Raw genomic sequence first — 224,117 nt, 5'->3', positions numbered from 1 at the left:
CGCTGGGTCCGAGCTTTTCAGGAGAGTGCCTTCCGATGCGAGCATGGTCACTTCACCGCGCCGGCGGTCAGGCCCGAGCGCCAGAAACGCTGGAGGCAGACGAAGGCGACGATCAGCGGGCCGACGGCGACGAGCGAGCCGGTGATGACGAGCGAGTAGTACTCGGGCTGCTGCTGCGTGACGCTGTTCCACATGAACAGCCCGAGGTTGACCGGGTAGAGCTTCTCGTCGTTCAGCATCACGAGGGCGCCGAAGAAGTTGTTCCAACTGGCGGTGAACGAGAACAGGAAGATGGTCATGAAGCCGGGTGCGAGCATGGGCAGCGCGATCCCGGCGAAGGTGCGCAGCTCGCCGGCGCCGTCGACACGGGCGGCCTCCAGGACCTCGCCCGGCACGTACCCCTCGGAGAAGACGCGGGCGAGATAGACGCCGAACGGGTTGACCAGGGCGGGCAGCAGCAGGGCCCAGTAGGTGTTGACGATCCCGACCTTGGTGGCGAGCAGGTACATCGGCAGCTGGATCACCGTGGTGGGGACCAGGACGCCGCCGAGCACCGCGCCGAACAGCTTCTCCTTGCCCTTGAAGTCGTACTTGTCGAAGGCGTAGCCGGTGGCGATGCACAGGAGGGTCGAGGCGGCCGAGCCGACGACCGAGTACAGGATGCTGTTGCCGAACCAGCGCAGATAGATGCCGTCGTTGAAGGTGAAGACGTGCTGCAGGTTGGCGAAGAGGTTGAAGTCGCCGAGGGCGAAGCCTGAGGTGGAGAACAGGTCGCGGTCGTTCTTGGTGGCGGCGAGGAGCAGCCAGCTGACCGGCATCAGGGTGTAGAAGGCGGCGACGATCAGCAGCCCGTTGACGACGCCCTTGGAGAGCAGGGCGTCGGGCGAGGTCCGGCGGCCCCTGGTCCGGGTGGCCTTGCGCTCGGCCGGTGCCTCGGCCGGGCTTGTGGTGTGGGTGAGGGTGCTCATGACGCCGCCTTCCACCGGTTGCCGAACCGGGTGACGATGTAGGAGAGGAGGACGCCGAGCAGGGCGAGCAGCAGGGACGCGGCGCCGGCGAGGCCGTAGTCGTGCTGGACGAAGCCGGCCTTCCAGATGAACAGGGTCGGCGACCACTCGGTGTCGATGGAGGGCGCTCCGCGCTGGTTGAGCAGCTTGGGTTCGGTGAAGATCTGGATGGCGCCGACGCAGGTGAACAGAACGGTCATGACGACCGCGGAGGCGATCAGCGGCACCTTGATCTGCAGGGCGGTACGGATGGCGCCCGCGCCGTCCACGACGGCCGCTTCGATCATTTCGCGCGGAACGGCCTGCAGGGCGGCGTAGAAGATCACCATGTAGCCGATCCACTGCCAGGCGCAGAGGTTGACCATGGACGAGAGCACGTGATCGTTGCTGTAGAAGTTCCATGAGCCGCCCAGGGCGCCGATCCAGTCGAGCACGGGCTCAGGCCCGGGGTGTAGAGGTAGATCCAGATGATCGAGGCGATCAGTCCCGGGATCGCGTGCGGCAGGAAGAGCGCGAGCTGGAAGAACCGCTTGGCCCGGGCCATCGCGGAGTCGACCAGCAGCGCGAGGAGGAGTGAGCCGCCGATCATCACCGGGATGTACAGCGCGCAGTAGAGGGCGATGTGGACGAAGGAGTCCCGGAAGCCCGCGTCGGACAGGGCCTTGGCGTAGTTGCCGAGTCCGGAGAACACCCGCTCGGTGCCGCCGAAGCCGAGCCCCGAGGAGTGCTCCTGGAAGAGGCTCATCCACACGGCGTAGCCGATGGGCGCGGCCATGACCGCGGCGAACAGGACGAAGAACGGGGTGATGAGGAAGGCGGCGGCCCGGCGTTGACCGCGCCGGAACTGCGAAGTGCCCGGGGGCTTCGTCGGGGGGTGGGCCCGGGCCTTCACGGCGGGGGCGAGAGGTGCTGCCACGGTGGCTCCTTGGCGGGCTGGACGCGTCGGGGAGGCGATCGGTGACGGAAGTGCCGGGGCGGCGGAAACAACCCCGGGGTGACGGGAACGCCGGGGCCGGCAGAACGGCTCCGGGGTGACGGGCCGCGAACGGCCGGACCTGTCAGGTCACTTGGCGAGCTTCAGCCCGCGCTCCGTGATCCCCGTCTCGGCCTTCTGCCGGCCGGCGTCGAGGCCGGCTGCGAAGCCGGACTTGGCCGTCGCGTCCTGGACCGCGGTGTAGACGTCCATTTGGTTCGGACCCCACGTCCAGCCCGGGACGATCGTGTCGACCTGTGCGGAGGCGAGTTGGTAGAGGTCCTGGCCGTTCAGGTACGAGGTGTCGAACTTGGCCGCGGCGACCTCGCGCATCTCCGAGTTGGCCGGCAGGGCGCTGCTGGGCGGCTCCAGGTCGGCGAGGCGGGCTTCGACGCCCGCCTTGTTCGTGGTGAGCCACTTGATGAACTCGGTCGCGGCCTCGGCGTGCTTGCTGCCCTTGAGGACACCGTAGGAGGTGCCGCCGTAGTTGCCGCCGGCCGCGGTGCCCCAGTTCGGCATGGGCGCGGCGGCCCACTTGCCCGAGAGGTCGGGCATGGCGGTCTTCATGCCGCCGGCGGACCAGGAGGCGCCAAGGAAGGAGAGGGTCCTGCCGGAGGTGCGGGCCTTGGTCTCCTCGGGGCTGTACGCCGTGAAGGACTGCACCAGATCGTCCTTGATCAGGCCGTCCCAGTAGGCCGCGACCTTCTTGCTGGGCGCGTCGTTCACGCCGGGCTTCCAGGCGTCGCCCTCGGTGGCGAACCACTTGCCGCCGGCCTGCCAGGACAGCGCGGCCAGCAGCGCCGGGTCGGACTTCGGCATGGAGGCCAGCCGGACGTTCTTGTCCTTCTTCTTGACCTTCGCGGCAGCGGCCTTGAACTCGTCCCAGGTCTTGGGGACTTCGATGCCGTACTTCTTGAACAGGTCGGTGCGGTAGTAGTACAGCTGCGGCGCGACGTCATAGGGGACGGTCCAGGTCTTCCCGCCGAAGGTGACCAGGCTCTGAACGGACGCGGGAACTTCGACTTGACCGTTTCACCGGCGTACTTGGTCAGATCGATCAGGTTTCCCTGGCTCGCGAACTCCGGGACCATCTGGTACTCGATGGTCGCCACGTCGGGGGCGTTGCCCGCCTTCACCGCGTTGGCGAGCTTGCTGTAGCCCTCGGTGGAGCTGGGGATCTCGGTGAACTTGATCTTGATGTCCTTGTGCGTCCCGTTGAACGCCTCGACCGTCGACTTGGCCCCGAGGGTCCAGGTCCAGTAGTTGATGGTGACCGGCTTGCCGTCCGACTTGCTGTCGGTCGAGCCACCGTCGCCGCCGCATGCGGTGGCGAGCATGCCCAGGGCGGCGAGGGTGGCGACGGCGGCTGTGCGGAACGAACGTGAAGTGCGCGACATGGCACGGCTCCTACGAGACCTCGTACGGGAAGAGGCGGATGCAGGACATCTTTTGCGCGCACACGATCAGAGTCAAGAGCGTTCGGGCAAGACAATCAAAACGATCACACAACGCTCATGACGCGAGCGCTTCGCCACCGCAGGACGAACGGATCCTCAACTCGGGGAGAAGTTCGAGATGCTGACGGGGTGCCGGGCGCTGCCCGCTCGCACGTTCCGCGAGCCGCTGGAGCAGCAGTTTCGCGGCCAACTCCCCCACCGAGCGCTTGGGCGGGGCGATGGCCGTCAGGGGGACGTCCGAGAGGCCGGCCACCTCGTCGTCGTACGCGATCAGCGCGAGGTCCTCGGGCACTCTGACGCCGCGCGCCTGGAGCTTGGGCACCAACACGATCGCGTCCTCGTCGCTGTGCACGAGCGCCGCCGTCACTGCGCGCTTCTCCACGGCTTCGACGAGGTAGTCGATGCTGGCCTCGTAGTCCCCGTGCTCGCGGACCGACGGCGCACCGGAATCGACGTCCAGGCCCAGGGACTGCACCGCCGCCAGGTAGCCCGCCGAGATCTGTGCGGCGTGCGGGCCCTCCTGGAGCACCGCGGTGATCCGGCGGTGCCCAAGGGAGGCGAAGTGGCCGACGGCCACGGCGGCTCCGTGCGCCCGGTCGGTGCGCACCCGGTCGAGGCCGGCCGCGGGGTTCCCGGCCGGCGCGGAGCGCTCGACCAGGACGGTCGGCACCGCACAGTCCAGGAGCCACTTCTCCTGGCCCCCCATGGGGACACCGCCGAACCAGCTGGGCGCGACGAGCAGGCCTTCCGCACCACCCGCGATCAGGTGTTCTGCCTGCACGGCGTCCTCGGAGTCGACGTATCCGGTCATCCCGAGGATCAGCCGGCCACCCTGGGCCGCGACGGCTTCGCGGGATCCGCGGACGATGTCCCCGAAGATGTTGTTGGTGGTGGGCACGATCATTCCGATCACGGCGCCTTCGGCGGACTCCTGCCGGGACTGCGCCTCGGCGGCCGCGTCGCCCGGCCACACCACCGCGCCGTGCAGTCGCTGCACCCGGCCCTGTGCGGCGAGCGCCTCCACGTCACGCCGCAAGGTCACCGCGGACACACCGAGTTCGGCCGCGAGATCGGCGACCCGGAGGCTGCCGCGCTCCCGGACGAGTTCGAGTACCCGCTCATGACGCTGGTCGACGTGCAGTCGCATGGGCTCCCCCTGAGGCAAGGCCGGCCGGACGAATCTACGGGCGAACGCGGAGCGTGATCCCGTGTGCTTACTGTACGCCCACAATCGTATCGATCGTCTTCGATCAATTCGATCAGACAAGCCTGGACAACCCGCACTCCGGTCGTACAACGTGAAGAATGGGCACGAGAGGGGTAAGACCACCTTCGGGGAGCGGAGAGGGTCGCAGTGGGTGCGAGCGAGGAACGAGACGTGCTGGCCCGTCAGCGCTTCGACATGGCGGACGCCGCACCACTGCTGCTCGATGCCCGGATGGCGGTGACCAGCTGGACCGCGGACGCCGAGCGGCTGCTGGGATATCCGGCCGCCGAGGTGCTGGGACGGCCCGCGGCCGAGCTGCTGGTCCCCGAGGACGCGGCGAGGGTCCCCGCCCTGATCGAGCGGTGCCACGAAGACAGCGGCTGGACCGGCCTGCTGTCCGTGCGCCACCGGGACGGGCATCCCGTCCAATCGATGGTTCGAGTCGTTCCGGTGCAGCGCATCGGCGGCCCGGCGCACTGGGTGGTGCTGCTCGCTGATCTGGCCGGCGGTCCCGGCTGGGACATGAGCCGCTCCGCGCTGGAGCAGATGACCGCACGCTCTCCGGTGGGCATCGCGATCGTGGACGCCGACCTGCGGTACGTGTGGTCGAACGCCGCTCTGGAGCAGTTCGGCGGGGGCCCGCCGCACGGGCGGCTGGGACGACGGCTCGCCGATGTGCAGCCCGGCCTGGACGCCGAGCGGCTCGAGGCGCAGATGCGCCGGGTGCTGAAGAGCGGCGAGCCGGTGGTCTCGTACGAGCACGTGGGGCGCGTACGATCTGCGCCGCACCGCGAGACGGCCCACTCCATGTCGTTCGTCCGGCTGGAGGACGACCACGGCCACCCGATCGGTGTCTACTACACCGTCGTCGACGTCAGTGAGCGCCACCGTGCCCGCCGGCGGCTCGCCCTGCTGGACCGGGCCGGTCAGCACATCGGCCGCAGCCTGGATGTCCTGCAGACCGCGCAGGAGCTGGCCGACGTCGCGGTGCCGGGGCTGGCCGACGTCGTCGCCGTGGACCTGCTGGAGTCCGTACTCAAGGGAGCGGAGCCGACGCCCGGTCCGGCGCAGGACACGGACGCGGTGCCCCTGCGGCGCGCCGGACACCAGTCGGTACAGGGCGGAGTCCCCGAAACCGCCGTCGAGATCGGCGAAGTGGCGTCCTACCGGGCCGGGACTCCGCCCATCCGGTGCCTGATCGACGGCGAGTCCTGGCGCGAGGAGCGGCTCGACCCGCTCAGCCGGGAGTGGGCCACCGTCACGCCCGCCGGTCGGGCCGCCACCTTCCTCGACCTCGGGCTGCACAGTGTGATGATCGTGCCGGTCCGTGCCCGCGGCGTCACACTGGGCATCACCACGCTCTTCCGGCGCAGCCGCCAGGAGCCGTTCGACGACGACGATCTGGGCCTCGCCGAGGAGTTCGTCGGCCGGGCGGCCCTGTGCCTCGACAATGCCCGCCGCTACACCCGCGAGCGTGACGCGGCCCTCGTCCTGCAGCGCAATCTGCTCCCTCATCTCTTCCCCGAGCAGGACGCGGTGGAGGTCGCCGCCTGCTACCGGCCCGCCGACGAGCTGACGGGGCTCGCCGGGGACTGGTTCGACGTCATTCCGCTCTCCGGGGCTCGGGTGGCCCTGGTGGTGGGCGAGGTCGCGGGGCACGGCATCGACGGTGCGGCGGCGATGGGACGGCTGCGGGCCGCCGTGCAGACCCTCGCCGACCTGGATCTGCGCCCGGAGGAGGTGCTCGCCCACCTGGACGACCTGGTCAGCCGCGCCGCGCGGGAGGAGGGCTCGGGCGCCGACACCCGCACGAGCGGCATGCAGGCGGTGGGCGCGAGTTGTCTGTACGCCGTGTACGACCCGGTGAGCGGGCAGTGCTGCATGGCGAGTGCGGGCCATCCCGCGCCCGCGATCGTCACCCCCGAGGGCACCGTCACCTTCACCGAACTCCCCGACGGTCCCGCGCTCGGCGTGGGCGGACTGCCCTTCGAATCGGTCGAGTTGGCGCTGGCGGAGGGCAGCGTGCTCGCACTGCACACCGACGGGCTCATCGCCACGGCCCGGACCGGGCGGGATCCGGAGGCCGGCCGGGAGCGGCTGCGCCGCGCGCTGGAGGCGCCCGGACAGCCGTTGGACGGACTGTGCCGCACCATCGTGGACGATCTCGTGCCGACGCGTCCCTACGACGACGTGGCGCTGCTGATGGCGCGCACCCGGCGGCTGGGGGCCGAGCGGGTCGCGACCTGGGACCTGCGCAGCGACCCGGCGGTCGTCGCCGAGGCCCGGAAGGCCACGACCCAGCAGCTGAGCGTCTGGGGCCTGGACGAGCTGGCTTTCACCACCGAACTGGTCGTGAGCGAACTCGTCACCAACGCCATTCGGTATGCCGCCGGCCCTATCCGCTTGCGGCTGATCACCGAACAGGCCCTGATCTGCGAGGTGTTCGACTGCGGTGCCACCGCCCCGCATCTGCGCCATCCGAAGACGACCGACGAAGGCGGCCGCGGGCTGTTCCTGATCTCCCAGTTCACCCAGCGCTGGGGCACCCGCTACACCCCCGAGGGAAAGATCATCTGGGCCGAGCAGTCCCTCACGGAGCCGGTGATCTGACGTACCCCGCGACGAACCGGTGGCTCCCGGCGTCAGCAGTCGCGGAACTCGGGCGACTGGTTGAGGATCTGCGATCGCAGCGAGGGGAAACGGGTGTGCGTGTCTCCGCCCTGGGCCTCGGGACGGAAGACCGCGGCCCGGTGGCAGTTCATGAAGGCCGGCGTGGCCCCGGAGTGCCGCTCCAGGCTGCCGCGGATCGAGTCACTGGCGAGCGCCCTGAGTAGCTGCCACGCTCCTTCTCGGTGGACGGTGGGGTGTGGTCGTCGGCGAACTCTTGTACTTCGAGCCGTAGTTCGGCGGCGAGTTCGGCGATGAGGTCGTACGCGTACGGCTGGGACGTACGAACGGTTTCCACGAAGACCTCTTCGCGGACCTGACCGCGTTCGGCTTCGGCGAGCAGCTTCGGGGAGACGTCGAGTGACATGAGGAGGAGGGTTCCTGCCGCTAGGTGGTTCGGAGGGCGGCGCGGCCGTGGCGGAAGTCGGGGGCAGACCGACCGCGTGTCGCCGCGATCCTCCGGAGGTCGAGAGCGTTGCGGGCAAGCCGAGTTGACGGAAGATTGACCAAGTCTCTGGAGATCGCTGAAACAGTCGTCTATATGGTCTGCCGCATGCCCCCACAAGCTCCGAGAACACCGGCACTCCCGGTCCTCCCCTATCGGAAACCCACCCGCGATCGCGACTACTGGGTCTTCGACAATGTGCTGCCCGACGTGGATGCCGTCCGGGCGCGGTGCGTCGTCAAGGACGACTGGGTCAAGGGCCACCCGTACACGTCGGAGAGCTGGCCCGGCCTGCGGACGATGCCGGGGCTGGAACCGGAGGAGCTGACGCGCGTGGAGCGGCTGGTGAAGAAGGCCACCGGTGCCCAGAAGCTGTGGCAGCAGACGACGCCGTCCGGCGCCACCCTCAACCACAACTGCATCCAGGTGGTCGGCAAGGACGAGGGAGAGCCGCGCCCCCACACCGACTCACGCGCGCTCTGCCGTTACGCCGCGGTGCTCTATCTGAATCCGAACGTCCCCAAGAACTGCGGCACCAGCTTCTACCGGCAGAACCTGCCCGGCGGGCGGCTGGGCGGCAACGTGGTGGCCGCGCCGCACAACAATCTGGTCGAGGCACTGGGTACGCGCTTCGTCCCGCCGGACTCCTTTGTCGAGGACATCGCCGTACCGCACCGGTACAACCGGCTGCTGCTCTACAACGCCAACCTGATGCACAGTGCGACCGATTACTGCGGCAGCACCATCGAGGACAAGCGGATGACCGCGGTCTTCTTCTGGATGGCGTGATCCCGGAAGACTTTGCGTGACGCCGAGCGGCCCCGGACCGTCGAGTCCGGGGCCGCTCGGCGTCGCGGACGGGCTTCAGCCGCCCCTGAGTTCGCGTTCGACCGAGACCGACTCGGCCGCGCCGTTGTGGGCCTTGGGGCCGCCGAGCACCTTCGGTTTTCGAGTCCGTATCCGGACATTCCTGCGCTACGACCCGGTTACTTCTTCCTCAAGTTCTGGTGGCCGGGCGGTGAGCTGGTCATGATGGGCGCATGACGTTGGCCTTGAGAGCCATGACGCGGCTGGCGGACTGGCCGGATCTCGTGGAGGTCCGGCCGAGCTGCGGAACGGGCCGGGCGCTGTGCTCGGCCCAGGGCGAGATCGTCCACTTCCATACGGACCACGACGTCGACCTGCACCTCACGGACCGGGCCATCCGGCGCTTCGAGGACCACCTCAAGGGCGCGACCGCGGTCCGCATGGTGCCGGGCTCGCGATGGGTGACCATTCACCTCGAAGTCGACTCGGACATCGACCTGCTGCTCACGCTGGTGAGCGTCGCCCTCCAGGCCCACCAGGCACGGCCGGTTCCGGATGACGCGCCCTCGGCGGGCTGCAACGGTTGAGCGCTCACCACCACGTCACACCACCGTTCCCAGGGACTGAGCGGAACCCCCTCCACGCGCCGTGTGACGTCACGACGGTCCCTGTGCCATGGACGCCATCGGTCTCCGTGACATAAGAGCCCCGGCACTCAGTCACGGGTGAGTGCCGGGGCTCGTCAGCAGGTCATCGAGGGCCGATGACGATGACGCGGAGCGTCAGGAGCGGCCGCCCGCAGCGCGCCGACGCCGGGTGGCGACGGTGATCGTGGCGCCGGCCGCGAGGACCGCCACGGCGCCGGCCGCGATCGGCAGGGTGTTGCCACCGCCCGTCTCCGCGAGGTCGCCGGGCGGGGTCGACTCGCCACCGTTGGGCGAGGGAGCCGACGGCGTGGTCGACTCGGACGCCGACGGGGTCGCGGACGTCTCGGGCGCCGAGGGCGACGTCGGGGGCGCGGGCGTCGACTCGGTCGGCGTACCGGGCGTCTGCGCGGGAGGCGTCGAGGCGGGCGGCTTCTGCGGAGTGGTCGGCTGCGTCGTGCAGTCCTTCTTGCCGCCGTTCCACGCCGTGATCAGCTTGTCCTTGATGACCGCGTGGTCCGGGCCCGCGGGCAGATCACCGTGCTCGAAGCCATCGTTGGCGTCGTACGTGCCGTCGAACTTGACGGCGCCCCGGTAGAGGTCGATCTGCGCGAAGCAGCCGGCGTCGGGCACCGAGATGTCCAGCGAGTCGGTGGCGCCCGGCTTGACCGTGACGGTGTCGAAGTCGTGGAACACCTGGACGCCGGAGGTCTTGAAGGTGGCGCCGTGGGTGCGGTACGCGGCCAGCGAGGCGGTACAGGTGTCGGCGTCGCTCGCGGTACGGACCTTGATGTGGACCTTGCCGTCGTCGGTGGGCTTGAGGTTCTCGTCGTCGACACGGACCGAGTCGTAGAAGTTCGTCCCGTCCAGGGAGAACTGGCAGCGATCGGTCGCGGTCGCCGTACCCGCTCCCTGCCCGGGCGCGTAGCCGCCGGCGGCCTTGTCCCAACCGTCGCCACCGGGCCTGTCGGTGGCCGACGCGGTGGTCGTGGCCGCGGAGAGGGCGAGCGCTGCCGCGCCCGTCCCCAGCAGGCAGCGAAGGGTGACACGTCTCGCTATGGACATGCAGTTCCCATCTTGATGATGCGAGACCCGGTCGACGGCAGCGGGCAGCACAGAGCAGCCGGGGGCCACACCGGGGGTAAGTGGTCGAGGAAACACTGGGCTCATCGGTCATATGGGCCACAGTGCGACCACATAGTCGATCACCGCGAAGAGGCTGTCAACCTCGTTGAATACACAAGGACTTCACGGGTGATCACATTTCAGCCACATGAGGAATCAGAGGATCCGGAGGCATCGACCGCAGCCCCGGACCGAGGGTGCGCACGCGTGACCCACACCCGCGGCCCGGACCGAGGGCGCGCGTGACCCACACCCGCAGCCCCGGACCGAAGGCGCGCGCGTAACCCACACGCACACCTCGCCGCCCTCGAATCCCGCCCTTCGCGCTCTCTTGCGTACAACCTGGGCAACGCCTGGGCAAGGAACTCAGTTCCCTCCCGAATGCGCACTGAGTGCCATCCTGCCCGTTTCGATGCTAGTTTCCCGTCCATGAACGAGGGACCCCGGCGCCGCGAGCCCGCCGACGCGACGACCGTGAAGCCGCCCATGCGGGACGCCCTGGTCGCGGCGGCGTTCCAGCTGTTCCTGGAGCGCGGCTACGAGCAGACCACGGTCGACGACATCGTGACGCTCGCCGCGGTCGGCCGCAGGTCGTTCTTCCGTTACTTCCCCTCCAAGGAGGACGTGGTCTTCCCGGACCACGAGCGCTGCCTGGCCGACATGACGGCATTCCTGAGCGACGGCGCCGACGCGCACGACCCGGTGCAGCGGGTCTGCGACGCAGCCCGGCTCGTCCTGCGCATGTACGCCGAGAACCCGACGTTCTCCGTCCAGCGCTATCGCCTCACCAAGAAGGTCCCCGGCCTGCGCGCATACGAGTTGTCGGTCGTCTGGCGTTACGAGCGCGCCCTCGCCGAGTATCTGCGCGGGCGCTTCGCCGGCCGGCGCGGCGGCACGCTGCAGGCCGACGTCATCGCCGCGGCCGTGGTCGCCGCGCACAACAACGCCTTGCGTTCCTGGCTGCGCTCGGACGGGCAGGGGGACGCGACCGCCGCGGTGGACCACGCCCTCGGGTATGTGCGGGACACCTTCGGGAGCCCGCCCCTCGATGCCCCGGACGCGGAGCCGGAGGACGTGGTCGTTGTCATCTCCCGGCGCGGCACGCCGATGTGGCGTGTAGTCCAGGAGATCGAATCCACGCTCGGGCGGGACTGATCGCATCCCCACTCCCACCGGATTGAGGGTACCGAGTGCCTTTACGAGTGGCACTCAGTGCCATACTCTGTCGTCGTGCACGGTGATCCGGGCACCTTCAGACTCCGGCCGAGCGCAGGGAGATGACATCGTGTACCACCCAGGAATCGCCCTTCATCCGGGGATCTCAGCGGCGCCGGACGTGCTCACCGCGGCCCCCGCGGAGCACAAGGCGGACATCCTTCTCTTCCAGCGGTGCCACTGGTGCGGCACCGCGATGTACCAGCGCCTCCTCTGTCCGGTCTGCGCGGGCAGCGAACTGCGCACGGAAGCGAGCGCGGGGACCGGCGTCGTGCGCCATTCCACCGTGATCCACCGCAACACACCGGCGGCGCGCAACGTCTCCCTCATCGAGATGACCGAGGGGTTCACCGTCCGGGGCCGGGTCATGGGCCCGCCCGCCGCCATCCACAGCGGTGACCGCGTTCAACTCGCGACCGCCCAGGACCCGGTGCGCCAGCAGCCCGTGTTCCAGCTCATCGACGGCCCCTACGGGAGTTGGTGACGGCCACGGGTCGGTCCGCCGCCGCGTCGTAGGCGCCCTTGGCGGGGAACCGGGCGAGCCGGCTGCGGACGGGGGCTGCCACATGATCGGGGCCTGGACGCCCGGTCCGTCTTCCGCATCAGCCACCGGATCGTCGACCGCTACGGCGACGGCCGGGTCTTCGTCGCGGGCGACGCCGCCCACATCCACCCGCCCACCGGCGCCCAGGGCATGAACACCGGTATCCAAGACGCCTGCAACCTGGCCTGGAAACTCGCCCTGGCCGTCCGCGGGGAGGCCGGCCCCGCCCTGCTCACCAGCTACGACGCCGAGCGCCGTCCGGTCGGCGAAGAGGTCGTCGGCCGCACCGTCCGCCATGCCACCCAGGGCATGGAGACCGATCCCGACGACCCGCGGACCGTGCTGCTCCGCGAGGCCCAACTGCTGGTCGAGTACTGGGGAGGCCCGCTCTCCGGCAGCCCGTACGGGCCCGCAGACGCCCCCCAGCCGGGCGACCGGGCCCCCGACTGCGCCGGCCTGACCGCCCCCGTCGCCACCTACCCGCTGCGCCTGCTCGACATCCTGCGCGGCCGCACCGGGCACGTGCTGCTCTTGTACGCGAGCGACACCGCAGACTTGGCCGAGGCCGCCGCGGCGGCTGAGGCTGCCGCGGTGCCGCGCATACCCGACGGCAGCCCGGGCCCCGCGGACGGCCCGGCCCTCAGGGCCGGCCTGCAGACCCTCCCCGTCCTCGCCCGCGAAGGCGTCAGCCGACACCTCCTGGACGCCGGTGCACGAGTCGGAGTCAGGCACCACGTGGCCCTGTCGATCGTCGGCATCGACCGCGTCGGCATGGGCTAGTACCAGGGAAAGCTGCGCCAGGAGGAAGTGCTGAAGGGTCGGCCGACACCGTGGACGGTGCTGCGGGCCACGCAATTCCATGAGTTCGCGCAGCAGATCCTCGACCGCGTGCCGGGCCCGCTCGCGATCGTGCAGGTCGTCTCCGCGTTCCGCGAGGCGTGTGAGACCGGCGATCTCGACGCGCTGGTCGCCCTGCTGGATCCGGACGTCGAGTCGCGCAGCGACGGAGGCGGCGAGGTGCGGGCTGCCCTGCGCCCGGTCGTCGGCCAGGACAAGGTGACCCGACTCATCCTCGGCCTCATGCGCAAGGAGCCCGACGTGGAACTCGTGGAGGAGGACGTCAACGGCACCCCCGGCATGACGGTCCGCCTGACCGGCACGACCATCGCCGTCCTCGCCATGGACGTGCACGAGGGCCTGATCACCAACCTGTGGCTCGTGCTCAACCCGGACAAGCTCCACGCGTGGAGCGGCGATGACACCCGCTGAGTGGGGCCCGGCTGTCTGCCGTGACAGCAGCACGGTCAACGGGCCGTCGTGGGTTCCGGGGCAGTTCCGGGCTGCCGCGGCGTCTCCCTGTTGCGGCGCCAGGCCGTGTAGTGATCGATGAGCGTCTCTCCGATCGGCCGGTAGGTGACGCCCAGCTCCTCGACGCTTCTCCGGTTGTCCACCCTGAATCTGATCCCGAGGTGCTTGCGGATGTAGTCCTGCGTGAGTCCGAACGCCGGCCCCAATATCCTTACCGGCCAATGCGGGAGACCGTGTCGGGGCAGCCGGGCATTTCGGGGGAATCTCGCCAGGACGGCTCTCGACATGTCCAGGAAGGACACCATCTCCGCCGCCGCGACGATATAGCGCCCGCTCGCGTCGGAATTCTCCGCCGCCGCGATGTGCGCGCTCGCGACATCTCTGACGTCCGCGACCGTGAAACTGAAGTCGGGCGCACCGTAGAAGAAATACCCCTTGAACAGTTCGTCGAGGAGAAACAGACTCCCGGAGTCGGAGGCGGGTGTCAGTGAAGGCCCCAGTACCAGGCCCGGGTTGATGGCGATCATGCGCCAACGGCCCTGGGCCGATTCCGCCTCCCATGCCGCCTGCTCCGCGACTGTCTTCGCATAGTGATACGGGTTGTTCTCCACCGTGCTGGTGGTGTTGAAGTAGCGTTCCGAGAGGACTTGGCCGGCCATGTTCCGGACGTCGACGTAGTCCCCGAAGATGGCGCCGACGGTCGAGGTGAAGACGAGCCTTTCGACCGTGGGTGTTCGTTCCATGCCGGCCAGCACGTTCCTGGTACCGGACAGCGCCGGCTCGACGACGTCCTTGTGCCCGTCTTTGATCTTCTCGGGCATGAGGAACGGCGAGGCGACATGGAAGACGACGCGGCAGCCGTCCATCGCCCGGTCGAAGGACCCTTCCCTCAACAGGTCGGCTTCGAACAGCTCCAACGAACCGGGGAATCGGTACTGCATGGCCCGAAGGGGCTCCACCTTCGGTCGGTTGGCCAGGGCCCGGACCGTAGTGCGCACACGGTAACCGTGCTCCAGCAATTGCCGGACCAGATGACTGCCGACGAATCCGCTGCCGCCGGTCACCAGAACAGTCCTGTCGACGCTACTCATTCATGGCTCCGATCGCTGAAGACCCCGGCGTGCCCAGCGCGCACCGTATCGAGTCAGCGCGTGCGCATCCAGATCGTCCGTGGTCCTGTCCCGCCGCGCCTGGCTGGAGCAGACCCAGTCCGAGGTTCGCCAGACGTTCTTCTCCCGGCCCACTGGTCGAAGGCGGGAAACCCATTCACCTGACACTCAGCGGGACCCGGCTGCGCGGTCACGGCGGGGACTTCGACGACCCGACGACCGCCTCGACGGACCCGCCGTGGCGGGCGAGACACCGACCCGCTACTTTCCTGGTGCTCACGGCCTCTCCAGAACAGCGCGGTGAAGTTGTCCACATGCAGCCGAAACCACTCTTCACCCGCTTATGGGACAATCCACTATGTGCAACGAAAGGTAACTTTCGTGACCGATAGTAACAATGGGACGGATTACGGGACCATAGGGCTCGACCGCACCGGTCAGGCCGAGGCCTTCGACGCCATCGGGGACCGCTACGACGAAGCCTTCCCGCACAAGGAGGGCCAGCTCTCCGCGGGCGAATGGCTCATCGAATCCCTCCGGGCAGGATCCCGCGTGCTGGACCTCGGCTGCGGCACCGGAGTGCCGACCGCGCGTCAACTGTCGGACGCCGGCTTCGAGGTCGTGGGCGTCGACCTGTCCGGCGGGATGGTGAAGCTCGCCCGGAAGTACGTCCCTCGTGCGACGTTCCATCAGCTGGACCTCGCCGACCTGCGCACGGGCGGCCCGCACGACCTGGGTCGCTTCGACGCCGTCACGGCCTTCTTCTCTCTGCTGATGCTGCCGCGCGGAGAGATCCCCCTCGCACTGCGAACGATCCACCACCTGTTGGTTCCCGGCGGCCTGTTCGCCCTCTCGATGGTGGAAGCGGATGTGGACGATTTCGCGATCCCGTTCCTCGGGAACACGATCCGGGTCTCCGGTTATCTTCAGGAGGACCTCCGCCACGTCCTCGAGACGGGAGGCTTCGACATCGTGAAGGAGACCTCCTACACCTACGCCCCTTCGGTCGCCGACGTCCCGCCCGAGGAACAGCTCTTCCTCTGCTGCAGGCGACGTGGCTGAGAACCCACGAGCCGGCGCGGCCGACCTGCGGCACCACTGAATGGAACGACAGGCGTGACGGAGCACCCCAACACCCAGGAAGGCCCCACCGAGGGCACTCAGCGGGCCGGCGGCCCGCTGAGCGGGCCGGCGGCCGCCGCACCCGTCACGCCGATGGGCTCGCGGGCCACCCGCACGCCCCAGCCGTCCGCTGCCCGCAGCCGCCGCGGACGGCAGAACGCGGCGGCAGGCGACACCGGGCCGCAGACCGACCGGCTTCGCTATCTCGACGTGGCGACTCGGCGGATCGCCCGCGGGATGGACCTGGACAAGACGCTCCGGGAACTGCGCCGGTCAGCTGTTCCCGCGTTCGCGGACGCGATCATCATCCATCTGCACGATCCGTTGCCCATCGGGGACGAAGAGCCGACCGCACCCGTCGTTCTGCAACTGCACAGCATCGACAACGCAACGGAGACTCCGCACGCAGAACGGTCTCGGACGCCCGTGCTGAAGAGACTTCCTCTGCGCTCGGAGGTGACCGAGCGCGTGCATCCGGCCCCGGATGGCCGACTCGCGAAGCTGCTGCTCGCCGGTCGTCCGGCGTTCGGCGACACACCGGGGGTCGCGCTCGCGGTGGCCGAGTTGCTCGCGCCCCTGGCAAGTGTGCCGGGGACGCTGCCGCCGGGGCGCAGGCTCATCATCGCCCCGCTGCACGGCCGCCACCACGCCATGGGCACCGTCGTTCTCCTGCGTCGGCCCGACCGGCGTGCCTTCACCGGCGACGACCTGCTCGTCGCCTCACAGCTCGCGACGCACACCGCCATCGGCGTCCAAAAGGCGGTGATGTACGGGCACGAGGCATCCGTGGCGGACACGTTGCAGCACACCATGCTCCCGTCGTCGCTGCCCGAGCCGACCGGCGTCCGACTGGCCAGCCGTTACGTGCCCGCCTCGAAGACCGCCCAGGTCGGTGGCGACTGGTACGACGCGATCCCACTGTCCGGCAACCGCGTCGCGCTGGTCGTCGGCGACGTCATGGGCCATTCCATGACCTCCGCCGCGATCATGGGCCAGCTGCGCACCACGGTGCAGACCCTCGCCGGACTCGACCTGCCTCCGGGCGAGGTTCTGCACCACCTCGACGAGCAGGCCCAGCGCCTTGGCAGCGACCACATCGCAACGTGCCTGTACACGATCTACGACCCGATTTCGCACCGGCTGCTCATGGCGAGCGCCGGCCACCCACCCGCGATCCTTCTGCATGTGGACGGCCACGCGGAGGTACTGCGCGTCCCGCCCGGCGCTCCGATCGGCGTCGGCGGCGTCGTCTTCGAATCCGTCGAGATGCCCGCGCCCACCGGAGCGACGCTTCTGCTGTACACCGACGGGCTCGTCGAGTCCCGTGACACGGACGTGGGAACAGGCGTCGAGGCCCTGCGCGCCCACCTCCAGACCACCCAGCACCCACGCCCCGCCCCCTCACTGGAACTGCTCTGCGACCAGGTGCTGGACACCATGGGCCCGGGCGACCGAGACGACGACGTCGCGCTGCTCACCGCGCGGTTCGGGGGCTTCCCCACGGACAGCGTCGGATACTGGTTCCTGGACCCCCACCCCCAGACCGCGGGACGGGCACGCCGCCTGACCCGCAGGACACTACGGCGCTGGGGCCTGGAATCGTTGCTCGATACCACGGAACTCATGGTCAGCGAGGTCGTGACGAACGCCGTGCGGTTCGCCTCACGGCCCATCTCGTTGCGTCTGCTCCGCACCGACGTGCTCCGCTGCGAGGTGACCGACGACTCGCCCCAGGTGCCCCGGATGCGGCGGGCCGCACCGGGCGACGAGGGCGGCCGCGGTCTGTTCCTGGTCGATCAACTCGCGCAGCGCTGGGGAGCGACGAGGCTGAGCACGGGCAAGGTCGTCTGGTTCGAGCAGCAGATCCCGAGGGAGTAGCCCTGCCCTGGCAAAGGAGGTGCCGATGGCACACATCGGCACCTCCTTCGGCTTTCCTGCGGCCGGACGACCTACCCTCGCGGACGTCGCCGAACAGCCCCACCGTCGAGGCGTCGCCGAATGGCGGACCCAGGCGCGAGCAGCAACGATGCAGCCAGGAGCACCGAAGGCAGCACCTGGCGACGATCCTTTTCGTGATGCCGGCGCCGTCCGGTGGCCCCTGGCCGAGGCAGCGAGCACCGCAGGAAGTTGACACCATGACCGACGAACTCACCGTGAGCGTCCTGGGCACCGGGATCATGGGCGCAGCGATGGCCCGCAATCTCGCCAGGGCCGGGCACACCGTCCGGGCCTGGAACCGGAGCCGCGCCAAGGCCGAACCTTTGGCCGCCGACGGCGCCCACATCGCCGACTCCCCCGCCGAGGCGGTCCAGGGCGCCGACGTCGTCCTGACCATGCTCTACGACGGTCCCGCCGCCCTGGATGTCATGACCCAGGCCTCCGATGCCCTGCGCCCCGGCATGGCCTGGCTGCAGTCCACCACCGCGGGCATCGACGCGATCGGCGAACTGGCCGCCTTCGCCCGCAAGCACGATCTGGTCTTCTTCGACGCGCCGGTCCTGGGCACCCGCCAGCCCGCCGAGGCCGGGCAGCTGCTCGTCCTGGCGGCCGGCCCCAGTGAGCACCGGCCTGCCGTGGTTCCGGTCCTCGACACCGTCGGCGCCCGTACGGTGTGGACCGGCGAGGACGGCGCGGCGGGCAGCGCGACAAGGCTGAAGCTGGTGGCCAACAGCTGGGTCATCACGTCCACCAACGCCGGCGGCGAGGTCCTTGCCCTGGCGCAGGCGCTCGGCGTGGACCCGCAGAGCTTCTTCGACGCGATCGCGGGCGGCCCGCTCGACATGCCGTATCTGCGTGCCAAGGCGGAGCTCGTGCTGAACCGGCGGCTGTCGCCGGCCCAGTTCGCGGTGGCCACGGCCGCCAAGGACGCTCGTCTGATCGTCGAGGCCGGCGAACGGCACGGCGTGCGCCTCGACGTGGCCGCCGCGAGCGCTGAGCGGCTGGAGCGTGCCGCCGCCCAGGGCCACGCCGACGAGGACATGGCCGCCGCCTACTTCGCCAGCTTCGACGAGAAGCCCTCCACCTGAGAATCGGGGAGCCGTCCGAAGCCGGCGGAAAGGCAGGCGTGCGACGACTCCGGTCCCCGGAAACGCTTCGTGTCCGCTCCCTACCGGTGTGCCTCCTGGCCGAGAAGCTCGCAGCGCTCGGGATCGGCGTCGCCCGCGCTCGGGTCGACGAAGTGCTGATCACGGCACGGGAGTTGATAGGGCGGGGCGCTGCCTGCTCGCGGACGCGGACGTGGCGGCGCCGGCGAGGGAGGCCCAGTGAAGGTCCCTCTGCCCCGTGCGAAACCGGCATGCGTTGAACGAACCGGCGTGGGGGGCCGGTTCGTTCGGCCGCCGGGGAAGAAGCGTCAGCTGTAGGTGACGTCGGAGGTCGCGTACTTGCAGGAGGTGGCATCGGGGCCGGTGCCGTTCTTGGTCGGCTCCGCACCTGTATTGTTCCCGATGTACTTCTGGCAGGGGATGATCTTCTTGCTGGTGTCCCCAACGATCTTGATGGCCTTCAGCGTCGCGCTGTCGCCGTAGTTGGTGTTGATGCCGACGATCCGGCTTCCCTTGTAGGTCGCCTCGATGGTGTTGAGGTTGATCGTCCGCTTGTACTGCGTCTTGCAGTTGCCGCACGACCGGACGAAGGTGCCGAAGTTCTGCACCGCGAAGTTCGAGACGTTCAGCGTTCAACGGTGATACGGATTCCCACCGTGCCGCGCACGCCGCGCCGCAGGCGACTGCCGAAGAGGGTGAGGCGGCCCATGAGACCGTACTTCCGGGCGATGAGTTGCCGGTAGCGAGCGGTCGCGGCCTCGTCGACGATCTCGGCCGTGGCGGGGATCTGGTCGCCGGTCGGCCTGCCCCGCATGTCGCAGGGGCCGACCAGGACGTCCGCCCGGTTGCGGATCCGCTTCACCTTCCCGGTGTCCGCGGCGGTCCAGGCACCGAGCGCGTCTTGGTCGCGCACCACCCACACCGGAGTCGCGACCGCTGTACCGGTCTTGCGGTAGGTGGTGATCAGCAGGTACTTGCCCGAACCGAGCGTGTCCAGCGAGACCTCGTCCATGACGGAAGTGTAAGCGGCCGGGTCCGGGAGCCCCAGGCACCCGGCCGCCCGCTTCAGGACAGCTGGCCGTCGTAGTCGGGCAGCTTGAAGGTGCGCTCGGCGTGGCCTCCGACCAGGTCGGAGGTGTTGTTGCCGACGTTCGCGATGATCGTGTAGCCCAGGGATTCGATCTGCGCGCGCTTGCTGGTCTTGTAGGCGCTGACCTCGTCGAAGAGGTCCGGCAGATCACGCACGTAGAGGCCCGAGACCGGGTAGCCGACGGTCTTCAGGTTCCACTTGGTCTCGCTGGCGATGATTCCGGGGCGTGCGGTGACGAAGAAGATGTCGACACCCCGGTCGTGCGCGTACTGGGCGAGCTCCAGGGAGGCCTTGACGGCCGGGGTGGGGAGTTCGTACCAGGGGTGGAAGTCCGTCTCCAGCGTGGTGTTGTCGATGTCGAAGACGAGGGCGAGCTTCTGTCCGTCGGCGTGCGCGGTGCGCTGTTCGACGTAGGGCAGCGCCTGGTCGATGACGGCCCGGACATCACCCTGCCAGGTGGCGTAGTCGACGTCCTGTGCCGCCGTGGCGCTCGCCGCCGCCTGGACCGGGGCCGCGGCGGCGGACCCGGCCGCGGTGACCGTCCCCCCGATGCCCAGCGCCACGACCGCCGAGACCGCGCCTATCCTGCGCCCCACACCGCGTCCTGTCATGCCCGTCCCCTTCTCGCGTCGGAGCGGCGAGCGTGCCTCGACACTCGCCGCGCAAGACATGATCACGCCCAGTGATGTACGAATGGGGAAGGGGAAGTTACTACTCGGTAGAGAATCTCGCGGCGGCGACCCCACGCCCCTGTGTGGAGTGGCAGGCGCGGGCGTCCCGTGTGAGCCTGGGCTGTGGTCGGCGGGCCGCGGTGTCGGCTCAAGGAGAGAGGCTGCTCGGATGGACGCACCGAACATCGTCATCGTCGGCGGCGGTTTCGCCGGGGTCGAGGCCGCGCGGGGGCTGGAGCGGACGCTCGCTCCCACCGACGCCCGGATCACTCTGGTCAGCCCGGCCGACTACCAGCTCTATCTGCCGCTGCTGCCGCACGTCGCCGCCGGTGTGGTCACCCCGCAGTCCGTCGCGCCCTCGCTGCGCCGGATCCTGCGCTGCACCGAGCTGGTGCCCGGTGGGGTGATCGGCGTGGATCCGGGCGCCAAGGTCTGCGTGGTCCGCAAGATCACCGGGGAACTCGTCGACCTGCCGTACGACTACTTGCTCCTCACCCCGGGCAGCGTGACCCGCACCTTCGACATCCCCGGTCTGCTGGACGAGGCGCGCGGCATGAAGACGCTCGCCCAGGCCGTGTATCTGCGCGACCACGTGATCGCCCAACTCGACCTGGCAGCAGCCACGTTGGACGAGGACGAGCGGGCTGCGCGGCTGCAGTTCGTGGTGGTCGGCGGCGGTTACGCGGGCACCGAGACCGCGGCCTGTCTGCAGCGTCTGACCACCGCGGCGGCGAAGCGCTACCACCCTCGGATCGACCCCGGCCTCCTCAAGTGGCATCTGATCGACGTCGCCCCCAAGTTGCTGCCCGAGCTCGGCGACAAGCTGGGGGCGAGCGCGCTGCGCATGCTGAGCGAGCGCGGGGTGCAGATCTCCCTCGAGACGAGTGTCGCCTCCGTCACCGAGGACAAGGTCACCCTCACCGACGGCCGCGTGCTGCCCTCCCGGACGCTGGTATGGACGGCCGGCGTCGCGGCCAGCCCGCTCGTCGACTCGTTGGGCGCGGAGACCGTGCGCGGCCGGATCGTCGCCGAACCCGACTTCAAGGTGCCGGGCCTGGACGGGGTGTTCGCGCTGGGGGACGCGGCCGCGGTGCCCGACCTGGCCAAGGGCGACGGCTCGTTCTGCGCACCCACCGCCCAGCACGCCGCCCGGCAGGGCCGACACGCGGCGAAGACCCTGGCAGCGCTGCTGAACGGGCAGCCCACGACGCCGTACAGGCACAAGGACCTCGGTCTCGTCGTCGACCTCGGCGGCCACGACGCGGTGTCCAAGCCCCTCGGCATCGGTCTCAAGGGTGTGCCCGCCCAGGTCGTGGCCCGCGGATACCACCTGTACGCGCTGCGCACCGGCACGGCCCGGTTCCGTACAGGCGCCAACTGGTTCCTCAACGCGGTCGCGGGCAACGACTTCGTCCGCACCGGCTTCCTCGCCGACCGGAAGGGCACCCTGGGGGAGTTCGAGCACACCCATGTCTATCTGACGCCCGAGGAGGTGGCCGCCCGCACCCGCGCCTGACGTTCGCGCCCCAGCGCCCCGAGCTCGCCCAGCGCCCAGGGCCTGTCCCTAGCGCTCGGCGGCGCTCCGCAGCAGGGCGAGGTAGCGGCGGCCGAAGAGGTAGGCGTCTCCCGGCCAGCGGGCCGAGAGGTAGTGGCCGTCCTGGACGACGAAGGCGTGCGTGTCGTCGATGGCGGTTCCGCGCTGTGTGAGGGTGCGCGGGCCTCGCTCGAACTGCGTGTCCGGGTCGGCGAGGGCCGCCCTGACCTCGTCCTCCACGTAGGCGGGATAGGTGCGGTAGTAGCGGCCGAGGCGCCAGGCTGTGGTGAAGTAGGCGGTGCGTTCCATGTACTTGGGCAGGCAGGTGGTACGCCGGCCGGCCAGCACGCTGCGGCCCGTCGCAGTGTCCTGGGCACGGGCGAGGACGAGGACGCCGTGGCAGATCGCGCCGACGGGCCGCTGAAGGGCCCAGAAGCGCGCGATCTGCTGCTGCAACTCCGACGAGCCGAGGTACTGCCGCATGCCGGGCGCGTGTCCGCCCGGCAGGAGCAGCCCGTCGAACTCCGCCACGTCCACGTCCGCCCAGGAGACGGTGGCGTGGAACTCGGGCGCCTCGGTGAGCTCCTGATAGAACCGCCGGGGTTCCGCCTCGGCGCCGAGCTGCCCGAAGAGCACGCCCGTCAGCAGCCTCGGGTCGGCCTTTGGCCGTGTGCCGGCCTGCTCGGTCGCGAAGACGACCTCGTGCCCCGCCTGCGACAAAATCCGCCAGGGGACGGCTACTTCGGTGACGTCGAAATCGTGGTCCGGGACCGGAATCAGCACGCGCATGCGCCCATCATGGCAGGGCGGTCGGTCAAGTTACCCGGCGGTGAACGCGCGGGCCCGGGCGCACGTATGAGGGGAAGGGCTCTGGACCGGGGCCCTCGGCGGTGGTGACGCCGCGCCGTTCGGCTTCGGGAGCCCATGGATGAGGCACGCACGACGACGGATCGTCCGACGAGGGGCGCGCCTCGCGGCCGTCGGCGGACTGCTCTACGGAGGGCTGATGGTGACGCACGCGATGGCGAGCGAACCGTCCGACACGTCGCGTGCGAACGGAAGTTCGACACAGGCCGCCGCCGACACGGGCTCCGAACTGGTCTCACGCCTCGGCACCTCGCGCACCGCCGGCAGCTGGATCGCCTCCGACGGCCGCCCGGTCGTCGCCGTGACCGACACGGCCACGGCCGCCGAGGTGAAGGAGGCCGGTGCCCGCGCCAAGGTCGTGCGACACAGCATGCAGGATCTCAAGTCGGCGACAGCGAGTCTGAGTTCGGCACCCCGGGTGGCGGGCACCGCCTGGGCCGTGGACTACACGAAGAACGAGGTGGTGGTGCAGGGCGACAGCACGGTCTCCACCTCCGACTGGTCACGCATGACGAAGCTGGCCGACGGCATCGGCGACTTCGTGCGCATGCAGCGCACCCAGGGCGCGTTCACCACCCGGCTGAACGGCGCGCAGCCGATCTTCTCGACGGGTGGGCGCTGTTCGGCGGGCTTCAATGTGACCAACGGCCGAAGCGAGTTCATCCTCACGGCAGGGCACTGCGGGCCTGCCGGGTCCGTCTGGTTCGCCGACAACCAGGGTTCGCAGCAGGTGGGCCGGACCATCACCACGGCGTTCCCCGGCAGCGACTTCTCCCTCGTGCAGTACGACAAGGGCCGACAGAGCACGGCCGGGGCGAATGTCGTGGCCATCGGCGGCGGAAACGGCGTACGGATCACGGGCGCGGCCGATCCGACCGTCGGTCAGCGGGTCTTCCGCAGCGGGAGCACCAGTGGGCTGCACGACGGGAAGGTGACCGCGCTCAACGCGACGGTCAACTACCCCGAGGGCACGGTCACCGGGCTCATCGAGACCACCGTGTGCGCCGAACCCGGCGACAGCGGCGGCCCGATGTTCTCCGAGGGCATCGCGCTCGGTGTGACCTCGGGAGGCAACGGGGACTGCACCTCCGGCGGTACGACATTCTTCCAGCCGGTCACCAAGGCGCTGACGGCACTGGGTGTGCAGCTCGCGGGACAGCCGCAGGCCTCCGCCAGTTCCCCGGCTCAGGGCTCCCCCGCGCCGTCGGTGCCGGCCTCGCAGGGCGCGGCGGGCGCGCCCGGCTCCGCCGCGCCGGGCGCTGTGGAGCCGGTGGGGACGACAGGAAGCGCCGAGACGCTCGTCTCCCGGCTCACGAACCCGAGGAACGTCGGCCCGGGACTGCTGGTCGTCGCAGGAAGTCTGATCGCACTGGTGGCGACGCGCTATATCCGTACCGAACAGGACCGCAAGGCCTATCGACGGCAGTATTCGCAGAGTTGGGGCTAGGAGGACACGGCTCTCGAGGGAGTCGGAGCGAAGTGCCGGGCGGTCACGCCGCCTGCGTGGGCGACTGCGGAGAGGCTGCCGCCCACTCCAGGACGAGCCGCTGGTACTCCCGCCGCTCCTCCATGCTCAGCGTCCCGCCGGCCCGGAACCAGAGGGCCCGGATCTCCTCGTTGACCTCGGCGGCGGAGCGCTCGGAGTCGGCTTCAGGAGTGGTGGACATGATGTGAAGCATACGGGCCTTGATGTGAAGACGATGTGAGTAAAGATACGTGGGACGACATTACGGACCGTGAAGCTCATCACTTACACGTCCGCGGCCCCAGCACCAAAATCGCCGCGATCATCGACGCCGTTCGGGCGACCGGGCTGACGTACATGATGGGCGAGACCAGCCAGTACAACCCGGCGACGGTCCATGCCCGCAACCAGATCGCCGAGGGCGCCTTCGGACGGCTTTTCTACGCCGAGGGCGACTACGTGCACGACATGGACCTCGGGTTCTACGAGGCGTACCAGTACAGCGGGGGCGAGAACTGGAGGGCGACCGCCAGCTATCCCCCGCTCCTGTACCCGACGCACTCGGTGGGCGGGGTGCTCGGGGCGTGGCAGACGCACGCGGTGAGCGTGTCCGCGATCGGGGTGCGCGACGAGCGCGGGGACGGCGTGTTCGACAAGGAGGTCAGCCAGTTCGGCAATGACTTCTCCAATGCCACCGCGCTGTTCGAGGTGGCGGGCGGCGGCTCGTTCCGTACCAACGAGTTCCGCCGCGTGGGCTATCCCTCGCACATCCGGGAATCACGATTCCGGTTCTTCGGCACGGACGCGAGCATGGAACAGCTCGCCACGGTGAGCTTCTGGCAGGACAAGAAGGGGGTGCAGGACATCACCGAGCTCCTGGAGCCCAAGCCGACACTGGCGCCCGACGACCCGTCGCTCCAGCACATCGCGCCCGCGCTGCGGGCCGCGTTCACCTCCGGATCGGCGCCCGTGCACGACCGGGCGCGGCTGCCGCGGGAGTTCGACCAGCTCCACAACGGGCACGAGGGCAGCCACCACTTCCTGGTGGACGACTTCGTGACCGCGGTCAACACTCGGACACTGCCGTCGGTGAACGCGTGGGTCGCGGCCCGCTACACCCTGCCGGGCACCGTCGCGCACGAGTCGGCGCGGCAGGGCGGCGTCAGGCTGGACATACCGGACTTCGGGGACGCTCCGGAGGCGTAACGTTTCGGCCCGTCGGGGAGCCGGGCGCCGTCAGGTGCCCCGCTTGCGGCCGTACACGAACACGTCGTCGCCGGTCTTCAGCAGCGACCAGTACTTCTTCGCCGTGGCCGTGGTCATGTTGACGCAGCCGTGCGAGCCGGGCGGGTTCCACATGCTCACGCCGACCGAGTGGAAGGCCTGGCCGCCGTCGAAGAACTGGCTGTAGGGCATCGGCACGTTGTAGATGGTCGAGACATGGTCGATGTCCCGCCAGTAGATCTTCTTCAGGCCGGTACGGGTCTCGTATCCGTCACGCCCGGTGCGGACCGGCACCGGCCCGTGGACGAGGGTGCTGCCGTCCTGGATCCAGCTGAGCTGGAGCGTCAGGTTGACGCAGGCGATGCGGCCCTTGTTGACCGGGCACTTGCCGTCCTTGTTGGGGTTGTTGCCGACGGCCTTCTGCTTGTTCATGAGGTCCATCACGCCCCAGGTGACGGGTCCCGCGTACCCGATGTTCGGGGTGATGCCGTGCTTGGTCTGGAAGGCCTGGATCACCTTGCAGTCTGCGGTGGACTGATGCCCGTCGACCGGCCGACCGAGGAACTTCTCCACCTGCTTCTGATACGGGCCGGTCTGTGTCGTGCAGCTCGCGGCCTGCGCGGGCGTCGTGCCCAGCGCGAGGGTCAGCGGTGCGACCAGTCCGGTGATCCCGAGCGCGACGGCTCCTCGTCTGCGTATGTCCCCCATGGCGGGCCTTCCCTTTCCTGCTGCTCGCGTTTCCTGCCTGGTAGACCCGCGTCGGGGGGCGTGCGTTGTAGGGGAGATGGGGCTGCGACCAAACGGTGACTTTTCTCGTAGCCTTGCAACACTTTTGGACGCCTCTGATGTGGGGCCTTGAGGAATAGGGCCTGCCCGGCACGATCGAGGTATACGAGAACAACGTCAGCCTCTGTCTGGAACGGTGTGACGGGGCTGACGTCCGTCCAGTCCTGGACAAGCCGACCGCCAGCGCCCACCTCGCCGTCCTTCTGGCGGAACGTGGCGCTCGCCGGGCGGCTGGGCGAGCGGATCTCCAAGAGGTTCCTCGGCTGCGGCTCCTCACGCCGGTCCGGCTCAATGTCGTCTGCTTCACCCTCGCCGACGAGCCCAGCGAGGAGCGGGTGCACGCGCCGGCCCACGCGGTCGCCGCCTCGGGCGAGGCCTTTGTGACGCCGACGTTCTACGCCGGGACGCACGCGCTGCGGGCGGCGTTCAGCAACTGGCGTACCTCCGAGGCAGATACGGACCGGGTGTTCGAGGCCCTCAAGCGCCACTGCGCGGACCTCCGCCCCTAAGCACCGCCGTGTTGCTTGATCGTCTGCCGGAATCCCGTGTTGACCGCCAGCAGGCCCCCGTCCACGCACAATGTCGTTCCGGTGATCCACGCCGCGTCACGCGAGGCGAGGAAGGCGACGGCGGCCGCGATGTCCTCCGGCTCGCCGACTCGCCCCAGCGGATAGACGTCCGAGACCAGGGCGAGGTCGGCCTCGCGGCCTTCCCAGGCCGTGGTGCGGACCGTGCCGGGTGCCACCAGGTTGACGCGCACGCCACGCGCCGCGGCGTGGCCGGCCAGCGTGCGGGTCAGCGACATGAGCCCCGCCTTGGCCGCACTGTAGGCGTGGTTGCCGAAGTCCTGGATGCCGTTGACGGAGCCGATGCTCACGATGGCGCCACGGCCCGAGGCCACCAGGTGCGGAAGTGCGGCGCGGGCGCAGCGGTAGGCACCAGTCAGGGTGATGTCGAGGTCGCGGGCCCACACCTCGTCCGGCTCGTCCTCGAAGAGCGGCTCGTCGGGGGTGCACCAGCACGCGTTGTTGACCAGGACGTCGAGCGAGCCGAAGGCGTCCACGGCGTACGCGACGGCCGCCTCGACCTGCGCCCGCGCGGCCACGTCGCACCCCAACGCCTCGGCCCGCCCGCCGAGTTCACGGATCGACGTGGCTGTCTTCTCCGCCTCGGCCAGGTCCACGTCGGTGACGAGTACGTGGGCGCCCTCTTCGGCCAGTCGGCGGGCGGTGGCCGCGCCGATGCCGCGGGCCGCGCCCGTGATCAGAACTCCGTGTCCCTCGAAACGCCTCATCGCAGTCATGGCAGGGAAGGTACTGCCGTGATCGTCACGGGGACAGATACCGTGCGCCCATGTCCGCGTTCATACAACAACTCCCGGCGCTGATCGGCGTGGTCATCGGTGCCCTCGGTTCGTACCTGGCGATCGTGCGGGGTGATCGGGCCCGGTTCCGCAGGGAGCGAGCGGTCCGCTGGGAGGAACGGCGGCTCGCGGTGTACGCCGACTACGCTCAGTGCCTCAAGAAGACGATCACGCTGACGTACCGGGCCGCGGCCCATCTCGGCAACGACCCTCACCCTCACCCCTTGTCGGCCGAGGAGGCGGCGCCCCTGCTCGCCGAGGCCGCGGATGCCGGGGACCCGGCCGGAGAGGCGCTGCTGCTCCTGGGCACCCCGGCGGTGGTGGCGAAGGCACGGGCCTGGGTCGTGATCGTGATGGACATGGAGCGGTTCCTGAACGAGGGGACGCGTGATCCCGAGGCATGGCAGGCCCTGCTCGAACGCCAGCGCCTGGGACGCGAGGCGTACTACTCGGCGGTCCGCGACGATCTGGCGCTCCCGTCCGGGAATCCGGCGCCCTGGCAGGTCCCACCGCCTCGGCCGGGCATCTGAACACTCAGCGGTACCCCGTCGTGTCCGCCGACTTGCCCGCGTCCTGCACCTCGACGAGGTAGCGCCAGGCGTCCGGGCGGCTGCCGTCACGGTCGGTGAAGCCGTACACCTGGGCGAGCTGCCCGCTGGAGAGGGACTCCCCGTTCCAGCGGGCGACGTCCGGGTCGGCGGCCAGGGCGGCGACGGCACGGCCCACGTAGAACGGCGTCTCGGAGATGCCGAAGTGCGGGTTGCGCCCCAGGGCGTCGCGCCAGTTCTCCTCGGTGACGCCGTAGTTGTCGAGCATCATCTCCGAGCGCAGCCAGCCGGGTGTCAGCGCGACCGCGGTGGCGCCGCGCGGGCCGAGCTCCTGTCCCAGGGCGAACGCCATGCGCAGGACCGACGACTTGGCGAGGTCGTAGAAGAAGGAGACCCGGTAGGCACCCCGGTTGTACTCGGCGGTGCCGTCGGTCATCTCGACGACCAGGCCGCCGGGATGACGCAGCAGCAGGGGAAGCGCGTGATGGTTGATGATCGCGTGGGTCTCGACGGCGAGGCGCAGCAGCCTGAGGCCGTTGTCGAGGTCGTGTTCCCAGACCGGGGTATCCCACTCGAAGAGCTTTTCGCCGCCCCAAATGTCGTTGACCAGGACGTCGAGCCGGCCCTGTTCGTCCGCGATGCGCGCGACGAGGGCCTGGACCTCCGCCGGAACGAGGTGGTCGGTGGGGACCGCGATGCCCCGGCCGCCTGCCGCCGTGACGAGGTCCGCGGTGTCCTCGACGGTCTCCGGGCGGTCGTACTCCGAGCGCCGCTCGCGTGTGCTGCGCCCGCTCACGTACACGGTGGCGCCGGCAGCGCCGAGTTCCACGGCGATCCCGCGTCCCGCGCCGCGGGTCGCTCCCGCGACCAGTGCGGCCTTGCCCCGCAGCGTGCCTTCCAGCGGCCCTGACATGTCCGACCTCCGTGCTCGTGGAACCGACGGTGCCTTCCCGTCGGTGGTCCTCCGAGCGTCTCCCGGAAGTCGGACATCTCCTGTCAGGTTTCTTCGGTCCGTTCCGTCGTGTCCCGGCGTGTCGGTGTCAGTGGCCGCGCGCGATCCACTCCTCCAAGTGCGGCGCCTCGGCCCCGATCGTGGTCGACTCCCCATGGCCCGTACGGACGACCGTGTCGGCCGGAAGCCCCAGCAGGCGCTCACGGATCGACTCGACGATCGTCGGGAAGTGGGAGTAGGAACGACCGGTGGCTCCCGGTCCGCCCTTGAAGAGCGTGTCGCCCGTGAAGACCGTGCCCAGGCCGGGGTCGTACAGACAGACCGCGCCCGGGGCGTGGCCCGGGGTGTGCAGGACGGTCAGGTCGGCGCCGGCCGCCTCGATCACCTGGCCGTCCTGCAGCCAGGCGTCCGGGAGGCGGTCGGGGTGGGTCATCTTCCACAGCTGCAGGTCGTCGGGGTGCAGCCAGATCTTGGCACCGGTGCGCTCGGCGAGGGCCGGAGCGGCGTCGATGTGATCGTTGTGAGCGTGTGTGCACACGATCGCCAGCAGCCGCCGGTCGCCCACCGCCTCGGCGATGGCGTCGGCGTCGTGGGCGGCGTCGATGACGACGGCTTCGTGGTCGTCGCCGACGATCCACACGTTGTTGTCGACCTCCCAGGTGCCGCCGTCGAGCGAGAACGTGCCCGAGGTGACGAGGTGTTCGATGCGCGCGGTCATCAGAGCACCACCACCGAGCGCAGCACGTCGCCGTGGTGCATCCGCTCGAAGGCCGGCTCGATCTCGTCCAGGGCGATCGTCTCGCTGACGAACACGTCGAGGTCGAGGCGGCCCTGGAGATGCAGGTCGATCAGCATCGGGAAGTCTCGGGAGGGCAGGCAGTCGCCGTACCAGGACGACTTGAGGGCGCCACCGCGTCCGAAGACGTCGATCAACGGCAGTTCGAGCTTCATGTCCGGCGTGGGTACGCCTACGAGCACGACCGTACCGGCCAAGTCACGGGCGTAGAAGGCCTGCTTGTACGTTTCCGGACGGCCCACGGCCTCGATCACGACGTCCGCGCCGAAGCCGCCGGTGAGCTCGCGGATGGCCTCGACGGGATCGGTCTCGCGGGAGTTGACGGTGTGCGTGGCGCCGATCCGCTCGGCGGTGGTGAGCTTCCGGTCGTCGATGTCCACGGCGATGATCTTCGCCGCGCCGGCGAGACGGGACCCGGCGATCGCCGCGTCACCGACACCTCCGCAGCCGATGACGGCGACCGTGTCGCCCCGGCCGACGTTCCCGGTGTTGATGGCGGCCCCGATCCCGGCCATCACTCCGCAGCCGAGGAGCCCGGCCACCGCCGGAGAGACGGCCGGGTCGACCTTGGTGCACTGTCCGGCGGCGACCAGCGTCTTCTCGGCGAAGGCGCCGATGCCGAGGGCCGGTGACAGCTCGGTGCCGTCCTTGAGCGTCATCTTCTGCTTGGCGTTGTGCGTGTTGAAGCAGTACCAGGGCCGCCCGCGCAGACAGGCCCGACACTGCCCGCACACCGCACGCCAGTTGAGGACGACGAAGTCGCCGAGCGCGACGTCCGTGACACCGTCGCCGACCGACTCCACGATGCCGGCCGCCTCGTGGCCGAGCAGGAACGGGAAGTCGTCGTTGATGCCGCCCTGTTTGTAGTGCAGGTCGGTGTGGCACACCCCGCACGCCTGGATCTTCACCACGGCCTCGCCCGGCCCCGGATCCGGCACGACGATGGTCTCGACACGCACCGGCTCGTTCTTGCCCGGTGCGATCACGCCCCGTACTTCCTGCGCCATGTGATGAGCCCTTCCGTAGGTCGACGTTCCGTCAACCGACCCTACGGTGTGACCGACCGGTAGAAGGCCAGGCGAGGTCCGGCGCTCGCGCTCCAGGTGTGCCGGGCGGCCGTGCCGAAGGACTCGAGGCTAGTGCCGCGTCAGCCGAGGTTCGCCCCGTCGCGACGCCCGGCACGCTCCCCCACTGCCTCAAGGGCGTGGGAGGTGCCCCCACTCGCCGCACCGGCCGAAAGCCCAAGTACATCCAGTACGAGGACTTCCGGCCGGCACTCCCCCAGCCTTCGGCCGGGGGGACCCCCAGAGCACGCACCGGACGCCGCTCCTTGACGGGCAAACCTTGGCTGACCCGGCACTAGAAGAGGGTCTCGCCGACGGTGAGGACGTGAGCGCCGGGTCCGGAGCGCCGGGCCGCGCGCGCGAGCCGGGCGTACGCCCACGCCGTTGGGGATGACCCGCGGTCAGGTCCCAGCCCGCCCCGGGTTCGTCCGCGACCGAGCGCGAGACACAGATGTGCGCGCAGGGCTCCGTGCCGGCCCGTTCGTGGCTCTTGGTCCGCACCGGCGTTCCCTGTCCGCCCCGGCGCCGACGTAGCCTGAATGGCCCGCACCGAACTCCCGCGAGGAGCACCGTGAGTCTCACCGACGCCGAGCCCGACGAGCCCACGTGGCGCCTGCTGCTCGGGTACGTACAACCGCATCGATGGGCGCTGCTGGCGGGTGCGCTGCTGGCACTCGCGACCGGGGCCACCGGTCTGGTGCTGCCGCTGGTGGCGCGGGGCCTCATCGGCGACCTGTCGCACGACCGGCCCATCGGGCGCGCGCTGGTCGGCATGGCGGCGCTGGTGGTCACCAACGCGGCGGTGGGAGCGCTGGGTTCGTATGTGCTGCGGCGCACCGCCGAGTCGGTGGTGCTCGGCGCGCGGCGCGCCCTGTCGTCGTATCTGCTGCGACTGCGCATACCGGCCGTGGACCGCAGCGAGCCCGGCGACCTGATGGCCCGGATCACCTCCGACACGACGCTGCTGCGTGAGGTCACCACCGATTCCCTCGTCGGCCTCGGCACCGGCGGCCTCACCCTCGTCGCGACGGTCGTGATGATGGGGCTGGTGGACTGGGTGCTGCTGGGCGTCACTCTGGGAGTGATTCTCTGCGCGGGCACCGTGCTCGGCGTGATCGTGCCGCGCATCAACCGGGCGAGCAAGCAGGCTCAGGACGCCGTCGGCGTGATGGGCGCCTCGCTGGAACGGATCCTCGGCGCGCTGCGCACGGTCAAGGCCTCAGGTGCCGAGCACCGCGAGGAAGAGACCATTCACGCGGCGGCCGAGGAGTCGTGGCGGCAGAGCGTACGGGCCGCCAAGTGGTCGGCCGCGGCGGGCAATACGGCCGGTCTGGCGATGCAGATCGCCTTCATCACGGTCCTCGCGGTGGGCGGCGCGCGGGTCGCGACCGGCGCGATCGACGTGGGCACGCTGGTCGCCTTCCTGCTCTACGTGTTCTATCTGATGTCGCCGATCCAGCAGGTGGTGGGCGCGGTCACGCAGTACCAGACCGGTGCCGCCGCGCTCGCCCGGATTCAGGAGGCGCTGCGGCTGCCCGCCGAACCGGCGGCCCTGCCCGCGCCGTTGCCGACTCCGGGCGCCGAGCCCGCCACGCTTTCCTTCGACGAGGTCCGCTTCCGCTACGCCGACGATCTGCCGTACGTCCACCACGGTGTGACCTTCGCCGTGCCGCCCCGCGGCATGACCGCGTTCGTCGGTCCCTCCGGGGCGGGCAAGACCACCGTCTTCTCGCTCATCGAGCGGTTCTACGACCCCGAGGCGGGCGTCATCACCCTCGACGGCCGTGAGCTGGAGCGCTGGGATCTGCCCCAACTCCGTTCCGCCATCGGCTATGTGGAGCAGGATGCCCCTGTCCTGTCGGGGTCGCTGCGGGACAACCTGCTGCTCGGCAACCCGGACGCCGACGACACGGATCTCACGCGCGTGCTGAAGACGACCCGGCTCGACGGGCTGGTCGCCCGTCTGCCGCGTGGCCTGGACACGCTCGTCGGCCACCGGGGCACCAAGCTGTCCGGCGGCGAGCGCCAGCGCGTCGCCATCGCCCGCGCCCTGCTGCGCCGCCCCCGGCTGCTGCTCCTCGACGAGGCCACCTCGCAGCTCGACGCCGTCAACGAAGCCGCGCTTCGCGACACCGTCGCCGATGTGGCCCGCACGACCACGGTCCTCGTGGTCGCGCACCGACTGTCCACCGTCACGATGGCCGACCGCATCGTCGTCATGGACGCAGGCCGCGTCCGCGCCGTGGGCACCCACCGCGAACTCGTGGCCGCGGACCCGCTGTACGCCGAACTGGCCGCCACCCAGTTCCTCGCGACCGCCGGCTGAGCGCCTACAGGTGCCGGTGGAAGAAGTTGACGACGGTGTCCCAGGTCGGACCGCACGGCCGCGCCTCGGTCCCCTTGCCCTCGCGCGAGGAGATGGTGAACGCGTCCCGCTTCACGACCGGGTCGGTCAGAAAGTCGTTCCACGGACCGTGGTCGGCGTGCGGCAGGGTGATCAGCTCGACATCGGCGCCCGCCTTCGCGAGCGCCTCGTAGAAGAGTTCGCCCTGGCCGTACGGGACGATCCGGTCGGCCTTTCCGTGCAGGATCAGGAAGGGCGGGGCGTCTTGGCCGACGTACGTCGACGGACTTGCCCTGCGGGCGAGTTGGGGCCGCTGCTGGAGTGGGCCGCCGAGCAGCCGGGACTCCGCTGACTCGGGGTCGTCATGGCCGTACGGGCTGCCGGGGAAGCGCGTGAACTCCTGGAGCGTGCCGGGGAGCATCTGCTCGTCCATGCTCAGCAGCTCGGTCGGCGGGTAGACGGGTACGGCGGCACGGATGCCGTCGACGGTCAGCGCGGCCAGTGCCGCGGCCCAGCCGCCCGAGGACTCGCCGAACATCCCGATGCGCCCGGGGTCGAGGCCATACGATGTGGAGTGCGTGCGGAGGTGGTGGATGGCCTCCTCGATGTCGCGCAGTTGCCCGGGGAAGCGGGTCTGCGCGCTGGAGCGGATGGCCAGCCCGGCCACGGCGAAGCCGTGCGGGTTCAGTCGCCGGGCCACCACCTCGGCGTCGTCCCGGCCGGTGTCGGCCAGCCAGCCCGAACCGTGGCTCCAGATCACCAGTGGCCGGGGACCGTCACCGTCCGGGACGTACAGATCGATCAGCTGGCCGTCGAGTCCGTCGCCGTACGCGATGTCCTTGAGTTCCTTGGCCATGGATCAGCTCTCCTTTTATGGTGATGTTCTCTTTCCGCCACGAAGGGCGCTCGTCCACGCGGCGACCACTCCAAACTAGGCGGGGAGTGACGTCCCACTCGGATACACAGGCGACTGATGATGGTCACAAACCGACACTCGGCCGGGCAGGCCATCCCCGAGGTCGTCTTCGCGGCGCCGGTCGGCACTCCGGCGGGCCTGGAAGTGATCTCGCTGGCCGATCTGCGTTCCAGGGCCGACGGCCGCGGGGTGGATCTCGGCGTGCCGCAGCGCCCGGGCTTCCACCACGTGCTCACGCTCACCTCCGGCACGCTGCGCCAGACCGTGGACTTCACGGGGTACGTCCTCGATCCGGACTCATGGCTGTGGGTGCGCCCCGGTCAGGTACTCCAGTGGGGCGATCTCGAGAAGGCCGAGGGCATCCTGATCGTCTTCGAGCGGGACTTCCCTGACCCGGCCACCGTCGGCGCGGCCCGGGTGGACGATCCGGAGGCGCCCGTGCTGCGCGCCCCGGCGGCCGAGGATGCCGAGGCGCTGCGTCTCGCGGCCACGCACCTGGAGCACGAGTTCCGGGCCCGTGGGCGGCTGCCGCTCGACGCCCATGTCGCCGTGCTGCGCCATCTCCTGGACGTCCTGATACTGCGCGTGGCCCATCTGGAGGGCCCCGGCGGCCGCACCGCCGAACCGAGCGAGACCTTCCTGCGCTTCCGTGCCGCGGTCGAGCGGGACTTCGCCCGGACGCGCCGCGTGGACGACTACGCCGCCGCGCTCGGGTACTCCACCCGCACCCTGTCCAGGGCCACCCTCGACGCGGCGGGCGTCGGCGCCAAGGAGTTCATCGACCGCCGGGTCGTCCTGGAGGCCAAGCGGCTGTTGGCGCACACCGACCTCGCCGCCGCCCGCATTGCCGCCCAGCTGGGCTTCTCCAGCGCCACGAACTTCGCCAAGTACTTCCACCAGCGCGCCGGGCAGGCCCCCATCGCGTTCCGCGGTGCCGTACGAGGTCGGGCCGCAGGCGTCCGGTGAGGGTGGGCCCGGACCATTGACATCCCGCGCCTCCCGCGCCGGCACCATGCCCCCTCATCGAGTGAACAGAACTTCAGCATGCGAACTGCTCCCGCGTCTCCCGCCGGGAGTGACGTACACCGTGGTCACGGTCACGTGTGTCCGCCTCTACAGCGCCCAGGTGAAGGTGTACGCCCGTGAGAGACGGCGAGCCCCGGCAGAACGTCGATGTTCTGCCGGAGCCCGCCGTACCGTCCCGCGTCTGCCGCCTACTCGATGCCCGAAAGCAGCCCGGTCACCGGCGCGGCCAGGTCGGTCACCTGGTGCAGTTGGTTCAGGTCGTTCAGCCGGTTGAGCCCGGCGAGCTGCCTGGACGGGCTCGGAACCTCGGACCGGTGCTCCGCGGGAATGTCGCTCATCGCGAGCGAGTCGAGCTGGGCGATCGGGTTCAGCTTCCCCGCGTCGTGGGCCTCGGAGCCCGCCGCGTTCGCCATCGGCGCGGCGAGGCCCGTGACACCGACGGCGAGACCAACGGCGGCGACCATACGTCGTGTTGAGATCATGCTTTCAGCAACGGGCCCGGGGTCCGGGCGGACACGGCCGGGTCCCCTCGCTCACCCGTCAGGCGCATCGGGGCGGCTGCGCTTGCCGTGGGTCGAGCAGCGGAGGAGTCTCGGAGGAGAGGCCTACGCGGCCCACTCCTCGCTGGGCCGCGGCCTTCCAAGGAGGTCGATCATGGGCACCGCGGCACCCCTTGCCTTCGACACCGAAGCGCTGCGCCGGGGCATAGAAGGACACAGTGCGGCAGCTCTGCTGGCGCTCTACGCCGACGACGCGGAACTGCGCGTCGTCGACCGCAACACGCAACCCAGCCACCCGATGATCAAACACGGTCGCGACGAGATCGCCGAAATGCTCAGCGACGTCTACAGCCGCGACATGACGCACAAGCTGGACCAGTGCGTCATCCAAGGGGACCATGTCGCCTACACCGAGTCCTGCGAATACCCGGACGGCGTGCGGGTGCTGGCCACTTCGATGATCTCTCTGCGCGACGGCAAGATCGTCGAACAGACCCTGGTCCAGGCATGGGACGAGTAGGAAGGGACTGGCCGAGGGTCCAGATCAGATCCCGTCTGACCTGGACCTTTTCGGCGAGTACGACGATGGGGCGGTCGCGCAGGCACCGGGATCGGCGGCCACGACCAGTTTCCGCAGCAGGTCTGCGAGCATCCGCCTCTCTGCTGGGCTCAGTACTGCGAGCAGCGCGTTGTCACCCTTGCCCGGCGACACCGCGTGCTGCTCGAAGGCACCGAATCCGCCGTCGGTGAGCCGTACCCGTACCCAGTGGCGGTCGTGTTCCGGCGGCCTGTGCCGCATGCCGGGCCTGGAGTGCGGGCCCGGCGAGGATCGCCTCCTTGACCGGGTCCGTCCAGCGAGCGGCGAGGACTCGGGGGCTTCCGAGCCGCGCTGGTGGTCCCGTCCTCTCGGCCGCCTCGGTGTGCAGGCGGCGCTGCGCGCTACCGCCGGGCCGCGTAGGACCGGGGCGGGCTGCTCGCCCCGCAACACGGTTTCCGACCCATCGACGGCAACGAGATCGGCGAACGGGAGACGGCGACGTCGGCCGATACCCGAGCGGCGAAACGGGCATCGAAGGAATCCTCGCGGTGCGACGGTCATGTTTGTGCGAGAGCCTGGGGACAGGGGAGCCCACCCGACAGTGGCGACGCATATCCAGTTGACACTCGCGCCTAGCGAGAAAGGCGGGCGGCGATGAGCGCTTCAGACACGGGCGCCGCGGGCCGGGGCCAGGGCGAGATGGCCCAACTCTCGGTGATCGCGTTGAGCGTCAACGATCAGGTGCGGCGGCTCGAGGTGGATCCACGGACTTCACTGCTCGACGCGCTGCGTGAGCATCTGCGCCTGAGCGGGACCAAGAAGGGGTGTGATCACGGGCAGTGCGGCGCCTGCACAGTGCTGATCAACGGTCGGCGCGTCAACTCCTGTTTGACGCTGGCTGTGATGCATGAGGACGACGAGATCGTGACGATCGAAGGCCTGGGCGATCCCGATGCCCAACACCCCATGCAACGCGCCTTCGTCGAGCGTGACGGCTTCCAATGCGGTTACTGCACTCCCGGCCAGATCTGTTCGGCTGTCGGCATGCTCGCCGAGGTGGAGGCAGGTTGGCCGAGCCACGCCACCGCCGACGTGTCATCGTCGCGCATCGCATTGACCGATGAGGAGATCCGCGAGCGGATGAGCGGCAACATCTGTCGGTGCGCCGCCTATCCGAACATCGTCGCGGCGATCCGCGGCATCGCGAGGAGCGGCCTGGAATGAGATCCTTCACGTACGAGCGAGCGACGGACGCACAGGCCGCTGTCACCGCGGTGTCCAGAACCGGCGCCAAGTTCATCAGCGGCGGCACCAATCTGCTCGACCTGATGAAGCTCGACATCGAGCATCCCAGCCATCTGGTCGACATCAGTCGACTTCCGTTGCGGGACATCGAGGAGCTGCCGGACGGCGGACTGCGCATCGGCGCCCAGGCGGCGAATTCCGACGTGGCCGCCGATGCCCGAGTGCGTACCCGCTATCCGGTTCTGTCGCAGGCGCTGGTGGCCGGCGCCTCGGGCCAGCTGCGCAACAAGGCGTCCACCGGCGGAAATCTGTTGCAGCGCACTCGCTGCCCCTACTTCTACGACACCGCTGCGGGGTGCAACAAGCGGAATCCCGGGTCCGGATGCTCGGCGATCGGCGGATTCAACCGGATACACGCGATTCTCGGCGCCAGCGGCTCCTGCATCGCTACCCATCCTTCGGACATGGCCGTCGCGATGACCGTGCTGGAGGCGGAGATCGAGCTGCTCGACGCCGACGAGTCGGTACGCCGCGTCGTCATCACGGACTTCTACCGGCTGCCGGGCGATACGCCGCACATCGAGACCGTGCTGCGGCCCGGCGAGATGATCACGGGCGTGATCCTGCCCCCGCCCCCGCCGGGCCGGCAGATCTACCGCAAGGTGCGCGATCGGGCGTCCTACGAGTTCGCGCTGGTCTCCGTGGCGGCTGCCGTCTCGGCCGATCAGGGATCGATAGGTGAGGCACGGGTGGCGTTCGGCGGTGTGGCGCACAAGCCGTGGCGGTCCTTCGAGGCGGAGGCCGCGCTGACCGGCCGTCCGGCCACGATGGCCACCTATCGCGCCGCCGCTGAGGCGGCGATGCGCGACGCCGTGGGGCAGGGGCACAACGACTTCAAGATCGAGTTGGCCAAGCGCACGCTGTGCCGAACGCTCGCACAAGCGGCCCGGTCGAGCTGAGGAGGCGACATGATCGGGCAAGCCTTGAACCGCGTCGACGGCCCGTTGAAGGTCGCCGGCCGAGCCACCTTCGCCTACGAGCATTGGGAGGCCGGCCAACCGCTCTACGGGTTCATCGTCGGCGCAACGATCGGCAAAGGCCGCATCACCCGGATCGACACCGAGAACGCCGAACGCGCTCCCGGCGTGCGCATGGTGATGACCCATCTCAATGCCCCGGCGCAGGGCCCCCGCGACGAGTCCATTCCGTTCGAATACTGGCGCGCCCAGCCGGTGCTGACCGGCCCGGATATTCACCATTACGGCGAGCCGGTGGCACTCGTCGTCGCCACGACCTTCGAGCAGGCCCGAGCGGCGGCCGATCTCGTCGACGTCGAATACGTCAGCGGACGGGGGCGTTTCGACTTCGCGGACGAAGACGAGACATATATCCCGAAAGTGGTCAATGCTGGATTCCCCACCGACACCGAGGTGGGCGATTTCGATGCCGGATTCAGCAACGCGGAGGTCAGAGTCGACGAGCAGTACACGACGCCGTACGAGTTCTCCATGCCGATGGAACCGAACGCGTGCCTGGTGGAGCCACGTGGCGAGGACCTCGTCGTCTACGTCAGCTGCCAGATCGTCGATGCCGCTCAGACCTCGGTCGCCGGCACGCTTCGCATCGATCCGGCGCGGATCCACATCGTCACCCCCTTCGTCGGCGGGGGATTCGGCTCCAAACTGGGCATCCATTCCGAGACGATCCTCGCAGCGCTCGCCGCCCGCGAGTTGAGCCAACCGGTCAAGGTGGCGCTGACCCGGCAGCAGATCTTCCAGCTCGTCGGTATGCGCCCCATATCCAGCCAGCGCGTTCGGCTGGGCGCGGGGCGCGATGGACGGCTGGCTGCACTCGCCCACGAGGTCACCATGCACACCAACCCCGACATCGAGTACGCCGAGCAGACCGCCGCCACGACCCGCAGCCTCTACGCCGCGCCCCACCGGTTGACGAGCCACCGGCTGAAGCCCCTGGATCTGCCGCGCGGGACAGACGTCCGCGCGCCGGGCGAAGCGCCGGGCATGCTGGCGGTGGAGTCGGCGATGGACGAGTTGGCGCACGCGCTCGGAATGGACCCGGTCGAGCTGCGGATCCGCAACGAGCCCACCGTCGATCCCGAGCGAGACGTGCCGTACAGCGACCGGCACCTGGTCGACTGCCTGCGCGAAGGCGCGCGCCGGTTCGGCTGGGAGCACCGCCCCGCCACCCCGGCGAGTATGCGTGAGGGACAGTGGTTGATCGGCTACGGCATGGCTGCCGCCATCCGCGGGCATTTCCAAGGGCCGACAACGGTGCGGATGCGGTTCGAGGCGGACGGCACCGCCGTCGTCCAGACGGACATGACCGACATCGGCACGGGCACCTACACCATCCTGACGCAGGTTGCGGCCGACGGGCTTGGACTGCCGCCCGATCGGGTGCGCATTGAGCTCGGGCGATCCGAGTTTCCCACCAGCTGGGGGTCCGGTGGCTCGTGGGGCGCCGCCAACTCGTGCACCGCGGTGGATCAGGCCTGCACGGCCCTGCGCGAGCAGTTGCTGTCCGCTGCGCGCGGCGACGCACGCTCCCCGCTGCACGGCCGGGACACGGCAGACGCCGTGTTCGCCGATGGCAACGTGCGCATCGGTGACGCGTCCGAGGCGCTGAGCGAGATCGTCCGACGCAACCACCCCGAAGGCGTGCAGGCGGTGGGCGAGACCCGCTTCATGGGCGATGATCCGAACTACACGGCCTACTCGATCCACTGCTACGGGGCCCATTTCGCTGAAGTGGGGGTCGACGCGGACACCGCCGAGATCCGTCTGCGGCGGATGCTTGGCGTGTTCTCGGTGGGCCGCGTGCTCAACGCGAAGACGGCCCGCTCACAGCTGATCGGCGGCATGATCTGGGGCGCCGGCGCGGCCCTCGAGGAAGAGGCCGTCATCGACCCGCGATCCGGCGCCTTCGTCAACCGGGATCTCGCCCAATACCTGGTGCCGGTTCACGCCGACGTCCCCGACGTCGACGCCGTCGTCCTCGACGGGTACGACGACAAGGCCAACGTCCTGGGCGCGAAGGGCGTCGGTGAGCTGGGCATCTGCGGGGCCGGTGCGGCGGTCGCGAACGCGGTGTTCAACGCCACCGGCGTGCGCGTGCGCGACTTCCCCATCACCCTGGAGAAGCTGTTGCCCGGTCTACCACCGATGGACACCTGAGTCTGTGACGACGGTGCCATTTACCGGCCCGTACGCGTGAGCCGACGGTGTCCGGACACCCATCGCCGTCGGGGCGAGCGACGAAGGCCCGGTCATGGAACCGCGGGCCCTTCGCCCGGCCCGCTGACCGAGTACCGCTGCCGGCCGGCCCAGGGAGAGCACCAGACCCGGGCCGGCCAGGCCACGGTGCGTCCGCTGGTCCAGCGGCACCGACCGGTGATCGCACAAGCTACGCTGGTCGGCGGGCCGTGACTGGCGCTGAGGTGGAGTACCACCGGGGAGCGGTCTGACGAACGGGTCTTTGCCGCGCGCCTGGGCGATTGTGTCAACAACGCTCAGGAGGAGCACATGTCCCAGGCCCAGCTCATGGACGGCGCCGGTCTCGCGCGGCGCATCGTCGAGGAGACCGCCAAGCGTGCGGCCGTCCTCAAGGACCGTACGGGCGCGGCTCCGTGTCTGGCGACGGTGCTGGTCGGCGAGGATCCCGCCTCGGCCACCTATGTGCGGATGAAGCAGAACCGCAGCCGCAAGGCGGGTATCGAGTCGAGGCACGTCGCCCTGCCCGCCCACACCACGACGGCCGAACTGATCGCCACGCTCGATGCGCTGTCCGGCGACCCGACCGTGCACGGCATCCTGCTCCAGCACCCGGTCGGACCGCACATCGACGAGCGCGCGGCGTTCGAGGCCATCACGCCGGAGAAGGACGTCGACGGTGTGACGCTGAGTTCCTATGCGGCGATGAGCTTCGGCCTGCCGGGCTTCGTGTCCTGCACGCCCGGCGGCATCATGCGGCTCCTCGACGAATACGACGTGGACCCGGCCGGCAAGCGGGCCGTCGTCGTGGGCCGCAGCGCGATCCTCGGCAAACCGGTCGGCATGCTGCTGCTCGGGCGCGACGCGACGGTGACGTACTGCCATTCGCGTACGGAGGATCTGTCCGCTGTGGTGCGCGAGGCGGACATCGTGGTAGCCGCCGTGGGGCGCGCCCGGCTGATCCGCGGTGAGGACATCAAGCCGGGAGCCGTCGTGATCGACGCGGGCTACAACTCCGGGAACGTCGGCGACGTCGACGTCGACACCGCCGTCACCCGGGCCGGTCTGATCACCCCCGTGCCGGGTGGCGTCGGCCCGATGACGATCGCGGTCCTGCTGGAGCAGACGGTGACCGGGGCCGAGCGCCAACTCGGCATCTGAGCACACACTTCGGGGACTTCGGGGACTTCGGGGACTTCGGGGTCGATCAGCGCATCCACGCGCGGTACGACATCACGTCGCCGGCCTTGACGCCGTACTCGGGATCGGCCTTGGTGACCGTGTCCTCAAGGCCGAGAACAGCGCCGGTCGCCGGGTCCAGGATCAGCATCCGGCGGCCGGAGTGGGCCTTGTCGTCGTACATGTACGCCTGTCCCGTGCGGCCCAGCCGGTCGGTGACCGCTCCGGCCGGGCGCAGTCCCCTCGCGTCGGCGAGGACACGGGCCAGCGCGGCGCTCTCGCGGGCACCGAGCGTCCAGTTGTCCAGCAATTCGGCGACGGCGTCGAGGAGTTGCGTCGTGTCCCTCGCCTCGATCGGGTCGATCTCCTCGAGGTAGGCGCGCAGCCGCGCGGCGTCGTGCGGCGGTCGCGCCCGGGGCGGCGCGTCGCTCCAGCTCGGCGGGTAAGCCTGCCTGCTCAGCACATGGCCGTCCTCGACCGTGCGCGGGACGGAGTCGGCGTCGGTGATGACCGGCTTGCCGGGATGGCGCGGGTCGGTCGCCACGACGAGTTCGGTGTGACTGCCGTCGGCCTTCCAGCGGACGACGCGTTCCTCGGGGAGCGTGATCGGCGGCCGGGCCCCGGGTCCCGAGGTCATGCTCAGGCTCCACGTCTGGACGTGGGTGCCCTGGCGCAGCGGGAGCGAGCTGTCGGATGCCGCCGCGCGGTCGGCGAGCCGGTCCAGGGGGACGGGGGTGGAGCCCGCCTCGATGACCAGCGGGCGCGGGGCGGCCACGGCGGGGGCGGTGGTCGGTCCCGACAGCGTGAGGGCGAGGACGACCACGCCGACGGCCGCCGCGGTCCCGACGCTCCAGAGCCAGCGGCGCAGCGGGCGGGGGCACGCACTGTGCAGCAGGTGGTTGAGGCGCCGCTCGGCGTGCTGATCCAGTGGGCGGTCGTGAAAACGGGGGTCGGCGGACGGCACCGGGTTGGCGCGGCGCAGCAGTTCGAGTTCGTCAGCCATGGCCGTGCTCCTTCGGGGTGTCGCGGCGGGGCGCTTCGCTGCCGGCGGCCACGGTGATCTGCAGGCGGTCGATCTCGGCTCTGAGGCGGCGGCGGGCGCGGTGCAGACGCATCGCCGCGGCGCGGTTGCCACAGCCGAGGGCGACGGCGACCTCGTCGACGCCGAGCTCCTCCCAGGCCGTCAGCCGCAGTACTTCCTGGTCGGCCGGGGAGAGCCGGGCCAGCGCCTCGTGCACCCAGTCGCCCGGCGACTCGGAGTCGGGGCCCGCCACCACCTGCTTGCCGTGCGCACTCTCGTCGTTTCCGAGCCGGTCGACGAGCCTGCGGCGGCGCCCGTAGCCGCGTACGGCATTGGCCAGACAGTGGCGCGCCACCCCGTACAGCCAGGGAAGGGGGGACGGCGGGAGGTCGGACCGGCGCCGCCAGGCGACGGTGAAGACGTCCGCCACCACCTCCTCGACATCACTGCTCCGGCCGTCCAGTCGCCGCGCAACGTAGCGGCTGACCGCCCAGTAGTGCTCGCGATAGGCAGCGGCGAAGGTCTCGTCGTTGCTCATAATCCGTAGGTGTCCGGCAGGTTCGTGATTGTCACACCCGCCGATGTGACGCTCGTCGCTTCGCTCCAGTGTGACGGTGGCGCGGGCGCCGGACACAGGCGGGGCATGGAGAGCAACACTGTTACGGCGCTGCCCGCACCCCGTCCCGTGCGTGCCCGGCGTCCTGGACTCGCCGCGGTGAAGTGGCTGACCACCACCGACCACAAGACGATCGGCACGCTGTATCTGGTCACGTCGTTCGGGTTCTTCTGCGTCGGCGGGGTGATGGCGCTGCTGATGCGCGCCGAACTGGCCCGGCCGGGACTGCAGATCATGTCGAACGAGCAGTTCAACCAGGCGTTCACGATGCACGGCACCGTGATGCTCCTGATGTTCGCGACCCCGCTCTTCGCCGGTTTCGCGAACTGGATCATGCCGCTGCAGATCGGCGCGCCCGATGTGGCGTTCCCACGGCTCAACATGCTGGCCTACTGGCTCTATCTCTTCGGCTCGTTGATTGCCGTCGGCGGCTTTCTGACTCCTCAGGGCGCCGCTGATTTCGGATGGTTCGCCTATGCGCCCCTGTCCGACGCGGTGCATTCGCCGGGCATCGGCGCCGACATGTGGATCATGGGTCTGGCCTTCTCCGGCTTCGGCACGATCCTCGGCTCGGTCAACTTCATCACCACGATCATCTGCATGCGTGCTCCCGGCATGACGATGTTCCGCATGCCGATCTTCGTGTGGAACGTGCTGCTGACCGGTGTGCTGGTCCTGCTGGCCTTCCCGGTCCTCGCCGCCGCGCTGTTCGCCCTGGAGGCGGACCGCAAGTTCGATGCGCACATCTTCGACGCGTCCCATGGTGGCGCGCTGCTGTGGCAACACCTCTTCTGGTTCTTCGGGCATCCGGAGGTGTACATCATCGCGCTGCCGTTCTTCGGCATCATCAGTGAGGTCATTCCGGTCTTCTCGCGCAAGCCGATGTTCGGCTACATGGGGCTGATCGGTGCGACGATCGCGATCGCGGGGCTTTCGGTGACCGTGTGGGCCCATCACATGTACGTCACCGGTGGCGTATTGCTCCCGTTCTTCTCCTTCATGACGTTCCTGATCGCCGTGCCGACGGGTGTGAAGTTCTTCAACTGGATCGGCACGATGTGGCAGGGGTCCCTGTCCTTCGAGACACCGATGCTGTGGGCCACCGGCTTCCTGGTCACCTTCGTCTTCGGCGGACTGACCGGCGTGATGCTCGCCTCGCCGCCGATGGACTTCCCCGTCTCGGACTCGTACTTCGTGGTGGCACACTTCCACTACGTGATCTTCGGTACGGTCGTCTTCGCGATGTTCTCCGGATTCCACTTCTGGTGGCCCAAGTTCACCGGCAGGATGCTCGACGAACGCCTCGGCAAGATCACCTTCTGGACCCTGTTCACCGGCTTCCACGGCACCTTCCTCGTCCAGCACTGGCTGGGCGCCAATGGAATGCAGCGCCGGATTCCCGACTACCTGGCGGTGGAAGGCCTCACGACCCTCAACACGGTGTCGACCATTTCCTCCTTCCTGCTCGGCCTCTCGTTCCTGCCGTTCTTCTACAACATCTGGAAGACAGCCAAGTACGGCGAGAAGATCGAGGTCGACGACCCATGGGGGTACGGCCGTTCGCTGGAGTGGGCCACCTCTTGCCCGCCGCCGCGGCACAACTTCCTCACCCTCCCGCGCATCCGGTCCGAGTCCCCGGCCTTCGACCTGCACCACCCCGGAATCACTGCCTCGGGCGTGCAGTTGGAGACAGCGGCGAAGGGACTCCGATGACCGCCATGGACGACCGCCCGCTGGAGGCGGATGCACTGATCAGCGAGCTCGAAGGCCACCTGCTCATCGAGGCCGCCCGCGCCGAGGGACGCGCCGAGGCCGTCCGCTTCACCCGCTCACTGGCCTGGCTGACGGACACCCAGCGGGAGGAGGTGGAGGCCCGCTATCAGGAGAACTATCTTGCGCTCACCCGGCGTTCCTGGGAGCGCACCGCGCAGCGCGGCAGGGAACTGCGGGTCGAATACGAGGAGAGATACCGCTCGCTGCGACGGCGGCTGTGCGCAGGAGTTCTTCTCGGCACCGCGCTGGCACTGATGGCGGTCGTGCTCGCGACTGTGCCGAACGGCTGGGGCGCGTAAAGATCTACCGGTCCGGGCCCCGCCGCGACGGCGACTCCCGCAGGTTGATCACGATGCGATCTGCGCTCTGGAGCCACCCCGAATACGGCAACGACTTCGTGGTGTCCTGCTCGCATGGAACGGCTGATCCGGCACGGCCGGTTTCAGGGCCAGGCGATCTCGCCATGGCGGGAGACGAGGCGGCCGGTGCCACCGCCGGGCTCCTCGGTGGCGAGGGCGACGATCGCGTCCGTGCCTTCGGTGACCGTTTGCGGGCCGCTGTGACCGTTGAGGTCGGTCGCGGTGTAGCCGGGGTCAGCGGCGTTGACGCGGATGCCCTTGAGCCCCTTGGCGTACTGCGTGGTCAACATCGTCAGCGCCGCCTTCGAGGAGGTGTACAGCGGCGCGATGACGTGCGACTCGGGCCGGCCAGGATCGTGGGTGAGGGCGAGGGAGCCCATGCCGCTGCTGACATTGACGATCACGGGGGCGTCCGAGCGGCGCAGCAGCGGCAAGAATGCGGCGGTGGTGCGGACGACGCCGATGACGTTGACGTCGAGGACGGCGCGGGCGTCGGCGGCGGTGAGGTCGCTGGGATCGCCGAAGGGGCCGTGCACACCAGCGTTGTTGATCAGGACGTCGATCCTGCCCTCGTGTTCGGCGACGTTCGCGGCCGCGGCGGCCACGGACGCGTCGTCGGTCACGTCGATGGGGACGTAGCGTGCGCCGAGCGCGGCGGCGGCCTCCTCGCCCTGCTCGCGGTTGCGGGCACCGACGAGCACGGTGTGGCCACACTCGATCAGGCGGCGGGCGGTCTCGCGGCCGAGACCCTTGTTGGCTCCGGTGATGAAAGTGATCGTCATGCGTTCGATACTGGTCCCGACGAGGACGGCGGACCAGGGACGCTTCGACGGTAGGAAAACCAGTACCACCCTCGCGCCCACACGCACGACCGGAGATGCAGGAGGATGGAGCAAGAGGTCTTCATTGCGGCCGGACAGGATGTCTTCCTGGTCATTGAATATCTGCCACAGGATCCCGAAGACGTTCCCGAACTCGCGCCAGAGCTCCACTGTCTCCTTCCCGACTCCCGCGAGTTCGGCGGCCATTGCCGTGACCATGCTGAAGGGGGCACCGGATTTCCCTCGGTACGCCGTGATCTGGTCGGCGACCACCCCCAGCGGGTTCGCCTCGGCGGTGGGTACCCACGCCTCCGCTGAGGTCACCGAGTTGGCCCTCGGTCGCGGTGATCCAGCACTTCGCTATCTCGGCCGACAGCACACCGCGCACGGGCTCGGGAATCCGTCCCGACCGAACGACGAGAAGAGGCAGCGGATTTCCGCAGATGACCGCCGCCAGCCGCGCCTCACTCTCGCTGAGGTCACCGGCGACGAACGCGCCCTGCCCATCGGCCAGGTCGTCGAGGTAGCACGCCGAGGTCCACCACAGTTCATGGACGACTGCCAGCGGAAGAGCCGGTTCCAGAAGGCCGGTCTCGGCGGCGTGGACGATCACCGGGTTCGACGAGGTCTTCTGGGCCGCGCGGCTCGTCGCGCTCGGTGTCGCGCCCGGGGCCCTGCCCCTGCGCGGGCTCGGCTCCGCCCGGCCGGCGTCGGCTCTCGTGAGGGTGACGAGGGATCCGTCATATCGGCTGCGCGCAGGCACTGGCGGCTCGCATCCGTGCCGAGGACGGGGTGGGGCCGGTCCTCGACACGGTGCACCGGCCGACGGCCTGAGGTACGTGAGGTCTCTCGCCCTCCTCTCCGCCCCCGGCCCCTGTCGGCCTCGTCCTCCAACGCCGGACGGGGCGAGATCCGCGAGCCCGAGATCGAGCGGTGGTGAGGGAAGCCCGAGCCGATGAGGTTCGCGGCATGTCGTGCACCGCCCCTGCCCATCCGTCCGCCTCGCCGGACGCGAGGGGTCTCCGCAGCCGGTCGCGAAGACCCTGGAGGAGCACGTCGAGGGGCATACCCCGGGCGAGGACCACGTTCACCTCGTGGCCGGGGAAGGAGTCCGGTATCCGGTTGGTCATGCCGGGCACCCCGGATGCGGGTCTGACAGTCGGCCGCTGCCCGGACGCCCGCCGTCAGGGCGCCCCGCCCCTTCCCGCCGGACACCACCCCGCCGGTCGCAGAATGCCCAACAGCTGCCGCACCAGCTCCTCCACCACCTCGTCGAGGGTCGCGTCCACCCACCCGGCCCGCCAGTCGTGGAGCAGACCGTTCACGCTGCCGATGAACGCGGTCGCGGCGATCCGGTAGTCGCGCGGCGCCGCCTCGCCGAGTGCCGCCGCCGCAGCCGCCTCCGCGCAGATGAAGTCCACCCAGCGAGCCCGACGCGCCAGGCGTTGCTCCTCCAACCGGGGGCTCACGCCGATGATTTCGACGAAGGTGATGCGGATCCGCCGCGGATCGCTCGTCACGTTCGCGGCATAGGCGCGGAAGATCGCGGTGGCGCGCTCGGCGAGCGGCAGGTCTCGCTCCCGCGCGTCGGCGAGCGCCGCGAGGGCGGCGTCCTCGGCCCAGTCGTTGACCTGGAGGTGCAGCGCGGCCAGCACATCCTCAAGAGTCCGGAACTCCTCGTAGAACTGCCGCGTCGACAGCCCCGCCGCCTCGCTCAGCGCCGCGACGGTCGTGGACCGGAACCCGGGGCTGTCACCGAAGAGTTGGAGCGCGGCGTCCAGGAAGCGTGCGCGCCGCTCGGCCTGCCGCTCCTCGGCGGTCCTGCCCCCGTAACGGCCGGTCGGCTGTTTGAGCCTGCCCGCCACACGTTCCTCCCTTGCCGATCCGACGAACTGTTCGACTCTCCGACGATTTTGTCGTGTACGGACCCTTGTGGAGAGGGGCACCCCCTCCTTACTTTCCAGTAAGTCCACTCTGAACGCGGCCGTGTTCAGACTTTCGACGCCACTGCTTGTCATGCTCTCGGCACTCGCTCCCCCGCCTACGACAAGGACCCACCATGTCTGTCCGACTCACCAGGTCCGCTCGCGGACCCAGACATCTCAGTTCCCTCGCCGCCGCCCTCGCCCTCACCCTCGGCGGCACAGCAACCGCTGCCGGCGCGCAGGCCTCCGCCGGCGAGCTGCGCGAGGTGATGTTCGTGGGCAACAACTGGGACGGCACCGCGGACGTCATCAAGTCCACCGGTGACTTCGCCAAGATCGGCCGGATCAACGTCATCCCCGACAAGAACGAACGACTCGCCGCGATCAACGCCGATCCGATCAAGTGGGCCTACTTCATGGCCATTCGCAACGGGGTCGGCGAGGGCCACGACCAGTTCGTCGACGACATGTACTCCACGCCCGACGGCGACTCAGTGGTCGTGTCCCGTCCGAGTTTCGCGGACGTCGTCTCGATCGACCTCGCCACCGGACACATCAACTGGCGCTTTCCCGTGTCCGGTTACCGCTCCGACCACATGGCCGTGTCTCCCGACGGCACGCGCGTCGCCGTCTCGGCCTCGACCGCGAACACCGTGCACGTCCTGGACATCCGCACCGGCAAGCAGCTCGGCTCCTTCGCCACCGGCGACAAACCGCACGAGAACATCTTCACCCGCGACGTCAAGTACATCTGGAACATGGCGATCGGTGACGTCAACACCGCTCTCGACGACCCGTGGCTGGACTGGACGAAGGGCGACCGGCGCATCACCGTCGTCGACGCGACCACCTTCAAGCAGGTCAAGGTGATCGACATGCGGCAGCGGCTCGACGCGATCGGCCTCACGGACTACTCCGACGCGGTCCGGCCCGCCGTCTTCAGCCCCGACGAGTCCAAGCTGTACTTCCAGGTGTCGTTCTTCAACGGCTTCCTCGAGTACGACGTCGCCTCCGACAAGATCACCCGGGTCAAGACCCTGCCGAAGAATCCCGCGACCAGCACCGACCGCACCACCTGGGTCAACGACTCGCGCCATCACGGTATTTCGATGAACCCCGCCGGAACGAAGCTGTGCGTCGCCGGGACCATGGACGACTACGCGACCGTCGTCGACCGGGCCACCCTGCAGGAAGGACCGCTCGTCACCGCCTCGAAGCCGTACTGGGCGACCGTCAGCGGCGACGGCAAGGACTGCATCGTCTCCGAGAGCGGCGCCGACCAGGTCACCGCCATCGACTTCGCCACCGGGCAGAAGACGGTGTCGGTGCCGGTCGGCGACCACCCCCAGCGGGTTCGCCTCGGCCATGTGGAGTCGAACTGGCCGGGTCCCTCGGCTAGCTGACCGCCGCCGCGGCCCACGACGCCAGTTCGGTCCGGGCCGCGCTCAACAGATCGGCGGACGGCGCCGTCGCCCCGTTCGTGACCAGCGCGTAGTGCAGAGTCCTCGAGCCCGGTGCGGTGAGCAGCAGACGGCGGCTGCCGGTGCCGCCCGGCTCGGGGGCGACCCCGATCGGGGTGGTCGTGGTGTAGGCGGGCGGGGAGATGGTCGCGCCGAGGTCGGACACCACGGTCGTGGCCGAGGTCGGGAAGGACGCCGGCAGGTGGAGTTCCGTGGGGGCCGCGCCGCCGTCGGAGCGCCACAGCAGCAGCCCGTACTGCCCCGATCCCACCAGCTGGGAGACATGCGGCAGGGACGAGGGAACCGGGTTCCAGGTCAGGGTGGTGGAGCCGTCGCGGGAGCGGTCCTCGTAGGTGAAGGCGACCGTGGTGCCCGCGGTGGCGCTCGGGTAGAGGCGGTCCAGGAGGCGCGCGTCCTGGCGCAGCACGGCCGTGCCCGAGTCGTCCAGGCGGACGGCGGAGAGGTCCTCGTCGTTCCAGGCGTCGCCGGAGGTCAGGACCTTGTCGGGGTTGTCGTTCATCAGCTCGTGATGGCGGCCGCTGTAGATGTCCCACTGCCACTGGGTGCCGGAGAGGACCGGTCCGGAGGATGCCGCCCTGGACCACCAACTGGAGCCCGGCAAACGGGAGTCGAGGGCTTGATACATCGCCTTGACGACCGTGGGGGCCTTGTCGGAGACGGATCCGGACAGCGGGTGGCCGAATTCGCTGACGACAGCCGTCGTCCCCGCCGCCGAGGCCCGGTCGCGTACCGTCCCGAAGTCGGTGGCGTACCGACCGTCCCCCGCCTTGCCCCACATGAGTATGCCCGAGATCGCCTTCTGGTCGTAGAAGTGGGTGTTGAACACATAGCGCGAGCCCAGCGTGCCCGCGTCCAGCAGGCCGCCCTCCTGCCTCCGGGAGGCGATGTTGGCGTTCCAGAAGAGGTTCGGTTCCACGAAGGCGGGCTTGTCCTGCCAGCCCGCCGCGTCCATGCGGGCCCGGAACTTCACATGGAAGGGCCAGAGGACGTCTCGCTCCCACGTGCGGCTGTTCTGCCCGGAGTCGTACGTGCCCGCGTACGGCTCATTGAAGGGGTCGACGCCGACCACGCCCGCGAATTCGGCGGTGGTGAGGTGCTGTTTGACGTAGGCCATGGTGGCCTGTGCCGTGTCGAGGAAGGCGCCCTGGACACCATGAGCGTTGTGCCAGAAGTCGTACGACGCCTGCTTGACGGCCCCGTTCTGGGTGATGTTCTGCCCCCAGAAGAGACAGATCCCGCACGACTCCTGGGGGTAATTGCCCGCGTCCACGGCCCACTTGGGGGCGCCGTCGCCGCTGTACCAGCTGCCCGTGTTGAAGAGATAACGGGAGTAGAGGTCCTGGTGGAAGTCGGGGAACACACGGATTCCCGCGTCGAGGAAGGCGCGCAACTGGTCGGTGGCCGCGGCGAGATAACTGCTGTCGACCTGTCCGCGCACGGGTTCGGCGTGCGCCCAGGAGAGCAGGAAACGTACGGAGTTGGCGCCGCCGAGGGCACGCAGTGCGGTAGCGGACTTCTTGGCGTCGGCGACCGAGGCGAAAGGCAGTCCGGTGTTCTCCTCCAGCTTCGTTTCGCCGGAGACGTTGTAGCCGCGCAGCACGACCTCGCGGCCGAGGCCGTCGGTGAAGCGGCCGTTCGCGACGGTGAGGGTGGCCGACGCCTGGGTGTCGAACCACCGCGAGTCGGGGAGGGGGTCGGCGGCCGCGGGCTGTGCGCCCGTGGCCGTCAGCAGGCCGGTGATCAGCACGAGAACGCCGAGCAGACGCGCACGTAACTTCGACATGTCCACTACAGTCCCGTTCGCATCAGGACGCGTCAACGGTTCTGACTTATGAGTAAGGTTCTACTTCTTCCGTCCGTCTCATAGACCTCGTACGCCCCATTGGTCTCAACTGCCGACCCGACGCGTCATGTTCAGCAGGTACTCCTTCCGGTCGAGCGGGTTGAGGTCGGTCCGCGGACGGTCCGGGACCTCGCCCCGCACGACCGGCGCGTAGTGGTCGAAGGCGCACTCCAGCTCGCCCTCGCCACGCGTCAACCCCGGTAGCTGGCGCTCCAGTTCATGCACCCGGGCGACCGGGATCACGCCTTCCAGCACACACGACACGCCACGGATCCCCGTGGTCTGCGGCACGGCGCGCTGTTGCGCGAGCACGGGCAGCACCGCCGCGAGCGTGTCCGCCGGGGCCTCCACGCGGAACCGGTGCATCGGCTCGTACACCTGACTGCCCGCTTCCCGGAGTGCGCTCATCACCACCAACGGTGTCAGGCCCCGGAAGTCGGCGCCGGTACTGGACATGCTCTTGTCGAAGCCCTGGTGTGCGTGGCTCTGCCGCGGCGAATAGCCGGAGTGGGTCATGGTGACCGTGCAGTCGGTGACCTGCCACCCGTGGATTCCCTGCCCCAGCGTCTCCTTCACGGTGTCCTCGACCGCCTTGAAGAACGCGTACGGCATCGCACCCAGTTCGACCTCCAGCCGGAATTCCACACCGGAATCGAGGGGCGCCGGATCGATGCGCAGTCCGACGGTCGCGAGAAACGGATTGGGGTCCTTCTTGTTGAACTCGACCGCCGCACCGGTGCCCACGGGGCGTTCGATGCACAGGGGTGTCGTCTCGCGGAACACCACGTCGATAGCGAATTCGTCCGCCAGTGTCGCCTGGATGACCTCCTTCTGCACCTCGCCGTAGAGCGACACGGAGATCTCCTTGCGGATCTCGTCGTGCCGGAGATTGATCAACGGGTCCTGTTCGGCGAGTTGGGTCAGCGCGAGATGCAGGGCACCCTTGCCGGCCGCACGGCAGGGTACGACGACGGTTTCGAGCGTCGGCGGGGAGAAATGGTGCTCGTCCGCCGACGATTTCCGCGGTACTCCGATGACGTCGCCGATACGGATGTCGTTCAGCCCCCAGAGCTTGCCGATCCGCCCCGCCGTCACCGCCCCCTCCCCCGTGGCCGAGCCCTGGTCGAAGACGCTGGTCGCGGTGACCTTGCCCTTCTCGCCGTCGCGGAAGGTCAACCGGTCGCGCGTACGCAGCGTCCCGGAGAACATCCGCGCGTACGCGATCTTCTCCCCCGCGGATCCGCGCTCGACCTTGAAGACGCCGGCCGAGACCGGGCCGTCGACATCACCCTCCGCCGAGGGCAGCAACTCCTTGATCCCGGAAATCAGTTCCGCGATGCCCGCGCCCGTCATGGCCGAGCCGAAGAACACGGGGTGCACCAGGGCCTCCCGCGTCTGCCGCACGAGAGCGGCGCGGAGCCGGTCGTACGACACTCGGCCCTCGCGGCCCTCGACATACGCGGCGAGCAGGTCGTCGTCGTGCTCGGCGAGCAGATCGAGAAGAGGCGCCCGGAGGCCGGCGTCGTCGAACGGGGTGAAGCGAGCCTCGCGGATGCCCGGTTCAGCCACCCGGCCCATCGGGATGATCGCCGGGGTGAGTCGCGCGGAGATCGCCTCCAGTACACGGTCGCACCGCGCTCCGCGGCGGTCGATCTTGTTCACGAAGACGAGCGTGGGAATCCGCAGCCGCTGGAGTGTCCGCATGAGCACACGGGTCTGCGCCTGTACACCCTCCACGGCCGAGACGACGAGTACGGCGCCGTCGAGCACGCTGAGCACCCGCTCCACCTCGGCGATGAAGTCGGGGTGGCCAGGGGTGTCGATCAGATTGACGGTGACGTCGTCGATCGCGAAGGAGACGACGGCGGACTTGATCGTGATGCCACGCTGTCGTTCCAGCGCGAGAGAATCGGTCTGGGTGTTTCCGTCGTCGACGCTGCCGATCTCGTCGATGACCCCGACCGAGTGCAGGAGCCGCTCGGTCAGGCTTGTCTTACCGGCGTCTACGTGCGCCAGAATTCCCAGGTTGAGCATATGCACCGGGCGTCATGTCCTTTGAAGTGGGAGTGATTCCTTCCTGGGTGGACATGAGCGGTGTGCGCATTGCTGCTCCTCGATCTTGGTCGACGCGTCCCTCGTAGTGCAGCAGCCGACGGCCCCCGGCGGCAACGGATTAACGCTCAACAAATGCGTGCCGTAGCGCTCGCCCCCCTCGACAGGCGGCCTTAGAGTGACGCACGTCACGTAAAATGGCTGATACCCCTCACCTGGCTCTCTGGGAGGGCACATGACCCGCATTTCGGTGAAGGTGGACGGCACCACGTACGAGGACGAGGTCGAACCCCGCCTCCTCCTGGTCCACTACCTGCGAGACCGCCTCGGCCTGACCGGCACCCCCATCGGCTGCGACACGTCGAACTGCGGGGCCTGCACGGTCGACCTCGACGGGGAGAGCGTCAAGAGCTGCTCGGTGCTCGCCGTCCAGGCCGACGGGAGCGAAGTGACGACGGTCCAGGGACTCGCCCGGGACGGAGAGTGGCATCCGCTGCAGACGGCGTTCCACGAGCGGCACGCCCTGCAGTGCGGCTACTGCACACCGGGAATGATCATGGCCGCCCGGGATCTGCTCCGCGAGAACCCCGATCCGACCGCGGACGACGTGCGCCAGGCCCTGGAGGGGAACCTCTGCCGGTGCACCGGCTACCAGAACATCGTGCGCGCGGTCCTGGCCGCCTCCGGTCAGGAGGTCACGACATGACCGACCAGATCACCGAGCGTGAGGTCGGCCGCTCCCGGCCGCGCAAGGAGGACGCCCGTCTCGTCACCGGCCAGACCAACTGGACGGACAACATCAGCGTCAACGGACTGCTGCACCTGGCGATTCTGCGCAGCCCCATGGCGCACGCCCGCATCGACCGGGTCGACGTGGCACCCGCGCGCGAGCGCCCCGGCGTGGTCGCCGCCTTCAGCGGCCGTGACCTGGCCGAAGGCCTCGGCTCACTGCCCTGCGCCTGGCCGGTCACCGAGGACATCGTCCTCCCGGACCACCCGCCGATCGCGGTCGACGAAGTCCGCTACGCCGGCGACCCGGTGGCCGTCGTCGTGGCCCGCGACCGGTACGCCGCCGCCGACGCCCTGGAAGCCGTCGAGGTCGACTACACACCCCTGCCCCCGGTCCTCGACCTGGAGGCCGCCCTCACCGAGGACGCCCCGCTGGTCCATGCCGACAAGGGCACCAACCGCTGCTACGTCTGGCCCCTCGCCACCGGTGAGGACTACGCCTCGGTCCGGCAGCGCGCGGACGTGGTCCTCAAGCGCCGCTATGTGCAGCAGCGGCTCATCCCCAACGCGATGGAGCCGCGAGCGGTGGTCGTGACGCCACTGGCCGCCTCCGGCGAGTACACCGTCTACTCCGCCACCCAGATCCCGCACATCCTGCGCATCATGCTGTCCATGGTCACCGGCGTCCCCGAGCACAAGCTGCGGGTGATCGCCCCCGACGTGGGCGGCGGCTTCGGTTCCAAGCTCCAGGTGTACGGCGAGGAGGCCCTCGCACTCGCCGTGGCGCGGCGGCTGGGCCGCCCCGTGAAGTGGACCGAGTCACGGTCCGAGGGGTATCTCGCCACCCATCACGGGCGCGGGATGATCCAGGACATCGAGATCGCCGCCACCGACGAGGGCAAGCTGCTCGGCCTCAAGGTCGACCTCCTCGCCGACATGGGGGCGTACCTCATGCTCGTGACGCCGGGCATCCCGATCCTGGGCGCCTTCATGTATCCGGGGATCTACAAGATGGACGCGTACGACTTCACGTGCACCGGCGTCTTCACGACCAAGACGCCCACGGACGCCTACCGCGGCGCCGGGCGTCCCGAGGCGACGTACGCCATCGAACGGATCATGGACGAGCTGGCCGTCGAACTCGGCCTGGATCCGATCGAGTTGAGGCGGCGCAACTGGATCCGCCACGGGGAGTTCCCGTACACGGCCGTCGCGGGGCTGACGTACGACAGCGGCAACTACGAGGCCGCCACCGACAAGGCGCTCGCGCTCTTCGGATACGACGGGCTGCGCTCCGAGCAGCAGAAGCGCAACGAGCACGGTGACGTGGTGCGGCTCGGCATCGGTGTGTCCACGTACACCGAGATGTGCGGGCTCGCGCCCAGCCGGGTGCTGCGGGATCTGCGGTACGCGGCCGGAGGCTGGGAGGCGGCGAGCATCCGCATGCTGCCGACCGGCAAGGTCGAAGTGGTCACCGGCACCAGTCCGCACGGACAGGGGCATGTGACCTGCTGGAGCCAGATCGCCTCCGACGTCCTGGGAGTGCCCTTCGAAGACGTCGAAGTGGTGCACGGCGACACCAAGGCGGCGCCGCAGGGCATGGACACCTACGGCTCGCGCTCGCTCGTCGTCGGCGGGGCCGCCGTGCACCACGCCGCCCGGAAGGTGGTGGAGAAGGCTCGGAAGGTGGCCGCGCACCTCCTCGAAGCGAGCGAGCACGACCTGGAGTTCACGCACGGCGTGTTCTCCGTGAAGGGCTCGCCCGAGGCGTGCAGGACCATCCAGGAGATCGCCTTCGAGACGTTCTCCTCGCACGACCTGCCCGACGGCATGGAACCCACCATCAACGCCGAGCACCTGGTCGACCCGGAGAACTTCTCCTACCCGCACGGCACCCATCTGTGTGCCGTCGAGGTCGACACCGAGACCGGCCGGACCACCATCCGCAGTTACGTCTGCGTCGACGACGTCGGCCGGGCCGTCAACCCGATGATCGTCGAGGGGCAGGTGCACGGCGGAGTCGCGCAGGGCATCGCGCAGGCGCTGTACGAGGAGGCGGTGTACGACGACGAGGGCAACCTGGTGTCGGGCACCATGGCCGACTATCTGGTGCCCTCGGCACCCGACCTGCCCGAGTTCGTGACGGACCGGACGGAGACGCCGGCCACCTCGAATCCCTTGGGCGCCAAGGGAGTCGGTGAGGCGGGGACCATCGCCTCGACGCCCGCGGTCGTCAACGCGATCGTGGACGCGCTGCGGCCGCTGGGGGTGACCGAGGTGGCGATGCCCTGTACGCCGCTGCGGGTCTGGGAGGCCATCGAGCAGGCTCGTTCCGGAAAGGACGGCTCAGCATGATTCCCCCGGCATTCGAGTACGCCAGGCCCGCGAGCGTCGAGGAGGCCGTGCGCACCCTCGCGGACGCGGGCGAGGACGCGAAGGTGCTGGCCGGCGGCCAGAGCCTGCTGCCGCTGCTGCGGCTGCGGCTGGCCTTTCCCGAACTGGTCGTCGACGTCGGCCGCATTGCACAGCTGCGCGGGATCCGCGAGGACGAGGGAACGCTGATCATCGGCGCGATGACCTCGCACCACGACGTCATCCGCGATCCACGGGTCCGCCGGCATGCCGGGCTGCTCACGGCGGCCACGGCAACGGTCGCCGACCCCGCCGTCCGCCATCGCGGCACCCTCGGCGGTTCGCTCGCGCACGCCGACCCGGCCGGTGACCTGCCCGCCGTGATCCTCGCGCTCGACGCGACGCTGATCGCGGAGGGCCCGGCGGGACGGCGTGCCATCCCCGCCCGCGAGTTCTTCGTGGACTATCTGCAGACAGCGCTGCACCCGGATGAGCTTCTGGTGGAGGTGGAGATACCGACGGTCGACGGCTGGGGTTTCCACTACGAGAAGTTCCACCGGGTCGCACAGTCCTGGGCCGTGGTCGGCGTGGCAGCACTGGTGCGGCGCGACAACGGGCACATCGCCGAGGCCAGGATCGGGCTCACGAACATGGGCTCGACACCGCTGCGCGCCGGGGCCACCGAAGAGGCACTCGTGGGCGCCGCGGCACCGGGCGCGGTGCAACGGGCTGCCGAGGTGGCGGCAGACGGGACGCACCCGTCGTCCGATCCCTCGGCCTCGCCCGCGTACCGCGCGCACCTCGCCCAGGTCCTGACCAGGCGGGCGGTGCTGGCCGCCGGCGGGATGGGGTGAGGAGCCCATCACCGGCATGGTCGTGGACGGCTTGAACGGTCCGGACGAGGTGCGGGCCCGACTGGAGAAGACCGGGTACCTCGTCGACGACGGGCTGGCCGTCGCCTGTTTCCTGGCACTGCGGCTGCACCGGCCGATCTTCTGCGAGGGCGACGCGGGCGTGGGCAAGACCGCGCTCGCGTCCGCCCTCGCCGAGGCGATCGGCGCTCCGCTGATCCGGTTGCAGTGCTACGAGGGCATCGACGCGTCGCAGGCCCTGTACGACTGGGACTTCCCGCGCCAGCTCCTGCACCTGCGGGCCGCCGAGGCGGCGGGCATCACGGACGCCGACCGGCTCGAAGGCGAGCTGTACGACCGGCGGTTCCTCATCACCCGGCCCCTCCTGCAGGCGCTGGAAACCCATCCGTCCGTGTTGCTCGTCGACGAAGTGGACCGCGCGGACGACGAGTTCGAGGCGTTCCTGCTGGAGCTGTTGTCGGAGTACGCGGTCACCGTTCCCGAACTGGGCACGCTGCGCGCCGAGTCACCGCCCGTCGTCGTCCTCACCTCCAACCGCACCCGCGAGGTGCACGACGCCCTGAAGCGACGCTGCCTCTACCACTGGTTCGACCACCCCGGCTTCGCCCGCGAACTCGCCATCGTGAGACGGAGGTTGCCGGAGGTCACCGCCCGGCTCGCCGAGCAGGTCACCGCGCTCGTCCAGGCCCTGCGCACCGAGGACCTGCTCAAACCGCCCGGGGTCGCGGAGACGATCGACTGGGCCGAGGCCCTGCACGCGCTGGGTGCGACCGAGGTGGACGCCGAGCTGGCGGTGGCCACGCTGGGATCGGTGCTGAAGTACCGCGAGGACGCCGAGCGCGCCCGCGGTCTCGACCTGACGTCGATCCTTTCCGCCCGGGGGGCGTAGGACCATGGGACGCGAGGGCACCGTCGACGCGTCCGCCGTCCTGGTCGGGTTCGCCCGAGCCCTGCGCACGGCCGGTGTCGACGCCGCGCCCGACCGCGTACAGGCCTTCCTCGGCGCGCTCGGTCTCCTCGATCCGGGCGCGCGATCCGATGTGTACTGGGCGGGACGGCTCACCCTGTGCGGGAGCCAGGACGATCTCGAACGCTACGAACGGGTCTTCGCGGCCTACTTCGGCACGAAGACGCAAGGCACCCCGACGCGGTCCACTCCCCCGCCACGCCTGCGCCTGGCCGTCCGCGACGCCGGTCCCGTGCCTCCCACGGCGACGCGAGCCCCGGAGGACGCCGTACCGACGGCCACGCTCGCCAGCTCCACCGACGTGCTGCGCCATCGCGACTTCGCCGGGCTCACAGCGGCCGAGCGGGAGCAACTGCGGCGGCTGCTGGCCGCCTTCCGGCTGCGCGGCGAGGTGCGGCGCTCCGCGCGGCGGCACCCGGCGCGGCGTGGCAGCGTGGATCCGGGGCGTACCGTACGGGAGATGCTGCGGCGCGGTGGTGAGCCGGCCCGGCTGCGACTGCACGCCCGGGCCGAACGCCCGCGCCGGGTCGTGCTGCTCGTGGATGTGAGCGGCTCGATGGCCCCCTACGCGGACGCGCTGCTGCGGTTCGCGCACGCGGCCTCGCACGGCACCGGCACGGAGGTCTTCACCATCGGCACCCGGCTGACCCGGGTGACCCGCGAACTCACGCACCGCGACCCCGACACGGCCATGGCGGCACTCGCAGCGGCGGTTCCCGACTGGCGCGGCGGCACTCGGCTCGGCGAGATGCTGCGCGGCTTCCTGGACCGCTGGGGCCGACGGGGCATGGCACGCGGCGCGGTCGTGGTGGTCCTCTCGGACGGCTGGGAGCGTGGCGATCCGGCCCTGCTCGCGGCCCAGATGCGACGCTTGCACCGGCTCGCGCACCGGGTGATCTGGGCCAATCCGCGCAAGGCCCGTCCCGGCTACGCGCCCCTGGCCGGCGGGATGGCGGCGGCGCTGCCGAGCGTGGACGCCTTCGTCGAGGGGCACAGCCTGGCCGCGCTGGAGCGTCTGGCGGCGGTGGTGAGAGGAGCGGACCCTTGAGGAGAACGGGATCCTGCGGACAGGGTGAGGCCGTGAGGAGAGCGGGATCCTGCGGACAGAGTGAGGCCGTGAGGAGAACGGGGTCCCGCGGAAATGGCGGACCTCCGAGATGCACCGTGCCCTTCGGAAAGGGCGGATCCTTGAGGCAGACGCACCCCGCGGTGAAGGGAACGAGCGATGCGTGACATCCTCCCGGCGCTCAACCAGTGGTACGCGGCGGGGTCGCCGTTCGGGCTCGCCACAGTGGTGTCGGTGAGCCGCAGCGCGCCCCGCGACCCGGGCGCGGCCATGGCCGTGGGCCCGGCCGACGAAGTCGTGGGCAGTGTGTCCGGCGGCTGTGTGGAGGGCGCGGTCTTCGAGCTGGCCCAGGACGTCGTGCAGTCCGGCGAGGCGCGTGTGGAGTCCTTCGGGTACAGCGATGAGGACGCGTTCGCCGTAGGGCTCACCTGCGGCGGCGAGATCACGCTGCTCGTCCGCCGGGTGTCCCCCGCCGACGACCCGTCCTTCGGCGCGGTGGCCGAGTCGGTGGCCGCGGGCCGCCCGGTGACGGTGGCGACGGTGATCGACGGACCGGCGCCGCTCGGGGCCACGCTCGCCGTATGGCCGGAGGAGGAGTCGGGGACCCCCTCCGGTGGGGTGTCGGGCTCCCTCGGGTCGCCGGGTCTGGACGTCGCCGTCGCCGCCGACGCGCGCGGTGAGCTGGCCCAGGGCGCCACGATCCGGCGGCACTACGGGCCGCACGGCGAGCGCCGCGAGGACGCCGTCACGGTCTTCCTCAACTCCTTCGCGCCACCGCCCCGCATGCTGGTTTTCGGCGCGATCGACTACGCGGCCGCGGTGGCCCGGATCGGTGCCTTCCTGGGCTACCGGGTCACGGTGTGCGACGCCCGGCCGGTCTTCGCCACGCCGAAACGGTTCCCGGAGGGCGTGGACGTGGTCGTCGACTGGCCGCACCGCTATCTGAGCGGTACGACGACCGACGCGCGCACCGTGATCTGCGTCCTCACCCACGACCCGAAGTTCGACGTGCCCCTGCTCGAGGAGGCGCTGCGCCGCCCGGCCGCGTACATCGGGGCGATGGGCAGCCGTCGTACGCACGACGAGCGGATGAAACGGCTGACCGATGCCGGTCTCTCCGAGCGTGATCTGTCCCGGCTGCGCTCGCCCCTCGGCCTCGACCTCGGGGCCCGTACGCCCGAGGAAGTCGCCGTGTCGGTCGCCGCGGAGATCGTCGCGCTGCGGTGGGGCGGCAGCGGAGCGCCCCTGACGGCGACGGGCGGGGCGATCCATCCGAGGTAGCCCGAACCAGGAGCGGCCGCAGGAGCCCGATCCACAAGTGTTCCCGGTAGCTCGATCCAGGAGGAAATGATGGATCTGCACCACGAGTTCACAGTCCCCGTCCCGGTCGAGGACGCCTGGCGGGTGCTCCTCGACATCGAGCGGGTCGCCCCGTGCATGCCGGGCGCGACGGTCGATGACTACGACGGCAAGACCGTGACCGGCTCGGTGAAGGTGAAGGTGGGCCCGATCACGCTGACATACCGGGGCACCGCCGTCTTCGAGGAACAGGACGAGGCGGCGCACCGGATGGTGCTGATCGCCGGCGGCAAGGAGTCGCGCGGCCAGGGCACGGCACAGGCCAGAGTCACGGGCACACTCAGCGAACGCGACGGCGGCACGGCCGTGTCGGTGGAGACCGATCTGACGGTGACGGGGCGTCCGGCACAGTTCGGACGCGGGGTCATGGCGGAGGTGGGCGACAAGCTGGTGGGGCGGTTCGCGGACTGTCTCTCCGAGCGCCTCCAGGAATCCGGCCGCCCCGAAGAAGCGCCTGGCGGCGCCGAAGAAGCGCCCGACCGAGCCGCGGAACCAGGCCGACGCGAAGAATTCGAGCCGCTCAACGCGCCCTCGGTCGCGGTGCGCTCCGAGGCGGAGCCGATCGACCTGATCAGGACGGCGGGGATGCCGGTCGCCAAGCGGTTGGTCGTGGCGGTCGCCGCGGCCGTCGCCGCGGCACTGGTGTTCTTGCGCCTACGACGCCGTCGGCGCCACTGAGCCGGTCAGCCGACCACATCGCGGTGATCGGCGATCACCTGCTCCAGGTGGTGCAGCGCCGCGGTCACCCGAGCAGGGTCCTTCTGGAAGAACGGGTCGTCCGGCACGGGCAGGGATCCGGCGAGCGCCCAGCCGCGCCCCCGCGCCCAGGTCGCGTCGTCCAGATCGAGCGCGGCGCGGAATGCGCCGCGTGCCTGGGCGGGCAGGAACATCCACGCGGGCAGCAGATCGACGGCAGGGTCGCCCACGGCGAGCGTCCCGAAGTCGATGACCGCGCTCAACCGGCCGTCGACAGCGAGGAGATTGCCGGTCGCCAGGTCACCGTGGATCCACACCGGCGGCGCCTCCCACGCGGGCGCCGCGAGCGCCGCTTCCCACACCTCCGTCACCGCGTCGGTGTCGACCATGCCCTTGAGCGCCTCGATCTTGGGGCGGACCCGCGCTTCGGCCGCCAGGGAGTCCCGCTCGTCCCCCATCGGCACACCGCGGAACGCGTTGCTCGGCTCGGGGCCGGGACCGCCGGTGGCGTCGAGTTCGTGCAGCGCGGTGATGAACTCGGCGAGCTGCACGGCCGCTGCGACCGGATCGACCAGGCCTTCCGTCGTGGCCGTCTCCCCCTCCAGCCATCGGTAGACGGACCAGGGGTAGGGGTACCCCTCCCCCGGCTCTCCCTTCGCCACCGGTTCGGACACGCGCAGCGGCAGGTGCGGCGCGAGACGCGGCAGCCACGTGTGCTCGCGTTCCACCTGGCCGACCCAGTGGGAGTAGCGCGGCAGCCGTACGGACAGGTCCTCGCCCAGTCGGAAGGTCGCGTTGTCCATGCCCGACAACGGGACGGGTGACAGGGGCAGTTCCGCCCACTGGGGGAACTGCCCCGCGAGCAGACGGCGTACGAGATCGGCGTCGATCAACACGCCGCCATCTCACTGGGCGCGGCCGTCAGCCGTCCACTCCATTAACCGGTGCGCGGCGGCAGTCGGTGCAGTGTGACGTCGGTGAGCCCGCCGTCCGCCGCTGTCGCGGTCATGTAGGTGCAGTGGGGCTGACGGCGGCGGTCGGTCGGCGAGCCGGGGTTGAGCAGGCGCAGGCCGGTCTCCGTTGTCGAGTCCCAGGGGATGTGGCTGTGCCCGAAGACCAGGACGTCGAGGTCGGGAAAGCGCTCGGCGCAGCGGTGTTCGCGGCCCTGGGCGGCACCGGTCTCGTGGACGACCGCGAAACGCAGGCCGCCCAGTTCGGCGCGGGCGACCTCGGGGAGGCGGGCGCGCAGGGCCGGGCCGTCGTTGTTGCCGTACACGCCGAGGACCGCGCGGGAGCGGTGCTCCAGCAGGTCGAGGGTGGCGGTGTCCACCCAGTCGCCCGCGTGCACGACGACGTCGGCGAGCGGGAGTTCGGCGAGGAGCTGTGCAGGCAGTTCCTTCGCCCGCTTCGGGAGGTGGGTGTCGGACATCAGCAGAAGACGCACACCCTCAGGGTGTCACTCCCCCGTGATTCCGCAGCGTGCACCCACGCCCCACCGCGCACGCGGTCACTCCAACAGGACCTCGCTCCACACCTGCTTCCCGCCGCTCACCGGCACCGTCCCCCAGGCCGCCGACATGGCCTCGACGAGGAGGATGCCGCGGCCGCCGGTGGCCTCCCAGCCGATGCTGGTGGGCTTGATCGGCGTGCGCGGCGAGTTGTCGGCGACCGAGACCCGCAGCCGGTGGTTGATCAGGGTGAAGTCGAGCCGGACCTGGCCGTCGGTGTGCACGAGGGCGTTGGTGACGAGTTCGGAGACGACGAGGAGTACGGCGTCCAGGTTGTCGCTCACGCCCCAGGTGCGCAGGGTGCGCCGGGTGAAGCGGCGGGCGTGCCGGACCGCCTCGGGGACGCGCCAGACGGTCCAGCTCTCGCGGAGCGGGCGCGTCGCCAGGCCGTCGTAGCGCATCAGGAGCAGGGCCACGTCGTCGCTGCGGTTGGCGCCGGCGAGCAGTGCGTCGGCCACGAGTCCCAGGTGGGCGGGGTCGGAGCGGGAAAGTTCCGAGGCGAGCCGGTTCAGGCCGTCCTCGATGTCGACCTCGACGGACTCGACGAGACCGTCCGTGGTCAGGGCCACGATCGTGCCGGGCTGGAGCCGCAGAGGGGTCATCGGGAAGTCCGCCTGGGTGACGACGCCGAGCGGCGGGCCGCCCTCGGACTCGGGAACCTCGGTGCGGCCGTCCGGGTGACGCAGCACCGGCGGCAGATGTCCGGCGCGGACGTACCAGGCGGAGCCCTCCTCCATGTCCACATCGACGTAACAGCAGGTGGCGAAGAGGTCAGTCTCGAGGTCCATGAGGAGACGATTGGCGTGCGAGACCACCACGTCCGGGGGATGCCCCTCGATGGCGTAGGCGCGCAGCGCCGTGCGCATCTGGCCCATGAGGGTCGCGGCCGAGGCGTTGTGTCCCTGGACGTCACCGATGACGAGGGCGACGTGGTTGTCGGGCAGCGGGATCACGTCGTACCAGTCGCCGCCGACCTCCAGACCCGCCGTGGTCGGAAGGTAGCGGGCGACGGCGACCGCGCCGGGCAGCTGGGGCAGGCGGCGCGGGAGCAGCGTGCGCTGGAGCATGCCGATGAGTTCGTGTTCGGCGTCGAAGGCGTGGGCGCGCATCAGCGCCTGCCCCGCGAGACCCGCGGCCGCGGTGAGCAGGGCGCGCTCGTCGGGGCCGAAGTCGTGCGGGCTGTCCCAGCCGATCAGACAGGCACCGGCCATGCGTCCGCCGGCGGGCAGCGGCAGGACGGCGAGGCCGCCGGGGCCGACCTCGGCGAGCGCCGGCTCCAGGGACGCCCCGGCGGGCCAGATGGCGGGCCGCCCCTCGCTCAGCGCCGCGGCGAGCGTCGGCATGGCGCGGACCGGCGCGTCCGGCCACTCCGAGCGCCATTCGGTGCGCCACAGCTCGGGCCAGGACTCGGGCTCGGGCGGGTCGAGGACGGTGACGACGAGTCGGTCGCCCTCCAGTCCGGCGAGGGCGATGCGGTCGGCCCTGAGGGGCTTGCGCAGGGCGGCGACCACGGCCCGGCCGACGTCGCGGACGGTGCCCGCGGTGGCGAGGGCCGTGGCGAGCCGCTGGACGCGGGCCACGTCGTTGACGCCGGAGCGCAGCTTCGAGGCGTCGAAGACCGTGCCGACGAGTCGCGCCGGGCGGCCTTCGCCGCCGGGCAGCAGGCGGGCGCGCAGCCGCAGCCAGCGCTGTCCGCCGGACGGCTGCAGAATCCGGAACTCCAGCTCGCGGTCGCCGATGGACATGTGGTCCGGTTCCACGGCGGACATCAGCGAGGGCAGGTCCTCCGGCACGGTCATCGACAGCAGCGTCTCCACCTTGCCGTCGAAGTCGTCCGCGTCCAGGCCGAACAGCTCCAGCATCTCGTCGTCGACCTCGACGTGCCCGGTGTCCATGGCGAGGCTGAAGGAGCTGGCGGGCAGGTCCTCCATGTCCTCCGCCTCGGCGGGCGGCGGGCAGACCACGGCCTCGGCCAGCAACCCCAGGTACTCCCGGTCCTCGGAGCCGAAGCCGCCCGGGTTCTCGCTGATGGCGATCAGGCAGCCGCCGTCCCGCAGCGGCAGCGCCCCCAGCGCGAACTCCTGGGACGGAAGCCGCCGGGCGTCCGCGCAGCGGCCGAGTTCCTCCGGGCCGAGCCACAGCGGCCGGCCCGAGCGGTGGGCGTCCACCGCGGGGGACCGGCCGGAGAGGGGATAGCTGTCGCGCAGCCCGTACAGCATCCTCGGCAGCCCGGCGGACTCGGCCAGGTGCAGTTCCTCGCCACTCTCGCTCGGTGAGTACACCGCCGCCAGGGTCGCGGTGGTGTAGACCAGTGCCTGTTCGAGGACGCGGCGCAGCCGCTCGCGCGGCTCCAGGTCCGTGGTGAGCGTCTTGAGGGCAAGTTCGGCACGCAGCGTTCTCGTTCTGCGTTCCGCAGCGCCCTCACTGACCACGTCCGCAATTACAGCGCTTCCGGGACGCTCGCGCAGCCCCTGTGACCGTTCCGAGCCTGTCGGGCCTGCGACTCGCTGTCACCGCGCGGCTTCTCGGCGCCGTGCGGGATCCCGGGTGGCTGTCGGCGTGCGGCGCGTCAGCGAGTCCGCTCGCCGTGCGGGACGGGCCGCCAGGAGAGAGCCTTGACCCTGGGATGTGTCGCGCGGCCCTGCGAGGAGGTGGTCGGCGTGTCCGACTGGCAGGGGTCCGGGCAGGCGCCGGCGGGGGGCCCACCGGCGCAGGTCGGACGGCCGCTGCTGTCGCTGACGCTGGCCGCGATGATGGACGACGTGCACGCCCACTCCGGCGCGGTCTACCTGCTGGCGCCCCGCGAGCCGGTCCTGGAAATGGCGGTCATGGCGGGGCTGCCCAGGGCCTTCGCCGCACCGTGGGAGCGGGTGGGGCTGAGCGCCCCGATCCCGGTGGCCGAGGCGGTGCGCGAGCGGCGGCTGATCTGGGTCAGCGGCGAGGAACAGATGGCCGGCCGCTATCCGCGGATCGCCGTGGTGCTCCCCTATCCGTTCGCGCTGGCGGCGCTCCCCGTGACGACCGAGAACAGGGCATACGGCGCCGTCTTCGTGACCTGGCCCGGCTCGCACCCGCCGGAGTTGTCCGACCGGGAACGCGACCATCTCACTGCGGCCTGCGACCGGCTCGCACTGCGTCTGGAGCGGGCCGCCAAGGAGCACCGTCCCGTGCACCCCGAGCCGGACCTGCTGGCACCGGCCGCCGCGACGACCGTGGCCGGCACGCTCAGCACGGTGGAGGCCGCGCGGATGGTGGCGCGGCTGCCGTACGGGCTGTGCGCGCTGGATCTGCACGGGCGGATCAGCTACGCGAACACGGCGACGGCCGAGCTGCTCGGGGTCCCGGCCAGCGGATTGCTGGGCACCCAGCTGTGGGCGGCGGTGCCCTGGCTCAACGACCCCGTTTACGAGGACCGCTACCGTGCCGCGCTGCTCAGCCAGCAGGTGACATCGTTCGTGGCGCTGCGGCCGCCCGGCGACTGGCTGTCGTTTCGCCTGTATCCCAGTACGAACGGGCTGAGCGTGCGCATCTCGCGGGCCCGGGCGGTGACCGAGATGACCCGTGCCGAGCCGCAGCGCGGTGACAGCACCCCGCGCCTGGTGACCATCTCCCATCTGCTGAGTCTGGCGAGCGCGCTCACGGAGGCGGCAGGCGTCCAGGACGTGGTGCAACTGGTCGCGGACGAGATCGCGCCCGCTGTCGGCAGCCAGGCCCTGGTCCTGCTCGGCACGCGGGCCGGGCGCCTCCATGTGCTCGGGCATCGGGGCTATCCGGAGGCGCACGTCGTGGAGCGCTTCGACGGAATGCCGCTCAGCGCGCAGACCCCTGGTACCCATGCGCTGAACTCCGGCGTTCCCGCCTTCTTCGACTCGCGTCAGCAGCTGGAGCGTATCTACCCGTCCCGGAAGACGACGCCGGACGGCATGGCCGCGTGGGCCTATCTGCCGCTCATCGCGTCCGGGCGGCCGGTGGGCACCTGCGTCCTGGCGTACGCCCAGCCGCACACCTTTCCCGCCGATGAGCGTGCCGTCCTGACCAGCCTGGGCGGGCTGATCGCGCAGGCGCTGGAGCGTGCCCTCCTCTACGACGCCAAGCTCCAGCTGGCGCACGGTCTGCAAGCCGCGCTGCTGCCGCACTCGCTGCCGTCGCTGCCCTCCATCGAGGCGGCCGCGCGCTATCTGCCGGCCACTCAGGGCATGGACATCGGCGGGGACTTCTACGACCTGGTGGCCTCGCCCGGCCGGGCCGCGGCGGTGATCGGCGATGTACAGGGCCACAACGTGACGGCGGCGGGCCTGATGGGGCAGATCCGCACCGCCGTACGGGCGTACACGACCGTCGGTCAGCCGCCGGAGGAGGTGATGCGGAGCACCAACCGGCTGCTGATCGACCTGGGCACCGACCTCTTCGCCAGCTGTCTGTATCTGCGTCTGGACCCCGCGCGCGAGGTGGCCGTCATGGCGCGCGCGGGCCATCCGCCGCCATTGCTGCGGCGGCCGGACGGCAAGGTCCGGGTGCTCGATCTGGCCGGCGGCCCGCTGCTAGGAATCGACGCGTCGGCCACGTATCCGACGACCGAGGTGCCGCTCACCCCCGGCTCCGTACTCGCCCTCTATACCGATGGTCTGATCGAGTCTCCCGGCGTCGACATCGAAGACGCCCTCTCCGACCTCGGCCGACGGCTCGCCGAGTCCGGCGACCAGCCCCTGGACGCGCTGGCCGACAGCCTCGTACAGCACGGCAGGACGTCGGCGCAGGAGCGGCCCGACGATGTCGCGCTGCTCCTGCTGCGGGCGCGGCCACCCGACTGACGGGCCGCCCTGCAGGACCCGTAGGAGGAGCCGTCCGGTGAGGCTGCCCTGGGCAGCCCGAACGCGGGAAGTCCAGACGCGGGCGGTCCGGCCCTCCCGCCGGAGGGCCGGACCCGTCCACTGCCGACCGGGAGCGCTGTTCCGCGGCCGGGTCAGTGGTTCTTGGTGACCGACCGTCAGGGGGTGGAGGTCACCAGGCCCGAGCCGTCGTCCGTACCGGTGCCGGACTGGTCGCCCGCGGCTCCGCTCGGGTCCGCGGCGCCACCGGCCTGGTCGCCCGCGCCACCTGCCTGGTCGTCAGCACCGCCGGCCTGGTCGCCCGCCCCCGCCGGGTCGCTGGCACTGGCGCTCGGGTCGGCCGCGCCCGCCGGGTCGCTGGCACTGGCGCTCGGGTCGGCCGCGCCGCCGTCACCGGCGCCGGCCCCGGCGTCTCCCGCGCCGAGCGTCGCACCGACCGCCGCCAGCGCGGTCGTGACGGGCTGGAAGAAGGTCTCACCGCCGGTGGTGCAGTCACCGCTGCCGCCCGAGGTGAGGCCGATCGCGCTGCCGTCCTGGGTGAACAGAGAGCCGCCGCTGTCACCCGCCTCGGCGCAGACGTCGGTCTGAATGAGACCGGTGACGGTGTCGACACCATTGGGGTCGGTCTCGCTCTGGAAGTTGACGGTGGCGTCGAGACCGGTGACCGAGCCGTCGTGCAGACCGGTGGTGCTGCCCATCCGGAAGACCTGCTGACCGACTGTGGCCTCCGCCGCCTGGGTAATCTGGACGGTCTGCCCGTTGCCGACGTTGACCTCGCTCGGCGCCTGGGTGTTGGGGTCGTCGTACTTCACGAGTGAGAAGTCGCCGGCGCCGGGGAAGGTCGCCTGGTCGACCGTCGCGATCGGCTGGCCGTTCTGCGAGTCCGACCACTGCTTGGCCGCGACACCGCAGTGCCCGGCGGTCAGGAAGGCGGGGCTGCCGTCGCTCGCGGTGACGTTGAAGCCGAGGGAGCAGCGCACACCGCCGCCGTTCGCCTGGGCGAAGATGGCGTCACCGCCCGACACGAACGTCTTGAACGAGCCGGCGGACTTCTTGACGGCGGCCACACCGGAGCCGAGCGAGTCGACGGTCGACGTCAGCTTGTTCCACTTGGCACCCGTGACCGTACTGTCGGCAGTGACCTGGATCTTGTTGGTCTTCGGGTCGACGGCCCACGCCGTGCCCGGGATCGTCGCGTCCGACTTCAGCGTCTTGGCGGCGGCCTGGAGTGCGGAGGTGCTGTTCTGCACCTGGTTGGCGACGGCGCCGGCCTTCTCGATCCGGTTGACGACATTGCTGTTGTCGCCGACGACATTGATGACGAGCTGCTGCTTCGAGGAGTCGTAGTACGACCCGGCGAAGGCGTCACCCAACTGGGAGGCGAGCTGTGAGGCGACGTCCCCGACATCGGTCGCCTTGAATGTCTTGGGGGTGGCGTCGTCCGAGTTCGACTGGGACGCGTTGGCATTGGGCAGCAGAAGTGCCGCCGCTCCGAGCGCCGCCACGCTTCCTGCCGCGAGGGCGGCCTTGCGCTTGGGTATCCGTTTGTGACTCAACTCTTGACCTCCTGGGGACGGGGTCGATGCCGCCGTCCGGCAGCTGACTGGGGGGCGCCTGGATGGTTGTTGATACGGGTGAGCCACGTGGGTTGTTCAACTGCCTTTAAGAAAGGCAGGAGTTACCTCGGCGAAAGGCATGGATTACGAGGCAATCCCGCCTTTCCGCCGAGCGACCGGGGAACAATGCCTCGCATGACGCTGAACCTCGCGGAAGCCGACAAGATCCTCGCCGACCATTTCGCCCCCTGGGTGCTCGACCTCGGCCTGTCCGTGGCGGAGTTGGGTGACCGACACGCCGTCCTGCGACTGCCGTGGTCCGCGCGGCTAGCCCGGGAGGGCGGCTCGCTGTCCGGCCAGGCGCTGATGGCCGCGGCCGACACGACGACCGTGATCGCGGTGTCCGCGGCGCGCGGCGCCTTCGTCCCCATGACCACCGTCCAGCAGTCCACCAGCTTCCAGCGGGCGGTGACGGAGGCGGATGTGCTGGTCGAGGCGGTGCTCACCAAGCTGGGCCGCCGGATGGCCTTCGCGGACATCACCATGACCGCCGAAGGATCGAAGGAGATCGCGGCGCGGGCGAGCACGGTGTACGCGCTTCTGGGCTGAGCGGACGCACACCCGGGCGCACGACACAATCCGCTACCGATCAGTAACGGTCCGTCCCCGACCTGGAACGGAATCCCGGGTTCAGCGAATCTGCACATCGAATACGCAACGAAGGCACGGCGCGCGACAGATCTGCACAGTCGCGCGCCCCCCTCCGCGCCATTGCGACGGGACTGTCCCATTCGATCCCGGGGCGGCAAGGGCACGCACGAATCGATGCCGCGCAGCATGTGAAGAAGTCGCCCCCGAGACGTGTGCACGCCTGCACGGCTGGACGGTAGAAGTGCTCAAGTGCCCAGGTGAGAGCCCTGGTTGATTGGATACGCGCCACGCGGGCGTGCTTTGATCCGTTGCACCGCGGGGGTCGCACCGAGGCTCCCGGAAACGGGCGCCGCGCGCTCGCGGTGGCGGCCGTCATCTGTCCCCCAGAGGGGGCCGCTCCCCCCTTATGAAATATCCAGACGAAGGGAAGTTCCATCATGAACTCCACCCCCCGTGTTGAGACCGCTGAGATCTCGGACGCCGACCTCGACAGCGTCTCCGGCGGCCTGTCGCTGAACGCCGTTGGCACCGTCACCGGCCTGGTCGACAGCGTTGCCCCGGTCTCCGGCCTCGTGGGCACGGGCGTCGGCACCATCGAGGGTGTGACCGGCCTGAACACCGCCCCGGTCACCGGCCTCGTTGCCGGTCTCTGATTGCATTTCATGCCGTTGAGTCCCGGAACCGCTTCCCGGTTCCGGGACTCTCGGATGTCGTAAATCTCTCGAACAGGTGAGGGAAGTCCCGTGCAGTTCCGCCAACAGGCCCTCGCCAAGCTGCAATCGCCCGAAGAGCTGGACCTTCCGGTGCGCTTCGCCCGCCCCCAGGGCTGGCTCGTGCTGTCCGTGACCGTCGTCGTCATGGCGGCCGCATCGGTGTGGGCCGTGACGGGCACCGTCGCGTCCACGGTCGGCGCACCCGCCATCCTCACGCACGGGGAGGGCAGCTACGTCCTGCAGAGCCCCGTCGCCGGGCAGGTGACCGCGGTCCTCGCCAAGGAGGGCGAACGGCTCGCCGCGAACGCCCCCGTGCTGAAGGTCCGTACGGCGCAAGGGGAAACGGCTGTCGTGCGAACCGTCGCCGCCGGCCGCATCACCGCGCTCGCCGCCACCATCGGCGCGATCATCTCGACCGGCGCGAACGTCGCCGCCGTGGAGAAGGTCGCCCACGCCGACGATCCGCTGTACGCGACCGTGTACGTCCCCGCGGAGAACGCCTCCACGATTCCCGCGAACGCCGCTGTCGATCTCACGGTCCAGTCGGTGCCGACCCAGCAGTACGGGGTGCTGCGCGGCCATGTGAAGGCGGTCGACCGGACCGTGCAGACCCAGCAGCAGATCACCTCCTTCCTCGGTGACAGCCAGCTGGGCGAGCAGTTCACCAAGAAGGGCAGGCCGGTGGCCGTCCTGGTCCGACTCGACCGGTCCTCCGGCACGAAGAGCGGCCTCAAGTGGTCCTCGGCCGACGGGCCGCCGTTCGCGCTCACTTCCATGACCCTGGCCACGGGTTCGATCCGCATGGCCGATCAGCGCCCCATCGATTGGCTCCTGCCGTGACCACCGCACAGGACACCCGGGGCAGACGCCGCGCCGCGCCCCCGAAGCGCACGGTCCCCAAGGGCAGGCGAAAGACAGTCCGCACCCCCACCGTGCTCCAGATGGAGGCCGTCGAGTGCGGTGCGGCCTCCCTCGCCATGGTCCTCGGTCACTACGGCCGGCACATTCCGCTCGAAGAGCTGCGTATCGCGTGCGGTGTCTCGCGGGACGGCTCGCGTGCCAGCAACCTGCTGAAGGCGGCGCGCAGTTACGGCCTGACGGCCAAGGGCATGCAGATGGACACGGCCGCGCTCGCCGAGGTGAGGGCGCCCGCGATCCTGTTCTGGGAATTCAACCACTATGTGGTGTACGACGGCATGGGACGGCGCTTCGGGCGGCGCGGCGTGCACATCAACGACCCCGGCAAGGGACGCCGGTTCGTGCCGATGGAGGACTTCGACACCAGCTTCACCGGAGTCGTCCTGGTCATGGAGCCGGGACCCGACTTCCGCAGGGGCGGCCGCAAGCCGGGAGTCCTGGGCGCCATGCCGGCCCGGCTGCGCGGCACGTCGGGCACCATGCCCGCGGCTGTGCTGGCGAGCCTGCTGCTGGTGGTGGTCGGCGCGGCGCTCCCCGCGCTCAGCCGGACATACATCGACCAGTATCTGATCGGTGGCCAGAGCTCCCTGCTCGGCGTGCTGTTCGCGTCGATGGGCGCCTCGGTGCTGCTCACGGTGGGGTTGACCTGGTTGCAGCAGGCCAATCTGCTGCGCGGCCGCATCATCTCCTCGACGCTTTCCAGCGCGCGTTTCCTGCGCCATCTGCTACGGCTGCCGGTCACCTTCTTCTCCCAGCGCAGCCCGGCCGACCTGGTGCAGCGGCTCCAGTCGAACGACGCGGTGGCCGAGACCCTGGCCCGCGATCTCGCCGCGGCCGGTGTGGACGCGATCGTGGTCGTGCTCTACGCCGTGCTGCTCTACACCTACGATCCGCAGCTCACCGCCGTGGGCATCGGCGTGGCGCTGCTCAACGTGGTGGCGATGCGGGTGGTGATCCGGCTGCGCGCGACCCGCACCGCGAAGCTGCGCGCGGACACCGCCCGGCTCACCAACACGGCCTACACGGGGCTCCAGCTCATCGAGACGATGAAGGCCACCGGCGGCGAGGACGGCTACTTCCGCAAGTGGGCGGGACAGCACGCGACCACGCTGGAGGAGCAGCAGCGCCTCGGTGTGCCGAGCGCCTGGCTGGGTGTGGTCGCGCCGACGCTCGCGGCGCTCAACTCGGCGCTGATCCTGTGGATCGGCGGTCTGCGCGCGATCGAGGGCCATATCTCGGTGGGTCTGCTGGTCGCCTTCCAGGCTCTCGTCACCCGCTTCACCGCCCCGATCACGCGCCTCAACGGCGTCGCGGGCCGCATCCAGGACTTCGCGGCCGACGTGGCCCGTCTCAAGGACGTCGAGAACTTCCAGGCGGACCCGCTCTACGCCCGCTCGGGCACCGGCGAGTCCACCCGCCGTCTGCACGGCCATGTCGAGCTGGAGAACATCACGTTCGGCTACAGCCCGCTCGACAAGCCGCTGCTCACCGGCTTCTCGCTGACGGTTGGGCCGGGCCAGCAGGTCGCACTGGTCGGGGGCTCGGGAAGCGGCAAGTCGACGGTTTCCAGGCTGATTTCGGGCCTGTACGCCCCCTGGGAAGGCACGATCCGCATCGATGGGCAGCGCCTGGAGGACATCCCGCGCGGCGCCCTCGCGGCCTCCGTGTCCTTCGTCGACCAGGACGTCTTCCTCTTCGAGGGCACGGTCCGCGACAACATCGCGCTGTGGGATCCGTCGATCCCGGACGACGCCGTGGTCGCGGCGCTGGAGGACGCGGCGCTGTACGACGTGGTCATGCGCCGTCCCGGCGGCATCCACAGCCGGGTCGAGCAGGACGGACGAAACTTCTCCGGCGGCCAGCGTCAACGCCTGGAGATCGCACGGGCGTTGGTCCGCAGGCCCAGCATCCTGGTGCTCGACGAGGTGACCAGCGCGCTGGACGCGGAGACCGAGCAGACCGTCATGGACAACCTGCGCAAGCGCGGCTGCGCCTGTGTCGTGATCGCGCACCGGCTCAGCACAGTGCGCGACAGCGACGAGATCGTCGTACTTCAGCACGGCACGATCGTGGAACGCGGGCGGCACGACGCCCTGGTGGCGGCCGGCGGCCCGTACGCCGAGCTGGTCAAGGAGCGATGAGATGACCACGGTTCACGAGGGCGTTCACGAGGGAGACCTCGTCCTCGGCGCGCTCGGCGGCATGGGCACGCCGGTCGACTGCACCGGCCTCAACCGCCTCGACCTGGAAGGCCCGCAAGTCCTGTGGCTCGTCGCGGCGGGTGCCATGGACCTGTTCGCGGTCGACGCCGCCCAGCAGGGCCACTGGCACCACCTCGGCCGGCTCGAAGCGGGCTCCCTTCTCCTCGGCCCGGTCGCGGGACCCCAACACACGCTCGTCGGACGCCCGCTGCGCGACTGCGTGGTGCACCGGATCGTGCTGCGTGAGCTGTACCAGCCGGTCAACACCGAGACCTGGTCGTACGACGAGTACGGCAACCCCCAGTACGTACCGCCGACGTCGAGCCCGCTGGAGTACGCCCTCGCCCTCGGCGTCGGCCGCAGCCTCTCCATCCTCTTCCAGGCGCCGATGGCGACCGAGAACGCCGCCGCGCTCACGGACGACGACGTCTTCTGGATGCAGGTGCCGCCCGGCAGTGTGCAGTACGGCTCGCTGTACGGCGCCGAAGCGGCCGCCGACCTGCTGATGGACCCCGGTGTCTGGCAGAGCATGGTCGACCAGCAGTATCGCCTGCTGACCACGCTCGACCGCTGGATCGAGCAGCTGGAGGCCAGCCACGAGGACCGTACGGCGGCGGGCATCAAGGCGGGCGAGGCCGTCCGTGCCCAGGCCGACCGGACCCTGCTCGCCTCCATCGGCAAGTCCGCGGCCAAGCGCCCTACCACCGCCGACGCGGACGCCACATACGCGGCCTGCAAGCTGGTCGCCCGCGAGGCCGGGATCACCCTCGCGGAGTCCGCGCAGAGCGGAACGGAGAGCGACCGGCTCGACCCGGTCGAACGAATCGCGCTCGCCTCGCGCGTCCGCACCCGTGCGGTACGCCTGGACGGGCGCTGGTGGCGGGACAACATCGGTCCGCTGATAGGCCACCGGGCCGTCTCGGGTGCGCCGGTCGCGCTGCTGTGGCGGCGCGGCGGATACGTGGCCGTGCAGCCGTCGTCCGGGCGCGAGACACCGGTCGAGAAGGCGAATGCGGCGGAGTTCGAGCCGCGGGGCGTGATGTTCTACCGGCCGCTGCCCGAGCGGAGGCTGAGCCCGCTGCGGCTGCTTCGCTTCTGTCTGCAGGGCACCGGCGGCGATCTGCGCAACCTCGCCATCAGCGGTCTGGTGACCGTGGCGATCGGCGCGCTGGTGCCGATCGCCACCGGCAAGGTGCTCGGGGAGTACGTGCCGAAGGCCCAGCACGGTCTCATCGTGCAGGTCTGTCTGGCCATCATGATCACCAGCATCGTGTCGGCGGCGTTCATGCTCCTGCAGAACCTGACGATGCTGCGGATGGAGGGGCGGATCGAGGCCACGCTCCAGCCGGCCGTGTGGGACCGGCTGCTCAGGCTGCCGACCAAGTTCTTCACCGCACGCTCGACCGGTGAGCTCGCCAGTGCCGCCATGGGCATCAGCGCGATCCGCCGGCTCCTCGCGGGTGTCGGCCCGACAGTCGCGCAGGCGGGTACGGTCGGCGCGATGAACCTGGGGTTGCTGTTCTGGTACAGCGTGCCGATGGCGCTGGCCGCGATCGGCATGCTCGTCGTCATCGCGGCCGTGTTCCTGGGCCTGGGCCTGTGGCAGGTGCGCTGGCAGCGCCGCCTCGTCGTGCTCAGCAACAAGCTGAACAACCAGGCGTTCCAGACCCTGCGCGGACTGCCCAAGCTGCGGGTCGCGGCGGCCGAGAACTACGCGTACGCCGCCTGGGCGAGCGAGTTCGCGCGCAGCCGCGAACTCCAGCAGAAGGTCGGCCGCATCAAGAACCTCACCACGGTGATGGGCGCGGTGTATCTGCCGCTCTGTTCGCTGCTGATGTTCATGCTGCTGGCGGGCCCGGCGCACGGCTCGTTGTCGGCCGCGGACTTCCTCACTTTCAGCACCTCGATGACGATGCTGCTCACCTCGGTCACCCAGATCACCGGCGCGTTCGTCTCGGCGGCGGCCGCGCTGCCGATGTTCGAGGAGATCAAGCCGGTGCTCGATGCGACGCCCGAGGTACGCGTGGCGAGCACCCGCCCGGGCATCCTGTCCGGCGGCATCGAGGCCCGAAGGCTCTCCTTCCGGTACGCCGACGACGGCCCGCTCGTCCTCGACGACGTGTCGTTCGACATCAGGCCGGGCGAGTTCGTGGCGATCGTCGGTCCCAGCGGTTGCGGCAAGTCCACGCTGCTGCGGCTGCTCATCGGCTTCGACAAACCGGTGTCGGGCAGTGTGCTGTACGACGGCCAGGATCTGGCGGCCCTCGACCAGTCCGCCGTACGCCGTCAGTGCGGTGTGGTGCTCCAGCACGCACAGCCGTTCACCGGCTCGATCCTGGACTGCATCTGCGGCACCGAGCCCTACACGCCCGAGGAGGCGATGGCCGCGGCCGAGATGGCGGGCCTGGCCGAGGACATCAAACGCATGCCGATGGGTCTGCACACCATCGTCTCCGGCAGCGGTGCCATCTCCGGCGGTCAGCGCCAGCGGCTGATGATCGCCCAGGCGCTGATCCGACGCCCCCGCATCCTCTTCTTCGACGAGGCGACCAGTGCCCTGGACAACGAGACGCAGCGCACGGTCATCGAGAGCACCCGGGCGCTCAACGCCACAAGAGTCGTGATCGCGCACCGCCTGTCCACGGTGATGGACGCGGACCGCGTCATCGTGATGGAGGACGGCCGGGTCGCCCAGCAGGGCCCGCCCGCACAGCTGTTGGCGGACACGGGCGGGCGGCTGCACGAGTTGGTGCGGCGCCAGATGCAGTGAGCGGTCAGTCGAGGCCCGGGACCGGGGCACCCGAGGGGACTCCGGCCTCGATGTAGCCGCGATAGATCTCCTTCCAGGGCGCACCGGCACCGGCGTGCGGGCCTTCAGGCCGCTCGCCCCGTGCCTTCGCGTCGAGGCCGGCCAGGCACACCTCCCAGCCGGCTCCGTTGCGCGCGGCGGTGTTCTCGGCCACCAGAACATTGGTGAGCGTGAAATGCGTGCGCTTCTCGTCGAGGGCTTCGAGGTCGAAGTGCAGCTCATATTCCCGTCAAGGAATACATGACCTTCGGGCCACCGTCACCTCATCCGTCGACCCCAGCGAAACGTTGCCGTTTCGCTCGAAGTGACCTAACCTCGATGCGTACGAAACAGTTTCGTTTACGTACACGTTACCTCGAACGACTTCCGTTTCCTTGAGCGACTTCCCTGGAGTGGTTCTCCCATGCCTCAGACCCTGACCGACGGCACCCGAGCGGGTGCGGTCGACGCACCACCCGCGGAGGCGTCCAAGCGACGCTGGTTGATCCTCGCGATCACCGGCATCGCCCAGCTGATGGTGGTCCTCGACGCCACCATCGTGAACATCGCGCTGCCGTCCGCCCAGGCGGATCTGGGCTTCTCCGACGGCAACCGGCAGTGGATCGTCACCGCGTACTCCCTGGCCTTCGCCTCCCTCCTGCTGCTCGGCGGGCGCATCGCGGACCTCTTCGGGCGCAAGCCCGCCTTCCTGATCGGTGTCGCCGGGTTCGCCGCGGCCTCCGTGCTCGGCGGCGCGTCCACCAGCTTCGGAATGCTGGTCACCGCCCGCGCCCTCCAGGGCGTCTTCGGCGCGCTCCTCGCTCCCGCCGCACTCTCGCTGCTGAACACGACCTTCACCGACGCCAAGGAACGCGCCAAGGCGTTCAGCGTGTACGGCGCGATCGCCGGCGCCGGCGGCGCGGTGGGTCTGCTGCTGGGCGGTGTGCTGACCGACGCGCTCGACTGGCGCTGGACGCTCTTCGTCAACATCGTCTTCGCGATCGTCGCCTTCGCCGGTGGCTGGGTGCTGCTGACCAATCACCGTGACGCGGCGAACTCCAAGCTCGACCTGCCGGGCACGCTGCTGGTCTCCTCCGGTCTCTTCTCCCTGGTCTACGGCTTCTCCAACGCCGAGACGCACGACTGGAGTTCGCCCGCCACCTGGGGCTTCCTGGCCGCCGGCGGCATCCTGCTGACCGCTTTCGCCTGGTGGCAGACCCGGGCCAAGCACCCGCTGCTGCCGATGCGCGTGCTGCTCGACCGCAACCGTGCCGCGTCGTTCATCACGGTCCTGATCACCGGCGCGGGCATGTTCGGGGTCTTCCTCTTCCTCACCTACTACCTGCAGCTGAACCTGGGCTTCAGCCCGACCAAGACGGGTGTGGCGTTCCTGCCGATGATGGCGGCCCTGATGATCATGGCGCAGGTATCCACCACGATCCTGGTGCCGCGGATCGGGCCGAAGGCCGTCATCCCCGCGGGCTTCGCGATCGCCGCGGTCGGCATGGCGTGGCTGACCGGCATCGGTCTCGGCTCGTCCTTCTCGACGGCAGTGCTGCCGCAGCTACTGCTGGTCGGCGCGGGCCTCGGCATGGTAATGCCGCCGGCCATGTCGCTGGCGACCAGCGGGGTCGCCCCCGCCGACGCCGGTGTCGCCTCGGCGACCGTCAACACCATGCAGCAGGTGGGCGGTTCGATCGGTACGGCGCTGCTGAACACGCTCGCCGCGAGCGCCGCGACCAGCTATCTGTCCGGCAAGGACGCGACCAACAAGCTCGTCCAGGCCCAGTCCACGATCGAGAGCTACACCACCGCCTTCTGGTGGTCGGCCGGCTTCTTCGTCGCGGGCGCGCTGATCGCCTCCCTGCTCTACCGCCGCGGGAAGCTGGAGCAGGACCCGAACGCCGCACCGGTCGTCCACATGTGATCGGTTCCTGATCCGATCACCCGCCAGGCCGAGGGGCCGCCGTCTGCAGGGAGATGGCGGCCCCTCATCCCTGTCCGGCGTCTTTCGTCGCGGACCGTCTCGACCCTCTCCGGTAACGGGCCGTCTCGGCGGCCAGGCGGGCCTGCTGAGCCAGCTCGTTCTGCGGCTGCGCGGGCCGGTACACGACGATGGCCCGGCGCGTCTTCTCCAGCCTCAACTCCGAGGAGCTGGGGGCCACTTCACCGTCGTACGCCAGACTGTCCGCACCGGCGAGCCCCTCCAGCTGCACCCACGGGACCTGTTCGGCGCTGTACACCCGGGAGCGGCGGAGCCCCCCGACCAGCGCGGAGGCGATGACGCGGGTGCGCGCGAGCCGGCGGTCGCCGTCGATCAGCCGCACGTCGAGCAGTCCGTCGTCCAGGCGCGGCCGGAAGGCAGGGGCGAAGCCCTCGGGCACGTACCGGCCGTTGCCCGCGAAGAGCAGCCACAGGCGGCGCGGGCGGCCGTTGACACTCAGCTCGATGGGGGTCGCGGTGCGCAGCACCCTGATGAGAGCGACGGCCGCGGCGGGCCACTTGCCCCACCGGTCCTCCAAGTGCTCGCGCAGCCGCACGAGTTCGGGGTACAGGCCGATGCTGAAGGTGTTCAGGAACCGCACGTCCTGCCCGGCCCCCGACCTTGCCACGCCGAAGTCCACGGCCACCGCCTCGCCCCGGGCGACCGCGACAGCGGTGTCCTCGAAGTCGGGGACGCCCACGTCCTGGGCGAAGTGATTGAGGGTGCCGCCGGGGAAAACCGCCAGCGCGAGCCCCCGTTCGGCCGCCGCGCGGGCCGCGGCGTTGACGCTGCCGTCGCCTCCGCACACGCCCAGCGCGCCGCCCGCCCGCGCGGCCCGGTCGGCGGCCTCGGCGAGCAGCGCGGTGAAGTCGTCCCCGGGGCCCCGCTCGATCAGCTCGGCCCCGGGCAGCAGGGCGCGCAGCCGCTCGGCGGGCGGCAGTGGCGCGGCCGGCGCGCCGGTGCCGGCCCGGCTGTTGACGAACACGACCAGTCCCTCGCCGCGGGGCAGCGCGGGCGCGTCTGCCGCGGGCCGCTCCCGCTCCGGGGCAGTCGCGCGCGGTGGCCACCAGCGGCAGGTGAGCGCGGCGGCTCCGGCGCCGATCACCACGCCGACCAGCACGTCTCCCGGGTAGTGCACGCCCACGTAGACGCGGGAGAAGGCGACGGTGGCGGCGAGGGGCGCGACCATGGCGCCGTAGCGGGTGGATTCCAGGGCCACGCCGGTGGCGAAGGCCGCGGCGGACGCGGAGTGCCCGGAGGGGAAGGACGTGGTGTGCGGCTGATGCCCGAGGTGCCGGATCTGCGGTACGAGATCCAGCAGCGGGCGGGGGCGCCGGGCGCTCCACTTCACGACCGTGTTGACGGTCAGCGAGGCCAGCGCGAGCGAGCCCACACCGCGCAGCGCCGCCCGTCTGGCCCGGTGCCCGCCGATCGCCGCGAGCCCGGCCGCCGTACCCAGCCACAGGCGCCCGTGGTCGGCGGAGTGGCTGAGCCGCCGCAGCGCCGGATCGGCTCCGGGCACCCGTGCCCCGGCCACCCGTGTGAACAGCCGCTGGTCCAGTTCGCCGAGTACACGCATGCTCCATCGCTACGGTGCCGCGTCTGCGTCGGCATCCCGGGTGACTCGGACCGGTGACGTGTCTGCTCCGTGCGGCGCATGCCAGTGACGTATCCGCTCCGGCCGGCGAACGTCAGTAGCCGACTGCCGGCCTCTCCGCTCCGGCCGGCGAACGTCGGCAAGGGGCTGCCGACCTTCGGCGCACGCGGGTCACGGGCTGTCCGCCGCCGGTGACCTCCTGCCCGCCGACGGCACATGGAATTGACCGCCAGCCCCACTGCGCCGCCCGTTTACGCCGCGCCGCGCAGCCGTCATGGTGGCCGTATGCGCAGATCTGCGGCGGCGGCCGGCAGCTCTCTCTTCCTGGCGCTGGCTCCCGGCACCGTGGCGGTCCTCCTCCCCTGGTGGCTGACGGGCTGGCGGGCCGGTCACTGGTGGGGGCCCGTGCGCGTGCTGGGTCTGGTGCCCCTGGCCGCGGGCGCGGTGGTCCTGTTGTTCGCCTTCGCGCGGTTCGTCGTCGAGGGCCTCGGCACTCCGGCCCCGGTCGCGCCCACGGAACACCTGGTCGTGGGCGGGCTCTACCGGCATGTCCGCAATCCGATGTACGTGGCCGTCGTCGCGCGGATCGCCGGGCAGTCCCTGCTGCTCGCCCGGCCGGTACTGCTGGTGTACGGCGCGGTCGCCGGGCTCGTGATGGCGGCGTTCGCGCGGTGGTACGAGGAACCGGAACTGATCGACCGATTCGGCGCGGAGTACGAGCGCTACCGACGAGCGGTACCCGGCTGGCTGCCCAGGCTCCGCCCCTGGCGCGACACCGGTTGACTCGGCGGCAGCGCGAGGGACAGCACCGGGATCCCGGCAAGGACGAGCCACGGCACGGCGGGTGGGAGTCCGCTGTCCGGCGGGGCGCCCGTCCCCGCGCTGTCCCCGTATCCCATGCCGCACGATCGGCCTCCGGCCCGGCCCCGATGACCTCGACGGTGCGCGAAGGCGCACGCGGGGAGTGCCGCCGGAGCACCGGGGTACATGCAGCGGCATGCGGCTGAGCGTGGTGGATGTGGGGTCGAACACGGTGCGGCTCGTGGTGGCGGATGCCGAGGGCGGGGTGCCGCTGCCGGTGCACACCGCCAAGTGGCGGCTGCGACTGTCCGAGCGGATGGCGCATGGCGGCGCGATCCCCGACGAGGCGGTGGGGCAACTGGTCGAGGCGGTGCGCGCGGCGGGCAGCATGGCCCAACGATGGTGCGCGGCGGGCCCGTTGGCCTTCGCGACGACCATGGTGCGCAACGCCCCCAACCGTCAGGAGGTGCTGTGCGCCGTACGCGCGCAGACCGGAGTGCGGCTGTGCACTCTGCCGGGAGAGGTGGAGGCCGAGCTCACGTTCCTCGGGGCGCGCCGCTGGATGGGCTGGCGCTCCGGGCCGCTCGCACTCCTCGACATCGGCGGCGGCTCGCTGGAGGTGGCGTTCGGCCGAGGCAGGCTGCCGGACTTCGTGGCGTCGCTACCGCTCGGCGCGGGCCGGCTGAGCCGCGAGTTCTTCGAAGGCCAGGACCCGCCGTCGGAGGAGAGCGTCAGGGCACTGCGTCGCAACGTACGCCATCAACTGCGGGACGTGGCCGCACGGATCCGCTGGGAGGGACCGCGCACCGCCGTGGCGACGTCGCGGACCTTCCAGCAGCTGGCCCGGCTGTGCGGTGCGCCGCCCGGACGCCATGGCCCCTTCGTGGAACGGGAGTTGCGCCGAGCGGACTTACACGACGCACTCGACCGGCTCGCGCGGCTCACGGCCGCGGAGCGAGCGCTGCTGCCGGGCATCTCGGCACCGCGGGCCGTCCAGAGCCTGGCGGGTGCGGTGGTCGGGCACACGGCGATGAAACTGACCGGCCTGAAGAGGGTTTCCATCTGCCCCTGGGCCATCCGCGAGGGCATTCTGCTGCGGCACATGGAGGAGGGCGACTCATGGTGGGCGGACATCACCCGGCACAGTGACGAGGTCATGCCGCCGGCCGGTGGGACCCACCTGCGCATCGCGACCCCGGTGCGCTGAGCGGGTGTCACCGTGACGCCCGCCCCGGTCCCCCGGCCTCCACCTCAACAACCGCTTCGACAGGGCTCGTTGAAGCAGTAGTGCATGCGAAGGCCGAGGCGCCGTCGATCGTGTACACGCACATGCCGAGGGCCGGCCGACAGCCCCACTCTGTCCGGCCGACCCCCGGTGCGAAATCGCGTGGCGCCCCGCGACGGGGCCCGCACTCCCCAGCTACGGACCTCGATCGACGTTCACGAGAACCGCGCGATCCCGGTCCCTCAGAACGTGAAGACGGTCATCCCGTAGGAGTTCTTCACGCACTCGTTGGCGAAGGTGCGCTCGTACGAGACGCGCTTGCCCTGCCAGACGCCGTCGACCGTGACGACCACGGGGTCGAACTGCTTCGTACACACGGTCCCGTCTCTGACTGTCAGAGCGTCCAAGTCGCCGCCGGCTCCGCGGAGTTCGGCACAGGCCAGGGCGGCGGCGGGGTGGGTGCCGGAGGCGGTCGGGGCGCAGTTCAGGGTGACCGCCCGTTCCGGAGTGACGGTGGCTGCGCTGTTTCCGTGGCCCATGGTGAGCACCAGGGCCGAGGGGGCGTAGAGCCCGGACGGACCGAGGCTCGGGGCCGCGTGGGCGGACCCGAGCAGGGGTCCGCAGACGGCGGTGGCCGTCAGGGTGAGAGTCGCTGCCCAGCGCGCGGTGGTCGGCATTGTGTGCATCCTTCCGCTCGATTGAATGCGATACCGGCTCGGTTGGGTGCCGGTTCGGCGAGCGCGAGTCTGCCGAGTCCGCACCGGAAACACACATCGACCCCATGCGTTTCGGTAACTTTGAGTGTTGAAACAGTGGCGTGAAGTTACGGAATTCGAACGTGCAAGCCCGGGAACTGCGCGGTTGTTGATCACAGGAAGCGCCTTCCTGGCCGGATTCCCTTGGCTCGGCAATAGGCCTGAAACATTCCGCTTCAGCCCATGGCGGAGACCCTTGCCTCTGACTGGCAATGGAGTAATGGTGATTACATGATTACAACCGAGCAATGCGAGAAGCTGCGCGGCTGGTTCGCCGGCCGCTTGCCCGACGACCTCTTCGAGAGCCTCCCGGAGGTGACGGTCGACCGTGAGGAGATCACCGTCATCGGCCGCATCCCCGAGCCCCGGCTCACCGAAGGCGCCTCGGACGCCGAGAAGGAGGCGGCCGTCCAGGCACGTATCCAGGAATTCCGGGAGCGCACCCGCGAGGACCGGGTCGCGGTGGCGCGCGAAGCGGAGCACCGGTTCCGCAAGAAGGTCTCCTGGGGTGTGGAGTGCGGCGGTGAGCGCGCGCTGTTCACGCACATCGCCGCGCCCGTCATGACCCGGTTGCGCCAGCCCGAACGCCAGGTCCTCGACACCCTCGTCGCCGCCGGTGTCGCGCGCAGCCGCAGCGACGCCCTCGCCTGGTGCGTACGCCTTGTTCAGCGGCACACCGACGACTGGCTCGCCGAGCTGCGCGATTCGCTGGAGCACGTGCAGCGGGTCCGGGCGCAGGGCCCGGACGCCGAACCGGAAGACGCCCCGTCCGACGAGGAGTGACGAACCGCGCCACACTGGCACCAAGGTGCCGATGAGGCGAGGTGGTCGCGGATGAAGTTCGGGGTGTCGACGTTTCTCACCGATGAGGGCATCGGTCCGGCAGCGCTCGGACCGGCCCTGGAGGAGCGCGGGTTCGACGCGCTCCTGCCGGCCGAGCACACGCACATTCCGGTGAAGCGGGAGACGCCGTACCCGGCAGGAGGTGATCTGCCCCGCGTGTACTACCGCACGCTCGACCCGTTCGTGGCGCTCGCCGCGGTCGCCTCCGTGACCCGCGAGCTGCTGGTGGGCACCGGGATCGCGCTGGTGGTCGAGCGTGATCCGATCATCACCGCGAAGGAAGTGGCCAGCCTCGATCGGGTCTCCGGCGGCCGTGCCGTGTTCGGTGTCGGCGCCGGCTGGAATCGGGAGGAGATGCGCAACCACGGGACGGATCCGGCCAAGCGCGGTCGGCTGATGGACGAACGGATCCGCGCGATCATCGAGCTGTGGACCAAGGACGAGGCCGAGTTCCACGGCGACTTCGTCGACTTCGACCCGGTGTACAGCTGGCCCAAGCCGGTCCAGCGGCCGTACCCGCCCGTCTGGGTCGGCGGCAACAGCGACCGCGCCTTCGCCCGCGTCGCCGCATACGGGACGGCGTGGATGCCCAGCGGGGTACCTCCCAAGGAGCTCGGCGCGCGGATCGACCGCATGCGGCAGATCGCCGGTGACCGGCCGGCCGTGGTGGTGTACGGGGCCCGGCACGACCGCGAGTCCCTCGACATCTACGCGGAACTCGGCGTCGAACGCGTACTGCTCTTTCTCCCGACCCGGCCGGAGGACCAGACGCTGCGCACGCTGGACGAGCTGGCCGAAACCGCGTCCTCCCACCGCTGACCGCGCCGGCCGCCGGGGATACGGAGCTCACCGTGCCGGACATGGACGAGAACGAGGCGCGCCGCCGGTTTCTGACGGCACGGGTGGCGCGCCTGGCGACGGTGGACGCCGAGGGGCGACCCCACCTGGTGCCGGTCGTGTTCGCGCAGTACGGCGATTGCGCGCGCCGCCGCGACGAGATCGTCACCGCCGTCGACCGCAAGCCCAAGAGATCACCGCGGCTGAAGCGGTTGCGCAACGTCGCCGCCCACCCGGCCGTCTGTCTGCTCGTGGACGCCTACGACGAGGACTGGGACCGGCTGTGGTGGGTACGGGCGGACGGCGACGCCCGCATCCTGCCGCCCGACGCACCGGAGTCCCGCGTCCGGGACGAGTACACCGCGGCGATCGCACCGCTGCGGGAGAAGTACGCACCGTACCGCTCGCAGCCGCCGGACGGCCCGGTGATCGCGATCACCGTCCACCGGTGGCACGGCTGGCGCGCGGCACCGGAGACCGACCCACCCGGCTGAGCCGCCGACGGTTCCGCCGTTCGTCTTCGGTCTCGCGACGGCGAGCATCACGGCGTCAACGTCCTGCGGCTGCACATGGGTTCGCAGTCCGGGACGCACGTCGACGCGCCGTACCACGTGGACGATGCCTGGCCCAGGCTGGACGAACTGCCGCTGGAGCGCTTCGCGGGTCCCGCGGTCGTCGCCGACGTCCGCGGCCTCCCCGCGCGGGCCCCGATCACCCTGGACCTGCTCGCGCCCGCGCTGGCCCGCGTGCGCCTGCGGCCCGGCGCGATCCTGCTGCTGGCCACCGGCTGGTCGGCGTACTGGGGAACGGACCACTACCTGGCGCATCCCTGGCTCACACCCGACGCGGCCCAGGCCGTCGTCAACGCGGGGGTGCGCACCGTCGGCATCGACGCGCTGAGCGTGGACCCCACGGGCGGCACCGGCCTTCCGGCCCACCGCATCCTGTGCGGCACGGAAGGCGTGATCGCCGAGAACCTGACGCGCCTCGACTACGTCGCCACCGCGCAGGCTGCGGGCAGCCCGGTGGAGGTGTTCCTCTTCCCGCTGCGTCTGCCCGGGGCGGACGGTGCCCCGGTCCGGGCGACGGCCCGCATCGGGGGCCGGGCGGGGTCGGCGTAGGCGCCTCCGGCACGGTTTGTGGATTCGCCCGCCTTCGAGAGGTCTTCGGGCCACCGGAGCGCCCTCGCGGGCGCGTCCCGTACGTCGAGGTGGGCGTCACCGACCTGCTCGGCAGGACAACGGTCCACTGACGCCGCCTCGGTGCGGGACATGCCGTCGGTTCAGCCGGCCGTGCGCGCGAGTTCGGCGATGACCTCGACGGCCCGGTCGAGTTCGGCCTCGGTGTTGTAGTAGTGCGGGGAGAGCCGCACCAAGGGGTGGACGCCCCGGTTCTCGGTGTCGAACTGGGTGTGCTCGGGGGTGGTCGTGGAGACATTGATGCCGCGCTGCGCGAGCGCCCTGGCGACATCGGCGGTGGGCAGGGCATCGGCCTTCGCCGTCACGATGGCACACCGGTCCCGGCCCAGGTCGTACGTGGTGACGCCAGGCAGGGCCGCCAGCCGGTCGCGCAGGTACGCGCCGAGGGCCACGACTCGCTTGCCGATCTGGTCCAGGCCCAGCTCAAGGGCCTGGGCCACGGCGGCGTCCAGCCCCAGGACGTTGGCGTAGCTCACCTCCCAGGTCGCGAAGCGCCGCGCGCCGTCGTGCCAGGTGAAGCCACGCGCGCCGTCCCAGGCGGCGGACTCGATCTCGATGACGAACGGGTCGAGGTGCTCAAGGGCCTCCGGACGGACCCACAGGAAGCCGATCCCTCGCGGTCCGCGCAGGAACTTGCGGCCGGTGGCGGTGAGCATGTCGCAGCCGATCTCGGCGACGTCGACGGGGAGTTGTCCCACGGACTGTGTGGCGTCCAGCAGGAAGGGCACGCCGGCCGCCCGTGCAATCCTGCCGATTTCGGCCGCCGGGTTGATCAGACCGCCACTGGTGGGGATGTGGCTGACACCGACCAGCTTGGTGCGCTCGTCGATCAGGTCGGCCAGCGCCGCGGTGTCGAGCTGTCCGGACTCGTCGTCGGGGACCACGACGACCTCGGCGCCGGTTCGCCGGGCGACCTGCAGGTAGGCCAGCACGTTGCTGCCGTACTCGGCCCTGCCGGTCAGGATGCGGTCGCCCGGCTCGAAGGTCATGGAGTAGAAGGCGGCGTTCCACGCGTGGGTGGAGTTGTCGAACAGCGCGATCTCGTCGGCCCGTCCGCCCACCAGCCGGGCGAGGTTCGTGTAGGTGCCGTCGATTCTGTCCCGCTCCTGGCCTGCCGCCTCGTATCCGCCGATGGCCGCTTCGAGTTCCAGATGGGAGGTCATCGCCGCAAGGGTCTGCCGGGAGAGCAAACCGGCTCCGGCGTTGTTGAGGTGCACCCGGTTCGCCGTGCCCGGGGTGTCCTTGCGGAGCGCGTCGATGTCCATACCGATGACTTCCCGTCTGCCCGAGATGCGTTTGCGTCCCTTACGTTCCCAAAGTGGCGTACATCAGTAAAGTGAATGTTTCTGCGTCTGACAGGCCAAGAAAAGTGATGAACGGAGCCCCGCAGTGCGCAGTGCTCAACCTGCGCCGCCTGGAGGTTCTGCGCGAGGGGGCACGCCGTGGCGTTCCTGCCCGACTTCCTGTGGTTCGACCGCGCTCCCGAACTCGCGCTGCGACGAACGGCCGTGAGTCACCGTCGTACGATCCTGGCGACGATGCGGACCGCGGCGGGCGACCATCCGCTGACTCGTGGATTCCTGGCGGGTCTGCGGCACGCGATCGACCGGACGGTCGCCGACGTACACCGCCGTTTGCAGCCCCTGCGGCGATCGCGGGGCCCGCGATCAGCGCTCCGGTCTCCGCAACCGCCCACCCAGCGCGGCGTCCGAATACCGCCAGCCACGAGGCCACGAGAGCGGCAGACTCATACAGGAAGGTGAATCGTCAGAAAAGGGAGGAACGATGACTGTCTACGCGATGCTCGACAGCCCGCTGGGTGAACTTCTGCTGGTGGGTGAGGAGTCGGACACAGCGACAGGCGGCACCGCGCTCAGGTCGCTCTCGGTGCCCGGCCAGAAGGGCGGCGTCACCGTCCAGGACGGTTGGCGCGAGGACAGCGAGGCCTTCGCCGAGATCATCCGCCAGCTCGGCTCGTACTTCGACGGCGAGCTCACCCGCTTCGACATCGAGTACACCACCAGCGGCACCCCCTTCCAGCAGCAGGTGTGGAAGGCCCTGGAGGGCATCGAGCACGGCACCACCCTCGCCTACGCGCAGGTCGCCGACCGCGCCGGGATCCCGCGCTCGTCCTCGCGCGCCGTGGGCACCGCGATCGGCGCGAACCCGCTGCTCGTCGTGCGTCCCTGCCACCGTGTGCTGGGCAGCAGCGGCGCGTTGACGGGATACGCCGGCGGCCTGGAGCGCAAGCGCCAGCTGCTGGACCTCGAGAACGTCCGCCAGGCCCTATGACCGGCCTCCCGCGGTCGCCGGGCCAGGAACATCACGAAGAGGCCCTGCGGCTTCCACCTCCCCGGAGGGCACCATGATCGACACCAACCGACTTCCGGGCACGCTCACCGAGCGGATCGGCTCGCAGGACTGGGACGCACTGACCGCGGAGGTCAACGAGTACGGCCACGCCCTCACCGGTCGGCTGCTCACTCCCGACGAGTGCACGGCGATGACAGACCTCTACGACGAGCCGGAGCGCTTCCGCACCACCGTCGACATGACACGCCACCGGTTCGGCTCCGGACAGTACCGCTACTTCACCCACGAACTACCGGATGATGTAAGGGAGTTGAGGGAAGCACTCTACCCACACCTGCTGCCCATCGCCCGCGACTGGGCCGCCAAACTCGCTCAGCCGTCCCCCTGGCCGGACAGCCTGCAGGAGTGGCTGGCGCTCTGCCACGAGGCCGGGCAGGCCAAGTCCGCGCAGATCCTGCTGCGTTACCGGGCCGGAGACTGGAACGCCCTGCACCGCGATGTGTTCGGCGACGCCGTCTTCCCGCTCCAGGTCGTCATCGGCCTCGACGCACCCGGAGTCGACTACAGCGGCGGCGAGTTCATCATGACCGAGCAGCGACCCCGCGCCCAGTCCCGCGGATCGTCCACCACCCTGCCGCAGGGCCACGGGCTGATCTTCACCACCCGCGACCGGCCGGTCGCCTCCCGGCGCGGCTGGTCCATCGGCCCGATGCGGCACGGGGTGAGCACCGTGCGCTCCGGCAGGCGGCACACCCTCGGCCTCGTCTTCCATGATGCCAATTGACCGACCCGACCAGCGGACAGCGCACGTACACACTGCGCGGCCCGGACAACGAGCCGTACCGAAGCAGCTCGCCGGGCACGCTCGGCGGACACCGGGGCGGAAAGTTGTACGGGCGCCTGGACTGCCCCTCCGCACTGCGCGCGATGGGCCGCGGCCCCTACATGCGGTACCGGGTCTTCTTCGCCGACGAAGGCACCGCGATCGCCGCCGGATACCGGCCGTGCTCGGTGTGCCTGCCCACCGAGTACCAGCGGTGGAAGACCACCCGGAAGAAGCGGAGGAGCACTTCGTGAACGCCCACCCCGACTCGGACGAGTCCGCCTCACCGCGCATCGGTGCCGCCGAACCGGCGGCACTCGGCGACCTGCCCGTCCCGCCCGCCCACACCGACGCGGAACTCACCGCGCTGCTCGCCCTGCTCCCCCGGCCGCGCTCGCGCATCCGGTCGATCACCATCGGCCACAGCCGCGACGCCGCCTCCCGCGTGGCCGCCGAGGCGTTCGCCACCGCGTGGAAGGCGGCCGGCAAGGACGTTCTCGCGATCGTGGACTGGCCCGAGCGGGCCGCCTCCTGGCTCCGGCCCGCCCGGCGCCTCACCGCCCAGACGCCCGACGCCTGGGTGATCGCGGCCGCCCCGCTCGGCTTCGCCCAACTCGCCCGCCGCCTGCGCCACTCCACCGACTGGGACCGTTCCTAAAGACTGAGCGGAAGTGAGTCCTGTTGCCAGAACCCATGCTCAGCCGCGTGCCCCGAACGGTGCTGGGCACACTGGTCCTCCGCTTTCACTCCGTATCCGGCGCACACGGATCGTGTCCGTGGTCCGGGCATACGGGGGCGGGTTCCCTCACGCCCCAAGGCCACCGGTTCGGCCTGGACGGTCCGATGCCCCACACGATCGCTCCGGTCGTGCGGGGGCGGTGCCGTCCGTCGCCGGATCGGGTGCCCCAGGGCGCGCCTGCCGATCGCCACCGCTGCCGCGTCGTGGCGAGTGGTCTTCCTGATCTTGCTGGTGAGGGGTTTCTGCCAGTGCTGGGCGCCCCACTTGCTGGTGTAGGCGGGATCGACGGCGACGACGGGGATGCCGAGTTCGGCGGCCATCGACACCAGCCGGGCCCGCAGCCGGGCCACGGGCATGCCGGAGACGAGCCGGCGGAACTTCTTGCGGCGCCCGTGCTTCTCCCGCGTCTTCTCCGTGGCGAAGTCCAGGTCCTCGACCGCGATGGCCCGGCGGTGCCGCTGGGCGAAGTGCAGCAGCCGGATCAGAGCGTGGCGGACCTGGGCGTCGCGGTGGGCGGCGGTGCCGGACAGGTCGTAGTCGAAGCGGTGCGGCCGGCCGACCGGGTTGCCATGGACGTCGAGCCGCCAGGCGGCGAGATGGTCGGCGTTGGTGTCGACGCCGACCAGGCCGCCCGCCCGCGCCTGGGCCAGGGGCACGGTCTGGACCGGCGGGATGGTCCAGGAGGCGGTCAGATACCAGCGGCCCCGCTGGACGTCCTCGTGCATGCGGTACGCCACCGCCCGGTTCGCAGCGATGCGATCGGCCCACTCCTGGCCCCGGTGAGGGAAAGCGACGCGACAGGCGAGCACGTACCGGCCATGGCGGGCGTTGGCCAAGTGGGCGAGCGGGGCGGGGAGTTTGATGCTGACCTCGCCGTCCGGGGTGACCCGGATCGTCTCGTTCCCGAACCGCTTCCCGCTCTCGCCGTCGGCCCGCAGGAACCGGCGCGCGGCTTCCCACCGGCGGCGCCAGATGTCCTCGGCGAGCCCGGCCCGGTCGAGGTGGTGGCGGGTGTTCAGCAGCTGCTTGCCACCCCGCGTTACACGCACCCGTCCGGCCTTCTGGTCGGCCCGCTCGGTCTGAAGACGGTCGGCCAGTACATGCAGGCGGCGGGACTTGGCGAACCACTCCTGCCGGGTGCGGTATCCGCCCGGGGCCCGCTTGGTCCCCGGCTCGCCCACCGGCAGCGACAACCGGTGGGCGATCGCGCGCACACCGGCCTCAAGTCCCTGGACGTGCGCCGACTGGGCACGCCGGGCCAGCCCCCACTGGTCGTGCGTGGCCTTCGTGATCGACCCGGCCCAGCGCGAGGAGGACTCCTCCGTCAGGGCCCGCTTGCGCTGCGCCCACGCGTCCGCGTCGTGGCCCAGCCCGGCGGCGCACCGGGCCTCGAGGTCCCGCCCGGCCAGCGTGCCGAGATGGTCGCCGACCAGCCGCAGCACCCTCTCATCCCCGGGTGTCAGATGCTTGAGCCGGGCGCGGACAGCGACGCCCGACGGGCCGAGGGCGACGAACGGCGCCGCCGCCTCGCGCAGCCCACCCATCCCCCTCGCCCCCTGCCCGGCACCGAAGATCCCGTCGCCGTATCCAACGAGCACCTCCCGCAAAGGTCACGCATTCGATGCAAGAATCCCTGTTCCGCCGCATCCGCGCGCACCCCAGCCGCCGCGCCCACTCACTCATGCACACTCCAACGCACCAATCACGGTCAACCGGCAACAGTTCCCAACCCCCGGCGCACCTTCGCCGCCCTCGGCGACTCCCGCGTCCCGGCGCTCGCGGGCGCCCACACCCTGCACGGCCTGCGCGGCGCGAACCCGGACGGCACCACCTGGCGCATCGACCGCGACTGGGTCACCCAGTTCCTGCCCTAGACCGGACTAGACCCACGCCGTGTCGGGATGCGGCCGCCTCGTGTGCTGCCGGCGTTGCGCCCGGCGGACGGCGAGCGGTGCCGCCAGGCCCGTCAGGGCGAACAGGGCTCCTACGACGTACCAACCGGGGCGGCCCCAGGTGATGCAGAGCGAGATGAGCAGGGTGGGGCCGAAGGCCTCGGCCAGGCCGGCGCCCAGGCCGAACACTCCGAGGTACTGGCCGGTGGCGTGCTCGGGCGCGAGGGCGAAGGACACTTCGAAGCCCGCGGCGGAGTGCCACAGTTCGCCGACCGTATGGATGACCACCGCGGTCATGAGCAGCGTCGCGGCGGCCCATGTCGGTATGCCCGCGGACAACGAGATCAGCGAGCAGGAGACGAGGAAGGCCAGGCCTGGAGCGACGGTAGGCGCCTCCGCCGGCCGCGGGCGAATCGATGGAGCGGCCGACTCGTACCTGAACCGCGATGACAAGGACCGTGTTGATGAGCATGGTGCCCGAGACCAGCCAGCGCGGTGCGTTGGTGGCCGTGACCAGCCAGAGCGGGATGGCCACGGTGAGCACCTTGAACTGGATGGCCATGATGCCGCCGAGGGCGGTGATCAGCAGGTAGGGCCGGTCCCGTAGGGCGAGCCGGCGTGGGCCGCCGGGGTTCACCTCCACGCGTGTCGGATCGTGTCGATCCGGGCGGTTGCCGTTCGTATGGAAGGTGGAAGCCCCCCTCCTCGAACGTCCGGAGGATGTCATGTCGTTCACCGACGAAGAGATCGCCTACCTGCGATCGCAGCCGCTCGCCCGCGTCGCGACGCTGTCTCCCGACGGCCGTCAGCCCGATGTGGTGCCGCTCGCCTTCGAGTACGACGGCGCGTACTTCTGGGTCGGCGGAACAGGCTCGGCAGTCGCCCGAACCCGCAAGTTCCGCAACGTCCGGGCAGGCCACCACGAGGTGGCCCTCGTCATCGACGACCTGGTGTCCCTCGACCCGTTCATCGCACGAGGCGTACGGGTCTACGGCCGCGCCGAAGAGCCGGTCGAGCGCGTGGGCATGGTCGGCCCGGGGCTCTACATGCGCATCACACCGACGGTCTCCTGGAGCTGGAACATGCAGGGCCGCCCGGCGGGCAAGGAATGGTACCCCTCGCGGCGGACAGTCCACGCGTCCGGCGACTAGTGCCCCAGCAGGCGACACCAGCTCCTGTCCGCGCGCCTCGCCACCGGCGAGGTCTCAGGACCTGACCGTGCGCGCGATGTCCAGCGTCAGCCGTTGCCACGGGTCGCGGGCATCGCGGCCCGTCAGTTCGCGGACGCGGCGCAGGCGGTAGCGCAGGGACTGGGCGTGCAGGTGCAGTTCGCGGGCGGCGGCGCTCGCCGAGCCCGTGTCGAGGTATGCGGTGAGCGCCTCCAGGAGGTGCTGCCCGCCCGGGTCGGTGAGCGGGCCGAGGACCAGTCGGGCGATGTGGTCCGGCGCGGCGGCCGGGTGCCCGGCGAGCAGCGCGAGGACATGCGCGTCGGCGTCGGTGAGGAGGTGGCCCGGCCGGTGGGCATGGGCGGGTGCCGTGTCGAGGGCGTCGGCGGCGAGGCGGTGGGCGACGGCCACCCGGTCCAGGCTCTCGCCGGTGATCGCGCAGCCCCGCCAGGAGCGCACGCCCAGGACCGCGCCCGCCCCGGCGGCCGCTCCGGCCGGTAGCAGCAGAACGGCACGGGAGCCGCGGACGGTCGCCAATGAGGTGACCTCGCCGCCTGCAACGGCCAGCGCGTCGAGGAGTCCCGTGGCCGCGTCGTACGCCATGTCGGGGCGGTCCGTACCGATCGGCTCCGCCACCAACAGGCAGTAGGCATCAGGGAGTTGGATGCCGAGCCGGGCCGACCGGTCGGTCAGCGCGCCCACGGACGCGTGCCGCCCGGCGATCAGGTCGTCGAGCAGCAGTCGCAGTGCGCGGTCGCGGTCCCCGGTAAGGTCTTCGCTGGTCGCGGCGTATGCCGTGGCCATCTCCTCGGAGAGTGTGTCGAGCGTGGTCAGCAGCATCCGGGCGAGCGCGAACGCGTCCGCGGCGGTGAGTCGGGGCGCGCGGGCCGCGATCTCGTCCGTGAGGACGGTCCCGGCCACCCGGTAGGCACGCAGCACCGCCTGCACGGGGCGCCCGTCGGCCGCGCGGGCCGCGGCGATGCCCCGGAACCGTCTGAGGTCGGCCGGTTCCAGCGTGCCGTCGGTCGCCCAGAGATGCAGCAGCCGCTCCAGCCCCCAGGCCGCGATGGCCCGTACCTCCGGCAGCCGGCTGTCGTCCAGCGCCGCGTACACCGGGACCTGTGTATGCACCGCGGCGACGATCGCCTCCACGACACCCGGATCGGCGACCAGCTCCTGCCGGATGCGCTCCCTGGCTCCTGCGGGGACTTCTGCGGGCTTGCTTGTCACAGGGTGATGATCCCAGCCGCGCGATGTGCGCACCACAGTGGACGGGCCTTGTCACAGTGGCCAGGATCGACGTCGTACAGCGCAGTCTCAGGGACGAGAGGCGGGACGTACGGATGGCGAAGCATTGGGCCGACTTCCAGTACGAGATCTATCTGAACGGAATGACGGGTGCCGTACCGCGGCTGCCCACCGATCTGACCCGGCTGGAGGAGCTCACCGAGCAGCGGCTCGGGCCCGGTCCGGTCGGCTATGTGGCGGGCAGCGCGGGCAACGGCAGCACCGCCCGTGCCAACAGGGCCGCCCTCGACCGGCGCCGGATCGTGCCCCGCATGCTGCGCGATGTGCACGAACGCGACCTGTCCGTCGAGGTGTTGGGGCGTCCGCTGCCCGCGCCGCTGGCGCTCGCGCCGGTGGGCGTGCTGTCGATCATGCACCCGGACGCGGAGTCCGCCGCCGCGCGGGCCGCCGCGGCGCAGGGTGTCCCGTACATCCTGTCCTCGGCCTCCAGCACCCCCATGGAGCAGGTCGCCGAGGCGATGGGTGACGCGGAGCGCTGGTTCCAGCTGTACTGGGCGAAGGACCGCGAGGTCACCCGGAGCTTCCTGAACCGGGCGAAGGCGGCCGGGTTCACGGCGCTGCTCGTCACCCTCGACACTCCCCTGCTGGCCTGGCGCCCGCGCGATCTCGACCAGGCCTATCTGCCGTTCCTGCACGGCGTCGGCACCGCCAACTACTTCTCCGACCCGGCGTTCCAGGCGGGCCTCGCCAATCCGGTGCACGAGGACCCGAACGCGGCGGTGATGCACTTCGTCGGCATGTTCGCGGACCCCGGCAAGACCTGGCCCGACCTGGCGTTCCTGCGGGAGAACTGGGACGGGCCGATCGTCCTCAAGGGGATCCTGCACCCCGACGACGCCCGCCGTGCCGCGAGCGCCGGAATGGACGGCGTGGTCGTCTCCAACCACGGTGGCCGACAGGTGGCGGGCTCGGTCGCGGCCGCCGACGCGCTGCCCCGCGTGGTCGAGGCGGCGGGCGACCGGTTGACCGTCCTCTTCGACAGCGGGATCCGTACGGGCGACGACATCTTCAAGGCGCTCGCACTCGGCGCCGAGGCCGTGCTCGTCGGACGCCCCTACGCCTATGGGCTCGGCCTCGACGGGCAGGCGGGCGTCGAGCACGTCGTCCGCTGTCTGCTCGCCGAGTTCGATCTCACGCTCGCCCTGTCGGGGCATGCCCGCCCCGCCACCATCGGCCCCGACGACCTGATCGAGGAAACCGCATGACCGACACGAAGAACGTCCTGGCCGTCGTCTCGCCGCACGTCGGGGGCCGCACGGCGGGCGCGGCGCTCGCCACCGTCTTCCCCGGGGAGGCCCGCGTCACCGTCGTGGAGGCGACCGACGAGGACCCCGCCGCGCTGCGCGCCGCGCACATCATCATCACCGGACTCGGCCCGGTGACCGCCGAACACATCGCCGCCGCACCGGACTTGGAACTCGTCCAGTGCGCCAGCCACGGCTTCGACTACGTCGACCTGGACGCGGCGCGCGCCAAGGGCGTGCCCGTCTGCAACATCGGCTCCAGTGGCGCCGAGAAGCAGAACGTCGCCGAGCAGACCTTCGCGCTGATGCTGGCCCTCGCCAAGCAGCTCGTCCCGGCGCACACCGCGCTCGTCGGCGCCGACTGGGCGCTGCCACGGCTGCAGCAGTCCATCACGGAACTGTCCGGAAAGACCCTCGGCATCGTCGGACTCGGGCACATCGGCGAGGAAGTCGCCCGCCGCGCGCTCGCGTTCGACATGAGCATCGTGTACGCCGGGCCACAGCCCGTCCACGCGCAGACGGAGGCCCGACTCGGCGGTGCCCGCCATGTCGAGCTCGACGAACTGCTGCGCACGTCGGACTACATCACGCTGCACGCGCCGCTCACCGATGACACCCGGCATCTGCTGAACGCCGAGCGGCTCGCGCTCCTCAAGCCGACCGCGTTCGTCGTCAACACCGCGCGGGGCGCCCTGATCGACCAGGACGCCCTCGCGGACGCGTTGGAAGCGGGCGCCCTGGCCGGAGCGGGAATCGACGTCTTCGACCCCGAACCGCCCACCGAGGCCCTGCGGTTGCTCAAGGCCCCGAACGTGGTCCTCTCACCGCATGTAGCGGGCGTGACGCGCGAGACGCTCGTCCGGATCGCGCTGGCGGCCGTCCAGAACGCCGCCGACTTCGTGGCCGGCAAGCCGCCACGCGATGTCGTCTCATAGCGTCACAGTCCGACTCCCGTGGTGATGTCGGGGAGTCGCAGGGGCAGCGGCAACGCGGGCGCCGGACTCGCGTCGCCGTCGTCGTCACTGACGGCCACGGCGCGCGGCTCCTGGTAGGTCTCCGACGGGGTGGCATCCGGTTCGGCGGGCACGCCCGTCGGCTGCTCGCCCCGCGGCTCCTTGGGTGTCTCAGGCGTGGTGTCGGCCGACGGCGGATCGCCGGCGGGCTGGGTCGAGGGGCTGGTCGTGCCCGCGATCGACAGCGACTCGGGACCGGCCGAGGCCGCGTCGGTCCGCCACCGCTGCACATCGGAGCCGTCGCGCACCTTCACGACAATGTCGGCGTCGGGGTCGGTGGACGCGGGCGCGACCGCGAGTCCGTCGTTCCACCGGGGCAGCAACTCGCCCCGCACGGTGAGGTCATAGCGCTCGTCGTCGCCCCGGGCCGCGCCCTTGGCGACACAGCGGTCCAGGAAGACGACACCGTTGTCAGCGTGCGAGTCGAGGCACAGCCCCGGGTTGGCGAGGCTGCGCAGCAGACCGTCTCCCTCGTACGACCACTGCTGGGTCCAGGCGGACGAGCACACCGCCAGCCTGGTCTCGGCGCCGGTCTTCGCCGTACCGCCCCGGATGTCGAGGCACAGGTCGGCGGCAAGGTTGCGCAACCGGGTCCGCTCGGTGGTCGTCGGGAGTCCGGCAGAGGTGGGCGGCGAGGACACGGGCGGCGGGGCCTGGGAGCCGGGGGTGGGTGACAGGGTGCGGCTGCTGCTCGCTCCGGTGGACGCCGTGGGGTCGGCGCCGCCGTCGTCGTGCGACCACAGGCTGGCGGCGAGGACGGTCACGAGCAGGGCTGCCGACAGGCCCGCACCGGTGAGCAGGGCCTTCGGTGGCCGCTGCCCCGGCTGGGCCGCGCTGCGCCGCGGAGCCGGGATCTGGGACAGCAGGCGATGGCGTCCACCGCTTCCCGGACGGCCGCCGCTGCCGGGACCGCCGCCGCTTCCCCGCCGCCTGCCGCCGAAGGGGGACCCACCCCGGGGGCGCACCGCTTGCCCCGCGCGCCCCGGACGGGAGTCGAGATACCGCCGTGCGCCCCAGCCGAGTACCGCCTCAGCGAGCAGTACACCCAACCCGCCCTCGAAATGACTGAGTTGCTCGGCCGCGTAACGACAGTACGGGCACTCCATCAGATGGTCTTGCACATCGGGCAGCAAGGCGCCGCCCCGACGAATCGGTACGTCCAGCAACCGGTTGTAGAAGCCGCATTCCTTGCTCGGCGCGAGTTCCTGGTGGGCGCGTACACAGCCCTCCCGAAATTGCTCCCTGGCCTGCTCCAGAGCCGCCGACGCTATGTCGGTATCCATGCCTGACAGACCGGCTGGTACGGATATGGGCTCCGCCTCGACCTCGGTGTGCCAGAGCAGGCACCGGGCCAGTGCCGGGAGAGCGTGGAAAGCGCGCTCGGCGAGCTTCCGATTTTCGGCCGTCATGGACTTCGCCGCGCGCATACCGCGGCCTCCGGCGGGTTTCCTCAAGTCCGGCACAACACCGGATATCCGATCGTCCGCGGACCACCCCTTCACGGTGTCTCTGACCGTGACGAGGAGTTGTGGCCGGAGCGCGAGACCGGAGTCGCCTTGCACGAGACGATCGAGCTCCCGATGGAAGGAGGTCGCGGTCACCATGGAGGCGACGTTTGCCGAAGAAGCGAGGCAGATGACGGCGTAGTCGTACGTCGGCTGCCAGTGCCGGGCCATCAACAGGGCGACGGGATGGGCGACATCGCTCTCCGGCCGGCCTCTCAGCAGGGCGGCGAGACTCTCGTCGGATTCGCCGGGAACGCCACTGGGCGGATAAGGGGGACGAGGGGGGTGGGGGGTGCGCACGGAGCGGGTTCCTTCCAAGGTGCAAGGTGGCACACAGAAGTTCTTGTCCGCCGAAAAGGCGCCCTGATTGGTGCATACCTTTTTGACGGGGCGCAGGGAAAACGGTCGGGGGCGAAGGCCGTACGGAGACCGTCGGTCAAGAGCCTTATGAGCTCGACGACAGTCCCGGAATAACGAACGGCGATTCGGACCCGGCCATTGACCTTGCGCAGCACGTTCACCCTCGCACAACACGCTCATGACCAACAAGGCACTTGAGCAACATACGCATCATTGAAAGAAAGTCAGATCCCGAGGCAACTCGCGTCGCTCGCACCGGCTTTCGAAATTCCATGCGCCCCGTGTGAACCGCGCGCACACGCCGGCGGCCCGCGCACGCTCCCGGCACACGGAGCTCCGTAGTCCACTGGAACCGGCCCTTCTCGGAGGCCCCGCGCAGGACGGCGGCTCTCCCGCGCGAAACCGGCCGCCGGCCCCGATCCTCCCGCCCTCGGTCGGCGGCCCCGAGGGCGGGGCCCGCTGCCGGACTCGGGGCCGAACACCCCCGAGACTGGACGGCATTACCGCAATGGGGCCCCGCAAAGATGGCGTCGCCCGTGGCGCTGTCCATCGGCCCGCCGTGGGCAAAGCTCGCCAGAACGCAGGACGCCGGTCGGCGTCTCACGGACAGCGGGCATGGGCCGGAGGTACGGCGGCTGCGGTAGAGCACCACGGCCGCCTGCGCCAGGAATTCTCACGCCGACCCGGAGGGCCGTGCATTCAGGCCGATCGGACTGTGCGGACGATGAGGTCCCCCTCGCTCCTCCTCGTCCCGAAGGCTGCCGCCGCGTGTCCGACGGCGGCTTCGAGAGCGGTGACAACGCCCCCGTGCAGGAGATGGGACGCTCTGTCAGATCTGCCAGGACCGCAGTCGGTCGGCCGCGCCGTAGACGTCCGTCTTGCCGGAGATCAGGTCGCGGGCGAGATCGACGAGGGCGCCGTACGGCGGGTCGATGCCCACGCCACTGACGAACATGTACGCGACCGCCGCCGAGCAGGCGAAGCGGGCGTTGGCAGCCGGCAACGGCTTCAGCAGGGCCAGAGTGTGCAGGAGCGCGGCGGCGCGCCAGGCCGGGTCGGAGTCGACGCCGAGCCGGGGCGGGTCGACACGGTGGCGAGCCACGGCGGCGACGAGCGCCGAGAAGTCGTTGACCGTGGGCTGGTCGGGCAGCACCTCCTCGTGGCGCTGGAGCAGCCAGGGCACGTCGATATGGATGACGGGAGCCATCGGTCAGGCGACCCGCCCCTCACCCTTGGCGGGTGGCTCGTCCTCGGGGAAGGCGGCGGCGAACTCGTCGGCGTGCGCGGTGAAGAACTGGCGGAACACCTCCGCGCCTTCCTGCAGCGCCCGGTGTCGCACGATGTCGGCCGCGGCCGCCTCCCGCACCAGGGCTTTCATCGACGTACCGCGCTCCTTGGCCATCTGCCGCAGGTCCTCTAGCTCGCGGTCGCTGAACTCCACGTTGAGAGCTGGCATGCCCTCACGGTACCGCGCGGGTACTTACTCGTAAATACCACCAGGTCAAGGGCGATGCAGAGCGGTACCGGCCGGGCCGGGAGGCGCCCGTCACACCTGGTCCGTCACCAGGACGGCCTTCCCGGTGATCTCCCGGCTTTCGAGCGCGGCATGCACGTCGGCGGCCTTCATCAGCGGGTGTACGGAGCCGATCCGCGGCGCGATCTCACCGCGCGCCGCCATCTCCAGCACGCGCTCCAGACCTGCCCGGTACCAGGCATGATCGCCCTTGATCTCGGCCGGCACCATGCTCAGCGCGGTGCGTCGGCCCGGCCGCAGATTCATCAGCTTCACACGTGCCGCACCGCGCACGGTGTCGCCGACCATGCGTCCCGGGCGGCCCGAGAAGGCGTAGCTGACCAGTACTCCCCCGGGCGACAGAACGCGGTACGCCTTGCCCAGCCCGGCCCCGCCGATGTGGTCGAACGCCCCCTGGACACCGCCCGGTTCGCGCTCGCGCAGGACGGCCCCGAAGTCCTGCCGGCGATAGTCGATGAAGGTCACACCATGCTGTGCGAGCAGGTCCTCGGCACCGGGCGCCGAGGCGGTGCCGTACATCCGAAGTCCGCGCAGTGCACCGAGCCGGCTGAGCGCTTGCCCCACTCCCCCGCTCGCGCCCTGGATGAGTACCGTGTCCCCGGCCGCGACACGGCCGTGAGTCTCCAGGACGCTCAGTGCCGTCAGGTGGTCGAGCGGGATCGTGGCGGCCAGGAGCGGGTCGAGGCCGGCGGGCAGTGGGACGAGTTGCCACAGCGGCAGGGAGATGTACTCGGTGTACGCGGCCATCTTCGTCAGGCAGACGGCGACGCGCGCACCCTCCTGGAGCCAGGCCGGCCGGGTTCCGTCGGGCGTGAAGTCCACGATCTCGCCGACGAGTTCGTAGCCGGGCGTGAAGGGCACCTTGCGCTGCAGCAGATAGTCGCCCGAGCGTGCCATCAGGTCGGTGAAGCCCACTCCGGAGGCCAGCACCTTCACTCGGGCGTACCCCGGCGGCGGCTCCGCCAGGGTGGCTTCGACGGGCCGCATGGTCTCGGTGCCGCCGAACCGCTCCACGACGATCTTTCGGTACGCGATCTCGCTCATGAACCTCACCACTTCCTGTGTCGTGTCATTAAGTTACACGACACATATTTGTCCGGCCAGGCCACGTGAAGACGATCGAGCGGATAGGTGTCGTGTAACGTAGTCTTGTCGTCTATTGATCCCGGGAGTGCCGCACGATGGAGCCGGCCGAAGAAGTCCGCTTCCTCATCCTGGCCGCGCAGCGTGAGGGAAATCGCCAACTCGCCCAAGGGCTACGCCCCTTGGGTGTGACGCCCGCACAGGCCGAGGTGCTGCGGCTCCTCTCGGAGCGGCAACCGCTCAGCATGTCCGGACTCGGGGCCCTGCTGGTGTGCGAGAGCGGCGGCAATCCCAGCCGCCTGGTGGACCGTCTGGTGACCGCGGGACTCGTACGCCGCGAGGAAGGCAGCCACGACCGGCGTCATGTGGAGCTGACGCTCACCCCCGCGGGCCATGAGACGGCCCGCGCGGTGGCCTCGGTCGAGGCCGAACTGCACGCTCACATCGGGGCCGCGGCGGAGGGTCACGACGTCGACGCGGTGCTTGCGTTCCTGCGCGCCTTGGTGGCGGGCCAGAGCGCGGGCGAGGCGGTGGCCCTGCGTGCGGGGCGCGCCGCAGCCCCGACCGAAGCCCCGTAGCGGGCGCGGCGCCGCGCCCGGGCTCAGCGCGGCTGGGCGCGCGCCGCCTCCGTCAGGGGCAGCCACTGCGCCGACGCGGCGAGCGGCACGCAGACCCAGTCCTTCATCGGGCGACCGCCCATGGGGTCGAAGAGGTGCGCCCCGGCGAGGGCGAGGGCCTCGGCGTGCTCGGGGGTGTCGCGGTACAGGCGGACGACCAGTGCACCCTCGTGGAGGCTGACGAACGCCTTGCCGTTCGGGTCCTTGAGGCAGGGCATCCCGAACATCTTGGAGAGCTTCGCCCCGCGGGGTGCGAGGTCCTCGGCGAGACGCGCGAACAGTTGGTCGGCGTCCGCCATCAGGCGACCTTCCGTCCAGTGAGGGCGAGCAGCCGCTCCAGCGGGGTGGCGTCGACGGCGGGATCGACCTCCGGCCCGAAGGCTCCGTTGGCGCGGGCGTCTTCGGGGATCTGTCGGGCCGCGGCCGTCGCGGTGGCGACCACGTCGTCGTCGGCCCTGAACGACTGACCGGTGGCGGTGGCCAGGTCCCAGCCGTGCACGGTCAGCTCCATGATGGTGATCATCCCGGCGAAGGGCGCGGGGTAGGTGCTCGACGCGAAGGGCGTTTCGCCTTCCCAGGCGCCGGGCTCGGCCCACGCGGCGGCGAGCCGGTCTACGAGCGGCGGGAAGGCCACCCACGGCGCCTCGGTCAGTGTCATCGGGGCGTCGGCGGGCAGCGGCTCCTTCGCGGCGGCGTATCCGCCCATGACGAGCGCGCCGAGCAGGTGCTCGCTGAGCCGGTGGACGTCGAAGTCGGCGCAGGGCGTGGGGAGTTCACGCTTGCCGGTGAGGGCGGGCTGCTCGGTGTACGCCTGCAGGTTGCGGGCGGCGCGGGCCAGCTGGTCGGCGAGTTGTACGGGAGTGGCGTTCATCGGGGGTGCTCCTTTTCGGAAGGGCTCGGACCGTCTCGGAAGGACGGAAAGGGACGGCTCACAAAGACGGACCCGGCTCAGCCGAAAAAGGGATCGGCCTTGCCCGTCTCCGCGTACGACTTGAGCGCCGTGAACTTGGTGGCCCAGCCGTAGGTGAAGTTGCGATAGGCGTCGTCCTGGGCCGGGAATCCGACGTGCGTGAAGCGCAGCAGGACCCCGCCCTCCGGGACGTCGAGGATCTCGTAGGTCTGTGTGGTGCCGGCCCACGGGCCGTTCTCCCCCGCCAGCACCAGGCGCCGGTCGCCGGACTCGGTGATCCGCAGCCGCCAGGACTCCGGCACACCGGGGAAGCTCAGCGCGTGCTCAGCGCCGACACCCTCCCCTATCTCGGCGTCCGCCGTGAACCAGCCACGTACGCCGGCCTCGGTGGTGATGGCTGCGCGAACGGTGTCCGCCTCGGCCTCGATGGTCAGCTGCATCGCGATGTCGGGCATCGGGTGTCCTCTCGGGATCATCAGGTCTGTCGCGAGTGTCCGGTATTGCCCGAACCTCATTCTTTAGCCGACACTAAAATAAGAACCGGGGCAGCGCAAGTTAAAGCCGTGACTAAAGTAAGCAGCGTGGATCAGGTGAAGGCGATCAGTGAGCCGCGGCGGCGGGCCATTCTGCAGCTCGTGTGGCACGAGGAGCTGTCGGCCGGAGAGATCGCCGAGCGCTTCGACGTCACCTTCGGCGCGGTCTCCCAGCATCTGAAGGTGCTCCGCGAGGCGGGCCTGGTCGTCGTCCGAAAGGACGGCACCAAGCGGTACTACCGCGCGGACCGTGCTGGGATGGGACCGCTGGCCGCCTACCTGGAGTCCATGTGGGGCGACTCCCTGGACGCCCTGGCCGCGCTCGCCGAACAGGCCGAGCGGGAGGAGGAGCAGAAGTGACCATCACCCCCGACGGCTCCGTCGTCGTACAGCGGCACATCAAGGCCCGCCCGGAGACCGTGTTCTCCTTCTTCACCGACACCGAGCGATGGCTGTCCTGGCAGGGCGTCGAGGGCGTGTTCGATCCGACGCCCGGCGGCGCGTACCGGATGCGGGTCGTCGGTGACGCCACGGCCTCCGGACGCTTCGAGGAGGTGGAGCCGTACACCCGGATCGTCTTCACCTGGGGCTGGGAGAACGAGGGCGACCCGGTGCCGCCCGGCAGCAGCCGGGTCGAGGTCACCTTCGCCCCCGAGCCGGACGGCACCCTGCTCACGCTCACCCACTCCGGTCTGCCCGAGCCGGCCCGCGAGCCGCACCAGGAGGGCTGGGACCACTACCTCGACCGGCTCGCCGTACGGGCGCCCGGTGGCGACCCCGGCCCGGACAGCTGGATGGAGCCGAAGCCCGCCTGAGCACCCGCGCACCGGGGCCGCCGACCGTCCGGTCAGGTCCCCCACAGCCCGCGCCTGCGGTAACCCGCCTCCCAGAACAGGCGGTTGAGTACGCGGACGGGCGGGGGCAGCGCACCGAGGAACGCGGAGCGGTCGGCGGGCGGGATGCCGTCGACGATCCACGGTACGAAGACGGCGGCCCCGCGCATGCCCTGCGTCTCGCGCATACGTCCGGTGAAGGCGCCCCAGTCCGCGGGCGTCAGCACCTCCTGGATGAGCGGCAGGGCGCTCGCCTCCTCGTGCGCGAGGTGGTCGTCGAGGGTCGTGGCCAACGCGTGGACCAGTTCGGCGAGTTCGGCCGACCGGTTCCTGAGGGCCGCGTCCACGGCGGTGAGCTGCGGGTCGAGGCGGGCGTGCTCCGCCTCCATCTCCGTGAGGAGGGCGATGTCCCGGGGGCGACCCTCGGCCTTGCGCTGCACCCGGGGCCACAGCTCGCTGTCCTCGGCGGTGTGGTGGATGTGCAGCTGGTGCGTGAAGTTGTCCCAGCCGGCGCGGACTTGGGGGGTGAAGGCGGTGCCGTCGGCGACAGCCTTGCCGAGGCGGTCCAGGTCGCGCCGGAACGCGTCGTGGGCGGCATACATGACGGTGAGGTCGATACTCATGAGGTGACTTCCTCCAGTTCGGGCTCATACACGGGCAGTGCGTGCGGGTTGGCGGAGTGGCCGCGGTGTCGGCGCAGGGCGAGGCAGGCGAGCACGCCGGTCAGCACGACGAAGGCGGAGACGAGGATCGCGGGTCCCATCGCGTCCACGAAGCCGCGGCCGAAGACCTGGCCGCCGGGCTCCCGCATGCGGTCGGCGACGTCGTGCGGCAGTCCGGACGCGGCACCGGCCGACTGCCGGGCGTTCACGTCGGACTCGGCCTTGGAGAAGGCGGCGACGAAGCCGTCACGGTAGGCGACGGGCAGCTGTCCGGCGCGCTGCCGCGCCTGATCGGGGAGCGCGTTCGCGAGCTGGGCCTGGAGCACGGCGCCGACGACGGCGCCCGCGAGCACCGAACCGACCTGCCGCAGCGCGTTGTTGACGCCCGAGGCGGCACCTGCCAGGCGGGCCGCTGGGTTGCGCATGACCTCCGTGGCCATCGGGGCGAAGGTGCAGCCGGCGCCCAGTCCGGCCAGGAAGAGCGGGAAGGCGACCGCCGTCCGGCCCGAACCGACATCGGCCGCGGCCACGATCCAGATCAGCGCGACCGCCCGGGCGAGCAGGCCGGTCGCGACTGCGCCCCACATGCCCATCGCGGCGCCCCGCCGGTCGACCGGGAACACCTCGGCGGTGACCGGCAGGGTGTGCGGCATGAGCAGCGCCGCCCCGAGACCCTGCACCGCATGGGTTGCCATGCCATCTCTTGAACACGATGTGTGTCTCCTCGTGCCGAAACATCGGACTCGCGTTCAAGAGGGCGGCCGCGACGGCCGGTGTGACGCGAGAGCAGCCCCCTGAGACGTACGTCACATTTCGCCGTCCGCTGTCACATTCGCGCCCCCTTTTCCCCTCGCAGTAGTGAGCGCAACAAGGGAGGCAAGGCATGTCCGAAAGCCCCGAGGCGGGCATCGACGGCGCGACGCGGGTCTTCGTCGACCACCGCGAGCTGCTGTTCGCGATCGTCTACAACATGCTCGGCAGCGTCGCCGACACCGACGACGTGCTCCAGGAGACCTGGCTGTCCTGGCAGGGCCGCGCCGACCGCTCTCCGCTCGACGGAATCACCAACCCGCGCGCCTACCTCGTCCGGATCGCCGTGAACCACGCGCTGGCACGCCGCGCCGCCATCACCCGCCGCCGCGAGACCTACGTCGGCCCTTGGCTGCCGGAGCCCCTGCTCGACGAGCCCGCCCCCGCGGACTCCGCCGACGACCGGACCCTGCGGGCCGAGTCGGTGTCGCTGGCAATGCTCGTGGTCCTGGAGTCGCTGACCCCGCTGGAGCGGGCGGTGTTCGTCCTCAACGAGGTGTTCGGCTACCCGCACACCGAGATCGCGGGGGTCATCGACCGCAGTCCCGCCGCGGTGCGTCAGCTCGCACACCGCGCCCGGGAGCACGTGCACGCCCGCCGTCCGCTGTACCGGGCGCATCCCCGGGTACGCCGGCAGGCGACCGAACGCTTCGTGGAGGCCGCGCTCGGCGGTGACATCGCCGCGCTGATGGAGATCCTCGCGCCCGACGTGACGGTGTGGACGGACGGCGGCGGCAAGGCACGCCCGGCCGGGCTGCGCCCCGTGCACGGCCGGGACAAGGCGGCACGCCTGTTCGCCGGCTATGCCACGCGTCGCGCGACGCACCTCGACATCCGCTACCGCCGCGTCAACGGCGACGACTCCGCGGTGATCTTCGAGGGCGAGTCCCCGTACGCCGTCATGGTCATGGACCTCACCCCGGACGGCGAGCAGGTCTCCGACGTCTACATCGTCACCAACCCCGAGAAGCTCACGCACCTACGAAGGGACGAAGACGCCGAGGAGCCGGAAGGAGAGCACGCGTGACGACCGTCGAAGGGCCCGCCTCGCGCCCGATCGAGAAAGCGTCCGCAGGCGAGCGCATATCCGGGAAGGCGCCCACCGGAGACCGCCGGGCCGCGAAGGCGTCCTCCGGCGAGCGCGTGGCCGACTGGTTCGACGGCCGTCTCGGCGTCTACTCGCTCGGCAAGCAGTACCTGCGCAAGGTCTTCCCGGACCACTGGTCCTTCCTGCTGGGCGAAATCTGCCTCTACAGCTTCGTCGTTCTCGTCCTCACCGGCGTCTACCTCACCCTGTTCTTCCATCCGTCGATGAACGAGGTGGTCTACCACGGCAGTTATGTCCCGCTGAACGGCATCCGAATGTCGGAGGCGTACGCCTCGACCCTGGACATCAGCTTCGATGTGCGCGGCGGACTGCTGATCCGGCAGATCCACCACTGGGCCGCGCTGATCTTCCTCGGCGCGATGCTGACGCACATGATGCGGCACTTCTTCACCGGCTCGTTCCGCAGGCCCCGCGAGGTGAACTGGCTGTTCGGCTGGACGCTGCTGCTGCTCGGCATGTTCGAGGGCCTGTTCGGCTACTCGCTGCCGGACGATCTGCTGTCGGGCACCGGACTGCGGTTCGTGGACGGGGCCATCCTGTCGATGCCGATCGTCGGCACCTATCTGTCGTTCTTCATTTTCGGCGGGGAGTTCCCCGGTCATGACGTCGTGGCCCGCTTCTACTCGCTGCACGTCCTGCTGATCCCGGGCATCATGGCGGCCCTCGTCGTCGCCCACCTGATCCTGGTCGTGTACCACAAGCACACGCAGTTCGGCGGGCCGGGAAAGACCGAACGCAACGTCGTGGGCACCCCGTTCATGCCGGTCTACATGGCGAAGGCAGGTGGCTTCTTCTTCCTGGTGTTCGGTGTCATCGCACTGATCTCGGCGGTCGCGACCATCAACCCCGTCTGGGCGTACGGCCCCTACCGTGCCGACCAGGTGTCGACGGGAGCCCAGCCGGACTGGTACCTGGGCTTCGCGGAGGGGCTGGTCCGGGTCATGCCGGGCTGGGAGATCACCGTGGCGGGGCACACGCTCGTGCTCGGCGTGCTCATCCCCGTCGTCGTCTTCCCGCTGCTCCTGGTCCTCATCGGCGTCTACCCGTTCGTCGAGTCCTGGACCACGGTCGACCGGGGCGAGCACCATCTGCTGGACCGCCCGCGCAACCGGCCGATCCGTACGTCGCTCGGGACGGCGTGGATCAGCCTCTATCTGATCCTGCTCGCGGGCGGCGGCAACGACATCGTGGCGACACGCTTCCATCTGTCGATCAACACGGTGACCTGGTCGGTGCGGATCGCCCTGATCGTGGTACCGGTCGTCGTCTTCGTCGTGACCCGCCGGATCTGCCTGGGACTGCAGCAGCGGGACCGTGAGCTGGTGGCGCACGGCCGTGCGACAGGCGTTGTCAAGCGCCTGCCGCACGGCGAGTACGTCGAGGTGCACCGCCCGCTCAGCCGTGCCGAACTGCACACCCTGACCGAGCACACCCGACGGCTGCCGTCAGCCGACCGGGACCTCCAGGCGGCTGATCCGCAACCCGCCGTCGGCGGCCCCAGGGTGCCCGCCGGCCATGAGGAGACGGAGCCGTGAACCGCGTACCGCGTCGAAGGTGATCACCTTCTTGTGCCCGTACTCGCCGCTCATCGTCCAGGAGGCGAGGTTGTTGTCGTACGAGGAGGTCGCGCGCCTGCCGGGGGTGTGGTTCTCGCCCGTGTTGAGGTGCTCCGGTTCCTGGTACGCGCCGCGGGTCGAGGTCTCGGACGACGACTCCGACTCGAAAAGGAACAGGTGCGGATAGGCGGCGTGCAGGGCGTCCACCGACTTGGCGGTGTTGTAGTTGAGGCCGAGCCCGTCCAGTTTGGCGAGCATGAGGTCGGCCGCGGAGCCCTTCGTGGGGACACGGCGGTACTTGTCCGAGCCGATGACCAGCGGTCGGGTGTCGTCCTCGGCCTTGATGGCGCCGATGATCCGGTCGGCCATGGCGAGCCCGGCGGTGGACGTGGAGTCGGGGACCTCGTTGCCCATGGACCACAGGACCACGGCAGGCGAGTTGCGGGCCGCGAGGACCATCTCGGTGGTGTCCTTCTCGCACCACTCGTCGAAGAACCGGCCGTAGTCGTAGGTCGTCTTGCCGGTCCGCCAGCAGTCGAACGCCTCCACCATCATCACGATGCCCAGCTCCTCGCAGACCTGGATCATCTGCGGCGAGGGCGGATTGTGGGAGGTCCGGAAGGCGTTGACGCCCATCGACTTCATGATGGTCATCTGCCGGCGCACGGCGTCGACGCTGATCGCCGCCCCGAGCGCGCCCTGGTCATGGTGCAGGTCGACGCCCTTGATCTTGGCGTGGGCGCCGTTGAGGTGGAAGCCCTCGTCCGGGTCGAAGCGGAACTGCCGGATGCCGAAGGGGGTGCGGTAGGAGTCGACTGCCTCGCCACCGATCCGCAGTTCCGTCTCCACGGTGTAGCGGTGGTTCGGGGTCGCGAAGTCCCACAACTTCGGCTTTTCGACGGTGAGTTCGTGCGTCTCGTCCGTCCGGTCGCCGACCGTGACCGTGGTGGCCGTACGGCCGTCGGGGTCGACGATCCGTGAGATCACCTCGACATCGGCAGACGCACCGGCTTCGTTGACGACGGTCGTGCGCACCCGTACCAGTGCCCGCTCCGCGATGATGTCCGGCGTCGTGACGTACGTGCCCCACCGCTGGACGTGGACCGGCTCGGTGACCACCAGGCGGGCGTCGCGGTAGATGCCGCTGCCCGAGTACCAGCGGCTGCTGGGGAGCTGGTTCTGGACCTTGACGGCGATGACGTTGGCCGTGGCGCCGTCCGTGTGCAGCAGGTCGGTGAGGTCGAAGGCGGATCCCGTGTATCCATAGGGGTGGCGGCCGACCTCCTTGCCGTTGCAGTACACGTGGGCGTCCATGTAGACACCGTCGAACTCCACGGAGATCCGTTTGCCGGCGAGGGCGGGCGGCAGCGTGAAGGCGGTGCGTTACCAGCCGAGGCCGCCGGGGAAGAAGCCGGTGCCGCTGGTGGTGCCGTGCTCCGTGGTGGGTGTCTGCTCAATGCTCCAGTCGTGGGGTACGGCCACCTGGCGCCACGCCGAGTCGTCGTAGCCGGGCTGCGCGGCGCCCTCGTACGCGCCCGTGGGGTCGGTGATGCCGCCCGGGTCGACCAGCGCGAAGCGCCAGCCGTCGCACAGCTCGACCGTGCGGCGCCCTCCGGATCGCCCGGAGGGCGCAGCCCAGGCGTCGGCGGCGCCGGAGAGTGCGCCGGCCGCGGGTACGACCGTTCCGGCGATCAATACCGATCTTCGATGACCGTCATGGCAGCCCTCCCTCATCAGGGCCCATAAGTCATCACAACTGATCGTGAACAAACAGATTCTGACGGGGTGACACATGCGGCCGTCAAGGGTCCGGCAGTCACTTCCGCCACGCACCTCACTTCGGCCGGAAATCCACCTTGCGGATGTGCCGCGTCGGCGGTCCTGGTTCCGGGGTGCGGAGGGCTTCCAGCCACTAGGCTGGAAGCCGAGTGACGCGCTTGTTCACTGTGAGTGTGCGCAATGGAGTGGCGACGATGAGCCCGGTCCACCCCCTCGACGAGGCCGCCACGGCACGGGCAGTCATCGACGAGAACGGCACCCTGGTCCTCTGGAACGAGGGGGCCCGCCGACTGCTGGGGTACGCACCGGAGGAGGTCGAGGGCCGCCCCGCCGCGGATCTGCTGGACTGCGCGGACGGCACCACCCCTTCCGAACCCACTGGTACCCGTTGGAGCGGCACCCTCCCCCTGCGTCACCGCGACGGACGCACCCTCCCGGTGTGGCTGCTCGCTCATCGCAGCGGAACGAAGGGCCAGTGGCTCTTGGTCACCCCGCTGCACGGCGAGGACCAGCGCGCCTACGACGACCCGCTGATCAGGGCCGTGCTCACGCAGTCGCCGTGCGCCATGGCGATCTACGACGAGCGGCTGCGCCTGTACGGGCTGAACGAGGCGATGGCCGAGGTGATCGGCCTCCCGGAGGCCCGCGTCCGAGGCCTCAGGATCTCCGAGATAGGCGACAAGCCGGAGAGCGAACAGCTCGAAGAAAGCCTGCACGACGTGCTCGTCTCGGGCGAGGGGCGCGACGTGGAGACCTACATGCGCACGGGCGGTGAGAACCGCGCGCACGCCTGGCTGGCCAGGATCGCCCCGCTCACCGACGCCGAAGGACACGTGCGCGGCGTGTGTCTGGCCGCACACGACGTCACCGAGCAGTACCGGGCCCGGGAGCGGCTGCAGCTGGTCAACGAGGCCAGCGTGCGCATCGGCAGCACCCTCGACGTCACCCGAACGGCCCAGGAGCTCGCCGACGTCTGTGTGCCGGCTCTCGCGGACTTCGTCAGCGTCGACCTGCTCGATCCGCCGGAACACGGGGGCGAGCCGCACGCCGAGCCGCCGAGCGCCCCGATCACGCTGCGCCGCGTCGCCCATCGATCGGTGAACCCGGGCTCTCCCGAGGCGGTCGTCACGCTCGGCGCGGTCGACGTCTACCCCTCCGCCTCACCGCAGGCCGACTCGCTGATCGCCGGCCGGACGATCGTGGCACCGGACACCACCACCACGCTGGAGCAGTGGCTGGCCTGGGACGAACGCCGGTGGGAGCGCATTGCGAAGTGCGGCATCCACACCACCATGTCGGTGCCCATCCAGGCCCGGGGCCAGACCCTGGGCGTCGCGGTGCTCACCCGGTTCCGGCAGCCCGGCCCCTTCACCTCCGACGACGTCCTGCTCGCCGAGGAGATCACGGCCAGGGCCGCCGTGTGCATCGACAACGCCCGGCGCTTCTCCCGCGAGCGTGAGACCGCGTTGGCCCTGCAGCGCAGCCTGCTCCCCCAGTCGCTGCCCAGGACGGCGGCGCTGGAGGCGGCCTCGCGCTACCTCCCCGCGGCGCGCGCCGGGGTGGGCGGCGACTGGTTCGACCTGATCCCGCTGTCCGGGATGCGGGTCGCGATGGTCGTCGGCGACGTCGTCGGCCACGGTATCCAGGCCTCGGCGACCATGGGGCGGCTGCGCACCGCCGTCCGCACACTCGCCGACATCGACCTGGCGCCGGACGAGCTGCTCACCCACCTGGACGACCTCGTCGTGCGACTGTCCGAGGATGCCGGGGTCGAAGGCGCCACCGGTGAGGTCGGCGCCACCTGCCTGTACGCGGTGTACGACCCGGTCTCCCGGCGCTGCACCCTCGCCGCGGCAGGGCATCCACCGCCCTTCATCGTCCCTCCTGACGGCCTGCCCCGGCAGATCGAGCACCCGCCCGGACCGCCGCTGGGCCTGGGCGGACTGCCGTTCGAGTCCGTGGAACTCGAGCTGCGTGAGGGCACGGTACTGGCGCTGTTCACCAACGGGCTGATCGAGAGCCGCGGACGGGAATCCGACGTCGGCTACCAGTTGCTGTCCCGGGCCCTGGAGCAATCGTCCCACTCCCTGGAATGGGCATGTCACGCGATCCTGCAGGCGCTGCTCCCCGTGGGCGGCGCGCAGGACGACGTGGCTCTGCTGCTCGCCCGTACCCACGGACTGGCCCCCTCCCAGGTGGCGACCTGGGACATTCCCGCCCACCCCGCCCTCGTGGCGCCGATGCGCAAGCAGGCGGTCGAGCAGCTGGACACCTGGGGGCTCAGCGAGGCGACGTTCACGGCCGAACTCGTGGTGAGCGAACTGGTCACCAACGCGATCCGGTACGGCGATCCGCCCATACGGCTGCGCCTCATCCAGGACGCCGCCATCCTCATCTGCGAGGTTTCCGACGGCAGCCACACCGCCCCGCATCTGCGCCGGGCGAAGACCTTCGACGAGGGCGGCCGCGGACTGCTCCTCGTAGCCCAGCTCACCCAGCGCTGGGGCAGTCGGCACACCGCGGAGGGCAAGACCATCTGGGCGGAGATCTCACTGATCGGCGAGGACTGACGGCCTCGTCGTGGCGGCCGGCGCCCAGTGCCGACGAGCCGCCGGAGGTACCGCTGTTCGCGCTGGTCACCGTGGGCTGCACGCTGGAGGGGTTCGTCCTCGCCTCGGCTCTCGGGATCGATCCGGCGTGGTCCGCGGCGGCGGGGGCCCTGGTGCTCGCCACCCGCGCTCTCGTCCGGCGCCGCGCCACCGCGCTGACCGTGGTGCGGGCCGCCGCACCCTCGTTCCTCGCCTTCGTCCTCGCGCTGGGCATCGTCGTACGGGCGGTGGTCGACAACGGACTCGCCGACGCCCTCGACGCCCTGCTCCCCCCCACGGCAGCAGCCTGCCCGCGCTGCTCGGTATCGCGGCACTCGCCGCCGTGCTGGCCAACCTCATCAACAATCTGCCCGCGGTCCTCGTCCTGCTGCCGCTGGCCGCCGTATCGGGCCCCGGTGCCGTGCTGGCCGTGCTGCTGGGGGTCAACATCGGGCCCAATCTGACCTACGCGGGTTCCCTGGCGACCCTGCTGTGGCGGCGTATCGTGCACCAACACGAACACGGCGTCGACCTAAAGGAGTTCACCCGGCTCGGTCTGATCGCCGTGCCTGCCGCGCTGGTCCCTGCCGTACTGGCACTGCGGATCTCGCTCCACATCATCGGAGGCTGATGGGCATGCGGGTGATCGTCTGGCTGGTCGAGGGAACGTGGCCCGCGTGCGTGGACGCCGTACGCGGGCACGCACCACACGCCGCGGACGTGGTCCTGCTGCACGTCACCGAACCCGGCGTGCCCGGACTCGCACACGGGGCCTTCGCCGGCCTGCTCGGCCGCGGACACTCCGAGCCCGACCCCGGTGACCGGCTGGAAACCCTCGGCACCACCTCGGCCGCGCAGCTCCTCGACGCGGCGGCCGAGCGGCTGGGCCGCCCCAGCACACGCGTCGAGCGGGCCGGGCGCGTCGAGCGGGAAGTGGTCGCCGCCGCCGAGGGCGCCGACCTGCTCGTGCTGGCCCGCGACGGTGACCGCACGCTCTGGGGCCGCACAGCCTGGGACGGGCCGGACGGTTCGTCGTCGACCACGCGCCCTGCCCGGTGCTGCTGGTCTGGCCCGAAGTGGCACCGGACGTCACGACCATCCCCCAGCCTCCGAGAGCCGTGCCGGTCCGGATCGGTCGAGATCGGAGGCCCGGAGGTCGCTACGGCGAACCTTCTCGGCGACCTGCGAAGTGCGGGCCTAGCGTGAAGCATGTGCGACACCGATGAGAAGGGATGGCCGGATGACGGTCACGGACATGGGCGGGCTTCGGCAGTTCGAGGAGAGCGGCTTCGCGGTGGTGCGCGGGCTGTTCGCCCGCGCCGAAATCGACGCCCTGTGCACGGAGTTCACCGCGCTGCAAGCCGCCGGGCCGATCCCCGGGCACTTCGAACCCCGCGCCACGGAGACCGAGGGCCCGGCCGATCCGCTGCACGCCCATCCCCGCGTCCTGCATCCGCACCGCATCAACGCCTTGTCCCTGCGCTGCCTCCTCGATCCGAGGCTGCGGAGCATCCTGGAGACCCTGCTCGGCGAGGAACCTCTCGCCGCGCAGAGCATGTTCTATTTCAAGCCACCCGGTGCCCGTGGCCAGGCGCTGCACCAGGACAACTTCTATCTGCGCGTCGAACCGGGTACCTGTGTGGCCGCTTGGATCGCCTGCGACGCGATCGACCGGGAGAACGGCGGTCTGGAGGTCGTACCGGGCACCCACCGCATGGACCTGTTCTGCCCGGAGGAGGCGGACGCGGCCCTGTCCTTCGCGCGCGAGTACGTTCCGCCGCCGCCCGGCCTCACCGCCGTCCCCGTCGACATGGCACCGGGTGACGTCCTCTTCTTCAACGGCAGCCTCGTACACGGCTCCGGCCCCAACCGCAGCCCCGACCGCTTCCGCCGCTCCTTCATCGGCCACTACGTCGGCCGCTCCACCGAGCGCATCGGCGGCTTCTACCGGACGCTGACGATGAGCGGGGATCGCGTCGCCCTGCCCGCGAGCGAGGGCGCGGGGCCGTGCGGCACGGAGTTCTCGGCGAGTGCTCCTCACTGACCCCGCGCGGTCGGCGGCGGGGCGGACGCGGTCTCCGTACCGTCGGCGAGTCCGATCACGCTGAACGGCGCGGCCCGTTGGCGTAGGGGGCTCCGTCTCCCCGCCGCGAGCTCGTCCACCGGGAGGGCCGTGAGGGCCGGTTCATGGTCCCGGCCGACGATCCCCGCATCACCGGCCGACGATCCACCGTCACCGGCCGACGATCCCCGCGTCACCAACCGGCGAACCACCGACCGGGCGCTACCCGGCGAACCCGGGAATCGCCTGGGAGGTGAAGCCGAGGATCGCGTCGGCGACCGCCCTGGGGTTCTCCAGGAGCATCGCGTGGGTGCCGTCGATCTCGGCGACCGTCACCTCGGTGCGCTCGTCGGCGAGTTGAGCCAGGTCTCGGGCCAGGCCCTTGCCGTAGGCCGCCATCAGTTCGTCGAACCAGTCCATGCCCGGGATTGACGGTACGGGCCGCAGCGCGCGCCCCAGCAGTAGCGGTACGGGCACCTGGTGGAAGAGCGCGAAGAGATCGAGCGAGTCGATCGCGTCCAGCATCTCCAGTGCGTGTACGCGCTCCGGCCCCAACTCCAGTCGCCCATCCGGTCTTTCGCGCATCGAACGCAGGACGCCCGCTTCCAACAGCTCGTAGGGGATGCCCAGTTGCTCGGACATCGCACGCTGCTGGGCGAGCACAGCCTTCAGCGCCTCGGCGGGAAGCCGCTCGCCCGACACCGTCGCCGCCAGCTTCCGCACCTCGGCGAGCCGCTCTTCGACGTATGCCGGCTCCAGGCCCACGTACTGGTCGAGGCGGCCCCATGCGTATCCGTCGAGATTCACCGCGCCGGGCGTGACCTCCGGATGCTCCAGTGCGTGAAGCACCGCGATCATCCCGCCGAGGGAGTGTCCGACAGGCAGCGCGCCGGGGATTCCGCGCTCCTCCAGGACAGCCTCGATGTCCCCGAGCACGTGGGGGAAGTCCCAGACGCCCGACGGCGACAGACCGTGTCCGCGGAGGTCCACGGCGAGTACCCGGTGGTGCGGTACGAGCAGCGGCGCGACGGCCGCCCAGTCGGCGAGGGTGCGTCCAGCGCCGTGGAGCAGGAGCAGGGGCGGGCCGTCGCCCCCGTGGTCCTGGACGGCCAGTGCGATGCGGTCTCCGATCATGTCCTGACGATAGAGCTCGGTTCCGGGTTCCCTGAGGAGCTTGAACGGGGGCAGGGGTCCGCCGGAGAACTGCTGCGGCCGTCCGATGCCAGGAGGCCGAGGTCGACGGCCACCCAGACCACCGGGGCGGCCCGCCGTGCGACGCGCCGCAACTATCCCGCGGCCAGGGGAGCGGAGTTGAGTTCGCGTACCAACTGCGGGGTGAGCAGTTCGCCGGCGCGGTCGGCGAGGACGGCCATTTCGTAGCCGACCAGGCCGACGTCGCACCTGTCGGCGGCGAGGACACCGAGGCAGCTTCCGTCGCGGATGCGACCGACCATGAGGAAGCCCCCGAGCATTTCGATCATGACGAGCTTCATGCCTCGGAAGCCGTGCGCCGTCGCTGCGTTCTGGGCGAGGCTGGTGATGCCGGAGACGACGGCGGCGAGGTGATCGGCGCGATCTCGGCCGAGGCTGTCCGAGGCGGCCATGAGCAGGCCGTCGGAGGAGACGGCGACGGCATCGGTGACGCCGTCGGCGGTGCGTACGAACTCCGAGATGAGCCAGCCGAAATTCTGGACGGCGGTGGTCACGATGACGCTCCTTGTGTGCTTTGGGCCTCGGCACGGGCGACACCTGCTCGGAAGCCGTTGAGCAGGGACGAGACAGCGGGCCTGACGGGCAGGGGTGAGGTGGAGGGGCCCTCCGCGGGGGCGAGCAGGCGCCCTGGGAGGGCGAGGAGTGCGGACAGGCCGCCGCCGGTGGTGTCGAAGAGGTGGACTTGGGCGCCTTCACCGAGGCGGTGGGCGAGTCGGCCGACGACGAGGTGGCCGAGGAACCGGGTGGGTGCGGCGAGGAGGGCTTCCTCGCCGGCGTCGGAGAGGCGGGCGTTGGCCCGTTCCTTGTCGGCTTCGGACATGCCGATGCCGTGGTCGACGACAGCGAAGCAGTACGTGTCGTCCTCGGTGTCGTACCAGCCGTGCACCTCGACCGGTTCGTTCGGTGGCGAGAAAGTCAGCCCGTTCTCGATGAGTTCGGCAAGGAGGTGGGCAACATCGGCGACGGCGTGCCCGCGCACCCGCACCGGCTCCACGGTCGCGATCAGGACCCGCCGGTAGTGCTCCACTTCGGCGACGGCGGACTGGACGACTTCCAGGCCGCCGGCAGGTGCTGCCGTCGGCCGTGGCGAATTCTGCCCGGCCAGGACCAGAAGGCTCTCGGCGTTGCGTCGCATACGAGTGGCGAGGTGGTCGAGTTCGAAGAGTTCGGCGAGGGCGTCCGGGTCGAGTTCCTGACGTTCCAGGCGGGTGATGAGGCTGAGTTGACGACGTACGAGGTTCTGGTTGCGGCGGCCGAGATTGGCGAGCGATTCAGTGGTGTTACGGCGCAGCCCGGCCTGCTGGGCGGCCAGGTGGAGGGCGGTGTGTTCCACCTGGTGCAGGGACGCTGCGACCTCGGCGATCTCCGCCGCGCCGCCCAGCAGCCGTGCATCGGGGTGGTCCGGCGCGTCCGCCGGCGGACGGAGCTCAACATGGTCCTGCGGGGACTGCTGGATACGGGCGACGGTTGCGGGCAGCCGGTGCCGTGCCACGTCGTGGGCGGTCTCGGCGAGCGCGCCGAGCGGGCGCGTGAGGGAACGAGAGGCAAAAGCGGCGAGGGCCGCGACGAGGGCGGCCATGAGCGCTCCCGCGACGAGATAGGCGGCAAGACCGATCTCGGCATCGTGGCTGAGCCGGTCGGCCCGATCCCTTGCGTCGTCACCGACGGACTGCTGGACGGCATACAGGTCGTCGACGAGTACGGTCATCGCATCCCACCAGGCACCGGCGTCGACGCGCAGCGCGGAGCCGTCAGCGGCGTCTTCCGCCCGGTTCTCGTAGGCGGTGGCGCGTTCGGCGTCCTCGGTGCCGAAGGCGTTCTTCACGGCCGCGCGCTGAAGTGCGGTGGCGATCTGCCGGAAACGGGCGAGGGCGGCGACGCGCGTGGCACGTACCTCGGTGAAGGTGAGGTACTCACGGCCGTGAAAGCCGCCTTTGGCGAATACGCCGTTGAGGAAGCCGCGTTCGAGAGCGACTGACTCCTTGGCCGCGGCCAGTTCCCGCAACGCCGCCAGCCCGTCACGCAGTTGACGGTCGGCGCCGGTCGCGGTTTCCGCTACCGGGTCGACGGCGTTGAGGGCGTCGACGGCGGTGGTGTAGAAGGTCAGGGTCGCGGCCCGGTCCGCGGTGTCCGTGTCGGCGCCCGGCTGCGGGGGGCGGCCGCCCTTGTCGGCAGCGGCACGGATGTCGGCAAGGCGCTGCAAGTGCCGCTGGATGACATCCTCGACAGCGCTTTCGGGGCGCATTGCGCGCAGCGCTGTGTCAACGCGCTTGCGAGTGGCGGCGAGCGGTGAGCGGAACTCCTCCTCACCTCCTAACAGACCATTGGTCAGGCCGCGTTCGCGTTGCAGCTGGTGCACCAGGGCCTGGATTCGCAGGCTGAGGCCAACCTCCGAACGGGTCGCCCGGGCGTCGCCGAGGGCCTCGGCGCGGTCGTACACGGCCAGACCGGCCACCGTCAGCAGCAGGCAGATCGGGACCGTGATGACCACCGCCACACGGCCCCTGATACTGCGCCAGCCAGGCATCGGCCGACGGCCCGTGGACGTTCGACCACCACTGCGACGGCGCCCTGAACGACCCTTGCCTAAACCGCTCTTGCCGATCGCGCCGAGCCTGCCGGGCACCGACCGTACTGGCGTCCACACCCTCATGGTCACGAAGCTAGTCCGACCGCCGTAGCGGCCGGTTTCCGACCTGTTAGGCCGCGTGGGAGATTCAGTTGCGCCGCCCTCACACCGCGGGCCAGGAGACTGTGACCGCGGATGACAAGACGGGCGGTCGACATCAGAAGCAAGTGGTGTCAGGCACCGCCCGCTGTCCCGCGGACCAGGGGCTGTCACCGCCCGCTGCCCAGCGGACCAGGAGCGTGGTCGGTGCACGGCGTGGCCCCGCGGTCACGGCGTCCGGGCCGTCCTTGATGGCCCCGTTCGACGGGGGTTGATGACGATCACTCGATCCCGAGGGGCCCGATGCCCAGGTCCTCACGCATGAGGCGACGCATCTGAGCCATGGCCGTGCGCCGCTGCGCTATCAGGGGCGTTTCCTCGGCGGAGCCGACAGTCACCCCCCGGGCGTAGGCGTCGCGTATCGCGCGCAGTCTGTGAAACGCGTCGTTGCCCGCAGCAACGACCTGCGGCGGCCCCACGAGCCAGAGGCGCTCACTTGCCGTATAGATGCCAGTCCCGCGGACGGCTTCCCGCACGGCCGCGTCACGCGCCGACCCGGACATGTGATCGCCCAAGGCGACGGCCCGCATCTCTTCTCCCGCGGTTTTGAGGGCGGAAACGAACTCGGTGTACACCTCGCGCCGTACTTCCAGCGCGTGCCTGGCCTCCTCCCGCCGCCACCGGTTGCGATCGGCGACCAGAGTGGCTGTGATACCGATAACGGCACCGGCCAGTGTGGAAAGCAAGGGCATCCAGTCCATGTGTTGCAGCTTGTCTGAACCAATGCCGCCGGCACCAGTGGTTCTCGCGGCACACTCGGATCTGATGGTGTGACGGCCGATCCGAGTCGCGCAGAGCACCCGAACGCTATGTTGACTCCAGGTACTCGACCCAAGTCTCTCGGCACGGACGCTTCTGGATACGGACGCGATCGCGATATGGCGAGTACCGAAAGGCATGAGCACCCACCTGCACGAGTTCGGTGCCCGCGAGGGTGGGGAGTTCCGCGTCTCGCTCAGTTGCAACGCGACAGTTGGCACCGGCAAGTCGGCCCTACATACCGACACGCACGACAGCCACTTCGTGAAGCTCTTGCCGGACGAGCAGGCGGTCGAAGCGTTCGAGTTTGAGACTGCGGATCCCGCGCTTTGCGGCACGCTGACGACCACACTCACCGATGCGGGCGGCGGCACTGATGTCCTCGTTGCGCCCAAGGGGATTCCCGATGGCGTGCCTGCTGCCGAGAACGAGACGGGGACGCGCATGGCACTGGCAAACCTCGCCCAGCTCGTTCATCACCGCAGCGGTACTGGCTATCTGCGTCATCGAGCGCATCACCGCAAGGTGTTCACGGGTGAGACGATCTCGCCGTGGCCGGTGTACTACCTGGCGCAACCGGCGGGCTGAACACGACATGCGTGAACACCGAGGTATGAGCCAGGTGTGCGCGAGCTGAACAACAACGCCCGGACGCCGGCGAAGTACGGCAACCGCCGCAACCGACTCGGACCACCTTCAGGCGCCCGACTGACCAACCGAGCAGACCTCAGTGACCGCCCCACCCATTGTCCGCATCGAGGGGCGCCAGGCAACCGCCGCCCTGTGGACCATCCGTGGACACAGGGCTCCCGGATGAACGCTCATGGTCGCTCTACCAGGGCGTTCACCCGGACCGACAGGGCCTCCGGAGCCGTGCGCGCAGGTTCAAACGTTCCCTGCCCAACTCTGGAAAGGCGCCCAGCCTGCAAGAGCCGGCCTCGGTCTCGTCGGGTCCGGCTCTTTGCCGTGCCCCCGCACCGCTGCGGGATCCTAGTCATTGACCTCAATCCCGGGCGGCGAAGACATGGACCCCTCGGCCGTCTGCTCGGTTGGCCTCAGGCGTTGGGACGCTTGCCGTGATTGGCCTTCTTCTTCTTACGGCCGCGTCTCTTGTTCCCTCGCTTAGCCATGACACATATCTCCCTAATTCGGCACTTTCTACGCCTTCGTCAGTCTAGATTCGGGCTGCGGTGTCCGCATCAGCGGTGCCGCGGGCACAGCGCCCATATACCAGCGCTCCGCCTCCCCAGAGCAGTTACTGGCCTCGGTCGAATGCGCGTCGAAGCCGCCCGGACCGATCGATCACGGCGCTACCAACCGCAGGCCAGAGGCCGTGCAGGGCCCGGAACCATCAAGCGCCTTCTGGGCCCCTGACCACTCACCGCGTCATGATCTGTAGATGGATGAGCCGGAGCTTCTCCGCACGAGCGCTGCGGGCGGCGACCACGTACGAGTAGCAGCCCCCATATAGGCGCAGCACAGACGAGACGGATCTCGATGCGGCCACTATGACCAGCAGACCTCAGCGACCATCCCGCCCGTGGCTCGCACCGAGGGGTGGCCGTGCCACAGCCGCGCCACACCGGTGGGCAACGGGCTCATGCCAGGGCTTGTCGGTGTCACCGGGCGCTCCCACCGATGTGCAGCCGGGGGACGAGCTGGGGGCGGACTTCACCGGAGGGGCACACGTGCTGTGGGGACGGTCGGCGATGAAGCCGTGCCCGCGCGGGAAAGACTGGTGCGTTGTCAACAGGCCGCCCTGCCCCTCGTAGGTAGTCGGTCACCAGCCCCCTTGATCGGCGCCCCTTGCTGACCGTGATCTCAGCGGCTCCGGATCCCGAGTCTCGTACACGCGGCAAGGACACCTCCCACATTGGCGCTTGAGCACTGTCTTCAGATTCTCCGCCCGTCATGGAACGGGATCAGGGGTCCGTCGACGTCGAGGAAGAGAATGGGGCGCTCCACCGGGTGGGTCACAGCGGCACGATAACCCTGCGCGGTGGAGAGCTGACACCGCCCCTTCCAGGCACGTGGGGCAGCGCGTCATCGCCGCGCCTTCCAAATGCCTGAGCGGCGGGCCACCGGCGTCCCATCCACACGCTGTCTTGGGTCGTCCTTGGGCCGTCCGAGGCCGATCGGCTGAGGCCAACAACGGCCGTGGACGACCACTACGGAGCGGAGCAGCAACGCCCCGGCCGGCAAAACCCAGCCCAACGACGTGCCATCACCGGCCACACACGAAGGCGCCGAGTGGTAACCCATGGGGAATCACGGGGAGAAGCCGGCGTTCGCCGAGGTCGGTTCAGCCGCAGCTCAGCGACCCTCCGCAGCCTCACTCTTGCAAGGTCGTCAAGCCGTCCGTGCTGTCAGCCCGCCACAACGGTCAGCAGCCCCACTATCACCAACCCGACCCCCACAAACCCGAACTGCAGCCTCATGCGTTCAAGGCTCTTCCAGGGCGTCCCCCATCGGGTCCTGGAGTGCGGCGAAAACGTCACGTCCGCCCAGTCCCATACCCACACATCCACGCCGCGATAGCCGCATGCCACCACGGTGAAAGCGGTGCCCACGATCAGTGCGAGCACCCCACGAAGAACCACGCCGATTCCCTCCCCTGCCCCACGACCAGCGTCGTCATCGCGCCATTCTCGCAGGGGGCGCCGAGGGTGCCCTCACCTGATTTGCTCCGTCGACCGCCCTCGACGGTCGGCACCCCGTGGAAATCGACAGCTCCTCCTCGATGCACCCCTGGGCGACTTCTGGTTCGAGGTGGCCGGCCATCCCCTGGCCAAGGTCACCGCACGCCACCTGCTCACCCACCGCGCCGACTGCACGGGGACGGGGATCCGGCTACTCAGCGGGGCGACGGGGACATCCGGCAGGACTCGCACTCACCATGCGTACACAGCCAGGCACGCTCCGAACCAGCAGTGACGCCGCGTGCCGCCCAGGGGGTGATGCTGAACAAATCTGCGGTGTTACATGGTCATATGCACCAGTTGATCAGACGCGTGCGGTCCTGGTCCGGGCATGGCCTACGCACCTTCGCGGGCCAGGTCTTCCTCCTGCAGGCCATTGTGGTCCTGATCCTTGTGGCGGCGGCGGTCGCCGCCCTGCTGCTGCAGTCCCGGGCCGACGCCGAGCGCGAGGCCCGCAACCGTTCACTGGCCGTGGCCTCGGCCGTCGCCGCCTCCCCCAGTGTCCGACAGGCGTTGTCCAGCGCGAATCCGACCGCCGTGCTTCAGCCGCAGGCCGAAGAAACCCGCCGACGCTCCGCCGTGGACTTCGTCGTGGTGATGAGTACCACGGGCATCCGCTACACCCATCCGAACGCCGCGCAGATCGGCCGGCACTATATCGGCAGCATCGCGGCAGCGCAGCACGGCGGGATTGTCACCGAAACGACTGCGGGGACGCTGGGCCCCTCGGTCCGGACCGTCGTTCCCGTCACCACTGACAACGGGAAGGTCATCGGTCTCGTCGCCGCGGGCATCACGGTCAATCGGGTGAGCGTGGCAGCAGACCGACAAGTACCGCTCGTCCTGGCGGCGACCGGGGTGGTGCTTTCGGCAGCCACCGCGGGAACCGCACTGATCAGCAGGCGCCTGCGCCGTCAGACACACGGCCTCGGCCCGGAGCAGATGACGCGCATGTACGAGCACCACGACGCCGTTCTGCACTCGGTACGGGAAGGCGTTCTCATTGTCGATTCCCAGGGTCGTCTGCTCCTGGCCAATGACGAAGCACGGCGCCTACTGCGGCTGAGTGCCGATGGGGATGACCAGCCCCTCACGGATCTGGGACTCGAGCCGAAAGCCGAGCGGCTTCTCATGTCGGGCAGGCCAACCACGGATGAGGTGATCGAGGTCGGCGACCGGGTCTTGGCCGTCAGCCAACGCACCATGGTGCAGCAGCCCGGACCGGGAGGTTGGGTCGCCACGCTGCGCGACACAACCGAACTCAGCGCGCTGATGGGCCGAGTGGAAGTGGTCCAGGAACGGCTCAAGCTGCTGTACGACGCCGGCATACGCATCGGGACCACCCTCGACGTGACCCACACGGCCCAGGAACTGGCGGAGTTCGCCGTGCCCAGGTTCGCCGACTACGTCACTGTCGACCTGGCCGATGCCGTGCTGCGCGGCGAGGAACCGAACCAACTGGATGCAACGGGACTACGTCGTGTCGCACTGCACGGCATACGCAAGGATGCGCCGCTCTACTCGCCCGGTGAGCTCATCCATTTCGACACGTCCACACCACAGGCTTCCGGCTTCGGTTCCGGGCAGATGGTGCTGGAGGCCGACCTGGCAGCCTTCTCCGGCTGGCAGGCACAGGAACCCGACCGAGCTCGCAAACTGGTGGCACACGGCATCCACTCCATGATCGCTGCTCCGCTACGAGCCCGCGGAGTGATTCTCGGCGTGGCGACGTTCTGGCGTTCGAAGGAGCCGACACCCTTTGCTCAGGAAGACCTCTCGGTCGCAGAAGAGCTGGTCGCACGCGCGGCGGTGAGCATTGACAACGCCCGTCGCTTCACCCGGGAGCACACCACGGCGATCACGCTGCAGCGCAGCCTTCTGCCGCACGCGCTCCCTGAGCAGAGCGCGGTCGACGTGGCTCACCGCTATCTTCCGGCAGAGGCAGGACTCGGTGGTGTCGGTGGCGACTGGTTCGACGTCATACCCCTCCCGGGAGCCCGCGTCGCCATCGTGGTGGGCGACGTCGTGGGGCACGGACTGCACGCCGCCGCCACCATGGGACAACTGCGCACCGCCATCCACAACTTCTCCGCGCTCGACCTACCACCTGACGAACTGCTGTGGCATCTGGACGAACTTGTCACCCGCATCGACCAGGATCGGGACGACGACAGTGAAACACCGTCACTCACCGGCGCCACCTGTCTGTACGCGATCTACGACCCGGTCTCCGGTCTCTGCACCATGGCGAGGGCCGGCCACCTGGAACCCATCATCGTGCGCCCGGACGGCCACGCGGACCTGCCCGGTGTGCCAGCGGGCCCGCCGTTGGGACTGGGAGGACTGCCCTACGAAAAGACCGAGATGCCGCTGCCCGAGGGCAGCGCCATTGTCCTCTACACCGACGGGCTGGTCGAAAGCCGGCAGCGTGACATCGATGAAGGCATCGAGCGCCTGCGTCGTACGGTTGCGCACGCCGGACGAACGCCGGACCAGATGTGCCGGGCAGCGATGGATACCATGCTCCCCGTGGCACCACGCGACGACGTGGCCCTGATTGTCGCCAGCACCCGGCTGCTCGACGGCAATCGCACCGCGTCCTGGGACGTACCGTCCGACCCCTCGGCCGTTGCCGGCGTGCGTGCTGCCGCCACCCGGTTCCTGGCGGACTGGGGTATGGAAGAGGAAGCGTTCACCCTGGAGTTGATCCTCAGCGAGCTGGTCACCAATGCCATCCGGTACGCAACCGGCCCCATCCGAGTGCGCTTGATCCGCGACCGCAGCCTCATCTGCGAGGTTTCCGATGGCAGCAGCGTCTCTCCGCACCTACGTCGGGCCACCACCATGGACGAAGGCGGCCGGGGCCTGTTCCTGGTAGCCCAGTTCGCCGACCGCTGGGGCACTCGCTACACATCCGGCGGAAAGGTCATATGGACTGAACAGCAGCTCTCCGCGACGCTATGACCGACCCTTCCCGCACTCAACAGCATGGCGTTCGCGGTAGTCGGTCTTGTCAAGATTTCGGTGGCCGGGCCACCGCGAGAGCCTAGTGCCGCGTCGGCCAAGGTTCGCCCCGTCGCGACGCCCGGCACGCTCCCCCACTGCCTCAAGGGCGTGGGAGGTGCCCCCACTCGCCGCACCGGCCGAAAGCCCAAGTACATCCAGAACGAGGACTTCCGGCCCGCACTCCCCCAGCCTTCGGCCGGCGGGACCCCCAGAGCACGCACCGGACGCCGCTCCTTGACGGGCAACCCTTGGCTGACGCGGCACTAGCTTCGGTCGGTTGCGGGCTCGGTCCGCAGGGACCGGGATCGTGGCCTTGATGCCGCGTCTACGCGGGTAGGAGCAGTTCTTGCGGGAGTCGTATCCTTGTCCGCGCGGACTCTGTCGGGGCGCTTGCGCGGTCGCCCGAGTTCGATCCGGGGCACACGGATCGCTTCCCGGACCGGCTCGACCTGCGGGGAATCGCCCCGTTGACCAGCCGTGATCACGACCGACAGCGGCTTCTGGCCCTGCTCGACCGCGAGGTGGATCTTCGTCTCCAACGGGTCTTCTGCACCTCCGCGTTGTTCAGCATCCGCCGCTGCGAGGAATCCCGCCGGTTTACGACCGCAAGCGCGCCGAAGGCAAGCGTCACACCGAGGCCGTCCTCGACCTGGCCCGTCGCCGCGGCAATGTCCTCTGGGCCTTGCTCCCCGACGACAAGCGTGTCATGTCCCACATCGCACGAGAGGTGGTCGGGGGATCGAGTGACAACACCGCGTCAGCGGCCGGAAAGACCCCCAGACCGATAGCGTCGGCGGGGTGCCCCCCGACACGCTTGCCATGTCCGAGACCGACGCCGAACGGCTCCGCAACGCGCGAGACGTTGCGGCTCCGGGTTCCTCGGTAGCGGTGCCTGGCTTGTCGCTCCCCCATCCGAGCGGGGTGCCGAACCCGTCCGGCATGGTGCCGGGGCCTGCGGCGCCACGCGGCGGATGCTGATGCCTCTGTCCCGGTAGGAGAGGCCCGTGAACGACCCCAGCCCTCAAGGAACTCGAAGGTCGCCATCCACCGGCGCAGGCTATGACACGGCCGGTCAGGCCGGGGTCGTCGGCATTGGACTCGCTGCAGTGCTGACGTTCGCGCTCGCGCAGGGTTCCTGGCAGTGGTTTGCCACATATATCGGGGTGACGCTTCTTGCGGTGATCTTCGCTTTTCAGCGACGGGCGGCATGGACGCCCGGCATCCGATCTGCATACGTGCGCGGTCTGGTTGCGTATTCGATGGTCGTCGGCCTGTGCGTGGCGATCGCGCTGGCCCCGATGTTGCAGCGCTGGACTTGGCTGTTTCCCATGTCAGGTACGCGTAGTGGGTGTCGCGTGCTGGGCAGGTACGAGGCCATCCGGTCGACGGCCGCGCTGGCCAACCTGGCTGCTCGCGACAGCGCCGCTTTGGCGTACGCGCAAGAGGCTCAGAGTGGTAAGGCCGTTGCCGACTGTCTGGCAGCCACGACGACCCTGTGGTTGCCCCTGTACGGAGCCGGGGCAGCCATGCTGGTAGGTGCGGTTGCGTGGTCCCGCGACCGGGCCCGGGCGAGGAAGGGGACGCAGCCGAAAACCTCCTCGCCGGAGACGGCAAACGCGCGAACGTGACAGGACGGCAGGCCCGCGAGCGGTTGACCGAATCGGTGACGTTGCGCCGGGAGATCGGCTTCAGGCCCGGGGAAGCGGCCGGCCTGGTGGCGCTGGCCTACCTCTCGGCCGAGACCGGCGACCGCGCCGCGGCGCTCCACCACCTCGACGAGGCCCAGTCGGTCGCCGAGGGGTGCGGTGCCAAGGCCGTGTCGGGGTGGATCGAGCATGCCCGCACGCTCATCCGCTCCTAGAGTCTTTTTGATGCCCTGCGGCAGCAACGGCTCCAGCCCGCAGCACTGGCCGTTCGTCAGATCACCACGCCCCACAGCGCGTGATCATCCACGACCAAGATCCACTTTCGCAATAGGCGCAACTGTCGCCGGGGAGCGCCGCCCGTGGTCAAAAGGAGGGCGTGACTCCTTCCGGCCGCGATACGGTCCTGCCATGTCCCGATCAGCCGAGAGTGGCCTCTTCCTGTCCCCTGTCACTGCGGACGACCTCGACCTTGCCGTGCAGCTCGCTGTGGCAACTCTTCGCGAGGCGCCCCCGGGCGCGTGGGACGGTAAGGCCGGTTCGCTGGAATGGGACTGCTGGGAGACCATCGAGCACCTCAGCGACGACCTCTTCGCATACGCCGCGCAACTGGGCCCCAAAACACCGCCCTTGGACAGCGAGGTGCCCTTCGTGTGGGAGAGCCGACGACCCGGCGGCCCGGCGAACGTCATTCACGCGGACCGTAAGGCTGGGCCCGCCGGCCTGTTGCAGGTGCTGGAGGCCAGCGGCGCACTGCTGGTCGCCATGGTTCGTACAACGCCTCCGCAGACCCGCGCCCACCATGTCTTCGGCACCTCCGATCCCGAGGGCTTCGCCGCGATGGGAATCGTGGAGACCCTGGTGCACACGCACGACCTGGCGCAAGGGCTCGGGCTCGCCTGGAGCCCACCTGCCGATCTGTGCGCGCGAGTACTCGCCCGGCTGTTTCCGGACGCACCGGAATCCACGGATCCCTGGCCCACCTTGCTGTGGACCACCGGTCGCGCCGAACTGCCCGGACGCCCTCGTCTCACCACATGGCGCTGGGACGGCACACCCCGAGCCTAGGGCTCAGGTATCTCCGGCGAAAAGGACTGGCTCTTCGGGCTGGGTGCTCACGCACCGCCGCGAGGATCTCCTCGTCCGTCTCCACCCCGGAACCGGTCAGCACCAGGAGCAGCCGAGTCCGCCACACGTCGGGATCCGACTCGTACGCGTCCAGCACCCGTACGCCGTAGCCGCCGCCCGCGCTGTTGCCGCCGGCCCCGGCCAGCCTCCGGCGGACCGCCTCTCTCAGCCCGGCGTAGAGGTCATGGACGGCTCCGCGTCCAGTGTCCGTAAGTCCGTCGGCCGCCCCCGTGGCCAGCGCGATGGCCACCAACTCCCTCTCGGTCACTGGGATCCCCCTTCAGTTGTGCGGGTTGTGCGATGTCGTGTCGTCACCCTGGCCGGGGGTGCTGCAATGCCGATGAAATTCCGATGATGTACGGGAGCGGAGGCTTCACGGTGGGCGGGGGAACTTCTCAGCGGCTTCGGATCGAGTTACTCGGGCCGCTCCGGGCCTGGCGTGGCGAAACGCCGCTGGACCTGGGCCCGGTTCGGCGACAGGCCGTGCTCGCCGCGCTGGTGCTGCGTGCGGACACGCAGGTGAGCCATGGGCAGTTGCTCGACGACCTGTGGGACGAACAGCTGCCGGCGTCGGGCCACAAGGTGCTGCCGAGCCACATCCACCCCCTGCGCAAGGCACTTGACGTGGCGAGCGCCGGGCCGACCGAGTCGGTGATCCGCAGCGGCAAGGGCTGGTACCGCTTCGTCGGCCACAGGGTCCGGCTCGATGCGACCGAGCTGGACGAGCGGGCCGCCGAGGCACGGCACGCGAAGGTGTCCGGCGACGTGACCACCGCGATGAACCACCTCTCCGAAGCGCTCGCCCTGTTTCGTGGCGAGCCGCTGGCCGGCCTGCCGTGATACCGCGCAGAGGCAGAGCGGCAACGGCTGCTGGAACGCCGGCTCTCGCTCCGGCTGGAGAGACTCGAGTGTCTGGTTCTGCTCGGCCGGTCAGCCGACACGCTGGACGAGCTCGCCGCGCTGTCCGCGTCCGCTCCCCTCAACGAATCGGTCCTGGCGCTGCGTATGCGCGCTCTGTACGGCAGCGGACGCCAGGCGGAGGCCCTGAACTCCTATCAGGACATGCGGGGGCGCCTGCGGGACGAGCTCGGCATCGACCCTGGCGAATTGGAGATCGCTTACGCGCACGTGGAGGAGGCCACCGACCCGCGAATGGCCGCCGCGCTGCGGAACTGCCTGGGCTACACCGCCGTATACCAACGCCGGTACAGGCAGTCCCGCGCCTACCTGACCGAGGCGCTGGACCTCAGCCGACGCCGCCTCGACCCTGGCGAAGAGGCCCGGGCGCTCACCGCGCTGGGGGCCGTCGACCTGAGTGTGGGCGAGGGCGGCCGGGCGATTGCCCATGTCACTGCCGCGATGGCCCTGTCCCGGCGGCTGCTCAACGGTTGGGTCACCTCGATGGCACTTGTCGTCCTCGGCCTGGCTCACCAGTTCGAGGGGCGGAACGAGGAGGCGCTGGTCTGCTTCGCCGATGCCCAGACCCATGCCGAGACGGACGGCAGACCGCGTGTACTCGGCAGGACCTTGACCTGCGCCGCCGACGCCCACCTCCGCCTCGGCCACTACGGTGAGGCCAAGAGCCGATTCCGTCAGGCGGTCGAGCTGGGCGAGCAGGTCGGGGACATCTTCCTCTGCGCGCGCAGCCTGACCGGCTCGGCACGGCAGAGCGAGGCGAGGGAAACCCGGCCGCGGCCATAGCCCTCCATCACCAGGCCCTCCTCCAGCACCAGTTGCTGAACCCGCTCACCGACCCCAGCTACGACTGGCTGGAGGTCGACATCCGCAGCCGCCTGGGCCACGCCTACTTGGCGACAGGCCGCGCCCGCGAGGCGGGCGAGCAGTTCCAGGCCGTGCTCGACGTGCAGAGCGCCCGTGCGCACCGCTCTGACCGTGCAGTCCCTCAGCGTCATCGGTGGTGAAGCCGGCTCCTGCCGGACGTTGGCCTCGCCGTTGTCCGGCGGACGCCGCGGCTCACACGGATCGGGCCTGTGGCGGTGCATACTCTTGGCCTCTCGCCCGAAGGGCGGAGTATCCACGAAGGCAGCCGATGACCACCCTGTCGTGTTTCCGGCCGGATGATCGCGACAGGGCGTCGGATGCGACTCGGCGGATGAACGCGCACCCGAAGCCGGGTGTCACCGGATGAGCAGGCCTGTACGGAGCGGACGTAACAAAGGGCATGCCGACTTTCATGGCCAGCAGGCACGGGGACCGCGTGCCGGTAAGCAGCGTGGCGCCGTCGAGGCGGTTCGAGTGGCTTCGGCGGCACCGGCGGTGGGTGTTCGTGGTGGCCGTGATCGCGCTGCTGGCCGAGATGGCGATCGCGATGGTCACGACGGCCGTCGAGCAGACGCCGACGATCGACGAGCCCGTATACGTGGGCACGGCGGTGGTCTACGTGCAGGAGCACAGTCTGCGCTACAACCCCGAGCATCCACCACTGGGCAAGCTGATCATCGGGAGCGGGCTGGTGTTCGCCCACCCGCATCTGGACGCCGGCTTCACGGGTGATCAGACGGCGCTCGGGCGGCGGCTGCTGTACGAGTCGGGCAACGATCCGGGGCAGGTGATGCTGTGGGCGCGGCTGCCCGTGATCGTACTGACGCTGCTGTTCGGCCTTGTCGTGCTCGCCTTCGCGCGTGAACTCGTCGGCTCCGCGGGCGGATTGGTGGCGCTCGCCCTGTACGCGTTCTCGCCCGACGTCATCACGCACGGCTCGCTGGCCACGCTGGACGTACCCGCATCCGGTTTCCTCCTGACGTCGGTGTGGCTGCTGTGGCGGGCGCGGCGGCGTCCGCTCCTGTATCTGCCGCTCGCCGGAGCGGCGCTGGGCGCGGCGGTGGCCACGAAGATGAGCACCCTGCCGGCCGTTCCGGTGCTGCTGCTCCTGGCAGTGGTGTCCGTATGGCGGTGTCGGGATCTCAGCCCGGTCAGGAAGGTTCGGCTGGGCGCGGCGGTTGCAGCCGGCACGGCACTGGTGGCCCTCGCCGTCGTGTGGGCCGCCTATCTCGTCGTGGACCCACGGCTGCGCTGGACGGCGCCCCCGCACCTCCCGGCCGTTCACGGGCTGCGTGGGCTGCTCATCGACTGGCTGCCCTTCCCGCAGCCGTACCGGGACGGGATGCGCGTCCAGTTCGGCTTCGAGAACGCGACGTGGGAAGGCTTTCTCTTCGGTCGGCTCTACCACGGGTCGCTCTGGTACTACCTGCCGGCCGCGCTGTTGGTGAAGACGCCGCTGGGCATGATGGCGCTGTGGCTCGCCGGTGCCGCCGCGACGGTGGCCGTCCCTCGGCTGCGAACGGCCGCCCCGTACATTCTGATCCCCCCGGCCGTGCTGCTGGCCGCGGCGATGCTCGGCTCCCGTGACCTCGGTGTGCGCTACGCCCTGTTCGTACCGGTGTTCCTCGCGGTCGCGGCGGCCGGTGTCGTCGCCTTGCGACGGCGGTGGGCGCACGTCGCCACGGCGGCCTTGGTCCTGTTCGTCGCCGTGAGCTCGCTGCTCACCTACCCGTACTACCTGCCGTACTCCAACGAGGCATTCGGCGGCCCTGCGCAGACCCATCTGCGTCTGCACGACTCGAACGTCGACTGGGGACAGGACCTGGGCCGCCTCGCCGACCGGCTGGATCGGCGCTACCCGCACGAGAAGGTCTGGCTCGTCTACAAGGGCGCCGGTGTGCCGTCGTACTACGGCATCGACGCAGCCGATCCGCGCGAGGCGCCGACGAGCGAGGTCCACGGGCTGCTCGTCGTGTCCGACACCTGGATCGCCAAGGCCGACAACCGATTGGCGGCGCTGCTCGCCACCAGCACACCTGTGGACGAGGTCGGCCACTCGATCACGATCTACCGTCGGCCTTGAGCAGGTCCAGCACCCGGTCCCAGTGGAACTCCACGCGGCCGCCGTCCTGTTGCGGCTCCCCGGAGTACGGGTCTGCGAACCGGACGCCCATCCCGCGCAGCCGCTCGACACTCGCGCGGTAGGCGGGGTGGGCCGCCAACGCCTCGTTCACGCACGGCAGTACGGCGATCGGGACGCCCAGGCCGTACGCCTCGCACAGGGTTCCCAGGGCGAGGGTGTCGGATATGCCGGCCGCCCACTTGTTGACGGTGTTGAAGGTGGCCGGTGCGACGGCCACCGCGTCCGGAGCCGGGAAGGGGCGCGGGTCGCCGGGGGACCGCCAGGCGGACCGGATCGGGCGGCCGGTCTGCGCCTCGACGGCCGTCGCGTCGATGAAGCCGAGGCCCTGGGGGGTGGCGATGACGCCGACCTCCCAGTTCCGCTCCTGGGCCGCGGTGATCAGTTTGCTGATGTCCTCGGCGATGCCCGCCGCGCAGACGACGACGTAGAGGAAGGGCTTTTCGGCGTGTTCACTCACCCGGAAACCCTAATGAACACACGGACTTGTACGGAGTCGGGGCCTCTACCGAACCGGGAAGGTCTCGCCCCGCTCCGACTCCGGACGCGGGCCGAAGATCCGGCGCTCCTTCTCCTCGATCGGTACGTCGTTGATGCTGGCCTCGCGCCGCGTCATCAGACCGTGCTCGTCGAACTCCCACAGCTCATTGCCGTACGACCGCCACCACTGGCCGTCGGCGTCGTGGCACTCGTACTGGAAGCGGACGGCGATGCGGTCGCCGTCGAAGGCCCAGAGATTCTTGCGCAGGGCGTACTCGCGCTCGCGGGCCCACTTCGCGGTCAGGAGTTCAACGATCTCGGCGCGGCCCGTGACGAAGGTGTCGCGGTTGCGCCAGACCGAGTCCTCGGAGTAGGCGAGCGAGACCTTGTGCGGATCGCGGGTGTTCCAGGCGTCCTCGGCGGCCTGGACCTTCTGGACGGCGGTCTCACGGGTGAAGGGCGGCAGGGGCGGGCGGTCGCTCATGGGGATTCCTTGATCTCGGCGGTCTCGTCGATCCGGGAAGAGGATCCGAAGAGGGAGAACGAGCGTTCTCCTCATGACTGCTAATGTAGAGAACGACCGTTCTCACGTCAAGGAGCCGCCCGTATGCACAGCACGGCCGCCCGGGACCAGGCCCTGGCCCTCGCCCGGGAACAGGCACTCGACGCCGCGGAGGAGCTGTTCTACGGGCGGGGCATACAGACCGTCGGCATGGACGACATCCGTGGCGCGTCCGGCGTCTCGCTCAAGCGGCTCTACCAGCTGTTCCCCGCCAAGGAGCAGCTAGTCGAGGCCTACTTGGAGCGGCGCGACATCCGCTGGCGACAGCGACTGGCCGAGCACGTCGATCAGTGCGAGGAGCCCGAAGAGCGGATCCAGGCCGTCTTCGACTGGCTCCGGCTGTGGTTCACGGAGCCCGACTTCCGCGGGTGCGCCTGGATCAACTCGTACGGGGAACTCGGCGCCACCTCGCCCCGCGTGACCGCCCAAGTCCGCACCCACAAAAGGGCGTTCAAGGAATACCTGCGAGGGCTGGTGGCCGACGCCGGGCTCCCCTCCCCCCTCGCGGACCAGCTGTATCTGCTCGCCGAGGGCGCCATGGTGACCGCGGGCATCACGCGGACCACGGAGCCCGCCGAGCAAGCGGCACAAGCGGCGCGCGTGCTGGTGGAAGCCCGGCGATAGGGCAACCGCTCAGGCTGCTCCAGCTGTTGCGGCGGCCAGCGCCGTGACTTGCGCCTGTGCCGCCGCGAGTGAGGTCGCCGCAAGCCCCTTGAATCCGGCCAGTTGGGGAATGTCCTGTGCCCGGGTCAACTCGGCGGCCACCAGGTGCAGATGCTCGCCGGGCACTCCCAGGTTGCCGAAGTACGCCCGCAGGTAGGGGGTCTGGAAGTCGAAGCCCTCCCGGGGTGTGCCCGGGCCGTAGCCGCCGCCTCGTGCCATGACCACCACCACGCGCGTGTCCCGCAGCAGGCTCTCCCCGCTGTCCGGGTCGGTGAACGCGCCGGGGAAGGACACCCGGTCGATCCACGCCTTCAGTGTGACGGGGACGGAGAAGTTGTACATCGGGACGCCGAGCAGCACGGTGTCCGCGGTGAGCACTTCATTGATCAGCGGCCGGGCGAGCGCCCATTCCCGTTCCTCGGCCGCGCCCTCGACCAGCGCGGCCACCTTGCTCGGCGGAACGACGCCCTGCCGCTCCACGCGCTGGCCGAGGGCGGCGTAGGCCGGACCGATCAGCGGTACGGGATCGGCGGACAGGTCGCGGTGCCGGTATCCGTCCGCGCCGTGGGCCTCGCGCCAGATGTCCGCGAAGAGCGCGGTCAGCTGCCTGCTCACCGAGTCGGCGGAGCGGCTGACGCTGGAATCCAGATGGAGCAGGGTCGTACCCCGCGACCGGGTCATCGACGTGTGCCTGGTCTGTGTCACCTCGACTTGATCGTGTACGTCATAGGAGTGACGGAACGCGACAAGGAAAGGTGACCCATGGTCGGGCACGACGAGCTGGCGAGGCGGTTCGAGGCGCACCGCGGTCAGCTGCGCGCGGTGGCCCACCGCATGCTCGGTTCGCTCAGCGAGGCGGCGGACGCCGTCCAGGAGACCTGGCTGCGGCTGGGCCGTGTCGACGTCGGCGCGGTCGAGAATCTGACCGGCTGACTGCGGACCGTGGTGTCCCGGGTGTGCCTGGACATGCTGCGCTCCCGCGCCGCGCGCCGGGAGGAGTTCGTCGGGCAGCGGATCCCGGACCGGATCGCGGAGGCCGACGACGCCGGCGATCCCGCGCACGAGGCCCTGCTCGTCGACTCCGTCGGGCTGGCGCTGCTCGTGGTCCTCGACACACTGAGCCCCGCGGAACGCATCGCGTTCGTGCTGCACGACATGTTCGCGGTGCCCTTCGAGGAGATCGCTCCCGTCGTGGGCCGCTCGCGGGTGGCCGCCAAGAAGCTCGCCAGCCGTGCGCGCCTCAAGGTGCGAGGCACGCCGGTGGTGTCCGGCGCGGAGCTCGACCGGCACCGGCACGTGGTCGACGCCTTCCTCACGGCCGCCCGCGGCGGCGACCTCGGCGCGCTGCTCGCGGTGCTCGACCCCGATGTCGTACGCCGGGCGGACCCCGCCGCCGTGCCGGCGGGCACGGCGACAGAAGTCCGCGGTGCGCGGGCCGTCGCGGAGGAGACGGTCCTCCTGCGCGAGCGGGCGTGCCATGCGGCACTGGCGCTGGTCGACGGAACCGTGGGGCTCGTCGTCGCCCCGCGCGGCCGGCTGCTGATCGCTCTCACCCTCACGGTCGAGGCGAGCGGATCACGGCGTACGAGGTGATCGCCGACCCCGTACGCCTGCGCCGACTCGATCTGGCTGTCCTGGACAAGTGACCTCGAGGCCTCTCAGGACCTTCAGGCCCGCCGGGGGTCAGGTCCCGCACGGCTGTCAGGTCCCGCTCGACGTTCAGGTCCCGCTCGACGCTCAGGTCTCGGAAACGGTGATGGCGCCGACCGGGCAGGCCCTGGCCGCCTCCCGCAGCAACGGGTCGCCGCCCCCGTCCTCCCGGCCCGGCAGCAGTTCGCTGAATCCGTCGTCGTCCTGGGTGAAGACGCCCGGGGCGGTGAGGGCGCACTGGCCCGCGCCGATGCAGACGTCCTTGTCGATGGAGATCTCGATGCTCATGTCCGCAGCCTCTTACCAGGTCACAGGGAGTTCCAGCATTCCCTGGATCGTGTCTCCGGGTTTGAAGGGGATGTCGTCGACGGGCGCGGCGAGCCGCAGCCCGGGGAACCGGTCGAAGAGCGACAGCAGCGCGATCTCCATCTCGGCCCGGGCGAGGTTCTGGCCGAGGCACTGGTGGATGCCGAAGCCGAACGCGATGTGCTGGCGGGCCGAGCGGTGCCAGTCCAAGGCGTCCGGTTCGGCGAAGGTGTGCCCGTCGCGGTTGATGACGGAGGTCGAGAAGATCACCCCCTCGTCGGCGCGAATCGTCTTCCCGGCCACCTCGATGTCCTCGGTGGCCACCCTCAGCAGCCCGTCCGCGATGGAGAGGAAGCGCAGCAGCTCCTCGACGGCGGCGGGCATCAGCGTCGGCTCGGCGCGTAGCTCGGCCAGCTGTTCCGGGTGCCTCAGCAGGGTGAACGTGCCGAGCGAGATCATGTTCGCCGTCGTCTCGTGCCCGGCCACGAGCAGAATCGTGGCCAGCGAGATCAGCTCCTCCCGATCCACCGCGCCCTCGCGCAGCTGATCGTGGATGAGCTCGTCGAGGAGTCCGTCGCCCGGCTCCCGCTGCTTGCGGTCGATCAACGAGCCGAAGTACGCGTCCAGCTCGTCGCGCGCGTTCTTGATGTCGGCCGCGGCGGGGCCGCGCAGCAGTCTGCGGGACTTCTCCTCGAAGAAGTCGTGGTCGGCGTACGGGACACCGAGAAGGGCGCAGATCACCATGGAGGGCACGGGCAGTGCGAAGGCGTCCACCAGGTCCGTCGGCGGGCCCTGCTCCACCATCCGGTCGAGGAGCCGGTCCACGGTCTCCTGGATGCGCGGGCGCAGCATGGCGACCCGCTTGAGAGTGAAGCTCGGGACCAGCATGCGGCGTTGGGTGTGGTGCTCGGGATCATCGAGTCCGAGCAGCGCGACGCGGCGGTTGCGGACCGCCGCGAACCGCTCCGTGGGCGCCGGGAAGGCGGGCAGGGTGCGGTCCGACGAGAGTCGCGAATCGGTGAGGAGTTCACGGGCGGTGGCGTGGCCGGTGACCACCCACACGGCGCGCCCGTCGAACAGGGAGATCCGCGAGAGCGGGCGCGCCTCGCGCAACGGGTCGTAGGCGGTGGGCGGGTGGTAGGGGCACGTACGGTCCTGGGGGAAGGCAATCGGTTCCGTCGTGGGGGGTTCATTCGTGGGGGGTTCAGTCCTGAGGGGCTCTGTCATGGTGACCTCGCAAGCGCTGGTTCCCTCTTGCCGATCATCATTAGATGCCCGGGGCATCTACACGGCCACCTGAAGTTCGGCCAGATGCGCTGGACGCGCGATCTGGCCGAAGTGTGGGGGACCCGCCGCCGAATTCCTCGGTTTTCCCATGTGTGTCGTCGCCCTGGTGGCTCACACATGGCCTGATCTTCTCCAGAGTAGCTCTCAGGTATTTCGCTTGCGTGGGCAGATCCGATGGCCCCAGGATCTGCCCATGTCCACGATCGAAGCCTTCCTGCCGCCGACTTCCGCCGCCGCCTGTCCGGTGCGGGTCCAGCAGCAGCCCGGCCGACCGCGAAGGCCCGTGCTTCCCCGGTCGTGACCGCCGCGCTCGTCGCGGGGCTTCTCGCGGGCTTCGGTATCGCCATGCCCGTCGGAGCGGTCGCGACCTACCTCGTCTCCCTCACTGCTCGTACGTCCTTGCGGATCGGCGTCTGCGCCGCACTGGGCGTCGCGACCGCCGACGGGCTGTACGCCATGGTCGCCATGGTCGGCGGTGCCGCGCTCGCGGCGGCTCTCCAGCCGGTCCTGCTCCCGCTGCGCTGGGCCTCGGGGCTGGTGCTGGCAGCGCTGGCGACACGGGGCGCGGTGTCCGCGTACCGCCGATACCGTGAGCAGCAGCTCGCCGCCCGCCCGGGGCCGGATCCGCTGCTCCCGTCGCGCGCGTATCTGGCGCTGCTGGGGATCACCCTGCTCAACCCCACCACGGTGATCTACTTCGCGGCGCTGGTGCTCGGCAGCCGTACCGCCGAGGCGGTGCGCCCCTTGGAGCAGGGAGTGTTCGTCCTCGCCGCCTTCGCCGCGTCCGCGAGCTGGCAAATGCTGCTTGCCGGGGGTGGCGCACTGCTCGGCCGTGCCCTGACGGGGCGCCGGGGACAGCTGGTGACGGCGCTCGCGTCGAGCGTCGTGATCACGGTGCTGGCCGTACGGATGCTGCTTGCACCGCAATGACGGAGGATCGCGACGACGAACTTCTTCAACCGGCTCAACGCGACGATCGAGGAGCCGGCCTGGGCGACGGGGGGCTGCGCGCTCCGCCTGCGTCGGCCTCGGAACCGAACGCACGGGCAGCGGCCGGGCTGTCCTCGTCGCCCTCCCCCATCCGGCACGGCAACTCCTCGACCACGGCCCGTACGTCGAGGCCTGATCGGCGCATACGGACATGGGGACGCCCCCAAGTAGTCCGTGTGCGGGAACGGTTCCACCGTGCCGCAGGTGTCCTCCGGACGCGATTACACGCGAGGCAATGGTGCGGAAGATTCGGGTGCCTACTGGTGTTGAATCGTGCCGAGACACGACCGGTACGACGCGACGATGGGACGGAATTCATGCCTCTTGAGGGCGAGTACGAACCCAGCCCGACGCAGTGGGTGCGGGAACAGGTGGAGCTGTACGAGAGCTCCGGCGGCACCAAGGGCACGACCCTGATGGACACGGGCCTGCCCGTCATCATTCTCACGACCCGTGGCGCCAGGAGCGGCAAGATCCGCAAGACCCCGCTGATGCGCGTCGAGCACGAGGGCCAGTACGCGGTGGTCGCCTCACTGGGTGGAGCCCCCAAGCACCCCGTCTGGTACTTCAACGTCAAGTCCGATCCGCGTGTGGAGCTCCAGGACGGGCCCGCGCGCCATGAACTGACCGCTCGTGAGATCACCGGCGAGGAAAAGGCCCTGTGGTGGGAGCGCGCGGTCGCCGCGTATCCCCCCTACGCCGACTACCAGAAGAAGACCGACCGGGAGATCCCCGTCTTCGTACTGGAGCCGACCGACTGACGCCGACCGACTGACGGGCCGCAGCCACGGCGATGGCCCGCACCGGCCCCCCGCGCCGGTGCGGGCCACTCCCCCTGGTCAGGCGGCAGTGCGCCGCCACGCGTGTGCGGCGATCAGGATCGCCGACACCGCACCCGGCAGCGCCGCCACCGCTCCCGAGGTCCCCGACGAGAAGACGAAGCCCAGCGGGCCACCGACGAGGAACAGCACCGAGATCCACCACGGGAGCACGCGCGAGCGCAGCAGGGCCACGGTGATGAGCAGCGTCGCCACAAGGGTGGCCAGTGCGCCAGGGGCCACCAGGCCCATGACTTGGCCGTCGTGGGCATTGACGTAGTGCACGAAGGCGCGGCCGGCCGGCTCGTTCAGGGCGGCGGTGTCGGTCGCGTACGAGTAGACGGCGGCGATCGAGGCGAGCCCCGCCGCCAGGAACACCCCCGAGAGCACCGCGACCACGGAGCCGATCCGGGCGAGTGCGGCCCCGCACTCGCGCACCAGGATGCAGACGGCGACCGCGAGGCCGACAGTGAAGACGGCGGCTGTGGCTGACCGAGCGGACCGTGGAGACCCATGTCGGCTCGATCATGGCGAAGCTCGGGCTCGCGACGGGCGAGGAGCACAATCGGCGGGTCCTGGCGGTGCTGGCGTATCTCACGGGGTGAAGGGGCGAGAGACCTCGGGGAGCGTGCCTCGTCGGACCCCGAGGACTCTCCGGGACAGCCCCGCGACGGACCCCGAGGACTCTCCCGGACAGCCACCCCCTCCACGGACCCCGAGGGCTCTCCCGGACAGTCGGCCCCTCGACGGACGCCGAGGAACCTCGGGTCGAGCCTCGGCCGCACCCCACGGAAAGTTTCCTCGGATTCGTGCGCATGATCCGTCGCCCCCCGGGCACCCGAGCGTCAGGCCCCGCCGCGCTCCCCCGTCGCGGCGGGGCTTCGCCCTGCCGCGACGCCGGGCGCGGCCGCCCGGGCCGTGCTTGCGTCGGTGACGTCGAGGAAGATCTGGTCGGCCTGCTGGACGGTGTGGGCGACAGAGCGCTTGATGCGGACGGCGACGTCTTCGACCTCCTCGCTGTCGAGCCCCGGGACGAGGTCGATACGGGCGGCCACCAGGGTCGAATCGAGTCCCAGCTGCATGGTCAGCAGCGCTTCCACACTGTCGATCTCGGGCTGCGCCTCCAGCAGGGCACGGATCCTGTGGCTCTGCTCCTCGTCGGCGGCCTGCCCGATCAGCTGGTCGCGGGCGTCACGGCCCAGTCGGTAGGCGACGTACACGAGCAGCACCCCGATGGCGAGGGAGGCGGAGGCCTCCCACACGACCTGGCCGGTGACCATGTGCAGCGCCATGCCAACGCCCGCGAGGGTCACGCCGAGCACCGCCGTGCCGTCCTCGGCGACGACCGTGCGCAGCGCGGGGTCCCGCATGCCGCTCGTACCGCCCTGCTGGTGCACCTGGCGCAGCGCGCGCAGCAGCGAGGCGCCTTCGGCGAGGAGGGCCACAGCCAGCACCACGAACCCCGCCACATAGCCGTGGAACGACTCCTCGGCGCCGTTCCTGAGGGCCTCGAAGCCCTGGAAGAAGGAGAAGCAGCCGCCCATCACGAAGATGCCGACGGCCGCGAGCAGCGACCAGAAGAACCGCTCCTTGCCGTAACCGAACGGGTGCCGTCGGTCGGCGGGGCGACGGCTGCGCCGGAGGGCGGCCAGCAGGAACACCTCGTTCAGGCTGTCGGCCACGGAGTGCGCCGCTTCGGAGAGCAGCGCGGGTGAGCCCGCGACAAGGCCGCCGACCGCCTTGGCCACGGCGATCACCAGGTTGGCGCCCAGGGCCACCAGCACGGTGACGCGGGTCTTGCGGTCCGAACGTTTCGGCGGTTCCGTCGAGTCGTTGCCCACACCGGACGGTTTCCCAGGCCTGCCTGCCTCACACCGCGGACCCGGCGGGAATCGGGGAACGTCTCCCGGGTACCAGGTGCTGTGGGCGTACGCCCACGACCTCTACCGGACGCCCGGATACGGTGACACCGTCGACGTGACCGCGCCGGGACGGTACCGGAGGGTCCAGAGGTTCCGGCGTGGGGCGTTCCTGCCCGGAGAGGCAAAGGAGACCCAGGTGTCCCAGAAGCGGAAGAAGCTCAAACTCCCCCTCGCCTACAAGCCTCTGGGCTTCGTACTGAGCTGGGCGAGCGGCGCCCTCGCGGGACTCGCGTTCCAGCAGAGCTGGAAGGCGATACGTCACGAGGAGGACGCGCCGGACGCGCTGGACCGGGACCGCGGCTGGGGCGAGGTGCTGCTCGCCGCCGCCCTCCAGGGAGCGATCTTCGCGGTCGTCCGCAGCGCGGTGGACCGCACGGGCGCGAAGGCCATCGAGCGCTCCACGGGTGTGTGGCCGTCCCCGGACAAGGACGGCCGGGACTGAAGACCCCCAGGGACGGCCGGGGCTGAAAACCACAGGGGCGCCCGGGGCTGAAGCCCCATCCGTGGCCGAAGGTCAGGCCCCGCCGGAAGTCACCCCTGCTTGGGCGCTGTCGGGCGCACCGCCCGGCGCAGCGTGAAGGAGTGCCCGGCCGGGTCGGCATAGCCCCGTTCCTCGTACGGGCCGGCCGCGTCCTTGGTGTCGAGCGGGCGCCCGCCGAGGCCGACGACCCGGCGTTCCGCCTCGTCCAGGTCCGCCACATGGAAGTCCAGGTGGGCCTGGAGGGAATTCTCGGGGCGCGGCCAGCTCGGCGGCGTCGCCGTCACGTCGCGGCGGAACGCCATCCGCATGCCGTCGGCACCCTTGATCTCCACACGGTTGGCGGTCGCCTCCGTCTCCTCGGCCTCGAGCAGCTCTTTGTAGAAGGTGGCGAGCTTCTCGGGCTCGGAGCAGTCCAGCACTACGACGCCTGCCGTGACCAATGCCATGTGTCCTCCGTAGGGGGTTCCCGGGCGCGGGCGGCCTCCTGCCACCGACTGCTCCGCGCTCCCGGGTACCCCGTCCGGAGATTTCAGTCGGCCACCACCCACGCGCCGTCACACATGAGGTCGCGTCCGGAGATCTCATTGGCCTCGCGCCAGGCCTGTACGCGCTGCGGAGTGATGCGGAAGTAGAGGTAGGCGGTGGCGAGTTGGCGCGGGTCGAAGCCGGTCTTCGCGGCGAAGGCGTCGCCGACTCCCTCCGGCAGCTCAGCCGGTTCCAGCGTCGCTGCGGTGCCCTCGACGATGACCACGTCGCGGGTCGGGCCGATGCCGAGGCGGGCCCTGCCGGTCGTCCGCAGGTTCCGGCCGGTGGGACTGGCGGCCGGGGTGGCCAGCAGCAGAGTCGCGCCGTCCCAGAGGAACGACAGCGGGATCAGATACGGAGGTCCCCCGTCGCCGTCGGCCGTGGACACCCACGCGTCCTCGTCGTTCTCCAGACGGTTGAGCGTGTCCAGCTTGCGCTGCTTCGGGGTACGGGCGGGCGGGTTCATCGTCGGGCAGCCTCCTGGTGGCCGTCGTACGGACAGGTCTATGAGCGTGACGGTGGACGTCGTAGAGACAGGTCTACGGGGATGACGGCTGAGCGCCCCTCAGTGTGACGCGCCAGGAGTTCTCCCAGGGAGCGTCTGCGCGTTCCCGTGCGCCGTGATCTCCTCCAGCCGCGCCGCCGCCGCGGTCAGCAGCATGTCCAGCGCCGCCGGATACGCGCTGCGCCGCATGTCCGCCACCAGATGGCGGGCCGTCGCCGCGATGTGCGGGTAGGTGTCGCCGGGCAGCCGGGCGTACGTCGCCCGCCACACCCCCGCCTCCGCCTCGCGCGCGGTCCGGGGAAGGGCGATGCTCGCCGCGTCGAGCGCGGCGAAGGCCAGCGCCTGGTCGACGAAGGCGTGGTAGATCCGTACGGCCTCGGGATCGGGGAAGCCCGCGCCGCGCAGGACGCCGAGGATCGTCTCGACGGCCTCGATCTCGTGCACCCGGCCCGTCACGCGGTAGGAGCTGAGCACTGCGGCCTGTGGGTGCGCGAGGGACCCGGAGTGCATCCGCAGGCCGAGGTCCCGCAGGTCGGCGCGCCAGTCCCCGGTGGGGTGCCAGGTGCGCAGTGTTCGGCCGATGAGTTCGTCGGCGATGGCGAGCAGCAGGTCGTCGGTGTCGCGGAAGTACCTGTACAGGGCGCTGGGGTCGGCGCCGAGGGCGAGGCCGAGGCGGCGGACGGTGAGGGCGTCGGCGCCGTGCTCCTTGAGGAGACGCAGCGCCGTCTCGACGATCAGTTCCTCGGAGAGTACGACGCCTGTCTTGGTGGGGCGCCTGCGCCGACGGGCTGCGGGCGGGACGACTCGGTCGTTCGTGGACGGCATGGGTTCTCCCTCCGGTGCGGGCACCTTATGTCAACAGCGTTGACCTGTTAAGCCCCCGGGCAGTTTCATTTCCGGTCATCGGGCCGGAACCAGGCCCCGGGTGCGATCGGAGCAGGCCATGACGCAGAAGCCGTACGGTGTGGATCCCCCGTCCCTGCGCAAGTCCCTCGGCGTCGTCGACGGCGTCGCGATCGCCGCCTCGAGTACGGCGGCGACCACGAGCATCGGCATCGGACTCGGCGTAACGGCCGGGGTGGTCGGGCTGCATCTGCCCGCCATCATGCTGCTGGCGTTCCTGCCGATCCTGGGTATCGCGGGCGCCTACTCCCGGCTGAACCGGGTCGAGCCGAACGCGGGCAACGGCTATGTATGGGTGGGCCGTTCACTGACCCCCTGGCTCGGTTTCCTGGTCGGCTGGGTGAACATCGTGGCCACCGTGGCCTTTCTCGCCTACACCACGGCCGTGACCGGTTCGGCGATGCTCCAACTCGCCGGTGAGGCGGGGCTGCACACGGTGGCAGGCCTCGTGCTCGACCCGGGCTCCACCGCGCAGACGACCGCAGTCGGCATCGTGGTCCTCGTCGCCGTCACGCTCACCGCGGTCACCGGCGTCAAGACCGCAGCCCGGCTGCAGAGCGGGCTGCTGGTCTTCGAGTACGTCGTACTGCTGGGCTTTTGCGGATACGGCATCGTCACCGGGCCGCACCCGTTCAGCCTGAGCTGGTTCAACCCGTTCGAGATCCCCTCGGCGTCGGCGCTCGCGCAGGGGCTGCTGCTCTCGGTGTTCTGTTACTGGGGCTTCGAGGCGGCGTTCACCGTGAACGAGGAGGTGCGCGACCCCCGGGACGCCTCGCGGGCCGGGACCATCACGCTGGTGACGATGCTCGGGCTCTTCCTGCTCGGTTCCGTCGCCTTCCAACGCGTGCTGTCCGAGCCGGAGTTGGCGGGACACGGCGCCGAGGGGCTGGCGTTCTTCGGCGACCGGCTGGCCTCGCAGCCGCTGGCCGCGCTGCCACTGGTGGCCCTGATGTTCTCGGCCGTCGCCTCGCTCCAGGCCGGTGTGATCCCGACGGCGCGCGGCATGTTCGCGATGAGCCGGGACCGCACGCTCGGACCGGTGTGGTCCAAGGTGAGCGCCCGGTACGGGACTCCGGCGGCCGGAACGCTGCTGATCGGCGCGCTGGCGGCGGCCGTGGCCGGGCTCGCCCTGGTGATCCCGCGGCTGGCCGACATGATCATGGCGACGGTCAACGCCGTCGGAATCGTCGTCGCCCTCTCCTACGCGCTCACCGCGCTCGCGGCCGCCGTCCGCTTCCGGGGGCTGCTGCGCGAGGACTGGCGGCAGGGGATACGGGCCGTGGTACTGCCCTCCTTGAGTGCCGCGGCACTGCTCGGGCTCGGCGGCTACCTCGGCTGGTCCTTCTACACCTCCACCGACCATCTCGAAGTCAGCGCGGACAACGGGTGGTTCCTGCTGCTCGCCCCCACTGCCATGATCATCTCCGGTTTCGTGGCCGCCGCGTGGGCGAAGTGGGTCCGCAAGTCCCCGTACTTCCGTACCGGGCACGGCACCGACGCCGACGCACCGCAACTGCTCGCGACACCGCGCTGAGAACAACGCACGGCACCCGCACGCCCTACCCCTGGCAAGGAAACGGAACATGCACGCTGACCTCCTCTTCACCGGCGGCCCGGTCCTCACCCCCGAAGGCCGCACCGCGACAGCCGTCGCCGTCACCGCCGACCGGATCACCGCCGTCGGAAACTCCGAGGTCCATGACCTGGCCGGCCCGAAGACCGAGGTGGTCGACCTGGCCGGACGGCTGCTCCTGCCCGGCTTCCAGGACGCGCACGTCCACCCGGTCCCGGCGGGCCTGGAACTCACCCAGTGCGACCTGACCGAGGCCAAAACGGCCGAGGACACACTCGCCGCCGTCCGCGCGTACGCCGACGCGCACCCCGACCGGGAGTGGATCACGGGCGGCGGCTGGTCCATGGAGGCCTTCGAGGGCGGCACGCCGACCAAGGAGCTGCTGGACGCTGTCGTGCCCGACCGGCCGGTGTACCTGCCCAACCGGGACCACCACGGCGCCTGGGTCAACAGCCGCGCCCTGCAAATCGCGGGCGTCACCCGCGACACGCCCGACCCGGCCGACGGGCGCTTCGAGCGGGACGCCTCGGGCGAACCCACCGGCATGCTGCAGGAAGGAGCCATGCAGTACGTCGGCCGGATCACCCCGCCGGCCACCCCGGCGGACCGGCTCGCGGCACTGCTGCACGCGCAGCGGCATCTGCACGCGCTCGGCATCACCGCCTGGCAGGACGCGCTCGTCGGTGCGTTTCTGGGTATGGACGATCCGTCCGAGGCCTATCTGACAGCCGCCCGCGACGGTTCGCTGACCGCCCGCGTCGTCGGCGCCCTGTGGTGGGACCGCGCACGCGGAGCGGAACAGATCCCCGAACTCGCCGAGCGACGTGCCGCGTTGAGCCACGGACGGTTCCGGGCCACCACCGTCAAGCTCATGCTGGACGGGGTCGCCGAGAACGGCACCGCCTCATTGCTCGACCCCTATCTCGACACATGCGGCTGCGCGACCGCCAACCGGGGCACCAGCTTCATCGACCCGACCCAACTTCCGGCATACGTCACCGAATTGGACTCACTCGGGTTCCAGTGCCACTTCCACGCGCTGGGCGACCGGGCCGTACGCGACGCTCTGGACGCCGTCGAGGCGGCGCGGAGGACGAACGGGCCGAGCGATACGCGTCCGCACCTGGCGCACCTGCAGGTGGTGCACCCCGACGACATACCCCGTTTCGGGCGCCTCGGCGCCACGGCCAACATCCAGCCGCTGTGGGCCGCGCACGAGCCGCAGATGGACGAACTGACCATCCCCTTCCTCGGGGCCGAACGCGCCGCCCGGCAGTACCCGTTCGGGGCGCTGCTGCGCTCCGGGGCGCGGCTCGCGGCGGGCAGCGACTGGCCCGTCAGCAGCCCCGACCCGCTGCAGGGAATCCATGTCGCGGTCAACCGTGTGAGCCCCGAGGAGGCGGGCCCGGTGTTCCTGCCGGCCGAACGCATCGACCTCACGGCCGCGCTGACGGCGTACACCGCGGGATCGGCGTACGCGAACCACCTCGACGACACCGGGAGCGTACGGGAGGGGGCCCTGGCGGATCTGGTCATTCTCGACCGCGACCCGTTTGACGGGCCGCCGGAGGCGATCGCCGAGACGAAGGTGGCGCTGACCTATGTGGGAGGCGAGCGCGTCCACGCGGCACCGGACGCCTGACACCCGACTCCACCTGCGACGAAGCGAGTTGAGACGCATCACACCCGCATCACGTGTTACAGATCTCACACCATAGATCGTTTAGGCTCTGGGCAGTCTCGATGCGCACTTGAGTCATCAACAACCGACTCAGATAGAGCAGTTCGAGTCAGCGGGCGACGACAACGATCGCCCGTTCGCAGGGGCGGGGGCCTGTGAATCGTCTCAAGAGAGGACGCGAATGCCGCAGGACGTCAGGTTCGACCTCCCCTTCAAGACTCCCGTCAGCGAGCACCTGGAGTACGCCCGAGAGCGCCATCTGCGCTGGGTGTGGGACATGGGACTGGTGCGCAGCCAGGCCGGGTTCGAGGAGTACCAGTCCTGGGACCTCCCCCAGGCGGCGGCACGAACCTACCCCCACGCCTCGGCCGACGACATGCTCGTCCTGATGAACTGGTTCTCCCTGGCGTTCCTGTTCGACGACCAGTTCGACGCCGGAAGGCCCGACCGCGCGGACCGCATAGCCGAGGTCGCGCGGGAACTGATAGCCACACCGCTGCGCCCCGCCGGAACCACTCCCCGTGTGGTGTGCCCGATCACCGTCGCCTGGGCGGAGGTCTGGGCCCACCTCTCGGATGGCATGTCCCTGACGTGGCGGACCCGCTTCGCCGCCTCCTGGGGACGCTTCCTCGTCGCGCACACCGAGGAGGTCGACCTCGCCGCGGGGGGTCTCGCGGGCACGCTCGGCCTCTCGGAGTACGCGGAGTTCCGGCGCCGCACGGTGGGCATCCACCACAGCATCGACGCCGGTGAGCGCAGCCGCGGCTTCGAGGTGCCGCCGCAGGTGCAGGCCCATCCGCTGATGGTCCGGATGCGCGATCTCGCCGCGGACACGATCGGGTTCATGAACGACATCCACTCCTTCGAACGCGAGAAGCGTCGAGGAGACGGCCACAACCTGATAGCCGTGCTGCACCGCGAACGCGGCTGCAGCTGGGAGGAGGCCGCCACCGAGGCGTACCGGATGACCACGGAGTGCCTCGACGAGTATCTCGGACTCGAGGCGCGCGTCCCGGAGATGTGCGCGGAGCTGACTCTGACCGCCGAGCAGCGCGTCCAGGTCCGGATGGGCGTGGAAGCCATCCAGCACTGGATCAACGGCAACTACGAGTGGGCCCTGACCTCGGGCCGCTACGCCGCGTCCAAGGAAGGCCCGGCCGCCACCGCGGAGTTGGCGGGCAAGGGTTCCCTGGACGATCTGCTCGCCGTGTGACTCACCATTTCCGCCCGGCCGGATCCTCCTGTCGGGCAGAAACGGCCGGCCCGTTTCTCGCGCGGTGCGAGGACCGGGCCGGCGGTCGTCTCCCCCGGCGTCAGCCCTGACGGGCCTTGAACCGCGGGTTCTTCTTGTTGACGACGAAGACCACGCCCCGCCGACGGACCACCTGGGCCCCGGGCTTGGACTTCAACGACGCCAAGGACTTGCGCACCTTCACAGCTCTGCTCTCCTTCTGCCGGACACCGGACCGCACTCAGCGCCGGGCCGCGGCCGCATCGATCAGCGGGCAGCCGTCGGCCTCATGCGGTCTGCATCCCCTGCGGCTGTCCGCCCGGTGACACCGGGCTCGGTTCAGCGTTCCTCCCGGAACGCGACGTGCTCGCCGGCCACCGGGTCGTACTTGCGCAGCACCAGCCGGTCGGGGTCGTTCAGACGGTTCTTGCGCGTCACGTACGTGACGCCGGTCCCGGCCGTCGACCTCAGCGTGACGACGGGACGCGCACTACTGCGTGCCATGAGGTCCTCCTTCCGCCCACACCATGCGACATTGACTCGCGCATGTCAGCTACGAGTGCTGTAACAGCGCCCCCGGCCACTGCATTCCCGCCTGGCGGAGCGGCAGACGAAACTCGATGGAACCGCACCGACGCCGCTGCCTAGGGTCGGGCCATGACTCGCACATTCCGTGTCACCGTCCGTGGCGTCTTCGACGCGCTCAGTACCGACCAACGCGCCGAGCTCCTGGCCCGTGCGCCGGAGCACGACGTACTCCGCGCCGCCTTCACCCCCGAGGGGCACCTCGGCTACGACCTTGCCGCCCGATCCGCCTTCACCTTCCGGTTCCTGGACTCGGGAGAGAGCGAGGAGGACATCCTGGAGGCGACCGAACGCGCGGAAGGCGCCGCCGAAACGTGGCCGGCCGAGCGGGGCTACGGCTACAAGAACCTCAGGTCCCAGGCGGAGGACCTCTCCCAGGCACCCCTCGGCAAACGGCAGCGTCGCGCTGCGGCCCGCATGAACGACTCACCCCGGAGCACCGGCCGCCATCAGGCGTTTCGGCTACGTCGGCGAGAGCGCCCCTGAGGCGCTCATCAGCGGGATCCCGCGCCGAATGTCGTGAGCAGCACGTCGGACAGGGCGGCTTCGGTCGCCACCCGCGTCGGTCACGGCGACGGCATGCCTTCGGGAGCTCGGCGGCCCGCTTCGACGCTGCCCTTGATGCCGAGTTTTCTGCGCGCCCGCTGATAGAACGTCGTACCACCGAGACGTACGACTTGAGCCGCCGCGGGGGAAGCCGTCACGGTGATCCGGTCGCCCGCGTCGAGGTAGCCGACCACTTCACCGTCGACCTCGACGGCAAGGCGCCCTGTCGTAGGCAGCAATTCGAGTGTGACGTCCTCGTCCGCCGGCAGGACGAGCGCCCTGTCGAACGACGAGTGGGCGCTCGCGGGGACGACGAGGATGGCCTCGACTCTGGGCGACATGATGGGGCCGCCCGCGGCGAAGCTGTACGCCGTTGATCCGGTCGACGTGGCGACGACGACCGCGTCGGCCGCGTATCGGATGAACTCATTGCCCTGGAGACGGATCGCGATGGCCGCAAGTCCGCTACCGGGTACACGGACGAGGGCGATGTCGTTGAACGCACGGAACTCGCGCCCGTCCGGGAGACAGGTCCGTACGGCCATACGGGGCTCGGTGGTGTAGTGGCCCCGGTCGACTCTGTCCAGCGCCATGGGCAGATCGTCGACGTCGATCTCGGCGAGGAAACCCAACCGGCCCAGGTTCACGCCGAGCACCGGGGTGACAGTGCCGAAGAGGAGTCGCATGGCGCGGAGCATGGTTCCGTCACCGCCGAGGCTGACGACCAGACCGGCCCGGGCGACGAGGGCTTCCGCCGGCACGGAAACGGCGCTGCAGTCGATCCGGCCCACCTCGTCCGGCAACCCCAACACCTCGGTCTGGCTCTTCCGGGCCCATTGAACGACCGATTCGATGACCGGCCCCGGGTTGCGTCTGGGATGCAGGATCAGGCCGATCGATCCGATCCGGCCCATGACCAGTCCCCTTCCGTCGGTACGCACGCCAGGTCCGAACCTATCCCGCCGTCTCCGCCCGGTACGGCAATCAGGACGGGGCTGTGTGCTTACTCCCCGATTGCCGCAGCGAAGGTGACGCGGGTCGGACCTGGGCCCGGGCGTTCGACACGGTGACGCCGCTGTCCTACGCGGCGAGGGCTCCCATGGCTCGCTCGCGGTACTGCCGCACCGGTCGTCGGGCCGGGCAGCTGCTCGGCCGGTAAGCCTTTGCCACCGAGACCCCGGACGACAAGGCAGCGTCCGCTGGCGCCCGCAGCGCTCTCGGGGGAGCCACACGTGTCGTGGCTCCCCCTGCGCTCACACCCCGGCGATCTGCGCGGCGAACTCCACCGGCAGGGCGTCGAGTCGCGCCTCCCAGGTCGAGGCGGTCGAGGTGAGTTCGTCGGCCGGTACGGCAAGGCGCAGGCCGGGCAGCCGGTGCAGCAGGACGTCGACGGCCGTCTCGATGATGGCCTGGCCGATGTTCTGGCCGGGGCACTCGTGGGCGCCGCCGCTGAACGCCAGGTGCGACTGGTTGCCCTGGAGGGAGACACCGGCGTCGGGCCGGATCTCCGGGTCGAGATTGCCCGCGGTGAGCCCGAGCACCAGGAGGTCGCCCTCCTTCACGTGGTGGCCGCCGAGTTCCAGATCGGTGGCCGCGAACCGCCCCGGCAGGACGGCCAGCGGCGGGGTGTTCCACATGACCTCCTCGACGACCGCGGAAACGTTGAGCTGTCCGCTCACGAGACCTGCGAGACGAGAGGTGTCGGTGAGGATCAGCTGCAACACCCGGGCCAGCAGATTGCTGGTGGTGGTGTGCGCGGTGATCAGCACCAGGCGCAGATGGCTGAGGATCTCGTCGTCGTCGAGGTCCGCGTGGTGCCCTAGCAGACCGGTGGTGAAGTCGGCACCGGGCTCGGTGCGCTTGCGCTCGGCGAGTTCCGCGAGGATCCGCATGATGCGGTCGTTGTGCGTGATGGCGTCCTCACCGCCCTTGATGACCTGGGCGCAGGAGACGGCGAGGTTGCGCCCCTCGGCCGCCGGGAGCCCGAACAGCCTGGTCAGTACGAGCATCGGCAGGTACTCGGCGTAGTCGCCCACCAGGTCGGCGCTGCCGGCGTCGGCGAACGCGTCGATCTGCTTGTTGGCGAAGTGCGTGACATGGCGCCGGATACCGCGCCCCGCGACGGTCTGCAGATTGTCGGTCACCGCGCCGCGCAACCGGCGGTGCGGCTCGCCGTCCTGCGATACACAGTCGGGACGCCAGCCGAGCATCGGGATAAGCGGTGAAGTGGCTTCGACGCGGCCTTCCTTCCAGTCCCGCCAGATCCGCGCGTCACGGCTGAACTGGCGGGGGTTGTCCAGCACCCGCCGGTTCTCCCGGTACCCGAGGACCAGCCAGGCGGGGATGTCGCCCTCCAGGAGTATCGGCGCCACGGCTCCGTACTCCTTGCGCAGCCGCGCGTAGATGCCGTGCGGGTCGAGCGCCGCCTCCGGCCCGTACAGCCGGGTGAGGTCCCCGTCGCCACCGTGTGCGACGGGGCATCCACGAGGGGCGTCGGGACCGTTTGAGGGCTGCTCGTTCATCGGGGCTCCAGAGCGACGGCAGAGCGTTCCTTGAGGTGACGTATCAGCGCGATGAGCACGTCACGGCTGGATGACCGGTCGCGGGCGTCGCAGGCCACGACCGGGATGTGCGGGGAGATGTCCAGGGCGTCGCGGATCTCTTCGATCGGATGGTCCTTGGAGTCGGGAAAGACGTTCAGGGCGATGACGAAGGGGACGTCCTGCCGCTCCATCTCCTCGATGGCCCGAAAGCTGGAAGCCAGCCGCCGCGTGTCCACCAGGACCACCGCCCCGAGGGCGCCCTTGAACAGACCGTTCCACAGGAACCAGAACCGCTCCTGGCCCGGCGTTCCGAACAGGTACAGCACCAGCTCGTCGTTGATGCCGATCTTGCCGAAGTCCAGGCTGACGGTGGTCTCCGTCTTGTCCGCGACGCCGATCAGGTTGTCGACGTCGGCACTGGCCTGGGTCAGCGTCTCCTCGGTGGTCAACGGCTTGATGTCGCTGACCGAGCGCACCATGGTGGTCTTACCGGTGCCGAAGCCGCCTGCGATCATCACCTTCACCGAGCGGGTGCCCCCGGCCGTCTGCCGGTCGGGATGGTCAAAGCCTTTGAAGTCCACTGAGTACCTCCTCAAGGAGCGCGAGGTCGGGCCCGCTGCCGGCGCCTGACGCCGGGATGGGGTCACGGGCTTCGACGCGGCCTGCGTCCAGCAGATCGGCCAGGAGCACCGCGAGAATGTTGAAGGGCAATCCGAGGTGGGCGCCCAGTTCGGCCACCGACAACGGATCGCGGCAGCGCCGGATGATCTCCTCGTGCTCGTGCTGCATGCCGGGTACGGCCGCGGCGCGGGAGACGATCAGGGTCGCCACGTCAAGGCTCGACGCCGAACCGCCCGGTCCGCTGCGGCCACCGGTGAGGACGTAGTAGCGCTCAAGACCGGACGGGTCCGTGGGCGGGCGGGGAGCACTCATCCAGAGTGCTCCTCCAGGCGCGGAGTGGTGCCGAGGAGCTCACCCATCCTGCGGGCCAGATCCCTCATCTGGTGGCCGAGAAGACCCTGGTCGAGGCCTTCCTTGGCAAGCACTCCGAGGTACGTCTCCACGCCGGCCCGCACCACGAACAGGTGGCCGCCGTCGACCTCGATCATCGCGAGCCGCAGCTGCCCGGCGTACTGGGGGAACTGCTCGGCCACCGGCTGGGCGAGCGCCTGCAGGCCCGCGACGACGGCGGCGAAACGGTCCACGTCGTCGGGGTCGTCGGCGCCGTAGGAGGTGATGGCCTTGCCGTCGCTCGATGCCACGAGGGCGAAGCGGATCTCCTGGATGCTCTCCGTCAGGTCGCGGAGCGCCCAGCTCACGTCGGTTCCCTGTTGCGTCATGTGGACTAGTCGCTCTCTTCAGTGCGGTGCTCGTTGAACTCGCGTCCGGCGGCCGTCTCGCCACTGCCTGCCGGGGCGCGGTCCGCGGTCGTCTCGCGCGGCGGTTCGCTCTCGCGTCCCGCCGTGGCGAAGGCGGCGAGGCCGGTGAAGGACGCGTCCGGCGGCACGGCGGCCACGGTCTCCTCCGTCCGCTCGGCGGGCCTGGGTCGCGCCGACAGCGTCGACGGATCACTCCGCCGGCTCCTGCGCCGGGGCAGGCCGCCGGGCGTGGTGTCCGCGGCTTCGGCGGTCTCCGCGGAGGCGACCGGGGCGGGCTCGGCGCTCGTCGCTGCCGCGGCGGCCGGGGCGACCGGCTCGGTGACGGCGGCGGGCAGCGGGCTGAAGTACTTGTGGGGGACCACGACTACCACCGAGGTGCCGAGCCAGGGAGAGTCCGCGAAGGTGACCCGGATGCCGTAGCGGCGCGCCAGGGCGCCCACCACGCGCAGGCCCAGGTTCGCGTCCTCCGAGACACCGCCTAGGCCAGGGCCCGTCGCGGTGCCCGCGAGGGACTGCTCCGCCTCGCGCTTCTTCTCCTCGCTCAGGCCCTTGCCCGCGTCCTGGATCTCGATGCCGACACCGTTGGGCACCTCCTTGCCGGAGACGACCACGGGCTCGGTGGGCGGCGAGTAGCGCGCCGCGTTGTCCAGAAGGTGGGCGAAGATCAGCGTGAGGTGGTCCACCAGACCGCCGTCGACGCCGAGTTCGGGCAGGTGGCGGACCTGGACACGGTCGAAGTCCTTGATCCGGCCGACGCCGCCGCGGACCACGCTGAGCAGCCGCTGCGGTTCCTGCCACTGACGGCCCGGCCGGTCCGAACCGCCCAGCACGCCGATGCTCGCGGCGAGACAGTCGGCGGGGCCGATCTCCTGGTCCAGTTCCATGAGGCCCTGGGCGACCGCGGGCAGCCGCCCGTGTTCGCCCTGCATCTCGTGCAGACGCCCGCGCAGCTTGCTGGTCAGGACGTGGATCCGGCTGCCGATGCTGATCACGGCCTGCTCGGCGGAGGTCGAGCGGTCCAACTCCTCCTCCACGCCGATCAGTGCGGTCCTGAGGACCTTGCGCAGCTCGGCCCGCAGCTCAGGGCTCGCGTCCGGCTCCTCGGCGATCTCCGGCAGGATGTCGTCGATGGCGTCACCGGCCCGCAGTCGCTTGAGGGCCTCGGGCAGGTACGAGTCAGCGAGTCGCGCGACGACGGCCTGCTGCTGGCCGAGTTGCTCCTGCCAGACCTCGGCTTCTCCGGCAAGCCGCGCCTCATAGCCCTGCGCTTCGCCGACGAGCCGAGTCTCGTAGGCCTTGGCGTCCTCGGCGAGCCGGGTCTCGAAGGCCTGGGCCTGCTCGGCCAGTTGGCCTTCAAGGGCGGAGCGCTCGGCCGTGAACTTCCGTTCCAGGCCCGCCACATGCTGCTGCCACTGCTGCGAGTGCTCGGCCTGCGAGGCGCGGAAGTCGCCGGTGGTGCGGCGCAGTTGGGACTGGGTGCGGACCAGAAGCCGTACACATACGGCGCTGGCCGCGGTGGCCGCGGCACCGGCGAACGACGCGGGTATCTGGACCTGGTCGGGTCCCGCGACGGCGGTGGCGACGGTTCCAGCGCCTAAGGCCAGCGGCATCAGCCACCAGCTGTACCAGGCGACGGGTGCCCGCGCCGCCGGGGGCGGAGTGGCAAGTTCCATCTGCATCCTTCGAAAGCAACACGATCGAACAGGGGGGTGTGCAGGCGCCGAACGCGTCGGGGAACGCAGCGCGAGGCGACCGAATGTGTTCGCGTCAACTCGCAGCGCCGCAGGGGAGCTTATCGGGTTTGAGATCGAAAGGATCAACTCCCCTCCTTGGACCTGTGAGTGTTCGGTCACGCTCCGGCAAGAGTGCTCACATCGACAAATCCCCTCACCGACAACGCACTCACGAAGATCGCTCAACGACCGAACGGTCGGACGCGATCAAGCCGTCGGGGTACGCGGCGATCACCGGGGGCATGCATGTCATGCCCGGTCCCACTCGGAAAGATCTTGAGGAGACGTACGGAAGAGTTCCCTGTCGGGTATCGACCAGGCGATCGACCACCACCGCGCGGCGTTGTCGACCGTGGCACCGGCGGCCTCCGAGGCACCGGTGGGATGCCCGGCTCACCAGCCCGCCGAACAGGCCCCCGGGAGTGGGCTGTTCTCCACCCTCCTCACCGCCGACGACCCCGAGACCGGTCCCCTCTCCCGCCAGCAGCTCCAGGACGAGGCGATCACTCTCCTCACCGGTGCCATCGAGACCACGGGGACGACCCTCGCCTGGGCGCTGTGCGAGATCAGCAGGAACCCGAAGATCGAGCAGCGCCTGCACGAGGAACTCGACGCGGCCTGCGGCGAACGCCCGCTCGTGCAGGAGGACCTGGCCGCCCTCCCGTTCATGCGCAGCGTCCTCAAGGAGACCATGCGCATGTACGGCCCCGCCAGGCTGGTCACGCGCACCACCACGCGCCCCGTCACACTGGGCGGGCACCCGATACCGAAGGGCGCGGACGTCATCTACAGTCCGTACATCCATCAGCACGACCCCGAGGTCTACGGCGCCCCCGGCACCTTCGACCCCTGACCGCTGGGAGCCCGAGCGGGCGAAGAGCGTCAACCGTTCCTCGTTCCTCGCCTTCGGCGACGGCCGCCGCAAGTGCATCGGCGAGGAGCTCGCCTGGACGGAACTCCTCGTCGTCCTCGCCACCGTGCTGCAGCGCCGGCGGCTGACGCTCACCTCGGCTCCCCCGCGTCCGCAGGCCATCGTCGCCGTCAAGCCGGACAGGCTGTCGATGACACCGCACCCACGCGCGGCCTAGCGGCCAGAAGCCTCCCCCGGCGCTCGGAGTCCCTGACGCCGAGCCCGGGGCCGGGCGCCAGGGACAGCACCCCCACCTTCCCCAAGTGGGCGTTGTTCTGGACGAGCCGCGCGGCTTCCGCCGTGTCGGCGAGTGGATAGGTGGCGGTGAGGGCGGGAGCGAGGTGGCCGAGGTCGAGCAGGCGGTGCATGGCCGACTGTTCCTGGAGGTTGGCGCCGTGGCTGCCGATGACGCGTTTGAGACGCATCCAGAGGTAGCGGTTGTCGAACTCGTGCAGATAGCCCGTGCTGGAGCCACAGGTGACGACGGCTCCGCCGCGGCGCACGACGAAGACCGAGACACCGAAGGTGGCGCGGCCGACATGCTCGAAGACGATGTGCGGGTCCTCGCCGGTCGCGGCCCGGATGCGTCGGCCGAGCCGTTTGCCGACGGTGACGGGGTCGGCCGGTTCGTCGCCGGTGAGGCCGATCTCCGCACGGTTGATCACCGTGTGACAGCCGAGCCCGCGCGCGTACTCCGCCTTCGCCTCGCTGCCGACGACACCCACGGCGATCCCCCCGCCGCTCCGCACGAGCTGCACCGCGTACGCGCCGAGGCCGCCCGCCGCACCCCAGATCAGCACGACGTCGCCCTGGGTCATACGGGCACCGCGCTCGCCGACGAGCATGCGGTACGCCGTTCCCGCGCACAGCGGATTCGCGGCTGCCTCCTCCCAGCTCAAGTGGCCGGGTTTCGGCAGAAGTTGGCTCGCGCGTACGAGGCAGTAGTGGGCCAGGCCGCCGTAGTTCGTCTCGAAGCCCCAGGCCAGCTGGCCGTTGCCCGACATGCCGTCGGCGTGCGTGGCCGGTTCCTCCTCGTCGACGTACGCGGGGCTGACGACGACATGGTCACCGGTCCGCCATCGACGCACCCCTGCACCGGTTCGTACGACGACGCCCGCCGCGTCGGAGCCGATGACGTGGAACGGCCGGTCGTGCCGGGCCGACCAGCGGTCCTGGCGGCCGAAATGCCGCAGGAAGGTGAAGGTCGGGATGGGTTCGAACATCGCCGACCACACGGTGTTGTAGTTGATGCCGCTCGCCATGACGGCCACCAGCACTTCGTCCGGCGCCAGTTCGGGCATCGGCACGGAACCGATGTGGATGGTCTTGCGGACGTCCTTGTCGGCGACGCCGGTGAATCCCCCGACGTCGTCGGACCTCAGATGGGCGGCCGTGAACCGGTCGGGTAAGGGGAGGTGCTCCAATTCGGCTGCGGTGGCTCCCGCCACGACCGCCTCGGCCAGGGCATCCATGTCGTGTGTCCCTCCGTCGTGAAGTCAGGTCGGCCCGAGGCCCGCGGCGAGCGTCGGCCACGAGGCCTTGAACTCCTGCTGCCAGTAGGGCCAGGCGTGCGAGCCGCCGTTGTAGAAGTGCACCTGGGCCGGGATGCCCAGCGCGTCGAGCCGCCGCGTGAACCGATGGGCCTGGCTCCACAGGGTTCCTTCCAGGACGGCTCCTTCGAGGTTGCCGAAGTCACTGCTGGGCAAGCCGCTGCCCTGCGCGATGTACAGTGCGGTGCCCGCGAGAGCGCCTGCCAGGGCGTAGGGGTTGTGCTGGTTCCAGTTGTCCCTGTTGAACAGCGCGCTCCCCCACAGGGCCAGTGGCGCCAGCGACTCCCGCGCCACGATGGCGCCGGCCACGGTGGGCATGCCCGGCGCGGTCGTGTCCAGGATTCCGCTGTACGAGGCCGCCGCACCGAACACGCCGGGTCGCCGCGCGGCGAACGCCAGCGCCCCGTACCCGCCGGTGGACACCCCGGCCACGGCACGTCGGCCGTTCGCCCGGAAGTGCTGCCGCAGCAGCGCCATGACCTCGTCCACCTGGAACCTCTCGTAGTCCGGGGCACCGGACATCCCGTAGTTCCACCAGTCGGTCGGAATGCCGGTGGGCCCCGAGGACGGCATCACGACGAGGACGCCCCGACCGGCGAGGAAGTCGCTGACATCCGTCTCCCGGGTCCAGGACGTGTAGTCGTCGTGCGCGCCCTGCAGCAGGTACAGAACGGGCCAGGTGCGGTCGGGGTGGGTGGCGTAGCCGGTCGGCGTGACGACGCGGACGGGCAGCGATGCGCCCAACGCGGGCGAGGCCACTGTGAGGTCGACGGTGCGGTGGTCGAGCCACGTCGTGGCGGTGATGCGAGCACTGTCGCCCGCCGCCGGGGTGCCGCCGACCGCGGCGGAGGCCAGGGCGGTCGTGGCCGTAAGAAGGACGTTTCTGCGGGTGGGGCGGCGTAAGGGCACGGGTTCGCTCCTCGTCTGAGTCGTGCGGGTCAGGAGCCGCTCAGGTCGCGTGTGAGCAGCCGAGCGAGCGTGTCGACGACCGGTGGGTCGAGCAGGGACAGGTGGTGACCCGGCAGCGGCACGACGGTGAGGTCGGTGCAGTGCGCGTCCCAGCCGAGCGCCGCGTCGGCGCGCTCGTAACGCGGGTCGCGGACCGTGTGCGGGGCGGTCTCACTCGCCCGGTACAGCAGCGTTCGCCCCTCGTACCGCCCGGGCCGGTGGCGTTCGCCGCTGCGCAGATCGAGGTACGAGGTCCGCTGGTGCTCCAGTGCGGAGGGCGGCAGCGTCACGGACTCGCCGAGCATCTTCATGACGAGGGTGATCTGCGCGGTGTCGTCCAGGGCGGCGAGTTCGTCGTACGGCAGGTCGAGTGGGGCGCCGTAGGCGCGTTCCACATACGCGGCGAAGTCCGCGAACCGGCGCCGAGCGGTGTCCGCCGGGGTGCTGCCGGGCGGTGCGGGCAGCGGCAGTACCGCGTCGAACAGGAGGAGCGCGGAGACGGTGCCGTGCGCGGTCAGCAACCGAGCGGTCTCCTGCGCGAGAACACCGCCGTACGACCAACCGCCCACGATCCAGGGGCCGTTGGGCCGTACCTCGCGGACGTGGCGCGCGAACTCGGCCGCGCGTCCGGGCACGTCGTCGGGGTCCTCCTGCCGGTCGAGTCCGTACAACGGCCGCTCTTCGCCGAGCCGTTCGGCCAGCCGGGCGTAAACGCCGGAGGAGCCTCCGGCGGCGTGGGCGAGGAAGAGAGGGATGCCGGGGCCGGTGGAGGGGAAGACACGGAGGCGCGTCTCACCGGGCTGCTCGCCGTCCGGGGCAGCGGTGCCGCGCAGCTCCTCGGGATCCGGAGAGGTCGAGGGTCCCACGGAATCGCCCAACAGCTCGGCCACCGCTCGCAGGGTTCCCCGTCCGAGCAGCGTCCCCGGCTCGACGGTGACCCCGAACTCGCGCTCCACCGCGCCCCGCACCCGCACGGCCGTCAGCGAGTCGAGGCCGAGGTCGGTCAGAGGCACATCGGGGTCGATCCGGTCGGGGGCGTACCCCATGACCCCGGCCACGCACCCGCGGAGCCGCTCGACGGGACCCGTGTCGCGCGCCGCGGGGGCGACCGTGGCCGGCACGGTCTCCTCCCCGAACCAGAAGCGGCGGTGGCGCCAGCGCGGCGAGGGCACGTCCACGATGCGGCCGCCGAGCCGCTCACGGAGCCCGGTGACCCGTACGCCGTTCACGAGCAGCGTGGCGAGTGAGGTGCGGAAGGTCAGTGCGTCGTCGGTGTTCTTGCGCAGGGTGGGGACGACGAGCGAGCCCTCCGGCAGGGTGTCGGTCAGGGGGTGCAACTGGGTGGCGTGCGGCGCGACTTCGACGAAGACGCGGTGACCGTCCTCGGCCGCCGCCCGCACGGCCTGGGCGAACCGGACGGGCCGTCGCAGGTTCGCCACCCAATACGCGGCGTCGTGCGGGGCGGTGCCCCGGGGGTCCTCGAGCACGGTCGAGTAGCGTCGACAGTGGGGGTCGCTCCACGGCACCTCACCCAGCTCGCGCGCGAACTCACCCAGCAGTGGCTCCACTTCGGGCGAGTGCCCGGCCCCCGACACTCCCAGCGACTGCGCGAACCCGCCCTCCGCCGTCACCCTGGCCACCAGGCCCGCCACATCGTCGGCGGACCCCGTCACCACGCTCTGCGCCGACGAGGCGTGGACGGCGACCTGGAGGGTGGGCAGGTCCCTGGCGAGCACGCGGATGTCGCGCTCGGAGCGGTCGACCACGGCCATGGCGCCGCCGGTGAGTCCCGCGAGGAGCCGGGAGCGTACGGCGACGATCCGCGCGCCGGTCACCGGATCTAGCGCCCCGGAGACGACAGAGGCGGCGATCTCGCCCAGCGAGTGGCCGATCACGGCGGCGGGTTCGAGACCGTAGGACCGCCACAGCTCGGCGAGGGCGAGCTGGATGCCGTAGAGGAGGGGCATGACGACGGCGGGTGAGGTCGGATCGGCGTCCGTTCGCAGGCTCGTGGTGAGGGAGACGCCCGCGTGCCAGCGCAGCAGGGGCTCCAGACGCTCGACGGCGGCGGCGAACGCCGGTTCCGCGGCAAGCAGTCGCCGTCCCATGCCAGGCCATTGGGAGCCGTACCCGGAGAACACCCATACAGGTCCGGGGCCGCCCGGTGTCCCCTCGCCCGTGACCAGGTGCGGCGACGGTTCGCCCGCGGCCAGGCACCGCAGAGCCTTGGCCGTCTCGGCTCTGTTGTGGGTCACGACGGCCGCTCGACGGCGTCCCCGGCCCGTGCGGCCCGCGAGGGTGCGGGCCAAGTCGGTGTCGGGTACGCGTGGGACGCCGGGGAGCCAGTCGGCGAGCTCACCGGCGTACGACCGAACCCGGTCCTGGGTCGGGCCGTCGATGAGCAGCAGGGCGGGCTGTCCGCTCGGCCCGAAGGGGCGGGCGCTCGTTCGGTGTTCGGCGAGGACGACATGGGCGTTCGTGCCGCCGAATCCGAAGGCCGAGACGCCCGCGGTGGCCGTTCCCGAATAGCGCGGCCACGGCTCGGCCGAGGTCACGACGCGCAGGCCGAGTCCGTCGAGGTCGGCGTGCCGGCCGGGGCGGGTGAAGTGCAGCTGGGGCGGGATCTCGCCGTGCTGGAGGGCCAGTACGGTCTTGATGAGCCCGGCGATTCCGGCGGCGGCCTCCAAGTGTCCGAGGTTGGTCTTGGCCGATCCGATCAGCAGGGGCTGGTCCAGATCGCGCCCGGCGCCGAGCACCGCGCCGAGGGCGCCCGCCTCGATGGGGTCCCCCAGGGGTGTGCCGGTGCCGTGGGCTTCGACGTAGTCGACGGTCCTGGGGTCGGTGTGCGCCTCGGTGAGCAGGGCGCGCTGGGCCTCGCCGTTGGGGGCCGTCAGGCCGTTGGACCGTCCGTCGGAGTTGACGGCCGTCGAGCGGATGACCGCAAGGACGCGGTCGCCGTCGCGTTCGGCGTCCGCGAGCGGCTTGAGCACGAGGACACCGCATCCCTCACCGCGGACGATCCCGTCGGCCGTCGCGTCGAAGGCCTTGCAGCGGCCGACCGGCGACAGCGCACCCGCCCGCTGCAAGCCGAGCGTGACGGCGGACGTGAGCAGCACGTTCACCCCGGCGGCGAGCGCGGTGTCGCTCTCTCCCGTCAGCAGGCTGCGTACGGCGTGATGGACCGCGACCAGGGAGGACGAGCACGCCGTGTCGACGGCCAGGCTCGGGCCGCGCAGGTCGAGGGCATAGGAAAGACGGCCCGCCGCGATGCTCAGCGCGGCGCCCGTGGCCGTCCAGGCGTCGGGGGCGGCCGCCGTGAGATGCGCGTACTCGTTGCCGCTGATGCCGACGAAGACGCCGGTCCGGCTGCCCGCGAGCTCCATGACGGGCAGCGCGGCGTGGTCGAGTGCCTGGCGGGTGACTTCGAGGAGCATGCGGTGCTGGGGGTCCATGGTCGCGGCCTCGTGCCCGCCGATGCCGAAGAACTCGGCGTCGAAGCCCGCGATGTCGTCGAGATAGGCGCCGTGCCGGATGACGTCCGACTGCGGGGAGGGCTCTCCTCGGACGCCGCCGTGTGCGGGCGGTTCCCATCGGCCGGCGGGGACGGTGCCGATCGCGTCCCGGGCCTCGGAGAGCAGGCGCCAGTACGCGTCGGGCGTATCGGCGCCGCCGGGGAAGCGGCAGCCGAGGCCGATGACCGCGATCGCTGTCGCCGGTCCCTGGGGAGACTTCGGCGCCGCCGTCCGGGGAGGCTTCTGCGTGAGCCGCGCCACCAGCGCGTCGATCGTGCCCGTGTCCCACAACAGCGTGTCCGGCAGCCGCCGCCCCACCAGGTCGCCGAGCAGCGTGGTCAGGGCCACCGCGTCGCGCGAGGTGAGCCCCAGTTCTGCCAGTGGCCGGTCGTCGGTGATGTCGCCGGGGTCCAGGGCGTACCAGGCGCGCAGCCGACCGACGATCACACCGCGTATCTCCGTGCGCGAGGGGCTCATCGGGGATCGAACCCCCCGTCGAGATAGCGCGCCCGAGCGGCCGTCCGGGCCACCTTTCCGCTGCTCGTGCGGGGCACGGAGCCCGGTGGGACGACCAGCAGCGCGCCGAGTCGCAGCCCGTGGCGTGCCGAAACAGCGGCCCGTACGGTGCGTTCCGCTTGGCGGGCCGCGTCCGCCGTGGGCTCGGCGCCGCGGCGGTGCTCGGCCACCACGACGAGTTGTTCGCCGGTGCTGTCCGCGCGGGGTACGCCGAACGCGGCAAGCCGGCCTTGACGGACGACGTCCACGGAGATCTCCACGGTCCGCTCGATGTCCTGGGGATAGTGGTTGCGCCCGTCGACGATGATCACGTCCTTCAGACGCCCGGTGACCAGCAGCCGCCCGTCGTGCACGGCACCCAGGTCACCGGTGCGCAGTCTGCCCTGCGGATCGCAGAAGGCCCGGTCCGCGCGTTTCCAGTAGCCGCGCCCGATGTTCGGACCGCGCAGCCGGATCTCGCCGACGCGATCCTCCGGCAGCCGTTCGCCGTCCGCATCGACGATCTCCACTTCCTGTCCGGCGGGCACCCCGCACGAGACGAGTACGGCCGCCTCCTGCGCATCCTGCAGGACTTCGACGCGCCCCTCCGCCAGCGCGCCCGTGTCGCACACCACGGTCGTGGGAGGCGTCGCGCCCGCGTCCGCCGTCACGAACACCGTGGCCTCCGCCAGTCCGTACGCGGGTGCGTGGGTCGCCGGATCCAGGCCCGCGGGCGCGAACGCGGCGTGGAAGCGGTCGATCGTGCCCGACCGCACCGGCTCGCTGCCGTTGATGAGCACCCGTACGCGGTCCAGGCGCAGTTCGTCGAGCACGGCCGGGTCGGTGCGGGCCACGCAGTAGTCGTACGCGAAGTTCGGGGCGGCGCCGATCGTCCCGTGGTACGCACCCAGCAGGCGCAGCCAGCGCGCGGGGTCCTCGAGGAAGGCCACTGGGTCCATCAGGACGGACGGGAAGCCGCCCACGACGGGCGCGGCGATGCTCAGGACCAGGCCCATGTCGTGGAAGAGCGGCAGCCAGCCGACCGTGGTGGTGGCCCCGGGGTCCACGCCGAAGGCGTCGATGGCCTGGCGGGCGTTGGCGACGACGTTGGCGTGGCTGATCATCACGCCGGCCGGTTCGCTCGTGGAGCCCGACGTGTACTGGAGGTACGCGATGTCGTCGGGGGCCGGCGCGGTTTCGACCTCGTCGAACGCGAAGCGCTGGAGGGGGAGTTGGTCGACGGGTACGACCGGCACCACGGGCAGGTCGTGATCCAGGACGAAGGCCTCCACGGCGATCGCGGTGGTCGAGTCGGAGAGCAGACAGGCGGGTTCGCAGTCGGCCAGGACGGCCGCCAACCTGCCGCCATGGCCGGGGAGTTGGGGGCCGAAGAGGGGCACGGCAATCACCCGGGCGTAGAGGCAGCCGAGGAAGGCAGCCGCGTAGTCGAGCCCCTGCGGCATGACCAGGGCGGCCCTGTCTCCGGGAGCGACGAGGGCGACCAGCCGGTCTGCGACGGCGCGGGCACGGGCGTCCAGGGCCCGCCAGCCGAGGGTGCGGTGCAGTCCTTCGGAGGCCGCGTCGGGGAAGTGGACGTGGCTGAAGGCGCGTTGCTGCGGCCGGCGGAGGGCCCAGTACCGCAGATGGTCCGGCAGTGGAGCGTCGGCATCTGGCCGGGCGGAGGTCATGGCGGCTCCAACTCATGGGGAGGGTGGTGCTGTTGCCCCTGGGGGGCGGGCGAACGGTGGGGTGATGCACCAGCGTCCGACGCGGGATGCCGGTCGGGTTAGACGACGTGTTGACAGTTCGTCCTCCCTCTTCTGTCAGCTCGCTGACAAAGCCGTGCTCCCGATTCGGCCCCCAGGGACAGAGCCACGGCGACGGCGCGCCCCGGACAATCCATGTCACCCGAAATCAGGTGGCGAGGCGCACGGAGGGAGCGACGACGGTGGGACGTGGACGGCTGTTCGCGCTGCTGGCACTGCTCGCGCTGACCGGTTTCCTCACGACACTCGACAACACGGTGGTCAATGTCGCCGTGCCCACCGTGCAGCGCGAACTCGGCCTGACCGTGACCGACTTGGAGTGGGTGGCCGCCAGTTATCTACTCGGTTTCGGCGCGCTGCTGCTGCCCGGCGGGCGGCTGACCGACCTCTTCGGACGCCGAGCCGTGCTGGCCACCGGAATCGCTGTCTTCACGGCAGCCTCGGGCGCGGCGGACAGCGGGGGCACCCTCGTCGCGGCCCGCACGGTGCAGGGGTCGGAGCGGCCCTGGTCATCCCGGCCTCGCTGGCCGTCGTGGCCACCGATCTGCCCGTGCGACGGCGTTCGACGGCCGTCGGGCTGTGGACCGCGGCCCTTGCCCTGGCGCCGGCGCTCGGGCCCGTGGTGGGTGGCTTCATCACCCAACAGTGGTCCTGGAGCTGGGTGTTCGCACTGAACGTTCCCCTCGGGCCGCTCGCCCTCTCGCTGGTGTCCGCCGTCCCCGCCGGATCCGGAGAGCCCGTGCGCGGCGCACTCGACCTGCCCGGCGTGCTCCCCGGGGTACTGGGATCTGCAGCCCGGGCTGCTGCTGATCGGCGCGGGTTCCGCGCTGACCACTCCGCTGACCGTGCGCTGCCTCGCCGGGGTGCCGGACTCGAGCACGGGGATGGCCGGCGGACTGGTCAGCGCGGCCCGCGAGGTCTCCGGCGTGTTCGGGGTGGTGCTGGTCGGCGTGGTCCTCACCCGCCGCGAGCGCTCCGCACTGCGGTCCGGATCGGATCCGCGCAACGCGTTCCTGGCCGGGTACGACCTTGGGCTGCGCCTCGCGGCCTGCTGCGGCCTGGCGGGGGCGCTCGTCACCCTGGTCGCACTGCGCCGCCGTGGCCGGCATCGGCGGGTGGTTGCGCGAAGCCGGGGCACAGAGGTCAGCCGGCGGAACGGCACGGGGCCCGGCACACCCGGCCGGGTCGTCACCAAGTGACAATCCTCACCCCGATGTCTGTCCGCCTTTGATGAGCCCCGGCCGGTTACTTGCGGGTATCGTCTCCGAGCCGCTGACCCGGCGCACAGGAGGGAGCCCGAGCGATGGACGATGAGCCCAACGGCCCGTTCAAGGCGTTCCCTTCGGATCTGCACGACCACCTCAGACCGTTCTTCGACGACATCAGGGAAGAGGTCGTCCGAGCGATCAAGACCGAGATCCCCGAGTACGCGCGCCCGACGGACGACACGTACATGCAGGTCGTGCACCGCGGTGTGGAGCACGCGTTGCAGGGGTTCCTGGAGCGGATGGCGAAGCCGGACACGGACTGGGAGCCGGTGACGTCGACCTACCAGCGCATCGGGCGGGGTGAGGCGGACGAGGGGCGCAGCCTCGACTCGTTCCAGTCCGCTCTGCGTCTCGGCGCCCGGGTGACTTGGCGCCGGGTCAACGCGCTGGTCGACGCCGAGTTGCTGCCCCGCAAGGTGCTGGCCGCCTTCGGCGAGGCGCTGTTCCTGCATCTGGACGAGATGGCGGCCGCGACGACCGCGGGCTACACGGAGGCGCGACTGCACGCGGCGGGCGAGTTGCAGCAACGGCGCACCCGGCTGATCGATCTGCTCACCGCCGATCCGCCCGCGTCGGCCGAGGCGATCAGCGATCTCGCGCACACGGCGCGCTGGCCGGTCCCGCGGGCCGTGGCGGTGGTCGCGATCGACTTCGGGCCGCGGCCCGCCCCGGCGGCGCGACCGATCGTGCCGCCGGAGTTCCTGGCGCGGTTCGACGTCCAGCCGTCCGTTCTGGTCGTGCCCGACCCCGACGGGCCGGGGCGCGGGCGGGCGGTCGCCGGGGCGCTGCACGGATTGCGTGCGGCGATGGGGCCGGCCGTCGCGCTCCAGGAAGGCGCCCGCTCGTTGCGCTGGGCGGCCGAGGCACTCGATCTGGTGCGGCGGGGCATCCTGCCCGACACGGAACTGGTGCGCTGCCAGGAGCATTTGGCCACCCTGCTGCTCTTCCGCGACGAGGCCCTGGTGGATGCGATGGCCGAGCGTCGGCTGAGTCCGCTGAACGCGATGCGCCCACCGCAGCGGGAGCGGCTGGCGGAGACGCTGCTGAGCTGGCTGCAGTCCGGGCACAACGCCAGCGAGGTGGCGGCGCGGCTCGCCGTGCATCCGCAGACGGTGCGCTATCGGATGCGGCAGCTGGACGAGCTGTTCGGGGACCAACTGCACGATCCGACGGTCCAGTTCGAGATGCAGCTGGCGTTACGGGCGCTGGCCCTGCGGCTGACGGCCGTGTCCCGGCGGGGTCAGTGAGGTCACGCTCTGCGCAACATGCGGTTGGCGCCCGCGGCGGCCGTCGTCGCGAGCAGCCAGCCCAGACACACGAGGACCACGGCCGCCCACTGCAGTCCGCCGCGGGGGCTGAACGCCTGCTCCTGCCCGAAGTCGACGAGCGGCAGCACCAGGTCGAAGGTGTAGATCGCCGCCTGGAAGTGGGGCGGCTTGCCCGGGTCGAGGGCTTGCGGGGGCCATCGCGTGAACAACAGGGTCCCGCTGAGCATGATCGCGCACAGCCACCACACGGCCCGCATCGGCCGGTAGCCGTAACCCACGGTGATGTTCTGGAGACCGCTCCACACCCGCCCCGGCCACGGCAGGGTGGCGCGCAGGCGCCGCTGCTTGGCGAGGAGGACCGTACGCGCGTCCCCGTCATGGCCGTGCCGGCGATACGCGGCGGCCATCTGTTCGTAGGGCTGGGGGGTGAAGCCCTCGGGATCGCGGGCGAGCAGAGGGAGCCGCTGTACGGCGGGCAGTTGGGGCAGCAGGCTCTCGTAGGCGACCCCTTCCAGGCGCACCGCGCTCGGCCAGCTGTCCGGCGTGCCGCGCAGGATGGTCAGGCGGGTGTGGCTGAGGTCGACGGTTCCATGCATCGGCTCGCGAGGGCGCAGATGGAGTTCGGAGGCCGTGGAGCGGCGACAGGTGAGGGCGGGAGTTCCGGACGGTACGTCGATGACGGCGTCCTGGAAACAGACCCGGCTGCGCACGGTGATGCTGCTGAGTGTGACCCTGCCGCGCGCCGTGAACCCGTCGCAGCAGTTGAACACGGCGCCCACGTCTATGCCGTGGGCACGCAGCGCGGGCCCTTGTTCAGCAGTGAGCGACGCCCCTTCGAAGAGGGCGCCACCACCCACCCGGGCGTCGCACAGATCGACGGTGCCTTGCGCGACGAGCCCGCCGCGGCAGTCCAAGTCCCCTCCTATGTGCAGCCTGTTGGCCTTGAGCGCAAGGCCCGAGGGATTGAGCAGCTCGGCCCGCTTGAGCACGACGCTGCCGCGAACGGAGGTGTCCCGCAGGTCGGTGCAGCCGTCGACACGCAGTCCCGTACCGGCCTGGATGTCGCCGCCGATGGTGGCGCACAACAGCTGCAGCGCCCGCTCGCCGCGCCGCTCACCATGCCCGGTCAGGCGGCTGTTCTCCAGGTGCAGCGAGCCGCCGATCGAGGCGCCGTAGAGATCGATGGGCCCCTCCACCCGGCACCCGGAGATTTCGCACTTCCAGCCGGTCGTGACGCCCACGGCCGACAGGCCCGGCAGCACGCAGTCCCGCATCTCCAGCGCCCCCAGGTGCGCGCCGTCCAGGCAAGGGGCCTGCTCGAAGTGGCAGTTGCGCAACCGTAAAGTCCCCGGGACGACGGCCTCGGCCAGGTCCAGCCGCCCGGTGATCCGCACATCCCTGAGTCTCAGCCGCGGCAGATGCCCCGCCTCGGCCGCCGGCGGCGCCAGCAACAGCCTCCGCACGACGGACGCCCGAACCTCGCCCCGGTCCGCAAACCACTCCCCTCGGCGAAAAGCGGCCCACATTCCCCGTTCACTCCCGCTCCATCCACCCGGCGCGAGGCTGCCCGACACGTCAACTCCCCTTCCAGCGACGGCAAAACGCTGCATCGCTACCCGCAAGGGCGCGCAGGGCAACCTGAGGCACTCCGTGACTTCCTGGACGGATGTCCAGCTATAGTGGACACCTGTCCATGAGATAACCGCTCGACACCTACTCACGATGGAGCCTGCTGACGATGGATACGGTCGCGAACGTGCTGGTAGGCCTGGTGGCCGCGCTGCACGCCTACATCCTGGTGCTGGAGATGTTCCTGTGGGAGAAGAAGCCGGGACGGGGGCTGCACGGGTTCGACCCGGAGATGGCCCGGGCGACCGCGCCACTGGCCGCCAACCAGGGGCTCTACAACGGTTTTCTGGCGGCGGGTCTGGTGTGGGGTCTGATCGCCGCGGATCCGACCGGGTTCCGCGTGCAGGTCTTCTTCCTGGTGTGCGTCGTGGTCGCGGGCGTGTACGGATCCGTCACCGCGAACCGCCGCATCCTCTTCGCGCAGGCCCTGCCCGGCGCGGTCGCCCTGGCCGCCGTCCTCGTCGCGCGGTGACGCCCGAGGACCCGCGAGCCGCCCGGACCCGGGCGAAGCTGCGGCAGGCGCTGCTGGAGGAGTGCGCCGAGCGGCCGCTGGAGGAGGTCGGCGTCGCCGCGCTGGTGCGTCGGGCCGGGGTCGGCCGGGCGACGTTCTACGTGCACTACACCGATCTGGAGGCGCTGGCCGTCGACGCCTGCGCCGATGTCGTACGGGACGCCGTGGAGGCACTGCACGCGTGGCGCGGGCGGCCCGACCCGATGTCCGCGCCGCCCGCCCTCCACACGTTCTTCGCCGAACTGGCCCCGCACGCCGCCCTCTACCGCGCACTCCTCGGCCCGGGTGGCGGTGGTCCGCTCGGTCTCGTGCTGCACCGGGATCTGCGCGCCCGCAGCCTGGCTGAGCGCACCCTCGTGGGCGCCCCGGACGCCCCGCTCGTGGCCTCCGCCGTCGCCGCCACCTTCGCGGGGGTGCTCGCCGACTGGCTGCACGGCCTGCTGGAGGGCACCCCGGAGGAAGTCGCCGATCAGGTCTGGCAGTTGCTGGTCGCCCTGCACCGGAGCCGGTGACGGCTCACTTGCAGCCCACCTGCTCCTTCGTCGCGGGCCACGCCTCCACGCCGTCGGGTGTACGGATGAACGCCGACCTGCCCGCCGTCAGCCAGAGTTCCCAGTCGTGGAAGCGGTAGCCGGTGTCCCGCGCGCCGACCGGCATGCGGGCATCCTGGTCGTACGCGGCGGTGAGCACCGCGCTCCCGAGCACTCCGCGCGGATCGCGCGCGTACTGCCTGACCTCCTTGCCCTGGCCCAGCCACAGGAAGTGCGCGCTTCCCCAGTCGCAGCGCTCCGCGCCCACCGAGCTGCTCACGTCGGTGGTGGGCACGCGGCGACCGTCCAGATCTCGTACGTCGAGTCGGTGAAGCTCGCCGGGAGTTCGGACGGGTCACAGGAGGCGTTGGTCTCCGGATCCCAGCCGGGGCGGTGCGGCTGGTCCTTGGCGACGACGACGGCCACCTTGGCCCTGCCCTTGACGTCGTAGGAGAACAGGACACGGTCCTTTTCCTTGCGCTCCACCCGGTAACCGCGCTTCCACCCCGGCGACCTGACGGGCCGTCGACGAAGAGCGCGGGCCCGGAGACACCGACCGGCGTGGTCGCAGATGACCGAGAAGGGCCCACTGCACGCCGGGCAACGGCACGCCCGGGCCAACGATCAGGTCATCCGACCGGAACGGCCTAGCGGGTGGCCTGGAACGTACGCCGGTATGCCTGTGGCGAGACGCCGATCGCCGTGTGCAGATGCTGGCGCAGCGAGGTGCCGGTCGCAAAGCCGACCTCGCCGGCGATCTGGTCCACCGACAGGTCGCTGGACTCCAGCAGATGGCGGGCCCGGGAGACCCGCTGCTGGATGAGCCAGCGGCCGGGGCTCATGCCCACCTCGTCGTTGAAGCGGCGGGCGAATGTGCGCAGACTCATCCGGGCGTGCCCCGCGAGGTCGGTCAGTGTCAGCGGGTCGCCGAGGCGGGCCAGGGCCCACGCACGGGTGGCGGCCGTGCTCGTCGCCGAGGGCTCCGGCACGGGCTGCTCGATGTACTGGGCCTGGCCGCCCTCCCGCAGCGGCGGGACCACACAGCGCCGAGCCACCTTGTTGGCCAGCTCGCTACCGTGGTCCTTGCGGAGGATGTGCAGGCAGACGTCGATGCCGGACGCGGCCCCGGCCGAGGTGAGGACCGAGCCGTCGTCCACGAACAGCACGTCCGGGTCCAGCGACACACGCGGGAACAGACGCCGGAACTCGTCGACCACCTGCCAGTGCGTGGTCGCCCGGTGCCCGTCCAGCAGACCCGCCGCCGCCAGGACGAACGCACCCGTACAGATGGAGACGAGGCGGGCGCCGGGCCGGATCAGCGCGAGCGCGGCGGTGAGCTCGTCGGAGGGCTCCAGGGCGAGCCTCGCCGGGGCGATCGCCGCGATCACCACCGTGTCCGCCGCGGGCAACGCCTCGGGACCGTGGTCGACGTCGACCGAGAAGTCGGCGTTGGTGCGGACCGGTCGGCCGTCGACGGTGCAGGTCACCACCTCGTAGCGGCCGTCCGCCGCGCCGAAGATCCGGCTGGGGATGCCCAGCTCGAAGGGGTAGACGCCGTCCAGCGCCAGGACGACCACTCGGTGCACGGGATGCATGGCACGATCCTATCGAAGGTTGGCAATCATGCCATTCTCTTGCCGGGCCGGCCCCGGCACGCTGGACACCATGACCACTGTGAACACCATGCGAGCCATCAGTCAGAACGTCCTCGGCGGTCCCGAGGTACTCAAGGAAGTACAGGTGGAGCGCCCCGCGCCGCGCCCCAACGAGGTACTGGTCCGGGTGCGCGCGGCCGGCGTCAACCCGACCGACTGGAAGCACCGCGCGACCGGCGGTTTCCTCGGCGAGCCGCCCTTCGTCCTCGGCTGGGACGTCTCCGGCGTCGTCGAGGCGGCCGGAATCGGTGTCGCCCGCTTCAAGCCCGGGGACGAGGTCTTCGGCATGCTGCCCTACCCGTTCGGCCACGGCTCGCACGCCGAGTACGTCACCGCCCCCGCCCGCGCCTTCGCGCACAAGCCGTCCGGAATCGACCATATCCAGGCGGGCGCGCTTCCGCTGGTCTCGCTGACCGCCTGGCAGGCCCTGGTCGAGACGGCGGACATCCAGCCGGGTCAGCGGGTGCTGATCCACGCGGCGGCCGGCGGGGTAGGGCACGTGGCCGTGCAGATCGCCAAGGCGCGGGGCGCGTACGTCATCGGTACCGCGAGCGCGGGCAAGCACGATTTCCTGCGGGAGATCGGCGTGGACGAGGCGATCGACTACCGGGAGACCGACTTCACCGAGGCCGCGAAGGACGTCGACGTCGTCCTGGACACGATCGGCGACGACTACTCCGTCCGCTCGCTGCGCGTACTGCGCCCGGGCGGGATCGTGGTCTCGATCCTGCCGGTCGGGTCGGCGGACTTCTACGAGGAGGCCGAGCGGATCGGCGTACGAGCGGTCAGGATGCTCGTCGACGCCTCCCACACCGGCATGAGCGCGATCGCGGAGCTCGTCGAGGCGGGGAAGCTGCGCGCCACGATCGCCGCCACCTTCCCGCTGGCCGATGCCGCCGAGGCTCATGCGCTCGGCGACACCGGCCGGACAACGGGGAAGCTCGTCCTGGTCGTCGACTGAAGGAAGTCGACTGACGGAAATCAGCTGACGGAAGTGGGCAGAAGACGGTCGGCCAGAAGCCTCTGTCTAGAAGGTGAGCACGGGCTTGATGGTCTTGCCCGCGCTCATGTCCCGTACCGCCCGCTCGATGTCCGCGAACGGATAGTGGCTGATCAGCCGGTGCAGCGGGAGCCGTCCGTCCTGGACGAGCGCGACCAGCGCGGGGATGGAGGTCTGGGTCTCACTGTCGCCGAGAGTGAGACCCACGACCTTCTTGCCGGGCAGCAACGCGTTGACGTCCAGGGCGACTTCGGTGCCGAAGGGCGGTGCGCCGACGACGACGAGGGTGCCGCGCGGGGCGAGCGCGTCGGAACCCTTGCGCAGTACGGCGACACTGCCCGTGGTCTCCACGACCCCGTCGGCGCCCCGGCCGTCGGTGAGGGCAAGCACCGCCTCGGTGACATCGGCCTCGGCCGCGTTCACTGTGTGTGTGGCGCCCAACTCCCGTGCCAGTTCAAGCCGTTCGGCAATCTTGTCCACAGCGATGACCGTGATCGCGGGGGTGAGGGCCGCCGCCATCACCGCGGACAGGCCGACGGCTCCGGCGCCCAGGACGACGAGGCTGCTGCCCGCTTCGGGCTTCAGTACGTTCCAGACGGCGCCCACTCCGGTCTGCACCCCGCAGCCCAGTGGAGCGATGGACTCCAGCTGGACGTTCGGATCGACTTTCACCAGGCTGCGCTCGTCCACGAGCGCCCGTTCCGCGAAGGACGACTGTCCGAAGAAGTGGCCGCCGAGCGGCACCCCGTCGCGGCTGAGCGTGCTGGTGCCGTCGGCGCGCCGACCGCCGATGAGGTTCAGCGGCAGCCAGGTGGCGCAGTACGCGGGGTGTCCGTCACGGCAGTTGTGACAGCCGCCGCAGGAGGTGAAGGACAGGACGACATGGTCACCGGGGGCAACACCGGTGACATGGAGGCCGACGGCCTCGACGACTCCCGCTCCCTCGTGCCCCAGGACTCCGGGCAGCGGGAAGGGCAGACCGCCGCTCGCCACACCCAGGTCGGTGTGGCACAGGCCGGTCGCCACCATACGGACGAGGGCCTCGCCGGGGCCGGGCTCGTCCAGTTCGACGTCGGTGAGGGTGAACGGCGCTCCCCCGGACTCGACCACGGCGGCGCGCGTAGTGCTGGACATCGCATGAACTCCTTTGCGGGGGCGCTCAGTCGAGCGAGACGACGACGGACTTGACCTTGGTGTAGGCGGCGAGCGCCTCGGGCCCGTACTCCCGGCCGAAGCCGGAGTCCTTGACCCCGCCGAAGGGAACCGCGGGGTCGAGCATCGCCCAGTCGTTGATCCAGACGATGCCCGCCTGCAGCCGGTCGGCGACGCGGTGCGCGCGGGTCAGGTCGGTGGTCTGGATGCCCGAAGCCAGACCGTACGGCGTGGAGTTGGCCAGCCCGACGGCCTCGTCCTCGGAGTCGAAGGCCTGCACGGTGAGGACGGGGCCGAAGATCTCCTCCTGGATGACGCGGGAGTCGGCCGCGAGGTCGGCGATCACGGTGGGCCTGTAGTAGTAGCCGCCGTTCAGGTCGAGGCGCTCACCGCCGCAGACGATGCGACCGCCCTCCTTGCGGGCCAGGGCGACGTACTCCTCGACCTTCTTCAGGTGCTTGTCCCCCGCCATCGGGCCGACGACCGTGGCCGCGTCCCGGGGATCGCCGACCGGAACTCCGGGGACCGCGTCGGCGAGGATGCCCAGCAGGGTGCCATACGCGGAGCGCTCCACCAGCAGGCGCGGCCCGCCCATGCAGAACTGCCCGGTGTTGAAGACGAAGCCCTTGATGACCGCGCCGACCGCTTTCTCCAGGTCGGCGTCCGCGAAGACGAGATGGGCCGCGTTGCCGCCCAGCTCCATGGTGACGGACTTGAGCGCCTCACCGGCGATGCTCGCGGCATGCCGCCCGACGGCGGTGGACCCGGTGAAGGCGACCTTGTCGATGCCGGGGTTGCGCAGCAGCGCCTCGCCCGCGACCGGGCCGCTGCCGGTGACGACGTTCACTACGCCGTCCGGGACGCCCGCCTCCTGGAGCAGCCGGGCCATGTACAGAGCACTGAGCGGGGTCTCGTCGGCGGGCTTGTGCACCACGGCGTTGCCGGCCGCCAGCGCCGGGGCGAGCTTCGAACTGGACAGGATCAGCGGGAAGTTGAAAGGAGTGATCGCGGCGACCACGCCGAGCGGTCCGCGGCGCGTGTACGCGAAGGCGTTGAGCGGGGTGTCGCGCGTGGCGCCGTCGAGGGTCTGGGCGAGCGCGGCGCAGTACTCGTACTCGTCCGCGGCGGTGAGCACGTCGACGGGGCCGCAGAGGGAGAGGGGTTTGCCGACGTCGAGGCTCTCCAGGACCGCCAGCTCGTCGGCGTTCGTGCGGATCAGCTCGGAGACGCGGTGCAGCACCCGGCCGCGCTCACGGCCGCTCATCGCGGCCCACGGGCCGTGGTCGAAGGCTTCCCGTGCGGCACGTACGGCCGCGTCGACATCGGCCGCGCCCGCCTCGGCGACGGTCGTGACCACCTGGCCGGTGGACGGATCGATCACGTCCGTACGCGCTCCGTCGGCCGCCTCGCGCCACTGTCCACCGATGAACAGCTGCCCGGGCCCACTCTCGAAGGTGGTCGTCATTGCCCACTCCTCAGCCTTGATCGCCAAGTTTTCAACCAACAGGATTCCTGTTGGTTGGCAGTCTCGTTACGGACAGGTTTCCTGTCAATGGCTTAGGCTGAACCCATGGTCGGCACCCAGGCAACCAAGGCACCCCCGTCACTGCTCTACATGGTCAAGCAGGTGGAACTCGTCGTTCGTTCACACCTCGACGAGCTGGTGAAACCAGCCGGCATCACCGCATTGCAGTACACCTCGCTCACCGTGCTGGAGCGGCACGACGGCCTGTCGGCGGCGCAGCTGGCGCGTGACTCGTTCGTGACGGCTCAGTCCATGGCCGATCTGGTGCGCTCACTGGAGAGTCGCGGACTGGTGCGCCGCGAGCGCAATCCACGCAACCGGCGCGAGCTACTGATTCTGCTGACCGACGAGGGACGCGAACTGCTCGCGCGGTTCGCCGGAGCCGTACGGGAACTGGAGGAGCGTATGGTCCGGGACCTCTCCTCGCACCAGACCGATCAGTTCCGTCAGGCGTTGTCCAAGGCGTGGCACGCGCTGTCGTGACGCGAGCACTCGCCCCCACGGCCCCACAGCACACCCACAGCGGGACGACTCGCCGCGCAAATCGAAGACATATGTCAACCGAACATGCTGGAATTCACTCCATCGAGGGTAACTTGCAGAGCAAGGAACGGTTTTGCAACCAAGGGTGCCTCGTTGGCGTGTCTACGCTCGCTTGACGCCGTCGCCCTGGCCCCCGGTGACCCTGGCCCCTGCTCTCGCGAGGCAGGTCAGCTGCCGGTTGGAGGTGATGACTTCGTGGCGCACGACCCCGCACCGCTCACCCGACATCTGTGCATTCACCAGGACCGCGGACACCTGGTGCTGGAGTTCCACGGGGAGATCGACATCCTCGCGGCCATGGAGATCACCCCGCTCCTGGACTCCGCGACCGGGGGCCCGGCACCGCAGGTCGTGATCGACCTGCGGCCCGTCGACTTCTTCGACTGCTCGGGCCTGCGCCTGCTCTACCGGGCCAGACGTCGTGTCCTCGCCCGGGACGGACGGCTGCACCTCGTCTGCACCCAGCCACTGATCCTGCGCATCCTCCGGGTGACCGGCCTCGCGCGTCTGCTGCCACCCTCCTCGTCGCTGGACGAGGCGCTGGCCCGACCCGAGGCCACGTCGGGTTCCGTGTGAGCGCTTGCGGCCCCCGGTGACTACTTCCGGATCTTTGTGACCTGCCCCGCCCCGACCGTCCTGCCGCCCTCGCGGATGGCGAACTTCAGCCCCTCCTCCATGGCGATGGGCTGGATCAACTGCACCTGCATGGTGGTGTTGTCGCCCGGCATGACCATGTCCGTGCCCTTGGGGAGGGTCACCACTCCGGTCACGTCCGTCGTACGGAAGTAGAACTGTGGCCGATAGTTGTCGAAGAACGGCGTGTGCCGACCGCCCTCGTCCTTGGACAGGATGTACGCGCGCGCCTCGAACTCCGTGTGCGGGGTCACCGAGCCCGGCTTGATGACGACCTGCCCGCGCTCCACATCCTCGCGCTTCACACCTCGCAGCAACAGTCCGACATTCTCCCCCGCCCGGCCCTCGTCGAGGAGTTTGCGGAACATCTCGATACCGGTGACGGTGGTCTTGGTCTTGTGCTCGTGGATGCCGATGATCTCGACCTCACTGTTGACCCTCAGCACACCGCGCTCGATGCGGCCGGTGACGACCGTGCCGCGGCCCGTAATGGTGAAGACGTCCTCGATGGGCATCAGGAAGGGCCGGTCGACATCGCGCACCGGCTCGGGCACGAACTCGTCGATCGCCGCGAGGAGTTCGAGGATGGACGCACTCCACTTCGGGTCGCCCTCGAGGGCCTTGAGCGCGGAGACCTGTACGACCGGGACGTCGTCGCCCGGGAACTCGTACTCGGTGAGCAGCTCGCGCACTTCGAGCTCGACGAGTTCCAGAATCTCCTCGTCGTCCACCATGTCGGTCTTGTTGAGCGCGACGACGATGTACGGGACGCCGACCTGGCGTGCGAGCAGGACATGTTCCTTGGTCTGCGGCATCGGCCCGTCGGTCGCCGCGACGACCAGGATCGCGCCATCCATCTGCGCGGCGCCCGTGATCATGTTTTTGATGTAGTCCGCGTGCCCCGGGCAGTCCACGTGTGCGTAGTGCCGGTTCTCCGTCTGGTACTCGACATGGGCGATCGAGATCGTGATACCGCGCTGGCGTTCCTCGGGAGCCTTGTCGATCTGGTCGAACGGCGTGTAGGGATTCAGGTCGGGGAACCGGTCGTGCAACACCTTGGTCATGGCCGCTGTCAGCGTCGTCTTACCGTGGTCGATGTGACCGATGGTGCCGATGTTGACATGCGGCTTGGTCCGCTGGAATTTCGCCTTCGCCACTGCAAGCCCTCCTGATCACCTGGGTGACGCCGAGCGTTGCTTCGCGGCTTGCCGGCCGAGCGCCGCACCGCCTACCCGGTGAGCCCGGCCGCCTTCCTGCCCGAGCCGACGGGCGGGAAGTTCCGCTCCTTCCTGTCTATTCGTTCGGAGGCGCGTCGAACAGGGCGCTGACGGACTCGCCGTTGTGAATGCGCCGCACCGCCTCGGCGAGCGCCGGGGCGATGGACAGGATGCGCAGCTTCTCCGTGTGCTCCTCGACCGGGACCGGCACGGTGTTCGTGCACACGATCTCCAGAACGTCCGGCTGCTCGCTGAGCCGCTTGAGCGCGCCTGCGGCGAACAGGCCGTGGGTGCAGGCGACCCGGATCGACCGGGGCCCCAACTCACGTAGCCGTTCAAGGAGTTCGAGGACGGTGCTGCCCTTGGCGATCTCGTCGTCCAGCACGATGACATCGCGCCCGCTGACGTCGCCGATGACGGAGCTGATGCTCACCCGGTCGTCGGCGAACCGCTGCTTGGCACCGGCGGCCACCTGGGCCCCGATCAGCCGTGCGAACGCCGCCGCTTCCTTGGCGTTGCCCAGGTCCGGCGACACCACCGTCGTACGGGAGAGGTCGTAGCCGCGGAAGTGCGCGGCCAGCTCCCGCAGGGCGTGCAGATGGTCGACCGGCACCGAGAAGAAGCCGTGCACCTGCGGCGAATGCAGCGTCATGGCCAGGACGCGGCTCGCCCCGGCCGCCACCAGCAGGTCCGCCACGAGCCGTCCGCCCATCGAGATCCGCGGCATGTCCTTCTTGTCCGAGCGGGCGTACGAGTAGTGCGGCATGACCACGGTGATCCGCCCGGCGGACGCGCCGCGCGCAGCGTCGCACATCATCAGCAGCTCGACGAGGTGCTCCTGCACCGGGGTGACCAACGGCTGCACCAGGAAGACATCGCGCTCGCGGCAATTGGCCTGGAGCTGCACCTCCAGGCAGTCGTTGGCGAACCGGCTGACGCGGGTCGGGCTGAGGGGCACACCGAGATGCGCGCAGAGCTCGGCCGCCAGCTCGGGATGGGCACTACCGCTGAACACGGCGATGTCACGCACGACCGCTCCTCGCATGATCGAACCGGGTCGCGTCGCCGGTTGGCATGATCGACCCGGGGTGCGTGCCTCATGCTACTGGGCACCCTTCGGCCGCTCGACCGGGGGGAAAACCGGTTGCGGGCGGCCACCCGGACCACGCCACCATGACGGTGCCAGTACCCCCTCGAATTCAGGAGAACGGAATGCGCCGATTCCTCGGAACTTCTCAGCGCCCCCACCGGACGACTGTTCTCGAGGACTCGACCACGCATGCATATCTTGAACATCGGAATTCTGGCCCACGTCGACGCGGGTAAGACCAGCCTCACCGAGCGGCTGCTGTTCGACGGCGGCGCCATCGACCGGCTCGGCAGCGTCGACGCCGGGGACACCCGTACGGACGACGGGGCGATCGAGCGGCAGCGCGGCATCACCATCCGCTCGGCCGTCGCCGCCTTCACGGTCCGGGATGTCTTCGGCGTCACAGACGTACAGATCAACCTGATCGACACCCCCGGGCACGCCGATTTCATCGCCGAGGTCGAGCGCGCCCTGGAGGTCCTGGACGGTGTGGTGCTGGTGCTCTCCGCCGTCGAGGGCGTCCAGGCACAGACGCGCGTGCTGATGAAGACCCTGCGGCGGCTCGGCCTGCCCACCCTCGTCTTCGTCAACAAGATCGACCGGGCGGGCGCACGGGAGGAGGGGCTTCTCGACGACATCCGGCGCCGCCTCACGCCGTACGTCGTCCCGCTCGCCCGCGTGACGGACATCGGCACCGGAACCGCCCGTGTGCTGCCGCGCCCGCTCGACGACCTCGCGGCCGGCACGCTCGCCGAGGTGGACTCCGGCATCCTGGCCGCGCTCGTGGACGGCCCGCCGCCCACGCCGGACGAGCTGTGGGCAGCACTGGCCGCGCGCACCGCCGACGGCTCCGTCCATCCGGTCCTGTTCGGCTCGGCGCTCGGCGGGCAGGGCGTGGCCGAGCTGATCGAGGTGGTGGTCCGGCTGATCCCCCGCCCGACGGTCCCCCGCGCCGGTGAACCACGCGGCACGGTCTTCGCCGTACGGCCCGGACCCGGCGGCGAGCGGACGGCGTATGTACGTCTGTACGAAGGAGAGGTGACGCGCCGCGAACGACTCACGTTCCTGCGCCGCGAGGCCGACGGCCGGACCACGCGGGTGCCCGGTCGGGCGCTCGGACTGGAGGTGATCGGGCAGCCCGAAGCCACCTCCCTCACCCCGGGGAACATCGCCGCGCTGCACGGCGTCGCCGGCATCCGCGTCGGCGACCGGCTCGGCGAAGCCACCGATCGCGCACCGCGGTTCGCGACCCCGACACTGGAGACGCTGGTACGGGCCAAGCACCCCGCCCAGGCCGCCCCGCTGCGCTCCGCCCTTCTCACCCTGGCCGACCAGGACCCGCTGATGCACGCCAGGCCCGCCGCGTCCGGCAGCACCGCGCTGCTGCTCTACGGCGAGGTCCAGAAGGAGGTCCTCGCGGCCACGCTCGCCCAGGACTTCGGCATCGAGGCCGACTTCGAGCCGAGCCGCGTGCGGTTCCTGGAGCGGCCGGAGGGCACGGGTGAGGCATACGAGGAGATCCAGCGCCACGGGCACACCGGGTTCTGGGCGACGGTCGGTCTGCGTATCGAACCGGGACCACGCGGCTCCGGCGGTGTCTTCAGCTACGAGACCGAGCTCGGCGCCCTGCCGCGAGCGTTCCACCAGGCGATCGAGGACACGGTCCACGCGACCCTGCTCACCGGTCCGCGGGGATGGCCGGTGACGGACTACCGGGTCACCCTCGTCCGCTCCGGATTCGCCGCTCCGATCAGCACGGCCGCCGACTTCCGCGGCCTCACCCCGTTCGTGCTGCGCCGCGCCCTGGAGCGGGCGGGGACACGGGTGTACGAGCCGTATCACGCGTTCGAGGTGGAGCTCCCGCTCGACGCGCTGGCGCCGGTGACAGCGCAACTGGCCGCCTTCGGCGCAGAGTTCAAGGAGACGACCGGAGGGCGCACCGCATGGCTGGTCACCGGCGAGCTGCCGGCCCGGCAGGTGCGGGACATCGAGCTGCGGGTGCCGGGACTGACACACGGAGAGGGGGTGTGGTGGTCGCGCCCGTCGGGCGACCACCCCCTTCGGGCCCTGCGCTAGGTGATCACTCCTGACGCAGGCCCTCGGTCGAGGAGAGGTCGGGCGCAACGACCTCATGCCCGGCGCGACGCAGCCGCTCGGCGGCGCGGAGTTCGGCTCGGCGCAGGCCGAGAACTGAGTGGCACAACGCGATGTGAACCATGGCGTCATCGTGCCGTGCCGCGACCCCGGACTGAGGCGACTGCCCGCTCCAGCGATGGCTGTGAGCAGCACATTCGATACACCCAGGGCCTGCGCCGACGCGGGTGGATCGTCCAGCAGATTCGGTACGGCGAGCAGACGCCGTGCACCCCCGGCGTACGGCGAACTGCGGTCGGCGCAGGGGTCATCGGTACCCGACTTGCCCCGTCGTTCCTCAATCAGTCAACAAAGCTGCCTGTCAAGGGACTTGGAGGGTACACGGACGGTTGAAAGGAGGACCGTCGACATGACGACGTCCATCAAGCGCATGCCCGGCTGGGCGAAGGTGGTCAGCGCGTTCGTGCTGGTACTCGTGGTGCTCTTCGCCGGGCTGCGGCTGGCCCTTTTGCCGGGGCTGCGCGATGTGTTCGGCACCGAGACGCACGACCGGTCGGGCCCCGCTCTCCTCAAATCGATCCAGGACATGAGCCGTTACGACGCCGCGTCGGGCAACTTCCAGGTGGTCGTGGACCTGGAGAAGGACGCCAAGTACCTGCCCGACGCGATCCGCGGCACCCGCACGCTGTACGTGGGGGCCGGGACTGTCGACGCGTATGTCGACCTCGGCACGCTGGGCGAGAAGGACGTGACGGTCAACGCCGACCGAACGTCCGCCACGCTCCGGCTGCCGCACGCGGCGCTGGGCAAACCCGCGCTCGACCCCGACCACTCCTACGCCGTCTCCAAACAGCGCGGTCTCCTCGACCGGATCGGCGACATCTTCTCCGACAACCCCAACGACGAGCGGGCCGTCCAGAAGCTCGCGGCCAAGCACATCGGCGACGCCGCGAAGGACAGCCGCCTCACCTCACGCGCCGAGGCGAACACCACCGGCATGCTGGAAGGCCTGCTGCGCTCCCTGGGCTTCACGGACGTGACGGTCACCTACGGTGCCTGAGCGTCCGAGGCCGACGTGGCCTCCCGGATGGCAGTCCGCTGCGGGCGGGCAGACCATGGAAGGGGCAAGGGAAGGGAGCCGTCATGCTCGAGATCAAGACGGTCGACAAGCCGGATGAACGGCGTGATTTCCCGCGCGGCCACCTCGAAGCGGTCCACATGACCGGGCTCGACTTCGCCGTGGGAACCTTCGAACCGGGCTGGCGCTGGTCCGAGTCGGTGGGCCCCCTCGTGGGAACCAAGAGCTGCGAGATCCACCACAACGGATATGTCGTCCAGGGAAGGATGCACCTCCGGATGGACGACGGCGGCGAAGGAGAAGTCGGCCCAGGCGATGTGTTCGTCTGCCCGCCCGGGCACGACGCATGGGTCGTGGGCGACGAGCAAGTGATCGTGTACGACTTCGCGGGAGGCATGGCAACGGATTACGCGAAGGCGGCGAACGACTAGGAACTGTGGTCCGTTTCTCGTAGACCCTCTCTGCGGGTCCTCTGTACCGGTCCGCTCTACGGGTCCTCTGTACCGGTCCGCCCTATGGGGCTTTCGTACACGTCTTCGTCGAAGCCGGGAGGCCGTCCGCCGCGTGAGCCTTCGCGTCGGCGGGCGGCCTGGCTTCTCTTTGGGCATGGAACAGCACTCGCCGCTCCCCCCCTCATCGACAAGGTCGCGGACCTCGCGGAGCCGCAGTACGCCCCGCACGCCACCATCAGCGCCTGGCCTCACCCGTCTTGCCGCCGAACGCCTCCTTCCGGATGAGGTCGAAGAAGCTCGGCGTCCCCTCCGTCGTGCGCACGTCGACATAGGCGTGCACATGCGGCCCCTCCACCGTCTGCCGCAGCAACGCGTGGGCGAGGTCGGCCCGCGCGGTGTACCGGCCGGGCAGGCGCGACACGCCGATCTCGTAGTCGCTGACCGCACCCGCGTCGAACAGGCCGCCCGGGCGGACGACCGTCCAGTCGAGGTCGGTAGCGCGGACGATCTCCTCCATACGCCGCATGTCCTCGTACACGGTGCGGCCCATGAACCGCACGACAGCCGGCTCGAGCACCTTCCGGAACAGCAGCCGCTCGCCCGGTGCCGGTGTCCCGAAGAGAACCGTGGAGGTCACGGCGGCGAGGCGTCGTACGCCGTGCTTGGTCATGGCCTGCGTGACGTGCGTGATTCCGGTGGAGTACACACTGACCCGATCACGGGTGTAGGGGACCCCGAGCGCAGAGATCACGGCGTCCTGACCGGCCACAGCGCGTTCCACCGCGTCGGGGTCGTACACATCCGCCTCGACCACCCGCACCCGCGGCCCCCTCACCGGAAAGTTCTCGGGCTGCCGGGTCACTGCGGCGACCGCGTGGCCTGCCGCGCTCGCCTGCTCGACGACCAGGCGCCCGGTCGGTCCGTTCGCTCCGAAGACGACGATGTTCATGGGGTTTCTCCCTCTGGCTTCCGACGGTTTCCGCGGACAGGAGGGCCGGGGCGGCCGGAGTGTGACACCGCAGAGAGTCTTTGAGACGCGGCCCACATTCTTGGGAGGTGTTCGGCCGCGCCCGGAGACGGGTTCGGCGTCGGTTCGTTCCTCAGGGGACGAAGCGCGGGGCAGCCCGCTCAGCCACCCAGAATCCCCGGCAGCGCCAGCGCCCCCGGCAGCATCGCGCCGACCAGCATCCAGGCGACGTAATCGCCGATGTGGCCGGACTGGAGGCGCCGCAGAGGGCCCGTCCAGGGCCGCTCGCCCAGCGGCGTCGGGCGGGTCACGGCGAGTGCGGCCAGCCCCAGGGCCAAGGCCGTGGAGGCGAGGCCGAGGAGCACTCCGGCGAGGGTCCAGTGCGGCGAGGTGGTCGCCCCGCCGGACCCTGCCTCGCTCACGCCGTGCCCCACCACTTCGGCGAAGCCGGGCGCCACGCCCACGGCGAGGGACGCGGCCAGCAGCAGCGCGGGGACCGAGGTCATCGTGTCCGGCACGTGCTTGAGCCGGTGCCGGGTCTCCGGTTCCTCGCCGGTGCCGGTGATCTCGTACGACGACTCCAGTCCCGCCGTGCCCGCGGAGACGACGCAGCCCACCGTCTCGGCGACCGCCCGCGGCAGCCGGCGGCCGCTCGCGACGAGCGGTGCGGCCCCGAGCAGTGGAAGTGCGACGAGCAGCGGCAGCAGGTGGTTCATCAGCCGCGCAGCTCCGTGAGTTCGTCCGGGTCGACGGTGCCGTGCCGTTTGGAGACCTGCATGACGAGGGCGAGCAGCAGCGCGGTGACGGTGGCACCGACGACCACGTCGGTCAGGGCGAGGGCCTGTACGACGGGGTCCACCACGGGCCGCGAGCCGGGCTTGATGTCGGAGAAGACGGGCGCTGTGCCGCCGTCGCGGTAGCCGACGGCCAGCGTGCCCTGCCGGCGCGAAGGCAAACCGGTCACGCGGCGGCGGGACGTCCGGGCCGTGCCCACCGTGCACGCGATCTGCTTCGGCGCGCGTGATCGGGCGGGAACTGGTGTGCTGGTACAGGGGCCGCCGTTCCCGATCCCGTTCCCGGAGAGATCCCGATGAGCACTTATCGAGCCGCGCAGGTGGCCGCCGTCGGCAGGCCGTTCGAGATGGTCCGGCGCGAGGTGCCGCAGCCGGGCCCCCGTCACGTACGAGTCGCCGTGGACGCCTGCGGCGTCTGCCACAGCGACTCCGTCTTCGTCGACGCCCAGGTGCCGGGCGTGCGGTTCCCGCTGGTTCCCGGGCATGAGATCGCCGGGCACATCGAGGAACTCGGCGAGGACATGCAGGACAGAGGCTGGCAGGTGGGCGACCGGGTGGCGGTCGGCTGGTTCGGCGGCAGCTGCGGCCACTGCACGCCCTGTCGGCAGGGCGACTTCATCGTGTGCCAGAACCTGAAGGTCCCCGGTTGGGCGTACGACGGCGGTTTCGCCGAGTCGGTGATCGCACCCGCCGACGCTCTCGCCCGGATCCCCGACGCGCTGGCGGCGCCCGATGCGGCACCGCTGGCCTGCGCGGGGGTGACCACCTTCAACGGGCTGCGGCGCAGCTCCGCCCGGCCGGGCGATCTGGTCGCCATCCTCGGCATCGGCGGTCTGGGCCACCTCGGGGTGAAGTACGCGGCCGCGATGGGCTTCGAGACCGTGGCCATCGCCCGTGGAGCCGACAAGGCCGACTTCGCCAAGCAGCTCGGCGCACACCACTACATCGACAGCACGGCGGACACCAGCGTCGCGGACGCGTTGCAGTCCCTCGGCGGTGCCAAGGTCGTCCTGGCCACGGCCGCCAACTCCGACGCCATCACGGCGACCGTGGACGGGCTGTCCCACCGGGGCGAGCTGGTGGCCGTCGGTGTGGACATGGAGCCGCTCGGGATCAGTCCGGTACAGCTGCTCATGAGCGGCAGGATCGTCCGCGGGCACCCGTCCGGCACCGCGCAGGACGTGCAGGACACCATGGCGTTCAGTGCCCTGCACGGGATCCGGCCGATGATCGAGCCCGTGCCGCTGGACCAGGCCGACGAGGCGTACCGGAAGATGATGTCCGGCGCCGCCCGCTTCCGCATGGTGCTGACCAACGGCTGACCTGGCACGCGCCGCCTTGATCTTCCTCGTCCCCGCACCCGCACCCACACACACGGGTGCGGGGACGAGGAAGTCGAACTCCTCCGGCCGGTCCGGAACAGCGGGTCCGGATTCGCTCCAGCGACGTCGTCGAGGCGGGAAAGACGAGGCGGGAAAGACGTGACGGAACCCGAGATCGACTACACAGCGGTCTTCCGGGCTCTTCCGGCGCGGCGGCACTGCTGACCCGCCCATTGCGCTCTGTGGACGCCGACGACGAGTTTCCTGCGCCTGCTGGACCGCACCCGCGAGCAAGTGGTCGGCCGCCATCTGACCGACCATCTGCCGACCACCCGAATGACCCCGCCGCGGCCGTCATCGGCCATCTTCAGGCGTCACTGAGCCGGGTGGCGGAAACCGGTCAGTACGACTCGGCGCTGGAGCGTCACGAGGTGGCGGACCCCGACCGAGGGCGCCCTCCTCGTGCTGCACTCCGACGGTCTGATCGAACGCCGCCGCGAGGACATCGACACCGGCCTCGCGCGGCTGGCCGGTTCGCCGCCGTGCCGCCGCCCCCGAAGCCCTCGCCGACGCCCTGCCGGCCGACCTGGTCCCGTCCGGCGGCGCCACCGACGACACGGCCCTGGTCATCGTGCGCCTTTGACCGGCCTGCCGCGGACAGGCAGGCAGGAGGGAGCCCTCCAGCGCGGCGGTGAGCTGCACGGTGGTGCACCTCTACGGCGGCGCCGAGGCCCTCCCGCGTGACGACTCGGCCTGATGCTGTCGCTCCCCGCCGTGCCGTTCGCATCGAAGCCTCCAGCCGGGGTAATCGCCCTTATCCAGACGGCAGTTGAAATCGGGAGGATCGCATGACGCTCTTCCGTACGGCGTTACGCACGCATGCCGCGAAATCCGGGCGTCGTCCGTCGGCGCCCCCGCGGGAGGCGAGGGCACTGCCCCTTCCCGTCCGACTCTTGGCCATGCTGTTCGCCTTCGCGGCCATGGTGGCTTTCGCGGTCGTGCTGGCCCGGCTGACGCTGGAGCCGTCCCCGGCGTCGGAGGCGCTGGTCCACAGCAATCTCCACCCGGGTCGGTCGCTGCACGCCTACCTCTCCCAGCCGGAACTGCGCGACGCCGTCAAGCAGATCGGCGGAAACCTGCTGCTCGGGGTGCCCTTCGGGGTGCTGCTGCCCGTGCTGGCCCCAAGGACCCGGGGAATCCTGCGCGTTCTCGCGCTCACCGCCGCGGTCATGCTGCTCGTCGAGCTGGTCCAGGGCGCGCTCATCAGTGGGCGCGCCTTCGACATCGACGATGTCATCCTCAACACGGCCGGGGCGCTGGTGGGCTATCTGCTGCTCGGGCGCCGGCTCGGCCGGGTGGTACACCCGCGCGACCGTCGTCGCACCCGTCGCGGCGCCGCGAAGGCCTGACATACGTCGTCACCAATCCCTCGCACGCGTTCTCGACGAACTCGCCCCAGCACGCTGAAGAGTTGGTCCGGACCAGACTCTTGACACCCCCTTACCTCACTTCTTAAATCAAGAGGCGAAGCATGCACCCCCCCACCTCAGTCGGCCCACCCGTCCACGGGGTCGCCGTACGGAAGAGAGAGTCATGGACTCCCCACGCCTGCTCCGACGATGTCTCTTCGCCGCACTGTCCGCCGTGCTCGTCGCGTTTGCCGCCGTCGCCCCCGTCCACGCGGGCTCCGCGACGACTGCGGCTGCTGCCGCCGTGACCTTCCAGGACAATTTCGACGGCCCCGCCGGTTCGGCCGTCGACTCGTCCAAGTGGCAGATCGAGACCGGCGACAACGTCAACAACCACGAGCGGCAGTACTACACGTCCGGCAACAACAACGCGGCCCTGGACGGCCAGGGCCATCTGGTGATCACCGCACGCAAGGAGAATCCGGCCAACTACCAGTGCTGGTACGGCACGTGCCAGTACACCTCGGCCCGGCTGAACACCTCCGGGAAGTTCACCTCGACGTACGGCCATGTCGAGGCCCGGATGAAGATTCCGCGCGGGCAGGGCATGTGGCCCGCGTTCTGGATGCTCGGCACACCGGTCAACTGGCCGGGCTCGGGCGAGATCGACGTCATGGAGAACGTCGGCTACGAGCCGTCGACCGTGCACGGCACGATCCACGGTCCCGGGTACTCCGGCTCGGGCGGCATAGGCGCCGCGTACTCCCTGCCGAACGGCCAGGCCTTCGCGGACGCCTTCCACACCTTCGCGGTGGACTGGGCGCCCGACTCGATCACCTGGACGGTGGACGGCACCGTCTACCAGCGGCGCACGCCCGCCGATCTGGGCAGCAGGACATGGGTGTTCAACAAACCCTTCTTCCTGATCCTCAACCTCGCCGTCGGCGGCTACTGGCCCGGAGATCCCGACAGCTCCACCTCCTTCCCGCAGCAACTCGTCGTGGACTCGGTGACGGTGACGACGAGCGACAGCTCCGGCGGCACCGGCGCTCCCGTCAAGGGCCTCGCGGGCAAGTGCGTGGACGTGGCGGGAGCGAACCCCGCGAACGGCACGCCCGTACAGCTCTACGACTGCAACGGCACCGCCGCCCAGAACTGGACGGTGTCCTCGGACGGCACGATGCGCGCCCTGGGCAAGTGCCTGGACGTCACCGGCAACGGCACGGCGGACGGCTCGACCGTCCAACTGTGGGACTGCACGGGCGGCCCCAACCAGAAGTGGGCCGTCAGCTCGGCCCACGACATCGTGAACCCCCAGGCCAACAAGTGCCTGGACGTCACAGGCAACAACTCGGCGAACGGCACACGGCTGCAGATCTGGACGTGTACCGGCGCGGCCAACCAGAAGTGGACGGTGGGCTGAGAAGACCGCTCGGGCGGGCGAGCGGAGGGTCCGGCGGGGTCGCCCCGGCCGGACCCTCCGTGCTGATCGGCGGACAGCCCCCAGGGTTCCTGACCGCCCGCCCGCGGCCCCCACCGCGGGCGGACGGATCCGGTCGGCCGGTGTCGGCCCGTCATGCAGCTCATGGGGTGGTGTGTGCACCAGGACGAGCCGTGCTGTCCGGCGGCGGTCCAGAAGCACACTTCTCCGGACGCGGGGGCGCCCGCCGCGGTGGCCGGGGCGGCGCCCATGAGGGCGGTGGCGGCCAGTGCGGTGGCGGCGAGGGTGGCTGTGGGCACGGCGAAGCCACGGAACATGCCGCCCCCGTCGGGAAGGGAGACGCCGGGGGCGGTGGTGATCGACCGGCGAGATCAACGTGCCCTGGCGGGAGCGGGCGCATGCGCGGTTCCCACCGAATAGTGATCTTTGCCGGGGCGCGGGTGCGTTTGTGCCCGCGCAGCTCACACCGGCGCGAAACCCGCAGGTCCGCGCGCTCCCGGAGCGCCACTGGACACCACGCCGGGACTCGACGCTCGCGCGGGCACGGCCGCGCGTCGCCGCGTCACGGCCGGATGCCCTGGGCCCCGGCCCGGCGCTTCCCGAATGCTCCCCGGCCCGCCCGAGCCCTGCCCGCTGTCAGCGGCGCGGTGTCCAGGTCAGCTTGTCGCCGCCCACCCACCGGACGACCTCCGGGTCGTCGAGGTCGTGGACGGTGATGCCGTAGGCCGCGGCGGTCTCCAGGACATCGGTGATCGCCTTCGCCTCGCCGACCACTTCGCCGTCGATCTCCATGATCCGGAACGGCGGCGTACCCGGCTGCACCCCGAGCACCATGATCCGTGGGTGGGAGATGTGGGGGCTCGCAATTTCGGTCATGAATAGAGCGTAGAGCGGTTACCCCGGGTCAGCCGTGGATCGGTTCCGGCACCCCCACCCCGGCGGCCCCACCTGCGGCCGGAGGGCCGGAATCGGCCTGTTCGCCCAGCCGGGTGAGCAGCCGGGGGACGCCCCTGCCGCAGGGACCGCTGTCGTCCGTCGTGCGAGCCCACGAGGCCTGGGCAACGCTTGAGGGAGCCGGAGCGAGGAGGCGCCGATGGACCCCGTCGAGGCCCTGGACCGGATCGCGTTCCTGCTGGAGCGGGCCCAGGCCCCCACGTATCGCGTACGTGCCTTCCGCACCGCGCAGGCCGTACTGGCCGCGCTGCCCGCCGACGAGGTGGCGGAGCGCGCCGCCGCCGGGTCGCTGGAGTCGCTCAAGGGCATCGGACCGAAGACGGCACAGGTGGTGCTCGAGGCGCTGGCCGGTGGGGCGCCCGGATACCTGGAGAAGCTGGAGCGCGAGAACGCGACGCCACTCGCCCATGGGGGTGAGCGGCTGCGGGCGTTGCTGCGCGGCGACTGCCACGTGCACTCCGACTGGTCGGACGGAGGCAGCCCGATCCAGGACATGGGCCGGGCCGCGGCGCGGCTCGGCCACGAGTGGGCCGTGCTCACGGACCACTCGCCGCGGCTGACCGTGGCGCGCGGGCTGTCCCCCGAGCGCCTGCGCCGGCAACTGGACGTGGTGGCGGAACTCAACGAGCAGTGGGCCCCCTTCCGGCTGCTCACCGGCATCGAGTGCGACATCCTCGACGACGGATCGCTCGACCAGGAGCCGGAGTTGCTGGACCGGCTGGACGTCGTTGTCGTGTCCGTGCACTCCAAGCTGCGCATGGACGCGAGGTCGATGACCCGCCGCATGGTCGCCGCCGTCCGCAATCCGCTGGCGGACGTCCTTGGGCACTGCACCGGTCGCCTGATCGGCGGACGCGGCCGGCCCGAGTCGGAGTTCGACCCGGACGCGGTCTTCACGGCCTGTGCGGAGTCCGGCACGGCGGTGGAGATCAACAGCCGGCCCGAGCGCCTCGACCCACCGCGCGACCTGCTGCGCCGAGCGGTCGACGCGGGCGTGCTCTTCTCCGTGGACACCGACGCGCACGCCCCCGGCCAGCTCGACTGGCAGATCCTCGGCTGCGCCCGGGCCGAGGAGTGCGGGGTGCCCGCCGAGCGCGTGATCACCACATGGACCGCGGAGGAGCTCCTGACCTGGGCCGCGGACCGGGAGAGTCCGGCACGTGCGGCAACTCCCTGACGTGGTCCCGTCGGATCTGATTTATTCGGCCCAGGACATCTCGTGGGTACGTGGAGAGGACAAGCCGTGAGTGAGGGCCGCAGCCCGGTGGACAGTTCGGCGAGGGTCAATACCGGCGTGGCACACAACGCCCGGGTCTGGAACTACTGGATCGGCGGCAAGGACAACTACGAGGTCGACCAGGTCGTCGGTGACCAGGTCGCCACGATGTTTCCGGTGATCCGGGACGTGGCCCGGGCGGATCGCGACTTCCTGGGCCGCGCGGTCCGGTATCTGGCGGCCGAACGCGGGGTGCGGCAGTTCCTGGACATCGGCACCGGACTGCCGACCTTGGACAACACCCACGAGATCGCCCAGCGGATCGCGCCCGAGTCGAGGATCGTCTACGTCGACAACGACCCCATCGTGCTCGCTCACGCCCGTGGCCTACTGACCAGCACGCCCGAGGGAACGACCGACTACATCGACGCCGATGTCCACCACCCGGACGACATCGTCGAGGGTGCCACCGAGTCCCTCGATCTCGGCGAACCCGTCGCGGTCATGATGCTGGGCATCCTGAACTTCGTGCTCGACACCGAGCAGGCGCAGGACATCGTGCGCCGGATCATGGCCGCGGCCCCCTCCGGCAGCTATCTCGCCCTCACCCACCCCACCACCGACCCCGATCTCGGCGGCGAGGGCAACATCGACGCCATGAAGTTCTGGAACGAGAACGCCACCCCGCCGATCACCGCCCGCAGCCGCGCGGAGATCACGGCCTTCTTCGACGGCCTGGAGCCGGTCGCGCCGGGCATCGTCTCGTGCTCCCTGTGGCGCGCCGAGTCCGGGTCTCCCGCGGCCGTGCCGCAGTTCGGCGCGGTGGCCAGAAAGCCCTGACCGTCGGGGCCCGTCGGGGGCGCGCAGTTCCCGGCGGCGCCCTGTCCCCGAGGCCGTGACGTACGTCACCACGCAAGCCGCCCCTCTCAAGGAACACTCCCCGGTAGTTTCCCGTTGAACGATCTGTGGGTGCGGATGGGACAGTGTCCCCGGGCCTCACCTTTGCTCACAGGGACGATCGTTCGGCTGAAGCCCTGTGGAGCCTTTCGCCGAGAGGCGACCGCCATCCGTGCCCACCACAGACGGCCCCGACCGAGATTCCCCCGTCCGGTCGGGGTCTTTTTCTTTGCCGAAGGGCGGCACGGCGGCGTCCGCTTGACTTCGAGTCCGCTCCAATTCGTAGCGTGCGACGCATGACCACTGCACAGCACAAGATCGGCTCGGGCTTCGGTGCCCGGAGCACCGCCGACGACGTCCTTGAGGGAATCGATCTCTCCGGAAAGCTCGCGATCGTCACGGGCGGCTACTCGGGCCTCGGCCTGGAGACCACGCGCTCTCTCACCAAGGCCGGCGCCCGAGTCGTCGTCCCCGCGCGGCGCCCGGCCGTTGCCCGCGAGGCGCTGGACGGCATCGAGGGGGTCGAGACCGACGAGCTCGACCTCGGCCATCTGGAGAGCGTGCGCGCCTTCGCCGACCGGTTCCTCGCCTCGGGCCGTGTCGTCGACATCGTGATCAACAACGCCGGGATCATGGCGTGCCCGGAGACGCGGGTCGGGCCCGGCTGGGAGGCCCAGTTCGCGACCAACCACCTCGGTCACTACGCGCTCGTCAACCGGCTCTGGCCCGCGATCGAGCCGGGCGGAGCGCGGGTCGTGTCCGTGTCGTCCACCGGTCACCACCTCTCCGGCATCCGCTGGGACGACGTGCACTGGCGGCACGGTTACGACAAATGGGAGGCGTACGGGCAGGCGAAGACGGCGAACGTGCTGTTCGCCGTGCACCTCGACAAGCTCGGCCGCAAGTCCGGCGTACGGGCCTTCGCACTCCACCCCGGCGGCATCCTCACTCCGCTGCAGCGGCATCTCCCCAGGCAGGAGATGGTCGAGCGCGGCTGGATCGACGAGAACGGCACCCTGCTGCACCCCGAGGCCTTCAAGACACCGGAGCAGGGCGCGGCTACCCAGGTCTGGGCCGCGACCTCGCCGCAGCTGGCCGGCATGGGCGGGGTGTACTGCGAGGACTGCGACATCGCCGAGCCCGCTCCGGCGGACGAGGAGATCCGGATCGGCGTCATGGACTACGCGGTCGACCCCGAACAGGCGGCGCGCCTGTGGGAGCTGTCGGCGGAGCTGACCGGGGTGAACGCGTTCGCGTGACCTTCGCTGGACGCCAGGCCTGACCTTCGCGGAACCCTGAGGCCTGACACGGCGTTCGCGGGAACTCCGGCCTGGCGTCGCGGGGCCTCAGGCCTGGCTGGCGTTCGCGGGACCTCAGGCCTGGCGTCGCGGGACCTCAGGCCTGGCGTCGCGGGGCCTCAGGCCTGGCTGGCGTTCGCGGGACCTCAGGCCTGGCGTCGCGGGACCTCAGGCCTGGCGTCGCGGGGCCTCAGGCCTGGCTGGCGTTCGCGGGAACTCCGGCCTGGCGTCGCGGGGCCTCAGGCCTGGCTGGCGTTCGCGGGACCTCAGGCCTGGCGTCGCGGGGCCTCAGGCCTGGCCTGGCGTTCGCGGGACTTCAGGCACGGGCCATGAACTCGCGCAGGTCCGCGGTGAGTTCCTCGGCGTGTGTGGCGAACAGTCCGTGGCCGGCGTTCTCGTAGACCTTGAGCGTGCTGTCTGGCAGCAGCGCCGCTGCCCGACGGCCGGTCAGGTCCAGGGGCGCCGACGCGTCATGCGTGCCGTGGACGACGAGAACCGGCAGGTCGAGCTTGGCCAGCTCGGGGGCGACGTTCAGAGTGACCACGAGGTCGCCCAGGGCGGCCCCGGCCCGTGCGGTCGCTCCGTGGCAGCGGTTGACCATGGACTGCACATACGCCTCGGAGAGGTCGTTCCCGGGGAGGTCGAGGGCGAAGAACGCGCGGGCGCCGTCCGCGAAGAACGCGGCCCGGTCGCGTCGGAACGTCTCGTTGCCGGCCTCGATGAGCGCCGGGTCGACGCCTCCGGGGTGGTCGGCGGACCGCGCGGGCCCCGGCGCCATGCCCGCGACCAGAGCGACCCCGGCCACCCGCTCCACACCGTGCCGGGTCAGGCAGCGCACGACTTCGGCGGTGCCCAGGGAGTGCCCGACGAGCGTGACCTCCCGCAGGTCGAGGTGGCGGAGCAGCCCGTCCACGTCGTCGGCGAGGCTGTCGAGGTCGAAGCCGCCCCACACATCGTCGGACCGGCCGTGCCCGCGCCGGTCGAACCCGACACACCGGTACCCGGCCTCGGCGAGCGGCAGCATCTGGTACTCCCACATCTCCGTACCGAAGTAGGAGCTGTTGACGAACACCACCACCTGTCCGGCAGCGGGACCGTAGTCGACGAAGTGCAGCCGGGCGCCATCGACGGGGCTCTCGAAGTACGGCATGGAAATCCTCCCGGAATCCGGTGACGGGCGTGTCGATCGGGTACGCCCTTCATGGTTCCGGGAGGCCGCAGGCGCGTCGATTACCTCACAGGTCATGCACCGCCCGCTCCGGCACCCTGCTGCCGCTGCTCCACCTGCTCACGCTGCGGAACCACCGTGTACTTCGGGTCCTCGGCCGAGGCGATCCCGGCGGCGAAGATGCCGAATCGCGTGCAGGCGGAGCCCGTGAGCAGGGCGAGGCCGGACAGCGCCGCGGCGGCGCGGCAGCGGCCGCCGAGGACGGCCCCGCCGAGGGCGCCGGCCACGGTGAGGGTTCGGGCCGTGCGCAGCAGCACGCCCGCCCTGCCCTCCCGGTAGGTCTCCGCGACGAGCCCGAGGCGCCGTTCCGCGGCCTCGGTGACCGCGGTCTCGGCGAGCGCTGCCAGCCCGCCGGCCCAGCGGGCGGGGGTGTTCTCGGAGGTCGGGCCGACCACCAGGGCCATGCCCGCGGCGGCGGCCGTCGCCGACGCGGCGAAGAGGTGGGGCAGTTCGCGGTGGGCGTCGTGCCACGCGGGCACTGCCGTGTCCGCCGCCAGGACTCCGGTGTACGCCGCGACGGCCGGTCCGAGGAGCGCGGCCGCGCCCGTCGCGGCGGCTCCGACGCGCGGCAGCCGGCCCGTCACCGCGCCGACCGCCGCCGCACCCGCCGCGGGCCCGTACAGGAACAGCAGCCAGGATCCGACGCTCATCGGCGAGGTGGGCTTGAAGACCCGGAGCATGTTCGCGAAGCGGTCCGGCCGTCCCAGGTCGTTGATGAGCGCGGCGGCGGAGAGCGAGACGGCCGCGAGCGAGGACACCTTCATCGCGGTCGCGGTGGTGGTACGCCCGGTCAGGTGGGCGCCCGCCGCGAGCACCGACCCGGCGCCCGCGAGGCCGCCGAGGAAGAAGTATCCGGCGATGTCCCGGGCGGCCCAGGCGGGCGCCTTGATGACGGGCCGGCCGTAATACGACTCGAACTCGGCCCGCGGGACCATGAGTTGCTCCCCGCGACCGCTGCGCCCGCGACCACTCCCCCGCCCGCGTCGCCGGGGTTCCTGCGGGCTCGCGCTCCTGGAGCTGGTCATCGGCGCCCCTTCCCGGCCAGGGCGAACGACAGCGCCACACCACCCAGCAGGGACAGGGCGGCCGCGCCCGCGTGCTTCCACATCGTGGGCAGGTCACGGGTGGTGACGACGGGGTCCGGGGGCAGTCCGTACACCTCGGGCTTGTCCAGGAGCAGGAAGAACGCGCCGTCGCCGCCCACCCCGTCCTCGGGGTCGTGCCCGTAGAGGTGGGCCTCGGTGACGCCGGCCTCATGGAGCTGGTCGACACGGAGCGCGGCGCGTTCGCGCAGCTCGTCCAGCGGGCCGAACTGGATGGACTCCGTCGGGCACGCCTTGGCGCAGGCCGGTTCCTGGCCGACGCCGAGCCGGTCGTAGCACATGGTGCACTTGAACGCCCGTCCGTCGGCGGGGCGTTGCTCGATGACGCCGTACGGGCAGGCGGGCACGCAGTAGCCGCAGCCGTTGCAGATGTCCTCCTGGACGACGACGGTGCCGAACTCGGTGCGGAACAACGAACCGGTGGGGCACACGTCCAGGCAAGCGGCGTGCGTGCAGTGTTTGCACACGTCGGACGACATCAGCCAGCGCATGCCGCCGTCCACCCCGGAATCGCCCTCTGCCAGCGGGAGTTGGGTACGTCCCTCCGGCTTCGGCTGCTCGATGAACGCCACGTGGCGCCAGGTGGACGCGCCGAGCGCCTGCGTGTTGTCGTACGACATGCCCGTGAGCGAGAGACCGTCCTCCGGGATCGCGTTCCACTCCTTGCAGGCCACCTCGCACGCCTTGCAGCCGATGCACACGGACGTGTCGGTGAAGAAGCCGACCCGTTCCTCGCTCATTTCCGGGCCTCCGTTCCGGTGGTTTCGGTGATGCCGGCGCGGCGGCGGTACTCGGCGACCAGGCGCGGCAGGTCGGGCCCGCGCGGTCGGCGGCCGGGGCGGATGTCGGCGGTCAGCGCCTTGTCCTCCTGGATGTGCGAGTCGGGGTCGAGCGCGATGGCGACCAGTTCGTTGACCGCGTCGCCGGTGGAGACGCCGTTGGGGCCCCAGTGGAAGGGCAGGCCGATCTGGTGGAGGGTGCGGCCGCGTACCGTCAGGGGCTGGATCCGCTCGGTCACCATGACGCGCGCCTCGATGGCGTTGCGCGCGGTGATGACGGTCGCCCAGCCACCGTGCTCCAGCCCCCGCTCGGCGGCCAGCTGCGGGGAGACCTCGCAGAAGAGCTCCGGTTGCAGCTCGGACAGATAGGGCGACCAGCGGCTCATGCCTCCTGCGGTGAAGTGCTCGGTCAGGCGGTGCGTCGTCACGACGTACGGGTAGACGTCCGCGCCCGGTTCGTCGCCGCTCGGGTGGTAGCGGTTGCCCTCGCGCGTCAGCAGTCGGCGTACCGGAGAGCGCGGTGTCGAGGGGTGCAGGGCGTTGGTGAACGGCGAGTCCTGCGGCTCGTAGTGGGTGGGCATCGGGCCGTCCTCCAGGCCCGCGGGCGCGTACAGCCAGCCTTTGCCGTCGGCCTGCATGATGAACGGGTCGTCGCCGCGCAGCGCGTCGGGTCCCCTCGCGTCCTCGTCCGGTACGAAGCCGGGGGCCCGGTCGGGTACGAAGTCGGGGATGTCGTGACCGGTCCACTTCCCGGCGTCCTGGTCCCACCAGACGTACGCCTTGCGCTCGCTCCACGGGGTGCCGTCGGGGGCGGCGGAGGCACGGTTGTAGAGGATGCGCCGGTTGGCAGGCCAGGCCCAGGCCCATTCGGCGGCCACCCAGTCCTGTTCGGACCCGGGCTTCTTGCGGGCCGCCTGGTTGACGCCGTCGGCGTACACCCCGCAGTAGATCCAGCAGCCGCAGCGCGTCGAGCCGTCGTCCTCGAGTTCGGTGTACGCGCTGAGCGGACTCCCGTCCGGGCCATGGCCGTTGATCTCGGCGAGCACGGCGTCGGCGACGGGCTCCCGCAGCGGTCCGCTCACCGGGTACTTCCAGGTCAGGTCGAGGATCGGCCGGTCCATCGGGTCCGTCGACCCGGCCAGCCCCTCCTTGATGCGGCGCCCGAGGTGGTACATGAACCACAGGTCGCTGCGCGCGTCGCCCTCGGGCTCGACGGCCGCGTGGTGCCACTGCACCCAGCGGTTGGTGTTGGTGAAGGAGCCGGACTTCTCGGTGTGGGCGGCGGCCGGGAAGAAGAAGACCTCCGTGCCGATGTCCTCCGTGCGCAGCTCGCCGCTCTCGATCTCGGGACCGTCCTGCCACCAGGTCGCGGACTCGATGAGCGAGAAGTCGCGGACGACCAGCCAGTCGAGGTTGGCCATGCCGAGGCGTTGCAGGCGTGTGTTCGCGGACCCGACGGCCGGGTTCTCGCCCATCAGGAAGTAGCCCTTGCAGACCCCGTCGAGCTGGGCCATGACCGTCTCGTACGTGGAGTGGGAGCCGGTCAGGCGTGGGAGGTGGTCGAAGCAGAAGTCGTTCTCGGGGGTGGCCGCGTCGCCGTAGTAGGCCTTCAGCAGGCTGACGAAGTAGGCCCGCATGTTCGCCCAGAAGCCCTTCTCGGTGCGGCTCGCGGAGACGAACGCGTCGAGGTCCATGTCCGCGTGGGCGTGCGGCATGGGCAGATAGCCGGGCAGCAGGTTGAAGAGGGTCGGGATGTCGCTGGAGCCCTGGATGGAGGCGTGGCCGCGCAGGGCCTGGATGCCGCCGCCGGGGCGGCCGATGTTGCCGAGCAGCAGCTGCAGGATGCTCGCGGCACGGATGTACTGGGAGCCGACCGTGTGCTGGGTCCAGCCGACGGCGTAGGCGAAGGCACTGGTGCGCTCGCGTCCCGAGTTGGACGTCAGCTCGTCGCAGACGCGCAGGAAGGTCGCGCGGGGTATGCCGCAGACCTCCTCGACCATCTCGGGGGTGTAGCGGGCGAAGTGCCGTTTGAGGACCTGGTAGACGCAGCGCGGGTGCTGGAGGGTGGGGTCGGTGGGCGCGTGGTGGCCGGTGCGGGCGCCGCCGGAGCCGTGGGCTTCGGGCCCGGCGGCCGAGCGCACCCGGTCCTCGTACTGTTCATCGACCTCGCCCGTCGGCTGCTGCACCTCCACGCCCTCGTACTGCCAGCTGTGCGGGTCGTAGTGCCGCTTGTCCTCGTCGAACCCGGAGAAGACTCCGTCGAGGTCCTCGGTGTCGCGGAAGTCCTCGCTCACCAGGGTGGCGGCGTTGGTGTAGTTGAGGACGTATTCGCGGAAGTCCTTCTCCTCGGTCAGGACGTGGTTGATGATCCCGCCGAGGAAGGCGATGTCGCTGCCCGCGCGGATCGGGACGTACAGGTCGGCGAGTGCGCTGGTGCGGGTGTAGCGCGGGTCGACATGGATGATGCGGGCGCCGCGGGCCTTGGCCTCCATCACCCACTGGAAACCGACCGGGTGGGCCTCGGCGTAGTTGGATCCCTGGATGACGATGCAGTCGGAGTGCTGGAGGTCCTGCATGAAGGTGGTGGCGCCACCGCGGCCGAAGGAGGTGCCGAGTCCGGCGACGGTGGAGCTGTGGCAGACCCGGGCCTGGTTCTCCACCTGGACCACGCCGAGGCCGGTCAGCAGCTTCTTGATGAGGTAGTTCTCCTCGTTGTCGAGGGTCGCCCCGCCCAGGCTGGCGATGCCCATCGTGCGGGCCGTGCGGACGCCGTCGCGCTCCCACTCCCAGCTCTCGCGCCGGGTCCGGATCACTCGGTCGGCGACCATGTCCATGGCCGTCTCCAGGTCGAGGGGCTCCCAGTCCGTGCCGTACGGGCGTCGGTACAGCACCTGGTGGCGTCGGGCCGGGCCGGTGGTGAGCTGCAGGGTCGCGGACCCCTTCGGACAGAGGCGGCCGCGGCTGACCGGGGAGTCCGGGTCGCCCTCGATCTGGACGACCTTGTCGTCCTTGACGTACACCTGTTGGCCGCAGCCGACCGCGCAGTACGGGCAGATGGACTGCGTCACCCGTTCGGCGGTGTCGATGCGCGGCCGGAGCTGCTCGGTGCGCCGGGACTTCGCGGCGGCACCCCGGCCCAGACGGTCCTCGCCGGTGAGCTGACGGTAGACGGGCCAGCTGCGGAACCGGTCGGTCAAGCCCATGAGGTCTCCCTGAGGTCTCCCTGTCCGGGTCAGGCGGAGGACTCCTCCGGGTCCGGGTGCTCGGGGTGGACGGTCTCCGAGCGCGGGGCGCCCTGTCTGCCCGTGCCCGCCTCGTCCGTGTCGGGGACGTCCGTGGCGGGCTCGCCCTCGTCGGCACCTCCCGGTGCGGGGCGCGCGTCCCAGGGGTCCTCGCCCTCGTACGCCTGTTGGTCCGGCATGTCCCGCGGGATCGGGTCACCGTTCTCGCCGGGACCCTCCTGCCGGTGTTCGGTCACGGCGTACTCCATTCTTCAGCAGGTGGGCCCGGCCCGCACACGATGGCCGGGCCGTCTTCGGCCCGGCGCGAGTACCTCGGGGGTGTGCCGCGAAACCACCCGCTCCGGATCAGTGCGGAGCGCGCTCCTCCAGGGCCGTACGCCAGGCGGGTGACCGGCCCTCTTGTACGGGCTCGGCGCGCCGGCCGCCCCGCGCGAAGAAGTCGGCGAGGGGAAGGATCGCGGCGCCGACGGTGACGGCGTCCGGGCCGAGCCTGCCGAGGTCGATGGAGACGCGCTCCGCCGGGTAGCGCAGGGCGTACGAGGTCGCGTACCGGCGTACGGCCGGCAGGAAGCGGGTGCCCAGCTGGAGGCCCGCCCAGCCGCCGATGAGGATCCGCTCGGGCTGGAAGAGGTTGATCAGGTCGGACAGCCCCGCACCCAGGTACTCGGCGGTCTCCTCCAGGACGGCGAGCGCCACCGGGTCGGGCTCCTCGTCGCCGGCGGGGTAGGCCGCGGCGAGCATCGCGGTGAGCGCGGTCTCCTCGTCGGTGCCCTCCGGGGGGCGTCCGCCCTCCTCGCGCCAGCGGTCCAGGAGCGCCTCCGCGCCCGCGTACGCCTCCAGGCAGCCCAGGGCTCCGCAGCGACAGCGGCGCCCCCTGACCCGTACGGTCAGGTGCCCCCATTCCACGGACCGGCCGTTCTCCACCTCCTCGGTGACGAGGCAGGCGCCGACGCCCGAGCCGAAGAGGACGACGACCGCGTTGCGGGCGCCGCGTCCGGCGCCGAACCACATCTCGGCCTGGCCGAGGGTCCGGGCACCGTTGTCCGCGAAGTACGGGACGCTGTCGGGGAGTTCGCAGGTGGAGCGGAGCAGGGATTCGAGCGGGACCGCGTCCCAGCCGATCGTCTGACCGTGCACCACCGCCCCGCGCTCCGGAGTGCGGGCCACGATGCCGGGGACGCCGATGCCGACACCCAGGAGCTGCTCCGGGGCGATCTCCGCCTCGGCGAGGACCTCGGCGATGCCGTCGCGGATGTGGCCGACGATGACGTCGACGTCGTACTCCTGGCGCTTCAGCGGCCGGTCGGCCTCGAATCCCTGGCGCTCCAACGGCCGTTCGGTGCGGGCGAGTTCGGTGAGGGTGAGGTCGAAGAGCTCGACGCGGACGCGGGTTTCGCCGACATCGACGCCGATCATGTGGCCGCTGCCGGGCGCGACGCGCAGCAGGGTGCGCGGGCGGCCGCCGTCGGAATCGACGCTGCCCGCCTCCTCGACCAGTCCGTCGGCGACGAGTTCGGCGACCACGTTGCTGATGGAACCGGAACTCAGTCCGGTGGCCGGGCCCAGTTCGTAGCGGCTCATCGGCCCGTCGAAATACAACCGTTGCAGTACGGCGGTGCGATTGCCCCGCCGCAGGTCACGCACTGTCCGCCCGTTCCGCCCCGCCATGAGATTCCCTTCCGGCCTGCCCGACCTGCAAGATACCCCTGCGCGATCCCTTGACGCGACTTTCTTCCGGGTCTTAACTCACGTCCTAAATTAAGCCATGAGGGTCGTTCGGGAAGTGAACACACTCCCGTGCGGCTCTCCTCTGGAAAGGGACGCCTGAGCCATGCACAGAATCCGAGCCGCGGCCGCCGGTGCGGTCACTGTCTCCATGCTGACCGCCGTGACCGCCTGTGGTGGCGGCTCGTCGACGGGGGGCGGGTCCAACGACTCGCCGAAGACGCTCACGTACTGGGCCTCGAGCCAAGGCGCCACCATCGAGGTCGACAAAAAGGTCCTCCAGCCCGAACTCGACAAGTTCGAGAAGCAGACCGGGATCAAGGTGAAGCTGGAGGTCGTGCCCTGGTCGGATCTGCTCAACCGGATCCTCACCGCCACCACCTCGGGTCAGGGCCCCGACGTCCTGAACATCGGCAACAGCTGGACCGCCTCCCTGCAGGCCACCGGGGCGCTGCTGCCGTGGGACGCGAAGAACTTCGGCAAGATCGGGGGCAAGGACCGCTTCGTCGACTCGGCCCTCGGGTCGACGGGCGCGCAGGGCAAGGACCCGGCCGCGGTGCCGCTGTACTCGATGGCGTACGCGCTCTACTACAACAAGAAGATGTTCGCCGACGCGGGCATCTCGAAGCCGCCGGCCACCTGGGACGAGCTCATCGCCGACGGCAAGAAGCTCTCCAAGGGCGGCAAGTGGGGCCTGGGCGCCGAGGGCTCGAACCCGTCCGAGAACATCCACCACACCTTCGTCTTCGCCAAGCAGCACGGCGCCGACTTCTTCACCGCCGACGGCAAGCCCGACTTCACCAATGACGGCGTCGTCGCCGCGGTCAAGCAGTACGTCGACCTGATGGCCAAGGACAAGATCATCGCCCCGGGCAACGCCGAGTACGCGCAGAACCAGTCGGTGAGCGACTTCGCCAAGGGCAAGAACGCGATGCTGCTGTGGCAGTCCGCGTCCGCCAACCTCACCTCGCAGGGCATGAGCGAGGACGCCTACGGCATCGCTCCGGTGCCCGTGCAGTCCGGCACCCCGGGCACCGGCACGAACGTCGACTCGATGGTCGCGGGCATCAACCTGGCGGTCTTCAAGAACACCGACAACCTCGACGGCGCCACGAAGTTCGTGAAGTTCATGACCAGCGACGGCGAGCAGAAGATCCTCAACACGGCGTACAGCTCGATCCCGCCGGTCAAGGCAGCTCAGGCGGACACCACGTTCAACACCTCGGCGAACGCCGTCCTGAAGGACACCCTCGCGAAGAGCGCCGCCGCGCTTCCGCAGGTCGCCGACGAGTCCCAGTTCGAGACGGCTGTCGGTACGGCCGTCAAGGACCTGTTCGCGGACGCGGCCGCCGGACGCGCGGTGACCACGGCGTCGGTGAAGGCGAAGCTCGAGAAGGCCCAGCAGCAGATGCCGAAGAAGTGAGTGCGAGCACCGACATGACCACCACGACCGCCTCCGCCGAATCCGGCGAGCGGACGGTGCGCAAGGACTCTCCCGGTGCGGCGCGCGGCCCGCGCCGCACCGGGCGGATCAAACGCATCGGACTGCCTTACCTGCTGCTTCTGCCCGCGCTGGTCCTCGAACTCCTGGTCCACCTGGTGCCGATGGTGATCGGCATCGTGATGAGCTTCAAGGAGCTCACACAGTTCTACATCCGTGACTGGGGCACCGCGCCCTGGTCCGGCCTCGACAACTACAGGGTGTCGGTGGACTTCGACGCACCGGTCGGCGAGGCGCTGCTCCACTCGTTCCTCGTCACCGTCGGCTTCACCCTGCTGTCGGTCGGACTGTGCTGGCTGATCGGCACGGCGGCCGCGATCTACATGCAGGACGCCTTCCGCGGCCGGGGCCTGCTGCGCGCCCTGTTCCTCATCCCGTACGCGCTGCCCGTGTACGCGGCCGTCATCACCTGGGTGTTCATGTTCCAGCACGACAACGGCCTGGTGAACCACATCCTGCACGACCAGCTGCATCTCGGCGACAAGCCGTCCTTCTGGCTGATCGGTGACAACAGCTTCTACGCGCTGCTCACGGTCTCGGTGTGGAAGGGCTGGCCGTTCGCCTTCCTCATCGTCATGGCCGGACTGCAGAACATCCCGGGCGAGCTGTACGAGGCGGCCGCCCTCGACGGGGCCGGCATGTGGCAGCAGATCCGCCGTATCACGCTGCCGTCGCTGCGCCCGGTCAACCAGGTGCTGATCCTGGTGCTGTTCCTGTGGACGTTCAACGACTTCAACACACCGTACGTCCTGTTCGGCAAGACGGCTCCGGAGGCCGCCGACCTCATCTCGGTCCACATCTACCAGGCGTCGTTCGTCACCTGGAACTTCGGCACCGGGTCGGCCATGTCCGTACTCCTGCTGCTCTTCCTGCTGGTCGTGACGGGCGTGTACCTCGTGCTCACCTCACGCGGACGGAGGACCGCCGATGTCTAGGTCCCCGATGGCCCCGCCGCGCTCCTTCCTCTGGTCCCGGCGGATCTTCCTCACCCTGCTCACCGGCTTCGTCCTGGTGCCCGTCTACGTCATGGCCTCCAGCTCTCTGAAGCCGCTCGCGGACGTCACGGGGAAGTTCCGCTGGCTGCCGAGCAGCCTGACCTTCCGCCCGTACATCGACATCTGGTCGACGATCCCGCTCGCGCGGTACTTCGTGAACTCGCTGATCGTGGCGGGCGCGGCGACGCTCTGCTCGGTGGTGATCGCGGTCTTCTCCGCATACGCCGTCAGCCGCTACAGCTTCCGCGGCAGGCGTGTCTTCACGGTCACCGTGCTGTCCACGCAGATGTTCCCCGGCATCCTCTTCCTGCTGCCGCTGTTCCTCATCTACGTCAACATCGGCAACGCCACCGGCATCGCCCTGTTCGGGTCGCGCGGCGGACTGATCCTGACGTATCTCACCTTCTCGCTGCCGTTCTCGATCTGGATGCTGATCGGTTACTTCGACTCGGTGCCGCGCGACCTGGACGAAGCGGCGCTGGTGGACGGCTGCGGGCCGCTCGGAGCGCTGTTCCGGGTCGTCGTTCCGGCCGCGATCCCCGGCATCGTCGCGGTCGCCGTCTACGCCTTCATGACCGCCTGGGGCGAGGTGCTGTTCGCGTCGGTGATGACCAGCGACACCACGCGCACGCTCGCCGTCGGGCTCCAGGGCTATTCCACGCTCAACAACGTGTACTGGAACCAGATCATGGCCGCCTCGCTCGTCGTCAGCGTTCCGGTGGTCGCGGGCTTCCTCCTCCTGCAGCGCTATCTCGTCGCCGGGCTGACGGCGGGAGCCGTCAAGTGACCGACGCTCCTCTTCCCGAAGGGACTTCCGTGACCATCGACCTTGCCGCACTCCCCGAGGACTTCCTGTGGGGCACGGCCACGTCGGCCTATCAGATCGAGGGCGCCGTCGCCGAGGACGGCCGCTCCCCCTCCATCTGGGACACGTTCTCGCACACCCCCGGCAAGATCGACAACGGCGACGACGGGGACCTCGCCTGCGACCACTACCACCGCTGGCGCGAGGACATCGCGCTCATGCGCCGACTCGGCACCAACGCCTACCGGTTGTCGATCGCGTGGCCGCGCGTGGTGCCGGGCGGCGACGGCCCGGTCAACGCCAAGGGGCTCGACTTCTACGACGGGCTGATCGACGCGCTGCTCGAGGCGGGCATCACGCCGTCCGTCACCCTCTACCACTGGGATCTTCCGCAGGTGCTCCAGGACCGGGGCGGCTGGACGGTCCGCCGAACCGCATACGACTTCGCCTCGTACGCGGCGGTCGTCGCGGAGCGGCTGGGTGACCGCGTCAAGCACTGGACCACGCTCAACGAGCCGCTGTGCTCGGCCTGGATCGGCCACCTGGAGGGCCGGATGGCCCCGGGCCTGACCGACCTGACGGCCGCGGTCCGCGCCTCCTATCACCTGCTCCTTGGGCACGGCCTGGCCACCCAGGCGGTCCGCGCCGCGGTACCCGGCGCCCAGGTCGGCATCGTGAACAACCTGTCCAGCGTCGAGGCCGCCACCGACCGCCCCGAGGACATCGCGGCCGCCCACCGCCTGGACGGACACACCAACCGCTGGTGGCTCGACCCGGTCCACGGCCGCGGCTTCCCTGCCGACATGCGCGAGGTGTACAGGGTCGAACTCCCTGAGCTGCCGGGCGACTTGGAGATCATGGCCCAGCCCCTGGACTGGCTGGGCCTCAACTACTACTTCCCGTCCACGGTCGCCGACGACCCCACCGGACCGGCCCCGCGCGTGCGCACGGTCCGCCGTCTCGGTGTGCCCCGCACCGGCATGGACTGGGAGGTGGGCGCCGACGGTATCGGGCGCCTCCTGCTCCGCCTGACCGACGACTACGGCGCCCGCAAGCTGTACGTCACGGAGAACGGCTCCGCCTACCCCGACGTCGTACGCCCCGACGGGACCGTCGACGACCCCGAGCGCACGAAGTACCTGGAACAGCACCTCGCGGCCTGCGCATCGGCGGTCCGCAAGGGCGTTCCGCTCGCCGGCTACTTCGCCTGGTCGCTGCTCGACAACTTCGAGTGGGCGTACGGCTACGACAAGCGCTTCGGGCTCGTGCACGTCGACTACACGACGCAGAAGCGCACGATCAAGGGCAGCGGGCACCGGTACGCGGACATCATCCGGGCGCACGGCGGGCGGGGGCGCAGCGCGGCCTAGGTCCGGCGGATCAGGTCGGAGGGGACCCGCGGCGCCTCATCAGCGCAGGTGAGCGGGTCCTGATGCGTCCAGCTGCAAAGGCGGAGGAGGGCGACTACGCCATGGGGGTCCCCCACGCGAGCGAAGCCGAGCCTGGGGGAGTCGGCAACCGACGACAACGCCGCGGACGGGCGTGCCAGGACCCGCGTCTCCGACATGATCCGCCGGACAGGCCCTAACGGAGTTCGTCGAGGGCGGCGAGCAGTTCCGGGGCCACCGCCTCGCGCACCCAGGCGAGTTGTTCGGCGCCGGTTGCGCGGGGCACGGTCTCGACGAGCATGATCAGGTAGAGGTAGCTGCGATAGAGGGCGAGGCGTTGCCGGGCCGAGGAGTCGAACTCGGCGTGCTTCCTGATAGCCGGTCAGGAAGTCCTTGTCCTGCTTGATGTCGGCGAGCAGTGCCAGCGAGACGAAGTCGGCCAGCGGGTCGCCCCAGAACATGCGCTCGCCGTCGATCAGACCGCCGATCCGGGGCGCCGTGCCCGCCGGGCGCTCCACCAGGATGTTTCCCCGCCACAGGTCGAAGTGGACGAGGCGGGGGACGGTGACCTCGTCCAGGGCGTCGTACGCGGTCTTCGCCGTGCGGGCCACCTCGTCCACGGGGCGGGGCAGCCAGGCGTGGTAGCAGAAGGTGGCGCGCCCCAGCGCCTTCTCCGTCATCCGGAAGTGCGAGGAGCCGAACCGGGGGGATGCGCCGACCAGTTGGCGACGGAAGTTCAGCCCGCCGTACACCGGGCGCTCGTGCGCGGGCGCGGCGTCGTACGCCGTGCCGAAGATCCGGCTCTCCCAGCGCCGGCGGTCACCGCCGGGATGCGCGGTCAGCCCGCCGTTGCTCGTGCCGGTGACGAACTGCGAGCGATACGTGCCGTCCTGGGCCAGCGCATCCAGGATCGGCAGCCCACGTACGAGCCGGTCCGGGTGGAAGTTCAGGGTCACGCGCAGCGTCGGATCCAGCGCGGGACCCCAGGAGCGGGCCGCGACATGACGCAGGGCCCGCTCCCGCGGTGTGCGGCCGTTCCCGAAATGCATTGGATGTCTCCCGCGAGGCTGGGTAACTTGACGCAAACCTAATGCTCCTAGGTTTGCAGGCTCGCGGGTGTCGCCCTCAAGGCCTGCAGGCTCCACACATCCCATCCCGTCGATCCCCCAGGAGAGTCCCCTATGAGATCACTCACCGAGCAGGACATCCGCAACTCATTTATCAACTGCTCCAAGGGGGAGGCCAAGCGCCTCGCGATACCCCGTGACCTCGACGACCGCCCCTGGGACGACCTGGACTTCCTGGGCTGGCGAGATCCCGGAGCGCCGGACCGCAGCTATCTCGTCACCGAACGGGCCGACGACATCGTGGGCGTCACCCTGCGCTTCCCGTCCGCGCAACGCGGCTTCCTGCACCGCAGCATGTGCTCGCTGTGTCTGACGACCCACCCGGGCAACGGGGTCTCGCTGATGACGGCCCGCAAGGCGGGCACGGCCGGCCGCGAGGGCAACTCGGTCGGCGTCTACATGTGCGCCGACCTCGCCTGCTCCCTGTACGTGCGGGGCAAGAAGATCCCCGAACCCGGGGGCCGCTTCGAGGAGACCCTCACGGTGGAGGAGCAGATCGACCGGACGGTGGGACGCCTGTCGGCCTTCCTGGAGAAGCTGTACGTCTGACTCCTTGCGTCCCGGGCGCAGCCGTACGTCTACGTCCTGGAGCTCTCGTGTGCGCCCATGTCCTGCGTGCCGAGGACGGACAGCAGCTCCAGCTGAGGCGATCGCGCTCATCGTCGTCAGGCGCAGCGAGTTCGGGAAGGTTCACTCACTCCCCCATCGTCACCCGTCGGAGCGAAGTCCGAGCCAGGGGATGACTGCCCTGGGGTGGGCGCAGCCCTGGCTGGGGACGCCATACCGGTTGATGGTGGAGGGGACGGCGGGGCACGGCGACGACGTCGACCCGACAGCGCCGATTCCCGCCCTGGCCCCCACTCACCGTGGAGAGAGATCGACATGCCGTTCGCGAACTTCAAGGTCCCTGCCGAGCCCCTCGCCAAGATCCAGCAGACGCCGCAAGCCTCAAAAGGAAGATCCAGCAGACCCGCAGAGAGAGTGACGCCGGCGGCGGGTCAGCCCGCGCTCACCTGCGACCAGTGCAGGAAGCGGTGCTGGATGGACTTCCCGGCGGGCTCTCGTGAGCGCGGCCGGGCTTCACCGATCGGATGCGGCCCGGCGCGCCTGGGGAGGTGCCGTGTGCAACTGCTGGGGCTGGTCGCCGCGTTGCGCGTCGTGCCGGGCGAGGACGCCGAGGAGGTCCGTCACGGTGAGACCGGCCTCAGCCGGGTGCCGGAGGAAGGCCCCGGGATCGATGCTGTAGGTGTTGGAGCGTCCCTGCCGGGTGTGGGAGAGATAGCCCTCCTGCTCCAGATCGGAAATGATCTTCTGGACGGCCCGCTCGGTGAGCCGGCAGCGCACCGCCATGTCTCGGATCCGGATGTTGGCGTCCTCTGCGATCGCGGCCAGCACGCGCGCGTGGTTGGTGAGGAACGTCCAGCCTGTGTGTGTCTCCGGTACTCCACCCATGGAGCCAGGATATGGTGCGCCATTCACGAAAACAAAAGGGTGAAATAAATTTCATGTATCCCTTGACGGGTGACGCGCCCGTGGCAGAGCCTGGAGGAAGTGGAGACGGGCTGATGCCTCGGGAGCGGCTGCCATGTCAGAACGTGCGCTTTCCCTCACGAGCGGAGAGGCTGTCGCCTGCGCTGCGGGCGCCTCGACGAGTGAGCATCTGCAGCCATGGCTGCAGATCGAGACGTACCCGGAAGACGACCGCGTGCTGGTCGTGGTGTCCGGCGACCTCGACATCGACACCGAACAGATGTTGCAGAGCGCCCTGCGCGACGCGCTCGTCGGCTCCGTCAGCGGCGTGGATCTCGATCTGGGCGGAGTCGAGTTCTGCGACTGCTCGGGGCTCAACGTCCTGCTGCGTATGCGCAGGCGTGCGCTGGCGGACGCCAAGAGCCTCGGCATCCGCACCGCCGGCGCCTCGGTCGAGAGGCTGCTCGATCTCACTCACACGCGCCCCCTGTTCGCCTGGACGAACGAGGACGCGCAGTACGAGGATGCCGATCAGGACCTGCGCATCGAACTCCTCCAGCTGCGGCAGGCCATGCAGACCCGCCCCGTCATCGACCTGGCCCGCGGCGTCCTGATGGCCACCTTCGCCCTGAGCGCCGAGGCCGCATGGAAGGTCCTGGTCACCGTCTCCCAGCGCACCAACACCAAACTGCGACACGTGGCCCAGAACTTGGTGAACAGCGTCAACGGCGACCCGCTGCCCGAGCCGCAGCAACAGCAGTTCGCCGCGGCGGTCGCCGATCACAGCACATCCCCGGCGCCGCTCTCGGGCGTTCAGGGCTGAGCGCGGCGACGACTCTCCTCGGTGTCGACTCCCGACGCCCGGCGATGCCGAATCTCCACGCCCGGCCCTGTCAGCCCTCCCCGACGGCGAGCACGATCTTGCCCCGGTTGTCGCGTCGCTCCAGGCGCTCGTGGGCCGCGCGCGCCTGGTCCAGCGGAAGCACCGTCTCGACCGGTACGCGGTATGTGCCGGCCGCGACCCGCCCGGCCAACTCCCGCAGGTCCGCTCGGGGGTCGTAGCCGTGGATCTGCAGATCGGTGAGCTGGAAGCCGAGGACGGCCGCGTTCTTCGGGTAGAAGTCGCGGGTGTCGACGGTGCTCGGCTCCAGCGCGACATTGGCGAGGGCAACCACCCGCCCGCCGTGCCCGATCTCGCGCAGGCTCCGCCCGAAGGCACGGCCGCCGACGGTGTCGAGCACGACGTCGGCGCCGCGCCCCTCGGTCAGCCGCAGCACCTCCTCGACCTCCGCGTCGTCGGGGTGCGCCGAGGTGTCCAGGGTGACGTGGGCGCCCAGTTCGGCGGCCCAGGCGGTCTTCTCCGGTGAACCGGCGACCGCGATCACCCGCGCGCCGGCCTCGGCGGCGATCTGCACTGCCGCGCTGCCGACCCCGCTCGCGGCGGCCTTCACCACCACGGTGTCGTCCTTGGTCACCTTGGCCAGACGGCGCAGGCAGTACCAGGCGGAGAGCCAGGCGACGGGCAGGGTCGCGGCCTCCGTCAGGTCCACGGCGTCCGGCAGGACCGTCACCTGCCCGGCCGGCACGACGGCCAACTCGGCGTAGAAGCCGGGGGCGTTCACTCCGTCCAGGGCCATGACCCGCTGCCCGACACTGATACCGGCCACCCCCTCCCCCACCGCGGCGACGATTCCGGCCGCCTCGACACCCGGTATCAGCGGTGGCCGTCCGGCCCGGTGGTACACCCCGGCACGGATCAGCGCGTCCGCCCGGTTCACGCCCGCTGCCGCGACCTTCACCAGCACCTGGCCGGGGCCCGCGACCGGATCGGGCACCTCCACCGGCACCAGCACCTCGGGCCCACCGAACTCGTCGATCCGCACCGCACGCATACCTGTACCCGCTCTCTCCTGGCGACGCCGGAGCACGCTCCACACGCTGGAGCAGTGACACCGGTTCAACAGGTGTCACGGTGCGACACCGCATGAACCGGTGTCAAGCGCTAAGCTCGGGACATGACCAGCCCCGCCCCGGACCCGATGGCGGCGTTCCCCTTCATCGGCGGCCGCCCCTGCCTGGACTTCGTCGCCACGCTCGGCAAGCGCCACACCGGTCGGCCCTTCGAACGGCTCCCCGACCCGGACGCCCTCGCCCGCTGGATCGGCGAGGCCGGTCTGCTCGCCGGGGCGGACGACGCGCGAGTGCCGGTCACCGAGGGCGATCTGGCCTACGCCCGCACGCTGCGCGAGTCCCTGTACCGCCTCGTACGCGCCGCGATGGACGGAGACCCCCTGAACCCGGCCGATGTCGCGCAGGTCAACGAAGCCGCCGCCCGTCCCGACCTCGCCCCCCAGCTCGGTGAGCCGGACGGCGGCCCGCGGTCGCTCCTGCGTTGGAGGGCCGCGCGGCCCTCCCCGGCAACCCTGGCGACCGTGGCCCGGGACGCTGTCCTGCTGGTCGCCGGCCCCCTGCTGGCCAGGGTCAAGGAGTGCGGGAACCCCGACTGCTCACTGCTCTTCCTGGACGACTCCCAGGCCCGCCGCCGTCGCTGGTGCTCCATGGACCGCTGCGGCAACCTCGCGAAAGTAGCCGGTTACCGGTCCCGCAGCCGCGCCGCCTCCACCCGGTGAAGGTGGATGAGGATGTCGCGGCTCGGGGCGAGCGCGATGTCGTACGGCCTGTCCGGGTGGTCGATGCCGATGCTGCGGGTGGACCTGGCCTTGGTCAGTCAGTCAGCGGCCGGTGACCGGGCCGTGCGCAGATCGACCCCGTAGTCGCGGTACCGCACGCCGTCCAGGGTGTGCTCGTTGGTTCCGGCGCCCGCCGGCCCCGGGCTGAAGCGCTCCATCTTGCCGTCCGGGCCCGTGGCGTTGAACGAGCCACAGTCGAAGTGAGGCCCACACTCACACACGCCGAGCCGAGGCTGTCCCGCAGGGAGGCGACGAGGACTGCGCCCCACCGTGGCGATATGTGCCGAGCAGGAACAGAAGGGGCCCCTGGCCGGCGGTGACGCCGGCCAGGGGCCCCTTGACGCGATTCGTCCGGGTCAGCCGTCGGACTCCGATGACGGGATGTACGCGCCCGGCACGTCATCCGGCGCGAAGATCTTGTCCTCGCCGGGGTACGGCTTCTTCCACTCGTGCGTCTGGTACCACGTGAAGTGGTTCATCTGCGCGGGGTTCGCGAAGTCGGGAATGGCGTTGGGCCCGGTGAGCCGCTGCTTCGACTTCCAGTTCTCCCACTTCGCGGCGAGCGCGTGCTTGTCCGCCGGCACCTTCGCCGACGGCACGGCCGCCGCATTGGGGTCCTGCGGCGCCGGGGTGTCCAGGCCGCAGGCAGGCGGGGTCTTGAGGCCGTCGGTCAGCGAGGTCCGGTTGGGCAGCGCCTTGAACGGCGTGAAGTCCGCGTGCCGGGTGAACGCCCCACGCATCGGGCTGGCCGCGCTGTCCTTCTGGTTCATCGGGTGGACCCCGAGGATCTGCTCGATGGTCCGGATCATCGTGATCTGCGAGTAGTAGTGGCTGTCGACAGTGCCGTGCCGGGCCCAGGGGCTGATGATCTGGATCGGGGCGCGGTGGCCGTCGACGTGGTCGAGGCCGGCCTGCGAGTCGTCCTCGACCACGAAGATCGCGGAGTCCTTCCAGTATTTGCTGTGCGAGATCTCGTCGACGATCCTGCCGGTCGCGAGGTCGTTGTCCGCGACCTGAGCGGCCGCGTTCGCCGGACCACCGGTGTGGTCGCTGGAGAGCCAGAACATGTTCAGGTTCGATGGGCCGTTCTTCTCGAAATCACGCTTCCAGATCTCGTACCGGTACATGTCCGGGACACTGGTGTCGAACTTCGGGAAGCCGTGCACCGACACGTCGTTGAGCGACGGGATCGGCGAGGACGAGTTCAGCGTGTAGGCGGTGTCCTGCCCGGTCGCCTCCATGTTCTTGGAGTCGCAGTACAGGTTCTGCCAGCTCGCGCCGGACGGCTTCGTCAGGAACTGCTGGAACTCGCCGAAGTCGCGCACGGATTTGCCGGCCGCCTGCGCGCCGGTCCAGATGAAGCCTGTCCGCTGGTGGCCGAGAGCGTCGTCCTCGGTGTCGTAGCTGCGCGCGTACTCACCGGCAGAGGACTCGGTGTACTCCGGGTCGTCGGCCTGCATCAGCCAGTTGTGACCCTCGGCAGAGTTCGTGCCGATGTCGTACGTGTTGTCGTACAGCCCGAACTGCTTGGCCAGCGCGTGCTGGTTGGGCGTCACGTTCTCGCCGAACTGCGCCAGCGACGGGTCGCCATTGCCCTGCGAGACGTCCCCGAAGACCTGGTCGTAGGTCCTGTTCTCCTTGACGAGCAGGAAGACGTGCTTGATCGTCGAGGGCTCGCCGAGCCGCTGTGGGACCGGCACCGGCTTCGCCTTGTTCTTGCCCTCGTTCAGCGAGACCGAGCCGCGACTCCAGCCGTTCTGCTTGAAGACCTTGGCCGTCTCGGACCTGATGACGCTGTCGTCCGGCAGCGTGAACCGCTGCACGCTCGACGTCGTGTCGTGGGTGCCGTGCCCGGCGTTGTTGGTGGGGCGGCGGGCGTCGATACCACGGGTGTTGGAGACCAGCACCTGCTTGCCGACGGTGGCGATCTCCGCGGGGAAGTAGTCCGTCGGCAGCAGTCCGACGTAACTGACCGGCTCCTGTGGGGACTTGTACCGGTAGACGGCGACCGCGTTGGCGCGACCGAGCGTCACCAGCAGGTGCCCGTCGTCGGTGAGGGTCACCGCGTCGGGCTCGTAGCCCACCGACGCCTCCGGCCACGGCTGGGTGGCGATGGTCTGCACGACCTTGTCGGTGGAGGTGTTGATGACCGACACGTCGTTGGTGGCGGTGTTGGTGACGAACAGCGCCCCGTTCTTGGCGTACAGGGCGGTCGGGTGCAGACCGACGTCGATGCTCGAGACGGCAGCAGCCGGGTCCGCCAGGTCGATGACGCTGACCGTGCCGGTGGTGGTGGCAGCCGTCTTCGGGTCGGCCGGCACCTGGGTGCCGTACGAGTTGATGGTGGTGTCGCCGGCCTTCGCCGGGCGCCCGCCCTCGTTGCTGACGTAGAGCTTGGTGCCGACCACGGTCATGTCGCGCGGGGCGTTGCCGACAGCCCAGCTCTGCTTGATGGCCCCGGTCGCCGCGTCGATGGCGACCACCCGGTTCTGGCCGTTGACCGCGGAGTACACGGTGGAGCCGTCGGGCGAGAACACCGCCTCGCCGACCAGCGCGTGCTTGGCGCCGTCCGCAGGGATGGTGACGGTCGTCGGGTCGGCGACGCTGCCGTCCGGGTTCACGGTGAACCTGGTGTAGCCGTCGGTCTGGCCGAGCCACAGCTGCGAACCGTCGGGCGAGTACGTGGGGCCTTCCTGGCCCACGCTTTTGTTGCTGATGCGCGGGGTCGACGACGCGGAGTTGCTGACGAGCTGCTGCACCTTCCAGCTCTTCAGGTCCACGATGGACAGCGCCGCCCCGCCGTCGGTGACCGAGGCCGCGACATGGGTGCCGTCCGGGCTGACCGAGGACGACATGATCTTGCCGTTGTTGACAACGAGGCGGTCGCCGTACGGGGCGATGTACTGGTCGCTGGAGACGACCTGACCCTGATCGGTGATCTGGCCGACCTGGTCGGTGCCGAACTGGTGCGTCTGGGCAAAGGCGGCACCGGCGGCGACGAGGGCAAGTGCGGTGATGCCTGCCGTCATCAGTGGTATCCGGCCACCGATGCGTCTGCCTAGAAGGCCGAATCGGTCCTTCTCAACACGCCGGCGGCGGCGGGTTACCTGCATTGAGTTATCCCTTCGGGGTGGCGAGGAGGTCGACGTTGCCGTCGAACTGCCACAGCGGGTTCGGTGCGTCCCCGGTCGAGGTGCGCACCAGGAAGTAGCCGTTCACTTCCTTCGGTCCGTCGCCATCGGCCATGAATCGACCGTCTGGGGTGAGGTCGAGCTGGTAGATGGCCGTTCCTACGGCCTCGACGTCGGGCAGATGCCAGGAGATGACGCAGCGCCAGTCGTTGCCCGGGCCCTCGGCGGCGACCTTGACGCTTCCCTTGTCGCACGTCGCCGTGGCCTTCAGCTCCGCTTCTGTGACGTCGGGGCGATTGAGCTGCTCGGTCTGCAGGCGATAGAGGTGGGCGAATGCCGTGGCCACCGAGCGCTGCACCTTGTCCTGCTCGATCCCGGAGTTCGTGGCCCCGGTCGCCGCGGCGACGACCGCGACCGTCACGGCGACCAGCCCGACGAGCGGCAGGACTCCGGCGGTGACCGCGCGGCGCCCCGAGCCGTCGTAGGTCAGGTTAGTGAAGTCGCGCCGCACGAAAAGCGCGTAGGCCAGCACTGTCGCGGTCACGGCCCACAGCAGGCTGACCACGATGCCGATCAGGAGCGGGCCGAGCTGTGCCGGGCTGGTGAACAGACCGCTCCAGGCGATGAAGGCGTAGCTGGGCAGGGCGAGGCGTACGGCGACGGGCAGCGGCATCATCTGGGCGAGCTGCATCGCGAGCGCGACGAGCATCGGCAGCAGCAGTCCCATCGGGGACCGCCCCAGCGTGACGGACCCGAGCAGTCCGATCGCGGCGAGGGCCAGGGTCGGGGCGAGTACGCAGACCCAGGCGAGCAGGACCTCACCGGCCGCGGCCGCCGGGGTCAGCAAGTGGCCGTCGAGGCCTACCAGCTGCTGGTTGCCGACCGCCGCGACCCCGCCGGCCGCGCTGGAACAGGCCAGGCCGGCCACGAGCAGCAGGATGACGGTGAGGCTCGCCAGCGCCTTCGCTGCGAAGATCCGTCGAGGTGACCGGACCGCCACAAGCAGGTGGCGCCAGGTGCCGAGCCGGTCCTCGGAGGCGAACACGTCGCCGGCGACCACCGAGGTCAGCAGCGGGAGCGCCCAGGTGCCCGCGAATCCGAGCATCACCAGCGGTCCGGCCCACCCCGTGGCGTGCATCCAGCGGCCGAAGAGGGTATCGACGGGGAGCGTGCTCTGCCGGCTCACCGCGGCGACGAAGAGCGCCGGGGCGATCCAGCAGGCGAGGACCAGCAAGCGGATCCGCCATTGCGAGACCAGCTTGACCAGCTCGAAGCGGTAGCCGCGCGGAACCGAGACGCGGCGGGTTACGGCAACGTTGTCGTCCGCGATGGTCGCGGTCATCGGCCGGCCTCCTGCTCGGTGAGGGAGAGGAACGCGGCTTCGAGTGGGGACACCACGGGGGCGAGCTCGCGCAACGCGATGCCCGCGTGCACGAGCCGCACCACCAGTTCGTCGAGGGCGGGCACCAGCGCGCGCACGACGAGCACCTCGGCGTCGTGCCGTACCCCGGCGTCGTCGACGACCCGGATCCCGGCCGTGTCGGCAGCGAGCCGGCGGGCGGCCGCCGGGTCGGAGGTGAGCAGCCGGTAGTCGAGTTCACCGTTCTCGGCGGCCAGTTTGCTCAGCGGGCCGGAGAAGACGACCCGTCCGGTGGCAACGATGGTGACCTCGGCGCACAGTGCCTGGAGGTCGTCCATGCGGTGGCTGGAGAGCACGACGCTGGTGCCGTCCGCCGCGAGCCGGGTGAGGACACCGTGTACGTGTCTTTTGCCGGCCGGGTCGAGGCCGTTGGAAGGTTCGTCGAGCACGAGCAGCCGGGGCTTGGTGAGCAAGGCGGCGGCGAGCCCGAGCCGTTGACGCATGCCGAGGGAGAAGCCGCGGGCCTGGTCGTCGGCGACATCGGTGAGCCCGACCTGGTCGAGCACGTCGTCGACCCTCGCTGTCCGCGCGTCGTCGCCGCGGAGAGCGGCCAGCGCGGCAAGGTTCTGCCTGGCGGTGAGCGAGGGGTAGAGGCCGGGGCCGTCCACGAAGCCGGTGACACCGTCGGGAGCGGCGAGCGCCCGCCTGACCGGCGTACCCAGGATCTCGAGGCGGCCGCTGTCGGCGACGGCCAGGCCCAGCAGGAGACCGAGCAATGTCGTCTTGCCGGCGCCATTCGGTCCGACCAAGCCGTGGATCTGCCCCTGCGCCACATCCAGATCGACGCCGTCGAGTGCGACGACGTCGCCGAAACGCTTGGTGATCCCGCGAGCCTGGACTGCGAGGAGTGTGTCCATGAGCCCCTTCTTTCAAAACTCTCAGGGACCTTAGGGACGACACACAACGCAGGCACAGACGGCTGGTTGAACGCGCATGGAACGGATCGTCAAAGCGTCGGCAAGTCCGCGGGCACAAAACCGCCGGCATCCAGCCAGACTTGGGCAACCCTGGGAGGCACCGAGTCCGTACGAAGCACCGTGGCCCGCAATTTGACGCGCTATCGACGCGAAGCACGCCTGCGGCGCCCTGTGCGGGCGCCGCAACAGCGTCGAACGCGGCCGGTTCGGCGCCTTCCTGGCCTCCAGCACTTGCACAGCAAGGCGACCTCGAACACACCCGGCGGTGGACCGCGGACGAAGAACGCCGGCGGCCAGAACGGCAGCGCGACATCGACGCCTGGCCACCCGAGCCCGACTGGCTCATCGAGGACTGACTCGACGGGCACTCCCCCGCCGCGTACGTCCACGTCGGCGGATGCCACATGGCAGGCGAGTGCAGCAAAGGAGTCGAGCGGGACCAGGCACTCCGGGCACTCGCCGAAGGGGCGGACGCGTGCCCACAGTGCCGTCCGGACAGAGCGCGCGGGTACCTGGAGGAGGCACGCCACCGCTCGCCGGGCATGCCGTCCGCGTGCCGTCGGCGACACGCAGCATCTGCTCGGTGGCCTGAGCTGCTTCGCTATGCGGAAGCCACAACCTGGCCGGACATGACCTGGGGAGGGTTGGGGAGCAGCGAAACGAGGTTGTCCCGCACGAAAACCGCCGCCTTCTTGATTGATTCCTCGGCCCCTGCCTCACTTTCGAAGACGCTGGTCGAGAGCATGACTCCGTTCCCGGCGTCGACCCAGTAGTAGGCCAGGAGACCGGGGATCTGACGGATGAGCGGCACGAATCCCTCGTTCACCCGACGCCCGGCCTCAGCCGGATCGGTCACCCCTTCGTATCGTCTGACGGCTGCGTACACGGCTGATCTCCTCACGAGTCCGGGGCATCTGCTGCGCAGACGCCCTACCCCTGCGACCTGTGCTTCGCTCGCGCGTCGTGCGGCAATCACTGGAAGGGGCCAGCCGGTGGTCCGAATGGCGGCGTCTGCTGATGACCGGGCCGGACGGCCGGCCCAAGACGCGATGCGGCGTGCGTGGAGAGAGCTGCCGCTCGACTGGTCAAGTCCGTACTCCTTGCGATCCAGGCCGGTTGAGCACGCCCATGACAGTTACTCGGCGAAACCCGATGACCGCCGGGAGCGGCCCGGCGCAAGACGACGACTGGCCTGGCCTGGACACCGTTCCTGATCGGCCTCGGCATCGGCTGTGTGCTGCGCTGCGTGGGAGCTCGCAGCCCATCGGCGACGATGTCCCGCAACTGCCGGTCACCGGCGCCTTGTTGCTACGCCTCGAAGAGTCGACTCACGTACGGCGGGGGAAGGCGAACGGTCAGCCGGCGCATACGTCCGTCGTCGGTCATGTCGATGCCTGCGCACCTCATCCTGAGACAAGCAGTGAGGCGGGCGATGGTCCCGCCTCAGCGCTGCGTCTTTGTCGCCGGTCCATGCGGTTCCGGAGCACATGCGGCCGGGCCGGCAGAGGCAGAGGTGGACCTGCCTACGGCTCGGCGAGCACGGTCAGGGCGTCGCCCTCGCCCCGGAACCAGGGTGCCGGCACACTGCCCTGGAGCGGTGAGTCGGCCTGGCCCGAGGCATCCAGGGGGACCTGGCCGGAGATCGCGATCAGCGCACCCGAGCCGCCACGGCGTGGTGGTAGCCGTTGGCCGAAGGCATGCCCTCGGGGCGGAGGGCTGACGCACCGTCACGTCCTACCGCTCCGGGTCCCAGGCCACGAGCTGGTCGAAGAGACGGCCCGGCTGCAGCCCTCGGGCACCTCGCGCGCGGGGGCGAACACCCCGTACGAGTTCCGCAGATGATCGACGAGCCGCTCGGCGGCTGCCCAGATGCCCTCGGCCAACTCCTCGTCCAGGGACGCGTCCTGGCCCGTCGCGACGGCGATGTCCCAAGCGTGCACGGCCGCGTCCATGGCGCCCGCCGCGGCGGGCGCCATGGACGCGGCGGCAGCGGCCCCAGCGGCGTCGCCACCTCCTCGGCGCCGGCGGGCAGGGCCGCGTAGGTGTCCTCGACGTCCCGCAGCACCTTGTCGAGCGCTGCCCGTGCGCCGGCGTCCAGCAGGTCGGCCGGCTGGAAGGGGTCCGAGTCGGGCCGGCCGACGCCGGTGATCGCGGCGCCGTACGCCTGCTGATCGAGTCGCGCGTGGTTGAGCACCTGGCGTACCGTCCACTCACTGCACGGCGTCGGCGAACCCCACGCCTCCTCCGGCACAGCCGCGACCACCTCGCGCAGGTAGGTGTGCGCCCGCGTCAGCAATGCGATGCCCTCGACGTTGTCCACCCTGGTCCCCTCCTGGCGCCTGTCGGCTGATAAGGACAATCCAGGGGGCTTGCGGACAGATACGGTCCTCAATAAATACGTTCGGTACAGCTGTGGAACGGGAAAAGCCCAAGGATGCGAGAGGTACGTGAGGAATGGGCGACATCGGTCGCCCAGCTCGTGAAGCGGCACCGCGAGCCGGTGGTCGTCCAGACCATCAGGTCGACGGCCGCCGCGACGATCGCGTACGTCGTCGCTCTGCACCTCAGCCCCGAGCCCGCGCCGCTCACCGCGCCCCTCACCGCACTGCTGGTCGTGCAGGTCACCCTGTACGCCACGATCACCACCAGTATCCGGCGCGTGAACTCGGTGGTGACCGGGGTCGTCATCGCCATCGGCTTCAGCAGCCTCGTGGGTCTGACCTGGTGGAGCCTCGCCTTGATCATCCTGGCCTCGCTGGCGGTCGGGCATCTTGTACGGGTCGACGAGTTCGTGCCCGAAGTGGCGATCAGCGCCATGCTGGTCCTCGGCGTCACCCGAGTCGGCGACACGGCTTGGGCGCGGGTGGTGGAAACACTGATCGGGGCCGTCGTGGGGCTCGGCGCCAACCTCGTGTTCCCGCCTCCGGTGTGGGTGAGCGAAGCCGGTCAGTCCATCGAGGATCTGGCGCGCCGGACGCGGCAGTTGATGCTGCGGATCGGTGAGGAGGCCGCGGGCCGCACCCCCTTCCAGCTGGCGGCCGAGCGGCTGCACGAGGCGCGCCGGCTCGACCACGACATCGTCGCGGTGGACGCGGCGCTGCGGCAGGCCGAGGACAGCCTCAAACTCAACCCACGCGTGCGCGAGGGTCTGCTGTACCGGGTCGTGCTGCGCACCGGCCTCGACACGCTGGAGATCTGCACGGTGGTCCTGCGGGTTCTCGCGCGCAGCCTCACCGATCTCGCCAAGGAACGTGAACCCCAGCCGCTGTTCGAACCGCAGGCCGGGGCCACCCTGGAGCAGCTGCTGTCCGAGGTCGCAGACGCCATCGTCAGCTTCGCCGTCCTGGTGACCACCGACGTGAGCCAGAGCGCCGCGTCGGCCGAGGCACGGCTCAGCGCGGAACTCACCACGGCGGCCGCCACCCGGGACAAGCTGGCCCAGCTCTTCCTCGAAGACATCCAGCGGGACGCCCGTCAGTGGCAGCTGCACGGCGCCGTCCTGACGGAGGTCAACCGCATCATCGACGAGCTCGACACCGAGCACCGCACCCGCCGGCTCCTGGAGGAGCTGGACCGCGCCACCCGCGAAGAGCGCGAGCGCCGACCGCGTCTCACCCGTGTGCGCCGGCACCTGCGCCAGTACCTGCGCCTCCCGGATCGGCTGCGCCGCGTTCGGAACCGCCCTGCCGCTCCTCGTCGTTCTACGTGAGGAAGCGGTACAAGGGAGTAGTCCGAAGAAGTGGTCCGACGTCGGGGCATGGCCGCGGCGTCGACGACAGCGATACGACGAGGGGGCGGGCGGATGACCGAGGGCACCGTACGGATCGACGGAGACACGCTGCGGCTGCCGGGCGGGGTGCAGGTGCGGTTCAAGCGGACCCTGCGGCTGCCCGAGACCGGCACGCACGCGCTCCCTCCGGGACTGGGCGACTTCCCGATCCGGCGCGTCGAGGACTACACGGACACGGTGCCCGCCGAATGGCGGGCGCGTGGTGGCGTGATGCTGCCGGTGTATCTGCGCGAGGCCATGTGGCTGAGTTTCGCCGGGACGTCGGAGCCGGCCACCCTGCAGGTCGGCGTGGGCAAGGTGTGCGCGGTGTCGGGCAAGAAGTGGAGTTCCCGGCTCAGCCGGGACCCGCAGAACTATGTGGTGCTACCGCGCCAGCCGTGGCTCGACGGCATCAACTCCGGGAAGGGAACCGTCCGCCAGTTCGTGGCGGTGCCCCTGGGGCTGGGTGCCACCGTGGAGGGCCAGGTCACCGGCGAGGAGGTGTGGGGCGGCGTACAGCTGCAGTCCTTCCCGCTCAACGATGGGGAACTGGCCGCGTGGCGTGAGGCGGAGCGCCGCAGGGCGGAGGAGCTGACGCGCATGCCCGTGGGGGGCTACGGCGCCGCGTTCCCCATGGCAGCGGCTCCGCCCGCGCCCGGTGCCGCTCCGGCCTCCGCGGGCGCTCCGAGCGTGCCCCGCCGGAGCGCTCCGGCGATGGGCCTCGGCGTCGGCGGTTCGATGCGCCAGGAGATCTACCGGGACGACCGGCCGCTGCGGGCCTGGGCCAAGGAGCCGGCCGGGCGCGTGTTCGTCCATCTCGTGACGCCCCCGGAGTGGCGCCGTATCACCGGTGAGGCGCCCCCGCCGTCCCCGGTGGACCGTGCGGCCTACACCCGGGCCGGGCTCCCCTGGTTCGACTACTACGACCAGGACGCCACCGACCTGGCCCCGACGGACACGCTGGGCTCGGTGCAGCCGGTCGGCGACTGGCTCGGCGACGACCACGAGCCCTGGCAGCAGCCCTCGCCCCACCAGGTGAAGCCGCTCAAAGACGCACCGGGCAAGCCGGTCGAGGACGGTGACTGGTAATCGACGCCCAGCCGTTGCGTCATCTGCAACGGCTGTTGCCGTTCTTGCACTCTGTGGGTGCCGCAGGCCAAGGTGGCTGTCACAGCCGAGGCAACCGACACCCGAGGTGCAGGCATGAGCAGTGGTGCAGAACCGGCGCGAGGCTCGGGCGGCGGCTGGACCAGGCGCCGCTTCGTCGGGGCGCTGGCGGGAGCCGTCGCGGTGACGACGGTGCCGGCACCGGCCACGCCCCGGGCGGACCCCGCAGCCGCGTCCGCGACACCGACAGCGCCCCCGGCACCGACAGCAAGCCCCTCCCCCTCCCCTGCCCACCGATCCGGACCCCGCCCGCTGTACCTCGGCACGTACACCTCGGTCGACGGCGGTGGCACCGGCATCGGCCGCGCCACCTACGACCCCACGACGGGCCGGATCACCGCCGCCGGCACGATCACGGGAGTCGGCGACCCGTCGTATCTCGCGCTGCATCCGGACGGCCGCACGCTGTACGCCGTCAATGAGCGGCAGGAGGGCGGGGTGACGGCCGTCCGGCTTCCGAAGAACAAGGTGCTCGGCACCCGTGGAACCGGTGGCGCAGCGCCCTGCCATCTGTCCGTGCATCCGAGTGGGCGCTGGCTGCTGAGCGCGAACTACGGCTCGGGCAGTGTCGCCGTACACCCCATCGACGCCTCGGGCGCGCTCGGCGAGCGCACCGATCTGGTCACGCACTCCAGTCCGCCGCCCGGCCCGGGCCAGGACGGCCCGCACGCCCACCAGTTCATCACCAGCCCCGACGGCGGCCATGTACTCGCCGTCGACCTGGGCACCGATACCGTCTATACGTACCGCCTCGACCGGTCCAAGGGCACGCTCACCGAGGTCTCCCAGGCGCATACGCGGCCGGGCGCGGGCCCGCGCCATCTCACGTTCCACCCTGGCGGCCGCTACGCCTACCTCGCCCTCGAGGTCGACAACACGGTGGCGGTCTGCGCCTACGACCCGGCGACCGGGCGCCTCACTCCGGGCGAGGCGCAGTCCACGGGCACGGGTGCGGGCACGAGTTACCCCGCACAGTTCCTGGTGACGTCGAACGGGGCGTACGCCTACCTCGCCAACCGCGGCCACAACAGCCTCACGCGCTACGCGGTCGAGGCGGACGGCGCCCGTCTGAGGCTCCTGGACACCGTGCCGGTGGGCGGCGACTTCCCGCGCCACATCGCGTTCTCGCCGGACGGGCGGCTGCTGTTCGCCGCCAACCAGAAGTCGAGCACGGTCAGCGTCTTCCATGTGGACGACAAGAGCGGCGGACTCCGACTCGCGGGCGCGCCGTTCGCCTCACCCGTCGCTGTCTGTGCGCTGCCGCTGTAGGGCGCGGGGGCAGGTGGCCGCTGCGGCCTGCGCGAGCAGGACGTGCATGCGCTCCGTGAGCTCGGCGACATCGTCGGCGGGTGCGTGGAAGGGCAGGCGCACGTCGCCGTTGCCGCGCGCCCGCTCGATGCGCAGGGTGAGGCCGTGGCGGTCGACGGCGAGGGGCCGGACGCGCACCGCGCCGTGCAGGCTGTCCGGTTCGACGAGGCGGGTGAGCCGCTCGACCGCGTCCGGGTGGGCGTCGGCGAGGTGGGTCAGCAGTGTGGCCTCAGCCGTCGCGAGCGGGTCGGGCCGGGCGTCGGCGAACTCGTCGAGGTCGAGCACGACCGTCCCGGACGGTTGGCGCAGCACCGCGCGCGTCGGCCGGAACGCCAGGTGTCCGTCCTCGGGGGTGAACCAGCCGGCGAGCCACAGCCGGGCGCGGATCCGGTTGCGCAGCGGAACGGGCGCGACATCGGCGAACTCGAGGACGGCGGAGGGCTCGCCGCGCGGCGCGCAGATCGCCACTGTGAGCAGCACGCTGTCCTCCGGCACGTGCAGGAGCACCCGGCCGTCCGCGGCGACGGTGTGCGCGCCGACGAACTCCTCCCGGCCGCCCTCCGCGGTCACCGCCCAGGACCATGCCGCGGCGATTACCGAGCGGGCACGTTCCGCCGCGGCGGGCGCGGCCGTCCAGGTGTGACGGTCACCCATCAGATTCCTCCTTAGGTAAGGCTTGCCTAACCTATCGAAGATCCTGGTGCACGCCAACCACGCCTCGCCACCCCGTGAGTGCCCTGTTCAGCCTGCGTCCCGTCGATCGGGAGCCGGCTCAGGGTGTGATCGCGCCCAGCAGCGCCCGCGCGCACAGATCGCGCACCTGCTCCCGGGTCAGCTCCGCCCCTCTGAGCCACTCCAGGCACACGGCCGTGGTGAAGGCCAGCCATCCCCGGACGGCGATCCGGAGTTCGGGGCGGTCCTCCGGCGCCCAGCCGAGCTCGGGGTCCGCGGCGAGCGCCTCGAGTATCTGCCGCTCCTGGGCGGCCAGCGCCTGCCGATAGACCTTGCGCACGGCCTGGTCGCCCGCCGCGTCGGCGCGATGGAAGGCGCGGAAGCCGTGCGCGTGCTCCTCGACGTATCCGAGGAAGGTGTCGAGGCCCGCGCCGAGCTGCTCACGGACCGGAATTCCGGGCACAGCCGCGGTCATCCGCAGCATCCTCTTGCTCTCACGCTCGACGACGGCCGCGAAGAAGTCCCGTTTCGTCGGAAAGTAGTGATAGAGCAGCCCGCGCGAGACTCCGGCGATCTCGGCGACCTGCTCGATCCACACGTCGTCGTACGGGCTCTCCGAGAACAGGCAGGCCCCGACCGACAGCAACTGCTCCCGGCGCTCCTCGGTGCTGAGCCGCCGACGCGGGCGCTCCCCCTGTTTCCCGGCCATGCCCGCACTCTACTTGACGTGGGTTCAACAACGGGACGAGACTGAAAAGCGTTATTGAACCCGCGTACAACAGATTCGACCTGCCCCAGGCACGAAGGAGATGGCGTCATGGCGGAGACGACAGTGGCCGCACTGCCCAAGGGCTTCCGGAGCGCGGAGCTGGGCTGGCCGGAGCTGCATCGCATTCCGCATCCACCGCGTCGTGTCCCGCTGATCGGCGATGTGCTCGGCGTCAATGTCCGTTCGCCGGTCCAGGACTCGATGCGCTTCGGCCGCGCGCTCGGGCCGATCTTCCGGCGCAAGGCCTTCGGCAAGGAGATCGTCTTCGCCTGGGGCGCGGATCTCGCGGCCGAGCTGGCGGACGAGTCGCGGTTCGCGAAGCATGTGGGCCTGGGGGTCGCCAATCTCCGGCCGGTGGCCGGGGACGGCCTGTTCACTGCGTACAACCACGAGCCCAACTGGCAGCTGGCGCACGACGTCCTGGCCCCCGGCTTCAGCCGTGAGGCCATGGAGGGCTACCACCCGATGATGTTGGACGTGACCGAGCGGCTGACGGACCGCTGGGACCGGGGGCAGGCGGCGGGGCGCAGCGTGGACGTGGCCGGCGACATGACGAAGCTGACGTTGGAGACGATCGCCCGGACCGGCTTCGGGCATGACTTCGGTTCCTTCGAGCGCTCCCGGCCGCATCCCTTCGTGAACGCGATGGTGGGCACCCTGACGTACGCGCAGCGCCTCAACGCCGTGCCCGCGCCGCTCGCTCCGCTGCTCATGCGCGGCGCCGCCCGCCGCAACGAGTCGGACATGGCGTATCTCAATCGCACGGTCGACGCGGTGGTGCGGTCCCGCCAATCCTCAAGCGGGGACGGGGACTTGCTCGACCGGATGCTGGAGACCGCCCACCCGGACACCGGGGAACGACTGGCGCCGGAGAACATCCGCCGCCAGGTCATCACCTTCCTGATCGCCGGCCACGAGACGACGTCCGGGGCGCTCTCCTTCGCCCTGCACTACCTCTCCCGGCACCCGGACGTCGCCGAGCGCGCCCGGGACGAGGTCGAGCGCGTCTGGGGCGACACGGACCGGCCCGGCTACGACCAGGTCGCCAAGCTGCGCTATGTCCGCCGGGTCCTCGACGAGTCGCTGCGGCTGTGGCCGACGGCTCCGGGCTTCGCTCGCGAGGCCCGGCAGGACACCGTGCTGGGCGGCGTCCACCCCATGCGCCAGGGAGCCTGGGCGCTGGTCCTGGCGGCGATGCTGCACCGGGATCCGCAGGTGTGGGGCGCCGATGCCGAGGAGTTCGACCCGGACCACTTCGACGCGAAGGCGGTGCGGGCCCGGCCCGCGCACACCTTCAAGCCGTTCGGCACCGGGGCGCGGGCCTGCATCGGGCGCCAGTTCGCGCTGCACGAGGCGACGCTGGTCCTCGGGCTGCTGCTGCGCCGCTATGAGCTGCGGGCCGACCCGGACTACCGGCTGCGGGTGACCGAGCGGCTGACGCTGATGCCGGAGGGGCTGCGCCTGCACCTCGAACGCCGCGCGCCGGCCCCGGACTCAGTGCGGCCCCGCCCAGTGGCCCGGACGGGTGACTGACTCCGGC

General features: G+C 70.3%; 200 protein-coding genes, 19 pseudogenes and 1 riboswitch (1 of these 220 running past the window's edge). Of the genes and pseudogenes, 113 read left to right on the top strand and 106 right to left on the bottom strand.

Going from position 1 to position 224,117, the window contains the following annotated elements:
• Positions 1 to 47 precede the first annotated feature (47 nt).
• The 5 genes and pseudogenes from OG390_RS47490 to OG390_RS47470 form a co-directional block, all read right to left on the bottom strand.
• A complete protein-coding gene (locus OG390_RS47490) occupies positions 48 to 968 on the bottom strand; it encodes a carbohydrate ABC transporter permease (RefSeq protein ID WP_406176785.1) in 921 nt (306 codons plus the stop codon).
• A pseudogene (locus OG390_RS47485) lies at positions 965 to 1,962 on the bottom strand (carbohydrate ABC transporter permease). Before OG390_RS47485 ends, OG390_RS47490 begins: the two are co-directional and overlap by 4 nt.
• Before the next feature lie 108 nt (positions 1,963 to 2,070).
• Positions 2,071 to 2,922 (bottom strand): extracellular solute-binding protein, encoded by an 852-nt coding sequence (locus OG390_RS47480; RefSeq protein ID WP_406178297.1) that lies wholly within the window; start codon positions 2,920 to 2,922, stop codon positions 2,071 to 2,073.
• A gap of 140 nt (positions 2,923 to 3,062) precedes the next feature.
• Positions 3,063 to 3,317 (bottom strand): annotated as a pseudogene (locus tag OG390_RS47475) (extracellular solute-binding protein); the annotation flags it as partial.
• Positions 3,318 to 3,492: 175 nt separating this feature from the next.
• Positions 3,493 to 4,584: a substrate-binding domain-containing protein gene (locus tag OG390_RS47470; protein WP_406176783.1), complete on the bottom strand. Its 1,092-nt coding sequence runs from the start codon at positions 4,582 to 4,584 to the stop codon at positions 3,493 to 3,495.
• A 207-nt stretch (positions 4,585 to 4,791) separates the two neighbouring features.
• Here OG390_RS47470 and OG390_RS47465 point away from each other — a divergent pair, with 207 nt between their 5' ends.
• Entirely contained in the window at positions 4,792 to 7,254 is a 2,463-nt protein-coding gene (locus tag OG390_RS47465; RefSeq protein ID WP_406176782.1) for a SpoIIE family protein phosphatase, read from the top strand.
• Between the two features lie 32 nt (positions 7,255 to 7,286).
• On the opposite strand, the pseudogene OG390_RS47460 reads toward OG390_RS47465, so the two are convergent.
• Positions 7,287 to 7,678, bottom strand: a pseudogene (locus tag OG390_RS47460) (SCO5389 family protein).
• 186 nt (positions 7,679 to 7,864) lie between these two features.
• On the opposite strand from OG390_RS47460, the gene OG390_RS47455 reads away from it, so the two are divergent.
• Both OG390_RS47455 and OG390_RS47450 read left to right on the top strand, forming a co-directional pair.
• Entirely contained in the window at positions 7,865 to 8,545 is a 681-nt protein-coding gene (locus OG390_RS47455; RefSeq protein WP_406176780.1) for a DUF6445 family protein, read from the top strand.
• A 251-nt stretch (positions 8,546 to 8,796) separates the two neighbouring features.
• Positions 8,797 to 9,150, top strand: coding sequence for a luciferase family protein (locus OG390_RS47450; RefSeq protein WP_406176779.1), 354 nt, complete (start codon positions 8,797 to 8,799; stop codon positions 9,148 to 9,150).
• A gap of 195 nt (positions 9,151 to 9,345) precedes the next feature.
• On the opposite strand, the gene OG390_RS47445 is transcribed toward OG390_RS47450, so the two are convergent.
• The gene (locus OG390_RS47445; RefSeq protein ID WP_406176777.1) at positions 9,346 to 10,272 is read right to left on the bottom strand and encodes a hypothetical protein; all 927 of its coding nucleotides are present in this window, start codon (positions 10,270 to 10,272) and stop codon (positions 9,346 to 9,348) included.
• Between the two features lie 546 nt (positions 10,273 to 10,818).
• Here OG390_RS47445 and OG390_RS47440 point away from each other — a divergent pair.
• From OG390_RS47440 to OG390_RS47425, 4 genes and pseudogenes are all read left to right on the top strand, one after another.
• The gene (locus OG390_RS47440; RefSeq protein ID WP_406178295.1) at positions 10,819 to 11,487 is read left to right on the top strand and encodes a TetR family transcriptional regulator; all 669 of its coding nucleotides are present in this window, start codon (positions 10,819 to 10,821) and stop codon (positions 11,485 to 11,487) included.
• A 163-nt stretch (positions 11,488 to 11,650) separates the two neighbouring features.
• Positions 11,651 to 12,031, top strand: a complete 381-nt coding sequence (locus OG390_RS47435) for a Zn-ribbon domain-containing OB-fold protein (RefSeq protein WP_406178293.1) — start codon at positions 11,651 to 11,653, stop codon at positions 12,029 to 12,031.
• Positions 12,032 to 12,136: 105 nt separating this feature from the next.
• Positions 12,137 to 12,661: pseudogene (locus tag OG390_RS47430) on the top strand (FAD-dependent monooxygenase); the annotation flags it as partial.
• A gap of 237 nt (positions 12,662 to 12,898) precedes the next feature.
• A complete protein-coding gene (locus tag OG390_RS47425) occupies positions 12,899 to 13,360 on the top strand; it encodes a hypothetical protein (protein ID WP_406176775.1) in 462 nt (153 codons plus the stop codon).
• A gap of 35 nt (positions 13,361 to 13,395) precedes the next feature.
• Here OG390_RS47425 and OG390_RS47420 read toward each other — a convergent pair whose 3' ends face one another.
• Positions 13,396 to 14,490, bottom strand: coding sequence for an NAD-dependent epimerase/dehydratase family protein (locus tag OG390_RS47420; protein ID WP_406176773.1), 1,095 nt, complete (start codon positions 14,488 to 14,490; stop codon positions 13,396 to 13,398).
• A gap of 399 nt (positions 14,491 to 14,889) precedes the next feature.
• On the opposite strand from OG390_RS47420, the gene OG390_RS47415 reads away from it, so the two are divergent.
• The 3 genes from OG390_RS47415 to OG390_RS47405 all read left to right on the top strand — a co-directional run bounded on the left by OG390_RS47415 (position 14,890) and on the right by OG390_RS47405 (position 18,656).
• Entirely contained in the window at positions 14,890 to 15,570 is a 681-nt protein-coding gene (locus OG390_RS47415; protein WP_399082368.1) for a class I SAM-dependent DNA methyltransferase, read from the top strand.
• A gap of 54 nt (positions 15,571 to 15,624) precedes the next feature.
• The gene (locus OG390_RS47410; RefSeq protein WP_406176771.1) at positions 15,625 to 17,508 is read left to right on the top strand and encodes a SpoIIE family protein phosphatase; all 1,884 of its coding nucleotides are present in this window, start codon (positions 15,625 to 15,627) and stop codon (positions 17,506 to 17,508) included.
• Positions 17,509 to 17,705: 197 nt separating this feature from the next.
• Positions 17,706 to 18,656 carry an NAD(P)-dependent oxidoreductase gene (locus tag OG390_RS47405; RefSeq protein WP_406176770.1) on the top strand — a complete coding sequence of 317 codons (951 nt, stop codon included), beginning with the start codon at positions 17,706 to 17,708 and terminating at the stop codon, positions 18,654 to 18,656.
• Positions 18,657 to 18,982: 326 nt separating this feature from the next.
• Here the strand turns inward: OG390_RS47405 and OG390_RS47400 are convergent.
• The 3 genes and pseudogenes from OG390_RS47400 to OG390_RS47390 form a co-directional block, all read right to left on the bottom strand.
• Positions 18,983 to 19,306 (bottom strand): annotated as a pseudogene (locus OG390_RS47400) (pectate lyase); the annotation flags it as partial.
• The gene (locus tag OG390_RS47395) at positions 19,300 to 19,686 is read right to left on the bottom strand and encodes a PPOX class F420-dependent oxidoreductase (protein ID WP_406176768.1); all 387 of its coding nucleotides are present in this window, start codon (positions 19,684 to 19,686) and stop codon (positions 19,300 to 19,302) included. The pseudogene OG390_RS47400 and the gene OG390_RS47395, both read right to left, overlap by 7 nt.
• Before the next feature lie 53 nt (positions 19,687 to 19,739).
• On the bottom strand, positions 19,740 to 20,375 hold the full coding sequence (locus OG390_RS47390) for an HAD family acid phosphatase (protein WP_406176766.1): 636 nt from the start codon (positions 20,373 to 20,375) through the stop codon (positions 19,740 to 19,742).
• 229 nt (positions 20,376 to 20,604) lie between these two features.
• Between OG390_RS47390 and OG390_RS47385 the strand changes: the two genes are divergently transcribed.
• On the top strand, positions 20,605 to 21,951 hold the full coding sequence (locus OG390_RS47385) for an NAD(P)/FAD-dependent oxidoreductase (protein WP_406176764.1): 1,347 nt from the start codon (positions 20,605 to 20,607) through the stop codon (positions 21,949 to 21,951).
• A 48-nt stretch (positions 21,952 to 21,999) separates the two neighbouring features.
• On the opposite strand, the gene OG390_RS47380 is transcribed toward OG390_RS47385, so the two are convergent.
• Complete coding sequence (locus OG390_RS47380) at positions 22,000 to 22,758, bottom strand: type 1 glutamine amidotransferase domain-containing protein (RefSeq protein ID WP_406176762.1); 759 nt, start codon at positions 22,756 to 22,758, stop codon at positions 22,000 to 22,002.
• Positions 22,759 to 22,897: 139 nt separating this feature from the next.
• On the opposite strand from OG390_RS47380, the gene OG390_RS47375 reads away from it, so the two are divergent.
• Positions 22,898 to 24,283 (top strand): S1 family peptidase, encoded by a 1,386-nt coding sequence (locus OG390_RS47375; protein WP_406176760.1) that lies wholly within the window; start codon positions 22,898 to 22,900, stop codon positions 24,281 to 24,283.
• Between the two features lie 43 nt (positions 24,284 to 24,326).
• Here the strand turns inward: OG390_RS47375 and OG390_RS47370 are convergent, their stop codons facing one another.
• Entirely contained in the window at positions 24,327 to 24,515 is a 189-nt protein-coding gene (locus OG390_RS47370; RefSeq protein ID WP_399082400.1) for a hypothetical protein, read from the bottom strand.
• 95 nt (positions 24,516 to 24,610) lie between these two features.
• Here OG390_RS47370 and OG390_RS47365 point away from each other — a divergent pair.
• A pseudogene (locus OG390_RS47365) lies at positions 24,611 to 25,507 on the top strand (gfo/Idh/MocA family oxidoreductase); the annotation flags it as partial.
• 30 nt (positions 25,508 to 25,537) lie between these two features.
• Here the strand turns inward: OG390_RS47365 and OG390_RS47360 are convergent.
• Positions 25,538 to 26,233: a L,D-transpeptidase gene (locus OG390_RS47360; protein ID WP_406176758.1), complete on the bottom strand. Its 696-nt coding sequence runs from the start codon at positions 26,231 to 26,233 to the stop codon at positions 25,538 to 25,540.
• Between the two features lie 413 nt (positions 26,234 to 26,646).
• Here OG390_RS47360 and OG390_RS47355 point away from each other — a divergent pair, with 413 nt between their 5' ends.
• A complete protein-coding gene (locus OG390_RS47355) occupies positions 26,647 to 26,820 on the top strand; it encodes a hypothetical protein (protein WP_406176756.1) in 174 nt (57 codons plus the stop codon).
• On the opposite strand, the gene OG390_RS47350 is transcribed toward OG390_RS47355, so the two are convergent.
• A complete protein-coding gene (locus OG390_RS47350) occupies positions 26,817 to 27,614 on the bottom strand; it encodes an SDR family NAD(P)-dependent oxidoreductase (protein ID WP_406176755.1) in 798 nt (265 codons plus the stop codon). The two genes, OG390_RS47355 and OG390_RS47350, sit on opposite strands and share 4 nt — an antisense overlap.
• Before the next feature lie 50 nt (positions 27,615 to 27,664).
• Between OG390_RS47350 and OG390_RS47345 the strand changes: the two genes are divergently transcribed.
• Positions 27,665 to 28,204, top strand: a complete 540-nt coding sequence (locus OG390_RS47345; RefSeq protein ID WP_406176753.1) for a hypothetical protein — start codon at positions 27,665 to 27,667, stop codon at positions 28,202 to 28,204.
• Positions 28,205 to 28,208: 4 nt separating this feature from the next.
• Here OG390_RS47345 and OG390_RS47340 read toward each other — a convergent pair whose 3' ends face one another.
• The 3 genes from OG390_RS47340 to OG390_RS47330 form a co-directional block, all read right to left on the bottom strand.
• On the bottom strand, positions 28,209 to 29,135 hold the full coding sequence (locus OG390_RS47340) for an SDR family oxidoreductase (protein WP_406176751.1): 927 nt from the start codon (positions 29,133 to 29,135) through the stop codon (positions 28,209 to 28,211).
• A 127-nt stretch (positions 29,136 to 29,262) separates the two neighbouring features.
• Positions 29,263 to 29,892 carry an MBL fold metallo-hydrolase gene (locus OG390_RS47335; RefSeq protein ID WP_399082436.1) on the bottom strand — a complete coding sequence of 210 codons (630 nt, stop codon included), beginning with the start codon at positions 29,890 to 29,892 and terminating at the stop codon, positions 29,263 to 29,265.
• Positions 29,892 to 30,977 carry an S-(hydroxymethyl)mycothiol dehydrogenase gene (locus tag OG390_RS47330; RefSeq protein ID WP_406176749.1) on the bottom strand — a complete coding sequence of 362 codons (1,086 nt, stop codon included), beginning with the start codon at positions 30,975 to 30,977 and terminating at the stop codon, positions 29,892 to 29,894. Before OG390_RS47330 ends, OG390_RS47335 begins: the two co-directional genes overlap by 1 nt.
• 628 nt (positions 30,978 to 31,605) lie before the next feature.
• Between OG390_RS47330 and OG390_RS47325 the strand changes: the two genes are divergently transcribed.
• Positions 31,606 to 33,360 (top strand): ABC transporter ATP-binding protein, encoded by a 1,755-nt coding sequence (locus OG390_RS47325; protein ID WP_406176748.1) that lies wholly within the window; start codon positions 31,606 to 31,608, stop codon positions 33,358 to 33,360.
• Between the two features lie 4 nt (positions 33,361 to 33,364).
• On the opposite strand, the gene OG390_RS47320 is transcribed toward OG390_RS47325, so the two are convergent.
• Positions 33,365 to 34,234, bottom strand: a complete 870-nt coding sequence (locus OG390_RS47320; protein ID WP_406176746.1) for an alpha/beta hydrolase fold domain-containing protein — start codon at positions 34,232 to 34,234, stop codon at positions 33,365 to 33,367.
• A gap of 117 nt (positions 34,235 to 34,351) precedes the next feature.
• Here OG390_RS47320 and OG390_RS47315 point away from each other — a divergent pair, with 117 nt between their 5' ends.
• The gene (locus tag OG390_RS47315; protein ID WP_406176744.1) at positions 34,352 to 35,260 is read left to right on the top strand and encodes a helix-turn-helix transcriptional regulator; all 909 of its coding nucleotides are present in this window, start codon (positions 34,352 to 34,354) and stop codon (positions 35,258 to 35,260) included.
• 248 nt (positions 35,261 to 35,508) lie between these two features.
• Here OG390_RS47315 and OG390_RS47310 read toward each other — a convergent pair whose 3' ends face one another.
• The gene (locus tag OG390_RS47310) at positions 35,509 to 35,802 is read right to left on the bottom strand and encodes a hypothetical protein (RefSeq protein WP_406176743.1); all 294 of its coding nucleotides are present in this window, start codon (positions 35,800 to 35,802) and stop codon (positions 35,509 to 35,511) included.
• A 172-nt stretch (positions 35,803 to 35,974) separates the two neighbouring features.
• On the opposite strand from OG390_RS47310, the gene OG390_RS47305 reads away from it, so the two are divergent.
• Positions 35,975 to 36,340, top strand: coding sequence for a nuclear transport factor 2 family protein (locus OG390_RS47305; RefSeq protein WP_399082455.1), 366 nt, complete (start codon positions 35,975 to 35,977; stop codon positions 36,338 to 36,340).
• Between the two features lie 24 nt (positions 36,341 to 36,364).
• On the opposite strand, the gene OG390_RS47300 is transcribed toward OG390_RS47305, so the two are convergent.
• Positions 36,365 to 36,619, bottom strand: a complete 255-nt coding sequence (locus OG390_RS47300) for a hypothetical protein (protein WP_406176742.1) — start codon at positions 36,617 to 36,619, stop codon at positions 36,365 to 36,367.
• Positions 36,620 to 37,012: 393 nt separating this feature from the next.
• On the opposite strand from OG390_RS47300, the gene OG390_RS47295 reads away from it, so the two are divergent.
• The 4 genes from OG390_RS47295 (at position 37,013) to OG390_RS47280 (ending at position 41,994) form a co-directional block, all read left to right on the top strand.
• On the top strand, positions 37,013 to 37,582 hold the full coding sequence (locus OG390_RS47295; RefSeq protein ID WP_406176741.1) for a 2Fe-2S iron-sulfur cluster-binding protein: 570 nt from the start codon (positions 37,013 to 37,015) through the stop codon (positions 37,580 to 37,582).
• Positions 37,579 to 38,562, top strand: coding sequence for an FAD binding domain-containing protein (locus tag OG390_RS47290; RefSeq protein WP_406176739.1), 984 nt, complete (start codon positions 37,579 to 37,581; stop codon positions 38,560 to 38,562). Before OG390_RS47295 ends, OG390_RS47290 begins: the two co-directional genes overlap by 4 nt.
• A 9-nt stretch (positions 38,563 to 38,571) precedes the next feature.
• The gene (locus OG390_RS47285) at positions 38,572 to 40,797 is read left to right on the top strand and encodes a xanthine dehydrogenase family protein molybdopterin-binding subunit (protein WP_406176737.1); all 2,226 of its coding nucleotides are present in this window, start codon (positions 38,572 to 38,574) and stop codon (positions 40,795 to 40,797) included.
• 238 nt (positions 40,798 to 41,035) lie between these two features.
• A riboswitch (ZMP/ZTP riboswitch) is annotated at positions 41,036 to 41,122 on the top strand.
• A 23-nt stretch (positions 41,123 to 41,145) separates the two neighbouring features.
• Positions 41,146 to 41,994, top strand: coding sequence for a bifunctional 5,10-methylenetetrahydrofolate dehydrogenase/5,10-methenyltetrahydrofolate cyclohydrolase (locus OG390_RS47280; RefSeq protein WP_406176735.1), 849 nt, complete (start codon positions 41,146 to 41,148; stop codon positions 41,992 to 41,994).
• 46 nt (positions 41,995 to 42,040) lie between these two features.
• On the opposite strand, the gene OG390_RS47275 is transcribed toward OG390_RS47280, so the two are convergent.
• Positions 42,041 to 43,015 carry a CU044_5270 family protein gene (locus OG390_RS47275; RefSeq protein ID WP_406176733.1) on the bottom strand — a complete coding sequence of 325 codons (975 nt, stop codon included), beginning with the start codon at positions 43,013 to 43,015 and terminating at the stop codon, positions 42,041 to 42,043.
• A complete protein-coding gene (locus tag OG390_RS47270; protein ID WP_406176731.1) occupies positions 43,008 to 43,571 on the bottom strand; it encodes an RNA polymerase sigma factor in 564 nt (187 codons plus the stop codon). Before OG390_RS47270 ends, OG390_RS47275 begins: the two co-directional genes overlap by 8 nt.
• Positions 43,572 to 43,676: 105 nt before the next feature.
• Between OG390_RS47270 and ctaD the strand changes: the two genes are divergently transcribed.
• The gene (gene ctaD / locus OG390_RS47265) at positions 43,677 to 45,362 is read left to right on the top strand and encodes a cytochrome c oxidase subunit I (protein WP_406176729.1); all 1,686 of its coding nucleotides are present in this window, start codon (positions 43,677 to 43,679) and stop codon (positions 45,360 to 45,362) included.
• On the top strand, positions 45,359 to 45,721 hold the full coding sequence (locus OG390_RS47260) for a hypothetical protein (RefSeq protein WP_406176728.1): 363 nt from the start codon (positions 45,359 to 45,361) through the stop codon (positions 45,719 to 45,721). The genes ctaD and OG390_RS47260 overlap by 4 nt, the downstream gene beginning before the upstream one ends.
• A 143-nt stretch (positions 45,722 to 45,864) precedes the next feature.
• Here OG390_RS47260 and OG390_RS47255 read toward each other — a convergent pair whose 3' ends face one another.
• Positions 45,865 to 46,563: an SDR family NAD(P)-dependent oxidoreductase gene (locus OG390_RS47255; protein ID WP_406178291.1), complete on the bottom strand. Its 699-nt coding sequence runs from the start codon at positions 46,561 to 46,563 to the stop codon at positions 45,865 to 45,867.
• 1,223 nt (positions 46,564 to 47,786) lie between these two features.
• Complete coding sequence (locus OG390_RS47250) at positions 47,787 to 48,467, bottom strand: TetR/AcrR family transcriptional regulator (protein WP_406176726.1); 681 nt, start codon at positions 48,465 to 48,467, stop codon at positions 47,787 to 47,789.
• A 194-nt stretch (positions 48,468 to 48,661) separates the two neighbouring features.
• Here OG390_RS47250 and OG390_RS47245 point away from each other — a divergent pair, with 194 nt between their 5' ends.
• Complete coding sequence (locus OG390_RS47245; protein WP_406176724.1) at positions 48,662 to 49,930, top strand: YncE family protein; 1,269 nt, start codon at positions 48,662 to 48,664, stop codon at positions 49,928 to 49,930.
• On the opposite strand, the gene OG390_RS47240 is transcribed toward OG390_RS47245, so the two are convergent.
• Both OG390_RS47240 and OG390_RS47235 read right to left on the bottom strand, forming a co-directional pair.
• Complete coding sequence (locus tag OG390_RS47240) at positions 49,923 to 51,791, bottom strand: cellulase family glycosylhydrolase (protein ID WP_406176722.1); 1,869 nt, start codon at positions 51,789 to 51,791, stop codon at positions 49,923 to 49,925. The genes OG390_RS47245 and OG390_RS47240 overlap by 8 nt on opposite strands.
• A 105-nt stretch (positions 51,792 to 51,896) precedes the next feature.
• Positions 51,897 to 53,891, bottom strand: coding sequence for a GTP-binding protein (locus tag OG390_RS47235; RefSeq protein WP_406176720.1), 1,995 nt, complete (start codon positions 53,889 to 53,891; stop codon positions 51,897 to 51,899).
• 247 nt (positions 53,892 to 54,138) lie between these two features.
• Between OG390_RS47235 and OG390_RS47230 the strand changes: the two genes are divergently transcribed.
• The 7 genes from OG390_RS47230 (at position 54,139) to OG390_RS47200 (ending at position 61,926) form a co-directional block, all read left to right on the top strand.
• Positions 54,139 to 54,609 (top strand): (2Fe-2S)-binding protein, encoded by a 471-nt coding sequence (locus OG390_RS47230; RefSeq protein WP_406176718.1) that lies wholly within the window; start codon positions 54,139 to 54,141, stop codon positions 54,607 to 54,609.
• Positions 54,606 to 56,987 carry a xanthine dehydrogenase family protein molybdopterin-binding subunit gene (locus OG390_RS47225; protein ID WP_406176716.1) on the top strand — a complete coding sequence of 794 codons (2,382 nt, stop codon included), beginning with the start codon at positions 54,606 to 54,608 and terminating at the stop codon, positions 56,985 to 56,987. Before OG390_RS47230 ends, OG390_RS47225 begins: the two co-directional genes overlap by 4 nt.
• On the top strand, positions 56,984 to 57,838 hold the full coding sequence (locus OG390_RS47220) for an FAD binding domain-containing protein (protein ID WP_406176715.1): 855 nt from the start codon (positions 56,984 to 56,986) through the stop codon (positions 57,836 to 57,838). Before OG390_RS47225 ends, OG390_RS47220 begins: the two co-directional genes overlap by 4 nt.
• Before the next feature lie 16 nt (positions 57,839 to 57,854).
• Positions 57,855 to 58,745 (top strand): AAA family ATPase, encoded by an 891-nt coding sequence (locus OG390_RS47215; protein ID WP_406176713.1) that lies wholly within the window; start codon positions 57,855 to 57,857, stop codon positions 58,743 to 58,745.
• Positions 58,746 to 58,749: 4 nt separating this feature from the next.
• On the top strand, positions 58,750 to 59,871 hold the full coding sequence (locus OG390_RS47210; RefSeq protein ID WP_406176712.1) for a vWA domain-containing protein: 1,122 nt from the start codon (positions 58,750 to 58,752) through the stop codon (positions 59,869 to 59,871).
• 177 nt (positions 59,872 to 60,048) lie between these two features.
• The gene (locus tag OG390_RS47205) at positions 60,049 to 61,170 is read left to right on the top strand and encodes an XdhC family protein (RefSeq protein ID WP_406176710.1); all 1,122 of its coding nucleotides are present in this window, start codon (positions 60,049 to 60,051) and stop codon (positions 61,168 to 61,170) included.
• 69 nt (positions 61,171 to 61,239) lie between these two features.
• Positions 61,240 to 61,926, top strand: a complete 687-nt coding sequence (locus OG390_RS47200) for an SRPBCC family protein (RefSeq protein ID WP_406178290.1) — start codon at positions 61,240 to 61,242, stop codon at positions 61,924 to 61,926.
• 5 nt (positions 61,927 to 61,931) lie between these two features.
• Here the strand turns inward: OG390_RS47200 and OG390_RS47195 are convergent, their stop codons facing one another.
• From OG390_RS47195 to OG390_RS47185, 3 genes are all read right to left on the bottom strand, one after another.
• Complete coding sequence (locus OG390_RS47195; protein WP_406176708.1) at positions 61,932 to 62,840, bottom strand: aminoglycoside phosphotransferase family protein; 909 nt, start codon at positions 62,838 to 62,840, stop codon at positions 61,932 to 61,934.
• A 41-nt stretch (positions 62,841 to 62,881) separates the two neighbouring features.
• On the bottom strand, positions 62,882 to 63,388 hold the full coding sequence (locus OG390_RS47190) for a metallophosphoesterase family protein (protein WP_406176706.1): 507 nt from the start codon (positions 63,386 to 63,388) through the stop codon (positions 62,882 to 62,884).
• Between the two features lie 63 nt (positions 63,389 to 63,451).
• The gene (locus tag OG390_RS47185) at positions 63,452 to 65,884 is read right to left on the bottom strand and encodes a SpoIIE family protein phosphatase (protein ID WP_406176705.1); all 2,433 of its coding nucleotides are present in this window, start codon (positions 65,882 to 65,884) and stop codon (positions 63,452 to 63,454) included.
• Between the two features lie 219 nt (positions 65,885 to 66,103).
• Between OG390_RS47185 and OG390_RS47180 the strand changes: the two genes are divergently transcribed.
• A complete protein-coding gene (locus OG390_RS47180; RefSeq protein WP_406178289.1) occupies positions 66,104 to 68,263 on the top strand; it encodes a SpoIIE family protein phosphatase in 2,160 nt (719 codons plus the stop codon).
• A 176-nt stretch (positions 68,264 to 68,439) separates the two neighbouring features.
• Here the strand turns inward: OG390_RS47180 and OG390_RS47175 are convergent, their stop codons facing one another.
• Positions 68,440 to 69,837 carry a S1 family peptidase gene (locus OG390_RS47175; protein WP_406176704.1) on the bottom strand — a complete coding sequence of 466 codons (1,398 nt, stop codon included), beginning with the start codon at positions 69,835 to 69,837 and terminating at the stop codon, positions 68,440 to 68,442.
• A gap of 195 nt (positions 69,838 to 70,032) precedes the next feature.
• Between OG390_RS47175 and OG390_RS47170 the strand changes: the two genes are divergently transcribed.
• The 5 genes from OG390_RS47170 (at position 70,033) to OG390_RS47150 (ending at position 77,090) form a co-directional block, all read left to right on the top strand.
• Positions 70,033 to 70,446 (top strand): PaaI family thioesterase, encoded by a 414-nt coding sequence (locus OG390_RS47170; protein ID WP_406176702.1) that lies wholly within the window; start codon positions 70,033 to 70,035, stop codon positions 70,444 to 70,446.
• 479 nt (positions 70,447 to 70,925) lie between these two features.
• Positions 70,926 to 71,141 (top strand): type A2 lantipeptide, encoded by a 216-nt coding sequence (locus tag OG390_RS47165; RefSeq protein ID WP_406176700.1) that lies wholly within the window; start codon positions 70,926 to 70,928, stop codon positions 71,139 to 71,141.
• Between the two features lie 90 nt (positions 71,142 to 71,231).
• Entirely contained in the window at positions 71,232 to 72,041 is an 810-nt protein-coding gene (locus tag OG390_RS47160; protein WP_406176698.1) for an HlyD family efflux transporter periplasmic adaptor subunit, read from the top strand.
• Positions 72,038 to 74,260: an NHLP family bacteriocin export ABC transporter peptidase/permease/ATPase subunit gene (locus tag OG390_RS47155; protein WP_406176697.1), complete on the top strand. Its 2,223-nt coding sequence runs from the start codon at positions 72,038 to 72,040 to the stop codon at positions 74,258 to 74,260. The genes OG390_RS47160 and OG390_RS47155 overlap by 4 nt, the downstream gene beginning before the upstream one ends.
• A gap of 1 nt (position 74,261) precedes the next feature.
• Positions 74,262 to 77,090 (top strand): NHLP bacteriocin export ABC transporter permease/ATPase subunit, encoded by a 2,829-nt coding sequence (locus OG390_RS47150; protein WP_406176695.1) that lies wholly within the window; start codon positions 74,262 to 74,264, stop codon positions 77,088 to 77,090.
• A gap of 4 nt (positions 77,091 to 77,094) precedes the next feature.
• Here the strand turns inward: OG390_RS47150 and OG390_RS47145 are convergent.
• Positions 77,095 to 77,349 (bottom strand): annotated as a pseudogene (locus OG390_RS47145) (toxin); the annotation flags it as partial.
• A gap of 183 nt (positions 77,350 to 77,532) precedes the next feature.
• Here OG390_RS47145 and OG390_RS47140 point away from each other — a divergent pair.
• A complete protein-coding gene (locus OG390_RS47140) occupies positions 77,533 to 79,035 on the top strand; it encodes an MFS transporter (protein WP_406176694.1) in 1,503 nt (500 codons plus the stop codon).
• A 64-nt stretch (positions 79,036 to 79,099) separates the two neighbouring features.
• Here the strand turns inward: OG390_RS47140 and OG390_RS47135 are convergent, their stop codons facing one another.
• Entirely contained in the window at positions 79,100 to 80,671 is a 1,572-nt protein-coding gene (locus OG390_RS47135) for a bifunctional phosphatase PAP2/diacylglycerol kinase family protein (protein ID WP_406176692.1), read from the bottom strand.
• A 303-nt stretch (positions 80,672 to 80,974) separates the two neighbouring features.
• On the opposite strand from OG390_RS47135, the gene OG390_RS47130 reads away from it, so the two are divergent.
• Both OG390_RS47130 and OG390_RS47125 read left to right on the top strand, forming a co-directional pair.
• Entirely contained in the window at positions 80,975 to 81,472 is a 498-nt protein-coding gene (locus OG390_RS47130) for a methyltransferase family protein (protein ID WP_406176690.1), read from the top strand.
• A gap of 214 nt (positions 81,473 to 81,686) precedes the next feature.
• Positions 81,687 to 82,697 (top strand): Ppx/GppA family phosphatase, encoded by a 1,011-nt coding sequence (locus OG390_RS47125; protein WP_406176688.1) that lies wholly within the window; start codon positions 81,687 to 81,689, stop codon positions 82,695 to 82,697.
• A gap of 260 nt (positions 82,698 to 82,957) precedes the next feature.
• Here OG390_RS47125 and OG390_RS47120 read toward each other — a convergent pair whose 3' ends face one another.
• Positions 82,958 to 83,392 (bottom strand): protease inhibitor, encoded by a 435-nt coding sequence (locus OG390_RS47120; protein ID WP_399082559.1) that lies wholly within the window; start codon positions 83,390 to 83,392, stop codon positions 82,958 to 82,960.
• Between the two features lie 309 nt (positions 83,393 to 83,701).
• Here OG390_RS47120 and OG390_RS47115 point away from each other — a divergent pair, with 309 nt between their 5' ends.
• The 4 genes from OG390_RS47115 to OG390_RS47100 all read left to right on the top strand — a co-directional run bounded on the left by OG390_RS47115 (position 83,702) and on the right by OG390_RS47100 (position 86,271).
• Positions 83,702 to 84,253: a hypothetical protein gene (locus OG390_RS47115; RefSeq protein WP_406176686.1), complete on the top strand. Its 552-nt coding sequence runs from the start codon at positions 83,702 to 83,704 to the stop codon at positions 84,251 to 84,253.
• A 51-nt stretch (positions 84,254 to 84,304) separates the two neighbouring features.
• Positions 84,305 to 85,132 carry an LLM class F420-dependent oxidoreductase gene (locus tag OG390_RS47110; protein ID WP_406176684.1) on the top strand — a complete coding sequence of 276 codons (828 nt, stop codon included), beginning with the start codon at positions 84,305 to 84,307 and terminating at the stop codon, positions 85,130 to 85,132.
• 32 nt (positions 85,133 to 85,164) lie between these two features.
• Complete coding sequence (locus OG390_RS47105) at positions 85,165 to 85,644, top strand: TIGR03668 family PPOX class F420-dependent oxidoreductase (RefSeq protein WP_406176682.1); 480 nt, start codon at positions 85,165 to 85,167, stop codon at positions 85,642 to 85,644.
• Between the two features lie 75 nt (positions 85,645 to 85,719).
• Positions 85,720 to 86,271, top strand: a complete 552-nt coding sequence (locus OG390_RS47100; protein WP_406176680.1) for a cyclase family protein — start codon at positions 85,720 to 85,722, stop codon at positions 86,269 to 86,271.
• Positions 86,272 to 86,432: 161 nt separating this feature from the next.
• Here OG390_RS47100 and OG390_RS47095 read toward each other — a convergent pair whose 3' ends face one another.
• Positions 86,433 to 87,614, bottom strand: coding sequence for an aminotransferase class V-fold PLP-dependent enzyme (locus tag OG390_RS47095; RefSeq protein ID WP_406176678.1), 1,182 nt, complete (start codon positions 87,612 to 87,614; stop codon positions 86,433 to 86,435).
• 520 nt (positions 87,615 to 88,134) lie between these two features.
• Here OG390_RS47095 and OG390_RS47090 point away from each other — a divergent pair.
• From OG390_RS47090 to OG390_RS47075, 4 genes are all read left to right on the top strand, one after another.
• Positions 88,135 to 88,641 (top strand): methylated-DNA--[protein]-cysteine S-methyltransferase, encoded by a 507-nt coding sequence (locus tag OG390_RS47090; RefSeq protein ID WP_406176677.1) that lies wholly within the window; start codon positions 88,135 to 88,137, stop codon positions 88,639 to 88,641.
• Between the two features lie 73 nt (positions 88,642 to 88,714).
• Complete coding sequence (locus tag OG390_RS47085; RefSeq protein WP_406176675.1) at positions 88,715 to 89,446, top strand: 2OG-Fe(II) oxygenase; 732 nt, start codon at positions 88,715 to 88,717, stop codon at positions 89,444 to 89,446.
• The gene (locus OG390_RS47080; RefSeq protein ID WP_406176673.1) at positions 89,443 to 89,739 is read left to right on the top strand and encodes a metal-binding protein; all 297 of its coding nucleotides are present in this window, start codon (positions 89,443 to 89,445) and stop codon (positions 89,737 to 89,739) included. The genes OG390_RS47085 and OG390_RS47080 overlap by 4 nt, the downstream gene beginning before the upstream one ends.
• The gene (locus OG390_RS47075; RefSeq protein WP_406176671.1) at positions 89,736 to 90,143 is read left to right on the top strand and encodes a hypothetical protein; all 408 of its coding nucleotides are present in this window, start codon (positions 89,736 to 89,738) and stop codon (positions 90,141 to 90,143) included. The genes OG390_RS47080 and OG390_RS47075 overlap by 4 nt, the downstream gene beginning before the upstream one ends.
• On the opposite strand, the gene OG390_RS47070 is transcribed toward OG390_RS47075, so the two are convergent.
• Entirely contained in the window at positions 90,140 to 91,768 is a 1,629-nt protein-coding gene (locus tag OG390_RS47070) for an IS200/IS605 family accessory protein TnpB-related protein (protein ID WP_406178288.1), read from the bottom strand. The genes OG390_RS47075 and OG390_RS47070 overlap by 4 nt on opposite strands.
• 336 nt (positions 91,769 to 92,104) lie before the next feature.
• A complete protein-coding gene (locus OG390_RS47065) occupies positions 92,105 to 92,455 on the bottom strand; it encodes a hypothetical protein (RefSeq protein WP_406176669.1) in 351 nt (116 codons plus the stop codon).
• 125 nt (positions 92,456 to 92,580) lie between these two features.
• Here OG390_RS47065 and OG390_RS47060 point away from each other — a divergent pair, with 125 nt between their 5' ends.
• The gene (locus OG390_RS47060) at positions 92,581 to 92,709 is read left to right on the top strand and encodes a hypothetical protein (RefSeq protein ID WP_406176667.1); all 129 of its coding nucleotides are present in this window, start codon (positions 92,581 to 92,583) and stop codon (positions 92,707 to 92,709) included.
• A 132-nt stretch (positions 92,710 to 92,841) separates the two neighbouring features.
• Positions 92,842 to 93,267: a PPOX class F420-dependent oxidoreductase gene (locus OG390_RS47055; protein WP_406176666.1), complete on the top strand. Its 426-nt coding sequence runs from the start codon at positions 92,842 to 92,844 to the stop codon at positions 93,265 to 93,267.
• 54 nt (positions 93,268 to 93,321) lie between these two features.
• On the opposite strand, the gene OG390_RS47050 is transcribed toward OG390_RS47055, so the two are convergent.
• The gene (locus OG390_RS47050; RefSeq protein ID WP_406176664.1) at positions 93,322 to 94,512 is read right to left on the bottom strand and encodes a PucR family transcriptional regulator; all 1,191 of its coding nucleotides are present in this window, start codon (positions 94,510 to 94,512) and stop codon (positions 93,322 to 93,324) included.
• 113 nt (positions 94,513 to 94,625) lie between these two features.
• Between OG390_RS47050 and OG390_RS47045 the strand changes: the two genes are divergently transcribed.
• Both OG390_RS47045 and OG390_RS47040 read left to right on the top strand, forming a co-directional pair.
• On the top strand, positions 94,626 to 95,795 hold the full coding sequence (locus OG390_RS47045) for a lactate 2-monooxygenase (RefSeq protein ID WP_406176662.1): 1,170 nt from the start codon (positions 94,626 to 94,628) through the stop codon (positions 95,793 to 95,795).
• Entirely contained in the window at positions 95,792 to 96,769 is a 978-nt protein-coding gene (locus OG390_RS47040; protein ID WP_406176660.1) for a 2-hydroxyacid dehydrogenase, read from the top strand. Before OG390_RS47045 ends, OG390_RS47040 begins: the two co-directional genes overlap by 4 nt.
• Positions 96,770 to 96,771: 2 nt before the next feature.
• Here the strand turns inward: OG390_RS47040 and OG390_RS47035 are convergent, their stop codons facing one another.
• The 4 genes from OG390_RS47035 to OG390_RS47020 all read right to left on the bottom strand — a co-directional run bounded on the left by OG390_RS47035 (position 96,772) and on the right by OG390_RS47020 (position 101,290).
• Positions 96,772 to 98,652, bottom strand: coding sequence for an RICIN domain-containing protein (locus OG390_RS47035; protein ID WP_406176659.1), 1,881 nt, complete (start codon positions 98,650 to 98,652; stop codon positions 96,772 to 96,774).
• An 889-nt stretch (positions 98,653 to 99,541) separates the two neighbouring features.
• Positions 99,542 to 99,919, bottom strand: a complete 378-nt coding sequence (locus OG390_RS47030) for a toxin Doc (protein ID WP_075028158.1) — start codon at positions 99,917 to 99,919, stop codon at positions 99,542 to 99,544.
• A gap of 3 nt (positions 99,920 to 99,922) precedes the next feature.
• A complete protein-coding gene (locus OG390_RS47025) occupies positions 99,923 to 100,168 on the bottom strand; it encodes a hypothetical protein (RefSeq protein ID WP_406176657.1) in 246 nt (81 codons plus the stop codon).
• A 90-nt stretch (positions 100,169 to 100,258) separates the two neighbouring features.
• A complete protein-coding gene (locus OG390_RS47020; protein WP_406176655.1) occupies positions 100,259 to 101,290 on the bottom strand; it encodes a zinc-binding dehydrogenase in 1,032 nt (343 codons plus the stop codon).
• A 137-nt stretch (positions 101,291 to 101,427) separates the two neighbouring features.
• On the opposite strand from OG390_RS47020, the gene OG390_RS47015 reads away from it, so the two are divergent.
• Positions 101,428 to 101,907: a MarR family winged helix-turn-helix transcriptional regulator gene (locus OG390_RS47015; RefSeq protein WP_406176653.1), complete on the top strand. Its 480-nt coding sequence runs from the start codon at positions 101,428 to 101,430 to the stop codon at positions 101,905 to 101,907.
• A 23-nt stretch (positions 101,908 to 101,930) separates the two neighbouring features.
• On the opposite strand, the gene OG390_RS47010 is transcribed toward OG390_RS47015, so the two are convergent.
• From OG390_RS47010 to OG390_RS47000, 3 genes are all read right to left on the bottom strand, one after another.
• Positions 101,931 to 102,245 carry a hypothetical protein gene (locus OG390_RS47010; protein WP_406176651.1) on the bottom strand — a complete coding sequence of 105 codons (315 nt, stop codon included), beginning with the start codon at positions 102,243 to 102,245 and terminating at the stop codon, positions 101,931 to 101,933.
• A complete protein-coding gene (locus tag OG390_RS47005) occupies positions 102,245 to 102,817 on the bottom strand; it encodes a TIGR03086 family metal-binding protein (RefSeq protein ID WP_406176649.1) in 573 nt (190 codons plus the stop codon). The genes OG390_RS47010 and OG390_RS47005 overlap by 1 nt, the downstream gene beginning before the upstream one ends.
• Positions 102,818 to 102,894: 77 nt before the next feature.
• Complete coding sequence (locus OG390_RS47000; RefSeq protein ID WP_406176648.1) at positions 102,895 to 103,311, bottom strand: SRPBCC domain-containing protein; 417 nt, start codon at positions 103,309 to 103,311, stop codon at positions 102,895 to 102,897.
• Positions 103,312 to 103,437: 126 nt separating this feature from the next.
• Between OG390_RS47000 and OG390_RS46995 the strand changes: the two genes are divergently transcribed.
• A complete protein-coding gene (locus OG390_RS46995; RefSeq protein WP_099919073.1) occupies positions 103,438 to 103,749 on the top strand; it encodes a helix-turn-helix transcriptional regulator in 312 nt (103 codons plus the stop codon).
• The gene (locus OG390_RS46990) at positions 103,746 to 104,204 is read left to right on the top strand and encodes an SRPBCC family protein (RefSeq protein WP_406176646.1); all 459 of its coding nucleotides are present in this window, start codon (positions 103,746 to 103,748) and stop codon (positions 104,202 to 104,204) included. Before OG390_RS46995 ends, OG390_RS46990 begins: the two co-directional genes overlap by 4 nt.
• Before the next feature lie 32 nt (positions 104,205 to 104,236).
• Here the strand turns inward: OG390_RS46990 and OG390_RS46985 are convergent, their stop codons facing one another.
• Positions 104,237 to 104,845 carry a hemerythrin domain-containing protein gene (locus OG390_RS46985; protein ID WP_406176644.1) on the bottom strand — a complete coding sequence of 203 codons (609 nt, stop codon included), beginning with the start codon at positions 104,843 to 104,845 and terminating at the stop codon, positions 104,237 to 104,239.
• Positions 104,842 to 105,579: a hypothetical protein gene (locus tag OG390_RS46980; RefSeq protein WP_406176642.1), complete on the bottom strand. Its 738-nt coding sequence runs from the start codon at positions 105,577 to 105,579 to the stop codon at positions 104,842 to 104,844. The genes OG390_RS46985 and OG390_RS46980 overlap by 4 nt, the downstream gene beginning before the upstream one ends.
• Before the next feature lie 188 nt (positions 105,580 to 105,767).
• On the opposite strand from OG390_RS46980, the gene sigJ reads away from it, so the two are divergent.
• Together sigJ and OG390_RS46970 are read left to right on the top strand one after the other, a co-directional pair.
• Positions 105,768 to 106,721 carry an RNA polymerase sigma factor SigJ gene (gene sigJ, locus OG390_RS46975; protein WP_406176640.1) on the top strand — a complete coding sequence of 318 codons (954 nt, stop codon included), beginning with the start codon at positions 105,768 to 105,770 and terminating at the stop codon, positions 106,719 to 106,721.
• 56 nt (positions 106,722 to 106,777) lie between these two features.
• Positions 106,778 to 108,337, top strand: a complete 1,560-nt coding sequence (locus tag OG390_RS46970; RefSeq protein ID WP_406178286.1) for a cytochrome bc complex cytochrome b subunit — start codon at positions 106,778 to 106,780, stop codon at positions 108,335 to 108,337.
• Positions 108,338 to 108,364: 27 nt separating this feature from the next.
• Here the strand turns inward: OG390_RS46970 and OG390_RS46965 are convergent.
• A pseudogene (locus OG390_RS46965) lies at positions 108,365 to 110,092 on the bottom strand (glycoside hydrolase family 2 TIM barrel-domain containing protein); the annotation flags it as partial.
• A gap of 239 nt (positions 110,093 to 110,331) precedes the next feature.
• Between OG390_RS46965 and OG390_RS46960 the strand changes: the two are divergent.
• The 4 genes and pseudogenes from OG390_RS46960 (at position 110,332) to OG390_RS46945 (ending at position 114,769) form a co-directional block, all read left to right on the top strand.
• Positions 110,332 to 112,707, top strand: coding sequence for a SpoIIE family protein phosphatase (locus tag OG390_RS46960; protein WP_406176639.1), 2,376 nt, complete (start codon positions 110,332 to 110,334; stop codon positions 112,705 to 112,707).
• Between the two features lie 23 nt (positions 112,708 to 112,730).
• Positions 112,731 to 113,356: pseudogene (locus tag OG390_RS46955) on the top strand (ArsB/NhaD family transporter); the annotation flags it as partial.
• Positions 113,357 to 113,361: 5 nt separating this feature from the next.
• Positions 113,362 to 113,951, top strand: a pseudogene (locus tag OG390_RS46950) (universal stress protein).
• Positions 113,952 to 113,965: 14 nt separating this feature from the next.
• On the top strand, positions 113,966 to 114,769 hold the full coding sequence (locus OG390_RS46945; protein WP_406176637.1) for a phytanoyl-CoA dioxygenase family protein: 804 nt from the start codon (positions 113,966 to 113,968) through the stop codon (positions 114,767 to 114,769).
• Between the two features lie 240 nt (positions 114,770 to 115,009).
• Here the strand turns inward: OG390_RS46945 and OG390_RS46940 are convergent, their stop codons facing one another.
• The 4 genes from OG390_RS46940 to OG390_RS46925 all read right to left on the bottom strand — a co-directional run bounded on the left by OG390_RS46940 (position 115,010) and on the right by OG390_RS46925 (position 119,428).
• Positions 115,010 to 115,921 (bottom strand): alpha/beta fold hydrolase, encoded by a 912-nt coding sequence (locus tag OG390_RS46940; RefSeq protein ID WP_406176635.1) that lies wholly within the window; start codon positions 115,919 to 115,921, stop codon positions 115,010 to 115,012.
• A 152-nt stretch (positions 115,922 to 116,073) separates the two neighbouring features.
• On the bottom strand, positions 116,074 to 116,493 hold the full coding sequence (locus OG390_RS46935) for a roadblock/LC7 domain-containing protein (protein WP_406176633.1): 420 nt from the start codon (positions 116,491 to 116,493) through the stop codon (positions 116,074 to 116,076).
• Positions 116,490 to 118,496, bottom strand: coding sequence for a nitrate- and nitrite sensing domain-containing protein (locus tag OG390_RS46930; protein ID WP_406176631.1), 2,007 nt, complete (start codon positions 118,494 to 118,496; stop codon positions 116,490 to 116,492). The genes OG390_RS46935 and OG390_RS46930 overlap by 4 nt, the downstream gene beginning before the upstream one ends.
• A 452-nt stretch (positions 118,497 to 118,948) precedes the next feature.
• Positions 118,949 to 119,428 (bottom strand): hypothetical protein, encoded by a 480-nt coding sequence (locus tag OG390_RS46925; RefSeq protein ID WP_406176630.1) that lies wholly within the window; start codon positions 119,426 to 119,428, stop codon positions 118,949 to 118,951.
• A 145-nt stretch (positions 119,429 to 119,573) separates the two neighbouring features.
• Here OG390_RS46925 and OG390_RS46920 point away from each other — a divergent pair.
• Positions 119,574 to 120,074: pseudogene (locus tag OG390_RS46920) on the top strand (SRPBCC domain-containing protein); the annotation flags it as partial.
• 467 nt (positions 120,075 to 120,541) lie between these two features.
• Here the strand turns inward: OG390_RS46920 and OG390_RS46915 are convergent.
• Together OG390_RS46915 and OG390_RS46910 are read right to left on the bottom strand one after the other, a co-directional pair.
• Positions 120,542 to 120,616: a 50S ribosomal protein bL37 gene (locus tag OG390_RS46915; protein WP_099504217.1), complete on the bottom strand. Its 75-nt coding sequence runs from the start codon at positions 120,614 to 120,616 to the stop codon at positions 120,542 to 120,544.
• 1,236 nt (positions 120,617 to 121,852) lie between these two features.
• A complete protein-coding gene (locus OG390_RS46910; RefSeq protein ID WP_406176628.1) occupies positions 121,853 to 122,071 on the bottom strand; it encodes a hypothetical protein in 219 nt (72 codons plus the stop codon).
• Between the two features lie 405 nt (positions 122,072 to 122,476).
• Between OG390_RS46910 and OG390_RS46905 the strand changes: the two genes are divergently transcribed.
• The 4 genes from OG390_RS46905 to OG390_RS46890 all read left to right on the top strand — a co-directional run bounded on the left by OG390_RS46905 (position 122,477) and on the right by OG390_RS46890 (position 127,902).
• Positions 122,477 to 125,149, top strand: a complete 2,673-nt coding sequence (locus OG390_RS46905) for a SpoIIE family protein phosphatase (RefSeq protein ID WP_406178284.1) — start codon at positions 122,477 to 122,479, stop codon at positions 125,147 to 125,149.
• A gap of 1,046 nt (positions 125,150 to 126,195) precedes the next feature.
• Entirely contained in the window at positions 126,196 to 126,819 is a 624-nt protein-coding gene (locus tag OG390_RS46900; protein ID WP_406176626.1) for a hypothetical protein, read from the top strand.
• On the top strand, positions 126,816 to 127,052 hold the full coding sequence (locus OG390_RS46895; RefSeq protein ID WP_406176625.1) for a hypothetical protein: 237 nt from the start codon (positions 126,816 to 126,818) through the stop codon (positions 127,050 to 127,052). Before OG390_RS46900 ends, OG390_RS46895 begins: the two co-directional genes overlap by 4 nt.
• 193 nt (positions 127,053 to 127,245) lie before the next feature.
• Positions 127,246 to 127,902 (top strand): maleylpyruvate isomerase N-terminal domain-containing protein, encoded by a 657-nt coding sequence (locus OG390_RS46890; RefSeq protein ID WP_406176623.1) that lies wholly within the window; start codon positions 127,246 to 127,248, stop codon positions 127,900 to 127,902.
• Here the strand turns inward: OG390_RS46890 and OG390_RS46885 are convergent.
• The gene (locus OG390_RS46885) at positions 127,865 to 128,230 is read right to left on the bottom strand and encodes a hypothetical protein (protein WP_406176621.1); all 366 of its coding nucleotides are present in this window, start codon (positions 128,228 to 128,230) and stop codon (positions 127,865 to 127,867) included. The genes OG390_RS46890 and OG390_RS46885 overlap by 38 nt on opposite strands.
• Positions 128,231 to 128,262: 32 nt before the next feature.
• Between OG390_RS46885 and OG390_RS46880 the strand changes: the two are divergent.
• The 4 genes and pseudogenes from OG390_RS46880 to OG390_RS46865 all read left to right on the top strand — a co-directional run.
• Positions 128,263 to 129,009: pseudogene (locus OG390_RS46880) on the top strand (BTAD domain-containing putative transcriptional regulator); the annotation flags it as partial.
• 15 nt (positions 129,010 to 129,024) lie between these two features.
• Positions 129,025 to 129,663, top strand: a complete 639-nt coding sequence (locus OG390_RS46875) for a tetratricopeptide repeat protein (protein WP_406178283.1) — start codon at positions 129,025 to 129,027, stop codon at positions 129,661 to 129,663.
• A 32-nt stretch (positions 129,664 to 129,695) separates the two neighbouring features.
• Complete coding sequence (locus OG390_RS46870; RefSeq protein ID WP_406176619.1) at positions 129,696 to 129,884, top strand: hypothetical protein; 189 nt, start codon at positions 129,696 to 129,698, stop codon at positions 129,882 to 129,884.
• 272 nt (positions 129,885 to 130,156) lie between these two features.
• Positions 130,157 to 131,827, top strand: a complete 1,671-nt coding sequence (locus tag OG390_RS46865) for a phospholipid carrier-dependent glycosyltransferase (protein WP_406176617.1) — start codon at positions 130,157 to 130,159, stop codon at positions 131,825 to 131,827.
• Here OG390_RS46865 and OG390_RS46860 read toward each other — a convergent pair.
• Both OG390_RS46860 and OG390_RS46855 read right to left on the bottom strand, forming a co-directional pair.
• A complete protein-coding gene (locus OG390_RS46860) occupies positions 131,805 to 132,344 on the bottom strand; it encodes a flavoprotein (RefSeq protein WP_406176615.1) in 540 nt (179 codons plus the stop codon). The two genes, OG390_RS46865 and OG390_RS46860, sit on opposite strands and share 23 nt — an antisense overlap.
• Positions 132,345 to 132,389: 45 nt before the next feature.
• On the bottom strand, positions 132,390 to 132,848 hold the full coding sequence (locus OG390_RS46855) for a nuclear transport factor 2 family protein (protein ID WP_406176613.1): 459 nt from the start codon (positions 132,846 to 132,848) through the stop codon (positions 132,390 to 132,392).
• 123 nt (positions 132,849 to 132,971) lie between these two features.
• Here OG390_RS46855 and OG390_RS46850 point away from each other — a divergent pair, with 123 nt between their 5' ends.
• The gene (locus OG390_RS46850) at positions 132,972 to 133,550 is read left to right on the top strand and encodes a TetR/AcrR family transcriptional regulator (protein ID WP_406176612.1); all 579 of its coding nucleotides are present in this window, start codon (positions 132,972 to 132,974) and stop codon (positions 133,548 to 133,550) included.
• Between the two features lie 9 nt (positions 133,551 to 133,559).
• On the opposite strand, the gene OG390_RS46845 is transcribed toward OG390_RS46850, so the two are convergent.
• On the bottom strand, positions 133,560 to 134,270 hold the full coding sequence (locus OG390_RS46845) for an FMN-dependent NADH-azoreductase (protein WP_406178282.1): 711 nt from the start codon (positions 134,268 to 134,270) through the stop codon (positions 133,560 to 133,562).
• Positions 134,271 to 134,351: 81 nt separating this feature from the next.
• On the opposite strand from OG390_RS46845, the pseudogene OG390_RS46840 reads away from it, so the two are divergent.
• Positions 134,352 to 135,235: pseudogene (locus OG390_RS46840) on the top strand (sigma-70 family RNA polymerase sigma factor).
• Between the two features lie 91 nt (positions 135,236 to 135,326).
• On the opposite strand, the gene OG390_RS46835 reads toward OG390_RS46840, so the two are convergent.
• The gene (locus OG390_RS46835; RefSeq protein WP_399086840.1) at positions 135,327 to 135,521 is read right to left on the bottom strand and encodes a ferredoxin; all 195 of its coding nucleotides are present in this window, start codon (positions 135,519 to 135,521) and stop codon (positions 135,327 to 135,329) included.
• 18 nt (positions 135,522 to 135,539) lie between these two features.
• Positions 135,540 to 136,772, bottom strand: coding sequence for a cytochrome P450 (locus OG390_RS46830; protein WP_406176610.1), 1,233 nt, complete (start codon positions 136,770 to 136,772; stop codon positions 135,540 to 135,542).
• Between the two features lie 357 nt (positions 136,773 to 137,129).
• On the opposite strand from OG390_RS46830, the gene OG390_RS46825 reads away from it, so the two are divergent.
• Together OG390_RS46825 and OG390_RS46820 are read left to right on the top strand one after the other, a co-directional pair.
• The gene (locus tag OG390_RS46825; RefSeq protein WP_406178280.1) at positions 137,130 to 137,762 is read left to right on the top strand and encodes a LysE family transporter; all 633 of its coding nucleotides are present in this window, start codon (positions 137,130 to 137,132) and stop codon (positions 137,760 to 137,762) included.
• Positions 137,763 to 138,139: 377 nt separating this feature from the next.
• Positions 138,140 to 138,583, top strand: coding sequence for a nitroreductase family deazaflavin-dependent oxidoreductase (locus OG390_RS46820; protein ID WP_406176609.1), 444 nt, complete (start codon positions 138,140 to 138,142; stop codon positions 138,581 to 138,583).
• A gap of 78 nt (positions 138,584 to 138,661) precedes the next feature.
• Here OG390_RS46820 and OG390_RS46815 read toward each other — a convergent pair.
• Positions 138,662 to 139,114, bottom strand: a pseudogene (locus OG390_RS46815) (DUF4386 family protein); the annotation flags it as partial.
• Between the two features lie 8 nt (positions 139,115 to 139,122).
• Between OG390_RS46815 and OG390_RS46810 the strand changes: the two are divergent.
• The gene (locus OG390_RS46810) at positions 139,123 to 139,245 is read left to right on the top strand and encodes a hypothetical protein (protein ID WP_406178278.1); all 123 of its coding nucleotides are present in this window, start codon (positions 139,123 to 139,125) and stop codon (positions 139,243 to 139,245) included.
• Positions 139,246 to 139,485: 240 nt separating this feature from the next.
• Here OG390_RS46810 and OG390_RS46805 read toward each other — a convergent pair whose 3' ends face one another.
• Complete coding sequence (locus tag OG390_RS46805; protein WP_406176608.1) at positions 139,486 to 140,481, bottom strand: cation diffusion facilitator family transporter; 996 nt, start codon at positions 140,479 to 140,481, stop codon at positions 139,486 to 139,488.
• Positions 140,482 to 140,698: 217 nt separating this feature from the next.
• On the opposite strand from OG390_RS46805, the gene OG390_RS46800 reads away from it, so the two are divergent.
• The gene (locus OG390_RS46800) at positions 140,699 to 141,004 is read left to right on the top strand and encodes a DUF4235 domain-containing protein (protein WP_406176606.1); all 306 of its coding nucleotides are present in this window, start codon (positions 140,699 to 140,701) and stop codon (positions 141,002 to 141,004) included.
• An 89-nt stretch (positions 141,005 to 141,093) separates the two neighbouring features.
• On the opposite strand, the gene OG390_RS46795 is transcribed toward OG390_RS46800, so the two are convergent.
• The 3 genes from OG390_RS46795 to OG390_RS46785 all read right to left on the bottom strand — a co-directional run bounded on the left by OG390_RS46795 (position 141,094) and on the right by OG390_RS46785 (position 142,898).
• Positions 141,094 to 141,489 (bottom strand): VOC family protein, encoded by a 396-nt coding sequence (locus OG390_RS46795; protein WP_399086448.1) that lies wholly within the window; start codon positions 141,487 to 141,489, stop codon positions 141,094 to 141,096.
• An 83-nt stretch (positions 141,490 to 141,572) separates the two neighbouring features.
• Entirely contained in the window at positions 141,573 to 142,034 is a 462-nt protein-coding gene (locus tag OG390_RS46790; RefSeq protein ID WP_406176604.1) for a pyridoxamine 5'-phosphate oxidase family protein, read from the bottom strand.
• A 99-nt stretch (positions 142,035 to 142,133) separates the two neighbouring features.
• The gene (locus tag OG390_RS46785; protein WP_406176602.1) at positions 142,134 to 142,898 is read right to left on the bottom strand and encodes a TetR/AcrR family transcriptional regulator; all 765 of its coding nucleotides are present in this window, start codon (positions 142,896 to 142,898) and stop codon (positions 142,134 to 142,136) included.
• A gap of 118 nt (positions 142,899 to 143,016) precedes the next feature.
• On the opposite strand from OG390_RS46785, the gene OG390_RS46780 reads away from it, so the two are divergent.
• From OG390_RS46780 to OG390_RS46770, 3 genes are all read left to right on the top strand, one after another.
• Positions 143,017 to 144,510 carry an APC family permease gene (locus tag OG390_RS46780; protein WP_406176600.1) on the top strand — a complete coding sequence of 498 codons (1,494 nt, stop codon included), beginning with the start codon at positions 143,017 to 143,019 and terminating at the stop codon, positions 144,508 to 144,510.
• Between the two features lie 49 nt (positions 144,511 to 144,559).
• Positions 144,560 to 146,191, top strand: a complete 1,632-nt coding sequence (locus tag OG390_RS46775) for an amidohydrolase (protein WP_406176598.1) — start codon at positions 144,560 to 144,562, stop codon at positions 146,189 to 146,191.
• A 220-nt stretch (positions 146,192 to 146,411) separates the two neighbouring features.
• Positions 146,412 to 147,443, top strand: coding sequence for a 7-epi-alpha-eudesmol synthase (locus OG390_RS46770; RefSeq protein ID WP_406176596.1), 1,032 nt, complete (start codon positions 146,412 to 146,414; stop codon positions 147,441 to 147,443).
• A 100-nt stretch (positions 147,444 to 147,543) separates the two neighbouring features.
• Here the strand turns inward: OG390_RS46770 and ykgO are convergent, their stop codons facing one another.
• Entirely contained in the window at positions 147,544 to 147,666 is a 123-nt protein-coding gene (gene ykgO / locus OG390_RS46765; protein ID WP_189186548.1) for a type B 50S ribosomal protein L36, read from the bottom strand.
• Between the two features lie 134 nt (positions 147,667 to 147,800).
• Positions 147,801 to 147,965 (bottom strand): 50S ribosomal protein L33, encoded by a 165-nt coding sequence (gene rpmG / locus OG390_RS46760; protein WP_189186546.1) that lies wholly within the window; start codon positions 147,963 to 147,965, stop codon positions 147,801 to 147,803.
• Between the two features lie 153 nt (positions 147,966 to 148,118).
• On the opposite strand from rpmG, the gene OG390_RS46755 reads away from it, so the two are divergent.
• The gene (locus OG390_RS46755) at positions 148,119 to 148,532 is read left to right on the top strand and encodes a DUF6204 family protein (protein ID WP_406176593.1); all 414 of its coding nucleotides are present in this window, start codon (positions 148,119 to 148,121) and stop codon (positions 148,530 to 148,532) included.
• Between the two features lie 80 nt (positions 148,533 to 148,612).
• Here the strand turns inward: OG390_RS46755 and OG390_RS46750 are convergent, their stop codons facing one another.
• The 6 genes from OG390_RS46750 to OG390_RS46725 form a co-directional block, all read right to left on the bottom strand.
• Entirely contained in the window at positions 148,613 to 149,506 is an 894-nt protein-coding gene (locus OG390_RS46750; protein WP_406176592.1) for an NAD(+)/NADH kinase, read from the bottom strand.
• Between the two features lie 339 nt (positions 149,507 to 149,845).
• Positions 149,846 to 151,114, bottom strand: coding sequence for a cytochrome P450 (locus OG390_RS46745; protein WP_406176590.1), 1,269 nt, complete (start codon positions 151,112 to 151,114; stop codon positions 149,846 to 149,848).
• Positions 151,111 to 151,716, bottom strand: a complete 606-nt coding sequence (locus tag OG390_RS46740) for a GTP-binding protein (protein WP_406176588.1) — start codon at positions 151,714 to 151,716, stop codon at positions 151,111 to 151,113. Before OG390_RS46740 ends, OG390_RS46745 begins: the two co-directional genes overlap by 4 nt.
• Complete coding sequence (locus tag OG390_RS46735) at positions 151,697 to 152,068, bottom strand: DUF742 domain-containing protein (protein ID WP_406176586.1); 372 nt, start codon at positions 152,066 to 152,068, stop codon at positions 151,697 to 151,699. The genes OG390_RS46740 and OG390_RS46735 overlap by 20 nt, the downstream gene beginning before the upstream one ends.
• Entirely contained in the window at positions 152,065 to 152,475 is a 411-nt protein-coding gene (locus tag OG390_RS46730) for a roadblock/LC7 domain-containing protein (protein WP_028798637.1), read from the bottom strand. The genes OG390_RS46735 and OG390_RS46730 overlap by 4 nt, the downstream gene beginning before the upstream one ends.
• Before the next feature lie 5 nt (positions 152,476 to 152,480).
• On the bottom strand, positions 152,481 to 154,187 hold the full coding sequence (locus OG390_RS46725; RefSeq protein WP_406176584.1) for a sensor histidine kinase: 1,707 nt from the start codon (positions 154,185 to 154,187) through the stop codon (positions 152,481 to 152,483).
• Between the two features lie 412 nt (positions 154,188 to 154,599).
• Here OG390_RS46725 and OG390_RS46720 point away from each other — a divergent pair, with 412 nt between their 5' ends.
• Complete coding sequence (locus OG390_RS46720) at positions 154,600 to 155,100, top strand: cytochrome P450 (protein ID WP_406178276.1); 501 nt, start codon at positions 154,600 to 154,602, stop codon at positions 155,098 to 155,100.
• Positions 155,051 to 155,335: a cytochrome P450 gene (locus tag OG390_RS46715; RefSeq protein ID WP_406178274.1), complete on the top strand. Its 285-nt coding sequence runs from the start codon at positions 155,051 to 155,053 to the stop codon at positions 155,333 to 155,335. Before OG390_RS46720 ends, OG390_RS46715 begins: the two co-directional genes overlap by 50 nt.
• Here OG390_RS46715 and ccrA read toward each other — a convergent pair.
• From ccrA to OG390_RS46695, 4 genes are read right to left on the bottom strand one after another with little or no spacing between them, the layout of a single operon-like run.
• A complete protein-coding gene (ccrA, locus tag OG390_RS46710) occupies positions 155,289 to 156,629 on the bottom strand; it encodes a crotonyl-CoA carboxylase/reductase (RefSeq protein ID WP_406176582.1) in 1,341 nt (446 codons plus the stop codon). The genes OG390_RS46715 and ccrA overlap by 47 nt on opposite strands.
• Before the next feature lie 24 nt (positions 156,630 to 156,653).
• On the bottom strand, positions 156,654 to 157,616 hold the full coding sequence (locus OG390_RS46705) for an alpha/beta hydrolase (RefSeq protein WP_406176581.1): 963 nt from the start codon (positions 157,614 to 157,616) through the stop codon (positions 156,654 to 156,656).
• 29 nt (positions 157,617 to 157,645) lie between these two features.
• Positions 157,646 to 161,644 (bottom strand): beta-ketoacyl synthase N-terminal-like domain-containing protein, encoded by a 3,999-nt coding sequence (locus OG390_RS46700; RefSeq protein ID WP_406176579.1) that lies wholly within the window; start codon positions 161,642 to 161,644, stop codon positions 157,646 to 157,648.
• The gene (locus OG390_RS46695; protein ID WP_406176577.1) at positions 161,641 to 163,350 is read right to left on the bottom strand and encodes a fatty acyl-AMP ligase; all 1,710 of its coding nucleotides are present in this window, start codon (positions 163,348 to 163,350) and stop codon (positions 161,641 to 161,643) included. Before OG390_RS46695 ends, OG390_RS46700 begins: the two co-directional genes overlap by 4 nt.
• An 86-nt stretch (positions 163,351 to 163,436) precedes the next feature.
• Here OG390_RS46695 and OG390_RS46690 point away from each other — a divergent pair.
• The 3 genes and pseudogenes from OG390_RS46690 to OG390_RS46680 form a co-directional block, all read left to right on the top strand.
• Positions 163,437 to 164,074 (top strand): annotated as a pseudogene (locus OG390_RS46690) (MFS transporter); the annotation flags it as partial.
• A 217-nt stretch (positions 164,075 to 164,291) separates the two neighbouring features.
• On the top strand, positions 164,292 to 164,627 hold the full coding sequence (locus tag OG390_RS46685; protein WP_406178407.1) for a hypothetical protein: 336 nt from the start codon (positions 164,292 to 164,294) through the stop codon (positions 164,625 to 164,627).
• A 104-nt stretch (positions 164,628 to 164,731) separates the two neighbouring features.
• A complete protein-coding gene (locus tag OG390_RS46680; protein WP_406176575.1) occupies positions 164,732 to 165,943 on the top strand; it encodes a PucR family transcriptional regulator in 1,212 nt (403 codons plus the stop codon).
• A gap of 2 nt (positions 165,944 to 165,945) precedes the next feature.
• Here OG390_RS46680 and OG390_RS46675 read toward each other — a convergent pair whose 3' ends face one another.
• The gene (locus OG390_RS46675) at positions 165,946 to 167,427 is read right to left on the bottom strand and encodes an oxidoreductase (protein WP_406176573.1); all 1,482 of its coding nucleotides are present in this window, start codon (positions 167,425 to 167,427) and stop codon (positions 165,946 to 165,948) included.
• A 275-nt stretch (positions 167,428 to 167,702) separates the two neighbouring features.
• Between OG390_RS46675 and OG390_RS46670 the strand changes: the two genes are divergently transcribed.
• Positions 167,703 to 168,065, top strand: a complete 363-nt coding sequence (locus OG390_RS46670) for a DUF1304 domain-containing protein (RefSeq protein WP_406176571.1) — start codon at positions 167,703 to 167,705, stop codon at positions 168,063 to 168,065.
• The gene (locus OG390_RS46665; RefSeq protein WP_406176569.1) at positions 168,062 to 168,616 is read left to right on the top strand and encodes a TetR/AcrR family transcriptional regulator; all 555 of its coding nucleotides are present in this window, start codon (positions 168,062 to 168,064) and stop codon (positions 168,614 to 168,616) included. The genes OG390_RS46670 and OG390_RS46665 overlap by 4 nt, the downstream gene beginning before the upstream one ends.
• A 4-nt stretch (positions 168,617 to 168,620) precedes the next feature.
• Here the strand turns inward: OG390_RS46665 and OG390_RS46660 are convergent.
• Positions 168,621 to 169,129 (bottom strand): annotated as a pseudogene (locus OG390_RS46660) (hypothetical protein); the annotation flags it as partial.
• Between the two features lie 152 nt (positions 169,130 to 169,281).
• Positions 169,282 to 170,229, bottom strand: a complete 948-nt coding sequence (locus OG390_RS46655) for a GlxA family transcriptional regulator (RefSeq protein WP_406176567.1) — start codon at positions 170,227 to 170,229, stop codon at positions 169,282 to 169,284.
• Positions 170,230 to 170,299: 70 nt separating this feature from the next.
• On the opposite strand from OG390_RS46655, the gene OG390_RS46650 reads away from it, so the two are divergent.
• On the top strand, positions 170,300 to 171,250 hold the full coding sequence (locus OG390_RS46650) for an NADP-dependent oxidoreductase (RefSeq protein ID WP_406176565.1): 951 nt from the start codon (positions 170,300 to 170,302) through the stop codon (positions 171,248 to 171,250).
• A 66-nt stretch (positions 171,251 to 171,316) separates the two neighbouring features.
• Here OG390_RS46650 and OG390_RS46645 read toward each other — a convergent pair whose 3' ends face one another.
• A complete protein-coding gene (locus OG390_RS46645; RefSeq protein ID WP_406176563.1) occupies positions 171,317 to 172,423 on the bottom strand; it encodes an NAD(P)-dependent alcohol dehydrogenase in 1,107 nt (368 codons plus the stop codon).
• A 25-nt stretch (positions 172,424 to 172,448) separates the two neighbouring features.
• A complete protein-coding gene (locus OG390_RS46640) occupies positions 172,449 to 173,906 on the bottom strand; it encodes an aldehyde dehydrogenase family protein (protein WP_406176561.1) in 1,458 nt (485 codons plus the stop codon).
• 105 nt (positions 173,907 to 174,011) lie between these two features.
• Between OG390_RS46640 and OG390_RS46635 the strand changes: the two genes are divergently transcribed.
• On the top strand, positions 174,012 to 174,449 hold the full coding sequence (locus OG390_RS46635) for a MarR family winged helix-turn-helix transcriptional regulator (RefSeq protein ID WP_406176559.1): 438 nt from the start codon (positions 174,012 to 174,014) through the stop codon (positions 174,447 to 174,449).
• Positions 174,450 to 174,704: 255 nt separating this feature from the next.
• Positions 174,705 to 175,085, top strand: coding sequence for an anti-sigma factor antagonist (locus OG390_RS46630; RefSeq protein ID WP_406176557.1), 381 nt, complete (start codon positions 174,705 to 174,707; stop codon positions 175,083 to 175,085).
• A 20-nt stretch (positions 175,086 to 175,105) separates the two neighbouring features.
• On the opposite strand, the gene tuf is transcribed toward OG390_RS46630, so the two are convergent.
• Positions 175,106 to 176,299: an elongation factor Tu gene (gene tuf / locus OG390_RS46625; RefSeq protein WP_406176555.1), complete on the bottom strand. Its 1,194-nt coding sequence runs from the start codon at positions 176,297 to 176,299 to the stop codon at positions 175,106 to 175,108.
• Between the two features lie 136 nt (positions 176,300 to 176,435).
• Entirely contained in the window at positions 176,436 to 177,389 is a 954-nt protein-coding gene (locus OG390_RS46620) for a ribose-phosphate diphosphokinase (RefSeq protein WP_399086537.1), read from the bottom strand.
• 249 nt (positions 177,390 to 177,638) lie between these two features.
• Between OG390_RS46620 and otr(A) the strand changes: the two genes are divergently transcribed.
• Complete coding sequence (otr(A), locus tag OG390_RS46615; RefSeq protein ID WP_406176553.1) at positions 177,639 to 179,525, top strand: tetracycline resistance ribosomal protection protein Otr(A); 1,887 nt, start codon at positions 177,639 to 177,641, stop codon at positions 179,523 to 179,525.
• Between the two features lie 4 nt (positions 179,526 to 179,529).
• Here otr(A) and OG390_RS46610 read toward each other — a convergent pair whose 3' ends face one another.
• Positions 179,530 to 179,667, bottom strand: coding sequence for a hypothetical protein (locus OG390_RS46610; protein WP_406176551.1), 138 nt, complete (start codon positions 179,665 to 179,667; stop codon positions 179,530 to 179,532).
• Between the two features lie 285 nt (positions 179,668 to 179,952).
• On the opposite strand from OG390_RS46610, the gene OG390_RS46605 reads away from it, so the two are divergent.
• Positions 179,953 to 180,603 (top strand): DUF4230 domain-containing protein, encoded by a 651-nt coding sequence (locus tag OG390_RS46605; protein ID WP_406176549.1) that lies wholly within the window; start codon positions 179,953 to 179,955, stop codon positions 180,601 to 180,603.
• Positions 180,604 to 180,686: 83 nt separating this feature from the next.
• Positions 180,687 to 181,052: a cupin domain-containing protein gene (locus tag OG390_RS46600; RefSeq protein ID WP_406176547.1), complete on the top strand. Its 366-nt coding sequence runs from the start codon at positions 180,687 to 180,689 to the stop codon at positions 181,050 to 181,052.
• 256 nt (positions 181,053 to 181,308) lie between these two features.
• Here the strand turns inward: OG390_RS46600 and OG390_RS46595 are convergent, their stop codons facing one another.
• The 3 genes and pseudogenes from OG390_RS46595 to OG390_RS46585 all read right to left on the bottom strand — a co-directional run.
• Complete coding sequence (locus OG390_RS46595) at positions 181,309 to 182,022, bottom strand: NAD(P)-dependent oxidoreductase (protein WP_406176545.1); 714 nt, start codon at positions 182,020 to 182,022, stop codon at positions 181,309 to 181,311.
• 179 nt (positions 182,023 to 182,201) lie between these two features.
• Positions 182,202 to 182,756: a hypothetical protein gene (locus OG390_RS46590; protein WP_406176543.1), complete on the bottom strand. Its 555-nt coding sequence runs from the start codon at positions 182,754 to 182,756 to the stop codon at positions 182,202 to 182,204.
• Positions 182,756 to 182,971: pseudogene (locus OG390_RS46585) on the bottom strand (sodium:proton antiporter); the annotation flags it as partial. The gene OG390_RS46590 and the pseudogene OG390_RS46585, both read right to left, overlap by 1 nt.
• A gap of 159 nt (positions 182,972 to 183,130) precedes the next feature.
• Between OG390_RS46585 and OG390_RS46580 the strand changes: the two are divergent.
• From OG390_RS46580 to OG390_RS46565, 4 genes and pseudogenes are all read left to right on the top strand, one after another.
• Positions 183,131 to 184,156, top strand: a complete 1,026-nt coding sequence (locus OG390_RS46580) for an alcohol dehydrogenase (protein ID WP_406176542.1) — start codon at positions 183,131 to 183,133, stop codon at positions 184,154 to 184,156.
• 444 nt (positions 184,157 to 184,600) lie between these two features.
• Positions 184,601 to 184,799 (top strand): annotated as a pseudogene (locus OG390_RS46575) (SpoIIE family protein phosphatase); the annotation flags it as partial.
• A gap of 205 nt (positions 184,800 to 185,004) precedes the next feature.
• Positions 185,005 to 185,565, top strand: coding sequence for a VanZ family protein (locus OG390_RS46570; protein WP_406176540.1), 561 nt, complete (start codon positions 185,005 to 185,007; stop codon positions 185,563 to 185,565).
• A gap of 184 nt (positions 185,566 to 185,749) precedes the next feature.
• Positions 185,750 to 186,988 carry an RICIN domain-containing protein gene (locus OG390_RS46565; RefSeq protein ID WP_406176539.1) on the top strand — a complete coding sequence of 413 codons (1,239 nt, stop codon included), beginning with the start codon at positions 185,750 to 185,752 and terminating at the stop codon, positions 186,986 to 186,988.
• A 654-nt stretch (positions 186,989 to 187,642) separates the two neighbouring features.
• Here the strand turns inward: OG390_RS46565 and OG390_RS46560 are convergent.
• On the bottom strand, positions 187,643 to 187,882 hold the full coding sequence (locus tag OG390_RS46560; RefSeq protein ID WP_399086581.1) for a hypothetical protein: 240 nt from the start codon (positions 187,880 to 187,882) through the stop codon (positions 187,643 to 187,645).
• A 217-nt stretch (positions 187,883 to 188,099) separates the two neighbouring features.
• Here OG390_RS46560 and OG390_RS46555 point away from each other — a divergent pair, with 217 nt between their 5' ends.
• From OG390_RS46555 to OG390_RS46545, 3 genes are all read left to right on the top strand, one after another.
• Positions 188,100 to 189,137 (top strand): PHP domain-containing protein, encoded by a 1,038-nt coding sequence (locus tag OG390_RS46555; protein WP_406176537.1) that lies wholly within the window; start codon positions 188,100 to 188,102, stop codon positions 189,135 to 189,137.
• A gap of 66 nt (positions 189,138 to 189,203) precedes the next feature.
• Positions 189,204 to 190,016: an SAM-dependent methyltransferase gene (locus tag OG390_RS46550; protein WP_406176536.1), complete on the top strand. Its 813-nt coding sequence runs from the start codon at positions 189,204 to 189,206 to the stop codon at positions 190,014 to 190,016.
• Positions 190,017 to 190,369: 353 nt separating this feature from the next.
• Entirely contained in the window at positions 190,370 to 191,332 is a 963-nt protein-coding gene (locus tag OG390_RS46545) for an SDR family NAD(P)-dependent oxidoreductase (protein ID WP_406176534.1), read from the top strand.
• A gap of 355 nt (positions 191,333 to 191,687) precedes the next feature.
• On the opposite strand, the gene OG390_RS46540 is transcribed toward OG390_RS46545, so the two are convergent.
• The 6 genes from OG390_RS46540 to OG390_RS46515 form a co-directional block, all read right to left on the bottom strand.
• Positions 191,688 to 192,521 (bottom strand): alpha/beta fold hydrolase, encoded by an 834-nt coding sequence (locus OG390_RS46540; RefSeq protein WP_406176532.1) that lies wholly within the window; start codon positions 192,519 to 192,521, stop codon positions 191,688 to 191,690.
• A 92-nt stretch (positions 192,522 to 192,613) separates the two neighbouring features.
• On the bottom strand, positions 192,614 to 193,534 hold the full coding sequence (gene nrfD, locus OG390_RS46535; protein WP_406176531.1) for an NrfD/PsrC family molybdoenzyme membrane anchor subunit: 921 nt from the start codon (positions 193,532 to 193,534) through the stop codon (positions 192,614 to 192,616).
• 86 nt (positions 193,535 to 193,620) lie between these two features.
• Positions 193,621 to 194,442, bottom strand: a complete 822-nt coding sequence (locus OG390_RS46530; protein ID WP_406176529.1) for a 4Fe-4S dicluster domain-containing protein — start codon at positions 194,440 to 194,442, stop codon at positions 193,621 to 193,623.
• Positions 194,439 to 197,684 carry a formate dehydrogenase gene (fdh, locus tag OG390_RS46525; protein WP_406176527.1) on the bottom strand — a complete coding sequence of 1,082 codons (3,246 nt, stop codon included), beginning with the start codon at positions 197,682 to 197,684 and terminating at the stop codon, positions 194,439 to 194,441. Before fdh ends, OG390_RS46530 begins: the two co-directional genes overlap by 4 nt.
• Positions 197,685 to 197,713: 29 nt before the next feature.
• Positions 197,714 to 197,959 (bottom strand): hypothetical protein, encoded by a 246-nt coding sequence (locus tag OG390_RS46520; protein WP_406176525.1) that lies wholly within the window; start codon positions 197,957 to 197,959, stop codon positions 197,714 to 197,716.
• 109 nt (positions 197,960 to 198,068) lie between these two features.
• Positions 198,069 to 199,391, bottom strand: coding sequence for an ROK family protein (locus OG390_RS46515; protein WP_406176523.1), 1,323 nt, complete (start codon positions 199,389 to 199,391; stop codon positions 198,069 to 198,071).
• Positions 199,392 to 199,554: 163 nt separating this feature from the next.
• On the opposite strand from OG390_RS46515, the gene OG390_RS46510 reads away from it, so the two are divergent.
• The 4 genes from OG390_RS46510 to OG390_RS46495 are packed head-to-tail and all read left to right on the top strand — an operon-like array spanning position 199,555 to position 204,119.
• Entirely contained in the window at positions 199,555 to 200,871 is a 1,317-nt protein-coding gene (locus OG390_RS46510; RefSeq protein WP_406176522.1) for an ABC transporter substrate-binding protein, read from the top strand.
• 14 nt (positions 200,872 to 200,885) lie between these two features.
• On the top strand, positions 200,886 to 201,884 hold the full coding sequence (locus OG390_RS46505) for a carbohydrate ABC transporter permease (protein WP_406176520.1): 999 nt from the start codon (positions 200,886 to 200,888) through the stop codon (positions 201,882 to 201,884).
• Between the two features lie 7 nt (positions 201,885 to 201,891).
• Positions 201,892 to 202,731 (top strand): carbohydrate ABC transporter permease, encoded by an 840-nt coding sequence (locus OG390_RS46500; protein ID WP_406178272.1) that lies wholly within the window; start codon positions 201,892 to 201,894, stop codon positions 202,729 to 202,731.
• A gap of 29 nt (positions 202,732 to 202,760) precedes the next feature.
• Positions 202,761 to 204,119, top strand: coding sequence for a GH1 family beta-glucosidase (locus tag OG390_RS46495; RefSeq protein ID WP_406176519.1), 1,359 nt, complete (start codon positions 202,761 to 202,763; stop codon positions 204,117 to 204,119).
• Here OG390_RS46495 and OG390_RS46490 read toward each other — a convergent pair.
• Entirely contained in the window at positions 204,116 to 205,186 is a 1,071-nt protein-coding gene (locus OG390_RS46490) for a DUF3626 domain-containing protein (RefSeq protein ID WP_406176517.1), read from the bottom strand. The two genes, OG390_RS46495 and OG390_RS46490, sit on opposite strands and share 4 nt — an antisense overlap.
• A gap of 132 nt (positions 205,187 to 205,318) precedes the next feature.
• On the opposite strand from OG390_RS46490, the gene OG390_RS46485 reads away from it, so the two are divergent.
• Positions 205,319 to 205,813 carry an FBP domain-containing protein gene (locus OG390_RS46485; RefSeq protein WP_406176515.1) on the top strand — a complete coding sequence of 165 codons (495 nt, stop codon included), beginning with the start codon at positions 205,319 to 205,321 and terminating at the stop codon, positions 205,811 to 205,813.
• A gap of 531 nt (positions 205,814 to 206,344) precedes the next feature.
• Here OG390_RS46485 and OG390_RS46480 read toward each other — a convergent pair.
• Positions 206,345 to 206,716 carry a helix-turn-helix transcriptional regulator gene (locus tag OG390_RS46480; RefSeq protein ID WP_406176513.1) on the bottom strand — a complete coding sequence of 124 codons (372 nt, stop codon included), beginning with the start codon at positions 206,714 to 206,716 and terminating at the stop codon, positions 206,345 to 206,347.
• A gap of 133 nt (positions 206,717 to 206,849) precedes the next feature.
• Between OG390_RS46480 and OG390_RS46475 the strand changes: the two genes are divergently transcribed.
• Positions 206,850 to 207,557, top strand: coding sequence for an ANTAR domain-containing protein (locus tag OG390_RS46475; RefSeq protein WP_406176511.1), 708 nt, complete (start codon positions 206,850 to 206,852; stop codon positions 207,555 to 207,557).
• Positions 207,558 to 207,627: 70 nt separating this feature from the next.
• Here the strand turns inward: OG390_RS46475 and OG390_RS46470 are convergent, their stop codons facing one another.
• Complete coding sequence (locus tag OG390_RS46470; RefSeq protein WP_406176509.1) at positions 207,628 to 208,626, bottom strand: zinc-binding alcohol dehydrogenase family protein; 999 nt, start codon at positions 208,624 to 208,626, stop codon at positions 207,628 to 207,630.
• A gap of 123 nt (positions 208,627 to 208,749) precedes the next feature.
• Here OG390_RS46470 and OG390_RS46465 point away from each other — a divergent pair, with 123 nt between their 5' ends.
• Entirely contained in the window at positions 208,750 to 209,364 is a 615-nt protein-coding gene (locus OG390_RS46465) for a CGNR zinc finger domain-containing protein (RefSeq protein WP_406176507.1), read from the top strand.
• Between the two features lie 416 nt (positions 209,365 to 209,780).
• Here OG390_RS46465 and OG390_RS46460 read toward each other — a convergent pair whose 3' ends face one another.
• From OG390_RS46460 to OG390_RS46450, 3 genes are read right to left on the bottom strand one after another with little or no spacing between them, the layout of a single operon-like run.
• Positions 209,781 to 212,537 carry an alkaline phosphatase family protein gene (locus OG390_RS46460; RefSeq protein WP_406176505.1) on the bottom strand — a complete coding sequence of 919 codons (2,757 nt, stop codon included), beginning with the start codon at positions 212,535 to 212,537 and terminating at the stop codon, positions 209,781 to 209,783.
• Positions 212,538 to 212,541: 4 nt separating this feature from the next.
• Positions 212,542 to 213,897, bottom strand: a complete 1,356-nt coding sequence (locus OG390_RS46455; RefSeq protein ID WP_406176503.1) for an ABC transporter permease — start codon at positions 213,895 to 213,897, stop codon at positions 212,542 to 212,544.
• Complete coding sequence (locus tag OG390_RS46450) at positions 213,894 to 214,832, bottom strand: ABC transporter ATP-binding protein (RefSeq protein ID WP_406176502.1); 939 nt, start codon at positions 214,830 to 214,832, stop codon at positions 213,894 to 213,896. Before OG390_RS46450 ends, OG390_RS46455 begins: the two co-directional genes overlap by 4 nt.
• Before the next feature lie 434 nt (positions 214,833 to 215,266).
• On the opposite strand from OG390_RS46450, the pseudogene OG390_RS46445 reads away from it, so the two are divergent.
• Positions 215,267 to 215,383: pseudogene (locus OG390_RS46445) on the top strand (DUF6233 domain-containing protein); the annotation flags it as partial.
• 110 nt (positions 215,384 to 215,493) lie between these two features.
• On the opposite strand, the gene OG390_RS46440 reads toward OG390_RS46445, so the two are convergent.
• Positions 215,494 to 215,748, bottom strand: a complete 255-nt coding sequence (locus OG390_RS46440) for a hypothetical protein (protein WP_399086656.1) — start codon at positions 215,746 to 215,748, stop codon at positions 215,494 to 215,496.
• Positions 215,749 to 216,540: 792 nt separating this feature from the next.
• Complete coding sequence (locus OG390_RS46435) at positions 216,541 to 217,143, bottom strand: maleylpyruvate isomerase N-terminal domain-containing protein (RefSeq protein ID WP_406178270.1); 603 nt, start codon at positions 217,141 to 217,143, stop codon at positions 216,541 to 216,543.
• A gap of 183 nt (positions 217,144 to 217,326) precedes the next feature.
• Here OG390_RS46435 and OG390_RS46430 point away from each other — a divergent pair, with 183 nt between their 5' ends.
• The 3 genes from OG390_RS46430 (at position 217,327) to OG390_RS46420 (ending at position 221,097) form a co-directional block, all read left to right on the top strand.
• Positions 217,327 to 218,601 (top strand): FUSC family protein, encoded by a 1,275-nt coding sequence (locus OG390_RS46430; RefSeq protein WP_406176500.1) that lies wholly within the window; start codon positions 217,327 to 217,329, stop codon positions 218,599 to 218,601.
• A 93-nt stretch (positions 218,602 to 218,694) separates the two neighbouring features.
• Entirely contained in the window at positions 218,695 to 219,750 is a 1,056-nt protein-coding gene (locus OG390_RS46425) for a hypothetical protein (protein WP_406176499.1), read from the top strand.
• A gap of 114 nt (positions 219,751 to 219,864) precedes the next feature.
• Complete coding sequence (locus OG390_RS46420) at positions 219,865 to 221,097, top strand: lactonase family protein (RefSeq protein ID WP_406176497.1); 1,233 nt, start codon at positions 219,865 to 219,867, stop codon at positions 221,095 to 221,097.
• On the opposite strand, the gene OG390_RS46415 is transcribed toward OG390_RS46420, so the two are convergent.
• A complete protein-coding gene (locus OG390_RS46415; RefSeq protein WP_406176495.1) occupies positions 221,065 to 221,790 on the bottom strand; it encodes a DUF2470 domain-containing protein in 726 nt (241 codons plus the stop codon). The genes OG390_RS46420 and OG390_RS46415 overlap by 33 nt on opposite strands.
• A gap of 118 nt (positions 221,791 to 221,908) precedes the next feature.
• On the bottom strand, positions 221,909 to 222,517 hold the full coding sequence (locus tag OG390_RS46410) for a TetR/AcrR family transcriptional regulator (RefSeq protein ID WP_406176493.1): 609 nt from the start codon (positions 222,515 to 222,517) through the stop codon (positions 221,909 to 221,911).
• 108 nt (positions 222,518 to 222,625) lie between these two features.
• Between OG390_RS46410 and OG390_RS46405 the strand changes: the two genes are divergently transcribed.
• Positions 222,626 to 224,110 (top strand): cytochrome P450, encoded by a 1,485-nt coding sequence (locus OG390_RS46405; RefSeq protein ID WP_406176491.1) that lies wholly within the window; start codon positions 222,626 to 222,628, stop codon positions 224,108 to 224,110.
• Here the strand turns inward: OG390_RS46405 and OG390_RS46400 are convergent.
• Positions 224,072 to 224,117, bottom strand: the final stretch of a protein-coding gene (locus OG390_RS46400) for a pentapeptide repeat-containing protein (RefSeq protein WP_406176489.1). 809 nt of this gene lie beyond the right edge of the window; the window shows 46 of its 855 coding nt (coding positions 810-855); its start codon lies beyond the right edge, outside the window — the gene reads right to left on this strand; its stop codon occupies positions 224,072 to 224,074. The genes OG390_RS46405 and OG390_RS46400 overlap by 39 nt on opposite strands.

This window comes from Streptomyces sp. NBC_00996 (genome assembly GCF_045162675.1).
GTDB lineage: Bacteria > Actinomycetota > Actinomycetes > Streptomycetales > Streptomycetaceae > Streptomyces.
The sequence above is the reverse complement of the archived record's forward strand: the minus strand, read 5'-3'. Positions and strand labels throughout refer to the sequence as shown.

What these genes read in the sequence shown, in the direction of transcription:
- OG390_RS46770 (WP_406176596.1), top strand. Translation starts at nt 146,412, where the DNA reads ATGCCGCAGGACGTCAGGTTCGACCTCCCCTTCAAGACTCCCGTCAGC.
- OG390_RS47085 (WP_406176675.1), top strand. Translation starts at nt 88,715, where the DNA reads ATGATCGACACCAACCGACTTCCGGGCACGCTCACCGAGCGGATCGGC.
- OG390_RS46565 (WP_406176539.1), top strand. Translation starts at nt 185,750, where the DNA reads ATGGACTCCCCACGCCTGCTCCGACGATGTCTCTTCGCCGCACTGTCC.
- OG390_RS47110 (WP_406176684.1), top strand. Translation starts at nt 84,305, where the DNA reads ATGAAGTTCGGGGTGTCGACGTTTCTCACCGATGAGGGCATCGGTCCG.
- OG390_RS47100 (WP_406176680.1), top strand. Translation starts at nt 85,720, where the DNA reads ATGGGTTCGCAGTCCGGGACGCACGTCGACGCGCCGTACCACGTGGAC.
- OG390_RS46830 (WP_406176610.1), bottom strand. Translation starts at nt 136,772, where the DNA reads ATGACAGAGCCCCTCAGGACTGAACCCCCCACGAATGAACCCCCCACG.
- OG390_RS46755 (WP_406176593.1), top strand. Translation starts at nt 148,119, where the DNA reads ATGACTCGCACATTCCGTGTCACCGTCCGTGGCGTCTTCGACGCGCTC.
- OG390_RS47070 (WP_406178288.1), bottom strand. Translation starts at nt 91,768, where the DNA reads ATGGGTGGGCTGCGCGAGGCGGCGGCGCCGTTCGTCGCCCTCGGCCCG.
- OG390_RS46780 (WP_406176600.1), top strand. Translation starts at nt 143,017, where the DNA reads ATGACGCAGAAGCCGTACGGTGTGGATCCCCCGTCCCTGCGCAAGTCC.
- OG390_RS46650 (WP_406176565.1), top strand. Translation starts at nt 170,300, where the DNA reads ATGACCACTGTGAACACCATGCGAGCCATCAGTCAGAACGTCCTCGGC.
- OG390_RS47450 (WP_406176779.1), top strand. Translation starts at nt 8,797, where the DNA reads ATGACGTTGGCCTTGAGAGCCATGACGCGGCTGGCGGACTGGCCGGAT.
- OG390_RS47230 (WP_406176718.1), top strand. Translation starts at nt 54,139, where the DNA reads ATGACCCGCATTTCGGTGAAGGTGGACGGCACCACGTACGAGGACGAG.
- OG390_RS47010 (WP_406176651.1), bottom strand. Translation starts at nt 102,245, where the DNA reads ATGGCGGACGCCGACCAACTGTTCGCGCGTCTCGCCGAGGACCTCGCA.
- OG390_RS47290 (WP_406176739.1), top strand. Translation starts at nt 37,579, where the DNA reads ATGAGATCCTTCACGTACGAGCGAGCGACGGACGCACAGGCCGCTGTC.
- OG390_RS46695 (WP_406176577.1), bottom strand. Translation starts at nt 163,350, where the DNA reads ATGACCTCCGCCCGGCCAGATGCCGACGCTCCACTGCCGGACCATCTG.
- rpmG (WP_189186546.1), bottom strand. Translation starts at nt 147,965, where the DNA reads ATGGCACGCAGTAGTGCGCGTCCCGTCGTCACGCTGAGGTCGACGGCC.
- OG390_RS46680 (WP_406176575.1), top strand. Translation starts at nt 164,732, where the DNA reads ATGGACGATGAGCCCAACGGCCCGTTCAAGGCGTTCCCTTCGGATCTG.
- OG390_RS47455 (WP_406176780.1), top strand. Translation starts at nt 7,865, where the DNA reads ATGCCCCCACAAGCTCCGAGAACACCGGCACTCCCGGTCCTCCCCTAT.
- sigJ (WP_406176640.1), top strand. Translation starts at nt 105,768, where the DNA reads ATGTCCGAAAGCCCCGAGGCGGGCATCGACGGCGCGACGCGGGTCTTC.
- OG390_RS47330 (WP_406176749.1), bottom strand. Translation starts at nt 30,977, where the DNA reads ATGGCGCAGGAAGTACGGGGCGTGATCGCACCGGGCAAGAACGAGCCG.
- OG390_RS47205 (WP_406176710.1), top strand. Translation starts at nt 60,049, where the DNA reads ATGCGTGACATCCTCCCGGCGCTCAACCAGTGGTACGCGGCGGGGTCG.
- OG390_RS47315 (WP_406176744.1), top strand. Translation starts at nt 34,352, where the DNA reads ATGATGGTCACAAACCGACACTCGGCCGGGCAGGCCATCCCCGAGGTC.
- OG390_RS46945 (WP_406176637.1), top strand. Translation starts at nt 113,966, where the DNA reads ATGACGGTCACGGACATGGGCGGGCTTCGGCAGTTCGAGGAGAGCGGC.
- OG390_RS47005 (WP_406176649.1), bottom strand. Translation starts at nt 102,817, where the DNA reads ATGAACGCCACTCCCGTACAACTCGCCGACCAGCTGGCCCGCGCCGCC.
- OG390_RS46580 (WP_406176542.1), top strand. Translation starts at nt 183,131, where the DNA reads ATGAGCACTTATCGAGCCGCGCAGGTGGCCGCCGTCGGCAGGCCGTTC.
- fdh (WP_406176527.1), bottom strand. Translation starts at nt 197,684, where the DNA reads ATGGGCTTGACCGACCGGTTCCGCAGCTGGCCCGTCTACCGTCAGCTC.
- OG390_RS46645 (WP_406176563.1), bottom strand. Translation starts at nt 172,423, where the DNA reads ATGTCCAGCACTACGCGCGCCGCCGTGGTCGAGTCCGGGGGAGCGCCG.
- OG390_RS46960 (WP_406176639.1), top strand. Translation starts at nt 110,332, where the DNA reads ATGAGCCCGGTCCACCCCCTCGACGAGGCCGCCACGGCACGGGCAGTC.
- OG390_RS47440 (WP_406178295.1), top strand. Translation starts at nt 10,819, where the DNA reads ATGCGGGACGCCCTGGTCGCGGCGGCGTTCCAGCTGTTCCTGGAGCGC.
- OG390_RS46655 (WP_406176567.1), bottom strand. Translation starts at nt 170,229, where the DNA reads ATGCATCCCGTGCACCGAGTGGTCGTCCTGGCGCTGGACGGCGTCTAC.
- OG390_RS47470 (WP_406176783.1), bottom strand. Translation starts at nt 4,584, where the DNA reads ATGCGACTGCACGTCGACCAGCGTCATGAGCGGGTACTCGAACTCGTC.
- OG390_RS46430 (WP_406176500.1), top strand. Translation starts at nt 217,327, where the DNA reads ATGCGAGAGGTACGTGAGGAATGGGCGACATCGGTCGCCCAGCTCGTG.
- OG390_RS46985 (WP_406176644.1), bottom strand. Translation starts at nt 104,845, where the DNA reads ATGAGTATCGACCTCACCGTCATGTATGCCGCCCACGACGCGTTCCGG.
- OG390_RS47020 (WP_406176655.1), bottom strand. Translation starts at nt 101,290, where the DNA reads ATGAGCGAGATCGCGTACCGAAAGATCGTCGTGGAGCGGTTCGGCGGC.
- OG390_RS47060 (WP_406176667.1), top strand. Translation starts at nt 92,581, where the DNA reads ATGAGCATGGTGCCCGAGACCAGCCAGCGCGGTGCGTTGGTGGCCGTG.
- OG390_RS47150 (WP_406176695.1), top strand. Translation starts at nt 74,262, where the DNA reads ATGACCACGGTTCACGAGGGCGTTCACGAGGGAGACCTCGTCCTCGGC.
- OG390_RS47445 (WP_406176777.1), bottom strand. Translation starts at nt 10,272, where the DNA reads ATGTCCATAGCGAGACGTGTCACCCTTCGCTGCCTGCTGGGGACGGGC.
- OG390_RS47025 (WP_406176657.1), bottom strand. Translation starts at nt 100,168, where the DNA reads ATGCCAGCTCTCAACGTGGAGTTCAGCGACCGCGAGCTAGAGGACCTG.
- OG390_RS46420 (WP_406176497.1), top strand. Translation starts at nt 219,865, where the DNA reads ATGAGCAGTGGTGCAGAACCGGCGCGAGGCTCGGGCGGCGGCTGGACC.
- OG390_RS46470 (WP_406176509.1), bottom strand. Translation starts at nt 208,626, where the DNA reads ATGCGTGCGGTGCGGATCGACGAGTTCGGTGGGCCCGAGGTGCTGGTG.
- OG390_RS46450 (WP_406176502.1), bottom strand. Translation starts at nt 214,832, where the DNA reads ATGGACACACTCCTCGCAGTCCAGGCTCGCGGGATCACCAAGCGTTTC.
- OG390_RS47310 (WP_406176743.1), bottom strand. Translation starts at nt 35,802, where the DNA reads ATGATCTCAACACGACGTATGGTCGCCGCCGTTGGTCTCGCCGTCGGT.
- OG390_RS47395 (WP_406176768.1), bottom strand. Translation starts at nt 19,686, where the DNA reads ATGGACGAGGTCTCGCTGGACACGCTCGGTTCGGGCAAGTACCTGCTG.
- OG390_RS46505 (WP_406176520.1), top strand. Translation starts at nt 200,886, where the DNA reads ATGACCACCACGACCGCCTCCGCCGAATCCGGCGAGCGGACGGTGCGC.
- OG390_RS46640 (WP_406176561.1), bottom strand. Translation starts at nt 173,906, where the DNA reads ATGACGACCACCTTCGAGAGTGGGCCCGGGCAGCTGTTCATCGGTGGA.
- OG390_RS46425 (WP_406176499.1), top strand. Translation starts at nt 218,695, where the DNA reads ATGACCGAGGGCACCGTACGGATCGACGGAGACACGCTGCGGCTGCCG.
- OG390_RS46745 (WP_406176590.1), bottom strand. Translation starts at nt 151,114, where the DNA reads ATGAACGAGCAGCCCTCAAACGGTCCCGACGCCCCTCGTGGATGCCCC.
- OG390_RS47275 (WP_406176733.1), bottom strand. Translation starts at nt 43,015, where the DNA reads ATGGCTGACGAACTCGAACTGCTGCGCCGCGCCAACCCGGTGCCGTCC.
- OG390_RS46635 (WP_406176559.1), top strand. Translation starts at nt 174,012, where the DNA reads ATGGTCGGCACCCAGGCAACCAAGGCACCCCCGTCACTGCTCTACATG.
- OG390_RS47360 (WP_406176758.1), bottom strand. Translation starts at nt 26,233, where the DNA reads ATGGGGGACATACGCAGACGAGGAGCCGTCGCGCTCGGGATCACCGGA.
- OG390_RS46750 (WP_406176592.1), bottom strand. Translation starts at nt 149,506, where the DNA reads ATGGGCCGGATCGGATCGATCGGCCTGATCCTGCATCCCAGACGCAAC.
- OG390_RS46415 (WP_406176495.1), bottom strand. Translation starts at nt 221,790, where the DNA reads ATGGGTGACCGTCACACCTGGACGGCCGCGCCCGCCGCGGCGGAACGT.
- OG390_RS46890 (WP_406176623.1), top strand. Translation starts at nt 127,246, where the DNA reads ATGTCCCGATCAGCCGAGAGTGGCCTCTTCCTGTCCCCTGTCACTGCG.
- OG390_RS47045 (WP_406176662.1), top strand. Translation starts at nt 94,626, where the DNA reads ATGGCGAAGCATTGGGCCGACTTCCAGTACGAGATCTATCTGAACGGA.
- OG390_RS46785 (WP_406176602.1), bottom strand. Translation starts at nt 142,898, where the DNA reads ATGCCGTCCACGAACGACCGAGTCGTCCCGCCCGCAGCCCGTCGGCGC.
- OG390_RS47295 (WP_406176741.1), top strand. Translation starts at nt 37,013, where the DNA reads ATGAGCGCTTCAGACACGGGCGCCGCGGGCCGGGGCCAGGGCGAGATG.
- OG390_RS46405 (WP_406176491.1), top strand. Translation starts at nt 222,626, where the DNA reads ATGGCGGAGACGACAGTGGCCGCACTGCCCAAGGGCTTCCGGAGCGCG.
- OG390_RS46545 (WP_406176534.1), top strand. Translation starts at nt 190,370, where the DNA reads ATGACCACTGCACAGCACAAGATCGGCTCGGGCTTCGGTGCCCGGAGC.
- OG390_RS46500 (WP_406178272.1), top strand. Translation starts at nt 201,892, where the DNA reads ATGGCCCCGCCGCGCTCCTTCCTCTGGTCCCGGCGGATCTTCCTCACC.
- OG390_RS47375 (WP_406176760.1), top strand. Translation starts at nt 22,898, where the DNA reads ATGAGGCACGCACGACGACGGATCGTCCGACGAGGGGCGCGCCTCGCG.
- OG390_RS46820 (WP_406176609.1), top strand. Translation starts at nt 138,140, where the DNA reads ATGCCTCTTGAGGGCGAGTACGAACCCAGCCCGACGCAGTGGGTGCGG.
- OG390_RS47305 (WP_399082455.1), top strand. Translation starts at nt 35,975, where the DNA reads ATGGGCACCGCGGCACCCCTTGCCTTCGACACCGAAGCGCTGCGCCGG.
- OG390_RS46865 (WP_406176617.1), top strand. Translation starts at nt 130,157, where the DNA reads ATGGCCAGCAGGCACGGGGACCGCGTGCCGGTAAGCAGCGTGGCGCCG.
- OG390_RS46465 (WP_406176507.1), top strand. Translation starts at nt 208,750, where the DNA reads ATGACCAGCCCCGCCCCGGACCCGATGGCGGCGTTCCCCTTCATCGGC.
- OG390_RS47345 (WP_406176753.1), top strand. Translation starts at nt 27,665, where the DNA reads ATGTCCGCGTTCATACAACAACTCCCGGCGCTGATCGGCGTGGTCATC.
- OG390_RS47320 (WP_406176746.1), bottom strand. Translation starts at nt 34,234, where the DNA reads ATGGCCAAGGAACTCAAGGACATCGCGTACGGCGACGGACTCGACGGC.
- OG390_RS46905 (WP_406178284.1), top strand. Translation starts at nt 122,477, where the DNA reads ATGCACCAGTTGATCAGACGCGTGCGGTCCTGGTCCGGGCATGGCCTA.
- OG390_RS47380 (WP_406176762.1), bottom strand. Translation starts at nt 22,758, where the DNA reads ATGCGCGTGCTGATTCCGGTCCCGGACCACGATTTCGACGTCACCGAA.
- OG390_RS47335 (WP_399082436.1), bottom strand. Translation starts at nt 29,892, where the DNA reads ATGACCGCGCGCATCGAACACCTCGTCACCTCGGGCACGTTCTCGCTC.
- OG390_RS46590 (WP_406176543.1), bottom strand. Translation starts at nt 182,756, where the DNA reads ATGAACCACCTGCTGCCGCTGCTCGTCGCACTTCCACTGCTCGGGGCC.
- OG390_RS47120 (WP_399082559.1), bottom strand. Translation starts at nt 83,392, where the DNA reads ATGCCGACCACCGCGCGCTGGGCAGCGACTCTCACCCTGACGGCCACC.
- OG390_RS46455 (WP_406176503.1), bottom strand. Translation starts at nt 213,897, where the DNA reads ATGACCGCGACCATCGCGGACGACAACGTTGCCGTAACCCGCCGCGTC.
- OG390_RS47030 (WP_075028158.1), bottom strand. Translation starts at nt 99,919, where the DNA reads ATGGCTCCCGTCATCCATATCGACGTGCCCTGGCTGCTCCAGCGCCAC.
- OG390_RS47140 (WP_406176694.1), top strand. Translation starts at nt 77,533, where the DNA reads ATGCCTCAGACCCTGACCGACGGCACCCGAGCGGGTGCGGTCGACGCA.
- OG390_RS47165 (WP_406176700.1), top strand. Translation starts at nt 70,926, where the DNA reads ATGAACTCCACCCCCCGTGTTGAGACCGCTGAGATCTCGGACGCCGAC.
- OG390_RS47130 (WP_406176690.1), top strand. Translation starts at nt 80,975, where the DNA reads ATGCGCAGATCTGCGGCGGCGGCCGGCAGCTCTCTCTTCCTGGCGCTG.
- OG390_RS47040 (WP_406176660.1), top strand. Translation starts at nt 95,792, where the DNA reads ATGACCGACACGAAGAACGTCCTGGCCGTCGTCTCGCCGCACGTCGGG.
- OG390_RS47370 (WP_399082400.1), bottom strand. Translation starts at nt 24,515, where the DNA reads ATGCTTCACATCATGTCCACCACTCCTGAAGCCGACTCCGAGCGCTCC.
- OG390_RS46610 (WP_406176551.1), bottom strand. Translation starts at nt 179,667, where the DNA reads ATGGTTCACATCGCGTTGTGCCACTCAGTTCTCGGCCTGCGCCGAGCC.
- OG390_RS46790 (WP_406176604.1), bottom strand. Translation starts at nt 142,034, where the DNA reads ATGAACCCGCCCGCCCGTACCCCGAAGCAGCGCAAGCTGGACACGCTC.
- OG390_RS46555 (WP_406176537.1), top strand. Translation starts at nt 188,100, where the DNA reads ATGGACCCCGTCGAGGCCCTGGACCGGATCGCGTTCCTGCTGGAGCGG.
- OG390_RS47270 (WP_406176731.1), bottom strand. Translation starts at nt 43,571, where the DNA reads ATGAGCAACGACGAGACCTTCGCCGCTGCCTATCGCGAGCACTACTGG.
- OG390_RS47350 (WP_406176755.1), bottom strand. Translation starts at nt 27,614, where the DNA reads ATGACTGCGATGAGGCGTTTCGAGGGACACGGAGTTCTGATCACGGGC.
- OG390_RS46795 (WP_399086448.1), bottom strand. Translation starts at nt 141,489, where the DNA reads ATGGCATTGGTCACGGCAGGCGTCGTAGTGCTGGACTGCTCCGAGCCC.
- OG390_RS47340 (WP_406176751.1), bottom strand. Translation starts at nt 29,135, where the DNA reads ATGTCAGGGCCGCTGGAAGGCACGCTGCGGGGCAAGGCCGCACTGGTC.
- OG390_RS46730 (WP_028798637.1), bottom strand. Translation starts at nt 152,475, where the DNA reads ATGACGCAACAGGGAACCGACGTGAGCTGGGCGCTCCGCGACCTGACG.
- OG390_RS47220 (WP_406176715.1), top strand. Translation starts at nt 56,984, where the DNA reads ATGATTCCCCCGGCATTCGAGTACGCCAGGCCCGCGAGCGTCGAGGAG.
- OG390_RS46480 (WP_406176513.1), bottom strand. Translation starts at nt 206,716, where the DNA reads ATGGGTGGAGTACCGGAGACACACACAGGCTGGACGTTCCTCACCAAC.
- OG390_RS47255 (WP_406178291.1), bottom strand. Translation starts at nt 46,563, where the DNA reads ATGACGATCACTTTCATCACCGGAGCCAACAAGGGTCTCGGCCGCGAG.
- OG390_RS47000 (WP_406176648.1), bottom strand. Translation starts at nt 103,311, where the DNA reads ATGCCCGACATCGCGATGCAGCTGACCATCGAGGCCGAGGCGGACACC.
- OG390_RS47300 (WP_406176742.1), bottom strand. Translation starts at nt 36,619, where the DNA reads ATGCGGCACAGGCCGCCGGAACACGACCGCCACTGGGTACGGGTACGG.
- OG390_RS46410 (WP_406176493.1), bottom strand. Translation starts at nt 222,517, where the DNA reads ATGGCCGGGAAACAGGGGGAGCGCCCGCGTCGGCGGCTCAGCACCGAG.
- OG390_RS47200 (WP_406178290.1), top strand. Translation starts at nt 61,240, where the DNA reads ATGGATCTGCACCACGAGTTCACAGTCCCCGTCCCGGTCGAGGACGCC.
- OG390_RS47245 (WP_406176724.1), top strand. Translation starts at nt 48,662, where the DNA reads ATGTCTGTCCGACTCACCAGGTCCGCTCGCGGACCCAGACATCTCAGT.
- ctaD (WP_406176729.1), top strand. Translation starts at nt 43,677, where the DNA reads ATGGAGAGCAACACTGTTACGGCGCTGCCCGCACCCCGTCCCGTGCGT.
- OG390_RS46515 (WP_406176523.1), bottom strand. Translation starts at nt 199,391, where the DNA reads ATGGCGGGGCGGAACGGGCGGACAGTGCGTGACCTGCGGCGGGGCAAT.
- OG390_RS46510 (WP_406176522.1), top strand. Translation starts at nt 199,555, where the DNA reads ATGCACAGAATCCGAGCCGCGGCCGCCGGTGCGGTCACTGTCTCCATG.
- OG390_RS47285 (WP_406176737.1), top strand. Translation starts at nt 38,572, where the DNA reads ATGATCGGGCAAGCCTTGAACCGCGTCGACGGCCCGTTGAAGGTCGCC.
- OG390_RS46600 (WP_406176547.1), top strand. Translation starts at nt 180,687, where the DNA reads ATGCTCGAGATCAAGACGGTCGACAAGCCGGATGAACGGCGTGATTTC.
- OG390_RS47015 (WP_406176653.1), top strand. Translation starts at nt 101,428, where the DNA reads ATGGAGCCGGCCGAAGAAGTCCGCTTCCTCATCCTGGCCGCGCAGCGT.
- OG390_RS46605 (WP_406176549.1), top strand. Translation starts at nt 179,953, where the DNA reads ATGACGACGTCCATCAAGCGCATGCCCGGCTGGGCGAAGGTGGTCAGC.
- OG390_RS46530 (WP_406176529.1), bottom strand. Translation starts at nt 194,442, where the DNA reads ATGAGCGAGGAACGGGTCGGCTTCTTCACCGACACGTCCGTGTGCATC.
- OG390_RS47225 (WP_406176716.1), top strand. Translation starts at nt 54,606, where the DNA reads ATGACCGACCAGATCACCGAGCGTGAGGTCGGCCGCTCCCGGCCGCGC.
- OG390_RS47090 (WP_406176677.1), top strand. Translation starts at nt 88,135, where the DNA reads ATGACTGTCTACGCGATGCTCGACAGCCCGCTGGGTGAACTTCTGCTG.
- nrfD (WP_406176531.1), bottom strand. Translation starts at nt 193,534, where the DNA reads ATGGTCCCGCGGGCCGAGTTCGAGTCGTATTACGGCCGGCCCGTCATC.
- OG390_RS46925 (WP_406176630.1), bottom strand. Translation starts at nt 119,428, where the DNA reads ATGGACTGGATGCCCTTGCTTTCCACACTGGCCGGTGCCGTTATCGGT.
- OG390_RS47490 (WP_406176785.1), bottom strand. Translation starts at nt 968, where the DNA reads ATGAGCACCCTCACCCACACCACAAGCCCGGCCGAGGCACCGGCCGAG.
- OG390_RS47125 (WP_406176688.1), top strand. Translation starts at nt 81,687, where the DNA reads ATGCGGCTGAGCGTGGTGGATGTGGGGTCGAACACGGTGCGGCTCGTG.
- OG390_RS46850 (WP_406176612.1), top strand. Translation starts at nt 132,972, where the DNA reads ATGCACAGCACGGCCGCCCGGGACCAGGCCCTGGCCCTCGCCCGGGAA.
- OG390_RS47135 (WP_406176692.1), bottom strand. Translation starts at nt 80,671, where the DNA reads ATGCGTGTACTCGGCGAACTGGACCAGCGGCTGTTCACACGGGTGGCC.
- OG390_RS46855 (WP_406176613.1), bottom strand. Translation starts at nt 132,848, where the DNA reads ATGAGCGACCGCCCGCCCCTGCCGCCCTTCACCCGTGAGACCGCCGTC.
- OG390_RS46595 (WP_406176545.1), bottom strand. Translation starts at nt 182,022, where the DNA reads ATGAACATCGTCGTCTTCGGAGCGAACGGACCGACCGGGCGCCTGGTC.
- OG390_RS46490 (WP_406176517.1), bottom strand. Translation starts at nt 205,186, where the DNA reads ATGCATTTCGGGAACGGCCGCACACCGCGGGAGCGGGCCCTGCGTCAT.
- OG390_RS46485 (WP_406176515.1), top strand. Translation starts at nt 205,319, where the DNA reads ATGAGATCACTCACCGAGCAGGACATCCGCAACTCATTTATCAACTGC.
- OG390_RS47260 (WP_406176728.1), top strand. Translation starts at nt 45,359, where the DNA reads ATGACCGCCATGGACGACCGCCCGCTGGAGGCGGATGCACTGATCAGC.
- OG390_RS46570 (WP_406176540.1), top strand. Translation starts at nt 185,005, where the DNA reads ATGACGCTCTTCCGTACGGCGTTACGCACGCATGCCGCGAAATCCGGG.
- OG390_RS47115 (WP_406176686.1), top strand. Translation starts at nt 83,702, where the DNA reads ATGATTACAACCGAGCAATGCGAGAAGCTGCGCGGCTGGTTCGCCGGC.
- OG390_RS46940 (WP_406176635.1), bottom strand. Translation starts at nt 115,921, where the DNA reads ATGATCGGAGACCGCATCGCACTGGCCGTCCAGGACCACGGGGGCGAC.
- OG390_RS47055 (WP_406176666.1), top strand. Translation starts at nt 92,842, where the DNA reads ATGTCGTTCACCGACGAAGAGATCGCCTACCTGCGATCGCAGCCGCTC.
- OG390_RS46670 (WP_406176571.1), top strand. Translation starts at nt 167,703, where the DNA reads ATGGATACGGTCGCGAACGTGCTGGTAGGCCTGGTGGCCGCGCTGCAC.
- OG390_RS46875 (WP_406178283.1), top strand. Translation starts at nt 129,025, where the DNA reads ATGCGGGGGCGCCTGCGGGACGAGCTCGGCATCGACCCTGGCGAATTG.
- OG390_RS47280 (WP_406176735.1), top strand. Translation starts at nt 41,146, where the DNA reads ATGTCCCAGGCCCAGCTCATGGACGGCGCCGGTCTCGCGCGGCGCATC.
- OG390_RS46725 (WP_406176584.1), bottom strand. Translation starts at nt 154,187, where the DNA reads ATGGAACTTGCCACTCCGCCCCCGGCGGCGCGGGCACCCGTCGCCTGG.
- OG390_RS46980 (WP_406176642.1), bottom strand. Translation starts at nt 105,579, where the DNA reads ATGGCAACCCATGCGGTGCAGGGTCTCGGGGCGGCGCTGCTCATGCCG.
- OG390_RS47405 (WP_406176770.1), top strand. Translation starts at nt 17,706, where the DNA reads ATGCCGGCGCCGTCCGGTGGCCCCTGGCCGAGGCAGCGAGCACCGCAG.
- OG390_RS46540 (WP_406176532.1), bottom strand. Translation starts at nt 192,521, where the DNA reads ATGCCGTACTTCGAGAGCCCCGTCGATGGCGCCCGGCTGCACTTCGTC.
- OG390_RS46775 (WP_406176598.1), top strand. Translation starts at nt 144,560, where the DNA reads ATGCACGCTGACCTCCTCTTCACCGGCGGCCCGGTCCTCACCCCCGAA.
- ccrA (WP_406176582.1), bottom strand. Translation starts at nt 156,629, where the DNA reads ATGGATGCCCTGGCCGAGGCGGTCGTGGCGGGAGCCACCGCAGCCGAA.
- OG390_RS46460 (WP_406176505.1), bottom strand. Translation starts at nt 212,537, where the DNA reads ATGCAGGTAACCCGCCGCCGCCGGCGTGTTGAGAAGGACCGATTCGGC.
- OG390_RS47420 (WP_406176773.1), bottom strand. Translation starts at nt 14,490, where the DNA reads ATGAGTAGCGTCGACAGGACTGTTCTGGTGACCGGCGGCAGCGGATTC.
- OG390_RS47215 (WP_406176713.1), top strand. Translation starts at nt 57,855, where the DNA reads ATGGTCGTGGACGGCTTGAACGGTCCGGACGAGGTGCGGGCCCGACTG.
- OG390_RS47095 (WP_406176678.1), bottom strand. Translation starts at nt 87,614, where the DNA reads ATGGACATCGACGCGCTCCGCAAGGACACCCCGGGCACGGCGAACCGG.
- OG390_RS46845 (WP_406178282.1), bottom strand. Translation starts at nt 134,270, where the DNA reads ATGACCCGGTCGCGGGGTACGACCCTGCTCCATCTGGATTCCAGCGTC.
- OG390_RS46560 (WP_399086581.1), bottom strand. Translation starts at nt 187,882, where the DNA reads ATGACCGAAATTGCGAGCCCCCACATCTCCCACCCACGGATCATGGTG.
- OG390_RS46735 (WP_406176586.1), bottom strand. Translation starts at nt 152,068, where the DNA reads ATGAGTGCTCCCCGCCCGCCCACGGACCCGTCCGGTCTTGAGCGCTAC.
- OG390_RS46700 (WP_406176579.1), bottom strand. Translation starts at nt 161,644, where the DNA reads ATGAGCCCCTCGCGCACGGAGATACGCGGTGTGATCGTCGGTCGGCTG.
- OG390_RS47170 (WP_406176702.1), top strand. Translation starts at nt 70,033, where the DNA reads ATGACGCTGAACCTCGCGGAAGCCGACAAGATCCTCGCCGACCATTTC.
- OG390_RS47385 (WP_406176764.1), top strand. Translation starts at nt 20,605, where the DNA reads ATGGACGCACCGAACATCGTCATCGTCGGCGGCGGTTTCGCCGGGGTC.
- OG390_RS47240 (WP_406176722.1), bottom strand. Translation starts at nt 51,791, where the DNA reads ATGTCGAAGTTACGTGCGCGTCTGCTCGGCGTTCTCGTGCTGATCACC.
- OG390_RS47390 (WP_406176766.1), bottom strand. Translation starts at nt 20,375, where the DNA reads ATGACAGGACGCGGTGTGGGGCGCAGGATAGGCGCGGTCTCGGCGGTC.
- OG390_RS46475 (WP_406176511.1), top strand. Translation starts at nt 206,850, where the DNA reads ATGTCAGAACGTGCGCTTTCCCTCACGAGCGGAGAGGCTGTCGCCTGC.
- OG390_RS47210 (WP_406176712.1), top strand. Translation starts at nt 58,750, where the DNA reads ATGGGACGCGAGGGCACCGTCGACGCGTCCGCCGTCCTGGTCGGGTTC.